The sequence below is a fragment of the Streptomyces sp. NPDC041205 genome, assembly GCF_055591765.1.
The window spans coordinates 228,869-456,066 of sequence record NZ_JBVIZH010000001.1 but is presented as its reverse complement, the minus strand read 5'-3'; the positions used below and the strand labels follow the sequence as shown (position 1 = coordinate 456,066).

199 protein-coding genes, 1 tRNA gene, 1 pseudogene and 1 riboswitch (1 of these 202 cut by a window edge) are annotated in these 227,198 nt (G+C 72.4%); of the genes and pseudogenes, 122 read left to right on the top strand and 79 right to left on the bottom strand.

The window, feature by feature from the left end:
* Together ACZ6BG_RS02060 and ACZ6BG_RS02055 are read left to right on the top strand one after the other, a co-directional pair.
* Positions 1-568, top strand: the 3' portion of a protein-coding gene (locus ACZ6BG_RS02060; protein ID WP_468449159.1) for a C40 family peptidase. 470 nt of this gene lie to the left of the window's left edge; only the last 568 of its 1,038 coding nucleotides appear in the window; its start codon lies beyond the left edge, outside the window; the stop codon is at positions 566-568.
* Positions 569-686: 118 nt separating this feature from the next.
* A complete protein-coding gene (locus tag ACZ6BG_RS02055) occupies positions 687-1,844 on the top strand; it encodes a hypothetical protein (RefSeq protein WP_468997844.1) in 1,158 nt (385 codons plus the stop codon).
* A 91-nt stretch (positions 1,845-1,935) separates the two neighbouring features.
* Here ACZ6BG_RS02055 and ACZ6BG_RS02050 read toward each other — a convergent pair whose 3' ends face one another.
* Positions 1,936-3,510, bottom strand: coding sequence for a glycosyltransferase 87 family protein (locus ACZ6BG_RS02050; RefSeq protein WP_468995566.1), 1,575 nt, complete (start codon positions 3,508-3,510; stop codon positions 1,936-1,938).
* A gap of 129 nt (positions 3,511-3,639) precedes the next feature.
* On the opposite strand from ACZ6BG_RS02050, the gene ACZ6BG_RS02045 reads away from it, so the two are divergent.
* Positions 3,640-4,782 carry a glycosyltransferase family 4 protein gene (locus ACZ6BG_RS02045; protein ID WP_468995562.1) on the top strand — a complete coding sequence of 381 codons (1,143 nt, stop codon included), beginning with the start codon at positions 3,640-3,642 and terminating at the stop codon, positions 4,780-4,782.
* Between the two features lie 258 nt (positions 4,783-5,040).
* Here the strand turns inward: ACZ6BG_RS02045 and ACZ6BG_RS02040 are convergent, their stop codons facing one another.
* On the bottom strand, positions 5,041-6,837 hold the full coding sequence (locus ACZ6BG_RS02040; RefSeq protein WP_468995558.1) for an AMP-dependent synthetase/ligase: 1,797 nt from the start codon (positions 6,835-6,837) through the stop codon (positions 5,041-5,043).
* Between the two features lie 339 nt (positions 6,838-7,176).
* On the opposite strand from ACZ6BG_RS02040, the gene ACZ6BG_RS02035 reads away from it, so the two are divergent.
* From ACZ6BG_RS02035 to ACZ6BG_RS02010, 6 genes are all read left to right on the top strand, one after another.
* A complete protein-coding gene (locus ACZ6BG_RS02035) occupies positions 7,177-7,953 on the top strand; it encodes a metallophosphoesterase family protein (protein ID WP_468995555.1) in 777 nt (258 codons plus the stop codon).
* An 82-nt stretch (positions 7,954-8,035) separates the two neighbouring features.
* Complete coding sequence (locus ACZ6BG_RS02030; protein ID WP_405653956.1) at positions 8,036-8,473, top strand: SRPBCC family protein; 438 nt, start codon at positions 8,036-8,038, stop codon at positions 8,471-8,473.
* An 84-nt stretch (positions 8,474-8,557) separates the two neighbouring features.
* Positions 8,558-9,730, top strand: a complete 1,173-nt coding sequence (locus ACZ6BG_RS02025) for an ArsA family ATPase (protein ID WP_468995548.1) — start codon at positions 8,558-8,560, stop codon at positions 9,728-9,730.
* A gap of 69 nt (positions 9,731-9,799) precedes the next feature.
* Positions 9,800-10,288, top strand: a complete 489-nt coding sequence (locus tag ACZ6BG_RS02020; protein WP_468995544.1) for a DUF5304 domain-containing protein — start codon at positions 9,800-9,802, stop codon at positions 10,286-10,288.
* A 52-nt stretch (positions 10,289-10,340) separates the two neighbouring features.
* A complete protein-coding gene (locus ACZ6BG_RS02015; RefSeq protein WP_087883749.1) occupies positions 10,341-11,294 on the top strand; it encodes an ROK family glucokinase in 954 nt (317 codons plus the stop codon).
* 110 nt (positions 11,295-11,404) lie between these two features.
* Complete coding sequence (locus ACZ6BG_RS02010) at positions 11,405-12,163, top strand: endonuclease/exonuclease/phosphatase family protein (RefSeq protein ID WP_468995540.1); 759 nt, start codon at positions 11,405-11,407, stop codon at positions 12,161-12,163.
* A gap of 150 nt (positions 12,164-12,313) precedes the next feature.
* Here the strand turns inward: ACZ6BG_RS02010 and ACZ6BG_RS02005 are convergent, their stop codons facing one another.
* Both ACZ6BG_RS02005 and ACZ6BG_RS02000 read right to left on the bottom strand, forming a co-directional pair.
* Positions 12,314-12,943, bottom strand: coding sequence for a hypothetical protein (locus tag ACZ6BG_RS02005; RefSeq protein ID WP_468995535.1), 630 nt, complete (start codon positions 12,941-12,943; stop codon positions 12,314-12,316).
* Positions 12,936-13,715 carry an alpha/beta hydrolase gene (locus ACZ6BG_RS02000; protein WP_468995532.1) on the bottom strand — a complete coding sequence of 260 codons (780 nt, stop codon included), beginning with the start codon at positions 13,713-13,715 and terminating at the stop codon, positions 12,936-12,938. Before ACZ6BG_RS02000 ends, ACZ6BG_RS02005 begins: the two co-directional genes overlap by 8 nt.
* 192 nt (positions 13,716-13,907) lie before the next feature.
* On the opposite strand from ACZ6BG_RS02000, the gene ACZ6BG_RS01995 reads away from it, so the two are divergent.
* From ACZ6BG_RS01995 to ACZ6BG_RS01975, 5 genes are all read left to right on the top strand, one after another.
* Complete coding sequence (locus ACZ6BG_RS01995; RefSeq protein WP_468997842.1) at positions 13,908-14,651, top strand: lysophospholipid acyltransferase family protein; 744 nt, start codon at positions 13,908-13,910, stop codon at positions 14,649-14,651.
* Between the two features lie 65 nt (positions 14,652-14,716).
* Positions 14,717-15,979, top strand: coding sequence for a MacS family sensor histidine kinase (gene macS / locus ACZ6BG_RS01990; protein ID WP_468995528.1), 1,263 nt, complete (start codon positions 14,717-14,719; stop codon positions 15,977-15,979).
* A gap of 77 nt (positions 15,980-16,056) precedes the next feature.
* The gene (locus ACZ6BG_RS01985) at positions 16,057-16,716 is read left to right on the top strand and encodes a response regulator (RefSeq protein ID WP_468997839.1); all 660 of its coding nucleotides are present in this window, start codon (positions 16,057-16,059) and stop codon (positions 16,714-16,716) included.
* Between the two features lie 144 nt (positions 16,717-16,860).
* Complete coding sequence (locus ACZ6BG_RS01980; protein ID WP_468995525.1) at positions 16,861-17,889, top strand: 6-phosphofructokinase; 1,029 nt, start codon at positions 16,861-16,863, stop codon at positions 17,887-17,889.
* A 107-nt stretch (positions 17,890-17,996) separates the two neighbouring features.
* On the top strand, positions 17,997-19,001 hold the full coding sequence (locus ACZ6BG_RS01975) for a 2-hydroxyacid dehydrogenase (RefSeq protein WP_468995521.1): 1,005 nt from the start codon (positions 17,997-17,999) through the stop codon (positions 18,999-19,001).
* Here ACZ6BG_RS01975 and ACZ6BG_RS01970 read toward each other — a convergent pair.
* The 3 genes from ACZ6BG_RS01970 to ACZ6BG_RS01960 form a co-directional block, all read right to left on the bottom strand.
* Positions 18,947-20,944, bottom strand: coding sequence for an anthranilate synthase family protein (locus tag ACZ6BG_RS01970; RefSeq protein ID WP_468995518.1), 1,998 nt, complete (start codon positions 20,942-20,944; stop codon positions 18,947-18,949). The two genes, ACZ6BG_RS01975 and ACZ6BG_RS01970, sit on opposite strands and share 55 nt — an antisense overlap.
* Before the next feature lie 114 nt (positions 20,945-21,058).
* Positions 21,059-21,115 (bottom strand): trp operon leader peptide, encoded by a 57-nt coding sequence (locus tag ACZ6BG_RS01965; protein WP_106983522.1) that lies wholly within the window; start codon positions 21,113-21,115, stop codon positions 21,059-21,061.
* 44 nt (positions 21,116-21,159) lie between these two features.
* A complete protein-coding gene (locus ACZ6BG_RS01960; RefSeq protein ID WP_468995512.1) occupies positions 21,160-21,771 on the bottom strand; it encodes a TetR/AcrR family transcriptional regulator in 612 nt (203 codons plus the stop codon).
* Positions 21,772-21,822: 51 nt separating this feature from the next.
* On the opposite strand from ACZ6BG_RS01960, the gene ACZ6BG_RS01955 reads away from it, so the two are divergent.
* The 3 genes from ACZ6BG_RS01955 to ACZ6BG_RS01945 all read left to right on the top strand — a co-directional run bounded on the left by ACZ6BG_RS01955 (position 21,823) and on the right by ACZ6BG_RS01945 (position 24,742).
* Positions 21,823-22,743, top strand: coding sequence for an SRPBCC family protein (locus tag ACZ6BG_RS01955; protein ID WP_468995509.1), 921 nt, complete (start codon positions 21,823-21,825; stop codon positions 22,741-22,743).
* A gap of 174 nt (positions 22,744-22,917) precedes the next feature.
* Entirely contained in the window at positions 22,918-24,273 is a 1,356-nt protein-coding gene (locus ACZ6BG_RS01950; protein WP_468449127.1) for a class II 3-deoxy-7-phosphoheptulonate synthase, read from the top strand.
* A gap of 178 nt (positions 24,274-24,451) precedes the next feature.
* Positions 24,452-24,742: a (2Fe-2S)-binding protein gene (locus tag ACZ6BG_RS01945; RefSeq protein WP_468997836.1), complete on the top strand. Its 291-nt coding sequence runs from the start codon at positions 24,452-24,454 to the stop codon at positions 24,740-24,742.
* A 17-nt stretch (positions 24,743-24,759) separates the two neighbouring features.
* Here ACZ6BG_RS01945 and bfr read toward each other — a convergent pair whose 3' ends face one another.
* Positions 24,760-25,239, bottom strand: coding sequence for a bacterioferritin (gene bfr, locus ACZ6BG_RS01940; RefSeq protein WP_468995504.1), 480 nt, complete (start codon positions 25,237-25,239; stop codon positions 24,760-24,762).
* 153 nt (positions 25,240-25,392) lie between these two features.
* Here bfr and ACZ6BG_RS01935 point away from each other — a divergent pair, with 153 nt between their 5' ends.
* Positions 25,393-26,025 carry a sulfite oxidase-like oxidoreductase gene (locus ACZ6BG_RS01935; RefSeq protein WP_468449123.1) on the top strand — a complete coding sequence of 211 codons (633 nt, stop codon included), beginning with the start codon at positions 25,393-25,395 and terminating at the stop codon, positions 26,023-26,025.
* 27 nt (positions 26,026-26,052) lie between these two features.
* Here ACZ6BG_RS01935 and ACZ6BG_RS01930 read toward each other — a convergent pair whose 3' ends face one another.
* From ACZ6BG_RS01930 to thiO, 6 genes are all read right to left on the bottom strand, one after another.
* Positions 26,053-26,634: a DUF4396 domain-containing protein gene (locus ACZ6BG_RS01930; protein ID WP_468995498.1), complete on the bottom strand. Its 582-nt coding sequence runs from the start codon at positions 26,632-26,634 to the stop codon at positions 26,053-26,055.
* 83 nt (positions 26,635-26,717) lie between these two features.
* Positions 26,718-27,626: a deoxyribonuclease IV gene (locus tag ACZ6BG_RS01925; RefSeq protein WP_468995495.1), complete on the bottom strand. Its 909-nt coding sequence runs from the start codon at positions 27,624-27,626 to the stop codon at positions 26,718-26,720.
* 56 nt (positions 27,627-27,682) lie between these two features.
* Positions 27,683-29,731, bottom strand: coding sequence for a Stk1 family PASTA domain-containing Ser/Thr kinase (pknB, locus tag ACZ6BG_RS01920; RefSeq protein WP_468995492.1), 2,049 nt, complete (start codon positions 29,729-29,731; stop codon positions 27,683-27,685).
* 525 nt (positions 29,732-30,256) lie between these two features.
* The gene (locus ACZ6BG_RS01915) at positions 30,257-31,051 is read right to left on the bottom strand and encodes a thiazole synthase (protein WP_468995488.1); all 795 of its coding nucleotides are present in this window, start codon (positions 31,049-31,051) and stop codon (positions 30,257-30,259) included.
* Between the two features lie 5 nt (positions 31,052-31,056).
* A complete protein-coding gene (thiS, locus tag ACZ6BG_RS01910; RefSeq protein ID WP_468449113.1) occupies positions 31,057-31,278 on the bottom strand; it encodes a sulfur carrier protein ThiS in 222 nt (73 codons plus the stop codon).
* Positions 31,275-32,615, bottom strand: coding sequence for a glycine oxidase ThiO (gene thiO / locus ACZ6BG_RS01905; protein ID WP_468995481.1), 1,341 nt, complete (start codon positions 32,613-32,615; stop codon positions 31,275-31,277). Before thiO ends, thiS begins: the two co-directional genes overlap by 4 nt.
* Positions 32,613-32,726, bottom strand: a riboswitch (TPP riboswitch). It overlaps the preceding gene by 3 nt.
* A gap of 141 nt (positions 32,727-32,867) precedes the next feature.
* Between thiO and ACZ6BG_RS01900 the strand changes: the two genes are divergently transcribed.
* The 5 genes from ACZ6BG_RS01900 (at position 32,868) to ACZ6BG_RS01880 (ending at position 37,320) form a co-directional block, all read left to right on the top strand.
* Entirely contained in the window at positions 32,868-34,031 is a 1,164-nt protein-coding gene (locus tag ACZ6BG_RS01900) for an NAD(P)/FAD-dependent oxidoreductase (protein WP_468997834.1), read from the top strand.
* Positions 34,032-34,174: 143 nt separating this feature from the next.
* Positions 34,175-34,540 (top strand): Rv2175c family DNA-binding protein, encoded by a 366-nt coding sequence (locus tag ACZ6BG_RS01895; protein ID WP_289951915.1) that lies wholly within the window; start codon positions 34,175-34,177, stop codon positions 34,538-34,540.
* Positions 34,541-34,611: 71 nt separating this feature from the next.
* Entirely contained in the window at positions 34,612-35,283 is a 672-nt protein-coding gene (thiE, locus tag ACZ6BG_RS01890) for a thiamine phosphate synthase (protein WP_468995475.1), read from the top strand.
* Positions 35,284-35,442: 159 nt separating this feature from the next.
* Positions 35,443-36,363, top strand: a complete 921-nt coding sequence (gene metF / locus ACZ6BG_RS01885; protein ID WP_468995471.1) for a methylenetetrahydrofolate reductase [NAD(P)H] — start codon at positions 35,443-35,445, stop codon at positions 36,361-36,363.
* Positions 36,364-36,408: 45 nt separating this feature from the next.
* Entirely contained in the window at positions 36,409-37,320 is a 912-nt protein-coding gene (locus ACZ6BG_RS01880) for a hypothetical protein (protein ID WP_468995468.1), read from the top strand.
* A gap of 190 nt (positions 37,321-37,510) precedes the next feature.
* Here ACZ6BG_RS01880 and ACZ6BG_RS01875 read toward each other — a convergent pair whose 3' ends face one another.
* The 5 genes from ACZ6BG_RS01875 to ACZ6BG_RS01855 form a co-directional block, all read right to left on the bottom strand.
* Positions 37,511-39,088, bottom strand: a complete 1,578-nt coding sequence (locus tag ACZ6BG_RS01875) for a phytoene desaturase family protein (RefSeq protein WP_468995463.1) — start codon at positions 39,086-39,088, stop codon at positions 37,511-37,513.
* 221 nt (positions 39,089-39,309) lie between these two features.
* Entirely contained in the window at positions 39,310-39,939 is a 630-nt protein-coding gene (locus tag ACZ6BG_RS01870; RefSeq protein WP_468995459.1) for a DUF4126 domain-containing protein, read from the bottom strand.
* Positions 39,940-40,328: 389 nt separating this feature from the next.
* The gene (locus tag ACZ6BG_RS01865; RefSeq protein ID WP_468995455.1) at positions 40,329-40,946 is read right to left on the bottom strand and encodes a TetR/AcrR family transcriptional regulator; all 618 of its coding nucleotides are present in this window, start codon (positions 40,944-40,946) and stop codon (positions 40,329-40,331) included.
* Between the two features lie 29 nt (positions 40,947-40,975).
* Entirely contained in the window at positions 40,976-43,060 is a 2,085-nt protein-coding gene (locus tag ACZ6BG_RS01860) for a YhgE/Pip family protein (protein ID WP_468995452.1), read from the bottom strand.
* A complete protein-coding gene (locus ACZ6BG_RS01855; RefSeq protein WP_468995449.1) occupies positions 43,032-43,880 on the bottom strand; it encodes an ATP-binding cassette domain-containing protein in 849 nt (282 codons plus the stop codon). Before ACZ6BG_RS01855 ends, ACZ6BG_RS01860 begins: the two co-directional genes overlap by 29 nt.
* A gap of 186 nt (positions 43,881-44,066) precedes the next feature.
* On the opposite strand from ACZ6BG_RS01855, the gene ACZ6BG_RS01850 reads away from it, so the two are divergent.
* The 3 genes from ACZ6BG_RS01850 (at position 44,067) to ACZ6BG_RS01840 (ending at position 46,661) form a co-directional block, all read left to right on the top strand.
* Positions 44,067-44,594 carry an SAV_6107 family HEPN domain-containing protein gene (locus ACZ6BG_RS01850; RefSeq protein WP_385725207.1) on the top strand — a complete coding sequence of 176 codons (528 nt, stop codon included), beginning with the start codon at positions 44,067-44,069 and terminating at the stop codon, positions 44,592-44,594.
* Between the two features lie 483 nt (positions 44,595-45,077).
* Positions 45,078-45,938 (top strand): class I SAM-dependent methyltransferase, encoded by an 861-nt coding sequence (locus ACZ6BG_RS01845; protein ID WP_468995444.1) that lies wholly within the window; start codon positions 45,078-45,080, stop codon positions 45,936-45,938.
* Between the two features lie 300 nt (positions 45,939-46,238).
* Positions 46,239-46,661, top strand: coding sequence for a DUF3040 domain-containing protein (locus ACZ6BG_RS01840; protein ID WP_030363026.1), 423 nt, complete (start codon positions 46,239-46,241; stop codon positions 46,659-46,661).
* A gap of 339 nt (positions 46,662-47,000) precedes the next feature.
* Here ACZ6BG_RS01840 and ACZ6BG_RS01835 read toward each other — a convergent pair whose 3' ends face one another.
* The 4 genes from ACZ6BG_RS01835 to ACZ6BG_RS01820 all read right to left on the bottom strand — a co-directional run bounded on the left by ACZ6BG_RS01835 (position 47,001) and on the right by ACZ6BG_RS01820 (position 52,720).
* Positions 47,001-49,415 (bottom strand): transglutaminase TgpA family protein, encoded by a 2,415-nt coding sequence (locus tag ACZ6BG_RS01835; RefSeq protein WP_468995439.1) that lies wholly within the window; start codon positions 49,413-49,415, stop codon positions 47,001-47,003.
* Positions 49,416-49,521: 106 nt separating this feature from the next.
* Positions 49,522-50,886, bottom strand: coding sequence for a DUF58 domain-containing protein (locus ACZ6BG_RS01830; RefSeq protein WP_468995436.1), 1,365 nt, complete (start codon positions 50,884-50,886; stop codon positions 49,522-49,524).
* Complete coding sequence (locus tag ACZ6BG_RS01825) at positions 50,886-51,902, bottom strand: AAA family ATPase (RefSeq protein WP_030363029.1); 1,017 nt, start codon at positions 51,900-51,902, stop codon at positions 50,886-50,888. The genes ACZ6BG_RS01830 and ACZ6BG_RS01825 overlap by 1 nt, the downstream gene beginning before the upstream one ends.
* Positions 51,903-52,156: 254 nt before the next feature.
* On the bottom strand, positions 52,157-52,720 hold the full coding sequence (locus ACZ6BG_RS01820; RefSeq protein ID WP_468995433.1) for a beta-class carbonic anhydrase: 564 nt from the start codon (positions 52,718-52,720) through the stop codon (positions 52,157-52,159).
* A 462-nt stretch (positions 52,721-53,182) separates the two neighbouring features.
* Here ACZ6BG_RS01820 and rsmH point away from each other — a divergent pair, with 462 nt between their 5' ends.
* From rsmH to ACZ6BG_RS01740, 16 genes are all read left to right on the top strand, one after another.
* Positions 53,183-54,139, top strand: a complete 957-nt coding sequence (gene rsmH, locus ACZ6BG_RS01815) for a 16S rRNA (cytosine(1402)-N(4))-methyltransferase RsmH (RefSeq protein WP_468995430.1) — start codon at positions 53,183-53,185, stop codon at positions 54,137-54,139.
* A gap of 122 nt (positions 54,140-54,261) precedes the next feature.
* Positions 54,262-54,876, top strand: coding sequence for a cell division protein FtsL (gene ftsL, locus ACZ6BG_RS01810; protein ID WP_468995427.1), 615 nt, complete (start codon positions 54,262-54,264; stop codon positions 54,874-54,876).
* Between the two features lie 5 nt (positions 54,877-54,881).
* Complete coding sequence (locus tag ACZ6BG_RS01805; protein ID WP_468995423.1) at positions 54,882-56,897, top strand: peptidoglycan D,D-transpeptidase FtsI family protein; 2,016 nt, start codon at positions 54,882-54,884, stop codon at positions 56,895-56,897.
* Positions 56,898-56,977: 80 nt separating this feature from the next.
* Positions 56,978-58,690 (top strand): UDP-N-acetylmuramoyl-L-alanyl-D-glutamate--2,6-diaminopimelate ligase, encoded by a 1,713-nt coding sequence (locus ACZ6BG_RS01800; RefSeq protein ID WP_468995420.1) that lies wholly within the window; start codon positions 56,978-56,980, stop codon positions 58,688-58,690.
* A gap of 4 nt (positions 58,691-58,694) precedes the next feature.
* Positions 58,695-60,125, top strand: a complete 1,431-nt coding sequence (locus ACZ6BG_RS01795) for a UDP-N-acetylmuramoyl-tripeptide--D-alanyl-D-alanine ligase (protein WP_468995416.1) — start codon at positions 58,695-58,697, stop codon at positions 60,123-60,125.
* Positions 60,122-61,192, top strand: a complete 1,071-nt coding sequence (gene mraY, locus ACZ6BG_RS01790; RefSeq protein WP_016643657.1) for a phospho-N-acetylmuramoyl-pentapeptide-transferase — start codon at positions 60,122-60,124, stop codon at positions 61,190-61,192. The genes ACZ6BG_RS01795 and mraY overlap by 4 nt, the downstream gene beginning before the upstream one ends.
* A complete protein-coding gene (gene murD / locus ACZ6BG_RS01785; protein WP_468995412.1) occupies positions 61,189-62,655 on the top strand; it encodes a UDP-N-acetylmuramoyl-L-alanine--D-glutamate ligase in 1,467 nt (488 codons plus the stop codon). Before mraY ends, murD begins: the two co-directional genes overlap by 4 nt.
* 141 nt (positions 62,656-62,796) lie before the next feature.
* Positions 62,797-64,110 carry a putative lipid II flippase FtsW gene (gene ftsW, locus ACZ6BG_RS01780; protein WP_468449045.1) on the top strand — a complete coding sequence of 438 codons (1,314 nt, stop codon included), beginning with the start codon at positions 62,797-62,799 and terminating at the stop codon, positions 64,108-64,110.
* A gap of 6 nt (positions 64,111-64,116) precedes the next feature.
* Positions 64,117-65,211 carry an undecaprenyldiphospho-muramoylpentapeptide beta-N-acetylglucosaminyltransferase gene (gene murG / locus ACZ6BG_RS01775; protein WP_030361675.1) on the top strand — a complete coding sequence of 365 codons (1,095 nt, stop codon included), beginning with the start codon at positions 64,117-64,119 and terminating at the stop codon, positions 65,209-65,211.
* 16 nt (positions 65,212-65,227) lie between these two features.
* Entirely contained in the window at positions 65,228-66,055 is an 828-nt protein-coding gene (locus tag ACZ6BG_RS01770) for a cell division protein FtsQ/DivIB (protein WP_468995408.1), read from the top strand.
* A gap of 275 nt (positions 66,056-66,330) precedes the next feature.
* Positions 66,331-67,557 carry a cell division protein FtsZ gene (gene ftsZ, locus ACZ6BG_RS01765; protein ID WP_468995405.1) on the top strand — a complete coding sequence of 409 codons (1,227 nt, stop codon included), beginning with the start codon at positions 66,331-66,333 and terminating at the stop codon, positions 67,555-67,557.
* Positions 67,558-67,583: 26 nt separating this feature from the next.
* Complete coding sequence (gene pgeF / locus ACZ6BG_RS01760; protein ID WP_468995402.1) at positions 67,584-68,294, top strand: peptidoglycan editing factor PgeF; 711 nt, start codon at positions 67,584-67,586, stop codon at positions 68,292-68,294.
* Between the two features lie 6 nt (positions 68,295-68,300).
* A complete protein-coding gene (locus tag ACZ6BG_RS01755; protein WP_468995396.1) occupies positions 68,301-69,020 on the top strand; it encodes a YggS family pyridoxal phosphate-dependent enzyme in 720 nt (239 codons plus the stop codon).
* A 128-nt stretch (positions 69,021-69,148) separates the two neighbouring features.
* Entirely contained in the window at positions 69,149-69,796 is a 648-nt protein-coding gene (locus ACZ6BG_RS01750) for a cell division protein SepF (protein WP_030361670.1), read from the top strand.
* Positions 69,797-69,876: 80 nt separating this feature from the next.
* The gene (locus ACZ6BG_RS01745; protein ID WP_030361669.1) at positions 69,877-70,161 is read left to right on the top strand and encodes a YggT family protein; all 285 of its coding nucleotides are present in this window, start codon (positions 69,877-69,879) and stop codon (positions 70,159-70,161) included.
* Between the two features lie 55 nt (positions 70,162-70,216).
* Positions 70,217-71,353: a DivIVA domain-containing protein gene (locus ACZ6BG_RS01740; protein ID WP_468449033.1), complete on the top strand. Its 1,137-nt coding sequence runs from the start codon at positions 70,217-70,219 to the stop codon at positions 71,351-71,353.
* Positions 71,354-71,569: 216 nt separating this feature from the next.
* On the opposite strand, the gene ileS is transcribed toward ACZ6BG_RS01740, so the two are convergent.
* Together ileS and ACZ6BG_RS01730 are read right to left on the bottom strand one after the other, a co-directional pair.
* Positions 71,570-74,713 (bottom strand): isoleucine--tRNA ligase, encoded by a 3,144-nt coding sequence (gene ileS / locus ACZ6BG_RS01735; RefSeq protein WP_468995392.1) that lies wholly within the window; start codon positions 74,711-74,713, stop codon positions 71,570-71,572.
* 391 nt (positions 74,714-75,104) lie between these two features.
* Positions 75,105-75,296 (bottom strand): DUF1059 domain-containing protein, encoded by a 192-nt coding sequence (locus ACZ6BG_RS01730; protein ID WP_468449029.1) that lies wholly within the window; start codon positions 75,294-75,296, stop codon positions 75,105-75,107.
* A gap of 315 nt (positions 75,297-75,611) precedes the next feature.
* Here ACZ6BG_RS01730 and ACZ6BG_RS01725 point away from each other — a divergent pair, with 315 nt between their 5' ends.
* From ACZ6BG_RS01725 to ACZ6BG_RS01705, 5 genes are all read left to right on the top strand, one after another.
* Positions 75,612-76,730, top strand: a complete 1,119-nt coding sequence (locus tag ACZ6BG_RS01725; RefSeq protein ID WP_468995382.1) for a TraR/DksA family transcriptional regulator — start codon at positions 75,612-75,614, stop codon at positions 76,728-76,730.
* Between the two features lie 78 nt (positions 76,731-76,808).
* Positions 76,809-77,489 carry a signal peptidase II gene (gene lspA / locus ACZ6BG_RS01720; protein WP_468995377.1) on the top strand — a complete coding sequence of 227 codons (681 nt, stop codon included), beginning with the start codon at positions 76,809-76,811 and terminating at the stop codon, positions 77,487-77,489.
* 61 nt (positions 77,490-77,550) lie between these two features.
* A complete protein-coding gene (locus ACZ6BG_RS01715; RefSeq protein WP_468995374.1) occupies positions 77,551-78,492 on the top strand; it encodes an RluA family pseudouridine synthase in 942 nt (313 codons plus the stop codon).
* Positions 78,489-78,965, top strand: coding sequence for a GNAT family N-acetyltransferase (locus ACZ6BG_RS01710; RefSeq protein ID WP_468995373.1), 477 nt, complete (start codon positions 78,489-78,491; stop codon positions 78,963-78,965). The genes ACZ6BG_RS01715 and ACZ6BG_RS01710 overlap by 4 nt, the downstream gene beginning before the upstream one ends.
* Before the next feature lie 205 nt (positions 78,966-79,170).
* A complete protein-coding gene (locus ACZ6BG_RS01705; RefSeq protein WP_468995368.1) occupies positions 79,171-80,757 on the top strand; it encodes a Na+/H+ antiporter in 1,587 nt (528 codons plus the stop codon).
* A 75-nt stretch (positions 80,758-80,832) separates the two neighbouring features.
* On the opposite strand, the gene ACZ6BG_RS01700 is transcribed toward ACZ6BG_RS01705, so the two are convergent.
* Positions 80,833-81,924: a mechanosensitive ion channel family protein gene (locus ACZ6BG_RS01700; protein WP_468995365.1), complete on the bottom strand. Its 1,092-nt coding sequence runs from the start codon at positions 81,922-81,924 to the stop codon at positions 80,833-80,835.
* 30 nt (positions 81,925-81,954) lie between these two features.
* On the opposite strand from ACZ6BG_RS01700, the gene ACZ6BG_RS01695 reads away from it, so the two are divergent.
* Positions 81,955-82,524 (top strand): dienelactone hydrolase family protein, encoded by a 570-nt coding sequence (locus ACZ6BG_RS01695; RefSeq protein ID WP_468449018.1) that lies wholly within the window; start codon positions 81,955-81,957, stop codon positions 82,522-82,524.
* A gap of 42 nt (positions 82,525-82,566) precedes the next feature.
* Here ACZ6BG_RS01695 and ACZ6BG_RS01690 read toward each other — a convergent pair whose 3' ends face one another.
* The 5 genes from ACZ6BG_RS01690 to ACZ6BG_RS01670 form a co-directional block, all read right to left on the bottom strand.
* Entirely contained in the window at positions 82,567-84,225 is a 1,659-nt protein-coding gene (locus ACZ6BG_RS01690; protein WP_468995361.1) for a serine/threonine-protein kinase, read from the bottom strand.
* A 54-nt stretch (positions 84,226-84,279) separates the two neighbouring features.
* Positions 84,280-85,974 carry an alkaline phosphatase D family protein gene (locus ACZ6BG_RS01685; RefSeq protein WP_468995357.1) on the bottom strand — a complete coding sequence of 565 codons (1,695 nt, stop codon included), beginning with the start codon at positions 85,972-85,974 and terminating at the stop codon, positions 84,280-84,282.
* A gap of 104 nt (positions 85,975-86,078) precedes the next feature.
* Positions 86,079-86,897 carry a thioredoxin domain-containing protein gene (locus ACZ6BG_RS01680; RefSeq protein ID WP_468449012.1) on the bottom strand — a complete coding sequence of 273 codons (819 nt, stop codon included), beginning with the start codon at positions 86,895-86,897 and terminating at the stop codon, positions 86,079-86,081.
* A 40-nt stretch (positions 86,898-86,937) separates the two neighbouring features.
* Positions 86,938-87,624 carry a hypothetical protein gene (locus tag ACZ6BG_RS01675; protein ID WP_468995353.1) on the bottom strand — a complete coding sequence of 229 codons (687 nt, stop codon included), beginning with the start codon at positions 87,622-87,624 and terminating at the stop codon, positions 86,938-86,940.
* A gap of 72 nt (positions 87,625-87,696) precedes the next feature.
* Entirely contained in the window at positions 87,697-89,025 is a 1,329-nt protein-coding gene (locus tag ACZ6BG_RS01670; RefSeq protein ID WP_468995350.1) for a DUF2252 domain-containing protein, read from the bottom strand.
* 159 nt (positions 89,026-89,184) lie between these two features.
* On the opposite strand from ACZ6BG_RS01670, the gene dnaE reads away from it, so the two are divergent.
* Positions 89,185-92,727 (top strand): DNA polymerase III subunit alpha, encoded by a 3,543-nt coding sequence (dnaE, locus tag ACZ6BG_RS01665; protein ID WP_468995346.1) that lies wholly within the window; start codon positions 89,185-89,187, stop codon positions 92,725-92,727.
* Positions 92,728-92,817: 90 nt separating this feature from the next.
* Here dnaE and ACZ6BG_RS01660 read toward each other — a convergent pair whose 3' ends face one another.
* Positions 92,818-92,988 (bottom strand): hypothetical protein, encoded by a 171-nt coding sequence (locus ACZ6BG_RS01660; RefSeq protein ID WP_468995343.1) that lies wholly within the window; start codon positions 92,986-92,988, stop codon positions 92,818-92,820.
* Between the two features lie 333 nt (positions 92,989-93,321).
* Between ACZ6BG_RS01660 and ACZ6BG_RS01655 the strand changes: the two genes are divergently transcribed.
* The 4 genes from ACZ6BG_RS01655 to ACZ6BG_RS01640 all read left to right on the top strand — a co-directional run bounded on the left by ACZ6BG_RS01655 (position 93,322) and on the right by ACZ6BG_RS01640 (position 97,359).
* On the top strand, positions 93,322-94,536 hold the full coding sequence (locus tag ACZ6BG_RS01655) for an NYN domain-containing protein (protein WP_468995340.1): 1,215 nt from the start codon (positions 93,322-93,324) through the stop codon (positions 94,534-94,536).
* Positions 94,537-94,642: 106 nt separating this feature from the next.
* Positions 94,643-95,680 (top strand): ABC transporter ATP-binding protein, encoded by a 1,038-nt coding sequence (locus ACZ6BG_RS01650; RefSeq protein ID WP_468995337.1) that lies wholly within the window; start codon positions 94,643-94,645, stop codon positions 95,678-95,680.
* 97 nt (positions 95,681-95,777) lie between these two features.
* On the top strand, positions 95,778-96,599 hold the full coding sequence (locus ACZ6BG_RS01645; RefSeq protein ID WP_468995332.1) for an ABC transporter permease: 822 nt from the start codon (positions 95,778-95,780) through the stop codon (positions 96,597-96,599).
* 55 nt (positions 96,600-96,654) lie between these two features.
* Positions 96,655-97,359 (top strand): DUF2567 domain-containing protein, encoded by a 705-nt coding sequence (locus ACZ6BG_RS01640; RefSeq protein ID WP_468995330.1) that lies wholly within the window; start codon positions 96,655-96,657, stop codon positions 97,357-97,359.
* 355 nt (positions 97,360-97,714) lie between these two features.
* On the opposite strand, the gene ybaK is transcribed toward ACZ6BG_RS01640, so the two are convergent.
* From ybaK to ACZ6BG_RS01620, 4 genes are all read right to left on the bottom strand, one after another.
* The gene (ybaK, locus tag ACZ6BG_RS01635; RefSeq protein WP_468995327.1) at positions 97,715-98,215 is read right to left on the bottom strand and encodes a Cys-tRNA(Pro) deacylase; all 501 of its coding nucleotides are present in this window, start codon (positions 98,213-98,215) and stop codon (positions 97,715-97,717) included.
* Between the two features lie 50 nt (positions 98,216-98,265).
* Positions 98,266-99,006 carry an LON peptidase substrate-binding domain-containing protein gene (locus ACZ6BG_RS01630; protein ID WP_468448992.1) on the bottom strand — a complete coding sequence of 247 codons (741 nt, stop codon included), beginning with the start codon at positions 99,004-99,006 and terminating at the stop codon, positions 98,266-98,268.
* A gap of 11 nt (positions 99,007-99,017) precedes the next feature.
* On the bottom strand, positions 99,018-100,034 hold the full coding sequence (locus ACZ6BG_RS01625) for a hypothetical protein (RefSeq protein WP_468995323.1): 1,017 nt from the start codon (positions 100,032-100,034) through the stop codon (positions 99,018-99,020).
* A 240-nt stretch (positions 100,035-100,274) separates the two neighbouring features.
* Positions 100,275-101,789, bottom strand: a complete 1,515-nt coding sequence (locus ACZ6BG_RS01620) for an oxidoreductase (protein ID WP_468997832.1) — start codon at positions 101,787-101,789, stop codon at positions 100,275-100,277.
* Between the two features lie 259 nt (positions 101,790-102,048).
* Between ACZ6BG_RS01620 and hisD the strand changes: the two genes are divergently transcribed.
* The 11 genes from hisD to ACZ6BG_RS01565 all read left to right on the top strand — a co-directional run bounded on the left by hisD (position 102,049) and on the right by ACZ6BG_RS01565 (position 110,076).
* Complete coding sequence (gene hisD / locus ACZ6BG_RS01615) at positions 102,049-103,380, top strand: histidinol dehydrogenase (RefSeq protein WP_468995319.1); 1,332 nt, start codon at positions 102,049-102,051, stop codon at positions 103,378-103,380.
* Complete coding sequence (locus tag ACZ6BG_RS01610; protein WP_468995317.1) at positions 103,377-104,498, top strand: histidinol-phosphate transaminase; 1,122 nt, start codon at positions 103,377-103,379, stop codon at positions 104,496-104,498. Before hisD ends, ACZ6BG_RS01610 begins: the two co-directional genes overlap by 4 nt.
* On the top strand, positions 104,495-105,088 hold the full coding sequence (gene hisB, locus ACZ6BG_RS01605; RefSeq protein ID WP_468995313.1) for an imidazoleglycerol-phosphate dehydratase HisB: 594 nt from the start codon (positions 104,495-104,497) through the stop codon (positions 105,086-105,088). Before ACZ6BG_RS01610 ends, hisB begins: the two co-directional genes overlap by 4 nt.
* A gap of 3 nt (positions 105,089-105,091) precedes the next feature.
* Complete coding sequence (locus tag ACZ6BG_RS01600) at positions 105,092-105,256, top strand: hypothetical protein (protein WP_030361641.1); 165 nt, start codon at positions 105,092-105,094, stop codon at positions 105,254-105,256.
* Positions 105,253-105,903: an imidazole glycerol phosphate synthase subunit HisH gene (gene hisH, locus ACZ6BG_RS01595; RefSeq protein ID WP_468995309.1), complete on the top strand. Its 651-nt coding sequence runs from the start codon at positions 105,253-105,255 to the stop codon at positions 105,901-105,903. Before ACZ6BG_RS01600 ends, hisH begins: the two co-directional genes overlap by 4 nt.
* On the top strand, positions 105,900-106,628 hold the full coding sequence (priA, locus tag ACZ6BG_RS01590; protein WP_468448982.1) for a bifunctional 1-(5-phosphoribosyl)-5-((5-phosphoribosylamino)methylideneamino)imidazole-4-carboxamide isomerase/phosphoribosylanthranilate isomerase PriA: 729 nt from the start codon (positions 105,900-105,902) through the stop codon (positions 106,626-106,628). The genes hisH and priA overlap by 4 nt, the downstream gene beginning before the upstream one ends.
* Positions 106,625-107,035 carry a RidA family protein gene (locus tag ACZ6BG_RS01585; RefSeq protein ID WP_468995304.1) on the top strand — a complete coding sequence of 137 codons (411 nt, stop codon included), beginning with the start codon at positions 106,625-106,627 and terminating at the stop codon, positions 107,033-107,035. The genes priA and ACZ6BG_RS01585 overlap by 4 nt, the downstream gene beginning before the upstream one ends.
* Entirely contained in the window at positions 107,032-107,787 is a 756-nt protein-coding gene (gene hisF, locus ACZ6BG_RS01580; protein ID WP_468995301.1) for an imidazole glycerol phosphate synthase subunit HisF, read from the top strand. Before ACZ6BG_RS01585 ends, hisF begins: the two co-directional genes overlap by 4 nt.
* A 121-nt stretch (positions 107,788-107,908) precedes the next feature.
* Positions 107,909-108,553, top strand: coding sequence for a winged helix-turn-helix domain-containing protein (locus ACZ6BG_RS01575; RefSeq protein ID WP_468995299.1), 645 nt, complete (start codon positions 107,909-107,911; stop codon positions 108,551-108,553).
* Positions 108,554-108,564: 11 nt separating this feature from the next.
* Positions 108,565-109,806 carry an MFS transporter gene (locus ACZ6BG_RS01570; protein ID WP_468995296.1) on the top strand — a complete coding sequence of 414 codons (1,242 nt, stop codon included), beginning with the start codon at positions 108,565-108,567 and terminating at the stop codon, positions 109,804-109,806.
* Positions 109,807-109,884: 78 nt separating this feature from the next.
* Positions 109,885-110,076, top strand: coding sequence for an antitoxin (locus ACZ6BG_RS01565; RefSeq protein WP_468995293.1), 192 nt, complete (start codon positions 109,885-109,887; stop codon positions 110,074-110,076).
* Positions 110,077-110,165: 89 nt separating this feature from the next.
* Here ACZ6BG_RS01565 and ACZ6BG_RS01560 read toward each other — a convergent pair whose 3' ends face one another.
* Entirely contained in the window at positions 110,166-110,801 is a 636-nt protein-coding gene (locus ACZ6BG_RS01560) for a TIGR03085 family metal-binding protein (protein WP_468995289.1), read from the bottom strand.
* 81 nt (positions 110,802-110,882) lie between these two features.
* On the opposite strand from ACZ6BG_RS01560, the gene hisI reads away from it, so the two are divergent.
* The 11 genes from hisI to lgt all read left to right on the top strand — a co-directional run bounded on the left by hisI (position 110,883) and on the right by lgt (position 120,287).
* Positions 110,883-111,266 (top strand): phosphoribosyl-AMP cyclohydrolase, encoded by a 384-nt coding sequence (hisI, locus tag ACZ6BG_RS01555; protein WP_468995286.1) that lies wholly within the window; start codon positions 110,883-110,885, stop codon positions 111,264-111,266.
* Between the two features lie 11 nt (positions 111,267-111,277).
* The gene (locus ACZ6BG_RS01550; protein ID WP_468995282.1) at positions 111,278-112,786 is read left to right on the top strand and encodes an anthranilate synthase component I; all 1,509 of its coding nucleotides are present in this window, start codon (positions 111,278-111,280) and stop codon (positions 112,784-112,786) included.
* 7 nt (positions 112,787-112,793) lie between these two features.
* Positions 112,794-113,471 (top strand): TIGR02234 family membrane protein, encoded by a 678-nt coding sequence (locus ACZ6BG_RS01545; RefSeq protein ID WP_468995279.1) that lies wholly within the window; start codon positions 112,794-112,796, stop codon positions 113,469-113,471.
* A 164-nt stretch (positions 113,472-113,635) separates the two neighbouring features.
* On the top strand, positions 113,636-113,869 hold the full coding sequence (locus tag ACZ6BG_RS01540) for an HGxxPAAW family protein (RefSeq protein ID WP_289952043.1): 234 nt from the start codon (positions 113,636-113,638) through the stop codon (positions 113,867-113,869).
* A 145-nt stretch (positions 113,870-114,014) separates the two neighbouring features.
* A complete protein-coding gene (locus tag ACZ6BG_RS01535) occupies positions 114,015-114,452 on the top strand; it encodes a DUF2752 domain-containing protein (RefSeq protein WP_468995273.1) in 438 nt (145 codons plus the stop codon).
* Positions 114,453-114,678: 226 nt separating this feature from the next.
* Positions 114,679-115,488 carry an indole-3-glycerol phosphate synthase TrpC gene (gene trpC, locus ACZ6BG_RS01530; protein ID WP_405654112.1) on the top strand — a complete coding sequence of 270 codons (810 nt, stop codon included), beginning with the start codon at positions 114,679-114,681 and terminating at the stop codon, positions 115,486-115,488.
* Between the two features lie 93 nt (positions 115,489-115,581).
* Complete coding sequence (gene trpM, locus ACZ6BG_RS01525) at positions 115,582-115,800, top strand: tryptophan biosynthesis modulator TrpM (protein ID WP_468450110.1); 219 nt, start codon at positions 115,582-115,584, stop codon at positions 115,798-115,800.
* 407 nt (positions 115,801-116,207) lie between these two features.
* Positions 116,208-117,494, top strand: coding sequence for a tryptophan synthase subunit beta (gene trpB / locus ACZ6BG_RS01520; protein WP_468995267.1), 1,287 nt, complete (start codon positions 116,208-116,210; stop codon positions 117,492-117,494).
* Positions 117,491-118,306, top strand: a complete 816-nt coding sequence (gene trpA, locus ACZ6BG_RS01515) for a tryptophan synthase subunit alpha (protein ID WP_468995264.1) — start codon at positions 117,491-117,493, stop codon at positions 118,304-118,306. The genes trpB and trpA overlap by 4 nt, the downstream gene beginning before the upstream one ends.
* A 63-nt stretch (positions 118,307-118,369) precedes the next feature.
* On the top strand, positions 118,370-119,152 hold the full coding sequence (locus tag ACZ6BG_RS01510) for a DsbA family protein (protein ID WP_468995260.1): 783 nt from the start codon (positions 118,370-118,372) through the stop codon (positions 119,150-119,152).
* A 160-nt stretch (positions 119,153-119,312) separates the two neighbouring features.
* Positions 119,313-120,287: a prolipoprotein diacylglyceryl transferase gene (gene lgt / locus ACZ6BG_RS01505; protein ID WP_468995258.1), complete on the top strand. Its 975-nt coding sequence runs from the start codon at positions 119,313-119,315 to the stop codon at positions 120,285-120,287.
* A 9-nt stretch (positions 120,288-120,296) separates the two neighbouring features.
* Here the strand turns inward: lgt and ACZ6BG_RS01500 are convergent, their stop codons facing one another.
* From ACZ6BG_RS01500 to ACZ6BG_RS01470, 7 genes are read right to left on the bottom strand one after another with little or no spacing between them, the layout of a single operon-like run.
* Positions 120,297-121,154 carry an HpcH/HpaI aldolase/citrate lyase family protein gene (locus tag ACZ6BG_RS01500; RefSeq protein ID WP_468995256.1) on the bottom strand — a complete coding sequence of 286 codons (858 nt, stop codon included), beginning with the start codon at positions 121,152-121,154 and terminating at the stop codon, positions 120,297-120,299.
* Positions 121,151-122,383 (bottom strand): CaiB/BaiF CoA transferase family protein, encoded by a 1,233-nt coding sequence (locus ACZ6BG_RS01495; RefSeq protein ID WP_468995252.1) that lies wholly within the window; start codon positions 122,381-122,383, stop codon positions 121,151-121,153. Before ACZ6BG_RS01495 ends, ACZ6BG_RS01500 begins: the two co-directional genes overlap by 4 nt.
* The gene (rbsK, locus tag ACZ6BG_RS01490; protein ID WP_468995249.1) at positions 122,380-123,285 is read right to left on the bottom strand and encodes a ribokinase; all 906 of its coding nucleotides are present in this window, start codon (positions 123,283-123,285) and stop codon (positions 122,380-122,382) included. The genes ACZ6BG_RS01495 and rbsK overlap by 4 nt, the downstream gene beginning before the upstream one ends.
* Complete coding sequence (locus ACZ6BG_RS01485) at positions 123,282-124,817, bottom strand: ADP-ribosylglycohydrolase family protein (protein ID WP_468995245.1); 1,536 nt, start codon at positions 124,815-124,817, stop codon at positions 123,282-123,284. Before ACZ6BG_RS01485 ends, rbsK begins: the two co-directional genes overlap by 4 nt.
* Complete coding sequence (locus tag ACZ6BG_RS01480; protein ID WP_468995242.1) at positions 124,814-126,010, bottom strand: ADP-ribosylglycohydrolase family protein; 1,197 nt, start codon at positions 126,008-126,010, stop codon at positions 124,814-124,816. Before ACZ6BG_RS01480 ends, ACZ6BG_RS01485 begins: the two co-directional genes overlap by 4 nt.
* Complete coding sequence (locus tag ACZ6BG_RS01475) at positions 125,907-127,289, bottom strand: ADP-ribosylglycohydrolase family protein (protein WP_468995238.1); 1,383 nt, start codon at positions 127,287-127,289, stop codon at positions 125,907-125,909. Before ACZ6BG_RS01475 ends, ACZ6BG_RS01480 begins: the two co-directional genes overlap by 104 nt.
* Positions 127,289-128,299, bottom strand: coding sequence for an ADP-ribosylglycohydrolase family protein (locus ACZ6BG_RS01470; protein ID WP_468995235.1), 1,011 nt, complete (start codon positions 128,297-128,299; stop codon positions 127,289-127,291). The genes ACZ6BG_RS01475 and ACZ6BG_RS01470 overlap by 1 nt, the downstream gene beginning before the upstream one ends.
* Before the next feature lie 320 nt (positions 128,300-128,619).
* On the opposite strand from ACZ6BG_RS01470, the gene ACZ6BG_RS01465 reads away from it, so the two are divergent.
* From ACZ6BG_RS01465 to ACZ6BG_RS01420, 10 genes are all read left to right on the top strand, one after another.
* Positions 128,620-129,351, top strand: coding sequence for a VIT1/CCC1 transporter family protein (locus tag ACZ6BG_RS01465; protein ID WP_468995233.1), 732 nt, complete (start codon positions 128,620-128,622; stop codon positions 129,349-129,351).
* 392 nt (positions 129,352-129,743) lie between these two features.
* Positions 129,744-134,285: a glutamate synthase large subunit gene (gene gltB, locus ACZ6BG_RS01460; protein ID WP_468997829.1), complete on the top strand. Its 4,542-nt coding sequence runs from the start codon at positions 129,744-129,746 to the stop codon at positions 134,283-134,285.
* Positions 134,278-135,738, top strand: a complete 1,461-nt coding sequence (locus tag ACZ6BG_RS01455; protein WP_468995230.1) for a glutamate synthase subunit beta — start codon at positions 134,278-134,280, stop codon at positions 135,736-135,738. Before gltB ends, ACZ6BG_RS01455 begins: the two co-directional genes overlap by 8 nt.
* Before the next feature lie 275 nt (positions 135,739-136,013).
* Positions 136,014-137,321, top strand: coding sequence for a sugar ABC transporter substrate-binding protein (locus ACZ6BG_RS01450; protein ID WP_468995227.1), 1,308 nt, complete (start codon positions 136,014-136,016; stop codon positions 137,319-137,321).
* 31 nt (positions 137,322-137,352) lie between these two features.
* Complete coding sequence (locus ACZ6BG_RS01445) at positions 137,353-138,345, top strand: carbohydrate ABC transporter permease (RefSeq protein ID WP_468448934.1); 993 nt, start codon at positions 137,353-137,355, stop codon at positions 138,343-138,345.
* Positions 138,342-139,175 carry a carbohydrate ABC transporter permease gene (locus ACZ6BG_RS01440; RefSeq protein WP_468995224.1) on the top strand — a complete coding sequence of 278 codons (834 nt, stop codon included), beginning with the start codon at positions 138,342-138,344 and terminating at the stop codon, positions 139,173-139,175. The genes ACZ6BG_RS01445 and ACZ6BG_RS01440 overlap by 4 nt, the downstream gene beginning before the upstream one ends.
* Positions 139,176-139,337: 162 nt before the next feature.
* Positions 139,338-139,556 (top strand): hypothetical protein, encoded by a 219-nt coding sequence (locus ACZ6BG_RS01435; RefSeq protein ID WP_468995221.1) that lies wholly within the window; start codon positions 139,338-139,340, stop codon positions 139,554-139,556.
* A gap of 18 nt (positions 139,557-139,574) precedes the next feature.
* Entirely contained in the window at positions 139,575-140,675 is a 1,101-nt protein-coding gene (locus ACZ6BG_RS01430; protein WP_468995216.1) for a hypothetical protein, read from the top strand.
* A gap of 440 nt (positions 140,676-141,115) precedes the next feature.
* Positions 141,116-141,868, top strand: a complete 753-nt coding sequence (locus ACZ6BG_RS01425) for an alpha/beta fold hydrolase (protein ID WP_468997826.1) — start codon at positions 141,116-141,118, stop codon at positions 141,866-141,868.
* 34 nt (positions 141,869-141,902) lie between these two features.
* Positions 141,903-142,682 (top strand): VWA domain-containing protein, encoded by a 780-nt coding sequence (locus ACZ6BG_RS01420; RefSeq protein ID WP_468995212.1) that lies wholly within the window; start codon positions 141,903-141,905, stop codon positions 142,680-142,682.
* Here ACZ6BG_RS01420 and ACZ6BG_RS01415 read toward each other — a convergent pair.
* The gene (locus ACZ6BG_RS01415) at positions 142,654-143,583 is read right to left on the bottom strand and encodes a tyrosine-protein phosphatase (RefSeq protein ID WP_468995209.1); all 930 of its coding nucleotides are present in this window, start codon (positions 143,581-143,583) and stop codon (positions 142,654-142,656) included. The two genes, ACZ6BG_RS01420 and ACZ6BG_RS01415, sit on opposite strands and share 29 nt — an antisense overlap.
* Positions 143,584-143,834: 251 nt before the next feature.
* Positions 143,835-144,371, bottom strand: a complete 537-nt coding sequence (locus tag ACZ6BG_RS01410) for a MarR family winged helix-turn-helix transcriptional regulator (RefSeq protein WP_468995207.1) — start codon at positions 144,369-144,371, stop codon at positions 143,835-143,837.
* 142 nt (positions 144,372-144,513) lie between these two features.
* On the opposite strand from ACZ6BG_RS01410, the gene ACZ6BG_RS01405 reads away from it, so the two are divergent.
* The 3 genes from ACZ6BG_RS01405 to ACZ6BG_RS01395 all read left to right on the top strand — a co-directional run bounded on the left by ACZ6BG_RS01405 (position 144,514) and on the right by ACZ6BG_RS01395 (position 148,248).
* The gene (locus ACZ6BG_RS01405; RefSeq protein WP_468995205.1) at positions 144,514-145,998 is read left to right on the top strand and encodes an MFS transporter; all 1,485 of its coding nucleotides are present in this window, start codon (positions 144,514-144,516) and stop codon (positions 145,996-145,998) included.
* Between the two features lie 259 nt (positions 145,999-146,257).
* On the top strand, positions 146,258-146,461 hold the full coding sequence (locus tag ACZ6BG_RS01400) for a cold-shock protein (RefSeq protein ID WP_030362889.1): 204 nt from the start codon (positions 146,258-146,260) through the stop codon (positions 146,459-146,461).
* Between the two features lie 92 nt (positions 146,462-146,553).
* Positions 146,554-148,248, top strand: coding sequence for a DEAD/DEAH box helicase (locus ACZ6BG_RS01395; protein ID WP_468995199.1), 1,695 nt, complete (start codon positions 146,554-146,556; stop codon positions 148,246-148,248).
* Positions 148,249-148,490: 242 nt separating this feature from the next.
* On the opposite strand, the gene ACZ6BG_RS01390 is transcribed toward ACZ6BG_RS01395, so the two are convergent.
* A complete protein-coding gene (locus tag ACZ6BG_RS01390; protein ID WP_468995196.1) occupies positions 148,491-149,402 on the bottom strand; it encodes a hypothetical protein in 912 nt (303 codons plus the stop codon).
* Positions 149,403-149,635: 233 nt separating this feature from the next.
* On the opposite strand from ACZ6BG_RS01390, the gene ACZ6BG_RS01385 reads away from it, so the two are divergent.
* From ACZ6BG_RS01385 to ACZ6BG_RS01370, 4 genes are all read left to right on the top strand, one after another.
* The gene (locus ACZ6BG_RS01385) at positions 149,636-150,433 is read left to right on the top strand and encodes a S1 family peptidase (RefSeq protein WP_468995193.1); all 798 of its coding nucleotides are present in this window, start codon (positions 149,636-149,638) and stop codon (positions 150,431-150,433) included.
* A gap of 165 nt (positions 150,434-150,598) precedes the next feature.
* Entirely contained in the window at positions 150,599-151,270 is a 672-nt protein-coding gene (locus ACZ6BG_RS01380; protein ID WP_468995190.1) for a response regulator, read from the top strand.
* Positions 151,267-152,433 carry a sensor histidine kinase gene (locus ACZ6BG_RS01375; protein ID WP_468995186.1) on the top strand — a complete coding sequence of 389 codons (1,167 nt, stop codon included), beginning with the start codon at positions 151,267-151,269 and terminating at the stop codon, positions 152,431-152,433. The genes ACZ6BG_RS01380 and ACZ6BG_RS01375 overlap by 4 nt, the downstream gene beginning before the upstream one ends.
* A gap of 358 nt (positions 152,434-152,791) precedes the next feature.
* The gene (locus tag ACZ6BG_RS01370; RefSeq protein ID WP_468995183.1) at positions 152,792-155,908 is read left to right on the top strand and encodes an endo-alpha-N-acetylgalactosaminidase family protein; all 3,117 of its coding nucleotides are present in this window, start codon (positions 152,792-152,794) and stop codon (positions 155,906-155,908) included.
* 122 nt (positions 155,909-156,030) lie between these two features.
* Here the strand turns inward: ACZ6BG_RS01370 and ACZ6BG_RS01365 are convergent, their stop codons facing one another.
* From ACZ6BG_RS01365 to ACZ6BG_RS01350, 4 genes are all read right to left on the bottom strand, one after another.
* Positions 156,031-156,885 (bottom strand): NAD(P)H-binding protein, encoded by an 855-nt coding sequence (locus ACZ6BG_RS01365; RefSeq protein WP_468995181.1) that lies wholly within the window; start codon positions 156,883-156,885, stop codon positions 156,031-156,033.
* 181 nt (positions 156,886-157,066) lie between these two features.
* On the bottom strand, positions 157,067-159,571 hold the full coding sequence (gene pepN / locus ACZ6BG_RS01360) for an aminopeptidase N (RefSeq protein WP_468995178.1): 2,505 nt from the start codon (positions 159,569-159,571) through the stop codon (positions 157,067-157,069).
* 79 nt (positions 159,572-159,650) lie between these two features.
* The gene (locus ACZ6BG_RS01355; protein WP_468995175.1) at positions 159,651-160,007 is read right to left on the bottom strand and encodes a chorismate mutase; all 357 of its coding nucleotides are present in this window, start codon (positions 160,005-160,007) and stop codon (positions 159,651-159,653) included.
* An 11-nt stretch (positions 160,008-160,018) separates the two neighbouring features.
* The gene (locus ACZ6BG_RS01350) at positions 160,019-160,939 is read right to left on the bottom strand and encodes a helix-turn-helix domain-containing protein (protein ID WP_468995172.1); all 921 of its coding nucleotides are present in this window, start codon (positions 160,937-160,939) and stop codon (positions 160,019-160,021) included.
* A gap of 114 nt (positions 160,940-161,053) precedes the next feature.
* On the opposite strand from ACZ6BG_RS01350, the gene ACZ6BG_RS01345 reads away from it, so the two are divergent.
* From ACZ6BG_RS01345 to ACZ6BG_RS01335, 3 genes are all read left to right on the top strand, one after another.
* Positions 161,054-162,883, top strand: coding sequence for a glycoside hydrolase family 35 protein (locus ACZ6BG_RS01345; protein ID WP_468995169.1), 1,830 nt, complete (start codon positions 161,054-161,056; stop codon positions 162,881-162,883).
* Between the two features lie 315 nt (positions 162,884-163,198).
* A complete protein-coding gene (locus ACZ6BG_RS01340) occupies positions 163,199-164,590 on the top strand; it encodes a pyridoxal phosphate-dependent decarboxylase family protein (protein ID WP_468995165.1) in 1,392 nt (463 codons plus the stop codon).
* Positions 164,587-166,041, top strand: coding sequence for a lysine N(6)-hydroxylase/L-ornithine N(5)-oxygenase family protein (locus tag ACZ6BG_RS01335; protein ID WP_468995162.1), 1,455 nt, complete (start codon positions 164,587-164,589; stop codon positions 166,039-166,041). Before ACZ6BG_RS01340 ends, ACZ6BG_RS01335 begins: the two co-directional genes overlap by 4 nt.
* Here the strand turns inward: ACZ6BG_RS01335 and ACZ6BG_RS01330 are convergent.
* On the bottom strand, positions 166,031-166,450 hold the full coding sequence (locus ACZ6BG_RS01330) for a hypothetical protein (RefSeq protein WP_468995158.1): 420 nt from the start codon (positions 166,448-166,450) through the stop codon (positions 166,031-166,033). The genes ACZ6BG_RS01335 and ACZ6BG_RS01330 overlap by 11 nt on opposite strands.
* 17 nt (positions 166,451-166,467) lie before the next feature.
* Positions 166,468-168,282, bottom strand: coding sequence for a bifunctional metallophosphatase/5'-nucleotidase (locus ACZ6BG_RS01325; RefSeq protein WP_468995154.1), 1,815 nt, complete (start codon positions 168,280-168,282; stop codon positions 166,468-166,470).
* 146 nt (positions 168,283-168,428) lie between these two features.
* Here ACZ6BG_RS01325 and ACZ6BG_RS01320 point away from each other — a divergent pair, with 146 nt between their 5' ends.
* Both ACZ6BG_RS01320 and pyk read left to right on the top strand, forming a co-directional pair.
* A complete protein-coding gene (locus ACZ6BG_RS01320) occupies positions 168,429-169,142 on the top strand; it encodes an SIMPL domain-containing protein (protein WP_468995150.1) in 714 nt (237 codons plus the stop codon).
* A gap of 223 nt (positions 169,143-169,365) precedes the next feature.
* Complete coding sequence (gene pyk, locus ACZ6BG_RS01315) at positions 169,366-170,802, top strand: pyruvate kinase (RefSeq protein ID WP_468995147.1); 1,437 nt, start codon at positions 169,366-169,368, stop codon at positions 170,800-170,802.
* 10 nt (positions 170,803-170,812) lie between these two features.
* Here the strand turns inward: pyk and ACZ6BG_RS01310 are convergent, their stop codons facing one another.
* Positions 170,813-171,583, bottom strand: a complete 771-nt coding sequence (locus ACZ6BG_RS01310) for a transcriptional regulator (protein WP_468997823.1) — start codon at positions 171,581-171,583, stop codon at positions 170,813-170,815.
* Positions 171,584-171,594: 11 nt separating this feature from the next.
* Positions 171,595-171,669 (bottom strand) — tRNA-Leu (locus tag ACZ6BG_RS01305).
* Positions 171,670-171,768: 99 nt separating this feature from the next.
* On the opposite strand from ACZ6BG_RS01305, the gene ACZ6BG_RS01300 reads away from it, so the two are divergent.
* On the top strand, positions 171,769-172,422 hold the full coding sequence (locus ACZ6BG_RS01300; protein WP_468995144.1) for an ANTAR domain-containing response regulator: 654 nt from the start codon (positions 171,769-171,771) through the stop codon (positions 172,420-172,422).
* Between the two features lie 129 nt (positions 172,423-172,551).
* Here ACZ6BG_RS01300 and ACZ6BG_RS01295 read toward each other — a convergent pair whose 3' ends face one another.
* The 8 genes from ACZ6BG_RS01295 to ACZ6BG_RS01260 form a co-directional block, all read right to left on the bottom strand.
* Entirely contained in the window at positions 172,552-173,268 is a 717-nt protein-coding gene (locus ACZ6BG_RS01295; RefSeq protein ID WP_380851588.1) for an ABC transporter ATP-binding protein, read from the bottom strand.
* Positions 173,265-174,194, bottom strand: coding sequence for an ABC transporter ATP-binding protein (locus ACZ6BG_RS01290; protein WP_468995138.1), 930 nt, complete (start codon positions 174,192-174,194; stop codon positions 173,265-173,267). Before ACZ6BG_RS01290 ends, ACZ6BG_RS01295 begins: the two co-directional genes overlap by 4 nt.
* A gap of 5 nt (positions 174,195-174,199) precedes the next feature.
* The gene (locus ACZ6BG_RS01285) at positions 174,200-176,044 is read right to left on the bottom strand and encodes a branched-chain amino acid ABC transporter permease (RefSeq protein ID WP_468995135.1); all 1,845 of its coding nucleotides are present in this window, start codon (positions 176,042-176,044) and stop codon (positions 174,200-174,202) included.
* A gap of 5 nt (positions 176,045-176,049) precedes the next feature.
* Positions 176,050-176,979, bottom strand: a complete 930-nt coding sequence (locus ACZ6BG_RS01280) for a branched-chain amino acid ABC transporter permease (protein ID WP_468995132.1) — start codon at positions 176,977-176,979, stop codon at positions 176,050-176,052.
* A gap of 91 nt (positions 176,980-177,070) precedes the next feature.
* Positions 177,071-178,300, bottom strand: coding sequence for a branched-chain amino acid ABC transporter substrate-binding protein (locus tag ACZ6BG_RS01275; RefSeq protein WP_468995129.1), 1,230 nt, complete (start codon positions 178,298-178,300; stop codon positions 177,071-177,073).
* 678 nt (positions 178,301-178,978) lie between these two features.
* A complete protein-coding gene (locus ACZ6BG_RS01270) occupies positions 178,979-179,380 on the bottom strand; it encodes a hypothetical protein (protein ID WP_468995126.1) in 402 nt (133 codons plus the stop codon).
* 75 nt (positions 179,381-179,455) lie between these two features.
* Positions 179,456-179,953, bottom strand: coding sequence for a PaaI family thioesterase (locus ACZ6BG_RS01265; protein ID WP_468995123.1), 498 nt, complete (start codon positions 179,951-179,953; stop codon positions 179,456-179,458).
* A gap of 82 nt (positions 179,954-180,035) precedes the next feature.
* Entirely contained in the window at positions 180,036-182,315 is a 2,280-nt protein-coding gene (locus ACZ6BG_RS01260) for an FdhF/YdeP family oxidoreductase (RefSeq protein ID WP_468995120.1), read from the bottom strand.
* A gap of 219 nt (positions 182,316-182,534) precedes the next feature.
* Here ACZ6BG_RS01260 and polA point away from each other — a divergent pair, with 219 nt between their 5' ends.
* The 4 genes from polA (at position 182,535) to pgfA (ending at position 188,686) form a co-directional block, all read left to right on the top strand.
* Positions 182,535-185,204 carry a DNA polymerase I gene (polA, locus tag ACZ6BG_RS01255; RefSeq protein WP_468997820.1) on the top strand — a complete coding sequence of 890 codons (2,670 nt, stop codon included), beginning with the start codon at positions 182,535-182,537 and terminating at the stop codon, positions 185,202-185,204.
* A 422-nt stretch (positions 185,205-185,626) separates the two neighbouring features.
* Positions 185,627-187,366, top strand: a complete 1,740-nt coding sequence (locus ACZ6BG_RS01250; protein ID WP_468995116.1) for a lytic transglycosylase domain-containing protein — start codon at positions 185,627-185,629, stop codon at positions 187,364-187,366.
* A gap of 172 nt (positions 187,367-187,538) precedes the next feature.
* Positions 187,539-187,673: an SPW_0924 family protein gene (locus tag ACZ6BG_RS01245; RefSeq protein WP_190116731.1), complete on the top strand. Its 135-nt coding sequence runs from the start codon at positions 187,539-187,541 to the stop codon at positions 187,671-187,673.
* A gap of 11 nt (positions 187,674-187,684) precedes the next feature.
* The gene (pgfA, locus tag ACZ6BG_RS01240; RefSeq protein WP_468995111.1) at positions 187,685-188,686 is read left to right on the top strand and encodes a cell envelope lipid trafficking protein PgfA; all 1,002 of its coding nucleotides are present in this window, start codon (positions 187,685-187,687) and stop codon (positions 188,684-188,686) included.
* Positions 188,687-188,702: 16 nt separating this feature from the next.
* Here the strand turns inward: pgfA and ACZ6BG_RS01235 are convergent, their stop codons facing one another.
* The gene (locus ACZ6BG_RS01235; protein WP_468995106.1) at positions 188,703-191,378 is read right to left on the bottom strand and encodes an ATP-dependent RNA helicase; all 2,676 of its coding nucleotides are present in this window, start codon (positions 191,376-191,378) and stop codon (positions 188,703-188,705) included.
* Between the two features lie 137 nt (positions 191,379-191,515).
* Positions 191,516-192,358 carry a class I SAM-dependent methyltransferase gene (locus ACZ6BG_RS01230; protein ID WP_468995103.1) on the bottom strand — a complete coding sequence of 281 codons (843 nt, stop codon included), beginning with the start codon at positions 192,356-192,358 and terminating at the stop codon, positions 191,516-191,518.
* Between the two features lie 390 nt (positions 192,359-192,748).
* On the opposite strand from ACZ6BG_RS01230, the gene rpsA reads away from it, so the two are divergent.
* Positions 192,749-194,254: a 30S ribosomal protein S1 gene (rpsA, locus tag ACZ6BG_RS01225; protein WP_030362924.1), complete on the top strand. Its 1,506-nt coding sequence runs from the start codon at positions 192,749-192,751 to the stop codon at positions 194,252-194,254.
* Positions 194,255-194,491: 237 nt separating this feature from the next.
* Here the strand turns inward: rpsA and ACZ6BG_RS01220 are convergent, their stop codons facing one another.
* Positions 194,492-195,466 carry a right-handed parallel beta-helix repeat-containing protein gene (locus ACZ6BG_RS01220; protein WP_468995095.1) on the bottom strand — a complete coding sequence of 325 codons (975 nt, stop codon included), beginning with the start codon at positions 195,464-195,466 and terminating at the stop codon, positions 194,492-194,494.
* Between the two features lie 251 nt (positions 195,467-195,717).
* On the opposite strand from ACZ6BG_RS01220, the gene ACZ6BG_RS01215 reads away from it, so the two are divergent.
* The 4 genes from ACZ6BG_RS01215 to ACZ6BG_RS01200 all read left to right on the top strand — a co-directional run bounded on the left by ACZ6BG_RS01215 (position 195,718) and on the right by ACZ6BG_RS01200 (position 198,281).
* Positions 195,718-196,656 (top strand): PAC2 family protein, encoded by a 939-nt coding sequence (locus ACZ6BG_RS01215; RefSeq protein WP_468995092.1) that lies wholly within the window; start codon positions 195,718-195,720, stop codon positions 196,654-196,656.
* Positions 196,657-196,764: 108 nt separating this feature from the next.
* Positions 196,765-197,367, top strand: coding sequence for a dephospho-CoA kinase (gene coaE, locus ACZ6BG_RS01210; RefSeq protein WP_468995089.1), 603 nt, complete (start codon positions 196,765-196,767; stop codon positions 197,365-197,367).
* Positions 197,368-197,406: 39 nt separating this feature from the next.
* Positions 197,407-197,787, top strand: coding sequence for a DUF3592 domain-containing protein (locus ACZ6BG_RS01205; protein WP_468995084.1), 381 nt, complete (start codon positions 197,407-197,409; stop codon positions 197,785-197,787).
* Between the two features lie 98 nt (positions 197,788-197,885).
* On the top strand, positions 197,886-198,281 hold the full coding sequence (locus tag ACZ6BG_RS01200) for a tetratricopeptide repeat protein (protein ID WP_468448844.1): 396 nt from the start codon (positions 197,886-197,888) through the stop codon (positions 198,279-198,281).
* A 126-nt stretch (positions 198,282-198,407) separates the two neighbouring features.
* Here ACZ6BG_RS01200 and ACZ6BG_RS01195 read toward each other — a convergent pair whose 3' ends face one another.
* A complete protein-coding gene (locus ACZ6BG_RS01195; protein WP_468995078.1) occupies positions 198,408-198,665 on the bottom strand; it encodes a DUF6343 family protein in 258 nt (85 codons plus the stop codon).
* Between the two features lie 77 nt (positions 198,666-198,742).
* Here ACZ6BG_RS01195 and ACZ6BG_RS01190 point away from each other — a divergent pair, with 77 nt between their 5' ends.
* Positions 198,743-199,771 (top strand): acyltransferase domain-containing protein, encoded by a 1,029-nt coding sequence (locus ACZ6BG_RS01190; protein WP_468995074.1) that lies wholly within the window; start codon positions 198,743-198,745, stop codon positions 199,769-199,771.
* A 221-nt stretch (positions 199,772-199,992) separates the two neighbouring features.
* Here ACZ6BG_RS01190 and ACZ6BG_RS01185 read toward each other — a convergent pair whose 3' ends face one another.
* Positions 199,993-200,469 carry an RNA-binding S4 domain-containing protein gene (locus ACZ6BG_RS01185; protein ID WP_468995069.1) on the bottom strand — a complete coding sequence of 159 codons (477 nt, stop codon included), beginning with the start codon at positions 200,467-200,469 and terminating at the stop codon, positions 199,993-199,995.
* 143 nt (positions 200,470-200,612) lie between these two features.
* On the opposite strand from ACZ6BG_RS01185, the gene ACZ6BG_RS01180 reads away from it, so the two are divergent.
* The 4 genes from ACZ6BG_RS01180 to ACZ6BG_RS01165 all read left to right on the top strand — a co-directional run bounded on the left by ACZ6BG_RS01180 (position 200,613) and on the right by ACZ6BG_RS01165 (position 205,734).
* Positions 200,613-201,995, top strand: a complete 1,383-nt coding sequence (locus ACZ6BG_RS01180; RefSeq protein ID WP_468995064.1) for a M20/M25/M40 family metallo-hydrolase — start codon at positions 200,613-200,615, stop codon at positions 201,993-201,995.
* Complete coding sequence (locus tag ACZ6BG_RS01175) at positions 201,992-203,521, top strand: YfcC family protein (RefSeq protein WP_468995059.1); 1,530 nt, start codon at positions 201,992-201,994, stop codon at positions 203,519-203,521. The genes ACZ6BG_RS01180 and ACZ6BG_RS01175 overlap by 4 nt, the downstream gene beginning before the upstream one ends.
* A gap of 19 nt (positions 203,522-203,540) precedes the next feature.
* On the top strand, positions 203,541-204,497 hold the full coding sequence (gene pip, locus ACZ6BG_RS01170) for a prolyl aminopeptidase (protein WP_468995056.1): 957 nt from the start codon (positions 203,541-203,543) through the stop codon (positions 204,495-204,497).
* Positions 204,498-204,660: 163 nt separating this feature from the next.
* Positions 204,661-205,734, top strand: coding sequence for a glycoside hydrolase family 6 protein (locus ACZ6BG_RS01165; RefSeq protein ID WP_468997818.1), 1,074 nt, complete (start codon positions 204,661-204,663; stop codon positions 205,732-205,734).
* On the opposite strand, the gene ACZ6BG_RS01160 is transcribed toward ACZ6BG_RS01165, so the two are convergent.
* From ACZ6BG_RS01160 to ACZ6BG_RS01140, 5 genes are all read right to left on the bottom strand, one after another.
* Positions 205,716-206,204 (bottom strand): GNAT family N-acetyltransferase, encoded by a 489-nt coding sequence (locus ACZ6BG_RS01160; protein ID WP_468995053.1) that lies wholly within the window; start codon positions 206,202-206,204, stop codon positions 205,716-205,718. The genes ACZ6BG_RS01165 and ACZ6BG_RS01160 overlap by 19 nt on opposite strands.
* A complete protein-coding gene (locus ACZ6BG_RS01155) occupies positions 206,201-206,653 on the bottom strand; it encodes a RidA family protein (protein ID WP_468995050.1) in 453 nt (150 codons plus the stop codon). Before ACZ6BG_RS01155 ends, ACZ6BG_RS01160 begins: the two co-directional genes overlap by 4 nt.
* A gap of 82 nt (positions 206,654-206,735) precedes the next feature.
* On the bottom strand, positions 206,736-207,743 hold the full coding sequence (locus ACZ6BG_RS01150; protein ID WP_468995047.1) for a TolB family protein: 1,008 nt from the start codon (positions 207,741-207,743) through the stop codon (positions 206,736-206,738).
* The gene (locus tag ACZ6BG_RS01145) at positions 207,740-209,131 is read right to left on the bottom strand and encodes an MFS transporter (RefSeq protein ID WP_468995044.1); all 1,392 of its coding nucleotides are present in this window, start codon (positions 209,129-209,131) and stop codon (positions 207,740-207,742) included. The genes ACZ6BG_RS01150 and ACZ6BG_RS01145 overlap by 4 nt, the downstream gene beginning before the upstream one ends.
* A 21-nt stretch (positions 209,132-209,152) precedes the next feature.
* Positions 209,153-210,109 (bottom strand): metallophosphoesterase family protein, encoded by a 957-nt coding sequence (locus ACZ6BG_RS01140; RefSeq protein ID WP_468995042.1) that lies wholly within the window; start codon positions 210,107-210,109, stop codon positions 209,153-209,155.
* 284 nt (positions 210,110-210,393) lie between these two features.
* Here ACZ6BG_RS01140 and ACZ6BG_RS01135 point away from each other — a divergent pair, with 284 nt between their 5' ends.
* The 3 genes and pseudogenes from ACZ6BG_RS01135 (at position 210,394) to ACZ6BG_RS01125 (ending at position 216,414) form a co-directional block, all read left to right on the top strand.
* Entirely contained in the window at positions 210,394-213,558 is a 3,165-nt protein-coding gene (locus tag ACZ6BG_RS01135) for a DEAD/DEAH box helicase (protein WP_468995041.1), read from the top strand.
* A pseudogene (locus ACZ6BG_RS01130) lies at positions 213,555-214,187 on the top strand (SWIM zinc finger family protein); the annotation flags it as partial. The gene ACZ6BG_RS01135 and the pseudogene ACZ6BG_RS01130, both read left to right, overlap by 4 nt.
* 1,792 nt (positions 214,188-215,979) lie before the next feature.
* Positions 215,980-216,414: a hypothetical protein gene (locus ACZ6BG_RS01125; protein WP_468995037.1), complete on the top strand. Its 435-nt coding sequence runs from the start codon at positions 215,980-215,982 to the stop codon at positions 216,412-216,414.
* Between the two features lie 135 nt (positions 216,415-216,549).
* On the opposite strand, the gene ACZ6BG_RS01120 is transcribed toward ACZ6BG_RS01125, so the two are convergent.
* Complete coding sequence (locus ACZ6BG_RS01120) at positions 216,550-217,023, bottom strand: DUF3574 domain-containing protein (protein WP_468995034.1); 474 nt, start codon at positions 217,021-217,023, stop codon at positions 216,550-216,552.
* Between the two features lie 270 nt (positions 217,024-217,293).
* Between ACZ6BG_RS01120 and ACZ6BG_RS01115 the strand changes: the two genes are divergently transcribed.
* Entirely contained in the window at positions 217,294-218,358 is a 1,065-nt protein-coding gene (locus ACZ6BG_RS01115) for a phosphatidylinositol-specific phospholipase C domain-containing protein (protein ID WP_468995032.1), read from the top strand.
* A gap of 73 nt (positions 218,359-218,431) precedes the next feature.
* On the opposite strand, the gene ACZ6BG_RS01110 is transcribed toward ACZ6BG_RS01115, so the two are convergent.
* Positions 218,432-219,397, bottom strand: a complete 966-nt coding sequence (locus ACZ6BG_RS01110) for an endonuclease/exonuclease/phosphatase family protein (protein WP_468995030.1) — start codon at positions 219,395-219,397, stop codon at positions 218,432-218,434.
* Between the two features lie 202 nt (positions 219,398-219,599).
* On the opposite strand from ACZ6BG_RS01110, the gene ACZ6BG_RS01105 reads away from it, so the two are divergent.
* The 3 genes from ACZ6BG_RS01105 to ACZ6BG_RS01095 all read left to right on the top strand — a co-directional run bounded on the left by ACZ6BG_RS01105 (position 219,600) and on the right by ACZ6BG_RS01095 (position 221,047).
* A complete protein-coding gene (locus ACZ6BG_RS01105; protein WP_468995028.1) occupies positions 219,600-219,773 on the top strand; it encodes a hypothetical protein in 174 nt (57 codons plus the stop codon).
* Between the two features lie 190 nt (positions 219,774-219,963).
* Positions 219,964-220,683, top strand: a complete 720-nt coding sequence (locus tag ACZ6BG_RS01100) for a DUF899 domain-containing protein (RefSeq protein WP_468995025.1) — start codon at positions 219,964-219,966, stop codon at positions 220,681-220,683.
* A 175-nt stretch (positions 220,684-220,858) separates the two neighbouring features.
* Positions 220,859-221,047 (top strand): hypothetical protein, encoded by a 189-nt coding sequence (locus tag ACZ6BG_RS01095; protein WP_468995020.1) that lies wholly within the window; start codon positions 220,859-220,861, stop codon positions 221,045-221,047.
* 76 nt (positions 221,048-221,123) lie between these two features.
* On the opposite strand, the gene ACZ6BG_RS01090 is transcribed toward ACZ6BG_RS01095, so the two are convergent.
* Together ACZ6BG_RS01090 and ACZ6BG_RS01085 are read right to left on the bottom strand one after the other, a co-directional pair.
* Positions 221,124-221,492 carry a hypothetical protein gene (locus tag ACZ6BG_RS01090; RefSeq protein ID WP_468995017.1) on the bottom strand — a complete coding sequence of 123 codons (369 nt, stop codon included), beginning with the start codon at positions 221,490-221,492 and terminating at the stop codon, positions 221,124-221,126.
* Positions 221,493-221,627: 135 nt separating this feature from the next.
* Positions 221,628-222,086 (bottom strand): ATP-binding protein, encoded by a 459-nt coding sequence (locus ACZ6BG_RS01085; protein WP_468995013.1) that lies wholly within the window; start codon positions 222,084-222,086, stop codon positions 221,628-221,630.
* A 327-nt stretch (positions 222,087-222,413) separates the two neighbouring features.
* Between ACZ6BG_RS01085 and ACZ6BG_RS01080 the strand changes: the two genes are divergently transcribed.
* The 3 genes from ACZ6BG_RS01080 (at position 222,414) to ACZ6BG_RS01070 (ending at position 224,576) form a co-directional block, all read left to right on the top strand.
* Positions 222,414-223,274 carry a helix-turn-helix domain-containing protein gene (locus tag ACZ6BG_RS01080; protein WP_030358762.1) on the top strand — a complete coding sequence of 287 codons (861 nt, stop codon included), beginning with the start codon at positions 222,414-222,416 and terminating at the stop codon, positions 223,272-223,274.
* 96 nt (positions 223,275-223,370) lie between these two features.
* Entirely contained in the window at positions 223,371-223,586 is a 216-nt protein-coding gene (locus ACZ6BG_RS01075) for a DUF397 domain-containing protein (RefSeq protein WP_289956183.1), read from the top strand.
* A 162-nt stretch (positions 223,587-223,748) separates the two neighbouring features.
* Positions 223,749-224,576 carry an SAM-dependent methyltransferase gene (locus ACZ6BG_RS01070; RefSeq protein ID WP_468995008.1) on the top strand — a complete coding sequence of 276 codons (828 nt, stop codon included), beginning with the start codon at positions 223,749-223,751 and terminating at the stop codon, positions 224,574-224,576.
* Positions 224,577-224,747: 171 nt separating this feature from the next.
* Here the strand turns inward: ACZ6BG_RS01070 and ACZ6BG_RS01065 are convergent, their stop codons facing one another.
* Positions 224,748-226,238, bottom strand: coding sequence for a glutamate synthase subunit beta (locus tag ACZ6BG_RS01065; protein WP_468995004.1), 1,491 nt, complete (start codon positions 226,236-226,238; stop codon positions 224,748-224,750).
* A 110-nt stretch (positions 226,239-226,348) separates the two neighbouring features.
* Complete coding sequence (locus tag ACZ6BG_RS01060; RefSeq protein ID WP_468995002.1) at positions 226,349-226,828, bottom strand: anthrone oxygenase family protein; 480 nt, start codon at positions 226,826-226,828, stop codon at positions 226,349-226,351.
* Between the last annotated feature and the right edge of the window lie 370 nt (positions 226,829-227,198).

Genomic DNA, 227,198 nt, shown 5'->3' with positions numbered 1-227,198 from the left:
CGAACTCGCCCAGGAGCGCTCCGAGGCCACCCGCAAGCTGACCGAGCTCGAGGAGAGCCGCAAGACGGTCGCCCACCACAAGCGCACCGTCGAGACCAAGCTCGCCAAGGCCCGGCAACTGCTCAACTCGCTGCCGGAGGCGGAGCGCGAGCGGGACGACAGGTCATCGCGCTCGGGCCGCGCCGACATGCCCGACCTCGCGGGCGCCGGAGCACCGGCTTCGGGCCGCGCCGCGGCCGCCATCGCCGCGGCCCGCTCGGCGGTCGGCAAGCCGTACGTGTGGGGCGCCAACGGCCCCACCGGCTTCGACTGTTCGGGCCTGACCCAGTGGTCGTACGCGCAGGCGGGCGTCGGTCTGCCCCGCACCTCGCAGGCCCAGGCGGGCGCGGGACAGCGGGTGCCGCTCGGCCAGGCCCAGCCCGGCGACCTCGTCGCCTACCGCGACGACGCCAGTCACATCGGCATGTACGTCGGCAACGGCCAGGTGGTGCACGCGCCCTACCCCGGCGCGGCGGTCCGCTACGACCCGGTGGGGATGATGCCGGTGTCGTCCGTGACCCGGGTCTGATCGACGGTCTTCGGCCGCACGGGCAGGGGCGGCGGCCGCGCGCCCCCGTACGATCGGGAACGTGGCTGGTCGAGGGCAGGGGCGTGGGCGGAGCGCGCGGGCGGCGGCGGGCGCGGGCGTGTGCCTCGCGGTGCTCGCCCCCGCCGCGCTCGCGGGCTGCGGCCGCGACGACACGGCGGACGCGGCCCCCGCCGACGTGCGGCGGCTGCTCGACCGGCGCGCCGACGCCGTCCTGGAGCGCGACCCCCGGGCCTACCGGGCGACGGGCGGCCCCACCGCCGCCTACGACCGGCTGCGCGACGTCCCCCTGAAGTCCTGGACGTACCGCCTCAAGGACTTCGAGCGCGACGGCATCCGGGCCACCGCCACCGCCGACCTGAGCTACCGCGTCGCGGGCTACGACCGGGCGCCCCTCACCGCCGAGCGGACCCTGTCCCTCCATCAGCGCGACGGACGCTGGTACGTCACCGCCGAGCGCCCCGCGGACAAGGCCACCGAGCAGCTCTGGGACCAGGGCCGCGTCGACGCCGTGCGCGGCACCCACAGCCTCATCCTCGGCGTCGGCCGCGAACGGGCCGAGCTGCGGCGGTACGCGGAGCTCGCCGACCGCGCGGTGCCCGCCGTGCGGGACGCCTGGCGCGGCGACTGGCCCGGCAAGGTCGTCGTCCTCGTGCCCAAGTCCCTCGACGGCATGGCCGACCTCCTCGGCGCGCCCGCCTCCGGCTACCAGGGGATCGCCGCCGTCACCACCGGCGAGGCGGGCGGCTCCGGGCGGACGCCCGCCGACCGGATCGTCATCAACCCCGACGCGTACGGCGTCCTCGGCGAGCTGGGCAAACAGGTCGTCCTCACCCACGAGACCACCCACGTCGCCACCCGCGCCCGGACCTCCCGCGCCACCCCGCTCTGGCTCTCCGAGGGCTTCGCCGACTGGGTCGGCTACCGCGGCACCGGCCGCACCCCCCACCAGGCCGCCCCCGAACTGCGCCGCGCGGTCGTCGACGGCCGTCTGCCCGCCGCCCTCCCCGACGACGACGCCTTCGGCTTCAGCGGCGACGCGGCCGGGCTCGCGCGGGCCTACGAGGGCTCCTGGCTGGCCTGCCGGATGATCGCGCAGGAATGGGGCGAGGAGAAGCTCCGGGCCTTCTACGAGGCCGTGGGGCGGCATCGGGAGCGGGCGGGGGCGGTGGAGGGGGCCCTGCGGGATGTGCTCGGCACGACGGGGGAGGACTTCACGGGGCGGTGGCGGGCTTATGTGCGGGAGGAGTTGGGCTGAGGCGGTGTCCTGCCGGGGGCTCCCCAAGCCCGCCCCTTCCCGGAACCGGGGCTCCGCCCCGGACCCCGTATCGGCGCTTTGCGCCTCGTCCTCAAACGCCGGACGGGCTGGAACCCACCGGCACGTTTTCCAGCCCCTCCGGCGTTTGAGGAGCGGGGTCCGGGGCGCACCCGCGAGGCACCGTCCCCCGCCACAACCCCCGGCACGCCAGTGCCGTCGCCGCGACCAGCAGGCCATTGCGTACGACAAGAAGCGTCACGCCCAACGCGTCGCTGGCCACCACATGCGCGAACCACACGGGAAACTCCAGGAACGTCACGAACGTGGCCGCGAGGACGAGCCCACCGGGCCACCCCATCCGGCTGCCGCGCGAGGCAAGGCAGACGGCGGCGACTCCGACGAGCCACAGCATGTACTGGGGACTGATCACCCGACTCGTCGTGGTGAAGAGCAGCACCGCCGCGAACGCCGCGTCCGCGGACGTGGAGGCCGACCAGACCCGAGCCCGGACCCGCCACAGCACCAGCCACCCCAGCGCGGCCAGGGACAGCGCCTGCGCCACCCCGCTGACCAGCGGGACGTACGGCCCGAGGAACTCCACCGAGCCGTAGTTGAGCCGCACCTCCCCGGGCCAGCCGAGCTGGCGCGCCCCATGGAAGACGAGCGCGCCGAGCGACTCGACCTCCGTGCCCCGGTCGCGCTGGAACGTCAGGAACGCCAGCGCCCCCGGCATCGTCACCACGAACACCAGCGTGACGGCGCCCGCCGTCAGGAGCGCGGCACCCCATGAGCGCCGGGCCGCCCGCCCCCGCGGCGCGCCGACGAGCAGCAGCACCGGCCACACCTTCACCACCGCCCCGAACCCGGCGAGCACCCCCGCCGCGCGGGCCCGGCGCGCCCCGGCGAGCAGCGCGGCGACGGCGACGGCGGTCACCATGAGGTCGTAGCGTGCGTACGCGGTCGGCCCGAGCAGGGCGACGCCCGCCGTCCACACCCAGGCCCCCCGCAGCGTCCTGCCGGGCCGCCCGCCCGCGTACACGAGCAGCCCCGTCACGACCGCGTCGGCCAGGAACGCGAGCAGGAAGAACGCGGCGGGGTAGCCGAGGAACGGCAGCGCGGCCGGGCCGAGGATCGCGAGCGCGGCGGCGGGCGGGTACTGCCAGGTGACGTCGTCGAGCGGGAAGGTGCCGGTGCGCAGGACCTCGTACCAGCCCTGGTAGATGAACGAGACGTCGCTCGTGACGTCCGGGCCGGGGATGACGACGACGCGGAAGACGCAGAGCAGGAGGAGGGCGCGGGTGGGGGCCCAGACGGCGAGGAGGCGGAGGTCGGGGGTGAGGAGGGTGGTGAGGGGGGAGCGGCGGGGGGAGTGGCGAGGCGGGAGGGGTGGTTCGCCGGGCAGTCCGGGGCCGTCCGGGCAAGAGCTGTCCGGCTCGGGTCCGTCCGGGCCGGGTTCGTGCGGGTCAGATCTGTCTGGGCGAGATCTGTCCGGGCCGGGTTCGTCTGGGCCGGGTTTGTGCGGGTCAGATCTGTCTGGGCGAGATCTGTCCGGGCCGGGTTCGTCTGGGCCGGGTCCGTCCGGGCCAGATCCGTCCGGTACCGCTTTTCCGGGCTCGGCCCGTGCGGTGAGGGCCTCCGCTGTCTCCGTCTGTCCCGTGCCCGTCATGTCTACCTCGCCCGCTTTTGATGCGTTTAAGTAGGTTTTGGTAAGTCATGATGCCGGGCGGGGCGGCACGGGCGGGCGAGGCGGGGCCGTGCGGCGCGGGCGGGCGTCCGGCCGGTACTGTCGGCGGCGATGCACAAGACCCTGATCGTCACGAACGACTTCCCGCCCAGGCCCGGCGGCATCCAGGCGTTCCTGCACAACATGGCGCTGCGCCTGGACCCCGCCCAGATCGTCGTCTACGCCTCCACCTGGAAGCGCGGTCGCGAGGGCGTCGAGGCCACCGCGGCCTTCGACGCCGAACAGCCCTTCCAGGTCGTCCGCGACCCCACGACGATGCTGCTCCCCACGCCCCGCGTCACCCGCCGTGCCGTCTCGCTGCTGCGTGAACACGACTGCACGTCCGTGTGGTTCGGGGCGGCGGCGCCGCTCGGTCTGATGGCGCCCGCGCTGCGGCGGGCCGGGGCGCGGCGGCTCGTGGCGACCACGCACGGCCACGAGGCCGGATGGGCGCAACTGCCCGCCTCCCGCCAACTCCTGCGCCGGATCGGCGAGTCGACCGACACGATCACGTATCTCGGCGAGTACACCCGCTCCCGCATCGCCGCCGCGCTCAGCCCCGCCGCGGCCGGGCGCATGGTCCAACTCCCGCCCGGCGTCGACGAGAAGACCTTCCACCCCGGCTCCGGCGGCGACGCCGTGCGGGCCCGGCTCGGGCTCACCGACCGGCCGGTCGTCGTGTGCGTCTCGCGGCTCGTGCCGCGCAAGGGGCAGGACACGCTGATCCTCGCCATGCCGCGGATCCTGGCTCGGGAGCCGGACGCGGTGCTGCTGATCGTGGGCGGGGGGCCCTACGAGAAGGAGCTGCGACGGCTCGCCGCGGAGACGCGGGTCGCGGACTCCGTCGTCTTCACCGGCGCCGTCCCCTGGGCCGAACTGCCCGCCCACTACGGCGCCGGGGACGTCTTCGCCATGCCCTGCCGTACGCGGCGCGGCGGGCTCGACGTCGAGGGCCTGGGCATCGTCTACCTGGAGGCATCCGCCACCGGGCTGCCCGTCGTCGCCGGGGACTCCGGGGGGGCTCCGGACGCGGTTCTCGACGGGGAGACCGGGTGGGTCGTGCGGGGTGGCTCCGCCGAGGATTGCGCCGACCGGATTGTCGCGTTGCTCGGGGATGCCGGGGTGCGGGGGCGGATGGGGGAGCGGGGGCGGCAGTGGGTCGAGGAGCGCTGGCGCTGGGACCTCCTGGCGGAGAGGCTACGAGAGCTGCTGTAGGCCCTCGCGGGGCGCCCCAGGCCCGCCCCTTCTCCGAAGCCGGGGGCTGCGCCCCCTGGGCCCCGCTGTCGGTGCTTCGCGCCTCGTCCTCAATCGCCGGACGGGCTGGACATGTGCTGCTGTTGTATTTCAGCCCCTCATGGGGGTCCTCCCTGCTCCTTAAGGGCTTGGGGGAGTTTGAGGAGCGGGGGCCTGGGGGCGGAGCCCCCAGGATCGGGAAGGGGCGGGCTTGGGGAGCCCCCGGCAAGGCCCCCGGCCTCAGCCCCGGTAAAGCGCCTCGATCTCGTCCGCGTAGTCCTTCGCGACTACGTTCCGCTTCAGCTTCAGCGACGGCGTGAGGTGCCCCGACTCCTCCGTGAACTGCGCCGGGAGGACGCGGAACTTGCGGACGGACTCGGCCTTGGAGACCGCCGCGTTGCCGTCGTCGACGGCCTGCTGGACGGCGGCGAGCAGGTCGGCGTCCTCCCGCAGGGAGGCGGCGGAGGCCCCGGCGGGCTTGCCGTGCTCGGCGGCCCACCGCCCGAGGAACTCCTCGTCGATGGTGACGAGCGCCCCGACGAACGGCCGCCCGTCCCCGACGACCATGCACTCGGCGACGAGCGCGTGCGCGCGGATGCGGTCCTCGATGACGGCGGGAGCGACGTTCTTGCCGCCCGCCGTCACGATGATCTCCTTCTTGCGGCCGGTGATCCGCAGATACCCGTCCTCGTCGAGGGTGCCGATGTCCCCGGTGTGGAACCACCCGTCGGCGAGGGCCTCCTCGGTGGCGCCCTCGTTGTTCCAGTACTCCTTGAACAGGTGCTCGCCGTGGAGCAGGACCTCGCCGTCGTCGGCGATGCGGACGACGGAGCCGGGCAGCGGCTGCCCGACGGTGCCGATCTTCTGCCGGTCCCAGGGGTTGAAGGCGGTGGCGGCGCAGGACTCGGTGAGGCCGTAGCCCTCCAGGACGGTGAAGCCGATGCCGCGGAAGAAGTGGCCGAGGCGCTCGCCGAGGGGGGCGCCGCCGGAGATGGCGTACTCGCCGCGCCCGCCGAGGACGGCGCGCAGCTTGCTGAAGACCAGCTTGTCGAAGATCTTGTGCTTGACGCGCAGCCCGATCGAGGGCCCGCCCGGGGTGTCGAGGGCGCGGCTGTAGGCGATCGCCGTGTCCGCGGCCTTGTCGAAGATCTTGCCCTTGCCGTCGGCCTGCGCCTTGGCGCGCGCGCCGTTGTAGACCTTCTCGAAGACGCGCGGCACGCCGAGGATCAACGTGGGCCGGAACGCGGCGAGTTCGTCGGTGAGGTGCTTGATGTCGGGCGCGTGGCCGAGCTTGATGGGGGCCATCAGGGCGGCCACCTCCACCAGGCGGCCGAAGACGTGCGCGACGGGCAGGAAGAGGAGCACCGAGCACTCGCCGGTGCGGAAGAGCGGTTTCAGGCGCTCCACCACGTTGCCGCACTCCGCGAAGAAGCTGCGGTGGGTGAGCACACAGCCCTTGGGGCGGCCGGTCGTGCCGGAGGTGTAGACGATGGTCGCGGGGTCGTCGGCGCCCGCGACGGCGCCCCGCTCGTCGACGGTCTCGTCGGAGACCTCGGCGCCCGCCCGGTTCAGCTCCTCGACGCCGCCCCGGTCGATCTGCCACACCCGCGTCAGCGCCGGCAGCCGGTCGCGCACCGACTCGACGGCCTCGGCGTGCCCGTCGGTCTCCACGACGCAGGCCACCGCGCCCGAGTCGCCGAGGATCCACTGGATCTGCTCGGCGGAGCTGGTCTCGTACACCGGCACGGAGATCGCGCCCGCGCTCCAGATGGCGAAGTCGAACAGCGTCCACTCGTAGCGCGTACGGGACATCAGGCCGACCCGGTCGCCGGGCCGCACGCCCGCCGCGATCAGGCCCTTCGCGGCGGCCCGCACCTCGGCGCGGAAGGCCGTGGCCGTGACGTCCTGCCAACTGCCGTTCACCTTGCGGCCGATGACCGCCACATCCGGGTGCTGCGCGGCGTTTCTGCGGACGATGTCGGTCAGATTGCCGTCCGCGGGGACCTCGTACAGGGCCGGAAGGCTGAACTCGCGCAAGACTGCTGCTCCTACATAGGGCGCCGACGCCACGACGTTGTGCGATGCGACGGTGCGGTCCAAGGTCGGGCAGGTGCTCAGTCGGGGGGGGCTCTGGGGGTTCCTCGGGACTTCGTGAGGGGCTGAGCACTACTGGACTGCCCGGACGTTACCCACCGGTATGGCTGGTTCGGTAGGGGGGCCGGGCCAGATGTTCCGTGCGTCACACGACGTTATGGTCTGAACCGCACAGTACGCCACGCTCTTCCTGACTCGGAAGTAACCGCAGGTCCGCCGCCCGTGTGCGCCCGGCCACCCCGCCCTGGTCCGCCCCGGCCCCGCCGTCCTAAGGTGACCGGCATGCGAGGTTTCCGGGTCCATGTGGTCAGTGACGTGCACGGCAACGCCGAGGACCTGGCCCGCGCGGGGGACGGTGCCGACGCCCTGATCTGCCTGGGTGACCTGGTCCTCTTCCTCGACTACGCGAACCACGCGCGCGGCATCTTCCCCGATCTGTTCGGTGCCGAGAACGCCACCCGCCTCGTCGAGCTGCGCACCGCCCGCCGCTTCGAGGAGGCCCGCGCCTTCGGCGCCTCGCTGTGGGCGGGCCTCGACCGCGGCCCGGCCGTGGAGAAGGCGGTCCGCAAGCAGTACGCCGAGCTGTTCGCCGCCTTCCCCACCCCTACGTACGCCACGTACGGCAATGTCGACATGCCACAGCTGTGGCGCGAATACGCCGGTCCCGGCACCACCGTCCTCGACGGCGAGCGCGTGGAGATCGGCGGCCGCGTCTTCGGCTTCGTCGGCGGCGGCCTCAGGACCCCGATGCGCACGCCGTACGAGATCAGCGACGAGGAGTACGCCGCCAAGATCGAGGCCGTCGGCGAGGTCGACGTGCTCTGCACCCACATCCCGCCGGAGGTGCCCGAGCTCGTGTACGACACGGTGGCGCGCCGCTTCGAGCGGGGCAGCCGCGCGCTGCTCGACGCGATCCGGCGCACCCGGCCGAGGTACGCGCTCTTCGGCCATGTGCACCAGCCGTTGGTCAGCCGGATGCGGATCGAGGCGACCGAGTGCGTGAACGTCGGGCACTTCGCGGGGTCCGGGCGGCCCTGGGCGCTGGAGTGGACGGGGTGACCGTCGCAGGTCGCGTGCGCGGTAGCCTTCAGCGGGCAGACACAAACGCCCGCACCGGACCGCATCTGGAGGAGCCACCGCGATGGCGGAATACACCAGCTCGAGCATCACGATCGAGGCGGCACCGGCCGACGTCATGGACGTGATCGCCGACTTCGCCCGCTATCCGGAGTGGACCGGCGAGGTCAAGGAGGCCCAGGTCCTCCAGGCCGACGACTCCGGCCGCGCCGAGCAGGTCCGGCTCGTCATGGACGCCGGAGCGATCAAGGACGACCAGACCCTCGCGTACACCTGGAGCGGCGCGCACGAGGTGTCCTGGACCCTGGTCAAGTCCCAGATGCTGCGCTCCCTGGACGGCTCCTACCTCCTGAAGCCCGCGGGCACCGGCACCGAGGTCACCTACCAGCTGACCGTCGACGTCAAGATCCCCATGCTGGGCATGATCAAGCGCAAGGCGGAGAAGGTCATCATCGACCGCGCCCTGGCAGGTCTGAAGAAGCGCGTGGAAACCAAGGCGTAGTCCACAGCAGGGCCTGGCCCTGCGGCGCCTCCGACGTGGGGGGGCGGGGCACCCCCCGTCCCCGCCGACGTAGAGTCCCACCGCATGCGCACCCTCCTCCTCACCGGCCCCGGCGGAGCCGGCCGCACCACCCTCGCGGCCGCCACAGCCCTCACCGCCGCCCGCGAGGGCACCCGCACCCTGCTCCTGTCCGCCGACCGCGCCGACACCCTGGGCGCGGCACTCGGCACCCCCACCGGGCCCCGCCCGGTCCAGGTCGCGCGGGGCCTCACCGCCCTGCGCCCGGACCCGGACCCCGGCTTCCGCGAGGGCCTGCTCACCCTCCAGGAGCACGCCCGCCCCGCCCTGGACCTGCTCGGCGCCGGCCGCCTCGACGACGAGGAGCTGACCCCGCTGCCGGGCGCGGAGGACCTCGCCCTCCTGGGCGCCCTGCGCGCGGCCCCGGAGTCGTACGACACCGTCGTCGTCGACCTGCCCGCCGCCCCCCGCGCCCTCGCGCTCCTCGCCCTGCCCGCCCAACTGCGCCGCTACCTGCGCCGGTTGCTGCCCCCGGAGCGGCGGGCGGCCCGCGCCCTGCGCCCGGTGCTCGGCCGCCTCGCGGGCGTCCCCGTGCCCGCCGGATCGCTGTACGAGGCGGCCGACCGCTGGGACGCGGCGCTCGCCGCCGCGCAGGCCGTGATCGAGGACCCGGGGACCAGCGTCCGCCTGGTCGCCGAGCCGGGCCCGGCCGGCGCCGACGCCGTGGCCCGCACCGCCACGGGCCTCGCCCTGCACGGCCTGACCCTCGACGCCCTCCTCGCCAACCGCGCCCTGCCCGCGCCCCAGGGCCCCGAGCAGGCCCCCTGGCTCACCGCCCTGCGCGCCCAGCAGCACAAGACGCTCGGTGAGTGGACGCACACGTACCGCACCCACGAGATCCCCCACCTCGGCCCCGACCCCCGCGGCGCCGACGACCTCGCCGCCCTCGGCGCCCCCGGCCCGGGACCTGCCCCGGACCCGGTCGACTGGCCCGTCACCGACGCGCTCGCCACGGACTCCCTGCTGCACTGGACCATCCCGCTGCCCGGCGCCGTGCGCGAGGAACTGGGCCTGGTCCGGCGCGGCGACGACCTCGTCATCACCACGGGACCGTTCCGGCGGATCGTTCCGCTGCCCTCCGCGCTGCGCCGCTGCACCGTCACCGGCGCGGCCCTGCGCGACGGCACCCTGCGGATCCGCTTCGCCCCTGACCCGGACCTGTGGCCCCGGACCCGGTGAACGGCCTGCCGCCATTCGGGTAACGTCGAGAGTACGAATTCGTCGGCCCTGCGCAGGAGTCAGCCCGTCATGAGCGATGCCACCGAGCGCGACGCTTCCGAGCCGGAGCGCCCCGAGCCCGCCCCCGCCGACGCCGACGCGTGGGCCACCGCCTGCGCCGAGGACCTCGCCGCGGAGAAGGCCCGCCGCCGCGCCCGGTACGGGCCGCCGCCCGGCTCCGCCGCCGAGGAGCTGCGCAAGCTCGTCGACGCCGTCTCCGACAAGCTCTCGGGGCTCCAGTCGCCGCTGCTCGGCGCGGTCGCCCAGGGCGCCGTGCAGGAGACGGTGCAGCAGGTCGTCCGGCAGGCGAAGGCCGCCGTGGAGCCCGTCATCGAGCGCAACCCCGACGTCTTCGACCACCTCGCGGCGGCCGGCGCCGAGCTGCTCGCCGCCTACCGCAGCGCGGTCACCGGCCAGGAGGCCCGCTGGACGCGCGACGACGCCGCCCCCACCGCCCCGGACGGTTCGGATCGCCGCGACGAGGGCCCCGGACCTGGGGAACACATCGATCTGGACTGACCCCCCTCGGGTACGGTGGGCCGTAGCGGGGCTCGATCGAACTGAGGGATTCATGGGACTCACCATCGGCGTCGACATCGGCGGCACGAAGATCGCGGCCGGAGTGGTCGACGAGGACGGTCACATCCTGTCGACGTTCAAGGTGCCCACCCCCGGCACCTCCGAGGCCATCGTCGACGCGATCGCCTCCGCCGTCGAGGGCGCCAGGGCCGGGCACGAGATCGTCGGCGTCGGCATCGGCGCCGCCGGATACGTCAACCGGCAGCGCTCCACGGTCTACTTCGCACCGAACATCGACTGGCGCCAGGAACCGCTGAAGGACGAGGTCGAGCGGCGCGTCGGCCTGCCGGTCGTCGTCGAGAACGACGCGAACGCCGCGGCCTGGGGGGAGTACAAGTTCGGCGGCGGCAAGGGTCACCGCAACGCCATCTGCATCACCCTCGGCACCGGCCTCGGCGGCGGCATCATCATCGGCAACAAGCTGCGCCGCGGGCACTTCGGCGTGGCCGCCGAGTTCGGCCACATCCGGATGGTCCCGGACGGCCTGCTGTGCGGCTGCGGCAGCCAGGGCTGCTGGGAGCAGTACGCGTCGGGCCGCGCCCTCGTGCGGTACGCCAAGCAGCGCGCCAACGCCACCCCGGAGAACGCCGAGTACCTGCTCTCCCTGGGCGACGGCACCCCCGACGGCATCGAGGGCAAGCACATCTCCATGGCCGCCCGCCAGGGCGACCTCGTCGCCGTGGACTCCTACCGCGAGCTGGCCCGCTGGGTCGGCGCCGGACTCGCCGACCTGGCCTCGCTGTTCGACCCGTCGGCGTTCATCGTCGGCGGCGGCCTCTCGGACGAGGGCGAGCTCGTGCTCGACCCGATCCGCAAGTCCTTCAAGCGGTGGCTCGTCGGGGCGCAGTGGCGTCCCCAGGCGGAGGTGATCGCCGCGCAGCTGGGCAACAAGGCGGGCATGGTCGGCGCGGCCGACCTGGCCCGGGAGCCCGACCCCATCATGTGAGCCCGGCGCACACGTGAGCCTGGCGCACACGTGAGCCCCGACGCTGCGGGGAAACCCCGGGCGGGCCGGAATTCTCCGGCCCGCCCGGGGTTTCCCGTATCTTGATCGCCATGCCGACGAGCCCGACACCCGCGCTGCCCAACTCCCGCACCGAACAGGACGGTTCGGCCGTCGTCCGGGTGCTCAGCTACAACATCCGCTCGATGCGCGACGACACCGACGCGCTCGCCCGCGTCATCGCCGCGTGCGCGCCGGACCTCGTCCTCATCCAGGAAGCGCCCCGGTTCTTCCGGTGGCGCAAGAAGCTGGCCCGGCTCGCCCGCGCCACCGACCTGGTGATGCTCTCCGGCGGCGGGACCGCCGCCGGGCCCGCGCTGCTGTGCTCCCTGCGGGCCACCGTCGAGCGCACCGAGGACGTGCTGCTCCCGCTCACCCCCGGGCTGCACCGGCGCGGCTTCGCGACGGCGGTGGTGCGCTTCGGCGGCGCCCGGCTCGGCGTGCTGAGCTGCCACTTGAGCCTGCAGAGCCAGGAGCGGTACGAGCAGAGCGGGATGCTCCTCGACCAGCTCGCCGGGATGGGCGTGGAGCACGCCGTCGCGGGCGGCGACCTCAACGACCGCCCCGACGGCCGCTCCTTCCGCAGGCTCGCCACCGGCCTGCGCGACTGCTGGGCCACCGAGCCCTGGGGCGGCGAGTACACCTCGACCCCGACCGACCCGCACCAGCGCATCGACGGCATCTTCGCCACCAAGGGCATCGAGATCCTGGGCTGCGGCGTGCCGTTGGGCCACGAGGGCGTAACGGACACTGACCTCCGCGCGGCGACGGACCACTTGCCGGTCCTGGCAGCGCTACGGGTGCCCGCCTAGCAGCGTCGGCCGGGGTCCGATCTCGGGGCGAGGCTCAGTCGCAGACGCCGACGGGCTGATGTCAGCCCGTCCGGCGTTCGAGGACGAGCGCGGAGCGCGAGCGACGGCGCTCCCGGCCAAGGGCACCCCCCGACCGGGGCAACCGACACGCTAGACCACGGCCCCCCGGCCAGGATCCTCGTCCTCGTCGTCGTCGGACTTCATCCGCATCACCAACGTGGCGAACCCGCCCAGGAACCCGCCGATGCCGAGCGTCGTCAGCCACCACGTCATCTGCCACCCGAGGAGCACCGCGAGCAACAGCAGCAGCGGGCCGCCGATGACGGCGAGCCAGGCGAACTTGGCGGTGACCTCCGCGTCCGGCAGCGGCGGCGGCTCGGGCGGCACGAAGTGACCCTCGTCGTCCGCGTCGAAGTCGTCCTCGGACGCCTCGGCCGCGCTGTAGTCCCGCGGGCCCCCGCCGCCCACACCCGGGGCGAAGGAGACGGAGCTGCCGAGCGGCTTGCCCGCGCCGTCGGCACCCTCGTCGGCGCCGTCACCCTTGCCGCCGCTCCCGGTGCCTTCGGTGTCGCCGCCCGCGGGGCCGTTGGTCTCCGGCTCCAGGAGCGCCAGGTCCTCCACGGACTTGAACGGCTTGGCGCCGGGCGGGTCCGCGGGCTCCTCGCCGTACCCGGCGACGATGGCGCGCCAGGCCGCGTCCTCGTCGAGCGGCACCGCCTGCTCCTGCGGCTCGCGGCTGTCGTCCTCGCGGCTCTCCTCCGCGTCATGCTGCTCAGCCACCGGTGGCCGTCCCTTCCTTGCCTGCGCTGGGGGCGAGCCGGCCGATGAACGTGAAGCTCTCCTCGAAGATCCGGTCCGCGTCGTGGTCCAACGTCGCGACGTGGTAGCTCTGTTCCAGCAGGATCTCCGTGACGTCCGTGGACGAGACCCGGCTGAGCACGCGGGCGGAGTCGGCGGGCGGCACGACATGGTCCCGCGGGCTGTGCAGAAGCAGCAGCGGCTGGGTGACCTGCGGCAGTTCGGCGTCGACGACCTGGAAGAACCGGCGCAGCGAGTGCGCGGCGTGCAGCGGCACCCGGTCGTACCCGATCTCCTCCGAGCCCGGCTTGGCGATGTCGCTCGCGATGCCCTTGGTGGTCGGCACCAGGAAGCGGACCACCGGCAGGGCGTGCGCGGCCAGGCCGTGCACCTTGTTCCCCGGGTTGACCACGACCACGCCGCGCACCGCGTCGCCGTGTCGCGCGGCGAGCCGCAGCGCGAGCGCGCCGCCCATGGACAGGCCGAAGACGAACACCTCCGCGCACCGCTCCGTCAGCGTCCGCAGCTCGCGGTCCACCTCCGCGTACCAGTCCTGCCAGCTCGTGATCTGGAGGTCCTGCCAGCGGGTGCCGTGGCCGGGCAGCAGCGGCAGCGAGACCGTCAGGCCGCGCTCCGCCAGATACTCCGCCCAGGGGCGCAGCGACTGCGGGGATCCGGTGAAGCCGTGACACAGCAGGACGCCGACCTCGCCGCCCTCGTGGCGGTACGGCTCGGCTCCGGGGAGGACCGGCACCTTCGGTCTCCTTCTCGAGAGAGCGGGGGGTACTTCACCGTACGCGACCGGACTGACACCGACCAGGGCCGTCGCGCATACCGGACGCGCCCGGCACCGGCACCGGCCGGGGCGGTCGGCCCCGCTCCGGAAGGAGCGCGGGCCCCACTCGGGTTATGGTCTGATCCACAGACACAGGAGGCACTCGGTTTGATCTACGGCGCAATGAAGCTGTCCATCGGAGGGCCCCTGAAGCTCGCCTTCAGGCCCTGGGTGGAAGGCCTCGAGAACATTCCCGCCGAGGGCCCCGCCATTCTGGCAAGCAACCACCTGTCCTTCTCGGACTCCTTCTTCCTGCCCGCGGTCCTCGACCGCAAGGTCACCTTCATCGCCAAGGCCGAGTACTTCACGACGCCCGGCATCAAGGGCCGGATGACGGCGGCGTTCTTCAAGGGCGTCGGCCAACTGCCGGTGGACCGCTCGGGCGCGCGCGGCGCGGGCGAGGCGGCCATCAAGAGCGGCATCGAGGTCCTGGAGAGCGGCGAGCTGTTCGGCATCTACCCGGAGGGCACCCGCTCGCCCGACGGCCGCCTCTACCGCGGCAAGCCCGGCGGCCTCGCCCGGGTGGCCCTGGCCACCGGCGCGCCCGTGATCCCCGTCGCGATGATCGACACCGAGAAGATCCAGCCGCCCGGCAAGGTGATGCCGAAGCTGATGCGGCCCGGCATCCGCATCGGCAAGCCCCTGGACTTCAGCCGCTACCAGGGCATGGAGCACGACCGCTTCGTCCTGCGGGCCGTGACCGACGAGGTCATGTACGAGATCATGAAGCTCTCCGGTCAGGAGTACGTCGACATCTACGCGACCGCCGCGAAGCGTCAGCTCAGCGAGGCGGCCAAGGCGGCGAAGGAGGCGGCCAAGAAGGAAGCGGCCGCCAAGGAACGGTCCGGCGCGTAGCCGCGTCCGTGTAGAGGGGCGTCCGTGGGAGAGGGGCGCACGACAGCGTCCTGTGGGGTGGGGTAGTGGCCAGGCGCGAAAAGGTCATGCGAATGTCGGTCGAGCAGCCGCTGTGGCGTGCCCTGACCGCGTACCGCGTGCTGACCATGCTGTATGCCATCGGCCTCTTCGTGGCCGGATACTCCACCTTCGCCCGCCCCTGGCTCGCCATCGGCTACTACGCGGTGCTCGCCGTCTGGACCCTCGCCACCATCCCCAAGGTCTCCGGCGCCGCGAGCTGCACCAAGCGCTTCCTCGCCGTCGACCTCGGGGTCGCGCTCACCGGCATTCTCCTGACGCCGGTCGCGGTCGAGCACTGGCGGGTCGTCGACGGCGGACCGACGCTGCCGTCCATATGGACGGCCGGAGCGGTGCTCGCCTTCGCGATCAAGGGCGGCTGGCGCTGGGCCGCCTTCGCCTCGCTGCTCGTCGGCGTCGCCAACGTCGTCCAGCGCGGCGCGTTCAGCCGCGACACCGTCCACAACGTCCTCCTGGTCTGCATCGCCTCCATCGCCATCGGCTACGTCGTGGAGGTCGCCCGCGCCTCGGAGCGCACCCTCGCCCGCGCCCTGGAGATCGAGGCCGCGACCCGCGAGCGCGAGCGCCTCGCCCGCGACATCCACGACAGCGTGCTCCAGGTCCTCGCCATGGTGCAGCGCCGCGGCACCGCCATCGGCGGCGAGGCGGCCGAGCTCGGCCGGATGGCGGGCGAGCAGGAGGTCGCCCTGCGCACCCTGGTGGCCGGGGGCCTGATCCCCGTCTCGTACGCCTCGGAGGACGTCTCCCAGGGCGCCGTCGTCCGGCTCGTCGAGGAACCCGACGCCCCCGAAGGACCACGCGGCGACGGCGATACCACCGGCGCGACCAGCTGCGACCTGCGCCCGCTCCTCGCGCCCTTCGCCGGGTCGAAGGTGACCCTGTCGGAGCCGGGCGCCGCGGTGCCGCTCGCGCCGCACGCCGCCAGGGAGCTGACCGCCGCGGTCGGCGCCGCCCTGGACAATGTCCGCAAGCACGCCGGGCCGGACGCCCGCGCCTGGATCCTCGTCGAGGACGAGCCCGACGCCGTCGTCGTGACGGTGCGCGACGACGGCCCCGGCATCCCGAAGGGGCGGCTCGCCCAGGCCGAGGGGGAGGGGCGGCTCGGGGTCGCGCTGTCCATCCGGGGGCGGCTGCGGGACATCGGGGGCACGGCCGAGCTGATCTCGGTGCCGGGCCAGGGCACGGAAGTGGAACTGAGAGTCCCGCGCGCCGCGCGGGACGTACGGGGGAAGGCGGAAGCGGAACGATGAGCAGCGAGCGCGACGAACAGAGCGCGGCGGGACCGGACGGGTCGACCGGGGCGGGCGCCGCCGCGCCGGTCAAGGTCATGGTCGTCGACGACCACCCGATGTGGCGCGACGCCGTCGCCCGGGACCTGGCCGAGTCCGGCTTCGACGTGGTGGCGACCGCGGGCGACGGCGAACAGGCCGTGCGCCGCGCCCAGGCCGCCGCGCCCGACGTCCTCGTCCTCGACCTGAACCTGCCGCTGAAGCCCGGCGTGCAGGTCTGCAAGGAACTCGTCGGCGCCAACCCCGCCCTGCGCGTCCTGGTCCTGTCGGCCAGCGGCGAGCACGCCGACGTCCTGGAGGCGGTCAAGTCCGGCGCCACCGGCTATCTCCTGAAGTCCGCGTCCACCGCCGAGCTGATCGACGCCGTGGGCCGCACCGCCGTCGGCGACGCCGTGTTCACCCCCGGCCTCGCGGGCCTGGTCCTCGGCGAGTTCCGGCGCCTGGCCTCCGAGCCCGCGCCCGCGGCCCCCGACGAGCCGGGCGCCCCGCGCCTCACCGACCGCGAGACCGAGGTCCTGCGCCTGGTCGCCAAGGGCCTCAGCTACAAGCAGATCGCCGAACGCCTCGTCATCTCGCACCGCACCGTGCAGAACCACGTCCAGAACACCCTCGGCAAGCTCCAGCTGCACAACAGGGTGGAGCTCGTGCGGTACGCGATCGAGCGCGGCCTCGACACCGACGACTCCGCCGGGACATGACCTCCTTCGGGTGAACCGCGGCCCCACCCTCCACCGCAACTCCCGTACCACGCCCCGGAATTCACGGTTCGTCCCATGCCGAAGTGACGCGGATCACCATTAGCGTGGCTCGCGTCAGCGCAATCGCGGCGAAGGGACATTTCCATGCGGGTCGGAGTTCTGACCGGAGGCGGTGACTGCCCCGGACTCAATGCCGTCATCCGGGGCGTCGTCCGCAAGGGCGTGCAGGAGTACGCGTACGACTTCGTGGGCTTCCGCGACGGCTGGCGCGGACCGCTCGAAGGCGACACCGTCCAACTCGACATCCCCGCCGTCCGCGGCATCCTGCCGCGCGGCGGCACCATCCTCGGCTCCTCGCGGACCAACCCCCTCAAGGTCGAGAACGGCATCCGGCGGATCAAGGAGAACCTCGCCAAGTACGAGGTCGACGCCCTGATCGCCATCGGCGGCGAGGACACCCTCGGGGTCGCCGCCCGCCTCACCGACGAGTACGGCATCAACGTCGTCGGCGTACCGAAGACCATCGACAACGACCTGTCCGCCACGGACTACACCTTCGGGTTCGACACGGCCGTCGGCATCGCCACCGAGGCCATCGACCGCCTGCACACCACCGCCGAGTCGCACATGCGCGTCCTCGTCGTCGAGGTCATGGGCCGCCACGCCGGCTGGATCGCGCTGCACTCCGGGCTCGCGGGCGGCGCCAACGTCATCCTCATCCCCGAGCAGCGCTTCGACCTCGACCAGGTGTGCGCCTGGGTGACCTCGCGCTTCAAGGCCTCCTACGCGCCGATCGTCGTCGTCGCGGAGGGCGCCATGCCCAAGGACGGCGAGATGGTCCTCAAGGACGGCACCCTCGACTCCTTCGGGCACGTGCGGCTCTCCGGCGTCGGCGAGTGGCTGTCCAAGGAGATCGAGAAGCGCACCGGCAAGGAGGCCCGCACCACGGTCCTCGGGCACGTCCAGCGGGGCGGCACGCCGAGCGCCTTCGACCGCTGGCTCGCCACCCGCTTCGGTCTGCACGCGATCGACGCCGTGCGCGACGGCGACTTCGGCAAGATGGTCGCCCTGCACGGCACGGACATCGTCCGCGTCCCGATCGCCGACGCCACCGCCAAGCTCAAGACGGTCGACCCCGCGCTCTACAAGGAGGTGGGCGTCTTCTTCGGCTGACCCGCACGACCGGCCCCCGGCCGAACCGCGCCGTCGGGCGGCGGGTGCGGCGGCGGGACCGTATATTCGGCGGCGCGGGGGCAACGCACGCGAGACCGGGAGCAACCGTGGAGATCCTTGCCTTCGGCGTCCAGGCGGACGAGCGCCCCCTCATCGAGAAGGCCTTCGCGCCGCACCACGACACCCGGTGCCTGGACGTCTTCCTGAACGAGGACACCGCCCCCATCGCCGCCGGGTACGAGATCATCTCGACCAGCGTCAACGCCAGCCTGAACAACCGCGTCCTGCAGACCCTCGCCGCCGGTGGCACGCAGATGATCGCCCAGCGCTCCACCGGCTTCAACAACATCGACCTCCAGGTCGCCGAACGCCTGGGCCTGACGGTCGCCCGCGTCTCCTCCTACTCGCCCTACTCCGTCGCCGAGTTCGCCTGGACCCTGGCGACCGCCGTCAACCGCCGCATCGTCCGCGCCAGCAACCGCACCCGCGACTTCGACTTCCGCCTCGACGGCCTGATGGGCCGGGACCTGCACGGCCGCACCGCCGGAGTGCTCGGCACCGGCAAGATCGGAGAGGCCTTCACCCGGATCGCGCACGGCTTCGGGATGAATCTCCTCGGCTGGGACGTCGCCGAGAACCCCGCGTGCGTCGCGCTCGGCATGAAGTACGTGGACAAGGAACAGCTGTTCGTCGAGTCCGACCTGATCAGCCTGCACGTACCGCTGCTCCCCGCCACCCACCACATCATCGACGCCGGCGCCCTGCGCTCGATGAAGGACGACGCGATCCTGGTGAACTCCAGCCGCGGCGGTCTGATCGACACCGACGCGCTGGTGAGCGAGTTGCGCGCGGGCCGCTTCACCGGCGTCGGCCTCGACGTGTACGAGGCCGAGGCCGGGCTCTTCTTCCTCGACAAGTCCCTGGAGGCCGTCGAGGACGACACCCTGGCCCGCCTCGTCACCTTCCCGAACGTCGTCGTGACCTCCCACCAGGCGTACTACACGGTCGACGCCGTGAGCCAGATCATCGACACCACCGTCCAGAACGTCCTCGACCATCAGGCGGGCCGCCGCTCCGAGAACGTCCTCGTGCCCGCCGCGCCCCGCAGCTGACCGAGCAGTTCCCGCACGACCTGCGCCCCGCGCAGCGACAGCACCGACTCCGGATGGAACTGCACCCCCGCGAACCCGGGGCCGCGCAGCGCGTGCACCTCCCCGCTCGCCCGGTCCCGGCTCACCTCGATCCCGTGCGCCGCCAGTTCGAGGGCCGCCTCCTCGTCGCAGCGCGCCACGAAGCTGTTGTAGAAGCCGACGGTCTCCGCCCGCCCGAACAGGTCGACCGTCGTCTGCGCCCCCTGGTACGGCACCTCCTTGCGCACGATCTCCAGGCCCAGCTCGGCCGCGATCAGCTCGTGCCCCAGGCACACCCCGAGCACCGGATGCCGATGGCCACGCACCAGCTCCGCCGCGAGCGCCCGCAGGAACCGCATCTTCGGGTCCCCCGAGGCGGCGGGGTCGCCAGGACCGGGGCCGAGGACGACGGGACCCGCGTGGGTGAGGGCCGCGTCCGCGAGGCCCGGCTCGTCGTAGCGGCGCACCGACACCGTCAGGCCCGACGAGCGCAGCACATGCGCGAGCATCGCCGTGAACGTGTCCTCGCCGTCGACGACGAGCGCGTGCCCGGACAGCTCCGCCGACTTTCCCCGAGCGCTCAACTCCGTTCGAGCAGGGGAGGCCCCCTTCTGCATCCGCAGCCAGAACGGGGCGAGCCCGGCCCGCCTCCCGTCCAGGGCCGCCCGCACCCGGGGGTCGTCGGCGAGCGCGGGCCGCGCGCTCTCGTGCCGCGGCCGCCCGGGCCGCACACCGAGCGCGGCGAGCACCCCGGCCGCCTTCGCGTGCGTCTCCGCCACCTCCCCGGCCGGATCCGAGCCGCGCACCAGCGTCGCGCCGACCGGCACCCGCAGACCCCCGCGCGCGTCGATGTCGGCGGTGCGGATCAGGATCGGCGAGTCCAGGGTCTGCGCGCCGACGGACCCTTCCCGCCCGCCGCCCGCGGCCCGGCCGATCAGCGCGAGCGCCCCCGCGTAGTAACCGCGCCCGCCCGCCTCGTGCCGCCGGATCACCCGGCACGCGTTCTGCACGGGCGAGCCGGTGACGGTCGCCGCGAACATCGTCTCCCGCAGCACCTCCCGCACGTCCAGCGACGAACGGCCCCGCAGCTCGTACTCGGTGTGCGCGAGGTGGGCCATCTCCTTCAGCCGGGGGCCGACGACCACCCCGCCGCGGTCGCCGACGGTGCACATCATCTTCAGCTCCTCGTCGACGACCATCGACAGCTCCTCGGTCTCCTTGCCGTCGGCGAGGAACCGCAGCAGGTCATCGGCCGTGGGGCCCTCGGGCGGATAGCGGTACGTCCCGCTGATCGGGTTCATGACGACCGTCCCGCCGGACATCCGCACATGCACCTCCGGGCTCGCCCCGACCAGCGTCCGCCCGTCCTCGCCTCCGGTGTGCACGACGAACGTCCAGTACGCCCCGCGCTCACCCACGAGCAGCCTGCGGAACAGCGCCAGCGCGTCGGCCCGTCCGAACCCGGGGATCTCGCCACGGTACGTCCGCCGGATCACGAAGTTGGCGCCCTCGCCGCCGCCGATCTCCTCCCGCAGCACCCGGCCGACGGTCCGCGCGTACGCCTCGTCGCTCACGTCGAAGGCACCCTCCGTCACCCGCACCTCATGGTCGGGCAGCGCCGCCAGAGCCTCGGCGAGCGGGATCTCGTACGTCTCCTCGGGCGTGAGGACCGCGAGCGGCGTGCCGTCGTCGGTCACCTCGAAGCCGCGCTCCCTGATCTGCCGGAAGGGGATGAGGGCGAGGCCGTCGGGCAGGTCGGCGAGGCGGTCGCAGGTCGTGACCGGCCCGCGCAGGACCTCCACCGTGTCGTGGTCACGGCCGGGGGTGCGGCGGCGCAGCAGAGCGAAAGGGGTCTGCTCGTCGAGCAGTCGGTCGAGGGCGGTGGGGGACGGGCGGTCGTCGGTCAGCGGGTTCCGCGGATCCATGGGGCTGTTCCTTCTCCGTGAGCGGACGGGGGAGGAACGGCCGGTCCGGAACGCTGCCGGAAAACACCGAAGGCCGCCCCTCGGGCGGCCTTCGCGATGTCTGGGTACGCGCAGTCAGTGGGCCGCCGAAGAAGCGGGCCACCACCAGTTCTGGGTCGAGTGCGCGAACATGCCCCGCACCCTAGCGCATCCCGGACCCGGGACGGCGGCGCGTCTCAGGGCCGGGCCATCAGCACATCCAGCGCCTCGTCCAGATAGGCGCCGAACTCGTCCTCGCCGGGCAGCACCGAAGGCGCCGCGTGGCCGAGCTGGGCGTGGCCCAGGTACACCGAGTACGCCAGCAGCCCGCGGCGGCGCGCCTCGCCTTCCGGGAAGCCGAGGGCGGCGAAGAGGCCGGCGACGTACGCCACCCGGCGCTCGGTGACACGCCGCAGCGCCGCGGCGACCTTGGGGTGCGAGGCGGTCGCGAGCAGCGAGACCTCCAGGGGGTCCGCGGACGCCGAGCTGATGGCCTCGGCGAACAGCAGCCGGACGCGGGTGCGGAGGTCCGGCTCCGCCTCGACCTCGCTGATGATCCCCTCGGTGTTGATCTCCGCCCAGCGCTCCAGGGCGGCCTCGATGAGGGCGTCACGGTTCGCGAAGTGCCAGTAGAAGCTGCCCTTGGTGGTGCCGAGCCGGACCGCGAGGGGCTCCACGGCGACGGCGGCGAGCCCGCCCTCACCGATGGCCGTGAGCGCCGCGTCGGCCCAGTCCTGAGCGGAGAGGCGGGGCTTCGCCGGGGCCTTCCGCGCGTCCGGGGTCGCTGTCTTCCGCTGCCGTTGCGCCATGACCGTACGGTATCGTACGGTTGACCATACGCCAGCGTATGGAGGTGCGTCGTGGGTGTCGTACGCAATGAACACGAGCGAGTGATCGAGGCTCCGGCGGCGGCTGTGGGTGCGCTGATCGACCGGCTCTCCGCCGCGGACGACCCGCTCTTCCCGACCCCGGCCTGGCCCGCGATGACCTTCGACGGGCCGCTCGCGGTCGGCGCCACCGGCGGCCACGGCCCGGTGAGGTACGCGGTGACGGAGTACGAACCGGGCCACCGGGTCCGCTTCGACTTCGCCGACCCCGACAACGGCTTCCACGAGATCTCCGTCGAACCCCTGGGGGAGCGGCGCTGCCGCGTGCGGCACGTCCTGGAGACCACGCCGCGGGGCCTGGACCGCGTCCTGTGGCCGACGGTCGTCCGGCCGGTGCACGACACGATGGTCGAGGAGGTCCTCGACAACGCCGAGCGGGCGGCCGCGGGCCACTGCGCGCACCCCGTGCGCTGGTCACGATGGGTACGGCTGCTGAACGCCCTCGACTGGGACCGGCCCGAGACGGTCGCCGTCCCCGAGGGCGCCCGGCTGCTGCGCGCCGCCCTCGACCGGCCCGCCTACCAGGACGCGTACCGCATGCGGATGCTCCCCGGCCTGCCCCGCGACCCGCGCGCTTGGTCCCGCATGCTGCGCGAGGACTTCCCCGAGCTGGGGTGCGCCGACGGGGAGCTGCTGCTCCAGGTCGACATCGCGGGCCTGACCGCCCGCGCCTCGATCCTCGTCGACGACGCACACGTCACCCTCAGCACCTACGCCCGCCCCGACACCCGCCGCGGCCGCCTCTACTGGGCCGCCGTCCGCCTCGGCCACCCCTTCATGGCCCGGCTGATGCTGCGCCGCACCCATCGCGCGCTGGCCCTGGGGGCGCCGAGCGCGGGGGAGCGGGTGCGACGAGGTGTGACCGTTCGCGGGGCCGCTCGTTCCACCCCGTGAAGAACCTGCTCCCCGCCGTCGCGTGGGTGATCCGACGAGTGGCGGTCACGACTCGAGATCCGCGATGTTCTCCCTGACTCTGCGGGGGCGTCGGGCGGCGGGCGGTGTGTGCCGCCCGTCTCATCAGTTGAGCGGCGGGAAAAGCACTCGACGCGACCCCGTAAGGTTTACGGGGTGACCGTGAACGCTGATTCCCAAGCCGTCGCCGCCGAGGCGACCTGGCGAAACCTGCCTGCGGCGCAGCAGCCTGAGTACCCCGATGCCGAGGCCCTGCGCGACGTCATCGGCGAGCTCAGTTCCTATCCCCCGCTCGTCTTCGCGGGCGAGTGCGACCAGCTGCGCTCCCGCATGGGTGCCGTCGCCAGGGGCGAGGCGTTCCTCCTTCAGGGCGGCGACTGCGCCGAGTCGTTCGACGCCGTGAGCGCCGAGCACATCCGGGCCAAGCTCAAGACCCTCCTCCAGATGGGCGCCGTCCTCACCTACGCCGCCTCCGTGCCGGTCGTGAAGGTCGGGCGGATCGCCGGGCAGTACTCCAAGCCGCGCTCCAAGCCGACCGAGACCCGCGACGGCGTCACCCTGCCGACGTACCGCGGCGACTCCGTCAACGGCTTCGACTTCACCGAGAAGGCCCGCGTCCCGGACCCCGAGCGCCTGAAGCGGATGTACAACGCCTCCGCCTCCACGCTCAACCTGGTGCGCGCCTTCACCACCGGCGGCTACGCCGACCTGCGCCAGGTGCACGCCTGGAACCAGGACTTCGTGAAGTCGTCCCCGTCCGGGCAGCGCTACGAGCAGCTCGCCCGCGAGATCGACAACGCGCTCAACTTCATGCGGGCCTGCGGCACGGACCCCGAGGAGTTCAAGACGGTCGAGTTCTACGCCTCGCACGAGGCGCTGCTTCTCGACTACGAGTCGGCGCTGACCCGCGTGGACTCGCGTACGGGCCAGCTGTACGACGTCTCGGGCCACATGGTCTGGATCGGCGAGCGCACCCGTCAGCTGGACGGCGCGCACATCGAGTTCGCCTCGAAGATCCGCAACCCGATCGGCATCAAGCTCGGCCCGACGACGACGGCCGAGGAGGCGCTGCGGTACATCGACCGCCTCGACCCGGACCGTGAGCCCGGCCGCCTGACGTTCATCGCCCGCATGGGCGCGGACAAGGTCCGCGACAAGCTCCCCGAGCTGGTCGAGAAGGTCACCGCGTCCGGCGCCACCGTGGCCTGGATCACCGACCCGATGCACGGCAACACCTACGAGGCGGCCTCCGGCCACAAGACCCGCCGCTTCGACGACGTGCTCGACGAGGTCAAGGGCTTCTTCGAGGTCCACAAGGCGCTCGGCACGCACCCGGGCGGCATCCACGTGGAGCTCACCGGCGACGACGTCACGGAGTGCGTGGGCGGCGGCGACGAGATCTTCGTCGACGACCTGCACCAGCGCTACGAGACGGCGTGCGACCCGCGGCTCAACCGCAGCCAGTCGCTGGACCTGGCGTTCCTGGTGGCGGAGATGTACCGGGACCAGTGATCACCTGACCTGGGCATTCCCTGGTTACGCAGGTGTGGGGCGCGGATCCGTGTGATCCGCGCCCCACGTGCGTATCCCGGGCTTTTGCGCAGCCGGAGGCGCGGGTAAGGTTAGGTTAGCCTCACCGATCAATCGGGACGGCCGCCACTTGTCAGCCTGTCCTCGGGAGGTGAACCGCGTGTACGTCTGCAACTGCTTCGGGGTCACCGAAGAGCAGGTGAAGAAGCATGCGGAGGCCGGTGCCTGCACCCCCCGCCAGATCGCCTCCGCCTCCAAGGCGGGCACGGACTGCGGTTCGTGCGTACGCCGCATTCAGTCGCTGCTCGGCCGGGGCGCGTGCCCGCGGCGCGAGCTGGTGGACCAGGGCGAGCCGGCCGTGGCGCTGGCCCCTGAGGCGGAGCTGCCCAAGATTCCCGGGATTCCGGCCGTGCCCGCTCCGGAGCGCGAGGAGTTCCCGGAGGCCGCCTAGCGGCTCCCCGAGCCGGGCTAGCTCTCCGGCTGCTCGATGAGCTGCGCGATGTACAGCGGCTCGCCGAGCTTCTCGACCAGCTCGAGCTGGGTGTCGAGATAGTCGATGTGGTGTTCCTCGTCCTTGAGGATCGACTCGAAGATGTTCGCGGATGTGATGTCGCCCTTGGCGCGCATCACCTCGATGCCGCGCTTGAGGCGGTCGATCGCCTCCACCTCGATCTGCCGGTCCGCCTTGAACATCTCGGTGACGGTCTGGCCCACGCGCACATGGAACAGCCGCTGGTAGTTGGGCAGACCGTCGAGGAAGAGGATCCGGTCGGTCAGCACCTCCGCGTGCTTCATCTCGTCGATCGACTCGGACCGGGTGTACTTGGCGAGCTTCGTCCAACCGAAGTTGTCCTGCATCTTGGCGTGCAGGAAGTACTGATTGATCGCGGTCAGCTCGGCGGTCAGCTGCTCGTTGAGAAATTCGATGACCTCGGGGTCGCCCTGCATCGCAGAGGCTCCTTCCAAGCGGGTGACTGGGCAGGTCCGCGCATCTTTGCACCGGTATCCAGGGGCGTCCAGTAAGTGCATGCTTAGTAGGAGTTGCCCGAATCCACGTATACCTGGTCACGTCCACCGCTCGCCGTCTGTCAGGATGGAGCCATGGGTCAGCCGGTGGGTCGCACATCTCGAGACGTGGCGGAACCGGAGCTTCCGCCGGGGCAGCGACTGCAGCGCGGCTGGCCGGTCACGCACTACGGGCCGGTGCCCAAGTTCCGTCCCGAGCGCTGGGAGTTCAGGGTCTTCGGCGCCACCGCCGACGGCGAGAAGCACTGCTGGACCCATGAGGAGTTCTCGGCCCTGCCGTACGCCACGGTGGTCGGGGATCTGCACTGCGTCACGAAGTTCAGCATGCTCGGCGCCGAATGGGGCGGGGTGCTCGCCCGCGACCTGCTCGCGCTCGCGCCGCCCGCGCCCAACGCCACCCATGTCATGGTCTGGGCCGAGTACGGCTTCAGCTCCAACCTGCGCATGGCCGACTTCGCCTCCGAACGCACGATCTTCGCCACCCACAAGGGCGGGGAACTCCTCACCGCCGAGCACGGTTTCCCGCTGCGGCTCGTGGTGCCCCAGCTGTACGCCTGGAAGGGCCCGAAGTGGGTCCGCGGCGTCGAGTACATGACGGCCGACCGCCGCGGCTTCTGGGAGGAGCGCGGGTACCACAACATCGGCGACCCCTGGCGGGAGCAGCGGTACTCCTACCAGGAGGAGCCGGGGGACGGCCCGGAGCTGTAGCCGCTCCGGGCCGGTGTCCGGCCGGGGTCAGTGGTGGTACTGGTGGACCACCGCGTGGCCCTTGCCGCGGCCGATCATCCACTTGTTGACCGGGGTGGTGATCACGAAGGCGGCGGCGAGCGCGATGGCGAGGACGATCCAGAACATCGCGTCTGCGAGATGGGCGTCCATGGCGCCGGGCCAGAGGGCGATCACGCCGTTGTCGATCAGCTCCATCACGGCGATGGAGAGGGTGTCGGCGGCGAGCGCGACCCTGATCGCCGTCCGGAAATCCACGCCCGACTTCAGGATGCCGCGCAGCGTCAGCGCGTAGCCGAAGAAGAACGCGAGGGCGATCGCGAGCACCATCGTCGGCACGTTGCCCCAGCCGAGCGCGGTGCCGATCACCATGCCGAGGACCTCGCCGATGGCGCACCCGGTGAGGCAGTGCAGAGTGGCCTGCGCGGCCGTGGACCAGCTGACCTTGCCCATGCCGTGGTGCCCGCTGTGGCTGTGGCCCGCGTGCCCGCCGTGCCCCTCGTGGCCACCGTGACCCTCATGGCCGCCGTGCCCCTCGTGGCCCTCATGGCCGCTGCGGTCCTGGTGTCCGGCGTGCGTGTCGTGCTGCATGAGAAATCCCCCAACGTCGAATAGCGGCTCCTGCACTGACAGGAACCGTATACCCCTGGGGGGTATTCCTCAAGAGGGAAGGATCATGCGTCCCGCAGCTCCTTCAGGCGGGCGACATCGGCCGCGTGCCCCTCCTTGCCGCCCGGCGTCTCGATGATCAGGGGCACGCCCTCGGTCGCCGGGTGGGTCATCAGCTCGCGGAACGGGTCGGCGCCGATGTGGCCGGAGCCGATGTTCTCGTGGCGGTCCTTGTGGGCGGCGACGACGTCCTTGGAGTCGTTGGCGTGCACCAGCTTCAGCCGGCCCGGGCCGACCGTGTCCACGAGCAGGTCGAGGGTCTGCTTCATGCCGCCGGGCCCGGCCAGGTCGTGCCCCGCCGCGAAGATGTGGCAGGTGTCCAGGCAGACCCCGAGCTTCGGATGGGCGTCCAGGGCCTCGAAGTACGGCCCGAAGTCCCAGGTGCGCGAGCACAGCGAGGCGCCCTGCCCGGCGGTCGACTCCAGGAGCAGGAACGGGTCGTCGTCGTGGGTCAGCTCGTCGAGCAGCGGCAGGACCCGCTCCCGTACCTGGCGCAGCGCCACCTTCCGCTCCCGGCCGCCCGTCGCCGAACCGGTGTGCACGACGACCCCGAGCGCGCCGATCTCGCGGCCGCGGCGCAGGGAGTGCCGCATCGACTCCACGGACTTCTCCACCGTCGCCTCGGTGTGCGAGCCGAAGTTGATCAGGTAGGGGGCGTGTACGTACGCGGGGATGTCCTCGGCCGCGCAGACGGCGCGGAACTCCTCGTCCTGCTTGGGGTTCCCGGGCGGGGTCGCCCAGCCGCGCGGATTGGCCACGAAGACCTGCACGGTCTCGGCGGCGAGGTCGCGCGCGTAGGCGAGGCCCACGGAGGCGAGGCCGCCCGCGACGGGGACGTGGCTGCCGACGGGGTTGCGGCGGGCCCGTGCGGTCAGGGGGGTGCGGGGGGAGTCGGGGGACTTCTCGGTGCTCACCCGGTCAAGGGTGGCACGGGGCGGGGGCGGGGACCGGCGCGGGGCCGGTCCCCGGCTCAGCCGATCTTGATGGTGATCGTCGACCCCTTGGGGGCCTTGTCGCCGCCGTCCACCGACTGGTCCTTCACCTTGTCCGCGAAGATGTCGAGCAGCCCGCGGTCCTCGTCGACGTCGAAGCCGGCCGCTTCCAGCTTGTCCTTGGCCTCGTCGACGCTCATGCCCTCGACGTCCGGGACCTCGACCAGCGGCGGGCCCTTGGAGATGGTCAGCGTGACCGTGTCGCCCTCGGAGAGCTTCTTGCTCGGGTTCGGGGACTGCTCCAGGACATCGCCCTTGTCCTCCTCCTCGGAGGTGACCCGCTCCGGGGCGATCCGCACCTTCAGACCGGCCTCCTCCAGCGCGTCGCGGGCGTCGCTCTCGGACTCGCCGGTGACGTCGGGCGGCTGGACGGCGCGGCCTTTGCTGACGACGATCGCGACGGCCGAGCCGGCCTTGCGGACCTTTCCGGCGCCCGGGTCCGTGCTGATCACGGCGCCCTTCTCGACGTCGTCGCTGAAGGCCTTGGTGACCATGCCGGCCCCGAGGCCCGCGTCGTCGAGCTTGTCCTTCGCCTTGTCCAGGGGCGTGCCCTCGAGGTCCGGCACCTTGACGGTCTCCGGGCCGAGGGAGACGGTCAGCGTCACCTTGCCGTTGTGCCGGATGCGCTCGCCGACATCGGGGTCGGTCGCCATGACCGTGCCGCGCTTGTCGGTGTCGCTGTACGCGCGCTTGACCTTGCGTACGTCGAGACCGGCGCTGTCGAGACGCTTGCGCGCGTCGGCCTCCGTCTTCGCCAGGAGCGGCGGGACCTTCGTGAACTGGCCCGAGTTGATGTACCAGACGCCCGCGCCGAGCCCGAGGGCCAGCAGGACGGCGGCTACCACGGCGGTGATCCCGCGGCGCGTGTTGAGGCGCTGCCGGAACCGCGCCACGGGGGAGACGGGGGCCGCCGACGGGGGCGGTCCGGGTGGCGGGGTGCGCAGCACGCTGGTGTGACTGAGCCCGTCCTGCCGGGGGGCGGGTTCCTGGCGCGGGGAGGTGTGGGGATCCGCCGCGGGGCGCTCGGGCTCTGCCGCGGCGGGCAGGGGCAGCTGTACGGAACGTGCCGCGCGCGGAATGACGCTCGTACGGTCCTCGGAGCCGTCGTGCCCGCTCTGCCCGCCCTGCACGTTCTGGCTCTCGGTGCCGCGGGCCTGCGGGGGTATCGCGTCCAACTGCGCCTCGGTGAGCGCGAACCGGGCCTCGCGCAGTTGCCCGAGCAGGGCCACCGCGTCGTGGGGGCGCAGATCGGGGTTGCGCGCGGTCGCCGACGCGACCAGTTCGTCGAGCTCGAAGGCGAGGCCCGGTACGGCGGCGGAGGGCGGCGGTACGTCCTCGTTGAGGTGCTGGAAGAGGACCTGGGCGGGGGAGTCGCCCTGGTGCGGCTTGGCGCCGGTGAGCATCTCGTACAGGACGACACCGGAGGCGTACACGTCGACCCGGGTGTCGGCTGTGCCCTGCTCGATCTGCTCCGGGGCGAGGTAGGAGACCGTGCCGAGGACCGTGCCGGTCGTGTTCGTGACGGAGTCCACGGCCCGTACGAGACCGAAGTCGGCGACCTTCACCCGGCCGTCGTCCCCTATCAGGACGTTCTCCGGCTTCATGTCGCGGTGCACGAACCCGGCGCGGTGCGCGGCGCCGAGGGCGGCGAGCACGGGCTCCAGGATGTCCAGGGCGGCGCGGGGGCGCAGGGCGCCGCGCTCGCGCAGTACGTCGCGGAGGGTGCACCCGGCGATGTACTCCATCGCCAGATACACGTACGGGCCGTCGGTGCCCTGGTCGAAGACCCCGACCACGTTCGGGTGCGCGAGACGGGCCACCGACTTGGCCTCGCGGATGAAGCGGTCGACGAACGAGGCGTCGGCCGCCAGCGTCGGGTGCATCACCTTCAGGGCGAGCATGCGGTCGAGGCGGGTGTCCACGGCCCGGTAGACCGTGGCCATCCCGCCGACCGCGATTCGTCCGTCGACGCGATAACGGCCGTCGAGCACCTGCCCGACGAGGGGGTCCTTGAGGGTCGTGTCCACGGGGGGAGTCTACGAGGCGGTGCCCGGGGCCCGGCCCTCGCGGGCGGCGGACCAGCGAGACTGCAGCGCACCTGTAACCGACGCCGAACCACCCCGTGCCCGGGGCCGCCCTCCCCCTCCACCCCGGCAACCCCCACACCGCGCTGCGCGCGACTCTCCCACCCGCCCACCCGTGACTGTCGTCCCCGGGGCGAGCCCGTCCCCTGCGGGGTGGCTGGCTCCCGACTGCCCCGTGCCCTCGCCCGCTGCCTCCCTTGGCCTGCCCTTGCCCCCGGGGTGAGCCCATCCCCTGCCGGGCAGCTCTCGCCTGCCCCTTGCCGGGCCGCTCCCGAGCGCCCGTGCCCTCGACGCGCCGCTTCCCCCGGCCCGCCCAGGCCCCCGCGGCCCTTCCGCGGCCGTCGCCGCCCCTCCACCCCCCACCCCGGCCTCGCAACGTGCCTCCCTGGGTGCGCCCGGGGACGACAGTCACGGGTGGGCGGGTGGGAGAGGCCGCCGCGGAGCGGTGGCTGGGGGTGCCGGGTGGGGTCAGAACGCCGGGCGTTCGGGGTCGAGGGTGGCTCGGCCGGCCGTGGGGGACGAGGCCTCGGCGAAGTGGCGTCGGGGGATGCGGCCGCCCAGGTGCGCCAGGCGTCCCGCCAGGACTCCGTGGCGCATCGCCTCGGCCATGAGGACGGGCTCGCGCGCCCGCGTCACGGCCGACGCGAGCATCACCCCGGCGCAGCCCAGCTCCATCGCGAGGGCCGCGTCCGACGCCGTACCGGCCCCGGCGTCCAGGATCACCGGCACGCTCGCCTGCTCCACGATGAGCTGGAAGTTGTGCGGGTTGCGGATGCCGAGCCCGGAGCCGATGGGGGAGCCGAGCGGCATGACGGCGGCGCAGCCCACGTCCTCCAGCTTCCGGGCGAGCACGGGGTCGTCGTTGGTGTACGGAAGGACGGTGAAGCCGTCGTCGACGAGGGCCTCGGCCGCGTCGAGGAGTTCCACCGGGTCGGGCAGCAGCGTGCGCTCGTCCGCGATGACCTCCAGCTTCACCAGGTCGGTGCCGAGCGCCTCCCGCGCGAGCCGCGCGGTCAGGACGGCCTCGCCCGCGGTGAAGCAGCCCGCCGTGTTCGGCAGCACCCGGATGCCGAGCCGGTCAAGGACGGACAGCACGGAGCCCTGGACGCCGGGGTCGAGCCGCCGCATCGCGACGGTCGTCAGCTCCGTCCCGGAGGCGACGAGGGACCGCTCCAGGACGTCGAGGCTGGGCGCACCGCCCGTACCCATGATCAGTCGCGACGACAGGGTGAGGCCGCCGATGACGAAGGGATCGTCCGCCATGTGCGTCAGCCTCCCTGGACGGCGGTGAGGACTTCGACGCGGTCGCCGTCGCTGAGCGCGGTGGCGGCCCACTCCGCGCGCGGGACGACGGTTTCGTTGAGCGCGGCGGCGACACCGGAGTGGGCGGTGGACAGTTGGGCGACGACGGTGTCGAGCGTGGTCCCGGCGGCCACGTCTCGTACTTCTCCGTTGACGGAGACGGCGAATACGGCGAACGGCGTGGTCATGCGGACAGCTCCGTGAGGTCCTCGGGGGATGCGGGGGATGCGGGGGATGCGGGGGAGGGGGTGGGTGTGGTGGGTGCGAAGGGTGGGTGCGGGAGTGCCGTGAAGCGGGCCGGCGTGAACGCCCGCGCCACCTCCGGCAGTTCGCCCGTGACCAGCGCGTGCGCCATGACGTCCCCGGTGACGGGCGTCAGGAGGACGCCGTTGCGGTAGTGGCCGGTGGCCAGGTGGAGGCCGGGCAGCGCGGTGGGGCCGAGGAGGGGCGCGTTGTCGGGGGAGGCGGGCCGCAGCCCGGCGCGGGTCTCCGTGAGCGGCAGCTCCGTGATGCCGGGTACGAGTTCGTGGGCGTCGCGCAGCAGTTCGTAGACGCCGCCCGCCGTGACCGTGGTGTCCCAGCCCAACTCCTCGCTGGTCGCGCCGACGACCAGCTCACCGCTGACGCGCGGCACCAGGTAGACGTGGCTGCCGCGCACGACGGCGCGCACGGTGCGGTGGAGGAACGGCGCGTACCGCCCGGGCACCGTCAGCCGCAGCACCTGCCCCTTCACGGGCCGCACCGGCGGCAGGACGTCACCCGGCACCCCCGCGAGCCGCCCGCTGAGGCTGCCCGCGGCGAGCACCGTCTGCGCGGCGGCCAGCGCGGTGCCGTCGGCGAGGACGACGCCGGTGGCCCGCTCCCGTACGACCGAGAGCTCCCGCGCCCACGCGCGCGTGAACGTCACCCCGGCTTGTTCGCAGGCCACGACGAGGGCGGCCGCGAGCCTGCGCGGGTCGACCTGATGGTCGTCGTCGACGCGCAGCCCGCCGCGTACCCCCGGAGCGAGCATCGGCTCGAGGCGGCGGCACTCGCGGCCGTTCAGCCACTCCGGTGTGAGCCCCGACCGCTGCTGGAGGGCGTGCAGTTCGCGCAGGTGGGCGCGGTCGTCGGAGTCGAGGGCGACGGCGAGCGTGCCGCACGCGCGATAGCCGACGTCGTGCCCGGTCGCCTCCGTCAGCTCGGCCACGAAGTCCGGATAGCGGCGCGCGGAGGCGAGGTTGAGGCCGAGCAGGGTCTGCTCGCCGTGGTGGAGTTCGGTGACGGCGGCCAGCATGCCCGCCGCGACCTGCGCCGCGCCGCCGCCGGGATCGGGGTCGACGACGGTGACGGCGAGCCCGCGCTGCGCGGCCCGCCAGGCGGTGACGAGCCCGATGACGCCACCACCGATGACGAGGACGTCTGTGCTCGTACGCGCAGTGGTGCTCGGTGTCGTACTCGTGCTCGGCGCCGTACTCGTGCGCGCGCTCGGCGTCGTGCGCGCGCTCGACCTCGTCCGTGAATCTGAATTCGTACGGGAACGCATGGGCGTCCAGCCCCTCCCTTCGCCGGCATGACCCGGATCAGGTTCGTACGGTCGGAGGCCGTCCCAGCCTCCCTCTCAGCCCGGTGCGTCCGGGCTCCCGCGAGTGCTCTGCACGGCCAGCGTAGCCCGTCGTCCCGCGGGTGGTTAAGCCCGTCGTGTCCGCGGGCGGGGCGCCGTCCTACAGTTGACCGGGTGAGCGAGGAGCAGAAGCGGGTGGAGTCGGGGCGGCGCGTCGTGATCGTCGGCGCCGGGATGGCCGGGGTGCAGTCCGCCGTGGCGCTGCGCGAGCAGGGGTTCACGGGCACGGTCACGCTGATCGGCGCGGAGCCCCATCAGCCGTACGACAGGCCGCCGCTGTCGAAGGCGGTGCTCCTCGGCAAGGCGGAGGGCTCGGCCTTCGACATCGACTTCGAGGCCCTCGGCGTCGAACTGCGGCTCGGTGTCGACGTCACCGGCGTCCGCCCCGCCGACCATGAACTGGACACCGAGGCGGGCCCGGTCGCGTACGACAGCCTGGTCCTCGCGACCGGTGCCGAACCGATCCGCCTGCCCGGCTCCGAGGGCGTCCCCGGCGTGCACCTCCTGCGCACCCTCGACGACGCCGAGCGGCTGCGGCCCGTCCTCGCCGAACAGCACGACGTCGTGGTCGTCGGCGCGGGCTGGATCGGCGCCGAGTTCGCCACGGCGGCCCGGGAGGCGGGCTGCTCGGTGACCGTGGTGGAGGCCGCCGACCGGCCGCTCGCGGACGCGCTGCCCGCCGAGGTCGCGGCGCCGATGACGGCCTGGTACGCGGACGCGGGCGCCGAACTGCGCACCCACGCGCGCGTGGAGCGCGTCGAGCCCGGCGCGGTGTTCCTCGACGACGGCACGCGGCTGCCCGCGGGCGCCGTCGTCGTCGGCATCGGCGCGCGGCCCGCGACGGCGTGGCTCGCGGGCTCCGGCATCGCGCTCGGCGCCCACCACGAGGTGCTCGCCGACGACCGTCTGCGCACGTCCGCGGCCGACGTGTACGCGGTCGGCGACTGCGCGTCCTTCCCCTCGCGGCGGTACGGCGAGCGGCTGCTCGTGCACCACTGGGACAACGCCGTCCAGGGGCCGCGCACGGTCGCCGCCGGCATCGTCGGCGAGAGCCCGACGGCGTACGACCCCGTCCCGTACTTCTGGTCCGAGCAGTTCGGCCGCTTCGTCCAGTACGCGGGGCATCACGCGCCCGGCGACGAGCTGATCCGGCGCGGCGACCCCGCGACCCCCGCCTGGTCGGTCTGCTGGCTCCGCGACGGCGCCCTGACCGCCCTCCTGGCGGTGGGCCGCCCGCGCGACCTGGCCCAGGGCCGCAAACTGATCGAATCAGCAACCCCCATGAACCCGACGCTGATGGCAGACCCGTCGGTCCCGCTCAAGAAGGCCACGGCCTGATCGCCGCGTCTGCTGTGGGCAGCCCCGGGTTCCAGCCCGCCTCAAGGGCCACGCAGACCGCCAATACCCCCATGGGGCACCGTGGGGCGCAAGGGCCCCCACCCCCGCTACCGGCCCCCGGCCAGAAATGGCACGCTTGATCCGTGACCGAGATTGACGCAAAGACCGATGCTCTCGTCCCCGCCTGGCTGCACCTCCCCGACATCGCAGAGATGCTCGACGTGGAGGTGACGCGCGTGCGCCAGCTGGTCAAGGAGGGCCAGCTGATCGCCGTGCGCCGCGGTGAGAACCGCACGCTGCAGGTGCCCGCCGCCTTCATCGACGGCGACAAGGTGGTCAAGGGCCTCGTAGGCACCCTGACGCTCCTGCGGGACGACGGCTTCACCGACGAAGAGGCACTGGAGTGGCTCTTCACTCCCGACCCGACCCTGCCCGGCACCCCCGCGCAGGCCCTGAGCGAGAATCGCGGGACGGAGGTGAAGCGCCGCGCGCAGGCGCTCGCCGTCTGACCTGAAACAACCGTCCGGTGTACGGGCCGCGGCCGCGGCCCGTACATCACCGACACGGGGGGGACCCCTTCATGGCCACCGACACGGCGCGCGCCTCCGCGCGCGCCCGGCTCGCCGACGCCCTGCTCTATCTGTGCGTCGACGCGCGCAAGCGCCAGGGGGACCTCCCCGAGTTCCTCGACGCCGTCCTCGCGGGCGGCGTCGACATCGTGCAGCTGCGCGACAAGGGCATGGAGGCCGCCGAGGAGCTCGAGCACCTCCAGGTCTTCGCGGACGCCTGCCGCCGGCACGGCAAGCTCCTCGCGGTGAACGACCGCGCGGACGTCGCCCACGCCGTCGGTGCCGACGTGCTGCATCTGGGCCAGGGCGACCTGCCCGTGCCCGCGGCCCGCGCCATCCTCGGCGCCACCAGCGACGACGTCCTGATCGGCCGCTCCACGCACGCCGAGCACGAGGCCGCCGCGGCCGCCGTCCAGGAGGGCGTGGACTACTTCTGCACGGGCCCGTGCTGGCCGACCCCCACGAAGCCGGGCCGCCACGCCCCGGGCCTCGACCTGGTCCGGTACACGGCCGCGCTCGGCACCGACCGCCCCTGGTTCGCGATCGGCGGCATCGACGCGGGCAATCTGGACGAGGTCATCGAGGCGGGCGCGCGCCGGGTGGTGGTCGTCCGCGCCATCACGGAGGCGGACGACCCCGGCGCCGCCGCCGCGGACTTCGCGAAGCGCCTGCGTACGGTCTGACGGCGACCGTGCCCGCACTCCTGTGCGCCCGCCCCCGTATGCGTACGCCTGTTTGAGCAACACCCCCATGGTGTCCGATGCGTGGACAACAAACCGACTAACGGGACAAATGACCAATGTGCGGTTGGGTGACCGGCCCAGCCTGGCTAACCTGCCGGTATGGCCCTAGGCACTGCTTCCACCAGGACTGACCGCGCACGCACCGTGCGTGACATGCTCGCGACCGGCAAGACCACGTACTCGTTCGAGTTCTCGGCGCCGAAGACCCCCAAGGGCGAGCGGATCCTCTGGAACTCGCTGCGCCGGGTCGAGGCCGTCGCGCCCAGCTTCGTCTCCGTGACGTACGGTGCCGGCGGCTCCACGCGCGCGGGCACGGTGCGCGAGACCCAGCAGATCGTCGCCGATTCGACGCTGACGCCCGTCGCCCACCTCACCGCCGTCGACCACTCCGTCGCCGAACTGCGCAACATCATCGGGCAGTACGCGGACGCCGGGATCCGCAACATGCTCGCGCTGCGCGGCGACCCGCCCGGCGACCCGATGGGCGACTGGGTCAAGCACCCCGAGGGGCTGACCTACGCCGCCGAACTGGTACGCCTCATCAAGGAGTCCGGCGACTTCTGCGTGGGCGTCGCCGCCTTCCCTGCGATGCACCCCCGCTCGGACACCTGGGAGGCCGACGTCGCGCACTTCGTCGACAAGTGCCGCGCGGGCGCCGACTACGCGATCACCCAGATGTTCTTCCACCCGGAGGAATACCTGCGCCTGCGCGACCGCGTCGAGGCGGCCGGCTGCGGGACACCGATCATCCCGGAGATCATGCCGGTGACGAATGTGCGCCAACTGGAGCGATTGCCGCAGCTCAGCAACGCGGACTTCCCGCCGGAACTGAAAGAGCGGATCCTCAGGTCCAAAGACGATCCCGCCGCTGTACGCTCCATTGGCATCGAGTTCGCGACGGAGTTCTGCGCGCGGCTGCTGGCCGAGGGAGTGCCGGGGCTGCACTTCATCACCTTGAACAACTCCACGGCGACGCTGGAGATCTACGAAAACCTGGGCCTGCACCACCAGCAGGCCTGACCGGTCGTACCCCTGGGGCCGCGGCCGCAGGGGAGAGGGGCGTACATGGGCTGGACGGTCCTCTACATCGCGTTCGGCGGAGTCGCGCTGTGGCTGCTCGGCGAAGTGCTGCTGCAGTACAAGGCGCGGCTGCGCTGGCGGTTGCTGGCGTTCGTCGGCTTCCTCGGTGTGGTCATCGGCGTCCTGATGCCGTCGGTGGTGGTCATCGCCATCGGCGCGATCGCGTTCGCCACCGGGCAGACGTATGTGACGCTGTCGTTCCGCCGGGGCTTCTCCACGGGCTGGGCGCTCGGCGGCCAGCCGGGCGCGAGCAAGCGCCGCAAGACGGTCTCCCGTGGCGCCCCCGCGGAGCCGACGCTCCAGGTCTCCGACCTGGAGTACGACGCGGCCGCCGCCGAGACGGGACCGCCCGCCTCCGACGTCCTTGAGCAGCAGGCCTCCGGACCCGGGGTGTACGAGCCCGAGCCCATGCCCGACGACACCGGGCAGTACGGCGTCTACAGCGAGGCGGCCTACGCCGAGGCCACCGCCGGTGACGGCTACGGCTTCGACGCCTACCCGCCGTACGACCCGCAGGGCGCCCCGGCACAGGGCGAGCAGCAGGACCCGCTGCACTTCGCCTACGGAGACACCGGCGAGCAGCACTACGCCGCCTACTCCGACCCGTACATCGGCCCGCAGACCTACGGCGCGGAGCCGGGCTACGACACCTACGCGGACCCGCAGCCGTACGCCCCTTACGGGGGCGACACCTACGGGGGCTACCAGGACACCCCGCCCGGCGGCGTCTGGGTCCCGCACCAGCGCACGAGCGAGCCCGCGCCGCCCTACGGCGCGGAACTCCCGCCCGAGCAGCCCGGCTACCCGCCCTTCCAGGGCGAGGGGCTGCCGCCGGAGACCGGGGGCCAGTTCGGCTATGAGCCCGGGGTCAATGGGGAGCAGCAGTACCGGTACTGAGGTCGGTGGTACTGGTACCGGTACGGAGGTCGGTCGGCGGTGCTGGTGCGGGGACCGGTGCCGGTCCGGTCGGCGGTGCTGGTCCGGTCACGGGTACCGGTCCGGTCGCCTGTACTGGTCCGGTCACGGGTACCGGCCCGGGGTGACAGCGCCCAGCCGGGTCCTGCCGCCCCCTCCCGCCGGTCCGCGCTCACTGTGAGCCGCGGAACTCGGGTCCCTCCACGATGAGTCCGGCGGCCAGCGTGCCCGACATGCCCGCGTGCGGCAGGCCGCCGCCGGGGTGCGACCAGCCGCCGACCGCGTAGAGCCCCGCCACGGCCGTGCTGTTGGCCGGGTGCAGCCGTCGTCCGGCCGCGGCGGCGAGGACGGGGGCCGGGACCGCGCCGCCGTCGGCGCCCGTCGCCTCGGCCACCTGCGCGGGCGTGCGGACCTCGTGCCACAGGCGGCGGTCGTCCAGGCCGGGGACCACCGTGGCCGCGCGGGCGATCAGCCGCCGCACGTCCGCGTCGGTGACCTCGGCGCCCGCCGGGACCACGGCGGTCAGCGTCACGGCTTCGTGCTCCGCGTCCGGCGTGGACGTCGGGTCGTCCGGGCGCAGGACCGTGAGGGTCGGGGTGGAGGGGAGGGCCGGGGAGCCGCTGCCGTCGTGGGCGGGGCGGGAGCCGCCGGTGCTCCCGGGAGCGTCCGGGGGCCCGGAGACGGGAGCGTCGGGGGTCCCGAAGAGACGGTCCAGTTCGTCCGCGCGGTCCGTGGTGTGCAGCACCGTCCGGTGCGCCGTGCCCTCGGGGCGGGCGCCGCGCAGGGCGAGCAGGACGGTGAGGCGGCTGGGGAGCCCGGACTGCGGGGGCACGTCCTGGGGGGCGCGGGCGGCCGTGCCGGACAGCATCGCGTCCAGCGCGCCGGGCGCCACCCCGGCCACCACGAAGTCCGCGTCCACGGCGGTCCCGTCCGCCAGCTCGACGCCCGTCGCGCGCCCGTCCTTCTCCACGATCCGCACGACGGCCGACCCGAACGCGAACTCGACCTTGCGCGCGCGGCACCGCTCGTACACGGCGGTCGCGAGGGCCCGCATGCCGCCGCGCGCGGACCAGGTGCCGAAGGTCTGCTCCAGATAGGGCAAGACGGCCGCGCTCGCCGGGGCCGTGCGCGGATCCAGGCCGCGTACCAGCGCGAAGTGCTCCAGGAGCGCGGTCAGCCGGGGCTCGCCGCCCAGCTCGAACTCGGCGACCTGGGCGAGCGTGGCCGCGCGCCGCTCGCGGCGCAGCAGGCGCTTCCGGGCGACCGAGGGGTAGGGCTCGCGCTCCGCGAGCACCTGCCAGTTCGGCCACAGGGGCTCTTCCAGGAGCGGGCGGCGGGTGCGGTCCCAGGCCTCCCGCGCGCGGTTCATGAACGCCGCCCAGCGCGCGCCCGAGCCCGCGCCTAGCGCGCTGTCCAGGGCCTCGCCGACGCCCGCGCGGGAGGCGTTCGGCAGCTCCGCGGCCGTGCCGTCGGCGAAGACGTGGCGGACTGCGGGCTCGACCTGGGACAGCTCGACGCAGTCCTCCAGGGGCTGCTTGCCCGTCTTCACGAACAGGTCGCGGTAGACCGCGGGCAGGTGCAGCAGGGCCGGGCCCGTGTCGAAGCCGAAGCCGTCGCGCTCCACGCGGCCGAGCGCGCCGCCGTACGTCCCCGCGCGCTCGTGCACCACCACCTGGTGGCCCGCCACGGCCAGCCGGGCGGCGGCCGTCATGGCGCCCATCCCGGCGCCGATCACCACAATCCGTGCCATGCCAGGGACTTTATCGGCACCCACTGACAGCGCCGTCGGGTGCCCGGGGCGGCCCGGGTGCCCAGGTCGGCGCGGTGGGCCAGGTCGGCCCGGTGGGCCAGGTCGGCCCGGTGGGCCAGTGCGGTCGGCGGGCGCGAGCTCGCTCCGGTGGCGCCAGGATCAGCCCGGCGTGTGCCAGGATCAGCCCGGCGTGTGCCAGAGCAGCCAGGCGAGCGCCCGGATCAGCCCGGCGGGTGCCGAGATCCATCTGGTGGCCGCCCCGCCGCCACCCTCCGCTCCTCCCGCCGCTGCGCCCTGCGCCGCAGGAACCGCCGGATCCGGTGCGCGAGGAACAGCAGCAGCACGATCCCCGCGACGAGCAGTACGGCCGCGATGATCGCCGCGGCCTCGGGGTGGAACATCGCGAAGCTGACGATCCCGCCGACCCCGAGGTCCTCGGCGGTGCTCAGGACGAGGTTGCTGAACGGCTCGGGGGAGGTGTTGACCGCCATCCGCGTCCCGGCCTTGACGGCGTGGCTCGCGAGGGCCGTCGACCCGCCGACCGCGCCCGCCGCCACGTCCGACAGCGACCCGCTCTGCCCGGCGAGCAGCGCGCCCACCACCGCCCCGGACACCGGCCGGATGACGGTGTGCGCGGCGTCCCACACCGAGTCCACGTAAGGGATCTTGTCGGCGACGGCCTCGCAGGCGAAGAGCACGCCCGCGGTGATGAGCACTCCGGGGCTCTGCAGCGACTCCGGGACCTCGTCGGACAGGCCCGTGGCCCCGAAGACACCGAGGAGCAGGATCACCGCGTAGGCGTTGATCCCGCTGGCCCAGCCACTGGTGAACACCAGGGGGAGTACGGACACGGCGTGATCGTAACCAGCGGGGCGCGATCCGGCCTGGGCACGGACACCCACGTCTGAGTATCCGTACCTAGGCACGGAGATGAGTACGCGCGCGGATGGGACCCGACCTGCGGGGACGGGAGAGTGAGGGCACGGAGAAGGGCGCGGCACCGGAACCGCCGACACGGGGCGGCGGAATCGGGCGGCGCCCTTGGCCGCTCCTCCCGCCTCGCCCGTGGTGGGAGCGAGGCGCGGGGGCGAACGGGGGACGACCACGGGGGTCGCGCGGGGGAATGCGACAAGCGCCGGTCCGGTGGGGCCTGGGACATCCAGGCTCCACCGGACCGGCGTCGCGCGACGACTGCGAACGGGTGAACGAGGCCCCAAGAAGGCCCGCCGCCCGCCGCTACTCACCTGCCGCCGCTCACCCGCCCCTGCAGCAGCCGTGACAGCGCCGCGTGCACGTCGTCGAGTGAGCGCTCCGGCTGGAACGACTGCCAGTCGAGCGCCGCCACCAGGACCATCCCGACCAGGGCGGCCGCCGTCAGCGGGATGTCGATCTCCTCGCTCAGCTCACCGCTCTCCACGCCCGCGCGCAGCACGTCCTCGACCACCGCCACGGCCTGCTGGCGCACCACCATGAGCGTGGACTGCCAGGCGCGGTTCGTGCGCCACAGCTCGGCGACGTACAGCTGGGTGAAGGCCGGATAGCGGTCGATGAAGACGAGGCCCGCGCGGATCATCGCGTCCAGGGCGTCGACCTTGCGGCCGCCCTCCTGGGCGGCCTCGTCGGCGGCCTGCTTCAGGGATGCGGTGAGCAGGCCCACGCCGTGCCGCAGCAGCTCTTCGAAGAGGACCGATTTGCTGGCGAAGTTGTAGTAGACCGTGCCTTTCGCGACGCCCGCCCGCTCGGCGATCTCGTCAACTGTCGTGGCGGAGAAACCCTGTTCCGCGATGAGGGTGACGGCGGCTTCGTAGAGCTTCTGCCGCGTGGCCTCGCGCCGCGAGCTGCTCGCACTGCTTTCCATGAGCTTGATTTTCACAGGTTCCGCGGCGTTCACAGGCTCAGCTCCGGATGCAGCCGGTCCAGGGTCCACACCTGCTTGCGGCGCGCGGAGACGGCGGTGAGCGCCAGCGCGCCCGCGGTGAAGGCCGCGAGCACCGCGCACGCCGTCCACACCGGTCCGAGGCCGCCGCCCGTGATGAGCCGCCGCAGGGCGTCGACGACGTGCGTCATCGGCAGGTACGGGTGGATCGCGCCGAAGAACGTCGGGCTCGTCTGCACCGGGTACGTGCCGCCCGCGGAGGTCAACTGGAGCATCAGGAGGGCGAGGACGAGGATGCGTCCGGCCGCTCCGAAGCGCGCGTTCAGCCACTGCACGATCGCCGCGAAGCAGCCCGTCACCAGGATCAGGAAGCCGATCGTCCCGGCCGCCCGCTCCATCTGAAGGCCGAGGCGCCAGTGCAGGACCGACATCAGCGCCGCCACTTGCAGCGTGCCGAGGGCGGCGACGGGGAGCCAGCCCGCGAGCGCGATGCGCCAGGCGGGGGCGCCCGCGGCGAGCGCGCGCCGGTTGAGCGGCTGGATCAGCATGTACGCCACCATCGCGCCGACCCACAGGGACAGCGGGATGAAATACGGGGCGAAGCCCGTGCCGTAGTTGGGCGCCTTGTGCAGCGACTGCGAGGCGAGCTGCACCGGGTCGGCCATGACGTCCGTGCGCCGGTCGCGGTCCTGCTTGTCGTAGTCGGGGATCTTCTTGACGCCGTCGTGCAGGCCGCCCGCGAGCTCCTGGGAGCCGTCGGCCAGCTTGAACATGCCGCCGTCGAGGTCGGTCGCGCCCGTCTTCAGCTTGTCGACGCCCGTGTCCAGGTCCGCGGCGCCGGTCTTGGCCGTGCCGAGGCCCGTGTGCAGCTTCTTGGCGCCCTTGGCGACGTCTCCGGCGCCCGTGTTGAGCGCGTTGACGTCCCTGACGGTCTTCTCCAGGTTCTCGTCCAGGTGCGGGGCGCGGTCGGCGAGGCCCTGGGCCTTCTTCTGGAGGGTGGCGAGGTTCGTGTCGAGGGTCTTCAGGTCGCCGTTCTGGTCCTTGACGAGCGTGTCGACGTCCCCGGCGACGGTCGAGACGTCGGCCGCGACCTCCTTGGCCTTCTTCAGCTTCGGGCACAGGGCGGGGGCGTCGGCGGCCTGCTGACACTGCTCTTCGTAGAGGCCGTTCAGAGCGGCCGACGCCTCCTTGGCCTTGGTCGCCGTCTTCGGGGCCTTCTCGACGAGGGTCTTCAGGTTGTGCCGCACCGCGCGGGAGGAGTCGGCGACGAGCTGGGCGCTGTCGCCGAGCACCTTGCCGTTGTCCTTCAGGTACGGCCGCACCTTGGCGGCGTCCCCGTTGACGCGGTCGGCCAGCTTCTGCGTGCCGTCCGCGACCCGGCGCGAGCCGTCCTCCAGGTCGCCCGCGCCGGTGTGCAGCTTCCGCACGCCCGAGGCGAGGTCCCCGCTGCCGTCCTTGGCGTTCTTCAGGCCGTCGACGAGGTCCTTGGAGCCCTTCTTCGCCTTGCCGATGCCGCCTTCGAGCTTGTCGGCGCCCTTGGCGGCCTTCTGCGTCTTGCCGTGGATGTCGGAGAACGAGATGAAGATCTTGTCCAGCATGTTCCGCGACGCCTTCGTGGAGGCGGCCGTGCGCACCTCGGAGAAGACCGTCCGTGAGATCTGTCCGACGATGTAGTTGTTGGCGTCGTTCGTACGGACCTTCAGAGCACCCGTCTCCGGCGCGTCACCGGAACTGGACCCCACCCGCTTGCTGAAGTCCGACGGCATCGTCAGCGACAGGTAGTACGTGCCGTCCTCGACGCCGTCGCGGGCCTCGGCGGCGCTCACCTCGTGCCAGTCGAAGGTCTTGCTGTCGAGCAGCCGCTCGGCGATGCCGTCGCCCGCCGTGAGCTTCTTGCCGTCGACGGTGGCGCCCTCGTCGTCGTTCACGAGGGCCACGGGGATCTTGTCCAGGCGGCCGTACGGGTCCCAGAAGGACCACAGGTACAGCGCGCCGTACAGCAGGGGCAGCAGCAGGAGCGCCACGAGGGCCGCGCGGGGCAGCCGGCCCCTGCCGAAGCGCTTGAGCTCAAGCGCGGCGAGCTTCGGCGACCGCATCGGCCGTCTCCTTGTCGTCGTCGGTGTCGCTGTCGGGGCCGTCGTTGTGGCCGGCCCCATCGGTCGTGTCGCGTACGTCGCCCGTATCGGCTGTACCGGCCGTGTCGCGGACGTCGGCCTCCGCGCGCGGGGCTGTCGATACGACGACCGCGTCCTCGGGGGCCTCGCTGCACACGGCCACGACGGTCGTGCCGTTCGCGGCGATGGACCTCAACAGGTCCCAGGCGGCCTCCCGTTCGGCGTCCGAGAGCTTGAGGTCGGTGTCGTCGACGCCGAGCAGCCGGGGCCGCGCGATCAGGGCGAGCGCCACGGAGAGCCGCAGCACTTCGAGCCGCTCCAGGTCGCGTACGGCGGTCCGGGAGCCCTTGGGCAGCGCCTCGACGTCGAGTCCGGCGGCCCGCAGCGCGGTGTCGATCCGCAGCCGGGACTCGGCCGCCCGCTCCGTGCGCGGCCGCAGAAGACCGCGCAGCGAGCCCTCGAACTGCCGCTCCAGGAAGGCCCGTTCCCGCAGGTGCTCGGCCACGGTCAGGGCGGGGTCGAGGTCGGTGACGCCCGGAACGGGGCCGAGCCCGCTGATCCGGCGCACGGCGGCCAACTGCTTGGGCAGCCGGTGGCGGCCGACGGTCGCCGTGCCCTCGGTGGAGCGCATCCGGCCCGTGAGGGCGAGCAGCAGACAGGTCCGGCCGGAGCCGGACGGCCCCTCGACCGCGATGAGCGACCCGGGCCCGGCCGTGATCCCCACGCCGCGGAACGCCCAGCCCCGCGGCCCCTTGAGCCCGAAGTCCGCCGCGCTGACGGCGGCGCCGTGCGGAGCGTCCACGGTCCCTCCTCGTCCGATTCCCCGGGGCCCGGCGGGCCCGAGTTTTTGAACTGACTGGTCAGTGCAAAAACTATCCCGAACCTTCGATCGAGGCAAAAGTGCTGGTCAGGGCGGATTGTCAGTGGCGTACTCCACGATGGGCACATACGGCCACTGCGCCGTCACTCAGACGACAGGAGGTTCGTCATGGCCAGTTCTCACGCCGCAGCCGCACGCCGGCGCCGCGCCCTCGGCCCTGCCCCCTCACTGACCGGTCCCGCGAGCGACGTCCACCCGGTGCTCCGCCGGGCTTCGGCCCCGCCCGCCGCCCTGGAACTGCTCGCCCAGGCCCGCGCCGGACTCGACGAGGCGGCCCACCTGGACACGTCGAACGAGCGCTACGCCACCGCCCACCTGGCCGCCCTGCGCACCGCGGCCGCGGTCCTCGCCGCCCGCGGCCGCCCCGAGCTCAACCCACGCCGCAGGCAGCGCATCCGGAGCGCCTGGGAAGTGCTCCCCGAGATAGCACCCGAACTGACCGAGTGGAGCGCCCTGTTCGCCTCCGGCGCCGCCCGCAGGGCCCGCGCCGAGGCGGGCATCGAGGGTGCCGCGACCGTCCGCGACGCCGACGACCTGCTGCGGGACGTGGCGATGTTCCTGCGCCTGGTCGAGCGCATGCTCGTCCTCCAACCCGTGCTGCCCCAGCCGAGGAAGGAGCCGCCGGACAGCGGCTGAGCGGAGGGGAGCGCGGGGGCCGAAGCGGAGGGGAGCCCGGGGTCGAGGCCGAGGGGCGGGGTGACGCCGAAGCGGAGGGGAAGCCGAGGCCGGGACCGGGGGAGTCCTGGGCCGAGGCCGAGGGCAGTCCGGGGCCGGGGTCGAGGGGAGTCCGGGGCCGAGGCCGAGGAGTATGGCGCGGCCGGGACCGAGGGGGCAGGCGCGGCCCGGACCGAGGGCCGGGGCGAGCCCGAAGCGGAGGGGCGGGACTGGGCCGAAGTCGAGGCGGAGGCCGCGGCTGAAGCCCGGGGCAAGGGCGCGGCTGAAGGCGGGGGAAGGGGGCGCGGCTGAAGGCGCCCCGACCCTCGCTGACCCGCGTGGAGGCACACGGACCGACCCGTGGGACGGATGACGGGGCACGGCCGCGAAGGCAATAGGGTGGAGGCGCCCGCACCCGAACAGCCCGCCGCACCCAGGCGGAGCCGCGCCGAGGAGTCAACTGCCGTGTCGGACCCGATGCGCCCGCCCGTCTCCCCCCGCCCCACGCAGACGGCGTCGCCGCGCTCCGACCCCCCTCGTCCGGGCGCCTCGCTGCGCACCGCCGTGGTCTGGGACGTCCTCAAGGACGCCCTCGACCGCCGGATCAAGGCCACGGGCCAGGAGCAGGACGCCGCGGCCGCCCTCGACGTGCTCGACACCGGCGGCGGCAGCGGCAACTTCGCCGTGCCCGTCGCCCGCCTCGGCCACCGCGTCACGGTCGTCGACCCCAGCCCGAACGCCCTGTTCGCCCTGGAGCGCCGCGCCGCCGAGGCCGGAGTCGCCGACCGCGTGCGCGGCGTGCAGGGCGATGTGCACGGCCTCTTCGACGTGGTCGAGCGCGGCGGGTACGACGCGGTGCTCTGCCACGGCGTCCTGGAGTACGTGGACGACCCGGCCGAGGGCGTGCGCAACGCCGTCAGCGCCCTGCGCCCCGGCGGTGTGCTCAGCCTGCTCGCCGCGGGCGTCGGCGGCGCCGTGCTCGCCCGCGCGCTCGCCGGACACTTCAGCGAGGCCCGCCGGGCCCTCGACGACCCGGCGGGACGCTGGGGCGAGGGCGACCCGGTGCCGCGCCGCTTCACCGCCGACCAGCTGACCGAACTGGTCGAGGGCGCGGGCCTGCACGTCGGCGCCGTGCACGGCGTGCGCGTCTTCGCCGACCTGGTCCCCGGCGTCCTCGTGGACACCGAGCCCGGCGCCCTGGAGGCGCTGCTCAAGCTCGAGGCCGCCGCCGCCGAGCTGTCCGCCTTCCACTCCGTGGCCACCCAGCTGCATGTGCTGGGCGAGACGGCGGGGGCGACAGCGGACACCGAGGCCGACGGGGCCTGAGCGCCGACCGGTGCCTGAGACCCCTGTGACGGCTGGGATCGGCTCGCTGATCAGCGACGCAGCCGCACATGGAGTACGCCACAGGCCCCCCGAACGGGCTACCGGCGCCGTATGATCGAGGGACACCGTCCGGCATGACGGACCGGCCGCTGGGGAATGCAGGCTTCAGCGACCCGGAGCGACCTGACGGTCCGGTTTGGCGAAGTTGGCGCAGAGGGGCGGGTTTCACGGGGGCGATTCCCTGCCTATCCTGAAGGGACCCCCCGGTCGCCCCGGCGACTGCACGATGAGGAGGACTCCGTGCCGCTCTCGGAGCACGAGCAGCGCATGCTCGAGCAGATGGAGCGAGCGCTGTACGCCGAAGATCCCAAGTTCGCGACAGCGCTTGAGGGAAGCGGGCTGCGTACGTACACCCGGAAGCGGGTCTACCAAGCGGTCGCGGGCTTCCTGGTGGGCATTGCCCTTCTCATGGCCGGAATGGTCGCCCAGCTGATCTGGGTGAGCGTAGTGGGCTTCCTCGTCATGCTGGGGTGTGCGGTGCTCGCCGTCACTGGTTGGCGCAAGGCGCCCAAGCCTGGAGAGCAGGCACCCGGAGCAGCGGCGGCCGCGGGCCCCGGTGCGCCACCCGGCCGCCGACAGCAGTCCCGGCAGCGCCGCTCCATGATGGACCGCATCGAACAGCGCTGGCAGCGCCGCAGGGACGAGCAGCAGGGCGGCCAGTAGCCCGTCCGGCCGCGCCCCGCGGGCGTATCCGCGCGGACGCACAGCGCCCCGTCGGCAGACGCCCTCGCGCCGACCTCCTCGACATACGTGTGGGGGGTGACCGAAACGTATCGGTCACCCCCCACACGTATGTCCGCGCCCGCCCGGCTGCCCGCGCCCCCCAGCACGCCGCCGCCAGCCGCCAGGCACGCCGCCGCCAGCTCCAGCACCGGAGCCGCCAGCCCCTGGCGCCGAGCCATCAGCACCCAATGGAGCGGCGCCCGGCCACGGACCGGGCGCCGCTCCATCTGCTCACACACGCCGGGGGATCGGATACTTCCGGCCCCCGGCAGGGGAGGCCTAGCCCCCCTGTCGCGCAGGCCTCCGCAGCGCCTCCCAGCGCCTGACCGCCCACTGCGACCAGCGGCTGCTCAGCGCCGCCCAGCGGTCCGACGCCGCCCACACCACCCGGGCGGCCGAACGCGGGGCGACCGTCGCCCGCAGCCGCGTCGTACGGCTCGCGGAGGCGCGCAGTCCGTCCCGCAGGCGTCGCACATCGTCGCCGAGACCCGGCGCGGGCTGCGGCCGGGGCGCGTACAGGACCTGCTCCACCGCGGCCGCCACCCGGTGCACCGACTCCGCGGGGCCCGTGCCGAGCCCGCCGACCCGGACGATCCGGGCGGCCGCCTTCCGCGGTGTCTGGGACTCGTCCGGAGCGATGCCGTGGTCCCAGGCGGTGTCGGTGACCTCCTGCCAGGCCGCCAGGGTCCGCGCGGCCGCGTCCGCCTCCGTGCGCCCGCCGCTCCCGAGCCGCACGGCGCGCACCCGGGCCCGCCACAGCATGGGCAGCGCCGGCACCACCAGGACGATCAGCGCGAGGAGTGTCCCGCCGACGATCCAGCCGAGCGGCGGCCCTTCGTCGTCGGAACCGCCCGCGAGCTGCGGCATCGCGCTCGTGCAGCCGCCCTGCTGCTGCAGGTCACGCGGGCAGTCCTGGGACTGCGAGGGCGTCGGCGACGGTGCCGTGGACGAGGACGGCTCGGGCACGGCCGACGCGTCGGAGTCCTCGGACGGGGTGTCCGGGCGGGTGTACTCGGGCACCGAGCCGCGGTTGGGCGTCGGCTCGAACCGGGTCCAGCCCACACCCTCGAAGTACAGCTCGGGCCACGCGTGGGCGTCCCGCAGGCCGACCGACATGGTGCCGTTGGACTGCGCGGAACCCGGGGTGAAGCCCACCGCGACGCGCGCCGGGATGCCGAGCGTGCGGGCCATCGACGCCATGGCGAAGGAGAAGTGGACGCAGAAGCCCTCCTTCTGGTCCAGGAAGCGGGCGATGGCGGACGGGCCGCTGCCCGCGCGGACCTGCGTGTTGTACGTGAAGCCGCCCTCCGAGGCGAACCAGTCCTGCAGCTTCACCGCCCGTTCGTAGTCGTTCGCCGACCCCTCGGTGACCTCCCGCGCGGTGGACGCCACCACCGACGGCAGCGAGCCGGGCACCTTGGTGAACTCCCGGGCCAGGTCCGGCCGCGGCGCGGGCGCCGACGCCAGCTGCTCGGCCGTCGGCTCCACCACCAGGCTGTTGACGCTGTACTGCGCGCCCCGGGTGGTCTGGCCGCGGTCCCCGACGAGGGCGCGGCCCACCGGCTCGTACCGCCAGCGTCCTTCGATGCGGACCTGGCTTGCCGGATAGGGCATCGGCAGCCAGTTCTGCGCGTAGCGGTCGTCGGCCGAGATGTTCGTCTGGATCTCGGTCCTGCGGACCTCGGGGGACAGGCCCGGCGGGTCCGGGAGCCGCGACGGCACATCCGAGATGTCCCGGACCGTGGTCCGCCAGGTCGTGCCGTCGAACTTGTCGAGCGAGACGATCCGCAGATACAGGTCCTGGGTGTTCTTGGCGTTCGTGCGGTACGAGATGACCTCGCGGTCCTCCGGCTGGTTCAGGCTGTCCTGGAGCGCGACCAGCGGGTTCACCGCGGAGATCGTGCCGCCCCCGCTCCCGTCGCCGCCGCCGGGCCCGTCCGAGCCGTCGAGCAGGCCCCCGTCGAGGGCGGGCAGCGCCAGCGGCACGACCAGGGCGATGCCGAGGGCGACGGCGCCGATGCGGCGGCCGGTGCGGACCGGGGCGATGGCGCCGCCGTCGGAGTCGAGCCCGGCCGAGACCCGCCCGGGGGCCTGGCCCGAGCCGCCGAAGACCCGCCCCCACTGCGAGAGCCGGTCCCGGCCCTCGGCGAGGAGCAGCAGCAGATATCCGGCCGCGGCGAGCAGGAACCACAGCCACCCGGCGCCGTCCCCGGAGAGCCCGGCCGCGACCGAGTACAGGGCGAGCAGCGGCAGCCCGGCCGGCGCGGCCGTGCGGAACGTCACCGCGAGGGCGTCCACCACCAGGCCCACCACGAGCACACCGCCGACCACCATCAGGCGGATGCCGTCGGTGAGCGGCGCCGGAATCGCGTACCGCCCCACGTCGTCGCCGCCCGCCTCGAGCAGCGTGCTGAAGTGCTGGAAGACCTCAGGACCCGGGATCACCCCGGCGATCGCCTGCTCCCGCGCGAACACCAGCGTCAGGAGCAGCAGCGTCACCAGGGCCTGCGCGGCCACCGTGACCGGCCGGGCCAGCGGGACCCGCCGGGCGAGCGCGCCGACCCCGCTCTGCAGCGCCAGCAGGATCGCCGCCTGGACGAGCCAGCCCGATGTGTCGACGAGCGGCAGCAGCGCGCCCGACGCCATCAGCGTGGCGGCGGTGGCACACAGCGCAAGCCGCGTACGCCCACTCATGAAGCACCCCCCGGGCTCACCGAGAACCCCTCGAAGTCGTACCGGCGGTCCCGGGGCCGCGTGCCCCCGGAGCCACCCTCGGGGTCACCCGCTCCCGGGCGCCCCCTCATGACCAGCCCCCGGCCGTCGTCCCCGCCGTCGGCGCGGGACCCGCGGTGGTGCGCAGGCGGTCCGCCTGCCGCCACAGGTCGACCAGGGCCACCCCCGGAGGCACCGCGACCGCCGTCCAGCCCGCCTCGTCGAGCAGCCGCACCGAGTGCTGCGCCGCCGCCGACGGCGCCGGTCCAGGGCCCTGGGACCAGGCCGCGCTGTCCAGGACGAAGGCGACCGCGGCGCCGCTGCGCTGGCGCATCTTGGCGATCACCGCGGCCTGCTCGTCGTCCAGGTCGCCGAGGAAGGCCACGAGCAGCCCCTCGTTCCCGCCGCGCAGCACGTCGTACGCGCGCGAGAGGCCCGCGCCGTCCGAGTGGTCGATGACGGCGAGCGTGTCCATCATGAGCCCGGCCGCGTCCGCCGACTCCTGGCTCGCGCCCGCGAAGCCGTCCGCGCCCTCGCCCGGGAGCGAGTTGCCGGTGTCCGTCAGGAGTCGTACCGAGAAGCCGCGTTCGAGCATGTGCACCAGCGCGGACGCGGTGCCCGCCACCGCCCACTCGAAGGCCGAGTCCGGGCCCGCGCCCTGGTAGGCGACGCCCCGGGTGTCCAGGAGCACCGTGCAGCGCGAGCGCTGCGGCTGCTCCTCGCGGCGCACCATCAGCTCGCCGTAGCGCGCGGTGGAGCGCCAGTGGACGCGGCGCAGGTCGTCGCCGTAGCGGTACCCGCGCGGGATGACGTCGTCCTCCCCGGCGAGCGCAAGCGAGCGGTGCCGTCCGTCGCCGTACCCCTTGGCCTCGCCGGTGAGCCGCACCGGCGGCAGCGCCTCCACGCGCGGGACGACCGTCAGGGTGTCGTACGTCGAGAAGGAGCGGGTCAGCTCGCACATGCCGAACGGGTCGGTCAGGCGCAGTTGGAGCGGTCCGAGCGGATAGCGGCCGCGCAGGTCCGAGCGCACCCGGTAGGACACCTCGCGGCGGCCGCCCGCCTCGACCCGGTCGAGCACGAAGCGAGGGCGCGGCCCGAGGACGTACGGCACCCGGTCCTGGAGCATCAGCAGGCCCGTGGGCAGCCGCGAGACGTTGTCCATCCGCAGGTGCACGCGCGCCTCCGAACCGGCGGGCACGCGCGCGGGGGAGAGGCGGCGGCTGCCCGCGACGCGGTAGCGGGTGCGGTAGAGCACGGCCGCGCACACCAGCGGGAGCACCGCGAGGAGCAGGCCGACCCGCAGCAGGTCGCTCTGGCCGAGGACGTAGGCGCACACGGCGGCGGCGATGCCCGCCGCGAAGAAGGAGCGGCCGCGGGTGGTCAGGCCGGCGAGCGCCGTGCGCAGGCCGCCCCGGTCGTCCTCGGCGCGCGCGGCAGGCCCCCCGGCGGCCATCACAGCCTCCGCGAGCCGGGCGGCTGGCCGAAGAAGCCCTGGCCGGGCTGCTGGGTCGCCGGGACGGGGGTGCGCTGGAGGATCTCGAGGACCACCGACTCGGCCGTGCGCCGGTTCAGCTGGGCCTGGGCCGTGGGCAGCAGGCGGTGGGCGAGGACCGCGACGGCGAGGGCCTGCACGTCGTCCGGCAGGGCGAACTCGCGGCCGCTGAGGGCGGCGGAGGCCTTGGCCGCGCGCAGCAGGTGCAGCGTCGCGCGCGGGGACGCGCCGAGGCGCAGGTCCGGGTGGCTGCGGGTGGCGGCGACCAGGTCGACGGCGTATCTGCGCACGGAGTCGGCGACGTGGACCGTGCGGACCGCGTCGATGAGCTTCACGATGTCGTGGGCGTGCGCCACCGGCTGGAGGTCGTCGAGCGGTGAGACGCCGCCGTGCACGTCCAGCATCTGCAGCTCGGCCTCCGGGGCCGGATAGCCGATCGAGACGCGGGCCATGAAACGGTCGCGCTGCGCCTCGGGCAGCGGGTAGGTGCCCTCCATCTCGACCGGGTTCTGCGTGGCCACCACCATGAAGGGGCTGGGCAGTTCGTACGTCTGCCCGTCGATGGTGACCTGGCGCTCCTCCATGGACTCCAGGAGCGCGGACTGCGTCTTCGGAGACGCGCGGTTGATCTCGTCGCCGATCACGATCTGCGCGAAGATCGCTCCCGGCTTGAACTCGAAGTCACGGCGCTGCTGGTCCCAGATGGACACGCCCGTGATGTCCGAAGGCAGCAGGTCCGGCGTGAACTGGATACGCCGCACCGAACAGTCGATGGACCGCGCGAGTGCCTTGGCGAGCATGGTCTTGCCCACGCCCGGCACATCCTCGATGAGCAGGTGCCCCTCCGCCAGGAGCACGGTCAGCGAAAGCCGTACGACCTCCGGCTTGCCCTCGATCACGCCCTCGACCGACCTGCGGACACGCTCCGCGGTCGTGGTCAGATCTGTGAGGCTCGCTCGATCGTCATAGGTCGTCACCCGGCCCTCCTCGGCCCTTCCCCACGCTCGGCAAGGAGCACGGGTTTCTTCATTTTCCCGGGCCGACGCTCGCGTGCGGACCGGCCCACCCCGAAACACGGACGCCACGCGTGAAAGGTTCAGCGCGACGCCACACACGCATTCTTGTTGGGCTTACCGGTTCGTGTCACTCGACTGTGGACAACTGGCGGCGATATGTCGGGGCTTGTCGCCTTTTGGGTACCGGAGATTGTCCGGTACCCAACAGACGACGGTCACGCAGGGTCGATCTCGCGGAGGAGCCCCGTCTTCACGTCGAACACGAATCCACGGACGTCGTCGGCGTGCAGGAGGAAGGGCGAGGTCCGCACGCGCTGCATGGACTGGCGCACGTCCTGGTCGACGTCGCGGAACGACTCCACCGCCCACGTCGGCCGCTGCCCGACCTCGTTCTCCAGGTCCTGCCGGAACTCCTCGGTGAGGGACTCCAGGCCGCAGCCGGTGTGGTGGATCAGGACCACGCTGCGGGTGCCGAGCGCCCGCTGGCTGATGGTCAGGGAACGGATCACGTCATCGGTGACCACACCGCCCGCGTTGCGGATCGTGTGGCAGTCGCCCAACTCCAGGCCGAGGGCGTCGTGCAGGTCGAGGCGGGCGTCCATGCAGGCGACCACGGCGACGCGCAGCACGGGGCGGGCGTCCATGCCCGGGTCGGTGAAATCGGCGGCGTATCGCTCGTTGGCCTCGACGAGGCGGTCGGTGACGGTGCCGTCTTCGTGTGTGTCGCTCGTGGGTATGGCGTCTTCGGAATTCGTGGGGAGTGATGCGGAAGTCGTCATGACTATGACGGTAGTGGTCACGTGCGGTGCGGGCCTGCGGTGAGAGCGGACAAAGAACGCCATAGGGCGTTGTTGTGAGGTAACCCACAGGGGCCCGGAGAGTGCGTCCGAACCGGTGACGCGGGACGCGTCCGAACCGGTGACGGCGCCGGACGACGGCTTCCCGGCCGGCCGGGCCGCGCCGCGCAGGCCGGTTGATTGACCGCGAGACAGGGTGGACTAAAGTGACGCGAAGCGGGAGTGGAGTCCGCTTCCGCTGGACCGGCCCGGAGCTTTTCCCCCGGACCGTTCCGGAGATTTCTTGAGTTCCCACGTGCGCGGCGCGTACGTACGGCTCGGCCTCCTCCCGCTCCCGGTCGGCCGACGCCCCTTCCCCGGCGCCGGCGGGCCGGATTCCCCTTCATGAGCGGGCGGGGACCCGGCTGTGCGGGCGCCGTCCGCGCCGGACCCTGAGAGGGTGCATTGAGTTCTGCCCGACATGTCCCGGTGATGCTCCAGCGGTGCCTGGACCTGTTGGCCCCGGCGCTCGCGGAGCCGGGAGCGGTGGTCGTCGACTGCACCCTCGGCCTCGGCGGCCACAGCGAGGCACTGCTCGCCGCCTTCCCCTCGGCCCGCCTCATCGCCCTGGACCGCGACAAGGAAGCGCTGCGCCTGTCCGGCGAGCGGCTCGCCCCCTACGGCGACCGGGCCACCCTGGTGCACGCGGTCTACGACGAGCTGCCCGACGTACTGCGGCGGCTCGGCGTCCCGCGCGTGCAGGGCGTCCTGTTCGACCTCGGGGTCTCCTCCATGCAGCTCGACGAGGCCGACCGAGGCTTCGCCTACGCCCAGGACGCCCCCCTCGACATGCGCATGGACCAGACGACCGGCATCAGCGCCGCCGAGGTCCTCAACACCTACCCCGCCGGTGAACTCGTGCGGATCCTGCGGGCGTACGGCGAGGAGAAGCAGGCCAAGCGGATCGTCTCCGCCGTCGTGCGCGAGCGCGACAAGGAGCCGTTCAGCAACAGCGCCCGGCTCGTCGAGCTGATCCGCGACTCCCTGCCGCAGGCCGCCAAGCGCACCGGCGGCAACCCGGCCAAGCGCACCTTCCAGGCCCTGCGCATCGAGGTCAACGGCGAGCTGAGCGTCCTGGAGCGGGCCATCCCCGACGCCGTGAAGGCGCTCGCCGTCGGCGGCCGCATCGCCGTCCTCTCGTACCACTCGCTGGAGGACCGCCTGGTCAAGCAGGTGTTCGCGGCGGGCGCCGCGACCACGGCGCCGCCCGGCCTGCCGATCGTGCCCGAGCAGTACCAGCCACGGCTCAAGCTGCTCACCCGCGGCGCCGAGCTGCCCACCGAGGAAGAGATCGCCGAGAACCGCCGGGCCGCTCCGGCACGGCTGCGGGGTGCGCTGCGCATCCGCGAGGAAGCCCTGTGAGCGGCCGCGGCGGGGAAGCCCCGTGAACGGCCGCACCGAAGGCCCTGGGCGCGGCCGCACCGCGGGCCCGCCGAGCGGCCCCACCGAAGAGGCCCCGTGAGCCGCGTCCGCGAGGAGGCCGTATGAGCAAGAAGCCCGAGCTGCGGGGGAGGGCCGCGCGGCTCGCCCGGCTGCTGCCCGCGGGCCCGAGCCAGGCCGCGCGCACGCCCTTCGTGCTCCTGGTCGTGCTGCTCCTCGGCGGCGGCCTCATCACGCTCCTGATCCTCAACTCCTCGCTCAACGAGGGCTCGTTCCAGCTGACCAAGCTGAAGAAGGAGACGCAGGAGCTCACCGACGAGGAGCAGGAGCTCCAGAAGGACGTCGACGAGTACGCCGCCCCGGACGCCCTCCAGCGCCGCGCCCGCGAGCTCGGCATGGTCCCCGGCGGCGACCCGGCCTTCCTCAGCCCCGACGGCACCGTCCGGGGCAAGCCCGGCGTCGCCCCCGGCGCCTCCGCCCTGCGCGAGTCCGCGGCCCGCCGCCCCGTCCCGGTCCCCGGCCCCTCGCACCTCCCGGCCGTCCCGTCCCCGTCCGCCCCCGCGCCGGGGCCCGCCGCGGCCACCTCCCCGCCCGCCCCCGGCCCGCAGCCCTCGGCCCCCGCCGCCGCACCCCCGGCACCCCCGGCACCCCTGTCCTCCGCACCGCCCCCATCCCCGGCCGCTCCCGCGAGGCCCGCCCCCACGACCCCCGGCAGGTGACGTAAGTGACGGACCGCCAACCGCCACCCCCACGCCGCCGGGTCCCCGGCCCGGCGCGGCCCGCCCGCCCCGGCGGCCGCAGCGGGCCCGGGCCAGGAGCGCGCCCGCCCGCCCGTCGCCCCCGCCCGTCCGGATCGAGGCCGCCCAAGGCGCCCCAGGCCAAGACCATCCGCCTGGGCAGCCCGCGGCCGCGCCTGCGCATGGTCAGCCTCGGCCTGACCCTGGTGATGCTGGCGTTCGTGGTGCGGCTTTTCCAGGTGCAGGCCGTGGACGCCGACACCTACGCCGCGAAGGCGGAGAAGAACCGGTACTCCACCCACAAGCTCGCCGCCGAGCGCGGGGCCATCACCGACCGCGGCGGCGTCGAACTCGCCACCAGCGTGGACGCGTACGACATCACCGCCGACCCCACCCTCTTCACGCCGAAGGAGACGAAGACCGGCGACGCGCCCGAGCAGGCCGCCGGGCTGCTCGCGCCGATCCTCGACGCGGACGCCGGTGAACTCGCCAAGAAACTCCGGACCCCCAAGACCCGCTTCACGCTCCTGGCGCGCCGTGAGGCCCCGCAGGTCTGGAAGCAGATCAAGGACCTGCGCTCCGCGCTCGCCGACAAGGCGAGCGCCGACCCCAAGGCGGTCAACGTCCTCGCGGGCGTCTTCGCCGTGCCCACCAGCAAGCGCGTGTACCCCAACGACGGCCTGGCCGCCGGGATACTGGGCTGGGTCAACGCCGACGGCAAGGGCGGCGGCGGCGTCGAGCAGCAGCTCGACAAGGAACTCGCGGGCAAGCAGGGCGAGATCCGCTACGCCCAGTCCGGCGGCCGCCAGGTGCCCACCGCGGGCAGCACCGAGAAGCCCGCCGTGCCCGGCTCGGACGTCGAGCTGACCATAGACCGCGACATCCAGTGGGCCGCCCAGGACGCCATCACCGAGCAGGTGCGCAAGTCCAAGGCCGACCGCGGCTACGTACTGGTGCAGGACACCCGCACCGGCGAGGTCCTCGCCATGGCCAACGCGCCCGGCTTCGACCCCAACAACCTGGCCCAGGCCCGCGGCGCCAGCCTCGGCAACGCCGCGCTCCAGGACGCCTACGAACCCGGCTCCACCGCCAAGGTCATGTCGATGGCCGCCGTCCTTGAGGAGAACGCCGCCACCCCCGGCACCCGCGTGACCGTGCCCAACCGCCTGCACCGCGGCGACCGGCTCTTCCAGGACGACATCGACCACCCGACCTGGTACCTCACGCTCAACGGCGTGCTCGCCAAGTCCAGCAACATCGGCACCATCCTCGCCACCGGCGAACTCGGCAAGACGCAGCGGGAGGTCAACCGGACCCTCTACGCGTACCTGCGGAAGTTCGGCATCGGCAAGGAGACCGGGCTCGGCTTCCCCGGCGAGACCTCCGGCATCCTCGCGCCGCCCGACAAGTGGTCGACCTCGCAGCAGTTCACGATCCCCTTTGGCCAGGGCGTCTCCATCAACGCCATGCAGGCCGCGTCCGTGTACTCGACCATCGCCAACGGCGGCGTCCGCGTCGAGCCGACGCTGGTGCGCGGCACCAAGGGGCCCGACGGCCGCTTCACGCCCGCGCCCGCGCCGAAGAAGACCCGCGTGGTCAGCGAGAAGACCGCGCGGACCGTCGCGCGGATGCTGGAGTCCGTCGTCGACGACGAGGAAGGCACCGGAACCAAGGCCCGCATCCCCGGCTACCGCGTCGCCGGCAAGACCGGCACGGCCAACCGGGTCGACCCGCAGACCGGCCGCTACCGCGGCTACACCTCGTCCTTCGCGGGCTTCGCGCCCGCCGACAAGCCGCGCGTCACCGTCTACTGCGTCATCCAGAACGCCACGAAGGGCAGCTACTTCGGCGGCCAGATCTGCGGCCCCATCTACAAGAAGGTCATGCAGTTCGCCCTCAAGACGCTCCAGGCCCCGCCCACCGGCAAGGCCCCCGCGCCGCTCCCGGTGACCTACGACCCCGGCAGGCCGGAGACCCCCGGCCGACCCGCGAACGGCGGCTAGGACGTGTCCGGTGGGCCGACGCGACGCCGCGCCGACCCATCGACCACGCCCTGGAGCGCACAGCCGGACAGGAACAGCCCGTGACGACCATCACCCCGGACCCGGGGAACCGGCCCGCGACACACCGTGCCGCCACCCCCGGGCCGCCGTTGCACCCGCCCGGCCGCACCGCGCGTGGCCCCCTGCCTTTTGGCCCCAACGGGGGTGTGCCCGGTACGCTCACCGCCGTGCCACACGCTGATCAGTCCCAAACCACCCAGAAGGACGCTCCCGTGACCTACCCGGGACCGCCGAGGCCGACCCAGGTCTCCGCCACCCCCCTCGCGGAGCTCGCCGATCAGCTGGGGGCCGCGGCCCCGGGCACGGACGCCGCCATCACCGGGATCACCCACGACTCGCGCGCGGTGCGCCCCGGCGACATCTACGCGGCCCTGCCCGGCGCCCGCATGCACGGCGCCGACTTCGTCGCCCAGGCCGCCGACCTCGGCGCCGCCGCGATCCTCACCGACCCGACCGGCGCCGACCGCGCCGCCACCACGGGGCTCCCGGTGCTCGTCGTCGCCGACCCGCGCGGCGCCATGGGCGAGCTGGCCGCGACGGTGTACGGCCATCCGGGCCGCGACCTGCTGCAGATCGGCATCACCGGCACGTCCGGCAAGACCACCACGGCGTACCTCATCGAGGGCGGTCTGAAGGCAGTCCGCGCCACCGGGCTCATCGGCACCGTCGAGACGCGCATCGGCGAGGAGCGCATCAAGTCCGAGCGGACCACGCCCGAAGCCACCGACCTGCAGGCGCTGTTCGCGGTGATGCGCGAGCGCGGCGTCGAGGCGGTCGCGATGGAGGTGTCCAGCCACGCGCTCGTGCTCGGCCGGGTCGACGGCTGCGTCTTCGACGTCGCCGTCTTCAACAACCTCAGCCCGGAGCACATGGAGTTCCACTCCGACATGGAGGACTACTTCCGGGCCAAGGCGCAGCTGTTCACCAAGCGGCGCGCCCGGCTCGGCGTGGTCAACCTCGACGACGAGTACGGACGCCGCCTCCTCACCGAGTCCGAGGTCCCCGTCACCAGCTTCTCCGCCGAGGGCCACCCGGACGCCGACTGGCGTGCCGAGGACGTCGAAGTCGGGCCGCTGGACTCCACGTTCACCGCCGTCGGCCCCAAGGGCGAGCGGATCGCCGCCCGCTCGCCGCTCGCCGGGCCCTTCAACGTCGCCAACACCCTCGCCGCGATCGTGTCGCTCGCCGTCGCCGGGATCGACCCGCAGCAGGCCGCCGACGGCGTCGCGGCCGTGCCGGGCGTCCCCGGCCGCCTGGAGCGCGTCGACGCCGGCCAGCCCTACCTCGCCGTCGTGGACTACGCCCACAAGACGGACGCCGTCGAATCGGTCCTGCGCGCGCTGCGCAAGGTCACCGAGGGCAAGCTGCACATCGTGCTCGGCTGCGGCGGCGACCGCGACCAGACCAAGCGCAGGCCGATGGGCGCGGCCGCGGCCCGGCTCGCCGACTCCGCCGTACTGACGTCCGACAACCCCCGCGGCGAGGACCCCCTCGCCATCCTCGCGACGATGCTCGCGGGCGCCGCCGAGGTGCCCGCCCACGAGCGCGGTGACGTCGCCGTCTTCGAGGACCGCGCCGCCGCCATCCGCGCGGCCGTCGCCCGCGCCGAGCCCGGGGACACCGTCCTGGTCGCGGGCAAGGGACATGAACAGGGCCAGGACATCGCCGGGGTGGTCCGTCCCTTCGACGACCGCCTGGTGCTTCGCGAAGCTATCGAGCAAACCCAGGGATGAAGTTGTGATCGCCCTCTCCCTCGCCGAGATCGCCACCGTCGTCGGCGGGCAGACGTACGACATACCGGATCCGCAGGTCCAGGTGACCGCGCCGGTCGTCAGGGACTCCCGTGAGGTGGAGCCCGGCGGCCTGTTCGCCGCCTTCGTGGGCGAGCGCGTCGACGGGCACGACTACGCCGCCCAGGTCGTCGGGGCGGGCGCGGTCGCCGTGCTCGGCTCACGGCCGTGCGGGGTGCCCGCGATCGTCGTCGACGATGTGCCGCGGGCGCTCGGCGCCCTCGCCCGGCACGTCGTCGCCCGGCTCGGCGCGACCCTCGTCGCCCTCACCGGCTCCGCGGGCAAGACCAGCACCAAGGACCTGGTCGCCCAGGTCATCGGCCGCAAGGCGCCCACCGTGTGGACGCCGGGCTCGCTCAACAACGAGATCGGCCTGCCGCTGACCGCGCTGAGCGCCACCGACGAGACGAAGTTCCTCGTCCTGGAGATGGGCGCCCGCGGCATCGGCCACATCCGGTACCTGACCGAGCTGACGCCGCCGAAGATCGGCCTCGTCCTGAACGTCGGCACCGCCCACATCGGCGAGTTCGGCGGCCGCGAGCAGATCGCGCAAGCAAAGGGCGAGCTGGTCGAGGCGCTCCCGGCCGACGGCGCCGCGATCCTCAACGCCGACGACCCCCTCGTACGCGCGATGGCCTCCCGTACGAAGGCCCGGGTGCTGCTCTTCGGAGAGGCCGCCGACGCCGACGTACGCGCCGAGAATGTCCGGCTCACCGAGAACGGACAGCCCGCCTTCACGCTCACCACACCCACCGGGTGCAGCGACGTGCGGCTGCGCCTGTACGGTGAGCACCACGTGTCGAACGCGCTCGCCGCGGCCGCCGTCGCCCATGAGCTGGGCATGTCCGTGGACGAGATCGCCCTCGCGCTCTCCGAGGCGGGCACGCTGTCCCGCTGGCGGATGGAGGTCACCGAGCGCCAGGACGGCGTGACGGTCGTCAACGACGCCTACAACGCGAACCCCGAGTCCATGCGAGCCGCTCTGCGCGCGCTCGCGGCCATGGGCAGAGCCGCACAGGCCGAGGGTGGACGCACGTGGGCGGTGCTCGGTCACATGGCCGAGCTCGGTGACGACGGGCTCGCCGAGCACGACGCGGTCGGGCGCCTTGCCGTCCGGCTGAACGTGAACAAGCTCGTGGCAGTCGGGGGCAGGGAAGCGTCCTGGCTCCAACTGGGCGCATACAACGAGGGTTCGTGGGGTGAGGAGTCGGTGCACGTGTCCGACGCACAGGCGGCGATCGACCTGCTGCGCAGCGAGCTGCGCCCAGGAGACGTCGTGCTGGTGAAGGCGTCCAGATCGGTCGGTCTCGAGCGGGTCGCGCTGGCGCTGCTCGATGACGCCGCCGCCTCTCCGGAGGGGCAGGTCGCCGGCCGATGAGGCAGATCCTCTTCGCGGGTGTGATCGGGCTCTTCCTGACCCTGGTCGGTACGCCCCTGCTGATCAAGCTCCTGGCCCGCAAGGGCTATGGCCAGTTCATCCGGGACGACGGCCCGCGCGAGCACCACAGCAAGCGCGGTACGCCGACGATGGGCGGCATCGCCTTCATCCTGGCCACGCTCATCGCGTACTTCCTCACGAAGTTCATCACCGGCGGGGAGTTCACGCTCTCCGGTCTGCTGGTGCTCTTCCTGATGGCGGGCATGGGCCTGGTCGGCTTCCTCGACGACTACATCAAGATCGTCAAGCAGCGCTCGCTCGGTCTGCGGGCCAAGGCCAAGATGGCGGGCCAGCTGATCGTCGGCATCGGCTTCGCCGTGCTCGCGCTGAACTGGCCCGACAACCGAAACCAGACCCCGGCCTCCACCAAGCTGTCGTTCGTCACGGACTTCGGCTGGTCGATCGGCCCGGTCCTGTTCGTGGTCTGGGCGCTGTTCATGATCCTCGCGATGTCGAACGGCGTGAACCTCACCGACGGCCTCGACGGTCTCGCCACCGGCGCCTCCGTGATGGTCTTCGGCGCCTACACCTTCATCGGCGTCTGGCAGTACCAGGAGTCCTGCGCCAACGCGAACACCCTCACCAACCCGGAGGCGTGTTTCGAGGTCAGAGACCCACTCGACCTCGCGGTCGTGGCCTCCGCGCTGATGGGCGCCTGCTTCGGCTTCCTGTGGTGGAACACCTCGCCCGCGAAGATCTTCATGGGTGACACCGGCTCGCTGGCCCTCGGCGGCGCGCTCGCCGGACTCGCGATCTGCTCCCGCACGGAGCTGCTGCTCGCGCTCCTCGGCGGCCTCTTCGTCCTGATCACCATGTCCGTGGTCATCCAGGTCGGCTCCTTCCGCCTCACCGGCAAACGCGTCTTCCGCATGGCGCCACTCCAGCACCACTTCGAACTGAAGGGGTGGTCGGAAGTCCTTGTCGTGGTCCGCTTCTGGATCATCCAGGGCATGTGCGTGATCGTCGGACTCGGACTCTTCTACGCAGGGTGGGCGGCCACCAAGTGACCAGCTGGCAGGGCAGGAACGTCACCGTCGCCGGGCTCGGCGTGAGCGGCCTCAGCGCCGCCCGCGCGCTCGCGGGCCTCGGCGCGGCGGTGACCGTCGTGGACGGCGGCGACGGCGAGACCCACCGGGCGCGGGCCGCCGAGCTCGCGGCCGCCGGGATCGCCGTACGCCTCGGGGACGCCGAGACGCTCCCCGAGGGCACCGACCTCGTCGTCACCTCGCCCGGCTGGAAGCCCTCCTCGCCGCTGTTCCAGGCCGCCGCGGAGGCGGGCGTCGACGTCGTCGGCGACGTCGAGATCGCCTGGCGCCTGCGCGGCCCGGACGCCGCGCCCTGGCTCGCGATCACCGGCACCAACGGCAAGACCACCACCACGCAGATGCTCGCGTCGATCCTGGCCGCCGCCGGGCTGCGCACGGCGGCCGTCGGCAACATCGGCACGCCCATCGTGGACGTGGTCCTGGAAGACAGGGCGGCGCGCGAAGCGCGTTCGATCGAGGGCGGTGGTGGGCGACGGGAGGGAGACGACGCCTACGACGTGCTCGCCGTCGAGCTGTCCTCCTACCAGCTGCACTGGGCGCCCTCCCTGCGCGCCCACTCGGCGGCCGTCCTGAACCTGGCCCCCGACCACCTCGACTGGCACGGCTCCATGGAGGCGTACGCCGCCGACAAGGGCCGCGTCTACGAGGGCAACCAGGTGGCGTGCGTCTACAACGTCGCCGACAAGGCCACCGAGGACCTGGTCCGCGAGGCCGACGTCGAAGAGGGCTGCCGCGCCATCGGTTTCACGCTGACCGCGCCCGCCCCCTCGCAACTGGGCGTCGTGGACGGCATCCTGGTCGACCGTGCCTTCGTGCCGGACCGCCAGAAGCAGGCCCAGGAGCTCGCCGAGATCTCCGACGTGCGGCCGCCCGCCCCGCACAACATCGCCAACGCCCTCGCCGCCGCGGGCCTCGCGCGCGCGTTCGGCGTGGAGGCGGCGGCGGTGCGCGAGGGGCTGCGCGCCTTCCGGCCCGACGCACACCGCATCGAGCACGTGGCCGACGTCGAGGGCGTCGCCTACATCGACGACTCCAAGGCCACCAACACCCACGCCGCGCAGGCGTCGTTGGCGGCGTACGAGCCGATCGTGTGGATCGCCGGCGGGCTCGCCAAGGGCGCCACCTTCGACGAGCTGGTCGCGGGCGCCGCGGGGCGGCTGCGGGGGGTCGTCCTGATCGGCGCCGACCGCGCGCTGATCCGCGAAGCGCTCGCGCGACACGCGCCCGAAGTACCCGTCGTGGACCTCGACCGGACGGACACTGGGGCGATGTCCGAGGCCGTACGGCAGGCCGCGCGGCTCGCGCGGCCGGGGGACACCGTCCTGATGGCGCCGGCCTGTGCGTCGATGGACATGTTCACCAACTACAACAAGCGTGGTGACGCGTTCGCGGCAGCGGTCCGCGAACTCGGCGCGAGCGCCTGACGGCGGGCCCAGCGTGGTCCGGGGGCGCCCGGCACCCGAAGGAGGGCACGTGGCAGCCGTGGGAACGCCGTCGTGGCGGGGGTTTCGTGGACGGCCGCGCGCCGGCGGGGGATGCGTGCGCGCGGGCGCGGGGTGCCGCTGATGGCCGGGCGCGCCTCCGTGCGCACCCCGCGCACCCCGAAGCGACCGGCGCGGCCGCGGGCCACCCCGGTGGTCCGTGAGAGCTCGCCGCGGCGGCTCTACGACCGGGCCCGCAAGGCCTGGGACCGGCCGCTGACCGCGTACTACCTGATCCTCGGCAGCAGCCTGCTGCTCACGGCGCTCGGCCTCGTGATGGTCTACTCGGCGTCGATGATCCAGGCGTTGCAGCTGAACCTGCCCGCCTCCTACTTCTTCCGCAAGCAGTTCGTCGCCGCGGTCCTCGGGTCCGCCTTGCTGCTCATCGCCATGCGGATGCCGGTCAAGCTGCACCGGGCGCTGTCCTACCCGATGCTGGCCGCCTCCGTCTTCCTGATGGTCCTCGTCCAGATTCCCGGGATAGGGCGCAGCGTCAACGGCAATCAGAACTGGATCTATTTGGGGGGCCCTTTCCAGCTCCAGCCCAGCGAGTTCGGCAAGCTCGCGCTGGTGCTGTGGGGAGCGGACCTGCTGGCGCGCAAACAGGACAAGCGGCTTCTCACCCAGTGGAAGCACATGCTGGTGCCGCTGGTTCCGGTCACCTTCATGCTGCTCGGCCTGATCATGCTGGGCGGCGACATGGGCACGGCCATCATCCTCACCGCGATCCTGTTCGGCCTGTTGTGGCTGGCGGGCGCCCCGACGCGGCTGTTCGCGGGCGTCCTGAGCATCGCGGCCGTCCTCGGTGTGATCCTCATCAAGACCAGCCCGAACCGGATGGCCAGGCTCGCCTGCATCGGCGCGACCGACCCCGGACCCGGCGACCAGTGCTGGCAGGCCGTGCACGGCATCTACGCCCTGGCCTCTGGCGGATTCTTCGGTTCCGGCCTCGGCGCGAGTGTGGAAAAATGGGGTCAACTGCCCGAACCGCACACCGACTTCATCTTCGCCATCACCGGGGAGGAACTCGGCCTGGCGGGGACGCTGTCGGTGCTCGCCCTGTTCGCGGCTCTAGGCTATGCGGGTATCCGCGTGGCCGGACGCACGGAGGACCCCTTCGTGAGGTACGCAGCGGGAGGCGTGACCACCTGGATCACGGCCCAGGCCGTGATCAACGTCGGTGCGGTGCTCGGTCTGCTGCCGATCGCCGGTGTTCCGCTCCCGCTGTTCTCCTACGGAGGTTCAGCCCTGCTGCCGACCATGTTCGCCATCGGGCTTCTCATCGCCTTCGCGCGTGAGGACCCGGCGGCGAAGGCGGCCCTGGCCATGCGGCAGCCTCGGGTGAGATGGAACACGATGCGACGGCGCGTCAAGGCGCGTTCGTCCGGAGAGCGGTGAATTTCGGTGCATGTCGTACTCGCCGGTGGGGGGACCGCCGGCCACATCGAGCCTGCGCTCGCCCTCGCGGACGCCCTGCGCAGGCAGGACCCGACCGTGGGGATCACGGCCCTGGGCACGGAGCGCGGCCTCGAGACCCGACTCGTACCCGAGCGGGGCTATGAACTCGCCCTCATCCCCGCCGTGCCGCTGCCGCGCAAGCCCACCCCCGAGCTGATCACCGTGCCCGGGCGGCTGCGCGGCACCATCAAGGCGGCCGAGCAGATCCTGGAGCGCACCAAGGCCGACTGCGTGGTCGGCTTCGGCGGCTATGTGGCGCTGCCCGGCTATCTGGCGGCCAAGCGCGCGGGTGTGCCGATCGTGGTGCACGAGGCCAACGCGCGCCCCGGGCTCGCCAACAAGATCGGCTCGCGGTACGCCTCCGGGGTCGCGGTCTCCACGCCCGACAGCAAGCTGCGTGGCTCGCGCTACATCGGCATCCCGCTGCGCCGCACCATCGCGCTGCTCGACCGGGCCCGGGTCCGCCCGGAGGCCCGCGCGGCCTTCAACCTCGACCCGAACCTGCCCACGCTGCTCGTCTCCGGCGGCTCCCAGGGCGCCCGGCGCCTGAACGAGGTCGTCCAGCAGGTCGCCCCGGTGCTCCAGCGCGCGGGCATCCAGATCCTGCACGCGGTCGGCCCGAAGAACGAAATGCCGTACGTGGAGAACATGCCCGGGATGCCCCCCTACATCCCGGTACCGTACGTGGACCGGATGGACCTCGCGTACGCCGCGGCCGACATGATGCTCTGCCGCGCGGGCGCGATGACCGTCGCCGAGTTGTCCGCCGTCGGGCTGCCGGCCGCCTACGTCCCGCTGCCCATCGGCAACGGCGAACAGCGGCTCAACGCCCAGCCGGTGGTCAAGGCGGGCGGCGGCCTGCTGGTCGACGACGCGGAGCTCACCCCCGAGTGGGTCCAGGGCAATGTCCTGCCCGTGCTCGCCGACCCGCACCGGCTGTACGAGATGTCCCGTGCCGCCTCGGAGTTCGGCCGCAGGGACGCCGACGACCTCCTCGTCAACATGGTGTACGAGGCGATTGCGTCACGCCGCAACGCGTGAGAGAAGGCAGGGGACTGTGGCCGGACGGGCCGGACCGACGACCGCCGAACGGCGGAGGGCTGGGTCTGGGCCGTCCCGCCCGTCCCGCCCGCGCCCCCGCCGACCGCGGCTGCCGCGGGCCCTGCGGGCACCGCGGGTGCGGCTCCTGATCGTCCTCGCGCTCGCCCTCGCCGTGCTCGCCGGGGGCGGCGCCTGGGTGTTCTACGGCTCGCCGTGGCTGCGGGTGGAGCGGGTGACGACGTCCGGGACGATGGTCCTCAAGCCGCACCAGGTGCGCGAGGTCGCGGGCGTACCGGTCGGGGAACCACTGATTTCGGTCGATTCCGGAGCCATCGAAGAGCGGCTTCGGAGAAAATTGCCCCGAATTGACTCGGTTGATGTCGTCCGCTCCTGGCCCCATGGAATCGCACTGAAAGTGACGGAGCGCACGCCGGTTCTGCTCATCGAAAAGGACGGAAAGTTCGTCGAAGTGGACGCGAAGGGTGTTCGTTTCGCCACCGTCGAGAAGGCGCCGAAGGGCACCCCCCTCCTCGAAATGGCCACGGACCCCTCCGGCGGCGCCGCCGCGAGCCTGCGCCGCTTCGACGCCGCACGGCTGCGCCGCGAGGCCGTCCGCGTGGTCGCCGCCCTGCCCGGCGCGGTCGCGGCGGACACCCGGACCGTCAAGGTCCGTTCGTACGACTCCATCTCGCTGCGGCTGCGTGACGACCGCACGGTCATGTGGGGGAGCGGCGAGAAGGGGCGCGCAAAGGCCGAGGCGCTGGCCGGGCTCATGAAAGCAGTTCCGAAGGCACGGCACTTCGATGTGAGCGTCCCCACCGCCCCTGCGTCATCGGCGAGTTGACGTACATCAGCGCAGGCCAGCACCCTGGATGGGCAGGCTTAAGCCTGATCACATAGGGTGAAAAGAAAAACGGGAGGTTCGGCGTGTTCGTTGAACGTGCGCCACTTGTCGACTTAGTGTCCTGTTCGGAAGAGTCCAGGGAACAGACACACTGGTAACCCTAAACTTCAGCGTTAGGGTTCGGGTCGGCGTTCGGACCGTCCCATTCGGCATCAGTCGTCGTATCGCGGCAGTGCGAGACGGCGACACGTAACTCGAGGCGAGAGGCCTTCGACGTGGCAGCACCGCAGAACTACCTCGCAGTCATCAAAGTCATCGGTGTCGGCGGCGGTGGTGTCAATGCCATCAACCGGATGATCGAGGTCGGTCTCAAGGGCGTCGAGTTCATCGCCATCAACACCGACGCGCAAGCCCTGTTGATGAGCGACGCCGACGTCAAGCTCGACGTCGGCCGGGAACTCACCCGCGGACTCGGCGCCGGAGCCAACCCGGCCGTCGGCCGCAAGGCCGCCGAGGATCACCGCGAGGAGATCGAGGAGGTCCTCAAGGGGGCCGACATGGTCTTCGTGACGGCCGGTGAGGGCGGCGGCACCGGCACGGGCGGCGCGCCCGTGGTCGCCAACATCGCGCGCTCGCTCGGCGCCCTGACGATCGGTGTGGTCACCCGGCCGTTCACCTTCGAGGGCCGCCGCCGCGCGAACCAGGCGGAGGACGGCATCGCCGAGCTCCGCGAAGAGGTCGACACCCTCATCGTCATCCCCAACGACCGGCTCCTGTCCATCTCGGACCGCCAGGTCAGCGTGCTCGACGCCTTCAAGTCGGCCGACCAGGTGCTCCTCTCCGGTGTGCAGGGCATCACCGACCTCATCACCACGCCCGGCCTGATCAACCTCGACTTCGCCGACGTCAAGTCGGTCATGTCCGAGGCGGGTTCGGCGCTCATGGGCATCGGCTCGGCCCGCGGCGACGACCGCGCGGTGGCCGCGGCCGAGATGGCGATCTCCTCGCCGCTCCTGGAGGCGTCCATCGACGGCGCCCGGGGCGTCCTGCTCTCCATCTCCGGCGGCTCCGACCTCGGCCTCTTCGAGATCAACGAAGCGGCCCAACTGGTCAGCGAGGCCGCGCACCCCGAGGCCAACATCATCTTCGGCGCGGTCATCGACGACGCGCTCGGCGACGAGGTCCGGGTCACCGTCATCGCGGCCGGCTTCGACGGCGGCCAGCCTCCGTCCAAGCGGGACAACGTCCTCGGCTCGGCGTCCGCCAAGCGCGAGGAGCCGACGCCCCCGACCCGGGGGACCGAAACGTCCCGTCCGGCCCCGGCGTTCGGCGGCCTCGGCAGCGTCACCCCGCGCGACGACGCGCCCGCGCCCGAGCAGCCCGAGCCGGTCCAGGCGAGCGAGCCCCCGGCCGCGTCGGCGACTGCTCCGCAGGTCCCCCCGACCCGTCTGCACCAGGACAGCCAGGCCGAAGAGCTGGACGTGCCGGACTTCCTGAAGTGATAGACAAGCGCTCCGAAACGAGCACCGTGAGCGGCGCCCACTTCGCCTTCACCGACCGGTGGGGCGGGGTGAGCGCCGTTCCGTACGAGGAGCTCAACCTCGGCGGAGCGGTCGGCGACGACCCCGAAGCCGTACGCCACAACCGCGAGGCCGTCGCCGCGCACCTCGGCATCGACCCCGCGCAGGTGGTCTGGATGAACCAGGTGCACGGACGGGACGTCGCCGTGGTCGACGGCCCCTGGGCGGACCGCGAGGGGATCCCGGCGGTCGACGCGGTCGTCACCGCCCGGCGCGGCGTCGCCCTCGCCGTCCTCACCGCCGACTGCACCCCGGTGCTGCTCGCCGACCCGGTCGCGGGAGTCGCCGCGGCCGCGCACGCGGGCAGGCCCGGAATGATCGCCGGGGTGGTGCCCGCGGCCGTCGAGGCCATGGTCGCCCTCGGCGCCCGCCCGGACCGGATCGTGGCCCGCACCGGGCCCGCCGTCTGCGGCCGTTGTTACGAAGTACCCGCGGACATGCGCGCCGACGTCGCCGCCGTGGAACCCGCGGCGTACGCCGAGACGAGCTGGGGCACACCCGCGGTCGACGTGACCGCCGGAGTGCACGCGCAGCTCGACCGGCTCGGCGTGCGCGACCGGGAGCAGTCGCCGGTGTGCACACGGGAGTCGGGCGATCACTTCTCGTACCGCCGCGACCGCACGACCGGTCGGCTGGCTGGCTATGTGTGGTTGGACTGATGGGGCATGACGGACCGTAAGGCGGAACTCGCCGGAAATCTGGCGAAAGTGGAAGAGCGCATCGAGGCGGCCTGCGCGGCGGCGGGCCGCAAGCGCGAGGAACTGACCCTGATCGTGGTCACCAAGACCTACCCCGCGAGCGATGTGCGGTTTCTCTCGGAACTCGGCGTGCGCCATGTCGCCGAGAACCGTGACCAGGACGCGGCGCCGAAGGCCGCGGCCTGCGCGGACCTCCCGCTCAGCTGGCACTTCGTGGGCCAGTTGCAGACCAACAAGGTGCGTTCCGTGGTCGGTTACGCGGACGTGGTGCAGTCGGTGGACCGGCCCAGGCTGGTCACGGCGCTGTCCACGGCAGCCGTGCGCGCCGGGCGCGAGGTCGGCTGCCTGCTCCAGGTCGCCCTCGACGCGGAGGCCGACGGGCGGGGGGACCGCGGTGGCGTGGGTCCCGGCGGGATCGAGGAGTTGGCCGCATCCGTGGCCGACGCCCCCGGACTGCGACTCGACGGTCTGATGACCGTCGCGCCGCTCACCGGGGAATACGCGGGACGGCAACAGGCGGCGTTCGAGCGGCTGATGGATTTGTCGACTGCCCTGCGCGTGGCCCATCCGGCTGCGAACATGGTGTCGGCAGGGATGAGTGCGGACCTCGAACAGGCCGTGGCGGCCGGGGCGACACATGTGCGCGTCGGTACGGCGGTACTCGGAGTCCGACGCGGGCTCGGGTAACGTCGCCAGGAAGTCGGACCACAGCAGAAAATATGGTCATTCCCGCAGTTCGGCGGGAGACCTCGTGGATCGCGGGCAGTTGATGACGACGGACCTCTCGATCCACCACAGAGCGGAGGACTCAGAGCATGGCCGGCGCGATGCGCAAGATGGCGGTCTACCTCGGCCTCGTGGAGGACGACGGTTACGACGGTCGGGGCTTCGACCCCGACGACGATTTCGAGCCCGAGCCGGAGCCCGAGCGCGACCGCCGACGGCACGAGCCGTCGCACCAGTCCCACCAGTCCCACCTCGCGGACCGGGACTTGGACCGGGACGAATCGGTACGAGTGGTGCAGCCGCCCGCGCCCCGCGAACCGGCGCCGCGCGCCGCTTCGCTTCCCGCTGAATCGGGACGTCCGGCGCGAATCGCCCCCGTGGCATCCATCACACCTGAACGCCAGAGCCTGGAGAAGAACGCACCGGTGATCATGCCCAAGGTCGTGTCCGAGCGTGAGCCCTACCGCATCACCACACTTCACCCCCGGACCTACAACGAAGCCCGTACCATCGGGGAACACTTCCGCGAAGGCACCCCGGTGATCATGAACTTGACGGAGATGGACGACACGGATGCGAAGCGACTTGTCGACTTTGCCGCCGGTCTGGTCTTCGGCCTGCATGGCAGTATCGAGCGAGTGACGCAGAAGGTGTTCCTGTTGTCGCCTGCTAACGTCGATGTCACGGCGGAGGACAAGGCCCGCATCGCAGAGGGCGGGTTCTTCAACCAGAGCTGAGACGCAAGTGCAGTAGACGGCAGTTATCGGATCGACACAGCACGGACTCGACTGAGGACAGGGGAGAGGGAAACACGAACATGGGCGTGGTCTTGCAAGTGATCTACATCGCTCTGATGTGTTTCCTCATCGTGCTGATCTTCCGGCTGGTCATGGACTACGTCTTCCAGTTCGCCCGCTCATGGCAACCCGGCAAGGCGATGGTGGTCGTTCTGGAGGCCACCTACACTGTCACCGATCCACCGCTCAAGCTTCTGCGGCGGTTCATTCCGCCGCTGCGTCTCGGGGGCGTGGCGCTCGACCTGTCCTTCTTCGTGCTGATGATCATCGTCTACATCCTGATCTCCGTCGTGAGCCGGCTGTGAGCGCGATGTCAACTACGTTCTTGCCGAATGCCGACGACTACGTTGAGGTGAAGAGATGCCGCTGACCCCCGAGGACGTGCGGAACAAGCAGTTCACGACCGTCCGCCTCCGAGAAGGCTATGACGAGGACGAGGTCGATGCCTTCCTCGATGAGGTCGAAGCCGAACTGACCCGCTTGCTCCGTGAGAACGAGGATCTGCGAGCCAAGCTGGCCGCCGCCACGCGCGCGGCCGCGCAGAACCAGCAGCAGGGCGGCATGCGCAAGGGCCCCGGCGGTCCCGGTGGCCCCGACGGGCCGCAGGACCAACGAGGTCCCGGCGCCCCCGTGCCCGCCGCAATATCTGGCCCGCAGCCGGTGCCGCCGCAGCAGCAGCACCCGATGGGCGGCCCGCCCCAGCTTCCGGGCGGCGCTCCGCAGCTTCCCCCCGGCCCCGGCGGCCACGGTCCGCAGGGCGGTCCGCAGGGTCCCGGCCCGATGGGTCAGGGTCCCGGTCCGATGGGCCAGGGCCAGATGCAGGGTCAGATGGGTGGCCCCATGGGCGGCCCGATGGGCGGTCACGGCCCCCAGCTTCCGCAGCCCGGCCAGGGCCCCGGCGGCGACAGCGCCGCCCGTGTGCTCTCGCTCGCGCAGCAGACCGCCGACCAGGCGATCGCGGAGGCCCGTTCCGAGGCCAACAAGATCGTGGGCGAGGCCCGTTCGCGCGCCGAGGGCCTGGAGCGGGACGCCCGCGCCAAGGCCGACGCCCTGGAGCGGGACGCGCAGGAGAAGCACCGCGTCGCGATGGGCTCCCTGGAGTCCGCCCGCGCCACGCTTGAGCGCAAGGTCGAGGACCTGCGCGGCTTCGAGCGCGAGTACCGCACGCGGCTGAAGTCCTACCTGGAGTCGCAGCTGCGTCAGCTGGAGACCCAGGCCGACGACTCGCTGGCCCCGCCGCGGACCCCGGCGACCGCCTCCCTGCCGCCGTCCCCGGCGCCCTCCATGGCCTCGGCCGGCGCGGGTGCCCCTTCCTACGGCGGCAACCAGTCCATGGGCGGCAACCCGGCCCCGGGCGCCCCGTCCTACGGCGGGCAGCAGCAGATGTCGCCCGCGATGACGCAGCCGATGGCGCCGGTGCGGCCGCAGGGCCAGCAGCCGATGCAGCAGGCTCCGTCCCCGATGCGCGGTTTCCTCATCGACGAGGACGACAACTGACGGGCTTCACCACGCCGTAGGCGTCGGCAGTTGTACAGGGCGAGGCCCCCGGAGATCCGGGGGCCTCGCCCTTTTGCGTGCGCTGCCCCCGGCGGGTCGCCATAGGCGTCGGTCCAGGGGCAGCAGAAACGTTCCGACGTTTGTGCGCGGGCACGCAACGCCGAAGGCCCGGTCCCACCAAGATCTTTGGTGGGACCGGGCCTTCGGCGTGTGCGGTTACGCCTTGCGGAGGCGGAACGACAGGGACACCGCGTCGTCCTTGAACGTCTCGCCGTACGCGTCGTCCGCCTCGCCCTCGGCGAAGTCCGTGGCCAGGACCTCGTCCGCGATGAGGGCGGCGTGGTCGGTCAGGGCCGTGACGACGGCCGGGTCGGCGGACGTCCAGCGCAGGGCGATCCGGTCCGCGACGTCCAGGCCGCTGTTCTTGCGGGCCTCCTGGATCAGGCGGATCGCGTCCCGGGCCAGGCCCGCACGGCGCAGCTCGTCCGTGAGCTCCAGGTCGAGGGCGACCGTGGCACCGGAGTCGGACGCCACCGACCAGCCCTCGCGCGGGGTCTCGGTGATGATGACCTCGTCCGGGGCGAGCGTCACGGTCTCGCCGTCGACCTCCACGGAGGCCGTGCCCTCGCGCAGGGCGACGGACAGCGCGGCCGCGTCGGCCTCGGCGACGGCCTTGGCCACCGCCTGCACGCCCTTGCCGAACCGCTTGCCGAGGGCACGGAAGTTGGCCTTGGCGGTCGTGTCGACGAGGGAGCCGCCGACCTCCGACAGGGAGGCGAGGGACGAGACGTTCAGCTCTTCGGTGATCTGGGCGCGCAGCTCGGCGTCGAGGGCCTCGAAACCGGCGGCCGCGACCAGTGCGCGGGACAGCGGCTGACGGGTCTTGACGCCCGACTCGGCGCGCGAGGCACGGCCCAGCTCGACGAGGCGGCGCACGAGCACCATCTGCTTCGACAGCTCCGGGTCGATCACCGACAGGTCGGCCTCCGGCCAGGTCGCCAGGTGTACCGACTCCGGGGCATCGGGCGTGACCGGCACGACCAGGTCCTGCCAGACGCGCTCCGCGATGAACGGCGTCAGCGGGGCGAGCAGCCGCGTGATCGTCTCGACGACCTCGTGCAGGGTGCGCAGCGCGGCCGCGTCGCCCTGCCAGAAGCGGCGCCGCGAACGCCGTACGTACCAGTTGGAGAGGTTGTCGACGAAGGTGGACAGGAGCTTTCCGGCGCGCTGGGTGTCGTAGGCGTCCAGGGCCTGCGTCACCTGGTCGGTGAGCGCGTGCAGCTCGCTGAGCAGCCAGCGGTCGAGCAGCGGGCGGTCGGCGGGCGCCGGGTCGGTGTCCGAGGGGGCCCACTTCGACGTACGGGCGTAGAGCGCCTGGAAGGCGACCGTGTTCCAGTACGTCAGGAGGGTCTTGCGGACGACCTCCTGGATGGTGCCGTGGCCCACGCGACGGGCCGCCCACGGGGAGCCGCCGGCCGCCATGAACCAGCGGACCGCGTCGGCTCCGTGCCGGTCCATGAGCGGGATCGGGTCCAGGGTGTTGCCCAGGTGCTTGGACATCTTGCGGCCGTCCTCGGCGAGGATGTGGCCGAGGCAGACGACGTTCTCGTAACTCGACTTGTCGAAGACCAGGGTGCCGACGGCCATCAGCGTGTAGAACCAGCCGCGGGTCTGGTCGATGGCCTCCGAGATGAACTGCGCGGGGTAGCGGCTCTCGAAGAGTTCCTTGTTCTTGTGCGGGTAGCCCCACTGCGCGAACGGCATCGAACCCGAGTCGTACCAGGCGTCGATGACCTCGGGCACGCGGACCGCTTCGAGGGAGCAGCCCTCGTGGGTGCAGGTGAACGTGACGTCGTCGATGAACGGGCGGTGCGGGTCGAGGTCCGACTGGTCGGTGCCCGTGAGCTCGCTCAGCTCGGCACGGGAGCCGACGCAGGTGAGGTGGTTCTCCTCGCAGCGCCAGATGGGCAGCGGGGTGCCCCAGTAGCGGTTGCGGGACAGCGCCCAGTCGACGTTGTTGGTCAGCCAGTCGCCGAAGCGGCCGTGCTTGACCGAGTCCGGGAACCAGTTGGTCCGCTCGTTCTCCTCGAGGAGACGGTCCTTGATCTCCGTGGTGCGGATGTACCAGGACGGCTGCGCGTAGTAGAGGAGCGCGGTGTGGCAGCGCCAGCAGTGCGGGTAGCTGTGCTCGTACGCGATGTGCCGGAACAGCAGGCCGCGGTCGTCCAGGTCCTTGGTGAGGGTCTCGTCGGCCTTCTTGAAGAAGACACCGCCCACGAGCGGGACGTCCTCCTCGAAGGTGCCGTCCGGGCGGACGGGATTCACGACCGGCAGGCCGTACGACCGGCAGACCTTGAGGTCGTCCTCACCGAAGGCGGGGGACTGGTGGACGAGGCCGGTGCCGTCCTCCGTGGTCACGTAGTCGGCGTTGACCACGTAGTGCGCCGGGGCCGGGAACTCCACCAGTTCGAAGGGGCGCTGGTACGTCCAGCGCTCCATCTCGGCGCCGGTGAAGCTCTGGCCCGTGGTCTCCCAGCCCTCGCCGAGTGCCTTCTCAAGCAGGGGCTCGGCGACGACCAGCTTCTCCTTGCCGTCGGTCGCCACTACGTAGGTGACGTCCGGGTGCGCGGCGACCGCCGTGTTGGACACCAGCGTCCACGGGGTGGTCGTCCACACCAGGAAGGCGGCCTCGCCGGCGAGGGGGCCGCCGGTCAGCGGGAAGCGGACGTAGACCGACGGGTCGACGACCGTCTCGTAGCCCTGCGCCAGCTCGTGGTCGGACAGGCCCGTGCCGCAGCGGGGGCACCAGGGGGCGACGCGGTGGTCCTGGACGAGGAGGCCCTTGTTGAAGATCTCCTTGAGGGACCACCAGACGGATTCGATGTACTCCGGGTTCATCGTCCGGTAGGCGCCGTCGAGGTCCGTCCAGTACCCCATGCGGGTCGTCAGGTCGGCGAAGGCGTCCGTGTGGCGGGTCACCGACTCGCGGCACTTGGCGTTGAACTCGGCGATGCCGTACGCCTCGATGTCCTTCTTGCCGTTGAAGCCGAGTTCCTTCTCGACCGCGAGCTCCACGGGCAGGCCGTGGCAGTCCCAGCCCGCCTTGCGGGCGACGTGGTAGCCGCGCATGGTGCGGAAGCGCGGGAAGACGTCCTTGAAGACGCGGGCCTCGATGTGGTGCGCGCCGGGCATGCCGTTGGCCGTGGGTGGGCCCTCGTAGAACACCCACTCGGGGCGGCCCTCGGACTGCTCCAGGCTCTTGGCGAAGATCTTCTGCTGCTCCCAGAAGTCGAGCACGGCGTGCTCGAGGGCGGGCAGGTCGACCTGGGCGGGCACCTGTCGGTACTGCGGCGGCGTCATTCGCTTTTCCTCCGGCGGACGTTCTTCCCTTCCGTCGGAGGGACGAGAGGCGCGTCACTGCGCTCCCGCGGTACCACCCTCCTTGGCCCTCCGGCGCTGGCGCCACAGGGCCCCCTCATTGGGGTCGCGATGCCGGGTCTACTCGCCGGGCCCGTCCCTCAAGGGGGCCGGCCTGCGGCTTTCCTCCGGCGGCTCCGGGGTGATCTTCACGTCGCGCTCGCCCCCGGGCTCACACCGTCCCCGGGTCGCTCCTGGCTGCGTACGCCGCTACTCGTCCCCATCCACGCTTCTCGCTCCGGCCAGTGTACGGCGCCGGGGCGGGCGCGGCCGACAGGATTTCCGGGGGCGCGTGGGGAAGGCGGAGAGCGGCCCCCGCGGACGCTGCGGTGGATCACGCGTGCTGGGGGATGTCGTCCTTGAGGGAGTCGCGGATCATCTTGCGCAGCTCGGGGCCGTCCGTGTGGCCGTGGACGGACACGGCGTGCTCGCTGGCGGCGCGGACCACCTCTTCCTCTTCGCCGGAGATGGCGAGGGTGCAGTGGGTCTCGCTCGGGAATTCGCGGCAGTCGGTGATTTTGCGCATGGCGCACCTTCTTCGGTCGTCACCAAGTCTATGCCCGTACGGGAACCCGGGGAGGGGGCCCGCGGGGTGCCCGGCCGCTGTCGGGTGAGAGCACGGGACTGCCCCGAATGGCGATATGCGGAGCGTCCGGATCCTGACCTCGGGCGTCCGGCGGATTACCCGCCGGAGAGCTGGGCACAACGCAGGCAGGCTCACCGTGCGACCCCCGGGGGCGGGCGAATCGGGCGGCGTGCCCCGTTGCCGCGGGCCTGGAGTCGATTTATCGTCCCAGCACGATTCGCGTGCAAGATCACAATATGTGAAGGGGCCGCGGCCATGGTGGCGAAGAAGACCGCCGTACAGCAGTCGGCGTCCAGCAGATCCACAGCCGCGGGGGCCGGGGCGGCGGGGGAAGCGGGCGGCAAGGCGGCCCGTGCCGTCAAGACCGTGCGTGCGGGCGAGACCGCGGGTGCGGGCTCGGCGGCGCCGAAGAAGACCACGACCAAGGCGGCAGCGAAGGCTCCCGCCAAGGGGGCGGCGAAGAAGGCGTCCGCCGAGTCCCCGGCGAAGAAGACGTCCGCCGCGGCCTCGGCCAAGAAGGCGTCCGCCGCTGCCCCGGCGAAGCAAGCCGCCGAGAAGAAGCCTGCCGCCAAGAAGGCCGGTGACAAGGAGGCGGCGGGGACCTCCAGGAACGCGGCTGCCAAGAAGACCGTTGCCAAGAAGACGACTCCGAAGAAGACGACTGCGAAGAAGACGGCTTCGAAGAAGGCGTCGGCCACGAAGGCCGCATCCGAGCAGGCCGCCGCCGAGAACTCCGCCGCCCAGACGGAGGCGGACGGCGGGTCGGGTGCGTCCAAGAAGGCGACGGGCGCCACGAAGGGTCCGGGAGCCAGGAAACGTACGGCCAAGAAGTCGGCCGCGTCCGCGGCCGAGGGTGCGGCTCAGGCCGCGGAGACGACGGGAGCCACGACGGTGGTTGCGAAGAAGACTCCGGGCACGGCGACGGCGGCGGCGAAGTCGGGCGCGGTGCCCAAGGCGCGGGCCGCGGCGGTGACGCCCGGTGAGCTGGCGGTGCGGCCGGGCGAGGACCCGTGGACCCCGGCGGAGGTCGCCGAGGCGCGGACCGAGCTGATGGCCGAGACCATGCGGCTGCGGACCGAGATCGAGGCGTCCGAGACCTCGCTCGCCGGACTGATGCGGGACTCCGGGGACGGCGCGGGCGACGACCAGGCCGACACCGGCACGAAGAACATCACGCGGGAGCACGAGATGGCACTCGCCGCGAACGCCCGGGAGATGCTGGAGCAGACCGAGCGCGCCCTGGAACGCCTGGACGCGGGCACGTACGGCCTCTGCGAGAACTGCGGCAACCCCATCGGCAAGGCCCGCATGCAGGCGTTCCCGCGGGCCACCCTGTGCGTGGAGTGCAAGCAGAAGCAAGAACGGCGCTACTGAGCGTGGCCTGGGCGCCTTGGCCCGTACCCCGGTGTCGTACCCTCGTCCCCAGTCAGGCACCTAGGTTGAGGGACTCACGTGGCAGAGGCGGAGCGCATCATCGGTACGCCGGACATCCCTGAGGCGGAGGGGGCCGGACCGGAGCAGTCCGATTCCGGCTCCAAGGACGGCTCCAAGGACGGGCAGCGCTCCGAGAGCGAGCCGAAGCGCGAGTCGGAGACCACGGCGGACGCGGAGCCCGATGCGGACGCCGAGGCCGAGCCGAAGCCCAAGGGGCGGCGCAAGATCGCCGTGCTGTTCGGGGTGGCCATGTTCGCGTACGCCCTGGACCTCGTCAGCAAGATGATCGTGGTCGCGAAGCTGGAGCACCACGAGCCGATCGACGTGGTCGGTGACCTGCTGCGTTTCAACGCGATCCGGAACGCGGGCGCCGCCTTCGGCATGGGCGAGGCGTACACCATCATCTTCACCGTGATCGCCGCGGCCGTGATCGTGGTGATCGCCCGCCTCGCGCGCAAGCTGTACAGCCTGCCCTGGGCCATCGCCCTCGGCCTGCTGCTCGGCGGCGCGCTCGGCAACCTCACCGACCGGATCTTCCGCTCGCCCGGCGTGTTCAAGGGCGCGGTGGTCGACTTCATCGCCCCGAAGGGCTTCGCGGTCTTCAACCTCGCCGACTCCGCGATCGTCTGCGGCGGCATCCTGATCGTGCTGCTCTCCTTCCGCGGGCTCGACCCGGACGGCACCGTCCACAAGGACTGAGCGGTCCCCCGCGTACGGCGTTCGGTACGGCGGTGTCGTGGCCCTCCTGCATACTCGTGGGGTGAGCACGATTCCCGAGATCCGTACCCTGCCCGTACCCGACGGCCTGGAGGGCGAGCGCGTCGACGCCGCCATCTCGCGCATGTTCGGCTTCTCCCGCACCAAGGCCGCCGAGCTCGCCGCGGCGGGGAAGGTCGCGGTCGACGGCTCGGTGGTCGGCAAGTCCGAGCGGGTGCACGGCGGCGCCTGGCTGGAAGTGGAGATGCCACAGGCACCCGCTCCGGTGCAGATCGTCGCCGAGCCCGTCGAGGGCATGGAGATCGTGCACGACGACGAGGACATCGTCGTGATCGTCAAGCCCGTCGGCGTCGCCGCGCACCCGAGCCCCGGCTGGACCGGCACGACCGTGATCGGCGGCCTCGCCGCCGCCGGATACCGCATCTCGACGTCCGGCGCCGCCGAGCGCCAGGGCATCGTGCACCGCCTGGACGTCGGCACGTCCGGCCTGATGGCCGTCGCCAAGTCGGAGCGGGCGTACACCTCGCTGAAGCGCCAGTTCAAGGAGCGCACGGTCGACAAGCGGTACCACGCCCTTGTGCAGGGCCACCCCGACCCGATGAGCGGCACCATCGACGCCCCCATCGGCCGCCACCCCAACCACGACTACAAGTGGGCGGTCACGGCCGAGGGCAAGCCCTCCGTCACGCACTACGACCTCATGGAGGCCTTCCGCGCGGCCTCCCTGCTCGACATCAAGCTGGAGACCGGCCGGACCCACCAGATCCGGGTGCACATGTCGGCGCACCGGCATCCCTGCGTGGGCGACCTGACGTACGGCGCCGACCCCACGCTCGCCAAGCGCCTCGGGCTCACCCGCCAGTGGCTGCACGCCGTGCGGCTCGGTTTCGAGCACCCCGGCGACGGGCAGTGGGTCGAGTTCGCGAGCGACTACCCCGACGACCTGCAGCTGGCGCTCGACCGGGTGCGGGCGGAGAGCGAGTGAGCGGGCCGGTGGCCTGCCGGGTCGCGGTGCGGCAGGAGGACCTGGACGCGTGCTTCGGCGTGCGCAAGGAGGTCTTCGTCGCCGAGCAGGGGGTGCCGGAGGACCTTGAGTACGACGAGTACGACGGCGGGGCCGTGCACGTGCTCGCGGTGCGGGCCGAGGACGGGACCGCGCTGGGCACGGGGCGGTTGCTGACCGGGGACGCGGCCGTCGTGAAGAACGGTGACCCCGACGTCGGTGTGGGCGCTCTGGGGCGCCTTGCCGTGCTGCGGTCCGCGCGGGGGCTCGGGGTGGGGGCCGCGCTGGTCGCCGCCATCGAGGAGGCCGCCCGGGAACGGGGGCTGCACGCCGTCGACCTGCACGCGCAGACCCATGCGCTGGGTTTCTACGAGCGGTTGGGGTACGAGGCCTACGGGGCGGAGTTCTTGGACGCGGGGATTGCGCATCGGGCCATGCGCAAGGCGCTGCGCTAGCTGGTAGGGGTGCCGTCGCCGGGTGTGGTGGACCTGGAACGCAGGGGTGCCCGGCACCGGGGGCGGTGCCCGCCTGTCCTGCCCTGCGGGACGACTGCCCACAGCCGGGTCGACGGCTGGATGTCGTTTTCGGCCGGTTTGGCGGGGTCGCGTGGCAAGGTTGAGGGGCTGATCGTTTTGGGCTCCTATGGCCGGAGGGCATCCCGTGGATCAACTGGCTTTGCTGCTCCTGCTGTTGCTGGGGGCCCTGGTCACCGTGCCGCTGGGGGACCGGATCGGGCTGCCCGCGCCGGTGCTCATGACGCTGTTCGGAGGCGTGCTCGCGTTCCTCTCGTTCGTGCCGAACGTCGAGATCGCGCCTGAGCTGATCCTCCCGCTGGTCCTGCCGCCGCTGCTCTACGCGTCCGTGCAGCGCACGTCCTGGCGGCAGTTCGCGGCCAACATCCGGCCCATCCTGCTGCTCGCCGTGGCGCTCGTCTTCGTGACCACGGCGGCCGTCGCGGCCGTGGCCAACGCCGTCGTACCGGGGCTGCCGCTCGCCGCGGCCGTCGCGCTCGGCGCGCTCGTCGCCCCGCCGGACCCGGTGGCCGCGACCGCCGTCGCCGGTTCGCTCGGTCTGCCGCGCCGCCTGGTGTCGATCCTGGAGGGCGAGGGGCTCTTCAACGACGTCACCGCGATCGTGCTGTACCACGTGGCCATCGCCGCCGCCGTCAGCGGCACCTTCTCCTGGCCCTCGGCCGTCGGCCAGCTCGTGCTCTCCGCCGTCGTCGCCGTCGCCGTCGGCCTCGGGCTCGGCTGGCTCTCCAACAAGCTCATGGGCCTGCTGGGCGACGCGACCCTGCAGACCGGCCTGACGCTGCTCGTGCCGTTCGTCGCCTACGTACTCGCCGAGGAACTCCTCGGCTCCGGCGTCCTCGCCGTCCTGACCACGGCCCTCTACCTCGCCGAGAACGCCACCGACGCCGACGACGTGCTCGGCCGGATCACCGGGCAGTCCTTCTGGGAGATCGTCGACACCCTCGTCACCGGCGTCGCGTTCGGGCTCATCGGCCTTGAGCTCCACAACGTCTTCGGCACCGCCGACGGGCGCGAGTGGGAGATGGTCGGCTGGGGTGCCGCCATCGTGGCGGTCGTCGTCGGCGTACGGCTGATGTGGCTGCTGCCCGCCACCTGGCTGGCCAAGCGGCTGCACAAGCGCCGTGACTACGACGAGGAGATCCCGACCAGCTGGCGCGAGACCGTCGTCATGTGGTGGTCCGGCATGCGCGGCGTCGCGTCGGTCGCGCTGGCCCTCGCCATTCCGCTCAAGACGGACGACGGGGCTCCGTTCCCCGCCCGGGACGAGATCATCTTCATCGCCTTCTGCGTGATCATCGCGACCCTGATCGCCCAGGGCCTGACCCTGCCGTGGCTGGTCAGGAAGCTCGGCGTACGCGCCGACACCGATGCCGAACGGGCCTTGGAGCGCGAGCTCGCCGTGCGCGCCGCGAAGGCCGCCAAGGCGCGTCTGAAGGAGATCGAGGAGGTCGAGGAGCTGCCCGAGGAGGTCGCCGAGCGGCTGCTGCGCGGCGCCTTCGACATCGGCGCCCGGATCAGCCCCGACATCCTGGACGACGAGCGGCGCGAGCGGTACGCCACCCGCGTCGACCGGTTCAAGGCCGTCCAGCGCATCCAGCGCGAGATGATGTCGGCCGCCCGCCACGAGGTCCTCGCCGCGCGCAGCGAACCCGGCTACGACCCGGAGATCGTGGACCGGGTGCTGCACCACCTGGACGTACGCAGCCTGCGCTGACGCGCGGGCCGGGGCGCCGCGAAAGCCCTGGGGCCAGCCTCCCAGTCATCCCCAGTCCCGCCCCCCGCCGCTGCCTCAGCCCCGCCCCGTCCGCGGCACGTGCGGAGTCACCGGATGCGGATGGTCGCCGTCCGACGGCTCCACCGCCCAGGCCGTGTTGACCCGGGGCAGCGCGTACGGATGGTGCTCGGTCAGCCAGGCCACGAGCTGCTCGCGGACCGTGACGCGCACCGTCCAGATGTCGTCGGCGTCCTTGGCCGTGACCAGGGCCCGCACCTGCACGGTGTTCGGCGTCGTGTCCGTGACCGCGAGACCCCAGTCGCGGCCGTCCCAGGCGGCGCACTCGCGCAGGATCTCGTGCAGCTTCTCGCGCATCGCCGCCATCGGGGCCGTGTGATCGAGCTGGAAGAAGACGGTGCCGGTCATCTGGGCGCCGCCGCGGGACCAGTTCTCGAACGGCTTCGAGGTGAAGTACGACACCGGCATCGTGATCCGGCGCTCGTCCCAGGTGCGCACCGTCAGGAACGTCAGCGTGATCTCGTCGACGACACCCCACTCGCCGTCCACCACCACCGTGTCCCCGATCCGCACCATGTCGCCGAAGGCGATCTGCAGCCCCGCGAAGAGGTTGGCGAGCGTGGACTGCGCGGCCACGCCCGCGACGATGCCGAGGATTCCCGCCGACGCGAGCAGCGAGGCCCCGGCCGCCTGCATGGCGGGGAACGTGAGCAGCATCGCGGCGACGGCCACCACGCCGACGATGGCCGCGACCACGCGCTGGATCAGCGTGACCTGCGTGCGCACGCGCCGGACCCGGGCCGGGTCGCGGTGCGCGGAGGCGTAGCGCGCGTACGACGACTCCACCACGGCCGCCGAGATCCGCACCGCGAGCCAGGCCACCGAGGCGATGAGGACCAGCGTGAGTGCTCTGCCGATGCCCACCGAGTACCCCTCGGCGATCTTCGCCTGGGCGTACGAACCGCGCAGCATCGCCGCGCACAGCACCAGTTGCAACGGCAGTCGGCAGCGGCGCAGCAGCTCCCACAGCGGCTGTTCGGGCTGTCGGTCGGCGGCTCGGCGCAACGCCCAGTCGGCCACCCAGCCGACCGCGAGCGTGAGCACGACCGAGCCGCCGACCACGATCAACGGACGCAGCACGTTCTCCATGCCTCCGAGGGTAGGTGGCACGATGGCCCCATGAACATCATGCTTTTCCATTCGACGTACGGGCTGCGGCCCGCGGTGCGCGCGGCGGCCGACCGGCTGCGCGCGGCCGGGCACGAGGTGTGGACCCCGGACCTCTTCGACGGCCGCACCTTCGAGAGCGTCGAGGAAGGGCTGGCCTTCAAGGACGAGCTCGGCAACGACGAACTGCTCAAGCGCGCGGTCCTGGCCGCCGCGCCCTACTCCGACCGGGGCCTCGTCTACGCGGGCTTCTCGCTCGGCGCCGCCACCGCGCAGACCCTCGCCCTCGGCGACGCCAAGGCGCGTGGCCTGCTGCTCCTGCACGGCACGTCGGACATCGCGGAGAACGCGTCCGTGGACGAGCTCCCCGTGCAGTTGCACGTCGCCGAGCCCGACGCGTTCGAGACGGACGACTGGCTCAGCGCCTGGTACCTCCAGATGGGCCGCGCGGGCGCCGACGTGGAGGTCTACCGATACGCGGGCGCCGGGCACCTGTACACCGACCCGGACCTGGACGACTACGACGCCGAGGCGGCGGAGGCGACGTGGCGCACGGCGCTGGGGTTCCTGGAGAGCCTGTAGTCCCGGCCCGGAAACCGGTCCGCCCCGGGCACCGGACCCGGCTCAGGTCCGCACGCAGCGGCCCACCGGCCTGCTCGCCGGTGGCTTGCACTGCAGGCCGAGGTCCGCGGCCTCGTCGCTGAGATAGCGCCCCACGCAGGTGGTGTCCGAGGTGCGGCCGCGCTCCGCGCAGAACCGCAGCGCCGCCTGGCCGTTCGGGAACGGGCCCGGCGCGTAGAACACCCAGTACCCCGGGCGCAGCGAGGCATAGTCGTCGCTGCGCAGGTACTGGGCCTGTGGGACGGTCCTGCGGACGGCGGCGAGCTTGCGGTCGCGGGTCGCGGCGGACGACGAGCCCGGCTCGGAGTGCAGTTGGGCGATCCAGCGCCCAGAGTCGGGCGGCGCGGACGACGTGGTGGGTGTGGTCGGCGTGGTGGGTGTGGTCGGCGCCGAGGAAGCGGGGGACGCCGGACCCTGGCTCGGCCCGGTGCTCGCCGCGTCGGTGGGCCGCCCGTCCGGTCCCGTCGTACGCGCACCCTCGGAGGCCGCCCCACCGGTCCGGCCGCCGCCCTTGCCCGCCGTCGTCCCGCCGCCCCCACCGTTCGCTCCGCCGTCGCGCAGCGCGAACGCCAGGGCCACGCCCGCCACCAGTACGAGGACCACCATCGCGGCGGCGAGCAGGGGCGTGCGGCGCCGGGCGGTGCCCTGGTGGTCGGCCCGGGGAGTGAGGCCAGGAGGCGGGTCGAGCGCGGGCTGCGGGCGGGTGTGGTCCGGCGTGCCGGGCGGTGGGGGCGGCGCGGTGGGCGGCAAGGGCGGGCGCGGCGCGGTCTGCGTGGGAGGTACGGACGGGCGGGGCGCCCTCTGGGTGGGCTGCCACGTGATCCCGTCGGCGACCGCCGTGAGCATCGCGTCCAGGCGCTCCACGTCGGGCCGCAGCGCCGGGTCCCGTACCAGCAGCGCCTCCAGGACCGGGGCGAGTGGGCCGGAGCGCACCGGCGGCGGCACCGGCTCGTCGAGCACCGCGGCCAGTGTGGCCAGGGTGGACGCACGGCGCAGCGGACTCACGCCCTCCACGGCCACGTACAGGACCAGACCCAGTGACCACAGGTCGGCGGCCGGGCCCTCGCCGGTGCCGCGGACGCGCTCCGGCGCGATGTACTCGGGCGAGCCGATCAGCTCGCCGGTGGCGGTGAGTCGCGTGGAGCCCTGGAGGGCGGCGATGCCGAAGTCGGTGAGGACGACGGGCGGCACCTCGTCGGGGCGGGCGGGGGACGGCTCGCGGAGCAGGATGTTGGCGGGCTTGATGTCGCGGTGCAGGATGCCCGCCGCGTGGGCGGCCCGCAGCGCGGAGAGGACTTCCCGGCCCATGCGGGCCGCCTCCCGCGGCGGCAGGGTGCGCTCCTCCAGGAAGTCCTGGAGGGTGCGGCCCGAGAGCAGCTCCATCACCAGCCACGGGTGCGGCTCGACATCGACGATGTGGTGGATCGTCACGACGTGCGGGTGGTTGAGCCGGGCAAGGGCACGGGCCTCCCGCAGCACCCGTTCCCGCAGCAGCCGCGAGGTGTCGTCGGCCGGCTCGGGGCCCGGCGGCCGGACCTCCTTCAGCGCCACCTCGCGGTGCAGCACGGTGTCGCGGGCCCGCCACACCGTGCCCATGCCTCCGCTGCCGAGCCGCCGCAGCAGCTCGAAGCGCCCGTCGAGTACGTCCCCCTGGCCGCTCATGGCCGACAGCGTAGGGGGTCGACGGGCGGCTGTCGGCCCGCTTCACCGGGCTTGTCAGCGCACCGGCGAATGCACCCGCTCCACCTTCTGGGTGCCGGTGAGCGTGCGGTACGAACGCGCCCACGACGACGTCGCCTTGGGGTCCGAGCGGTCCGAGACGATGTAGTAGTCCATCTGCGAGCGCTCCGCCGTGACGTCCAGGACGCCGTACCCGTGGGAGTCCATGTCCAGCCACTTCACATGGCGGTTGGCGGCCTTGACCGCGGCGACGCCGACCAGCGACAGGGTCTGCGGCGGGACGTTCAGGAAGTCGTCGACGTTGTCGGACGTCACGGACGTGACGACGAACTCCGTGGCCGCGGACGGCGACGCCGGATACGTGGCGGCGGTCACCGGCACGTCGTTGGCCCACGCCATGTGGATGTCGCCGGTCAGGAAGACGGTGTTCCGGATGCCCTTGTCCCGCAGGTGCCCGATGAGTTCCTTGCGGTCGTGGGTGTAGCCGTCCCACTGGTCGGTGTTGACGGCGAGACCGCCCTCGGGCAGGCCGAGCAGCTTCGCGAGGGGCTTCAGGAGGTACGCGGGCAGCGAGCCGAACGCGACCGGCGAGATCATCACCGACGTGCCGACCAGCTTCCACGCGGCGTCCGACGCGGCCAGGCCCGCCTTCAGCCAGTCGAGTTGGGCGCGGCCCGCGATCGTGCGGTCCGGCGAGTCGACGTCACCGCTGCCCACCCCCGCCTGCTTCGAGCGGAACGAGCGCAGGTCGAGCAGGTGCAGGTCGGCGAGCTTGCCGAAGCGCAGACGGCGGTAGACGGTGCCCTCGGTGGCCGGGCGCACCGGCATCCACTCGAAGTACGCCTGCTTGGCGGCGGCCACGCGCGCGGCCCAGGGGCCCTCGGTCTCCGGGCTGTGGTTCTCCGCGCCGCCCGACCAGGCGTCGTTGGCCACCTCGTGGTCGTCCCAGATCGCGATGACCGGGTGCGTGGCGTGCATGGCCTGCGCGTCGGCGTCGGTCTTGTGGGCGCCGTGTCGGGTCCGGTAGTCGGCGAGGGTGAGGATCTCGTGCTTCGGCTGGTGCTCGCGCACGACGTCGCCGGAGGAGGCGAAGCCGCCGGACGCGTACTCGTACAGGTAGTCGCCGAGGTGCAGGACCGCGTCCAGCTCGGTGCGGGCGGCGAGATGGCGGTACGCGGAGAAGTACCCGGCCTCCCAGTTGGAGCACGACACGACGCCGAAGCGGACGCCGGGCGCGGCGGCCTCGTGGGCGGGGGTGGTGCGGGTGCGGCCCACGGGGGAGCGCACCGGCGAATCGTTGCCTACGGAGAAGCGGTAGTAATAGGTGGTCGCCTGGCGCAGGCCCCTTACATCGGCCTTGACCGTGTGGTCGCTCGCGGCCTTCGCGGTGGTCGAGCCGCGGCCCACGACCTTGCTGAAGCCCTTGTCCTCGGCCACCTCCCAACGCACCTCGACGTCCGGGCCCTTGCCGGACCCGGGGACCGCCTCGGGCGTCGGCGTGATCCGCGTCCACAGCAGGACGCCGTCGGGCAGCGGGTCACCGGAGGCGACACCGTGCAGGAAGGCGGGTCCCGCGGCGGCGCGGGCCGGCAGGGCGGCCGCGAGCGGGGCGGCGAGGGCGGCGGTGGCGGCCGCGGCCTTGACGACGGTGCGGCGGCGCGGCGTGAGGGCGGCGGACGGTTTGCCGGGACCCTCAGCGGGCGCGAGGTAGTTGTCTCTTCGACTGGTCACGAGGGGCAACCCTACGGACCGGTAACAGCGAAGAGCGGGCGACCACCGAAAGTTCGCCCGCTCTTCCGCAACACGCCTACTGCGCTTGCGTGATAACTCCTGGATCAGGCCTTCAGCTCGGCGTCGACGGCCTTGTTGAAGTCCTCGACCGACATCGGCGCGTTCTTGCCGTCGGCGCCCTTGAGCTGCTTGCCGTTCATGACGAACGCGGGGGTGCCCTCGACCCCGTCCTTGTCGTCCTGGAACGCCTGACCCATGGCCAGGGCCCAGCGGTCGTACGTACCGTCCTTGACCGCCTTCTTGAAGGCCGCGCTCTTCTTCAGCGCGGGCACCTCGTTGGCGACCTTCAGCAGGTAGGAGTCGTCCTTGAACTTGTCGTCCTGCTCGCTCGGGTGGTTGTCCGCCGAGTACAGCGCCTTCTTGTAGGCGAGGAACGCGTCCGGGGAGACGTTCAGGGCGGCGCCGAGCGCGCTCATCGCGTTGCGGGAGCCCTCGCCCGGGATGTTCCGGTCGAGGAAGGTGGCGCCGACGAACTGGACCTTGTACTTGCCGTCCTTGAGGTCCTTCTCGACCGTCGGGCCGACGGTCTGCTCGAAGCTCGCGCAGATCGGGCAGCGCGGGTCCTCGTAGACCTTCAGGGTCTTCTTGGCACTGGCCTTGCCGACGACGACGGTCGTGCCGTCCTTGCCCGAGGTGTTCGCGGGCTTGACGAGCTTCGCGTCCTTGGCGTCGTCCCAGTAGTCGGGCTTGTTGCTCTGCATGACGGCGTACGAGACGCCGCCCGCGAGGGCGAGGACGCCGACGATGGACGTGCCGACGATGATCGACCGCTTGCGCTTCTCGCGCTTGCGCTCGGCTTCCTGCTGGGCGCGGATCCGCTCGCGGGCGGCCTGCTTCGCGGCCTGGCTGTTGCGCTTGCTCATGGTGGTTCTCCGTGGGTGTGGCGTGGCTGGTCGGCTGTGCTCAGGCGAAGAGGGCCGAGCACGGCGGTCCACGCCGTCCCACGCAGTGCACGAGCAGCCGGGTGCGGACGACCGGCGTCCGGCGGGCGGGGCGCGGCAGCCGGCGCACCGGCTCGATCCGCCGGGTCACCGCGGCGACCGCGAGCAGCAGCGGCCGGAACGTCGCCGCGGCCGCGGCCCGAAGGAGTCCCGCCACGGCCCGCTCCATGCGCCCGAGCCAGGCCGCCGCGAGCAGCCCGACGCCGATGTGCGCGCCGAGCAGCAGCCAGGCCGTGGCCGGGCCGCCGTCGGCGAGCAGGGCGGCGGCGCCGTGGCTCTCGCCGCCCGCCATCCGCGCCAGCGGGGTGCCGACGCTGCCGCCGCCGCACAGCACGTCCACGCCGAAGGACCGCAGCGGGCCCGTGACGGGGCCGCCCGACTGGCCGTAGCAGACGTGCTGGCCGGAGGTGAAGACGGTGTCGGCGGCCAGCTCCAGCGGGATCAGCAGGGCGGCGATGCGGCCGAACCCGCGCTCGCGTCCGGCCAGGGCATACGCGATGACGTACACGCAGGCCGTGACGGCGAGGCAGGTCGTGAGCGGCAGCGGGGCCCGGGACAGCAGAATGTGCGACGCGGCGGACAGCATCACGACGAGTGCCGTGAACAGTGCCGCACGCACCACTCTGATCTGGGTCCCGGATATGTCCATCGCGCAAGCGAGTGTGCCATGAGCCGTCATAAGAGACCCCTAAAGGGTCCCTGCGAATCCCATGGCGGCCCGCTACAGCCCCGGGATCCGGCCGTTGCGGAACAGGTCCACGAAGATCTGGTGGTCCGCGCGGGCCCGCGCGCCGTAGCTGTGCGCGAAGTCCACCAGGAGGTCGCCGAAGCCGTCCTCGTCGGCCGCGATGGCGGCGTCGATGGCCCGCTCCGTGGAGAACGGCACCAGCTCCGAGTGGCCGCTCTCGTCGTCCGCGGCCGCGTGCATCGTCGCCGTGGCCCGGCCCAGGTCGGCCACCACGGAGGAGATCTCGTCCAGGTCGTCGATGTCCGACCAGTCCAGGTCGACCGCGTACGGCGAGACCTCGGCGACGAGCTGGCCCGCGCCGTCCAGCTCGGTCCAGCCGAGCCAGGGGTCGGCGTGCGCCTGGAGGGCCCGCTGCGAGATGACCGTGCGGTGGCCCTCGTGCTGGAAGTAGCCGCGGACCGCGGCGTCCGTGATGTGCCGGGAGACGGCCGGGGTCTGGGCCTGCTTCAGGTAGATGACGACGTCGTTCTCCAGGGCGTCGCTGTTGCCCTCAAGGAGGATGTTGTACGACGGCAGTCCGGCCGAGCCGATGCCGATGCCGCGGCGGCCCACGACGTCCTTCACCCGATACGAGTCGGGGCGGGTCAGGGAGGACTCGGGCAGCGTCTCCAGATAGCCGTCGAAGGCGGCGAGGACCTTGTACCGCGTGGCCGCGTCGAGCTCGATGGAGCCGCCGCCCGGCGCGAAGCGGCGCTCGAAGTCACGGATCTCCGTCATCGAGTCCAGGAGCTCGAAGCGGGTCAGGGAGCGGGCGGCGCGCAGGGCGTCCAGGAGGGGGCCCTGGGCCGTGTCGAGGGTGAAGGGCGGCACCTCGTCGCTCTTGGCGCCCGTCGCCAGGTCGTGGACGCGCTCGCGGTACGCCGCGGCGTACGTCCGCACCAGGGACGTGATCTGCTCGTCGCTCAGCGCCTTCGTGTACCCGATCAGGGCCAGGGAGGCCGCGAGGCGCTTCAGGTCCCAGGTGAAGGGGCCCACGTACGCCTCGTCGAAGTCGTTGACGTTGAAGATCAGGCGGCCCTGGGAGTCCATGTACGTGCCGAAGTTCTCGGCGTGCAGGTCGCCGTGGATCCAGACCCGGCCGGTGCGGTCGTCCACGTACGGACCGGCGTGCTGGTCGCGGCCCAGGTCGTGGTAGAAGAGGCACGCCGTGCCGCGGTAGAACGCGAAGGCCGAGGCCGCCATCTTCCGGAACTTCACCCGGAACGCGGCGGGGTCGGCGGCGAGCAGCTCGCCGAACGCGGTGTCGAAGACGGCGAGGATCTCCTCGCCGCGCTGGTCGGCGGTGGGCTGCGGGACCGACATCGCGGGGTGCCTCCTGGTGCATCACATGGGGGACGGTCGTCCGCCCTCTTCTCAACGCCCGACCGTACTCCCGAGTGCCCGCCCGCTGTCAGTGAGCCGGACTAGACTTCCACGCTGTCCACCCACGCCACCCGCAGAGTTCCCCCGGAGGCCAACGTCGTGTCGAAGCCGCCCTTCACGCACCTGCACGTTCACACCCAGTACTCGCTGCTGGACGGTGCCGCGCGGCTGAAGGACATGTTCAACGCGTGCAATGAGATGGGCATGACGCATATCGCGATGTCCGACCACGGGAATCTGCACGGGGCGTACGACTTCTTCCATTCGGCGAAGAAGGCGGGAGTGACGCCGATCATCGGGATCGAGGCGTATGTGGCGCCGGAGTCGCGGCGCAACAAGCGGAAGATCCAGTGGGGGCAGCCGCACCAGAAGCGCGACGACGTGTCGGGTTCGGGTGGTTACACGCACAAGACGATCTGGGCGGCGAACCAGACGGGCCTGCACAATCTGTTCCGGCTGTCCTCGGACGCGTACGCCGAGGGCTGGCTGCAGAAGTGGCCGCGAATGGACAAGGAGACGATCTCCCAGTGGTCGGAGGGGCTGATCGCCTCGACCGGGTGTCCCTCGGGTGAGCTGCAGACGCGGTTGCGTCTGGGACAGTTCGACGAGGCGGTGAAGGCGGCTTCGGAGTACCAGGACATCTTCGGCAAGGACCGGTATTTCCTGGAGCTGATGGACCACGGCATCGATATCGAGCGCCGGGTCCGTGAGGATCTGCTCCGGGTCGGCAAGAAGCTCGGTATTCCGCCGCTGGTGACGAATGACTCGCATTACACGTATGCGCACGAGGCGGCGGCGCATGACGCGCTGCTGTGTATTCAGACGGGCAAGAACCTTTCGGATCCGGATCGTTTCCGTTTCGACGGGACGGGTTATTACCTGAAGTCGACGGACGAGATGTACGCCGTCGATTCCTCCGACGCCTGGCAGGAGGGGTGTGCGAACACGCTCCTGGTGGCGGAGCAGATCGACACGACCGGCATGTTCGAGAAGCGCGACCTCATGCCGAAGTTCGACATCCCGGAGGAGGGCTACACCAACACCACCTGGTTCAAGGAGGAAGTGCGGCGAGGCATGAACCGCCGCTATCCGGGAGGTGTCCCCGAAGACCGCCAGCGCCAGGCGGACTACGAGATGGACATCATCATCCAGATGGGCTTCCCCGGGTACTTCCTCGTGGTCGCCGACTTCATCATGTGGGCCAAGAACAACGGCATCGCGGTGGGCCCCGGCCGTGGCTCCGCGGCCGGTTCGATCGTGGCGTACGCCATGGGCATCACCGACCTCGACCCGATCGAGCACGGACTGATCTTCGAGCGGTTCCTCAACCCCGAGCGCGTCTCCATGCCCGATGTCGACATCGACTTCGACGAGCGTCGGCGCGTCGAAGTGATCAGGTACGTGACCGAGAAGTACGGCGCCGACAAGGTCGCCATGATCGGCACGTACGGCAAGATCAAGGCGAAGAACGCCATCAAGGACTCCGCGCGCGTCCTCGGCTACCCCTACGCCATGGGAGACCGGCTCACCAAGGCCATGCCCGCCGACGTCCTCGGCAAGGGCATCGACCTCGACGGCATCACCAACCCCAGCCACCCGCGCTACAGCGAGGCGGGCGAGATCCGGTCGATGTACGAGAACGAGCCGGACGTGAAGAAGGTCATCGACACCGCCAAGGGCGTCGAGGGCCTGGTCCGGCAGATGGGCGTGCACGCGGCGGGCGTGATCATGTCCAGCGAGCCCATCATCGAGCACGCCCCGATCTGGGTCCGGCACACGGACAACGTGACGATCACGCAGTGGGACTACCCGCAGTGCGAGTCGCTCGGCCTGATCAAGATGGACTTCCTGGGCCTGCGCAACCTCACGATCATGGACGACGCCGTCAAGATGGTGGAGGCCAACAAGGGCATCAAGCTGGAGATGCTCTCCCTGCCGCTGGACGACCCCAAGACGTACGAACTGCTCTGCCGCGGTGACACGCTCGGCGTCTTCCAGTTCGACGGCGGCCCGATGCGCTCGCTGCTGCGCCAGATGCAGCCCGACAACTTCGAGGACATTTCCGCCGTCTCGGCCCTGTACCGGCCGGGCCCGATGGGAATGAACTCGCACACGAACTACGCCGAGCGCAAGAACGGCCGCCAGGAGATCACCCCGATCCACCCGGAGCTCGAAGAGCCCCTGAAGGAGACCCTGGGCCTCACCTACGGCCTGATCGTGTACCAGGAGCAGGTGCAGAAGGCCGCCCAGATCATCGCCGGTTACTCCCTCGGCGAGGCCGACATCCTGCGCCGCGTGATGGGCAAGAAGAAGCCCGAGGAACTGGAGAAGAACTTCGCGATCTTCCAGGCCGGCGCCCGCAAGAACAACTACTCCGACGAGGCGATCCAGGCCCTGTGGGACGTCCTGGTGCCCTTCGCCGGATACGCGTTCAACAAGGCGCACTCGTCCGCGTACGGCCTGGTCACCTACTGGACCGCGTATCTGAAGGCGAATTACCCGGCCGAGTACATGGCGGCGCTGCTGACGTCGGTGAAGGACGACAAGGACAAGTCGGCGGTGTATCTGAACGAGTGCCGTCGTATGGGCATCAAGGTGCTGCCGCCGAACGTGAACGAGTCGGTGCACAACTTCGCGGCGCAGGGTGACGACGTGATCCTGTTCGGCCTGGAGGCGGTGCGCAACGTCGGGACGAACGTGGTCGAGTCGATCATCCGGTCGCGGAAGGCGAAGGGGAAGTTCGCCTCGTTCCCGGACTACCTGGACAAGGTGGAGGCGGCCGCGTGCAACAAGCGCACGACGGAGTCGCTGATCAAGGCGGGCGCGTTCGACACGATGGGGCACACCCGCAAGGGCCTGACCGCGCAGTACGAGCCGATGATCGACAACGTGGTGGCGGTCAAGCGCAAGGAGGCCGAGGGGCAGTTCGACCTCTTCGGCGGGATGGGCGAGGACGACTCCGACGAGCCCGGGTTCGGCCTGGACGTGGAGTTCTCCACCGACGAGTGGGACAAGACGTATCTGCTCGCCCAGGAGCGGGAGATGCTGGGCCTGTACGTCTCCGACCATCCGCTGTTCGGCCTGGAGCACGTGCTCTCCGACAAGGCGGACGCGGGCATCGGGCAGCTGACCGGTGGCGACTTCTCCGACGGTGCGGTCGTCACCATCGGCGGGATCATCTCCGGGCTGCAGCGCAAGATGACCAAACAGGGCAACGCGTGGGCGATCGCCACGGTCGAGGACCTGGCGGGCTCCATCGAGTGCATGTTCTTCCCGGCGACGTACCAGCTGGTGTCCACGCAACTCGTCGAGGACGCCGTGGTGTTCGTCAAGGGCCGCCTCGACAAGCGTGAGGACGTCCCCCGCCTCGTCGCCATGGAGATGCAGGTCCCCGACCTGTCGAACGCCGGGACCAACGCGCCCGTGCTGATCACCATCCCGACCGTGAAGGTGAGCCCGCCGATGGTCACGCGCCTCGGTGAGATCCTCAGCCACCACCGGGGCAACAGCGAGGTGCGGATCAAGCTCCAGGGCGCGCAGAAGACCACCGTGCTCCGGCTCGACCGGCACCGCGTGAAGCCCGACCCGGCGCTCTTCGGCGACCTCAAGGTGCTGCTCGGCCCGTCCTGCCTGGCGGGCTGACCTCACCGCGAGCGGCGCGCACGGCGGCAACCGCATGGCCAAGGGGCGCACCCGGTCCGGGTGCGCCCCTCATGTGTGCCTGTGCGGGCGTCAGTTGTGGCCGAAGCGGCGCTCACGGTGCTTACGGGCGACATCGCCGGGGTTCGCCTCGGCCGCGGACTTGGCCTGTGCCTCCATGGCGGACTGCTGGGCCTGCTGCTGACCGCGCTCGGCCTGGGCGGCGGCCTTCTGGTTGCGATCGCGGTGCTTGTTCTTGGCCATGGTGATCTTCCTCCTGAGGGGGATCGAGGGGCCAGGACGCGACCAGACTCACATAGGTCCGCAAAAGGCGCATTTTGGATAATTACCGTGCGTCATAGGGGGACTCGCGGGGGCACTCGAAAGGGGCCATGCAACGCGTTCGGGCGGATACGCCACGCCGAAGATCGAGTTCGGGCCGTTAACCTCCGCGAGGTCGGGCAGACTCGAAGGAAACCCGAAGTGACCTCCAGGATCCGCGGGAGCTCCCGATCCGCGAAATCGCCGGATCCCCGGCCGGGATCTGTGGGATCTTCGGGCACCTTCAGGAATCTTCCAGGAAAGAGGGTGGATGGCGTGGACCGCTGCATCGTCCTGGTGGACGCCGGGTATCTGCTGGGAGCCGCCGCGAGCCTCCTCGCGGGAGAGCCGTCCCGGTCCAGGATCACCGTCGACCACACCGCCCTCATCCAGGGTCTGCGCGAGCGCGCCGAGTCCGACACGGAGCGCCCGCTGCTGCGGATCTACTGGTTCGACGGCGCCCCCGACCGCGTACCCCAACCGGAGCACCGCAGGCTCCGTGTGATGCCCCGCGTCACCGTCCGCCTGGGCGCCCTCACCCGCAGCGACGGCCGCTGGGCGCAGAAGGGCGTGGACGCCGCCATGCACGCCGAGCTGACCGAGCTGGCCCGCAACCGCGCCTGCTCCGACGTCGTGCTCGTCACCGGCGACGGCGATCTGCTGCCCGGCATGATGGCCGCCAAGGAACACGGCGTCGCCGTCCACCTCTGGGCCGTGCAGGCCGCCGACGGCGACTACAACCAGTCCGAGGACCTGGTCGCCGAGGCCGACGAGCGGCGCGTCCTCGACCGCGTCTGGATCACCAAGGCCGTCCGCGCCAAGGAACTGACCGGCGTCTGCGCCCCGCCGCCCGCCCCCCGCCCCGAGATCGCCGCGATCCTCTCCGCCCCGCTGCCCGAGTCCGCGCTCACCACGAGCCCCGAGCGGGCCACCGCCGCCCCGCACCCCGCCGCGCCACCCCGCGTCCAGGAGAACGGGGACCGGAATCCGGCCACGAAGGGCGTGCCCACCCCCAAGGACCTCGCTGCCCTGCGCGCCCCCGGCGTCAAGGACCCCAAGGAGCCGGCGAACGCGACCCTGCGCTGGTCGTCCGACAGGGGCTGGGTGGACCGCCCCGGCACCCCCGCCGAGCCCCCGGAGGCCGCGGCGCTGCCCACCCTCGCCCAGCTCACCACGGCCGAGCAGCGCTGGGCCGACCGGGAGGAGGACATCACCACCGTCGGCGGCGACCCCTACGAGGTCGGCCAGGTCTTCGCCCGGCGCTGGATGGGGCGCCTGCCCGAGCAGCACAACCTCCAGAAGCTCGGCGCGATGTACCCGCGCATCCCGCACCGCATCGACGGCGAGCTGCTGCGCTACGCCGCCAGGTTCGGGCTGCTCGCCCACAAGGACGACCAGATCGACGAGCACGACCGGTACGCGATCCGGGCGGGCTTCTGGCGCGAGATCGACGTACGGACCGCCGCCGAGCACGCTCCGGCGGGGGAGTGAGGGCCGTTCCGCCGGGCGGCGCGGGTCCCCTCTTCGGTGGGGACAGGGGGCGCGAGAGCCGCCCCGCGCGCCATACCGGACACAGGACCCCGTACCCTCGTCCTTCGTGAGTACGCGCGCGGCACAGGCAGTCCGACAGGGGCTCCGGCAGGGGCACGGCAGCGATGCCGTCTGCGTCGTGCGTGACCTGGTCAAGGTCTATCCCGCCGCCCGCGGCAGGCGCGGCAGGCCCGCCACGCCCGAGGTCCGGGCCAGCGACGGCCTCGGCATCGAGGTCGGCCGCGGCGAGATCTTCGGCCTCCTCGGGCCCAACGGCGCCGGCAAGTCCACCCTCGTACGCCAGCTGACCGGTCTGATGCGGCCCGACAGCGGCAGCGTCCACGTCCTCGGCCACGACATCGTGCGCCACCCGGAGCGGGCCGCCCGGCTCCTCGCCTATCTGGGCCAGGAGTCCACCGCCCTGGACGAGCTGACCGTCTCCCTCGCCGTCGAGACCACCGCGCGCCTGCGCGGCCTCGACACCGCAAGCGCGCGGGCCGAGCGCGACGACGTCCTGGACGAGCTGGGGCTCACCGCCCTCGCGTCGCGGCCCCTGAAGAAGCTCTCCGGCGGCCAGCGCAGGCTCGCCTGCTTCGCCACCGCCCTGGTGGGGGAGCGGCGGCTGCTCGTGCTCGACGAGCCGACGACCGGCATGGACCCGGTGGCGCGGCGCGCCGTGTGGGGCGCCGTCGACCGGCGCCGGGCCGAGCGCGGCACCACCGTCCTGCTCGTCACCCACAACGTCATCGAGGCCGAGACCGTGCTCGACCGCGTCGCCGTGCTCGACCACGGCCGGGTCATCGCCTGCGACACGCCCGCCGGGCTCAAGGAGCAGGTCGCCGGGGAGGTCAGGGTGGAACTCGTCTGGCGCGAGCGGGCGCCCATCGACGTGCCCGAGGTCGCCGCGCTGCGGTCCTCGGCGGTCGAGTCCGGGCGCAAGTGGACGCTGCGGCTCGCGCCCGAGGAGGCGCGGGCGGCCGTCGCGGCGGTCACCGGCGGCGGCGCCTTCGCCGCGCTGGACGACTTCACGCTGGCCACGCCCAGCCTGGAGGATGTGTATCTCGCCCTGGGCGGGCGGGGCGGGGACGGGTTGGTGAAGGCGTGAGCCCGGTGCGTCCGAGGGCGCGGCTCGGCGCCCGGCACCGTGCGGGGGCGTCCGTGCGGCGCGCAGTAGTCAGGCCAGTCGGTAGGAAGGTTGTCCGTTGAGTGCCGTTCCCCTGGAAGCCGTCGTGCGTGCCGAGGACCGCGCCGCGGAGGTGACGGACCCCGTCGCGCCGCTCGGGGCCCGGGCGCGGCTCCTGCCGGCCCTGGGCGCCGTCTACCGGGCACAGCTGTCGCGGGCCCGCGTCGCGCGGATCCCGCTGCTCTTCGTCGCCACCTTCCAGTCCGTCGGCATCATGATCCTGATGCGGGGCGTCGTGGACGGCGGCGGTGAGGCCCACGCCGTCGTCGCCGGGTCCTCCGTCCTCGTGGTCGCGTTCGTCGCGCTGAACCTGCTCGCCCAGTACTTCGGCCAGCTCCGCGGCGACGGCGGCCTCGACCACTACGCCACGCTGCCCGTGCCGCCCGCCGCCGTCGTCCTCGGCGCCGCCGCCGCGTACGCCTCCTTCACCGTGCCCGGCACCGTCGTCACGGCCGTCGTCGGCTGCGGCCTCTTCGGCCTGCCGCTGACGCACCTGTGGGTGCTCGCCGCCGTGATCCCGCTCTCCGGCGCCGCCCTCGCCGGGCTCGGCGCCGCCCTCGGGCTGCTCGCGCCGCGGCCCGAACTCGCCACCCTGCTCGGGCAGATGGGCATGTCCGCCGCGCTCCTGCTCGGGGTGCTCCCGGCCGAGCGGATGCCCGAGTTCCTGCAGTACGCCCGGGACCTGCTGCCCTCCACATACGGCGTGGAGGCCCTCGCCCGGACCTTCGGCGCCGACCCCGACTGGGGCGCCGTCGCGCTCGATCTCGCCGTCTGCGCGGGCGTCGGCGTCGCTTCCCTGGCCGTCGCCACCTGGGCCTACCGGCGGGCCGCCGTCCGCTGACGCCGATCCGCCGTCCGGTGGCGCGGTTCTCAGGCGGAGCTGGCACCATGTGTGCGTGACCGCACCGCTGACACCCTCCCAACCGCCGCACGACCGCCCCGAAGACAGCGACGCCGACTCCTCGGGCCCCGACAACCCCTGGCGGGAACCCGCGCGGCCCTCGGGGTACGCGGCCGAGGCGGCGCACGAGGAGGGCGGATCCCCCGTGCCGACCGACCTGAAGGCCGACGTACGGGACGCCGTGGTGATCATGGTCGCGGTCGCGGCCAGCGGAGTGCTGCTCGGGCTGCTGTGGCTGTGGCTCGCGCCCACCGTGCCGCTCATCGCCGACAAGACGGCCGTCTACCTCAAGGACACCGAGGGCGAGCAGGCCATCGGCGTCGACGGAACGTTCACCCTCCTCGGCCTCGCCTTCGGCCTCGTCAGCGCGGTCGTCGTCTTCCTCCTGCGGCGGCGCGGCGGCATTCCGCTCGTCGTCGGGCTCGCCGCGGGTGGGCTGCTCGGGGCCGTGCTCGCCTGGAAGGTGGGGGTCTGGGTCGGGCCCGAGACGGATGTGGCGGCGCACGCGGAGTCCGTGGGGGTGGGGGTTGTCTTCGACGCGCCCATGGAGTTGAAGGCCAAGGGGGTGCTGCTTGCGTGGCCCGTTGCCGCGATGGTCTTTCAGCTGGTGCTCACGGGGTTGTTCGGGCCCCGGGATCCGGAGCCGTTCTCGTCGTACGAGGGTTCGTATCGGGACGGGTACGGGGCGCCTGAGCGGTAGGGGGCCCTGCCGGGGGCTCCCCAACCCCGCCCCTTCCCGAAACTGGGGGCTCCGCCCCCAGACCCCCGCTCCTCAAACGCCGGAGGGGCTGAAAATCACCCGCACGTTCCCAGCCCGCCCCGGCAACGTCTAAGCCTGTCCGGCGATTGAGGACGAGGCGCAGAGCGCCGATACGGGGTCCGGGGCGGAGCCCCGGGTTCGGGAAGGGGCGGGGTTGGGGAAGGTCACCGCCGGCCACCCCTACGCCGGGCGGCGGCCATGGTTGGACTTGCCCTTCCTCGTCCGCCACTTCCGCTTGCGTGTTTTCTTCGACATGGGTGTGGTCCTAGTCGAGGACCGGGCCCCCGTCGAGGGGTCACGCACGCCCGATCGGGGCGAGCACCGCACCGGTGAGGGCGGCGAGATCGGCGGGTGGGAGTTCGACCTCGAGGCCGCGGCGGCCGGCCGAGACGCAGATCGTGGGGTGGCCGGAGGCCGAGTCGTCCAGGACGGTGCGCAGGCGTTTGCGCTGGCCGAGGGGCGAGATGCCACCGCGTACGTAGCCGGTGGTGCGCTCGGCCGCCGCCGGATCCGCCATCGTGGCCCGCTTGCCGCCGACCGCCGTGGCGAGGGCCTTCAGGTCGAGGGTGCCCGCGACCGGGACGACCGCCACGGTCAGCTCGCCGTCGACGTCGGCGACCAGGGTCTTGAAGACGCGGTCGGGGGAGACGCCCATGGCCTCGGCGGCCTCCTGGCCGTACGAGGGGTGGGCGGGGTCGTGGTCGTAGGAGTGCACGGTGAAGGCGGTGCCCGCCGCGGTGAGGGCGACCGTGGCCGGGGTGCCACCGGCCTGCGTCTTCTTCTGCTTCTTCGCCACGCTGCTCGCCAACTTCCGCGGGTTCGTCCGTGAGGGGGTCCGGCCGCGCCTCAGTTGAGGCTGGTCGTGCCGCGCGTCAGTTCCGTCGCGGGCAACGACGGCAGGTTACGGATGATGGCGGTCTCGGCGCGCAGCAATTTCAGCTCGGCGCGCAGCCGGGCGGCCGTGTCGGGGGCTTCGAGGAGTTCCTGCTTGGTGGGGGTGTCGAGGACGGCGGCCGCCGCGACCAGGTAGGACACGACCGACGGCTCGTCGGGGAGTTCCGCGGTGGTCGACAGGGACCGCTCGCGGGCGCCCGCGAGCCGCTTCTGGTACGAGCGGAAGGCCCGCAGCACGCCCTCGGCGAGCGCGCCCGCCTCCTCGCCGGGCTCCTCCTGAAGCGGTTCGAGCTCGCCGACGAGGTAGGGCCCGGAGGCGTCCACCGAGCGCAGCCGCACCCGGGTGGTGCCGGTGGCGAGGACCTCGAAGCCGCCGTCCTCGCGCTCCCGGATGGTCGCCGCGTCCGCGACGCAGCCCACCTCGTGGAAGGCCTTCAGCGGGTCGTCGCCGAAGCCCGCGCCGGGGCCCTGCTCGGGCTGCGCGGTCTGGTCGGGCAGGCCCGGCGCGCTGGGCGCCACTTCCCGGCCGTCACGGATCGCCACGACCGCGAACTGTCGCTGCTCGTCGTCGGGAACCTTCAGGAGTTCGCGCATCATGGCGCGATAGCGCTCCTCGAAGACGTTCAGGGGCAGCACGAGCCCCGGGAACAGCACCGAGTTGAGCGGGAAGAGCGGAAGCCGGACGGTCGTCACGATCCGAAAGCCTAACGGCCGTCGGCGCCCCGGCCGTCCGCGTCGCCGTGCCGGGGGCGCAGCGGCGTACGCGCCGCGACCTCTATCCGCACCCCGTCCCTCAGCTCCAGGAACTGCCCGAGCGGGTCGTCGGACAGCCGGTCCCAGGGGAACGACGTCGCGTACCGGCCGATCAGGCGGAGCTGGTCGAGGGCGTCGTCCCAGCGCTCCAGGCGGATCAGGACGTACATGAGGAGGTTGCGGACCTCGGCCGGCCAGGGGTCGGCGGCGGCGTACTCGCCCGACAGGGCGATGGCCAGGTCGGCCGCCTTGTCCAGGCGCTCGCGCGGCAGGTTTCCGGCGGCGCTGGTGAGGTACGCGAACGCGGCGCGCACCGGCAGTGCCTGTATCAGCGAGCCGGGCAGCGCGTCGGCCGCCGCCCGCTCCGCGAAGTGGAAGCACTCGGCGTGCGAGCCGTACCAGGCCGCCGACAGGTACATCAGGGCCGAGGCGTGGCAGCCGTAGTGGTACGAGGAGCGGCGCACCGCCTGCGCCCACAGCTCCTCGAACTCGGTGTGCGAGGCGTGCGTGCCGCGGGCGTGGTCGAGCGCGATGCGCCACGGCACCGGGTCGCGCGGGTCGGCGTCGGCGGCGGCCGTGAGCAGCGGGCTGACCTCGCGCAGGAGTTCCGCGCGCGCGGGCGACTCCCAGCCGCGGACGACGGCCAGCTCGGCCTTGAGCAGCAGCGCGTCCGGGTCGTGCGGGGCGGCGGACAGCCAGTCGTCGAACCACTCGGGGCGGGAGCGGGCGAAGGCGGCGAGGCGGGTCGCGTACCGGTCGCGGTTCTCCCACTCGGCGGCCTCGCGGGTGGTGGCGAGCAGCTTGGCGGCCGGGCCGTACTCGCCCCGTCCTGCCGCGACCAGGGCGGGCCCCAGACGGTCGTCCGGCACGTCGAGCAGCACTTCGTCGTCGGGGGTGAGGCCGTCGGCCAGGCGGGGGGTGTGCCGGATCATGCGGGCGGTCCGGACGAAGGCGCGCAGCAGCGGCATCTGGCTGTCCCCCTTCGCGCCCCGACCGGCGCCGCTCCGTGGGGCGGGCGCCGGTCACCGTGGCCGGTGTCGTGGTCGGTGCTGCAACCCGCTCGTGGTCCGCGAGCGGGTCTCTTGCTGGTCGCGTGTGTTGACGGGCGAGGTGGGCCGATGGTTGCCCCTCGCCGGATAACGGTTCAGCCGCGAAGCGCGGGCGCCCGCACGGCGCACCCCCCGGCCGGGCTCCGGCGCGCCCGGCCCTCAACTCCGCCGCAGCAACCGCGTCGCCCCCGCCGCCACCGTCGTCGCCAGGATCCAGCCGAGGAGGATCAGGACCGCTGCGAGCCACTGCCAGCCGCCGCGGAGCTGCCAGTAGCTGTCCTGGCCCAGGTTGATGACGGGCAGGAGGAGGTCGAGGGCGAAGAGGGAGGGGTTCCAGTTGGGGTGTTCGCCGGGTTTGAGCGGAGGGTGGTCGGCGCGGGAGAAGGCGATGGCGCTCGCCGCCCACAGGACCGCCATCCACAGCGCGGCCCGGCCGGGGCGGTAGCCGTAGGCCACTGTCCAGTCCTGTGCGTACCCCCAGAGCTTGGCGGCGGGGGGCAGGGTCTCGCGCCGGCGGCGCTGCTTGGCGAGCAGGACCTCGCGGGCGTCGGCGTCCTCGCCGCCGTTGCGCAGGACGGTGGCGAGCTTCTCGTACGGCTCGGGGTTGTACTCGGGGGTGGCCGCCGCCACCCACGCGAGGCGCCGCGACAGCGGGAAGCTGCCCTGCGGGATGAGGTTCTCGTAACTGAAGCCGCCCATCTGGAGGTTGCCGGGGCCGGGCCAGCTGGAGGCGCGGTCCATCAGGTTGACCACCCGCGCGCCGGACAGCACGATCTTGCCGCGCCGGGGCGCCTCGGACAGGAAGCGCAGCTCGGGCGTCTGGACGCGGCGCAGCGACACCTCCTGGTCGTTCTGCAGGGTGAAGCGGGCCTGGCCGAAATCCACCGCGTCGCCGAAGCGCCCGTCGTCCAGGCGGATGCCGCCCTCGCACTCGAAGCGCTGCACGCGGGTGCCGCGCGCGGGCGTCGTGCCGCTGGTCTGCGGGGGATTGCCGACGCCCGCCGGGGTCAGGTACAGCGTGCGCTCGACGGTCAGCTGGGGCGCGTTCAGGGCGCGGCGGCTGTAGGGATTGGCGAGGCGGCTGCCGCGCAGGCTCAGGCTGACGCCGACCTTCGCGCCGCGCAGGCTCAGCTCGCCGTGCGACTCCAGCATCTCGGCCTGGAGGTCCTGGCCGACCGTCATGCCGTCGCCCATGATCGAGCGGCCGCGCCGGTCGCGGTAGACCACGGCCTGGTTGAGCAGCAGGTCCGTGCCGATGTGGGCGTCGGTGAGCCGCATGCCGTTGTGCAGGCGGCAGCGCGGCAGATGCAGGTCGCCCTCGGTGTGCAGGCGGGCGGCCTCCAGGCGCGGGATGGAGCAGTCGACCAGACGCAGCGTGGTGAAGCGCGCCTCGGGCAGCAGGACCTCCTTCTCGAAGCGGCAGCCCTTCAGCTCCGTGTACGGCACGACCGTGCCGCCCGCCAGGTCCAGCACGTCCGTGATCTGCACCCCGGCCAGCTTCAGGGACGAGACCCGGCCCGCTAGCGCGGGCGGGCCGTCGAGCAGCAGCCAGCACACGATGCGGGCCCGGACACTGCGCTCGGGGCCCCAGGGATACCCGCCGTGCGGGTCGTCCTCGGCCGCGTCCCCCGACCGCAGGTCGTACACGCTGCCGTTGCGGAACGCCTGCCACATGCCGATCTCCGCTGCGGTCAGCCCGTCCGGCGGGTCCCCGATGCCGGTGTCGTCGACCACTGCTGGTGTCCTCCCGTGTGTTCGCCGGTGTACTCGTGTCTCGTACACCTGTTCATGCCCGCTCCGTGACCGCCTGAACGCTAGTGGTGAACACGGACTTCCGTTAATTCGCCGGGTGGAACGTCCGGGTCCGGGGGGCTTGTATCAGCCACTGATACGGGCGACCGGCCGCGAAGGGCGGTCTGAGAGAATTGGCCACGTGATCTCTCGAATCGATCTGCGCGGCGACGCCCTCCCCGAGGGCAACGCCCTGCGCGCCCTGCTGCCCCGTGCCGACTTCGATGTCGCGGCCGCCCTGGAGAAGGTGCGGCCGATCTGCGAGGACGTGCATCATCGCGGCGACGCGGCGCTGATCGAGTACGCGGAGAAGTTCGACGGCGTGAAGCTGGAGCACGTCCGGGTGCCCGCCGCGGCGCTCGCCGAGGCCCTCGCCGGTCTCGCCCCGGACGTCCGCGCGGCCCTGGAGGAGTCCGTCCGCCGCGCCCGCACCGTCCACCGCGCCCAGCGCCGCGCCCCGCACACCACACAGGTCGTGCCCGGCGGCTCGGTCACCGAGAAGTGGGTGCCGGTCGAGCGCGTCGGTCTGTACGCGCCGGGCGGCCGCTCCGTCTACCCGTCCTCCGTGATCATGAACGCCGTGCCCGCGCAGGAGGCCGGTGTCGCCTCCATGGCGCTCGCGTCCCCGCCGCAGGCCGACGGCGGTGCCTTCAGCGGGCTGCCGCACCCGACGATCCTCGCGGCCTGCGCGCTGCTCGGCATCGACGAGGTGTACGCGGTCGGTGGCGCCCAGGCCGTCGCGATGTTCGCGTACGGCACGGACACCTGCGCCCCCGCCAACATGGTCACGGGCCCCGGCAACATCTGGGTCGCCGCCGCCAAGCGGTACTTCACCGGCCGCATCGGCATCGACACCGAGGCCGGGCCGACCGAGATCGCGATCCTCGCCGACGACACCGCCGACCCGGTGCACGTCGCCTCCGACCTGATCAGCCAGGCCGAGCACGACCCGCTGGCCGCCGCCGTCCTGGTCACCGACTCCACCGACCTCGCCGACGCCGTGGCCAAGGAACTGGAGCCGCAGGTCGCCGCGACCAAGCACGTCGAGGACCGGATCGCCCCGGCCCTCGCGGGCAGGCAGTCCGCGATCGTCCTGGTCGACGGCCTGGACGAGGGCCTGCGGGTGGTCGACGCGTACGGCGCCGAGCACCTGGAGATCCAGACCCGCGACGCCGCCGCCGTCGCCGACCGCGTGAAGAACGCAGGCGCGATCTTCGTCGGCCCCTGGGCGCCGGTCTCGCTCGGCGACTACTGCGCGGGCTCCAACCACGTGCTGCCCACGGGCGGTTGCGCGTGCCACTCCTCGGGCTTGTCCGTCCAGTCCTTCCTGCGCGGCATCCACATCGTGGACTACACCCGCGAGGCCCTGGCCGACGTGGCGCACCACGTGGTGACGCTCGCGGAGGCCGAGGACCTGCCCGCGCACGGCGCCGCCGTCAAGGCGAGGTTCGGATGGAAGGTGCCGGGCCAGTGAGCGACGTGACCATCGACGACCTCCCCGTCCGCGACGAGCTGCGCGGCAAGTCCCCGTACGGCGCGCCCCAGTTGGACGTCCCCGTCCGCCTGAACACCAACGAGAACCCCTACCCGCTGCCCGAGCCGCTGGTCGAGCGCATCGCCGAGCGCGTGCGCGAGGCCGCCCGGGACCTGAACCGCTACCCGGACCGGGACGCGGTGGAGCTGCGCACCGAGCTCGCGCGCTACCTCACCCGCACCGGCGGCCACGAGGTGACGCGCGCCAACGTCTGGGCGGCGAACGGCTCGAACGAGGTCATCCAGCAGCTCCTGCAGACCTTCGGCGGCCCGGGCCGTACGGCCATCGGCTTCGAGCCCTCGTACTCGATGCACGGCCTGATCGCCCGCGGCACCGGCACCGGCTGGATCTCGGGCCCGCGCCGCGAGGACTTCACGATCGACCCGGAGGCGGCGGCGCGCGCCATCGCCGAGAACGCGCCGGACGTCGTCTTCATCACCACCCCCAACAACCCCACGGGCAACGCCGTCTCCGCCGAGACGGTCGTGGCGCTGTACGACGCCGCGCAGGCCGCCAAGCCGTCGATCGTCGTGGTCGACGAGGCGTACGTGGAGTTCAGCCACGGCGCGTCGCTCCTTCCGCTGCTCGAGGGCCGCCCGCACCTGGTCGTCTCGCGCACGATGTCGAAGGCGTTCGGCGCGGCCGGGCTGCGCCTCGGCTATCTCGCCGCCGATCCCGCGGTCGTCGACGCGGTCCAGCTGGTGCGCCTGCCCTACCACCTGTCGGCCGTCACCCAGGCCACCGCCCTGGCCGCCCTGGAGCACACGGACACCCTCCTCGGGTACGTGGAGCAGCTGAAGGCCGAGCGCGACCGCCTGGTCACCGAGCTGCGGGCGATCGGCTTCGACGTGACCGAGTCCGACGCCAACTTCGTGCAGTTCGGGCGGTTCGAGGGCGAGGGCGCCACCCACGCCGCCTGGCGGCGGATCCTCGACCGGGGCGTGCTCGTCCGGGACAACGGAGTGCCGGGGTGGCTGCGGGTGTCCGCGGGAACCCCCGCCGAAAACGACGCGTTCCTCGATGCGGTACGCGAACTGAAGAAGGAGCAGAGCGCATGAGCCGCGTTGGCAGAGTCGAGCGGACCACCAAGGAGACCTCGGTCCTCGTCGAGATCGACCTCGACGGCACCGGCAAGGTCGACGTGGCGACCGGTGTCGGCTTCTACGACCACATGCTCGACCAGCTGGGCCGCCACGGCCTGTTCGACCTCACGGTCAAGACCGACGGCGACCTGCACATCGACTCGCACCACACCATCGAGGACACCGCCCTCGCCCTCGGTGCCGCCTTCAGGCAGGCGCTCGGCGACAAGGTCGGCATCTACCGCTTCGGCAACTGCACGGTCCCCCTCGACGAGTCCCTCGCCCAGGTGACCGTCGACCTCTCCGGCCGCCCCTACCTGGTGCACACCGAGCCGGAGAACATGGCGCCGATGATCGGCGAGTACGACACGACGATGACCCGGCACATCTTCGAGTCCTTCGTCGCCCAGGCGCAGGTCGCCCTGCACATCCACGTGCCCTACGGACGCAATGCGCACCACATCGTGGAGTGCCAGTTCAAGGCCCTCGCCCGGGCGCTGCGGTACGCCAGCGAGCGGGACCCGCGCGCGGCCGGCATCCTCCCCTCCACGAAGGGCGCGCTGTAAGCCATGAGCGGTACCTCCACCCTGCTGTTCTTCGTCGGGCTCTTCCTGCTCGGCGGCGTCTACTCCTTCGTCAAGCAGAAGCAGTCCAAGAGCCTGATCACGCTGCTCTCCATCGGCGCGGGCATGTGCCTGATCGCGGGCGTGGTCCGCCTGGAGGTGTGGAATTGACCTCCGCGGCTCCACGTAAGCAGGTCGTCGTCTTCGACTACGGCTTCGGCAACGTCCGCTCCGCCGAGCGGGCCCTGGCCCGCGCGGGCGCCGACGTCGAGATCACCGGCGACTACGACAAGGCCATGAACGCCGACGGCCTCCTGGTGCCGGGCGTCGGCGCCTTCGAGGCCTGCATGAAGGGCCTGACGGCGGCGCGCGGCGACTGGATCGTGGGCCGCCGCCTCTCCGGCGGGCGGCCCGTCATGGGCATCTGCGTGGGCATGCAGATCCTCTTCGCGCGCGGCATCGAGCACGGCGTCGAGACCGAGGGCCTGGACGAGTGGCCCGGCACGGTCGAGCCGCTGAAGGCCGACATAGTCCCGCACATGGGCTGGAACACCGTCGACGCGCCCGCGGGCTCCGAGCTGTTCAAGGGCCTCGACGCCGACGAGCGCTACTACTTCGTGCACTCCTACGCGGTCCACGACTGGTCCCTGGAGACGGTGAACCCCGCCCTGCGCGCCCCGCTGGTCACCTGGGCCACGCACGGCGAGCCGTTCGTCGCGGCCGTGGAGAACGGCGCCCTGTGGGCCACCCAGTTCCACCCCGAGAAGTCCGGCGACGCCGGCGCCCAGCTCCTCACCAACTGGATCGGAACCCTGTGAGCACCCTCGAACTCCTCCCCGCCGTCGACGTCCGCGACGGCCAGGCCGTGCGCCTCGTCCACGGCGAGTCCGGCTCGGAGACCTCCTACGGCTCCCCGCTGGAGGCCGCCCTGGCCTGGCAGCGGTCGGGCGCCGAGTGGCTGCACCTGGTCGACCTGGACGCCGCGTTCGGCACCGGCGACAACCGCGCCCTGATCGCCGAGGTCGCCGCCGCCATGGACATCAAGGTCGAGCTGTCCGGCGGCATCCGCGACGACGACACCCTGGCCGCCGCCCTCGCCACCGGCTGCACCCGCGTCAACCTCGGCACCGCCGCCCTGGAGACCCCCGAGTGGGTCGCCAAGGTCATCGCCGAGCACGGCGACAAGATCGCGGTCGGCCTGGACGTGCGCGGCACGACGCTGCGCGGCCGCGGCTGGACCCGCGACGGCGGCGACCTGTACGAGACCCTGGAGCGCCTGAACGCCGAGGGCTGCGCGCGCTACGTGGTCACCGACATCGCCAAGGACGGCACGCTCCAGGGCCCGAACCTGGAGCTCCTGAAGAACGTGTGCGCGGCCACCGACCGCCCCGTCGTCGCCTCCGGCGGCGTCTCGTCCCTGGACGATCTGCGGGCCATCGCGGAGCTCGTGCCGCAGGGCGTCGAGGGCGCGATCGTCGGCAAGGCGCTGTACGCGAAGGCGTTCACGCTGGAGGAGGCTCTCGCGGCGGTGGCGTCGTCATGACCGGGGACATCCGCCGGGTGGGCTCGGGCGGGCCGTGGGAGGAGTCCATCGGCTACTCCCGCGCCGTCGCGCTGCCCAACGGCCTGGTCCTGGTGTCGGGCTGCACGTCCGTGGTGGACGGCACGATAGACGCGGGCACGCCGTACCAGCAGGCGCTCAACGCCTTCCAGGTCGCCTTCGACGCCCTGAAGAAGGTCGGCCTCGGCCCCGAGCACGTGGTGCGCACCCGGATGTACCTGACGCACGCCCGGGACGTGGAGGACGTCGGCCGCGCCCACAAGGAGCTGTTCGACGCCGTCCGCCCGGCCGCGTCCATGCTCATCGTCTCCGGCTTCATCGACCCGAGCCTGGTCGTCGAGGTCGAGGTGGAGGCGTACGCGCCCGCCGGGGAGGGTGATTCCGCATGACGCTCGCCGTACGGGTCATCCCCTGCCTGGACGTGGACAACGGCCGCGTCGTCAAGGGCGTCAACTTCCAGAACCTGCGCGACGCGGGCGACCCCGTCGAGATGGCCAAGGTGTACGACGCCGAGGGCGCCGACGAGCTGACGTTCCTGGACATCACGGCGTCCTCCGGCGACCGCGAGACGACGTACGACGTGGTCCGCCGCACCGCCGAGCAGGTCTTCATCCCGCTCACCGTCGGCGGCGGCGTGCGGGCGGCCGAGGACGTCGACAAGCTCCTGCGGGCCGGTGCGGACAAGGTCGGCGTGAACACCGCCGCCATCGCCCGCCCCGACCTGATCCGCGAGATCGCGGAGCGCTTCGGGCGCCAGGTGCTCGTCCTGTCGGTGGACGCGCGGCGCACGGAAGCGGGCACGTTCGAGGTCACCACCCACGGCGGGCGCAGGTCCGCCGGGATCGACGCCGTCGAGTGGGCGCACCAGGCGGCCGAGCTCGGCGCGGGCGAGATCCTGCTGAACTCGATGGACGCCGACGGCACGAAGGACGGCTACGACATCGAGATGATCGAGGCGGTCCGCAAATACGTCAGCGTCCCCGTCATCGCCTCGGGCGGCGCGGGCCGCCTGGAGCACTTCCCGCCCGCCGTCGCGGCGGGCGCGGACGCGGTGCTCGCCGCCTCCGTCTTCCACTTCGGCGACCTGCGCATCGGCGAGGTCAAGGAGACGCTGCGGTCGGCGGGACACCCCGTCCGATAGTTCCGCGTCACCAGGCCCCGGTCCACCTCAGGGTGGCCGGGGCCTTCTCGCGTACAGATACGAAGGAGAAGTTGCGCAAAACTTATTGCGCAACTTCTCTTTCCTGTTTAGCGTGACGGGCATGAGCGACAAGCCCGGACAGGAAGACAAGCCCGGACAGAGCGAGCGGAGCGCGGGCGGGCAGCCCGAGGACCGCCGCATCACCGACCTCGGCACGCTGAAGGCCTTCGGCCACCCGCTGCGCCTGAAGCTGTACCGCTCCCTGTACGTACGCCGCAGGGCGACGGCCTCCCAGCTCGCCGAAGAGGTCGACGGAGCCGTCTCCCTGGTCAGCTACCACCTGCGCAAACTCGCCGAGCACGGCCTCATCGAGGAGGCGCCGGGCGCCCACCGGGGCGACGGCCGCGAGCGCTGGTGGCAGCCCGCGCAGCAGGGCCTGAGCCTGCACCGGCGCGACTTCGAGGACGCCCCCGAGAAGCTCGCCGCGCACAGCGCCGTGACCCGCGTGATCGTCGACCAGCGCACCGACGCCTACCTGCGCTACCTCGACGAGCAGCCCGCCTGGAGCCCCGAGTGGCAGGCCGCCGCGGACGGCTCCGACTACCTGCTCCGGCTCACCGCCGCCGAACTCTCCGACCTCTCCGACGAGTTGCGCGCCGTCATCAAGAAGTACGTCGGCTCCGGCAACGCCGCGCACGAGGCGGGCGACGACGAAGGGCGCGAGAACGTCGCGCTGCACCTCTACAGCTTCCCGTTCCGGACCTGAGGGGCCCACCCGTGACCGTCACCCGGATCCGCACCGCCCCGGCCACCGGGAAACCCGCCCACCGCGACGGCAACGTCCTGCGCTGGCTCGCCGCGTACACCGCCTCGATGATCGGCGACAGCGTCTACTTCGCCGCCCTGTCCTGGGCCGCCGCCCGCAGCGGCAGCGCGACCCAGACCGGCCTCGTGCTCGCCGCCGGCGCCGTGCCGCGTGCCGCCCTGATGCTCGGCGGGGGAGTCGTCGCCGACCGGTTCGGGCCACGCCGCGTGGTGCTCGGCAGCGACGCCGCGCGCTGCGCGGTGACCCTCGCCCTGGCCGCGGTCCTGCTGATGTCGACCCCCGCGGTCGGGCTGCTCGTGGCGGCGGCGCTGCTCTTCGGCGTGGTCGACGCGCTGTTCCTGCCGAGCGTGGGGGCCCTGCCGCCGCGGCTCACCGCGCCGGGGGAGCTGGCCCGGGTGCAGGGGATGAAGGTGCTCGCCCAGCGGGTGGCGACGGTGACGGCGGCCCCGGCGGGCGGCGCGGCCGTCGCGCTCGGCGGGCCCGCGGCGGGGTTCGCCGTGGCGGGGCTGCTGTTCGCGCTCTCGCTGCCGCTCCTGCTCGCCGTGCGGGTGCGTGAACTGCCCGCCGACGACCGGGGCGACGCCGCGGAGTCCGCCGGGCGTCAGCTCCTGAGCGGCCTGCGGTACGTGCGCGGGCACAAGGTGCTCGCACCCCTGATGGTCGTCATCGCGGTGACCGAGATGGGCTTCTCCGGGCCGGGCAACGTCGGCATCGTGCTCCTCGCCGACGAGCGCGGCTGGGGCGCCACCGGCATGGGGTGGATCGTCTCCGGCTTCGGCCTCGGAGCGGGGCTCGCCGCGCTCGGCGTGGCCGTGCGGGGGCGGGCGCGGCGGGCCGGGGCCGTCCTGTCGTGGACGGCGCTGCCGGGGGCGGCGGCGCTCGCGGCCCTGGCGTTCGTGCCCTCGGTCCCGGCGGCGGCGCTCGCGGCACTCCTGGTCGGACTGCTGCTCGGGCTCGGCGGGGCCCTCGGCGGCGCGCTGCTGCAGACGGTCACCGAGCCCGCGTACCTGGGGCGGGTCACGTCGGTGGCGAGCCTGCTCACCCTCGGGGTGCCGCCGCTGTGCTACCCGCTCACCGGAGTCGCGATCGGGCTGTGGGGCGTCGGTCCCGTGTTCGTCGCGGGGGCGGTGGTGACCGGAGCGGGCGGCGTCGTGGGGCTCCGGTGGCTGCGCGGCGCCGAGCTCGCGCGGTGACTGCGGGGTCCTGCGGATGCGCGCTGCGTATGCGGAGCCCATGCTGGAGGTGACCGACGAACAGCAAGGAGGTCGGCGATGTCTGTGATGGACAAGCTGAAGCAGATGCTCAAGGGTCACGAGGACAAGGCCGGACAGGGCATCGACAAGGCCGGTGACTTTGTCGACGAGAAGACCCAGGGCAAGTACAGCAGCCAGGTCGACACGGCCCAGGACAAGCTCAAGGGGCAGCTCGGCGCCGACCGGCCGGAGGAGCCGCCCCAGCGGTGACGCGGGACGGGCACGGACCACGGCCGCGGCAGGAGCTCACAGGGCCTGCCGCGGCCGTCCCTGTTCCCGGTAGGACACGGACCTGACGGTCAGAGACCCAGCTGCTTCGTCTCGTGCAGCCGCGCGATCGCGTCCTTGTCGCCCTCCAGCTCCACCTCCGCCGCCTCCTGGCGCCCGAAGGCGAACATCAGGAGTTCGCCGGGCTCACCCGTCACCGTGACCACGGGGGCGCCGCGGTGGGCCACCGCGGTCTGCCCGTCGGGGCGGCGCAGGACGAGGCCCACCGGAGCCTTGCGGCCGACGACCCGGGCCATCCGCTCAAGCCGGGACCACAGGGCCTCGGCGAAGACGGGGTCCAACTCGCGCGGCGTCCAGTCGGGCTGCGCACGCCGCACGTCCTCGGCGTGGACGTAGAACTCCACGGCGTTCGAGGCCTCGTCGACCTGCTTCAGGTTGAACGGCGAGAACCGTGGCGGGCCCGTACGGATCAGCTGGATCAGCTCCTCGTACGGCTTCGCGGCGAACTCCGCCTGCACCCGCTCCAGGCGCCCGGCGAGCTGCTTGATCAGGATTCCGCCCGCGGCGTCCGCGCGCCGCTCGCGCACCACCACGTGGGCCGCGAGATCCCGGGTGGTCCAGCCGTCGCAGAGGGTCGGCGCGTCCGGGCCGGCCGCCTCCAACAGATCGGCGAGGAGGAGTCGTTCACGCTTGGCATGGGTCGACATGAGGCCAGCCTACGACCGGGTGCCCGGTCCGGACAGTGGACGTCCGCCGGGTGCGCGCCGCGCGGGCGGCACAATGGCCCCATGACCGCATCGCCGCAGCCCAGCAGCCTCGACCCGGAGATCGCCGCGCGCCTGAAGCGCAGCGCCGACGGCCTGGTCCCCGCCATCGCCCAGCAGTACGACACCGGTGAGGTGCTGATGCTCGGCTGGATGGACGACGAGGCGCTGCACCGCACCCTGACGACGGGCCGCTGCACGTACTGGTCCCGCAGCAGGCAGGAGTACTGGGTCAAGGGCGACACCTCCGGCCACTTCCAGTACGTCAAGTCCGTCGCCCTCGACTGCGACGCGGACACCGTCCTCGTCCAGGTCGACCAGGTCGGCGCCGCCTGCCACACCGGCACCCGCACCTGCTTCGACACCGACGTGCTCGCCGTGGCCGACGCCCCGGCGCCGGGTCAGTAGGGTCTGGACCCATGGATCTGGAGACCTTCCGCAAGCTCGCGACCGACCGCCGGGTGATCCCCGTCAGCCGCAGACTCCTCGCGGACGGGGACACGCCGGTCGGGCTCTACCGCAAGCTCGCCGCCGAGCGCCCCGGGACGTTCCTCCTGGAGTCCGCCGAGAACGGCCGTTCGTGGTCCCGGTACTCCTTCGTCGGTGTACGCAGCGCCGCCACCCTGACCGTCCGCGACGGTGAGGCGCACTGGCTCGGCGACCCGCCCGTCGGCGTCCCCACCTCCGGCGACCCGCTGGCCGCGCTGCGCGCCACCGTCGAGGCCCTGCACACCCCGCGCGACCTGGCCGGGGCGGAGGGCCTGCCGCCGTTCACCGGCGGCATGGTCGGCTACCTCGGCTACGACATCGTGCGCCGCCTGGAGAAGATCGGCCCGGGGGAGCGGGACGACCTGGGGCTCCCCGAGCTGACGATGCTCCTGACCAGCGACCTCGCCGTCCTCGACCACTGGGACGGCTCCGTCCTGCTCATCGCCAACGCCATCAACCACAACGACCTGGACACCGGCGTCGACGAGGCCCACGCCGACGCCGTCGCCCGCCTCGACGCCATGGAGGCCGACCTCTCCCGGCCGCTCTCCCAGCCCCCGGCCGCTCTGCCGCCCTCCGAACTGCCCCCGTACACCGCGCTGTGGGGCGGCGAGAAGTACCAGGAAGCCGTCGAGGACATCAAGGAGCGCATCCGCGCGGGCGAGGCCTTCCAGGTCGTGCCGTCGCAGCGCTTCGAAACCCCGTGCGGGGCGAGCGCGTTGGACGTCTACCGCGTGCTGCGGGCCACCAACCCGTCGCCGTACATGTACCTGTTCCGCTTCGACGGCTTCGACGTCGTCGGGTCCTCGCCGGAGGCGCTGGTCAAGGTCGAGGACGGGCGCGCCATGGTGCACCCCATCGCCGGGACCCGGCCGCGCGGCGCGACCCCGCAGGAGGACCAGGCGCTCGCCGAGGAACTCCTCGCCGACCCCAAGGAGCGCGCCGAGCACCTGATGCTCGTCGACCTGGGCCGCAACGACCTGGGCCGGGTCTGCGAGCCCGGCTCCGTCGAGGTCGTGGACTTCATGTCCATCGAGAAGTACTCCCACGTCATGCACATCGTCTCGACGGTCACCGGCCGCGTCGCCGAGGGCCGCACCGCCTACGACGTGCTCACCGCCTGCTTCCCCGCGGGCACCCTCTCCGGTGCGCCCAAGCCCCGCGCCATGCAGATCATCGACGAGCTGGAGCCGTCCCGGCGCGGCCTGTACGGCGGCTGCGTCGGCTATCTGGACTTCGCGGGCGACTCCGACACCGCCATCGCCATCCGCACCGCGCTGCTGCGCGACGGCACCGCGTACGTGCAGGCCGGAGCGGGGGTCGTGGCCGACTCCGACCCCGTCGCCGAGGACACCGAGTGCCGCAACAAGGCCGCCGCCGTGCTGCGCGCCATCCACACCGCGAACCGGCTGCACGGCGCCGCGAGCCGTGAGGGATAGTGGACGGGTGACTTCTGCAGTGCCAACACCCCGTACCGACGGCGTGTCGTCCCGTTCCGACGGGGCGCCGCAGGTGGCCGCCGACCCCGCCCCCCGCGGCGGTCGGCGCAGCCTCGCCGCCGCCCTGCTGCTCGGCGCCGCCGGGGCCGCCCTCGCGCTGCTCGCGTCCCGGCAGTCCTGGGCGCACGGGACCGCGGCCGTGGCCGGCGGCGACTTCCCGCTGACGGCCAAGGGCAGCGACGTCACGGGCGTGCCCGCGGCCCTCGCGATAGTGGGCCTGGCCGCGCTCGTCGCCGTCTTCGCCGTGCGCCGCACCGGCCGCCTGCTGGTGTCCCTGCTGCTCGCGCTCAGCGGCGTCGGCATCGTCGTGGCCGCGCTGCTCGGCGCGAGCGACAGCGACGCGCTCGACGAGAAGGCCGCCGAGACCTCCGGTGACGCCGCCTCCCAGATCGCCGGGCTCAGCCACACCGGCTGGCCCTACGCGGCCGTCGCCGCGGGCGCCCTGATCCTCGCCGCCGGACTGCTCGCCCTCTTCCGTGGCCGCAACTGGCCCGCGATGTCCGGGCGTTACGAACGCGACGGCTCGCCCCGCCCCCGCGCCCCCCGCCGCGCCCCCGACCCGGACCGGCCCGAGGAGCTGTGGAAGGCCATCGACCGCGGCGAGGACCCGACACGCGAGGCCTGAGCCCGTCCCACCCGTCGGACGCGCCCTGATGCCCGGACCCCGCGCTCAAGGCATACGCGCGGGTACGGGACAATGGCACCGAGCGTCCGACTCACGGTGGCGCGGGACCGGCGATCCGCCCGGACCGGCGCCCACCCCACACGCATAGCTACGAGGAGCAAGTCATGGCGGGCAGCAGCCACGGACACGGTCACACCCCGGCCGCCTGGACCGGCGTCATCATCGCCTTCATCGGTTTCTGTGTCGCGGGCGCCTTCATGGTGATGGACAACCCGCTCGGCTTCTGGGCCGGCATGGCCCTCACCCTCGTCGGCGGCATCGTGGGCGGCGCCATGCGCCTCGCGGGCCTCGGCCAGAAGCCGCAGCGGGCGCCGCGGGTGGCGAGCTCCGAGAGCTGACCGCGACAGCGGGCACACGCACGCCGAAGGGGGCCGGAACGCGTTCCGGCCCCCTTCGGCGTGCCCGGCACCCGGCCGGACCACTTCACCCCTCCGTCGGCGTACCACCCGGGCGCGCGGGCCCCGCGCGGGAGACAATGCCCGGGTGACCCCAGAACCGCGGACCACCGCGCCCCCGGGCCCGGCCGGGGCCCTCCGGCGCCTGACCGTGCCGCTCGGCCTGCTCGGCTCGGTCACCGCGGCCTTCGCGTACGTCGCCACGGTCGACCCGAACGAACCCGGCCACTACCCGCCGTGCCCGCTCCTGCACCACACGGGCCTCTTCTGCCCCGGCTGCGGCGGCCTGCGCAGCGCCCACGCCTTCGCGCACGGCGACCTGCCGACGGCCCTCGGCGCCAACGCGCTGGCCGTCGTGGGCTTCGGCCTGTTCGCGGTGGTGTGGGGCGTGTGGGCGCTGCGGACGGCGCGCGGCAGGCCGCTGCGGCTCGAACTGGGCCGTGCGCAGCTGTGGGGCGTCGGCATCGTCGTCGCCCTGTTCACCCTCGTACGGAACCTGCCGTTCGGAGGCGCGCTGCATCCCTAGGGCCGGTCCGGTGGGGCAGGCCTTAGCACTCCGCCGCACGCCTGACAAATGTCCAGGTCGTGGGACCCGCGTCAACCGGATGCGGGTCCTTCGCCCTCCTGCGGATACCATCGCAGTGACCATGGGAAAGCCCGTCGAGGGCGGACCGAGTGGCGCTGTACTGCTTGAACACCGTACTGAAACTGCTTGAACGTAGATTCAACCGTCCTGGAAGGGGGCCGCTCGCGTGAGTGTGCTCGACGAGATCATCGACGGAGTCCGCGCCGACCTCGCACAGCGGCAGGCGCGCGTCAGCCTCGACGAGCTCAAGGAGCGCGCGGCGAAGGCCCCCGCGGCCAAGGACGGGGTCGCCGCGCTGCGCGGTGACGGCGTCAAGGTCATCTGCGAGGTCAAGCGCTCCAGCCCGTCCAAGGGCGCGCTCGCCGCGATCGCCGATCCCGCGGGGCTCGCCGCCGACTACGAGGCCGGTGGCGCCGCAGCCATCTCCGTGCTCACCGAGGAGCGCCGCTTCGGCGGCTCGCTCGCCGACCTGGAGGCCGTGCGCGCCAAGGTCGACATCCCGGTGCTCCGCAAGGACTTCATCGTCACGTCGTACCAGCTCTGGGAGGCCAGGGCGTACGGCGCCGACCTCGCCCTGCTGATCGTCGCCGCCCTCGACCAGCCGGCCCTGGAGTCGCTGATCGAGCGCGCCGAGTCCATCGGCCTCACCCCGATCGTGGAGGTCCACGACGAGGACGAGGCCGAGCGGGCCGTCGACGCGGGGGCGCGGGTCATCGGCGTCAACGCGCGCGACCTGAAGACCCTCAAGGTCGACCGCGACACCTTCGAGCGGGTCGCGCCCGAGCTGCCCGACTCCGTCGTGAAGATCGCCGAGTCCGGGGTGCGCGGGCCGCACGACCTCATCGCCTACGCCAACGCGGGCGCCGACGCCGTGCTCGTCGGCGAGTCCCTCGTCACCGGCCGGGACCCGCGGGGCGCGGTGTCCGACCTCGTCGCCGCCGGGGCCCACCCGGCCCTCCGGCACGGCAGGAGCTGACCCGCACCCGTGCCCGCCGACCTCTTCGCCGCCGCCGACCGCCCGGGCCCGCGCCCGGACGGCGGCCGCGCGTGCGTGCGGTCGGCGGCGCCGGTGGGTCTTTCGGTCCCGCCGGGGCCCGCGGGCCTCTCGGGCGCCCGTGACCCGTACGCCCGCCTTGCCCGCGGCTGTCGGCCGCGGGGGTGCAGGGCGCCCGCGCGGCGCGTGCACGGGCGGCGGGTGCGGTACGTCATCGGGGACGAGCCCGGCCAGGTGAACGGCATGCGATGGCGCTCGCGCGACGACGCGCGCCTTTGCCTGCGGCACGGCTAGCGGCACGTTCGGCACCGCCGGGACGCGCCGTCGGGGCTGTTCGCCGCGGCGGCGGATTCCTCTTCCCCGAGCCCGCCCCTTCCCGAGACCGGGGGCTCTGCCCCCTGGACCCCCGGGGTGGGCGGGACAGCACCCGCACTCGCGGCTGAGGGCACGGGTTTTCCCGTCGCCCGGGGCCGACATGCACGGGCGGGCGGGTGGGAAACCCGCCGCGCAGCGGCGGGACAGCTTCCGCACCCGCACGTGCGACCGAGCGGCACGGGGTTTTTCGGAACCCCGGGGCCCAGGTTCACAGGCGGGCGGGTGGGAAACCCGCCGCGCAGCGGCGGGACGGCTGCCGCCCCCGCCGGCCAGAGGCGCTCGCATACGGTGACCGACAGTCCACCCACATTCACGCGAGGTTCGACATGCCCAGCGAGTACTTCATCCCCGACCCGGAGGGTCGGATCCCGAGCGCCGAAGGGTACTTCGGCGCGTTCGGCGGCAAGTTCATCCCGGAGGCGCTGGTCGCCGCCGTCGACGAGGTGGCCGTCGAGTTCGACAAGGCGAAGGCGGACCCGGAGTTCGCCCGCGAACTGGACGACCTGCTCGTGAACTACACGGGCCGCCCGAGCGCCCTCACCGAGGTGCCGAGGTTCGCCGAACACGCCGGTGGCGCCCGCGTGTTCCTCAAGCGGGAGGACCTGAACCACACCGGGTCCCACAAGATCAACAACGTGCTCGGGCAGGCCCTGCTCACCAAGCGCATGGGCAAGACCCGCGTCATCGCCGAGACCGGCGCGGGCCAGCACGGCGTCGCGACGGCCACCGCCTGCGCGCTGTTCGGCCTCGAGTGCACCATCTACATGGGCGAGATCGACACCCGGCGCCAGGCGCTCAACGTGGCCCGGATGCGCATGCTCGGCGCCGAGGTCATCGCGGTGAAGTCCGGCAGCCGTACGCTCAAGGACGCGATCAACGAGGCGTTCCGCGACTGGGTGGCCAACGTCGACCACACCCACTACCTGTTCGGCACCGTGGCGGGCCCGCACCCCTTCCCCGCCATGGTCCGCGACTTCCACCGCGTCATCGGCGTCGAGGCCCGCCGCCAGATCCTGGAGCGCGCTGGCCGCCTGCCCGACGCGGCCGTCGCCTGCGTCGGCGGCGGCTCCAACGCGATCGGCCTGTTCCACGCGTTCATCCCGGACGCCGACGTACGCCTCATCGGCTGCGAGCCCGCGGGGCACGGCGTGGAGACCGGCGAGCACGCAGCCACCCTGACGGCGGGCGAGCCGGGGATCCTGCACGGCTCGCGCAGCTACGTCCTCCAGGACGAGGAGGGCCAGATCACCGAGCCGTACTCGATCTCGGCCGGACTCGACTACCCGGGCATCGGCCCCGAGCACGCCTTCCTCAAGGACAGCGGCCGCGGCGAGTACCGCGCGGTCACCGACGCCGCCGCGATGGAGGCCCTGCGCCTGCTCTCGCGCACCGAGGGCATCATCCCGGCGATCGAGAGCGCGCACGCCCTCGCGGGCGCCCTGGAGGTCGGCAAGGAACTGGGCAAGGACGGGCTGATCATCGTCAACCTGTCGGGCCGCGGCGACAAGGACATGGACACCGCCGCCCGCTACTTCGACCTGTACGACACGGACGCCGCCGTCGCGGCGGACGCCGCCGGCGGACACGCCGAGATCGAGGGGGACGCCAAGTGAGCGGGAACATCCAGCTGTTGAACGACACCCTCGCCGCCGCCAAGGCCGAGGGCAGGTCGGCCCTCATCGCCTACCTCCCCGCGGGCTTCCCCACCGTGGACGGCGGCATCGAGGCCATCAAGGCGGCCTTCGACGGCGGCGCGGACGTCGTCGAGGTCGGCCTGCCGCACAGCGACCCCGTCCTGGACGGGCCGGTCATCCAGACCGCCGACGACATCGCCCTGCGCGGCGGCGTGAAGATCGCCGACGTGTTCCGCACGGTCCGCGAGGCGCACGCCGCCACGGGCAAGCCGGTGCTCGTCATGACGTACTGGAACCCCATCGACCGCTACGGCGTGGAGCGCTTCACCGCCGAGCTCGCGCAGGCGGGCGGCGCGGGCTGCATCCTGCCCGACCTGCCGGTGCAGGAGTCGGCGCTGTGGCGCGAGCACGCGGCCAAGCACGGCCTCGCCACCGTCTTCGTCGTCGCGCCGAGCAGCAAGGACGCCCGGCTCGCGACGATCACGGCGGCCGGTTCGGGCTTCGTGTACGCGGCCTCACTGATGGGCGTCACCGGCACCCGCGTGTCCGTGGGCGCCCAGGCGCAGGACCTGGTGGAGCGCACCCGCGCCACCACCGACCTTCCGGTCTGCGTCGGCCTCGGCGTCTCGAACGCCGCGCAGGCCGCCGAGGTCGCGGGCTTCGCCGACGGTGTCATCGTCGGCTCGGCGTTCGTCCAGCGGATGCTGGACGCCGACGACGAGGCGGCCGGGGTCGCCGCGGTCCGCGAGCTCGCGGGTGAACTGGCGAAGGGCGTACGCGAACACGCGTAATCCTTAAGGGTGGACCTGGGACCGGGGAGGCCGCACGGGCCTCCCCGGTTCGTTTGCCCGGATGTGAGCGAGAAGAACCGAGAAGGTAAGCAATCGGCCCGTGAACGCCTCGCGGTGGAGCGGGAGCGGCAGAAGGCACGCGACAAGCGGCGCCGCGCGCTCCTGGTCGGCGCGGCCGTCGTCGGCGTGCTCGGCCTGGCCGCGGTCGTCGGCGTGCTCGCGGCCAACGCGGGCGACGACAAGAAGGACAAGGACACCGCGGGTCCGGTCGTCGTGCCGAAGGGAGCGAGCGGCGAGGGCAGGCTGTCCATCCCGCTCGGCAAGGACAGCGCGAAGTCCACGCTCACGGTCTGGGAGGACTTCCGCTGCCCGGCCTGCAAGAACTTCGAGGACATGTACCGCTCGACGATCAACGACCTCGCCGCCCGGGGCATGCTGAAGGTGAACTACCACCTCGCGACCCTCATCGACGGCAACATGGGCGGCAGCGGCTCCCTGCACGCCGCCAACGCCGCCGCCTGCGCCCAGGACGCGGACAAGTTCGCTCCGTACCACGACGAGCTGTTCAAGAACCAGCCGCCGGAGCCCGACGACGCCTTCGCCGACAACGCCAAGCTGATCGACCTCGCGGGCAAGGTCGAAGGCCTCGTCACCGCCCCGTTCAAGAAGTGTGTGAACGACGGCACCCACAACAGCTGGGTCGGCAAGTCCCACGAGGCCTTCCAGAAGGCCAAGCTCCGCGGCACGCCCACGGTCCTGCTCGACGGCAAGGACATCTTCAGCGACCAGCAGAATCCGCTGACCCCCCAGAAGCTCAAGGCCATGGTGGAGAAGGCGAACCAGTAGCCGCGGATCACCAGTGGCCGCGGATCAGCCGACGGCGGTCACGGCCCGGGGACGGAGGCGTCGGCTCCGCCCCGGGCCCGCCTGCGTCAGGGCCCGTTATGGACCCGTTGCGGGGCTGGCTGCCGTCGCCGCCGCCCGGCACGGTAGCGTCGACCCTGCCATGGAATTTGCCTACATCCCCAGCCCCTCGCGCGGAGTGGTCGATCTCGGCCCGATTCCGCTGCGCGGCTACGCGTTCTGCATCATCATCGGCGTCTTCGTTGCCGTGTGGCTCGGCAACAAGCGGTGGATCGCCCGCGGTGGCCGACCCGGCACCGTGGCCGACATCTCCGTCTGGGCAGTGCCCTTCGGACTCGTCGGCGGCCGCCTCTACCACGTGATCACGGACTACCAGCTGTACTTCAGCGACGGCCGTGACTGGGTGGACGCCTTCAAGATCTGGGAGGGCGGGCTCGGCATCTGGGGCGCCATCGCCTTCGGCGCCGTCGGCGCCTGGATCGGCTGTCGCCGCCGGGGCATCCCGCTGCCCGCGTGGGCCGACGCCCTGGCGCCCGGCATCGCCGTCGCCCAGGCCATCGGTCGCTGGGGTAACTGGTTCAACCAGGAGCTGTACGGCAAGAAGACCGACGTGCCGTGGGCACTGAAGATCACCTCCGCGGAGGACGGCCGGGTCCCCGGCACGTACCACCCGACGTTCCTGTACGAGTCGCTGTGGTGCATCGGCGTCGCCGTCCTCGTCATCTGGGCCGACCGCCGCTTCAAGCTCGGCCACGGCCGTGCCTTCGCGCTGTACGTCGCCTCGTACTGCGTCGGCCGCTTCTGGATCGAGTACATGCGCGTCGACGACGCGCACGAGGTCCTCGGCCTGCGCCTGAACAACTGGACGGCGCTGCTCGTCTTCGTCCTGGCCGTCGTCTACTTCGTGGTGTCGGCGCGGACGCGGCCCGGCCGTGAGGAGATCGTCGAACCCGGCGCCGCCGAGGAGAAGCAGCTCGCGGGCCCCGACGACACCGGTGCCGACGTCGGCGACAAGGAGCCCGCCGACGCCACGACCGGCGGCGACGCCAAGGCCCCGTCCCTGACCAAGGCCCCGTCCGAGCCGAAGTCCACGGACGCGCCGGCCGACAAGGGCTGACGGGCTTCGCTACGGCCCGCTCCCGGCCAGGGCCAGCGTCCTGCGGGCCTGCTCCACCACCGCCCGGTCCACGAAGCGGCCGTCGGGGAGGGCCAGCGCGCCCTCCTCGGACGCCGCCGCCTTGAGGACCGACTCGGCCTGCTCGACCTCCCGCGCGGTGGGCAGATAGGCGCGCTCGATCACCGGGAGCTGGCGCGGGTGGATCGCCGCGCGGCCCAGGAAGCCCAGGGTGCGCCCGTGCGCGCAGGACGCCGCGAGGCCGTCCGTGTCGCGGATGTCGGGGTGGACGGACTGCGGCGGCGCCGGGAGCGACGCCGCCCGCGCGGCCACGATCACCCGTGAGCGCGCCCAGTCGAGCCCCGCGTCCTCGCGTACGCCCAGGTCGGCGCGGAGGTCGGCCTCCCCGATGGACACCCCGCGCAGGGCCGGGTGCGCGGTGGCGATGGCGTGGGCCCGCTCGATGCCGAGGGCGGACTCCAGGAGGGCGTGCAGGGCGGGCGCCCCGCCGTCGTGCGGCGCCGCCCGCTCCGCCGCGCGGATCACGTCGGCCGGTGAGGTGACCTTGGGCAGCCGCAGCCCGGCGAGGCCGGGAAGCGGGGCGATGGCGCGCAGGTCCGCGTCGGACAGCGGGGTGCCGAGCGCGTTCACGCGGACCTGCACGGCAGGGCGTGCGGCTCCGGGCGACGGCGGGGACGGCGGCTCGGCGAGGAGTTCCGCGGTGGCCGCGCGGGCGTACTCCTTGCGGGCCGGGGCCACCGCGTCCTCCAGGTCGACCACCACCACGTCCGCGCCCGCCACGAGCGCCTTCGCCACCACGTCGGGCCGGTCCCCGGGAACGTACAGCCAGGTCAGCGGGATCGGTCTCACAGCGCGCCCGCCTCGCGCAGCGCGGTGATCTCGGGGTCGGTGAGGCCGAGGTCGGTGAGGATCGCCTCCGTGTCGGCGCCGTGCGGGCGGCCCGCCCAGCGGATGGCGCCGGGGGTGTCACTGAGCCGGAACAGCACGTTCTGCATGCGCAGGTCGCCCAGCTCCGGGTCCGGGACGGTGGTGATGGTGCCGAGGGCCGCGTACTGGGGGTCGGTCATGACGTCGCGTACGTCCTGGATGGGGGCCACCGCCGCCTCCGCCTTCTCGAACGCCTCGATCACCTCGGCGCGGGTGCGGTCGGCGATCCACGCGCCGACCGCCTCGTCGAGCACGTCCGCGTGGGCGGCGCGCTCCGTGCCGGAGCCGAACCACGGCTCGGCGGCCAGGTCGGGGCGGCCCACGAGACACAGCACGCGCTCGGCGATCGACTGGGCGGAGGTGGAGACGGCGACCCACTTGCCGTCCGCCGTGCGGTAGGTGTTGCGGGGCGCGTTGTTCGCGGAGCGGTTGCCGGTGCGGGGCTGTACGTGGCCGAGTTGGTCGTACCAGAGGGGCCCCGGGCCGAGGACCGTGAGGATCGGCTCGATGATCGCCATGTCGACGACCTGGCCGCGGCCCGTGCGCTCGCGCGCCGCCAGGGCGGTCATGACCGCGTACGCCGTCGTCAGGCCCGCGATGGAGTCCGCGAGGCCGAACGGCGGCAGCGTCGGCGGCCCGTCCGGCTCCCCGGTGGCCGCGGCGAACCCGCTCATCGCCTCCGCGAGGGTGCCGAACCCGGGGCGGCGCGCGTACGGCCCGAACTGGCCGAAGCCGGTGACGCGGGCCAGGACGAGGCGCGGGTTCGCGGCGCTCAGCTCCGCCCAGCCGAGGTCCCACTTCTCCAGGGTGCCGGGGCGGAAGTTCTCCACGATCACGTCCGCGTCGGCGGCGAGGCGAAGGAGCGTGGCGCGGCCGCCCGGAGTGGAGAGGTCGAGGGTCATCGTGCGCTTGTTGCGGCCGAGCAGCTTCCACCACAGGCCGACGCCGTCCTTCGCCGGGCCGTGCCCCCGTGACGGGTCGGGGCGGGTGGGGTGCTCGACCTTGACGACGTCCGCGCCGAAGTCGCCGAGGAGGGTGGCGGCGAGGGGACCGGCGAAGAGGGTGGCCAGGTCGAGGACGCGCAGGCCTGTCAGGGGTGGCGGTGGGGTCGGGGGCGCTGACGGGGGCGTGTCGTCGCTCGCGGAGGTCATGCGGTCGCTCCCGCTTCGGCGTCGATCTCCGCGCGGTACGGCATGGAGGTCGCCGCTCCCGTGCGCCGCACCGAGAGCGCGGACGCCGCCGACGCCCAACTCAAGGCATCAGGAAGGGAGTTGCCCTCGCAGAGTGCCACCGCGAGCGCGCCCGCGAAGGTGTCGCCCGCGCCCGTCGTGTCCACCGCCGCGACCCGCCGCGCGGGCACCACGACGGGCTCGGCGCCCCGGGCCGCGTACAGGCTGCCCGCCGCGCCCAGCGTCACGACGACCTCCGGGACCTGGGAGAGGAGCGCTTGGGCCGCGGCGGCCGGGTCGGTGATGCCGGTGAGGGCGGCGGCCTCGTGCTCGTTGGGGAGCAACAGGTCGGTGGCGGCGAGGAGTTCGGGCGGCAGGGGCTGCGCGGGCGCCGGGGTGAGGATGGTGCGCACGCCGTGCTCGCGGGCGGTCCGGGCGGCGGCGAGGACACCCTCCAGCGGGACCTCCAACTGGAGCAGGAGCGCGGCGGCGGAGGCGATCTCGGCCTTGTCGCCCGCGGACAGCGAGGTGAGCGTGGCGTTCGCGCCGGGGATGACGACGATCGCGTTGCCGCCGTCGTCGTCGACGACGATGTGGGCCGTGCCGCTTTGGCCCTCGACCGTGCGCAGCAGGTCGGTGTCCACGCCCGAGTGGTCCAGGGCGGACCGCAGTCGGGTGCCGAAGCCGTCGTTGCCGACCGCGCCGATCATCGCGACGGTGGCGCCCGCGCGGGCCGCGGCGACGGCCTGGTTGGCGCCCTTGCCGCCGGGGAGGGTGCGGAACTCGCGGCCGGTGACGGTCTCCCCGCGCTGCGGGGCCTTGGCCACGTACGCGACGAGGTCCATGTTGGTGCTGCCGAGTACGGCGATGTGGGGCCGGGTCATGGGCGGGGTGCCTCCTGGGGGGTGGGGTCGGGGGTCAGGTGCGCGGTGAGCCGCGCGAGGGTGTCGAAGCCGGTGCCGTGGAAGCCGCCGACCGAGGTCGCGAGCCGGTTCCCGAGCGGGGTCGTCCAGCGGTCCGGGAGCGCGTCCGGGCGACCGGACAGCAGGCCCGCGACCGAGCCCGCCGTCGCCCCGTTGGAGTCCGTGTCCCAGCCGCCCGACACCACGCGCGTGATCGAGGCCGTGAAGTCGCCGTCGGCGTGCGTGAGGGCGGCCGCGAGCAGCGCCGCGTTCGGGACGACGTGCACCCAGTGGTACCTGCCGTACTCCGCGTGCAGCCGGTCCACCACGGCGTCGAAGTCCCGGTGCTCCCCGGCCAGCCGGATGCCGCGGCGCACCGCGGCGGCCAGGCGCGAGTCCGGCGGGACCACGTCGAGGCCCGCCGCCAGGCTGGTGTGCACGTCGGCCGTCCCCGACGCCGCCGTCGCGATCGTCGCCGCCGCGAACATCGCCCCGTACACGCCGTTGCCCGTGTGCGTCAGACACGCGTCCCGGTACGCCTGCTCCGCCGCCGACGCCGGGTCGCCCGGGTTCGTCCAGCCGTGCACGTCCGCGCGGATCAGGGCGCCGATCCATTCGCGGAACGGGTTGTGGTGGCGGGCCGTGCGGGGTGGCGGCACGCCGTTCAGGAGGTTGCGGTACGCCACGCGTTCCGCCGTGAACGTTCGCGCGGCCGGGAGTTCCTCCAGCCAGAGCGTGGCCACGTCGTGCGTCGTGAACGTCTTGCCGTGGCGCTGGAGGAGGAGCAGGTTCAGGAGGGGGTAGTTGAGGTCGTCGTCCTCCGGCATGCCGTCGATGTTCTCGGCGAGGGAGGTGGGGGCCGAGCGCCTGTTCCAGGGGTACGTGGTGAGCAGTTCGGGTGGGACGTCTCTTGCTGTGAACCAGGTGGTCAGGGGCCAGTTGCCGGTGGCTTTCGCGAGGGCGCGGATGCCTTCCAGGGGGAGCTTTTCGACCGGCTTGCCGAGGAGGCAGCCTGTGGCTCGGCCCAGCCAGGCCGCGTGGAGGCGGGTCAGGTGGGCGGGCCCTGCGGGGCTTTCCCCAAGCCCGCCCCTTCCCGAACCCGGGGGCTGCGCCCCCGGACCCCCGCTGTCGGCGCTCCGCGCCTCGTCCTCAAGCGCCGGACGGGCTGAAAGGGGGTGGATGTCCCGTGCGGGTGGGACAGGCCCCCGCCGGATCGGCGCTTCGCGCCTCGCCCTCAAGCGCCGGACGGGCTGGAGAGTGGCCGCTTCGGTCTCGTCTTCCCCTTCCCCTTCCTGTTCCCGTTCCGTCGTGAGTTCGGTCAAGAGGGTCTCCGCCAGGGCGCGCAGCTCCGGCGAGGCCTGGTTCGGGGACGCGCCCGACCGTGGTGGCGTGGCGCGGCCGCCCGCCGCCAGCCAGCGGGCGGTCGCCTCCGTGACGTCCCTGCCCTCCTCCCGCGCCTGGCGGAACTCGTGCGGGAGCAGGTCCTCGGGCTGCAGCCAGGTCAGGCGCATCATCCGGCGGTGTCCGTCAGGGTCGTGAACGCCGACTCGTGGGCGCGCCGGCGGGCGCGGTCCTTGGCGAAGATCTCCCGGGTGACTTCGGTGAGGGTGGTGGCGGGGGCGTGCAGGTCCAGGCGGCTTGCCTCGGCGACCGTCGTCGACCAGTCCTCGGGGACCGCGGACGCGCCGCGCAGGGCGCCCGCGAGGGCGCCGCTCATCGTGGCGGTCGAGTCGCAGTCGCGGCCGTAGTTCACCGAGCCGAGGACGGCCCGGCGGTAGTCGCCGTCGGCGATCAGGAGCATGGCGAGGGCGACGGGCAGCTCCTCGATGGCGTGCAGGCGGGAGGGGCGGCGGGCGCCCAGGGACGGGGCGCGGTAGTCCGGGCCGACCGTGTCGAAGGGGGCGATCGCCGTCCGGAGCGGGGCGAGCGCGGGCTCGAACTCGTCGTACCCGGACGCCACTTCGGCCACCGCCTCGATCGCCGCGCGCGTGCCGTCCTTCGCCAGGGCGAGGCAGGTGTCGACGACGGACGCGGGCGTCGCGCCGGGGACGCAGGCCGCCGCCACGGCCGCCGCGAACACTCCGGCCGCCTCCCTGCCGTACGACGACTGGTGCGCGCCCGCGACGTCCAGGGCCTCGGCGTACGCGCCCGCCGGGTTCGCCGCGTTGACCAGGCCGACCGGCGCCATGTACATCGCGGCGCCGCAGTTGACGATGTTGCCCGCGCCCGCCTCGCGTGGATCCACGTGGCCGTAGTGGAGGCGGGCCACGAGCCACTTCTCGGCGAGGAAGAGGCGGTGCAGGGGGAGGGCGTCGGCTTCGAGTTCGGGGATCCAGCGCGGGGTGGTGATCAGGTCGGGGACCAGGTGGTCGGCGATCGCGTACGCGTCGAGGTGGTCGCGGACCGTGGTGTACACGCGGACCAGCGCGTGGGTCATCAAGGTGTCGTCGGTGATGTGGCCGTCGCCCTTGTGGTACGGGGCGATGGGGCGGGCCGTGCGCCAGTCGTCCCCGTTCCAGGGGCCGACGACCCCCCGGACGCGGCCGCCGTGGCGCTCCGCGATCTGGTCGGGGGAGTAGCCCTCGACGGGGCCGCCGAGCGCGTCACCGACCGCCGCGCCGACCAGGGCGCCCGTCACGCGGTCGGCGAGGGTCAGCGTCGGGCGGCTCGCCAGGGAGCTGCCCGGTGTCGGATCCAGTGGTGGCATGTCCCGAGTCCTCCTGTGGGGTGGGTGGTTCGGTGTGTGCCCGCGCCAACTGCCCGGCCAGCTCCACCAGATCGGTGCCCGCGAGGCGGGGCAGGGCGCAGCCGGAGAGGGTGCGGCAGGTCTCCCGCCACGTGTACGGGATGGCGGTCGCCGTGGCCAGGGTGCCGGTCAGCGCACCGGCGAGCGCGGGCGCGGAGTCCGCCACGCGGGACAGGCAGGCGGCCGCGGGAACCGCCTCGCGGATCAGGCCCCCGGAGGCGACGGCCAGGGCAAGGGCCACCGGGACGGTCTCGGCGGCGGCGATGCCGTAGCTGTAGACGTGGTCGACGATCTGGTGCTCCAGGAGCGGGACCAGGGCGAAGGTGGCGTCGCCGGGGCGCTGGTCCTGTGCGCGGGCGCGGGCCAGGTCCAGGGCGTGGCGGGCGTTGCGGCCGATCTCCGTGTGCGCGGGCAGTTGGGCGAGGGCGGCGGCCGCGGCCTCCTCGGCGGGCGCGCCCACGAGTGCGGTCGCGATCGCCGCGGCCATCGCGCGGGCGCCGTGCACGCCGTCGCCGTCCTGGGTGTAGCGGGCGTCGAACTCGGCCAGGTCGGCGGCCCGTTCGGGCTCGCCCGGGTGCACCAGGGCGAGGACGCAGGCGCGTACGCAGGCGGCGTCGTCGAAGAAGTGCGGGTTGTCGTGGCCGGTGGCGGGTGGGCGCAGGCCCGCGGCCAGGTTGCCGAGGCCCGCGCGTACGGAGATGCGGGCGCGCAGGGGGAGGACGGCGGACTCCACCTCCGGGGCGCGGGCCGCCGCCGCGGCCACCTCGCTGGCCAGGGTGTTCCAGGCCAGGGCGAGGGTGGCTCGGGTGCGGCGGTCCCTGGTGAGGGTCTGGTCCAGGGTGCCGTCCGTCGCCTTCAGTACCGCTTCGGCGGTGAAGGCCGCCCATTCGGCGTCGTCGGAGGGGCCGAGGCGAAGGGGTTCGGGGGGCTGGTTCAGGGCGATGGGGACGGGGAGGGTGGTGGTCGCGTTGTGTTCGGCGAAGGTGTCGAGTTCCCGGGTGAGGCGGCGGGTCCAGGTGGGCATCCGCGCCGCGCGGTGGCGGGCGGCGGGCCAGCCCGCGGCGTCGCCCGCGGCCAGGCCGAGGAGGAGGCCTTCGGCGCGGGCCCGTGTGGTGGTGCCCGGCACCGGGGGTTGTGCCCGCCCCTCCCCAAGCTCTCGGCTCCGCTCCAGCGGGGGAGGCGCCACTCGCCCCGCGGGACGACCGCCCACAGCGGTGAGGGGAGTCGTACGGGACCTCATCACCGTTCACCGTCCAGGTCGGGCGTGAGCAACTCTGCGATGTCCAGGACGTGATGGCCGCGCATCGAGGGCAGGCAGGTGCCGAGGGCCGGGCCGATGGGGGTGGACCACTCCGGGGGGATCGCTGTCGCGCCGCAGGTCGCGCCCGCGAGGGCGCCCGCGACCGCCGCCGTGGTGTCGGCGTCGCGGCCCATGTTCACGGCCGTGAGGACCGCCGTCGTGAAGTCGCCCCCGGCGGCCGCGTACGCGCCGAAGGCGAGGCCGACCGCCTCGGGGGCGAGGTCCGTCCACGGGTAGCCGCCGATGACGACCGCCGAGCGGACCGCGCGTTCGCCGCGGTGGGCGACGGCCACGGCGCGGCGCAGCGAGCGGGCGGTCCAGCTGTCCGCCGGGATGACCGACAGGGCCGCCGCGACCACCGACTCCACCGGCGCCCCCGCCATCGCCGCCGCCACGCCCGCCGCCACCGCCCGGCCGCCGTGGATGCCCTCGCCCTCGTGGCTGACCGTGCCGTCGACGGCGACGAGGCGGGCCGCTTCGGCGGGGGCGCCCGCGGCGAAGACGCCGAAGGGTGCGGCGCGCATCGCCAGGCCGTCGCTCCAGGCGTGCCGGTGCTGGGCGGAGATGGGCGCGGCGAGGCCCCGGCGCAGGTTCTCCAGGGTGCCGCGTTCGCTGAACCCCGCGCCGCGGAACGGGCCTTCGTCCAGGTCGGCGATCCACTGGTGCCAGGCCGCCTCGACGTGCGCGACGGTGAGCGCGGAGCCGTGCCGGGCGAGAAGGAGGCCGGAGAAGATGGCGTACTCGGTGTCGTCGGTGCCCGCCGGATGCTCGACGACGTACCCCGTGATGCGGCCCCAGCGGCGGCGGATCTCGGAGGGCTTCATGTTCTCCGCGGGCGCGCCGAGCGCGTCGCCGACGGCGAGGCCGAGCATCGCCCCGCGGGCCCGCTCGCGGAGTCCGCCGGCGTCACCGGGCGCCGGGACCGAGGGAACACATGCGACGGATGCCAATGCCGTGCCTCCCTGTCACGCCGACTGCCGGGTTGCAGTGCGTTGGACCATCCCTGCCACGCGACGGCACTCATGTGAGCATCCGTGCGCTCAGCGTCACTCCTTCGGCATCGCGGCGAGGGTCCGCGCAGGGAGGCGCCGAGGCGCGTTTTCGCAGGTAAGTACGGCCTTCCTTGCTGGCGGGAGCCGTTTTTCGCGCGTACTTTCGAGGATGTCCGAGGGGGAGGGACCGGGGCCGGAGCGCTCTGTACCGGGGTGACGTGTGCCCCCGTCCGAGCGCGTGTGCCCCCGTCCGAGTGGGAGAGGAACATCTGACTGTCATGGCGATCATCGAGACCGAGGCCCCGCTGCACGAGGCGCACCGGGACAACCACACCCACCGTGACGTCAACGGCGGCTGGCTGCGCCCCGCCGTCTTCGGCGCCATGGACGGCCTCGTGTCCAACCTCGCCCTGATGACCGGTGTGGCGGGCGGGGCGGTGTCGCGCGAGACCATCGTCATCACCGGCCTCGCGGGGCTCGCGGCCGGCGCGTTCTCGATGGCCGCGGGCGAGTACACCTCCGTCGCCTCGCAGCGCGAGCTGGTCCAGGCCGAACTGGACGTGGAGCGCCGCGAGTTGCGCAAGCACCCCAAGGACGAGGAGCGGGAGCTGGCCGCGCTGTACGTGTCGCGCGGCGTCGAGCCGGAGCTGGCCGGTGAGGTCGCCCGGCAGCTGTCCAAGGACCCCGAGCAGGCCCTGGAGATCCACGCCCGCGAGGAGCTGGGCATCGACCCCGGCGACCTGCCCTCGCCGCTGGTCGCCGCCGTGTCCTCGTTCGGCTCCTTCGCGCTGGGCGCCATGCTGCCCGTACTGCCGTATCTGCTCGGTGCCAGTGCCCTGTGGCCCGCACTGCTGCTCGCGCTGATCGGGCTCTTCGCGTGCGGTGCGGTCGTGGCCAGGGTGACGGCGCGGTCCTGGTGGTTCAGCGGGCTGCGGCAGCTCGCTCTCGGCGGGGCCGCGGCGGGTGTGACGTACGCCCTGGGCAGCCTGTTCGGGACGGCCGTAGGATAGGCGGCCGTGCAGGTGTATGCAGGATTCTGCATAAGTAGTCGTTACCGTGCGGTTTCGATTCCTTGACCGCTGGGCATGAGCCGTAAGCGCTGCGGGCAATGAGGCCCCTGGCGCTCCGGGTCCGCGGTCACCGATCTGTCCGCTTCCGGCCCCTTCTCTGCCGCTCTCGACCCCCCAGAGCGCGTCCACATGTTGGAACGAAGTATCCGCTTTTCGAGAAGCGGGCCATCATGTAACCTGCACGAAATTTAGCCAGGGCCAACGTCGTCCCTATCGCCGCTCGCGCCCCCGGAGCCCCAGTAGCCCGGGAGGTCGCCCCCATCACGACGACGGGAGTGCCGATGCGTTCCGACGCCTGGTCGCCCATGGATGGTCGCCCCGCCCCGCAAGGGATGTACGACCCCCGTAATGAGCACGACGCCTGCGGTGTCGGGTTCGTGGCCACCCTCACCGGTGAGGCGAGCCATGAGCTCGTCGAGCAGGCGCTGACCGTACTGCGCAATCTCGAACACCGCGGCGCCACCGGTTCCGAGCCCGACTCCGGCGACGGCGCCGGCATCCTGCTCCAGGTCCCGGACGCGTTCCTGCGCGAAGCGGCCGGTTTCAGCCTCCCCGAGGCGGGCGCGTACGCCGTCGGCATCGCCTTCCTGCCGCAGGAATCCGCCGACGAATCCGTCTCACGGATCGAGACGATCGCCGCCGAAGAGGGCCTGACCGTGCTCGGCTGGCGCGAGGTCCCCGTCGCCCCGACGCTGCTCGGCGCCACCGCCCGCTCGACGATGCCGGTCTTCCGCCAGCTGTTCGTCGCTGGGGGCACCTCCCGGACGGAGCCTGGGGGAGGCGAAAGCAGCGGGCTCGTCCTCGACCGCAAGGCGTTCGTGCTGCGCAAGCGCGCCGAACGCGAGGCGGCCACCTACTTCCCCTCGCTGTCGGCCCGCACGATCGTGTACAAGGGCATGCTGACCACCGGCCAGCTGGAGCCGTTCTTCCCCGACCTCTCCGACCGCCGCTTCGCCACGGCCGTCGCCCTGGTCCACTCGCGCTTCTCCACGAACACCTTCCCGAGCTGGCCGCTCGCGCACCCGTACCGCTTCGTCGCCCACAACGGCGAGATCAACACCGTGCAGGGCAACCGCAACTGGATGCGGGCCCGGGAGTCGCAGCTGGTCGGCGAGGTGTTCGGGAGCCAGGAGAAGCTGGAGCGGACCTTCCCGGTGTGTACGCCGGACGCCTCCGACTCCGCGTCCTTCGACGAGGTCCTCGAACTCCTGCACCTCGGCGGCCGCTCGCTGCCGCACTCGGTCCTGATGATGATCCCGGAGGCCTGGGAGAACCACGCCTCCATGGACCCGGACCGCCGCGCCTTCTACCAGTTCCACGCCACGATGATGGAGCCCTGGGACGGCCCGGCCTGCGTCACCTTCACCGACGGCACCCAGGTCGGCGCGGTCCTGGACCGCAACGGCCTGCGCCCGGGCCGCTACTGGGTCACCGACGACGGCCTGGTCGTCCTCGGCTCCGAGGTCGGTGTCCTCGACATCGACCCGGCGAAGGTCGTCCGCAAGGGCCGCCTGCAGCCCGGCCGGATGTTCCTCGTCGACACCGCCGAGCACCGCATCGTCGAGGACGACGAGATCAAGGCCGCCCTCGCCGCCGAGAAGCCCTACGCGGAGTGGCTGGAGGCCGGCGAGATCGAGCTGTCCGACCTGCCCGAGCGCGAGCACATCGTGCACACGCACGCCTCCGTCACGCGCCGCCAGCAGACCTTCGGCTACACCGAGGAGGAGCTGCGCATCCTGCTCGCCCCGATGGCCAAGGCCGGGGCCGAGCCGATCGGCTCGATGGGCACGGACACCCCGATCGCCGCGCTCTCCGAGCGCCCGCGGCTGATCTTCGACTACTTCACCCAGCTGTTCGCGCAGGTCACCAACCCGCCGCTGGACGCCATCCGCGAGGAGCTCGTGACGAGCCTGCGCTCCTCGCTCGGCCCGCAGGGCAACCTCCTCGACCCCACCGCGGCCTCCTGCCGCAGCGTCACCCTGCCCTTCCCGGTGATCGACAACGACGAGCTGGCCAAGCTCATCCACATCAACGCCGACGGCGACATGCCCGGCATGAAGGCCGCGACGCTCTCCGGCCTGTACCGGGTCAGCGGTGGTGGTGACGCCCTGACCGCCCGTATCGAGGAGATCTGCGCCGAGGCCGACGCCGCCATCGAGGCGGGCGCCCGCCTGATCGTGCTCTCCGACCGGCACTCCGACGCCGAGCACGCCCCGATCCCCTCGCTCCTCCTCACCGCGGCCGTCCACCACCACCTCATCCGCACCAAGCAGCGCACCCAGGTGGGCCTGCTGGTCGAGGCGGGCGACGTGCGCGAGGTGCACCACGTCGCGCTGCTCATCGGCTTCGGCGCCGCGGCAGTCAACCCGTACCTGGCGATGGAGTCCGTCGAGGACCTGGTCCGCGCGGGCACGTTCCTGCCCGGCATCGAGGCCGAGCAGGCCATCCGCAACCTCATCTACGCCCTCGGCAAGGGCGTCCTGAAGGTGATGTCCAAGATGGGCATCTCCACGGTCGCCTCCTACCGCGGCGCGCAGGTCTTCGAGGCCGTCGGCCTGGAGCAGGCCTTCGTCGAGAAGTACTTCAACGGCACCGCCTCCAAGATCGGCGGCGTCGGCATCGACGTCATCGCCAAGGAGGTCGCCGCCCGCCACGCCAAGGCCTACCCGGCCTCCGGCGTGCCGTCCGCGCACCGCGCCCTGGACATAGGGGGCGAGTACCAGTGGCGCCGCGAGGGCGAGCCGCACCTGTTCGACCCCGAGACGGTCTTCCGCCTCCAGCACTCCACGCGCAGCCGCCGCTACGACATCTTCAAGCAGTACACGGACCGCGTGAACGAGCAGTCCGAGCGCCTGATGACGCTCCGCGGCCTGTTCGGCTTCAAGAGCGAGGGCCGCTCGCCGATCCCCGTGGACGAGGTCGAGCCGGTCTCCGAGATCGTCAAGCGCTTCTCCACGGGCGCCATGTCGTACGGATCGATCTCCCGCGAGGCGCACGAGACCCTCGCCATCGCCATGAACCAGCTGGGCGGCAAGTCCAACACCGGTGAGGGCGGCGAGGACGCCGACCGCCTGTACGACCCGGCGCGCCGCTCGTCCATCAAGCAGGTCGCCTCCGGCCGCTTCGGCGTGACCAGCGAGTACCTGGTCAACGCCGACGACATCCAGATCAAGATGGCCCAGGGCGCCAAGCCCGGCGAGGGCGGCCAGCTCCCCGGCCACAAGGTCTACCCGTGGGTGGCCAAGACCCGGCACTCGACGCCGGGCGTGGGGCTCATCTCCCCGCCGCCGCACCACGACATCTACTCCATCGAGGACCTCGCCCAGCTCATCCACGACCTGAAGAACGCCAACCCGCAGGCCCGCATCCACGTGAAGCTGGTCTCCGAGGTCGGCGTCGGCACCGTCGCCGCGGGTGTCTCCAAGGCGCACGCGGACGTGGTCCTCATCTCCGGCCACGACGGCGGCACGGGCGCGTCCCCGCTCACCTCGCTCAAGCACGCGGGCGGCCCCTGGGAGCTCGGCCTCGCCGAGACCCAGCAGACCCTGCTCCTCAACGGCCTGCGCGACCGCATCGTCGTGCAGACCGACGGCCAGCTGAAGACCGGCCGTGACGTGCTCATCGCCGCGCTCCTCGGCGCCGAGGAGTTCGGCTTCGCGACCGCCCCGCTGGTCGTGTCCGGCTGCGTCATGATGCGCGTCTGCCACCTGGACACCTGCCCGGTCGGCATCGCCACGCAGAACCCGACGCTGCGCGAGCGCTTCAGCGGCAAGGCCGAGTACGTCGTCAACTTCTTCGAGTTCATCGCGCAGGAGGTCCGCGAACTCCTCGCCGAGCTCGGCTTCCGCTCCATCGAGGAGGCCGTCGGCCACGCCGAACTCCTCGACACCGAGCGGGCCGTGAACCACTGGAAGGCACAGGGCCTGGACCTGGAGCCGCTGTTCCACGTCCCGGACCTGCCCGGCGGCGCCGTGCGCCACCGCGTCGTCGCCCAGGACCACGGCCTGGCGAAGGCCCTCGACAACGAGCTGATCAAGCTCGCGGCGGACGCGCTCGCGGCCGACTCCCAGGCGGACGCCCAGCCGGTCCGCGCCCAGGTCGCGATCCGCAACATCAACCGCACGGTCGGCACCATGCTCGGCCACGAGGTGACGAAGAAGTTCGGCGGCGCGGGCCTGCCCGACGACACCATCGACATCACCTTCACCGGCTCCGCGGGCCAGTCCTTCGGCGCCTTCGTGCCGCGCGGCATCACCCTGCGCCTGGAGGGCGACGCCAACGACTACGTCGGCAAGGGCCTCTCCGGCGGCCGGATCGTGGTCCGCCCCGACCGCGGCGCCGACCACCTCGCCGAGTACTCCACCATCGCGGGCAACACGATCGGCTACGGCGCGACCGGCGGCGAGCTGTTCCTGCGCGGCCGCACCGGCGAGCGGTTCTGCGTGCGCAACTCCGGCGCGCTCGTGGTGTCCGAGGGCGTGGGCGACCACGGCTGCGAGTACATGACCGGCGGCCACGCGGTCGTCCTCGGCGAGACCGGGCGCAACTTCGCGGCCGGCATGTCGGGCGGCATCGCGTACGTCATCGACCTGGACCGCGACAACGTCAACGCCGGGAACCTGGCGGCCGTCGAGCCCCTCGACGACACCGACAAGCAGTGGCTGCACGACGTCGTGCGCCGCCACCAGGAGGAGACGGGCTCCACCGTCGCCGAGAAGCTGCTCGCGGACTGGGACACGTCCGTGACCCGCTTCAGCAGGATCATCCCCACCACGTACAAGGCAGTGCTCGCCGCCAAGGACGCCGCCGAGCGAGCCGGACTCTCCGAGTCCGAGATCACCGAGAAGATGATGGAGGCGGCGACCAATGGCTGATCCCAAGGGCTTTTTGAACCACGGCCGCGAGGTCGCCGAGACCCGCCCGGTCAGCGAGCGGGTGCGGGACTGGAACGAGGTCTACGTCCCCGGCTCGCTCCTGCCGATCATCTCCAAGCAGGCCTCGCGCTGCATGGACTGCGGCATCCCGTTCTGCCACAACGGCTGTCCGCTCGGGAACCTCATCCCCGAGTGGAACGACTACGCCTACCGCGAGGACTGGTCCGCGGCCCAGGAGCGGCTGCACGCCACGAACAACTTCCCGGAGTTCACCGGGCGGCTGTGCCCCGCACCCTGCGAGGCGGCCTGTGTCCTCGGCATCAACCAGCCCGCCGTCACCATCAAGAACGTCGAAGTCTCCATCATCGACAAGGCGTGGGAGACCGGTGACGTGGCGCCGCAGGCGCCCGAGCGCCTGTCCGGCAAGACGGTCGCCGTGATCGGCTCGGGCCCGGCCGGTCTCGCCGCCGCCCAGCAGCTCACCCGCGCCGGGCACACCGTCGCCGTGTACGAGCGCGCCGACCGCATCGGCGGCCTGCTCCGCTACGGCATCCCCGAGTTCAAGATGGAGAAGCGGCACATCAACCGCCGCATCGAGCAGATGCGCGCGGAGGGCACCAAGTTCCGCACCGGCGTGGAGATCGGCCGCGACATCGACGCGGCGAAGCTGCGCAAGCGCTACGACGCCGTGGTCATCGCCGCCGGCGCCACCACCGCCCGTGACCTGCCCGTCCCGGGCCGCGAACTCAAGGGCGTCTACCAGGCGATGGAGTACCTGCCGCTCGCCAACAAGGTGCAGGAGGGCGACTACGTCACCACGCCCGTCTCCGCCGAGGGCAAGCACGTCGTCGTCATCGGCGGCGGCGACACCGGCGCGGACTGCGTCGGCACCGCCCACCGGCAGGGCGCGGCCTCCGTCACCCAGCTGGAGATCATGCCCCGGCCGGGCGACGAGCGGTCCGCCGGGCAGCCCTGGCCGACCTTCCCCATGCTCTACAAGGTCACCTCGGCCCACGAGGAGGGCGGCGAGCGCGTCTACTCCGTCTCGACCACCCACTTCGAGGGCGACGAGGAGGGGAACGTGCAGTTCCTGCACCTGGTCGAGGTCGAGTTCGTGGACGGCAAGCTCACCCAGAAGCCGGGCACGGAGCGGCGCATCCCCGCCCAGCTCGTCACGCTGGCCATGGGCTTCACCGGCACGGACCGGGAGAACGGCATGGTGGAGCAGTTCGGGCTCGACCTGGACGCGCGCGGGAACGTCGCCAGGGACGGCGAGTTCCAGACCAACGTCCCCGGTGTGTTCGTCGCCGGTGACGCCGGGCGCGGCCAGTCGCTCATCGTGTGGGCGATCGCCGAGGGGCGCTCGGCCGCCCGCGGCGTCGACCGGTTCCTCACCGGTGCGAGTGATCTTCCCTCGCCCATTCGCCCGACCGACCGGGCGCTGACGGTGTAATCCGTACGGCCCCCTCATACGTCCCGTACAACGGCGTACGGAACTGGCGCGACGCCTGCCCTGTCCCCGACCGGACACTGGGTGGGCGTCGCGTTTTTCGTGCGCCCGGCGCCCGGCACGTACACCGTCATTGCGTGATGCGCAACGACGATTGCAAGCCGTAGCGCACCGCGCAACGGTGATTACGGTTCGGCCGCTTCGCCGAAAGGGTCTAGACCGCCCACACTCTGTGTGACCAGAATCGCTCTCACCAAAGGAACCTGAAGGGGGCCGGCATGAAGCGACGTGTCATCGCGGCAGGTTGTATCGCCCTGACGCTCGGTCTGACCGCGACCGCGTGCGGTGGCGATGACGGCGGCGACAGCGGCGACGGCGGCAAGGTCGAGGGCAAGGGAAAGACGCTCACCGTGTGGATCATGGAGGGCACCAACCCCGATCCCCGGCCCTTCTTCAAGGAGGTCGGCGCGGCCTTCGAAAAGAAGACCGGCGCCAAGATCAAGGTCGAGTACCAGCAGTGGGCGACCGCCCAGAAGAAGTTCACGACCGCGATCGAGGGCGGCGAGGACCAGGTCCCCGACGTCGCCGAGGTCGGCACCACCTGGGTGCCGCAGTTCGCCGAGACCGATGCGCTCGTCGACGTCACCGACGACGTGAAGAAGTCCGGCCTGGCCGACGACCTGGTCGAGGGCCTCAAAGACGCGGGCACGCTGGACGGCAAGCAGTACGGCATGCCGTGGTACGCGGGCGTGCGGTCCATCGTCTACCGCAAGGACATCTTCGAGAAGCACAACCTGAAGCCGCCGACGACCTGGAAGGAACTCCAGGCCACGGCGAAGACGCTGAAGGAGAAGGAGCCGGACCTGATCCCGTTCCCGGTGGCGGGCGGCGCGGAGATGTTCGCGACCCCCTTCATCTGGGGCGCGGGCGGTGACCTCGCCACCCAGGACGGCGACGAGTGGAAGTCCGCCATCAACTCGCCCCAGGCGATCAAGGGCCTTGAGTTCTACACGGGCCTCGCCACCAAGGACAAGGTCTCCCCGGCCAAGGTGAACACCTGGACCGAGAAGGAGGTCGGCGACGCCTGGAACAAGAGCCAGATCGCCATGGCGATCGGCGGCAACTGGACGCCGAAGGCCATCACGGACGCGAACCCCAAGCTCAAGGGCAAGCTCGGCGCGGTCCCGATCCCGGGCCCGACCGGCGGCATGAGCAAGTCCTTCCTCGGCGGCTCCTACCTGTCCGCGTTCAACACGGACAAGAAGGAACTCGCCTGGGAGCTGGTCAAGTTGATGACCACCGGTGAGTTCGCCGCGAAGTGGGCCAAGCAGACCAACTACTTCCCCGGCCAGAACTCCGAGCTGAAGAAGATCGAGGCCCAGAAGGACCCGCTGGTCGAGCCGTTCGCGAAGCAGATGATCGAGGCCGGCGCCACGGTGCCCAAGACCAAGGCGTACGGCGAGATCCAGGCGTCGAAGGTCGTGACCGGCATGGTGCAGTCGATCATCACGGGCAAGTCGTCCGTGAAGGAGGCCGCGGACAAGGCGGCCAAGGACATGGACAAGATCTTCGCCGACGACAAGTAGGCACACAGGGACGAGTAACAAAGTGAAAGACATGCTCGTCAGCGACGGCTCGAAGGACGGTTCGTCCAGCTCTTCGAGCCTTCGCTCCCACCCGTCCGACGACGGTGAGCGCGCGCGCCGCCGCAAGAAGCTCACCACCCTCACCCGCCCCTGGCTGCTCCTCGCGCCCGCACTGATCGTGCTCATCGGCCTGCTCCTGTGGCCGCTGATCCAGGTCGGCAAGCTGTCGCTGCAGGACTACGTCGTCAAGTTCGGCGGCGGCAAGGGCACCTACACCGGCTTCGACAACTACACGGACCTGCTGACCGGCGATCTGCTGTGGAAGACGGTCCTGCCCAACACGGTGTTCTTCGCGTTCGCCTGTGTCGGTCTGACCGTCGCCCTCGGCACGGCCGTGGCGCTGCTCCTCAACCGCCTCGGCCCGACCTGGAAGCTGATCTGCTCGGTGTCGATCCTGGCCGCCTGGGCGATGCCCGCGGTGACCGGGACGTACGTCTGGATCTGGCTGTTCTCGCCCGAGGACGGCATGGTCAGTCAACTCGCCGACTCCATGGGCCTGATCGACGCCGAGACCACCAACTGGTTCACCGAACGGCTGCCGTTCTACGCCATCGCCACCATCAACGTCGTGCACCACGGCTTCCCGTTCGTGGCCATCACCGTCCTCGCGGGGCTCCTGACGATTCCGAAGGAGCTGTACGAGGCCGGGGAGATCGACGGCGCCAACGCCTGGCAGCGATTCTGGAAGATCACCGTGCCGACCATCAAGCCCGTCTTCCTGGTGGTGACCATCCTCTCCACCATCTGGGACTTCAAGGTCTTCACGCAGATCTTCCTGATGCCGGGAGGCGGCGGCGAGAACCCGGACGTGTACAACCTCGGCGTGTACTCCTACATCGAGGCGTTCGCCAAGAACGACTACGGTGCGGGCGCCGCGGCCGCCGTCCTCCTGACGCTGCTGCTGCTCGCCATCACCGTCGTCTACATCCGGACGCTGTTCCGGCAGGGGGATGAGGACCTGTGAGCACCCGCCGTACCTCGCTCGCCGCGCGCGTCGGCCTGCCGCTGTCCGTGGCGGCCCTGCTGGTCTTCACGCTCTTCCCGGTCTACTGGATGGTCTCCACCGCCCTCGACCCGAAGGCGCTCACACGCGGCTCGGACCTGCTGCCGAGCGGCATCAGCTTCGAGCACTTCGACTTCGTCTTCGACCGGGGCAACTTCGGGCAGTACCTGCTGAACTCGGCGATCGTCGGGATCTCCACGATCCTGGCGGCGGCGCTGCTCTCGCTGTTCGCGGCGATCGCGGTGGCCCGCTTCAAGTTCAAGTTCCGCACCTCCGTGCTGATCATGATCCTGATCGTGCAGATGGTGCCGCTGGAGGCCCTCGTCATCCCGCTGTTCATCCAGATGCGGGACTACGAGATGCTCAACTCGCTGCTCGGCCTGTCGATCGTCTACATCGCCCTGTCGCTGCCGTTCGCCATCTGGACCCTGCGCGGGTTCGTGGCGGCGGTGCCCAAGGAGGTCGAGGAGGCCGCGTACATCGACGGTGCCTCCTGGTTCCGGATGTTCTGGTCGGTGCTGCTTCCGCTGGTCGCGCCGGGGCTCGTCGCCACCTCGATCTTCGCCTTCATCACGGCGTGGAACGAGTTCGTGTTCGCGTACACCTTCATGAAGGGCAGCGACAAGTACACGGCGGCCGTGGGCATCTTCCAGTTCTTCGGCGAGAACACCACGTCCTGGGGTCCCGTGATGGCCAGTTCCACGCTGGTCACGGTGCCCGTCATGCTCTTCTTCGTCGTCGTCCACCGCAGGCTCGGCTCGGGTCTGGCGGCGGGGGCGGTCAAGGGCTGACCCACGCGAGGGGGTGCGGGGAGGGGCGCCGGGGCAACGGCGGCCCTCCCCGCACCCCCTTCCGTTTGCGCTGTCGCACCGCCCTGCCCGCGCTATTGACTATTATTCAATTTCGCTCCACTCTCGGGACCTTGAAGACCGGCGCACCCTCCGGGAGGTCCCGTGAGCACCGAAGCACTGGAGAAACTGACGGCGGAGCTGGGGGTCGGGCCCCCGGAGTCCTTCGCCGGGCTGCCGCCCGAGCAACTCGCGTCGCTCGCCGACGCGCTGCGCCAGGAGCGCGAGAGCAGGGCGTCCGGCCTGAACCAGGCGGCCGAGGAGGCCCTGAAGCTGGTGCCCGCGCTGGCCCGCGGGCCCGTACGCCGGATTCTGTTCCGGTAGGCCGGGGGGCGAGGACATATGGACAAGCTGCGCGGCAGGGCCGAGACCCTGAAGACCGCCCGCCTCCTCGACGTCGAGCCCGACGCGCTCGCGTTCCTCGCGGAACTGCCCGCCGAGGACGTGCACCGCTTCCGTGCCGACTGCGTCGCGACGCTCTACGACCGGGCGCCCGACATGCTCGACCGCATCGCCTCCGCGACCAAGCTCGTGCCCGCCGGGGTCGCCGCCGCCATCTCCCAGAAGGCGCTCGGGCCCCGGCTCGCCGCCGCCGTCGCCGGGCGCCTCGAACCCGGCCGCGCCGCCGACATCATCGAGAAGCTGCCCGTCTCCTTCACCGCCGAGTCCTGCGCGCACCTCGACCCGCGGCGCATCAGCGGCATCGTCGACCGCCTCGACGAGAACCTGCTCGTCCGCATCGCCGTCGCCCTCGCCGAGCGCGAGGACCACATCACGATGGGGCGGTTCGTCGGCCATCTGCGCGACAGCGCGCTCAGCCGGATTCTGCCGCAGGTCGCCGACGCGGTGGTGCTGCGCACCGGCTTCCTCATCGATGTGCCCGAACGGCTCGGGCACATCGTCGAGTTGATGGGCGCGGAGCGGCTCGCCGCCGTCATCGGGACGGCCGCCGCCGACGGGCTGTGGCCCGAGGCGCTCGCCGTGGCCGGGATGGTGACCGGCGAGCAGCGCGGGCGGATCGCCTCCCTCGCCGCCGCCCAGCCGCCCGAACGGCTCGACCCGCTCGTTGTGACCGTGGCCGGTCAGGGGCTCTGGGAGTCGCTGCTTCCGCTGGTCGCGCTGCTCGGCGAGGAGGAGTTGCGTACGGTCGCGGGGCTGCCGTCGCTGCGGGACGCCGATGTCCTCGGCGGGGTCGTCCCCGCCGTCGTGGCCACCGGGCTGTGGGGGGAGTTCCTGCCCCTCGTGGAGGTGCTGCCCGAGGACTCCCGGCGGGTGGTCGCCTCGCGGGCCGCCGCGCTCTCCGACGCGGAACTCGACGCGCTCGTGCGGGAGGTGGGGAAGCGGGACCTCTGGGAGTTGGTGCTGCCCCTCGTGGAGCTGATGGACGACGAGGCGAAGGTCAGGATCTTCGCGCTCCCGGCCTTCGAGGACCGGCCCTCCTAGCCGGGGGTTCGTCCGTACGGTGCCGGGGTGGGCGCCGGTCGCGCTGCGCGCTCGTCCTCAAGCGCCGGACGGGCTGATTTCCCCCACCGGCCCGCCCTTCTCCCTCCCTGGGGGCAGGGAGGGGAGGGGTGGGGTGGGCGCGGTGAAGGGGTGGATTGTGTCTGCGTGTTGGCCCGTGCGGGCGTCGGTCGCGCTGCGCGCTCGTCCTCAGGTGCCGGACGGGCTCTTCCCCGCCCACCCGCCCCTTTGCCCTTCGGGGCTTCCGGGGTGGGTGGGCAAGGGCGGTGGTGGGTGAGGGAGCATGGGGTGACGGTGGTCGTGGGGTGTGTGTGGAGGTTGGCGTGGCTCTGAGCTGTGAGGGGACCTCTAGGCGGGGGCGTGGGGCGGGGGTTGCCCTGCGCTATCACGAGGCGGGGGAGCCGGACGCGCCCGTGCTGGTGATGTTGCACGGGGGCGGGCCGGGGGCCAGTGCGTGGTCGGCGTTCGGGGGCGTGGTGGGGGCCCTCGCCGGGCGGTTTCGGACGCTGCTCGTCGATCTGCCGGGGTTCGGGCGGTCGGACAAGCCCGAGTTGGACAAGGACGTGTTCTCGTTCGGCGCGGACGCGGTGGCCGGGCTGCTTGACGAGCTGGGGGTGGAGAAGGCGCATTTCGCGGGCGCGTCGCTCGGGGGCGGCGTGTGCGTGCGCCTGGCGCTCGACCACCCGGACAAGGTCGATCGACTGCTGCTCACGGCCCCCGCGGGGCTCTCGCTCAACCTCTTCACCGCCGAACCCACCGAAGGCGTCAGGCGCCTCATCGAGTTCAGCGTCGCCCCCGAGCCGACCCGCGAGCACGTGCGCGCCTTCCTCACCTCCCTCGTCCACGACCCGTCCCTCGTGACGGACACCCTCGTCGAGGAGCGGTACGCGCAGGCCCTCGACCCCGGCTCCCGCCTCGGCGCCCAGCGGCTCGGGGCGGCCTTCGCCAAGTGGCCCGAGGGGTCCATGCTGTGGCGCGAGGCGCACCGGATCACCCGGCCGACGCTCCTCACCTGGGGCAGGGAGGACCGGGTCAACCCCGTCGACGGCGCGTTCGTCGCGCTCAAGGCGATGCCGGACGCCTGCCTGCACGTGTTCCCGCGCTGCGGACATCTGGCGTACGTGGAGCGGGAGGCGGAGTTCCTGCGCCTGGCCCTCGACTTCCTCGAAGGCTGACCGGGGCGCGCCGCCCGGCCCGTACGCTGGTGCCATGGGCGCGGCGATCGGTCTCGACAAGGTGCGGGCCGTGGCGCCCGGCCTCGTCAGTCTCTACAAGACGGCGGGGGAGCGGCTGCGGGCCCACGGCCTGGAGGGCGAGCGCGCCGCCGTGTATCTGGTCGTCGACCATTCCGGCTCGATGCGGCCGTACTTCGACGACGGCAGCGTGCAGGCCCTCGCCGACCGCGTGCTCGGCCTCTCCGCGCACCTGGACGACGACGGCGTCGTACCGGCCGTCTTCTTCTCCACGGACGTGGACGCGGTCGTCGACGTCGAACTGACCGGCCACCAGGGCCGCATCGGGGAGATCGTCGCCGGACTCGGGCACATGGGACGCACGAACTACCACGCCGCCATGGACGCCGTCATCGACCACTACCTGGAATGCGGCGCCACCGCGCCCGCCCTGGTGGTCTTCCAGACCGACGGCGGCCCGCTGAACAGGGCCGCCGCCGAGCGCTACCTGTGCAAGGCGGCGAAGCTGCCGCTGTTCTGGCAGTTCATCGGCTTCGGCAACCCCGCGAGCAGGCAGTTCGACTACCTGCGCAGGCTCGACGAACTGCCCGTGCCCGGGCGCCGCGTCGTCGACAACGCCGGGTTCTTCCACCTCGGCGAGGACCCGGCCGCCGTCTCGGACGACTTCCTGTACGACCACCTCGTCGCCGAGTTCCCCCAGTGGCTGGCCGCGGCGCGCGAGCACGGCATCGTCGCGCCCCGCACCGCGGCTCGCCAGGGCCCGCGGCTCAGTCGACCATCGCCCGGCGCAACGTGACCAGCGTCCCCGCGTCCAGGCCGAGGCCCCTCGTCAGATAGCCGCCGAAGCTCCCGTACTGCCGTGTCACCTCGGTGAGCGCCGCGTCCAGATAGCCGGTGCGGACCTCCTGGAGCGGGATGAGCAGGTCCGGGTTCTGCATCATGCCGGTCTGCCGAAGCGTCTCGCGCAGCCTCGCGTCGTACGCGGCGCGGAAGGTGTTGGACGCCAAGTAGTCGTCCACGGCGGTGCGTTCGGGCACTCCTACGGCGCGCAGCAGGACGTACGTCGTCCAGCCCGTGCGGTCCTTGCCCGACGTGCAGTGGTAGAGCAGGGGCGCGGCCGCGCCGCCGCCTGCGATGTCGCGCAGTGTCGCGCCGAACTGCGCGCGGTCCGTCGCGTCCGTGACGAACGTGCGGTAGACGTCCCGCATGAACGCCTCGGCCCTCCCGCCGCCGAGCATCTCCTCCTGCTTGACCGGGTCCCGGGAGCCGATCACGGTCATGAGCTGCCGGAACAGGCCGTTGTCGGTGACGGGCCGCGCGGTCGCGACCAGTCCGGCGGGCAGCCGGTCCGGGCCGTCGTACCGGACCTCCTCCGCCACCCGGAAGTCCACCACCTTCCGCAGCCGGAGCCCGGCCAGCGTCGCGACGTCCCCGTCCGTGAGCTTGCTGAGCGCGTCCGCGCGGAAGACCCGGCCGTGCCGCACCCGCTCGCCGTCATAGGTGCGGTAGCCGCCCACGTCACGGACGTTCACCGCCCCCTGGAGCGGGACCTGCCGGGGCGTTTCGGAGGTGAGGGGGTGCGTGTACGAGGGCCGGGGCGCCGTCGGCGCGGCGTGCGCCGTCACCGCCGGTGCGGTGCCGAGGACGAGCGTGAGGACCGCGACCGTGGCCGCCGTACGGGTGCGAGTGCTGCGCATCGGGCCGCCTTTCCGTACCTGTCGCCGTCCGGCCAAACAATTGTTTGGCCGGGATCGGGTGGGACGGTAACGGCGGCCCGTCGAAGGGGGAAGGCGCGTACGAAGGTTGTTTGACGGGGCGTCAATACGGGGGAGGCGGTGCGGGGTGGGTGGGGAAGGGGGTGCCTGCCGCGCTGGGTGCCCGACCGTGATGGGCCCCGGCTGCGACGGGTGCGCCGCCGTGCGGGGCGCCCCCGCCCCCGTACCGTGTCCTACTCCGCGAGCCGTGCCGCCGCCCGGCGCTGGCGGTCCGCCGCGCCGTCCAGGAAGCGGATGACCGTCTCCAGCTCCGCGGTCGTGAACTCCTCGCAGAACTCCTCCACTTCGCGCGCCCAGTCCGCGAACACCTCCGTCAGTCCCGCCATCTGCTCGGCGCGGAACTCCACGAGGACCCGCCGCTTGTCCGTGGGGTGCTTCACCCGGCGCGCGAAGCCCTTGGCCTCCAGGCGGTCGACGAGGCCCGTCACGGACGCGGGCGCGAGGCCGGTCTCGGCCGCGAGGTCCTTGGCGGTGAGGGGGCCCTTGCGGACGAGCAGGTCGAGGGTCTTGCTCTCGGTGGCGTTCAGGCCCTGCCGGGCGGCGACGGCCGAGTGGAACATCACGGTGACCGCGCTGTTGGCCCGGCCCGCGGCGGACAGGCGTGCCACGACGTCCGCGCGCCCGGGATCCCGCGGCTCCTCCTGTCCGGACTCCCGCCCGGACTCCCGCTCCGGCTCCGACGGCTCCTGGGGCGTGCGGCTCTTCGGCATGCGACGAGCCTAGCAAAAAGTTCGTTCGGTCGAACGAAAGACTTGTGATCACGGATCGCCCCGTGCAAGTCTTTCGTTAGGTCGAACGAAATAAATCGGAGGCCCGCCCACCCCGCACCACCCGAGGAGCCCTGGAGCCGACATGACCGCAACCCTGACCACCCCGCCGTCGGACGCCGCCGTCGGTGCCCCACACCCCCGGCGCTGGGCGGCCGCCGTCGTGATGATGGTCGCCGCCCTCATGGACCTGCTCGACGTGACGATCGTGAACGTCGCGATCCCCTCGATCGGGCGCGACCTCGGCGCGTCCGAGAGCGCGCTCCAGTGGATCGTCTCCGCCTATCTGCTCGGCTTCGCCGCCACGCTGATCGTCGCCGGACACCTCGGCGACCGGTGCGGCCGCAAGGCCCTGTTCCTGGCCGGCACCGCGGGCTTCGGCCTGGCGAGCCTCGCCTGCGGGATCGCGCAGTCGCCGGGGCAGCTGGTCGCGGCCCGCGCCGTGCAGGGCGTCATGGCCGCGCTCCTCATGCCGCAGGTGCTCGGCTCCTTCCGCACGCTGTTCCAGGGCAAGGAGCGCGGGGCGGCCTTCGGGATGTACGGAGCCGTCGCCGGGTTCGCGTCCGCGATCGGGCTGCTGCTCGGCGGCCTGCTCACCGACGCCGATCTGTTCGGCTGGGGCTGGCGCTCGGTGTTCCTGGTGAACATCCCCGTGGCCGTCGCCACCTTCGTCGCCGGGATCGTCCTCGTACCGTCCACGCGTGAGCGCTCCGCCGGGCGGCCCGACGTGCTCGGCAGCCTGGTCCTCGCCGGGGCCCTGGTCGCCATCGTGCTGCCGCTGGTCCAGGGCCGCGCCAACAGCTGGCCGGTGTGGGGCTGGGTGTGCCTGGGCGCCGGGGTGGCCGCGCTCGCCGGGCTCGGCGTGGCCGAGGGGCGGCGCCGCTCGCACGAGATCGTGCCGCTGCTGCCCGCGCGCGCCTTCAAGCTGCCCGCGTTCTCCGTGGGCGTCCTGGTGCAGCTCCTGTTCTCCGTCGGCATGCAGGGCTTCTTCCTGGTCTTCGCGATCTGGCTGCAGGGCGGCGAGGGCTACACGCCGATGCAGGCCGGCGTCGTCACCATCGCCTTCTCCGTCGGCGGCTTCCTGGCCGCGCCCGCCGCGGACGCGCTGGCCCTGCGCTTCGGGCGGCTCGTGCTCGCCGCCGGGGCGCTGTCGATGGCGGGCGGCTTCGCCTGGGTGTGGTCGGCGGTGGCGGACGCGGGCGACGCGCACGCCGGGGCCTGGCCGCTGGTGCCGGGGCTCCTGGTGGCGGGCGCGGGGCTCGGCTTCCTGGTCGTACCGCTGGTGAACGTCGTCCTGTCGGCGGTACCGGGCGACATCGCGGGCGGGGCGTCCGGCATCTTCTCCACGGCCCAGCAGTTCGGCGGGGCGCTCGGCGCCGCGGTCGTCGGGACGGTCTTCTTCGACCACGTCCCGTCCGGCCCGCGGCCCGGCGAGCACGGCCCGGTGGGTACGGCGACGGGGCTCACCGACGCGCTCGGTGCCGCGATGCCGTGGGTGGTGGCCGCCTTCGCGCTCTGCGCGCTGCTGTGTCCGGCGCTGCCGCGACGGGCGGTGGAGCGGCCCGAGTGAGGCCCGCGCATCGGCGTCGACCCGGTCCCTGGAAGGCTCCTGCCTGCGGGGGCCGGGCGCATGTTAAGGTTAACCGTTGCAGTTTTGGTACCCATGAACTTTATGTGCGCCTGACGGAATGCTTCCGAGGGCGCATTATTTTGTTTTTCCGGCTCTTTTGCGGGCCGGACCCCGGTCTCTCCGGATGGGGGTCCTTGCAGCGCTGGGAGGACCACAATTCCGTGGCTCTCCTTAATCTGCCCCTGTTGAGGAGATTGACATGGCAACTGGAACCGTGAAGTGGTTCAACTCGGAAAAGGGCTTCGGCTTCATCGAGCAGGACGGCGGCGGCCCCGACGTCTTCGCCCACTACTCCAACATCGCCAGCTCCGGCTTCCGTGAGCTCCTGGAGGGCCAGAAGGTCTCCTTCGAGGTGACCCAGGGCCAGAAGGGCCTGCAGGCCGAGAACATCGTTCCCGCCTGATCGTCGCTTCTCGCGAACCTCGCAGCCGGGGCCCGCACCACCACGGTGCGGGTCCCGGCTTGTGTGCTGTCACCGGCCAGGAAGGCTTGCCCATGAATCGCCCCGACCGTCCCGCGCGCCCCGCCCGTCGGCGCTCATCGAATGACCGCACGGCAGGCTCAGCCCCCCGCGGCTCGGCAGGCCAGAGCACCCGTGGCGGTGCCGGCTCGGCCTCCCGCGGACAGGCATCGGGCGACGCCGGCCGGAAGGGCACCGGCAACGCGGGCGGCACCAGCGGCTCGCGGAACGGCGGCGGCGCCGGTGGCACCCGGAACGCGGGCGGCGCCAAGCGCCCGGTGAACGGCGGCGGCCGAGGCGGCCGCAAGGCCCCCCGCCCCGCCCCGGCGCGCACCGCGCCCGCCGACTTCGCGCTGCCCGAGACCCGCACCCCCGCGCTGCCCGCCGTCGAGGGCTTCGAGGACCTCGACATGCCCGAGGCGCTTCTGAAGACCCTCGCCGCGCAGGGCGTCACCACGCCCTTCCCGATCCAGGCCGCGACCCTGCCGAACTCCCTGGCCGGACGTGACGTCCTCGGCCGCGGCCGCACCGGCTCCGGCAAGACCCTGGCCTTCGGCCTGGCGCTCCTCGGCCGCACCGCGGGCCGTCGCGCCGAGCCCGGCAAGCCGCTCGCCCTGGTCCTCGTCCCCACCCGCGAGCTGGCGCAGCAGGTCACCGACGCCCTCGCGCCGTACGCCACGTCCGTGAACCTGCGCGTCGCCGCCGTCGTCGGCGGTCTGTCGATCAACAAGCAGGCCGCGACGCTGCGCCGCGGCGTCGAGGTGCTCGTCGCCACCCCGGGCCGTCTGAAGGACCTCATCGAGCGCGGCGACTGCGCCCTCGGCCAGGTCCGCGTCACCGTCCTCGACGAGGCCGACCAGATGGCCGACATGGGCTTCCTGCCCCAGGTCACCGCGCTGCTCGGGCAGGTGGAGCCGGGCGGCCAGACGATGCTGTTCTCGGCGACCCTGGACCGCAACGTCGACCGCCTCGTCCGCGGCTACCTGAGCGACCCCGTCGTGCACTCCGTCGACCCCTCCGCGGGCGCGGTGACCACGATGGAGCACCACGTCCTGTACGTCGCCGACGAGACGGACAAGAAGGCGGTCGCCCTGCGCATCGCCGCCCGCGACGGCAACGTCATCCTGTTCCTGCACACCAAGCGCGCCGTGGACCGCTTCACCAAGCGGCTCCTCGCCAGCGGAGTGCGGGCCTCCGGGCTGCACGGCGGACGCTCGCAGCCGCAGCGCAACCGCACCCTGGAGCAGTTCAAGAGCGGTGAGGTCACCGCGCTCGTCGCCACCAACGTGGCCGCGCGCGGCATCCACGTCGACGACCTCGACCTGGTCGTGAACGTCGACCCGCCCGTCGACCACAAGGACTACCTGCACCGCGGCGGCCGCACCGCGCGCGCGGGCGAGTCCGGGCGCGTCGTCACGCTCGTCCTGCCCGAGGAGAAGCGCGAGGTGGCCCGCCTCATGTCCGACGCGGGCATCAAGCCGGAGGCCGTCGCCGTCCGCTCGTCCTCCGAGGAACTGGTCACGATCACCGGGGCGCGGGAGCCCTCCGGCGTGCCGGTCGTCATCGCGCCGCCCGTGCAGGTCGTGGCGCAGCGCAAGGCCCCCGCGCAGCGCAGGTCCGCGGGCGCGGGCGCGGGCGCCGGGGCCGGGGGAGCGGGTGGCGCGGGCGGCGGTGCCCGACGTCGCGGCGGCCGCGGCCGCCGGGGCGGCCGGAGCCGCGACGCCGCGTAGTCCGCGGGCGGCTCAGGGACACCTGAGGCAGAGGTGACGGGGTGGGCGTACGCCCACCCCGTTCTCGTGTCGTCGTTGAGTCGCGCGGATCACCGGCGGGCGGCATGTGTCGTCGTTGAGTCGCGCGGATCACCGGCGGGCGGCATGTGTCGTCGTTGAGTCGCGCGGATCACCGCTGAACGCCATGTGTCGCCGTCGACTCGCGCGGATCACCGTCAACTCGCCCATGTCGCGCGCGCGTTTCACGTATCGCAGTCCAGCACCGTCCGGCACAGCCCGCATCGCGCCCGCATCCGGCCCCGTGCGGGCACCCGGATGCGCTGGCGGCAGGTCGGGCACGGGAACGACACCCGCAGCGGGCCGGTGCCGTCCGGGCGCGAGAAGGCGTACGGGCCACCGGACCGCCCGGCGCCCGGCCCCGTCGCCGTGCCGTGGTCCTGGGCGTAGCGCCGGTCCTTGGCGTACCGCCGCCGGCCCGCCCAGCCCGCCGCCGTCAGCGGGGGCTGCTGCTCGTCCTGCCGGGCCCGGGCGAGCCCCTTCGTATACGCCGTGTACGCCTGCGGGCTGGTGAACCAGGTCTCGGGCGCCTCGCCGAACGCGAGGGAGCGCTTGGCGAGGACGTAGCCGAACTCCTCCGGCGTCAGATAGCCGAGCTTCTGCGACGAGGCGCTGTCCTCGCGGTAGGCGTCGAGGAGCAGCCAGCCCGCGCCCAGGTACGTGGTCGCCGTGTCGGTCAGGATCTCGTTGTCGCGCGTGCCCGGGAACGTCAGGTCGAGGCGGTGCAGGTACACGTGCATCACCTCGTGCGCGAGGGCCGCGCCGATGTCCCTGCGGTGCGTGCGGAAACGGTCGTTCAGCTCGATGAAGTACTCGGGCCCCGCGGCGAGTTCGACGGACGCCGCGTGCCGCATCTCCCGGAACGACACGATCATGCGGGCGTCCGGGAGGCGCAGATGCCGCACCATCTCGCGGGCCACCCGCTGCGCGCCCAGGTACAGGTCGTCCTGGTCGCAGAACGCCACGTCGGCCGGGGCGACGCTGGTGTCGAAGGTGTGCACGGTGTCGTACGAGAGTCGTCGGTACAGCGCGGTGATGGCCGCGTGCACCGTCTCCAGATGCGGATAGCCGTGCTCCACCGGACCGCCGTTCGCCACGCCCCCACCCCCTGAGCACCGTCCGATTCGTCCCCACTGTACGGGGGTTGTTCGCACCGGTAACCAGCCCGGAACCCAACGCCTGGCCGAAAACCGCCCCTTGTCGCCCGTGTGTGGCCCTCCTCATAATCCAACAACGCTTGGCGGGCTCATGCCACGCAGCGCCTCTGGCGCGTGCGGCATGGGCCCGCCGCGTGCGCAACCCCCCACAACTCCCACGAAGGGGCAAGAAGTTGAAGACGAAGTTCCGTGGAGTCAAGAGAGCCGCCGTCCTCGGGTCGGTCGCCCTCGGTGTCGCCAGCCTGCAGCCCGTCGTCGCGCAGGCGGCCCCTCACCCCGGCCCGAACCCCGGCGAGCGTGTCGTCGGCGGTGTGCGTGCCGCGCAGGGTGAGTTCCCGTTCATGGTCCGGCTCTCGATGGGCTGTGGCGGCTCCCTGCTCAAGAAGGACGTCGTCCTGACCGCCGCGCACTGTGTCGACGGCTCGGGCAACAACACCTCCATCACCGCCACCGGCGGCGTCGTCGACCTGCAGAGCTCCAGTGCGGTCAAGGTCAAGTCCACCAAGGTCCTGCAGGCCCCCGGCTACAACGGCAAGGGCAAGGACTGGGCGCTGATCAAGCTCGCCAAGCCGATCAACCAGCCCACGCTGAAGATAGCCACCACCACCAAGTACAACAACGGCAACTTCACCGTCGCGGGCTGGGGCGCCAACCGCGAGGGCGGCGCGCAGCAGCGCTACCTGCTCAAGGCCACCGTGCCCTTCGTGAGCGACGCCGACTGCCAGGCCGCCTACAGCGGCGACATCATCCCGGGCGAGGAGATCTGCGCGGGCAAGCTCAACGTGGGTGGCGTCGACACCTGCCAGGGCGACTCCGGCGGCCCCATGTTCCGCAAGGACGAGGCCGGTCAGTACATCCAGGTCGGCATCGTGAGCTGGGGCAACGGCTGCGCCCGCCCGAAGTTCCCCGGTGTCTACACCGAGGTCTCGACCTTCGCGGCCGACATAACCAAGCACGCCAACCAGCTCTGACCAGCTCTGACGCCCCGGGCGCCCAGGGTGCCCAAGGTGCCCGTGAGGTGAACGGCTGAGCCGTCGCGGGGCCGGGTCACGGCTGACCCGGCCCCGCTTCGTATGCTCATATATGGGACACTCGGGGGCGTACGAGACAGGAGCGGCAAGGGCGGACGGCGGCACATGGCGATCACGGTGGTCATCGCGGACGACCAGGACATGGTCCGCACCGGCTTCCGCATGATCCTGGAGAGCCAGCCCGACATCGAGGTGCTCGCCGACGTCACCGACGGCGAGGCCGCGCTCGCCGCCGTCACCCGCCACGACCCCGACGTGCTGCTCCTCGACATCCGCATGCCGCGCCTGGACGGCCTGGAGGTCACCCGCCGCCTGGCCGCCCGCGCCGGAGTGCGCCCCCGCGTCGTCATCGTCACCACCTTCGACCTGGACGAGTACGTGCACGCGGCGCTGCACGGGTGCGCCAGCGGCTTCCTGCTGAAGAACGCGAGCCCCGCCATGCTGGTGGAGGCCGTGCGCGCGGCGGCCGTCGGCGACGCGCTCGTCTCACCCGCGATCACCGTACGACTGCTGCGGGAGCTGGCCGCAGGGACCCCCGCCGTCACGGAAGGACCCGGCCCCCGCGCCCCCTCCGAACCCCTCACCCAGCGCGAGCAGGACGTCGTGCGCGCCCTCGCCCGCGGCCGCACCAACAACGAGATCGCCGCCGAACTCTTCGTCTCCCTGTCCACGGTCAAGTCCCACCTCGCGAACGTCCAGGCCAAGCTCGACGCCAGGAACCGCGTCGAGATCGCCGCCTGGGCCTGGGAGTCCGGCCTCGCCACCCGCACGCCGTGACCACCGCGATCCTCGACCGGTACGCGCGCCTGCTCGACCGGCACCCCGCGCGCCGCACCGCCGCCCGCCTGCTGCTCGCCGCCGTCCTCGTCCTGCTCGTCACCGTCGAGGGCCTGACCCTCGCCCGCCAGCCCACCGGGCCGCGCGCCGCCGTCTGGACGGCGGGCATCCTCTGCTGTCTGTGCGCCGTCCCCTGGGCCCGCCCGGCCCTCGCCACCCGCGCCTGGCTCGCCGCCTGCGTGTCCTGGGCCGCCACCCTGTACGTGTTCGTCAGCGCCCGGCCGCAGATCGTCTGGGGCATGGGCGAGGCCATCGCGCTGCTCGTGCTCCTCACCGGCGTCCTGCTGCGGCTGCCCGCACGGCGTGCCGCCGTGCTCGGGCCGCTGCTCGCGCTCGCCTGCGTGGCCGCGCCGGTGCGCGACGCCTCACCGGGCCGGTTCACGCTCCTGTTCTCCGCGCTGGCCGCCGTGGTGAGCGCCTTCTCCCTGCTTCTACGCGCCCAGCAGGCACAGCGCGTCCGGGACATCGAGGCCGTGCGCGCCGCCGAACGCCTCGAACTCGCCCGGGAACTGCACGATCTGGTGGCCCACCACGTCACCGGAATCGTCGTACAGGCCCGCGCCGCGTCCTTCACCGAGGTCGGCGCCTCCGCCGCGACCAGCGCTTTCGTGCGGATCGCGGACGCGGGTGACGAGGCGCTCGGCGCGATGCGGCGCCTGGTGCGGGTCCTGCGCGAGGGCGAGGCCCGCACCGTGCCCGTGGCCGGGCTCGCCGAGCTGCGCGAGCTGTCCGAGACGTTCACCCGCACCGGCCCTCCGGTCACCGTGCATGTGGAACAGGCCCTTCAGGAGCGGCTTCCGGCCGATCTCGCCGCCACCGCCCACCACATCGTCCGCGAGGCCCTGACGAACGTCCGCAAACACGCCACCGGCGTCTCGGCGGTGCGCGTCGGCGTCCGCGTCGTCGAGGGCGGCCTGGAGGTGCGGGTCGCCGACGACGGCGGACAGCCGCCTGAACGCTCCGGCGAGCGGGGAGGGTTCGGCCTCACCGGCCTGGAGGAACGGGCCACGGCACTCGGCGGCACCTTGACGGCGGGACCGTCGCCCGAGGGGGGCTGGGAGGTACGGGCCGTACTGCCGTACGGGCAGGGGACGGCGGGGTAGCCCCCACCCGGCAACGCCCCAGCCCGTCCCACCCGCAGGAACACCCACCCGAGTACCCAGCCCGTCCGGCGTTTGAGGACGAGGCGCGAAGCGCCGATCCGGCGGAGGCGTGTCCCACCCGCCCGGGACACCCACCCGAGTACCCAGCCCGTCCGGCGTTTGAGGACGAGGCGCGCAGCGCCGACAAGCGGGGGTCCAGGGGGCGGCAGCCCCCGGTTTCGGAGAAGGGGCGGGCCTGGGGCGCCCCGCGAGGGCCCGGACGTTAGTCCAACACCTCTCCCACCTTTGTCCATGGGCGCCCTCACCCCACCCGACGCATCGTGACCGTCACAAATTCGGTTCCACGGAGGGTGCGTTCATGCTGCCGTCAGAGACATCCGGTTCAGGTTCCGGACCGAGCCGCAGAGCCGTGGTCGCCTCGGGAGCGATCGCGGGGATAGGGGCCGCCGTCGGAGTCGGCACCGGCTCCGCGCACGCGGCCCCCTCCGCCTCGTCCGCCGCCCGCGCGGCGGCGGACGAGGCGATCCTGCGCTCGGCCGCCCTGGAGGTGCGCGTCGCCACCGGCTTCCCGCGCGTCGTGTCGTACACCGACCGGAAGAGCCGCGCGGTCCTGCACGGCCAGCCCGACCCCGTCAGCACACTCCTCATCGACGACAAGGAGCACACGCCGAAGGTCACCGCGGACGTGCGCGGCGACCGGGCCGCGTACACCCTCACCCTCGACGGCGGCACCCGCGTCGACGTGGAGATCGCGGTCAAGGGCCGCCAGGTGCACTGGCGCGTCACGAAGATCGCCGACACCGCCGCCCTGCGCGTCGGCACCCTGCGAATCCCCGGCCTCGCCCTGCTGTCCGTGCGCAGCGACCAGCCCGGCGCCGCGCTGCTCGCCGCCAAGGTGCAGCTCGACAAGGCCAAGAGCGGCGACACCCTGGTGAAGCTCACGCCGGACACCCCGGCGGACGCGGCCAGCGGCTGCGCGTACGCGGTGCTCGCCCACGACAGGCTCGGCGGCGCCGTCGAGACCAACACCGTCTACGACAAGCCCACCTCGGAGACCAACTGGGAGAACGGCCGGCTGTGGCGCCAGACCGTGCGCAAGGACTCCCACGTCGAGGCCCGCCTCACCCCCGGCCAGTGGACGCACCGCGCCGCCACCTCCCCGGCCGGCGCCACCGAACCCCTGCCGTACGCGACCGTCGTCATCACCGGCGACCGCAACGGCGACGGCAAGGTCGACTGGCAGGACGCCGCCATCGCCTTCCGCGACATCATGGTGAACCCGCTCGGCGCGGACGAGCAGCACCTCCGCGTCGTCCCTCACATCCCCTTCAACTTCGCCTCGCAGGCCACCAACCCGTTCCTCACGACGCTCGACGACGTGAAGCGGATCCACCTGGCCACCGACGGGCTGCGCCAGTACACGCTCCTCAAGGGCTACCAGTCCGAGGGCCACGACTCCGCGCACCCCGACTACGCGGGCAACTACAACCAGCGCGCGGGCGGCCTCGCCGACCTCAACACCCTGGTCCGCGAGGGCTCCGAGTGGAACAGCGACTTCGGCGTCCACGTCAACGCCACCGAGTCCTACCCCGTGGCCAACGCCTTCTCCGACACGCTCGTCGACAAGAAGAACGAGCAGTGGGACTGGCTCGACCAGAGCTACCGCATCGACCAGCGCCGCGACCTGGTCTCCGGCGACATCGTGCGCCGCTTCGCCGACCTGCGCCGCGACGCGCACCCGGCCCTCAACACCCTCTACATCGACGTGTTCCGCGAGTCCGGCTGGACCTCCGACCGCCTCCAGCGCACCTTCCGCGAGCAGGGCTGGATGGTCACCAGCGAATGGGGCCACGGCTTCGAACGCTCGGCCCTGTGGTCGCACTGGGCGACCGAGACCGACTACGGCCCCGACACCTCCCGAGGCATCAACTCCCAGCTCATCCGCTTCATCCGCCACCACCAGAAGGACGTCTTCGCCGACAAGTGGCCCTCGCTGCTCGGCATCGCCCGCATGGGCAACTTCACCGGCTGGACCGGCAAGACCGACTGGACGACGTTCTACGAACTGATCTGGACGCACGCGCTGCCCGCCAAGTACCTCCAGGCGCAGCCCATCAAGACCTGGGGCGAGCACGAGATCACGTTCTTCGGCGCCGGAGCCACCTCCGTGTCCGACGCCGACGGCGGCACGCGCCGCATCACCACCGGCGGCCACCTCGTCTACGACGGCGGAAGCTATCTGCTGCCCTGGGAGCCGCGCCGGGCCACCGACCCCGCGAAGCTCTACCACTTCAACCCCGGCGGCGGAAAGACCAGTTGGACGCTGCCCCGCGGCTGGGCGGGCGCCCGCAAGGTCGCCCTGTACCGCCTCACCGACCAGGGCCGCGTCTTCGTCGCCGACGTCCCCGTGCGCGCCGGGAAGATCACCCTCGACGCGGACGCCAAGCAGCCCTACGTCGTCCACCGCACCCGCGTCCGCCGGGCCCCCGACCCCGACTGGGGCCAGGGCACCGCGCTGCGCGACCCCGGCTTCCACGCGGGCGACCTGGACGCCTGGCAGGTCAGCGGCCCCGCGTCGGTGGAGCGCAGCAAGCTCGGCGACTACGAACTCGTCCTCGCCGCGGGTGCCGCGGCCTCCGTCAGCCAGCGCCTGCGCCGCCTCAAGCCCGGCACCTATGTGGCGTCCGTGCAGGTCGAGGTGGGGGAGAAGGCCGGACAGCGGCGCCGCGCCGCCCTGGAGGTCCGCACCGCCGACGGCGTCACCGCCGCCAACTGGACGCACACCTCCACCGCGGGCAACTTCGTCGCCGCCGACCGCAAGCACGGCACCCGCTTCCAGCGCCTGTTCACCCGCTTCACCGTCCCCGAGGGCGGCGGCCCGGTGCGGCTCGCGCTGCGCGCCGTCGCCGGGGACGCCCGGGTGCGCTTCGACAACGTGCGCGTCGTCGCCGTCGGCGCGAGGGCCCCGCTCGGCCGGGGCGTCCTCGCCCACGAGGACTTCGAGGACGTACCGCAGGGCTGGGGGCCGTTCGTCAAGGGCGACGCCGGGGGAGCCACCGACCCCCGCACCCACATCGCGCAGCGCCACGCCCCGTACACCCAGCGCGGCTGGAACGGCAAGGCCGTCGACGACGTCGTGGACGGCACCCAGTCCCTGAAGTCCCGCGGCGAGAACGACGGCCTCGTCTACCGGACGGTGCCGCACACGGTCCGCTTCGAGGGCGGCAAGCGCTACCGGGTGTCGTTCCGGTACGAGAACGAGAAGGCCGGGCAGTACGCGTGGGTGACCGCGGTGGACGAGCCCGACGCGCGCGAACTGTCCCGCGAGGCCCTGCCCGTGGCCACCGCCCCCACCACCCTGTCCTACGAGTTCACCGCCCCCGCGGACGGCGAGGCGTGGGTCGGGCTGCGGAAGGTCGGCGACGACGGGAAGGCGGAGTTCGTGCTCGACGCGTTCGAGGTGCGGGAGGTCTAGGGAGGGTTCGGCGGGTTCGGGGTCCGGCGGGTCCGGGCGGGTCCGGGGGCGTGGCTCCCGGACCCGTCAGGTCGCCCTGGGACGTGTCGGCGCGCCAGCCGCTCCCGTACCCGCCGATTCGCCTACGCCGACGCGCGGAAGTCGTCCGCGTGGTCCTCGGCCCAGCGCGCGAAGGTCCGCGCCGGACGGCCCGTGACGTCCCGCACCGCCGTCGTCAGGTCCGGTTCCGTGCCGACGCTGTCACCGAGGGCCCGAAGGAGGGCCGGGAGCATCTCCGGCGCGACGTGCGGGAACATCTCCGCGGGCACCTCGGCGGGCGCTATCTCCTCGAACCGCAGCTCCCGGCCGACCGCCCGGCCCACGGCATGGATCTGCTCCCGCGTGGTGACGCCCTCCGGGCCGGTCAGGGAGTGGACGGCGCCGGCGTGCCCGGCGGGATCGCGCAGCGCCACGGCGGCGACGGCGGCGATGTCGGCCTCGTGGATCGGCGAGGACACGGCGTCGCCGAACGGCCCGCGGACCGTGTCGCCCGCGCGGACCTGCGGCGCCCACTGCAACGCGTTGGTGCTGAACGCGCCCGGCCGCAGCGCCGTCCAGCCGAGCCCGCTCTCCCGGACGTGCCGCTCCAGCGCGGAGTGCACGACGTGGATGGGGTGCTCGGCGGCGGCGTCGTGGTCGACGATGATCGACGAGAGCACCACGACATGCTTGACGCCGCCGTCCCGCGCCGCCGCGAGCAGCGCCGGGGTGTCCTCGCCGCCCGCCACCAGATGCAGGAACAGCGCCGTCGCGCCCTCGAACTGCGCGGCCATGGCGGCGGGTTCGCCCGGCCCCGCGAACCGCGCCACCTCGGCCCCGGCCGGCACCCGCGCGCGGGCCGGATCCCGGGTCAGGGCGCGGACCGGCACCTGGTCGGCGGCGAGCTGGGCGACGAGAGCGCGGCCTACGTTTCCGGTGGCACCGGTCACGACGATCACAGAGGGCTCCTTGAGGTCGGGACGACACCGGGCCGGGGGCGCATGCCCCCGGCCCGGCTCTGATCACCACCGACCCTAGGCGGCGGACCGGGCCCGCCGGATCATCACCAGGAAGTAGATGACCCACGCCCTCCTGGTCCGGCGGACCTAGGTCGCAGGACCCAAGCCCGCCGCGCCCGCCTCACGCCCCCTCGGCGCCCCGGCGCACCCGCAACGCCCGCTCCAGGTCGTCCAGTTGGTCCACGAGCCGACGGCGCAGCGCGGGCAGCACATCGGTGCGCTCCAGGCACTGCCTGCCCAGGCGCAGGGTGTCCTCGTCGACGGCGAACACCGGGAACGCGTACTGTCCCGCGGCCTCGGCGATGGCAGGTCCGCGGCGGGCGGCGAGCGCCACCGCGTCCTCGAAGAACCGTGGCACATAGGTGTGGACGACCGAGTCCTGCTCGGGCTGCCAGAACCCCTGCGCGGTCGCGGTGAACAAGTAGTTGGACAGCTCGTCGGAGCCGAACATCGCGTCCCACGCGGCCCGCTTGGCGTCCGCGTCCGGCAGCGCCGCCCGGCAGCGCGCGGCCCCTTCCCTGCCGGTCGCGCTCGGGTCCCTGCGCAGCTCGGCGGCGATGGCGTCCTCGTCGGTCGCACCGAGCACCGCGAGCCGCCCGAGGACCCGCCAGCGCAGCTCGGGGTCGAGCTCGGGCCCACCGGGCACGGCCCCCTGCGACAGCCACGTCGTCAGCGGCTCGGGCTGCGTCGCCGCGTCGATGAGCCCCCGCACCGCCACCAGGCGAAGCCCCGGGTGCGAACCGTCCTCCGTGCGACGGATCACGTCCTGGCACAGCGCGTCCAGGACGGCGAGGGCGGCGCCGCGGCCGTCCGGCGGGGTGTAGCGCCCGGCGACGACGGCCGACGCGAACGGCAGCACACCGGAGACGAGGGCCAGGTCGCTCTCCGCGGGCAGATGCGCCCGCGCCGCCGCCAGGAACACGCCGGGCGCCAGCTCGCCGTCGCGCACCATGTCGCGCAGCGCGTTCCACAGCACCGCCCGCGTCAGCGCGTCCGGCACCCCCGAGAGGGACGTGAGGACGGTCTCCCGGGACACCGGGTCAAGGCGGATCTTCGCGTACGTCAAGTCGTGGTCGTTGGGCACGATCAGCGCGGGCCTGCCCCCGTCGCGCGCCGCCGCGGGCTCCTGCCCCGGCACGTCCGTCTCGTACCGCTCGCGCAGCACCAGCGCCTTGCCGTCCGACAGATCGCGGTCGAACACACCGACCGCCACCCGGTGCGGACGGCTGCCGTCCCGCTCCAGGGTCAGCGTCCACTCCCGGCCGCCGTGCGTGACCGTCGGTGTGAACGCGTCCACGCCGGTCGTCCGCAGCCACGACCGGGCCCAGCCGTGCACGTCGCGGTCCGTGGCCGAGGCGAGGTTGTCGATGAAGTCGGCGAGCGTGGCGTTGCCGAACCTGTGGCGCGCGAAGTGCGCGTTGATGCCCGCGAGGAAGTCCTTCTCGCCCAGCCACGCGACGAGCTGACGCAGCGCGCTCGCGCCCTTGGCGTAGGAGATCCCGTCGAAGTTGAGCATCGCCGACGCCGTGTCGGGCACCGCGTCCGGGTCCGGCGCGACGGGGTGCGTGGACGGGCGCTGGTCGGCGTCGTAGCCCCACGGCTTGCGGGCGACGGCGAAGTCGACCCAGGTGGTGGTGAAACGCGTCGCCTCGCTCAGCGTCTGATAGCCCATGTACTCCGCGAACGACTCGTTCAGCCAGATGTCGTCCCACCACCGCAGGGTCACCAGGTCGCCGAACCACATGTGCGCCATCTCGTGCGCGACGACCATGCCGCGGATCTGCCGCTCGGTGTCGGTGACCGCCGAGCGGTACACGAAGTCGTCACGGAAGGTGACAAGCCCCGGGTTCTCCATGGCGCCCGCGTTGAACTCGGGCACGAACGCCTGGTCGTAGGAGTCGAAGGGGTAGGGCTCGGTGAACTTCTCCTCGTACCGGTCGAAGCACGCCCGCGTGATGTCGAACAGCTCGTCGGCGTCGGCGTCCAGGTGCGGCGCCAGCGAGCGACGGCAGTGCAGGCCGAAGGGCAGCCCCCGGTGCTCGGTGCGCACCGAGTGCCAGGGCCCCGCGGCGACCGCCACGAGATACGTCGAAAGGGGAGGCGTGGGCGCCGCCCGCCACTCGCCCGCCCCCACCTGCTCGGTGACACCGTTGGCCAGGACCGTCCAGCCCTTGGGGGCCCGCACGGTGAGCGCGAACACCGCCTTCAGATCGGGCTGGTCGAAGGCCGCGAACACCCGCTGCACGTCTTCCATGAACAACTGCGTGTAGACGTACGTCTCACCGTCGCTCGGGTCGGTGAAGCGGTGCATGCCCTCGCCGGTGCGGGAGTAGCGCATCGACGCGTCGACGCGCAGCTCGTGCTCGCCGGCGGCGAGGCCCCGCAGCGGCAGCCGGTTGTCGGCCAGGTCCGCGGGGTCGAGCGGGGCGCCGTCGAGCGTGACGGAACGCAGCTGGGCGGGCTTCAGCTCGACGAAGGTGTCCCCGTCCGCGGCGGCCGTGAACGTGATCACCGTGCGGGAGTCGAAGGTCTCCTCGCCGGTGGTGAGATCGAGGGCGATCTCGTACCGCCGGACGTCGAGGAACTGGGCTCGGGTCTGCGCTTCGTCGCGCGTCAGTGCGGGCATCTGGCCATGGTGCCCGATCGGGCCCGGCGGCTGGGAGTGGGTGTCCCCGCGACGGGGGCGCCGACGCGGGGAGGGAACCTCAGCGGGAGCCGTCCGCGATGCTCTCGTGGTGGCGGATGACCTCCGCGATGATGAAGTTCAGGAACTTCTCCGCGAACGCCGGATCCAGCTTCGCGTTCTCCGCCAGCTCCCGCAGCCGCGCGATCTGCCGGGCCTCCCGCGCCGGGTCGGCGGGCGGCAGTTGGTGGTTGGCCTTGAGATGGCCGACCTGCTGGGTGCACTTGAAGCGCTCGGCGAGCATGTGGACGACGGCCGCGTCGATGTTGTCGATGCTGTCGCGCAGCCGGGACAGCTCCGCGCGCACCGCGGGGTCCACGGCGTCCCCCGCACCGGCCCCGGCCGCGCCGCTGTCGTCACTGGTGTGGCGTGTGGTCATGGCAGCCGAGCCTACGTGCCCGCACCCGCGCCACCCGAAGCGGCCGTGCCGTCGAGCGACGTGAGCGTCGGCGGCCGCTCCGGGTCCGGCACCTGCTGCGACCAGCCCCCCGGCACGGCCCGCCCCTGCTGCTCCCGGAACCGCACCGGCGCCATGCCGACACGCCGCGTGAACAGCCGCGAGAAGTACGCCGGATCGTCGTAGCCCACCCGCCGGGCCACCGCGGCCACCGGCAGCTCCGTCGCCGCGAGCAGCTCCTTGGCGCGGCCGAGCCGGATGCCGAGCAGATAGTCCTTGGGGCTGCACCCCGCCCCCCGGCGAACCGCCGTCCGCAGCTCCGCGGGCGTCATGCCGTGCCGGGCCGCGTGCTCGGTCACCGACAGCGCCTTGAACGCGTCCCTGGCCAGGGACTGAAGCACCGGGTCGCCGTCCGGCGCGATGTCGGCGCGGGCCCGGCGCAGCGCCACGAGCAGCTCATGGACGGCGGCGCTCGTCTCGACCTCGAGCAGCGGATTGCCCCGGCGCGCGGCGCGGGCGATGCGCCCGACGACGGCACGCGCCCCGTCCGGGTCGGCGAGCGGCACCACCGGCCGGTCCGGCTCGATGTAGCCCAGCTCGGTGTACGTCGTCGTGGCGGGCCCCGTGAAGTCCACGAAGCACTCGTCCCAGCCCGTCTCCGGATCGGCGCCGTAGTGGTGCGGCACCCCCGGCGACAGCCAGATCAACGCGGGCGCCGTGACCGTCCGGCGGCGCCCGTCCGGCGCCCGGAACCAGCCGCCGCCCGAACTGATCACCAGGGCCACGTGGTGGTCCAGGGTGCGGGGCCCCACGGCGGGCAGCGTGCCGTGCTGCAGGCCCACGCCCAGACACACCAGGCCGAGGCGGTGATGGACCGGGCTCGGCGTGAAATACCGCATCCACGTGTGGTACATCCGCTGCCGCCCCTCTCGTCGGATCGCTGCGTCCAACCCGGCTCGATCTTTGTCCATGGACCGTGCCGCCCGCCAGAGGCAATCGTGGCCGCAGTAGTGATCGGGAGGGACACGATGGACGCCAGCCACCACGTGGCAGACGACGGCACCGGCACGCGCGGCGACAGCTTCCGGGTGGGCGCGGACGACTTCGAACTGGACGGACGGCCGGTGCGGCTGCTCTCGGGAGCGCTGCACTACTTCCGGGTGCACGAGGCCCAGTGGGGGCACCGGCTCGCGATGCTGCGGGCGATGGGCCTCAACTGCGTCGAGACGTACGTCCCCTGGAACCTGCACGAACCACGCCCCGGCGAACTCCACGACATCACGGCCCTCGGCCGCTTCCTCGACGCCGCCCACGCCGCGGGCCTGTGGGCGATCGTCCGCCCCGGCCCCTACATCTGCGCCGAGTGGGACAACGGCGGCCTGCCGCACTGGCTGACCGCCGAGGTCGGCGGCCGCCTCCGCACCCGCGACGCGGCCTACCTCGCGCACGTCGAGCGCTGGTTCGCCCGCCTGCTGCCCCAGGTCGTGTCCCGTCAACACGACCGCGGCGGCCCCGTCATCATGGTGCAGGTCGAGAACGAGTACGGCAGCTACGGCTCCGACCAGGTCTACCTGCGCCGCCTCGCCGACCTCCTGCTCGCCCACGGCGTCACCGCGGAGCTGTGCACCTCCGACGGCCCCGAGGACCACATGCTCACCGGCGGCAGCGTCCCCGGCGTCCTCGCCACCGTCAACTTCGGCTCCGCCGCCCGCGACGGCTTCGCCACCCTGCGCCGCCACCGCCCCAAGGGCCCCCTGATGTGCATGGAGTTCTGGTGCGGCTGGTTCGACCACTGGGGCGCCGAACCCGTCCTGCGCGCCCCGCGCGACGCGGCCGCCGCCCTCCGCGACATCCTCGACCGCGGCGCCTCCGTCAACCTCTACATGGCCCACGGCGGCACCAACTTCGCGGGCTGGGCGGGCGCCAACCGGGCGGACGACACCGCGTCCGACGGCACCCCCCTCGGCGGCGGGCTCCACGACGGCGCCCTCCAACCCGACGTCACCTCCTACGACTACGACGCCCCCATCGACGAACGCGGCCGCCCCACCGAGAAGTTCTGGCTCTTCCGCGAGATCCTCGCGGCCTACGCCCAGGGGCCCCTGCCCGAGGTGCCCCCGCCCCCGGCCACCCTCGCCGCGCCCGCCACGGCCCGCCTCACCGACTGGGTGCCCCTCGACACCGTCGCCGACCACCTCGGCACCCCCGAGACCGAGCACGCCGTCCCGCCCACCTTCGAGCAGCTCGGCGTCGACCGGGGCCTGGTCCGCTACACCCTCGACCTGCCCGGGCCCCGTCAGCCCTACCCCCTCAGCGTCCGTGGCCTGCGCGACCGCGCCGTCACGTACGTCGACGGGACCCGCGCCGGAGTCCTCACCGAGGAGACCCCCACCCTCCCCGAACCCGTCCCCGGCCCCGCCCGCGTGACCCTCTGGACCGAATCCCTCGGCCGCGTCAACTACGGGCCCCGCCTCGGCGAGCCCAAGGGCATCACCGGAGGTGTCCTGCACGAACGGCAGTACGTGCACGGAGTGCGGGCCGTGGGCCTGCCCCTCGGCGCCTTCGACTCCGCCGACGCCGTACGGGCCCTCCCGGCCGACCCTTCACCCCCCGGGCCGGTCGGGCTCTACCGCGGCACCCTCGACGTGCGCGGCACCGGCGACGCCGCCCTCGAACTCCCCGGCTGGGGACGCGGCTTCGCCTGGATCAACGGCTTCTGCCTAGGCCGCTACTGGGGCGTCGGTCCGCAGCACAGCCTGCACGTGCCCGGGCCGGTGCTGCGGGAAGGGGCCAACGAGGTGTGGGTGCTCGAGGTGGAGGGGGAGGTGGGGGAGGGGGCGGCGGTGCGGCTGGGATAGGCCCTGCGGGGCTGTTCCAGCCCGTCCGGCGATTGAGGACGAGGCGCGAAGCGCCGATCCGGCGGCGGACCGTCCCACCCGCCCGGGACACCCACCCCCCTTGGCGGGGGCCCGGGGCGCAGCCCCCGGTTTCGGGAAGGGGCGGGGTTGGGGAGCCCCCCGGCAAGGCTCCCGCGCCCTAACACTCACCCCCACCCCACCGCAAACTCCCCCACCCCCAATACCCCTTTCGGGTTTCGATCGTTGGGCTTCCCGGGCATGCCGTCCACCGTCCGTACAGGCTGGTGACCCCACCCGCACACCCGGAGGACAGCCATGAGCAGCCCCCCGCCCCTCGCCGGAGGCCCCCAGGGCCCCGACGCCCTGAGGCCGCTGCTCGCCACGGTCCTCGACGCACTGGCGGCGGGCGCCGAGGCCCGCGGCGGCCCCCTGCCCCCCGGCGGCCCGGACGCCGTGACGGCGAGGGTCAGGGAGGCGGCGGGCGACCTCCTGCCGGAGCGGGGCACGGGCGCGCAGGAGGCGCTGCGCACGCTCGTGGCCGCGGTGGGCGAGGGCGCGGCGGACCCCGCGGACCCCCTGTGCGCGGCACACCTGCACTGCCCACCCCTGGCCCTGGCGGTGGCGGCGGACCTCGCCGCGTCCGCCCTGAACCCGTCCATGGACTCCTGGGACCAGGCCCCCGCCGCGTCCGCCCTGGAAGCACTCCTCACCGAGGCACTCGCCACCGAGGTCCACGGCGACGGCGGCGACGCCCTCATCACCACCGGCGGCACCGAGTCCAACCAGCTCGCCCTGCTCCTGGCCCGCGAACGAGCGGCGGCCCACGGCCACCCCCTGCACCTCCTCGTCGGCGCCAACGCCCACCACTCGCTGCGCCGCGCCGCCTGGCTCCTCGGCCTGCCCGAGCCCGTCACCGTGCCCGCGCCCGTCGGCGTACTCGACCCCGCCGCCCTCGACGAGGCCCTCACCGAACTCCCGGGCCGGCGCGGCCACTTCCTGGTCGCCGCCACCGCGGGCACCACCGACGCCGGTCTCATCGATCCGCTCACGGACATCGCCGACCTGTGCGCGGCCCACGGCGCCCGCCTGCACGTCGACGCCGCCTACGGCGCGGGCCTGCTCTTCAGCGACACCCACAGGACCAAGCTGCACGGCCTCGACCGCGCCGACAGCGTCGCCCTCGACCTGCACAAACTGGGCTGGCAACCGGCGGCCGCCGGACTCCTCACCGTCCGCGACCGCGCCGACACCGCCGTCCTCAGCCACCGCGCCGACTACTTGAACGCCGACGACGACACCGAAGCCGGACTGCCCGACCTCCTCGGCCGCTCCCTGCGCACGACCCGCCGCCCCGACGCCCTGAAGATGGCCGTCACCCTCAAGGCCCTGGGCCGCGCCGGGCTCGGTGACCTGGTCGACCAAGTCTGCGACCATGCGAGAGAGTTCGCCGATCTCGTCGCCGACCACCCCGGCTTCGAGCTGTACGACAAACCGGCCATCAGCACCGTCCTGTTCCGGCCCGCCGACGCCGACGACGACCACATCGCCCACGTACGGAGGAAACTCCTGAACGACGGCACCGCCGTCCTCGGCCGTGCCCAGCTCGACGGCCGCCGCTGGCTCAAAGTGACCCTGCTCAACCCACACACCCGCCCCGAAGACCTCGCGGCCCTGCTCACGCTCGTGGAAGGAACCACTCCCCGATGACGGCGACGCCCGAACTGCCCGACCGGCCGCCCCAGGCGCCCACCGCCCCCACCGCACCCCGCGACCTGGTCGGCATCGGCATCGGCCCGTTCAACCTGTCCCTCGCCGCCCTCGCCCAGCCCCTGGACGGCCTCGACGCCGCCTTCTACGAACAGCGGCCCTCCTTCCACTGGCACCCCGGCCTCCTCATCGACGGCGCCACCCTCCAAGTCCCCTTCCTCGCCGACCTGGTGACCCTCGCCGACCCCGCGAACCCCTGGTCGTTCCTCAGCTATCTGCGCGCCCGCGAACGCCTCTTCCCCTTCTACTTCGCCGAGCGCTTCCACATCCAGCGCGCCGAGTACGACGCCTACTGCCGCTGGGCCAGCGAGAACCTGCCCGCACTCCACTTCGGCCACCAGATCGACGCCGTCCGCTGGAACCCCGAACGGAACCTCTTCGAGGTCGACTTCACCCAGCTCGACTCCGACGGCGAAGCCGAAGCCCTCGGCCGCACCCACGCCCGCAACATCGCCATCGGCGTCGGCACCGCCCCCTACGTACCCGAACCCCTCAGGCCCCTCGCCGACGCCCCCACCGTCCCCGTCGTCCACGCCGCCGACTACCTGCTGCACCGCGACCGCTTCCTCGCCGCCGACCACATCACCGTCATCGGCTCGGGACAGTCCGGCGCCGAAGTCTTCCTCGACCTGCTCCGGCACCGCCCGCCCGGCGCCGAACGACTCCACTGGCTGGCCCGCACCCCCGCCTTCGCCCCCATGGAGTACTCCAAGCTCGGCCTGGAACACTTCACCCCCGACTACACCCGCTACTTCCACTCCCTGCCCGAACCCGTCCGCGACCGCCTCGTCCCCGGCCAGTGGCAGCTCCACAAGGGCATCGACACCGACACCATCGCCGCCATCCACGACGAGCTGTACCAGCGCACCCTCCACGGCGGCTGGCCCGACGCCGTCCTCACCCCCGGCGTCGCCGTCCGCACCGCCGGACGCGTCGGCGCCACCCGCGTCGAACTCCACCTGGAACACCTGGAGCAGGGCACCCGATCGCGCATCACCACCGACGCCGTCATCCTCGCCACCGGCTACAAGGAACGCCCCCTCGACCAGCTCCTCGCCGGCCTCGACCCCTATATGCGACGCGACTCCTCCGAGCGCCCCCGCATCGACGAGCAGTACCGCCTCGTCCTCGACCCCTCCGTCACCGGCACCGGCAGCAACATCTACGTCCAGAACGCCGAACGCCACACCCACGGCGTCGGCGCCCCCGACCTCGGCCTCGCCGCCTGGCGCAGCGCCACCATCCTCAACACCCTCACCGGCAAGAACCCCTACCCGCTGCCGGACCGCACCGCCTTCACCAGCTTCGGCCTCGCCGACCCCCGCCCCCACACCCCGGACCGGGGCGCCGCCGCCACCACCCACCCCAACCTCGTACGCCTCAAGAACTGACGCCCCGCCGCCGCACCCCGGGCGCACCCAGCTCCCTGAGCGCGCCCACCGGCGCCACCACCCGCCGCGACCGGGGGCACGACCACACGGCCACACCCCCGGTCACCGCCGCGTCCAGCGGATGCGACGCCGGATGGTCCGGGCACTCCGGCCACGTCGCGGGCAGCAACTGCGCGGCCAGCGCCTCCACCGCCCAGTCCTTCACCTGCTCCGCGAGACTCGCCACCTGCTCGGCGGGAGCGGCGCCCTCCGGCACCGCGATCCCCACCCCCGAGCCATCGGCCTCGTAGAGCACGACCAGCGGCTCCTCGTCGAAGTCCAACTCCTCACGGACAATCGGCTGCACCGCACACGTCGCCTTGAGATCGCGCTCGACGACGGCCAGCGCCACGGCCAGTTCCTCGTTCATACGACCGAGGCTAGACCTCAGAACACCGGCGTGCCCTCGCGGGTCAGCCGCCAGCCCACCGCCGCGAACTCCGCCGGGTCCACGGTGCCCTTCGCCTTCACCCACGAAATGATCGTGTTGCGGATCTCGTCGGAATTCGCCCACACCTGCTTGGCGGCCGCCACATGCGGGAAATTGCCGCCACCGCTCGCCCGGTAGTTGTTCACCGCGAGCACGAACTCCGCCTTCGGGTCGAGGTCCTTGCCCTCGAATCGCAACTTCGTGATACGGGACCCGGACGGCCGCGCGATGTCGATGTCGTACGTCACTCCGTACAGCGCGTCGTAGTTGTAGTCCGGAATGCCGTCCGCATTCGTCAGCTTCGCCGGATCCACCGGCGCGCCCGCCGCCGTCCGCACGTAATAGCGCGCCGAGAACTCCAGATAGTCCTTCAGCTGCGCACCCGTGATCACTCGCGCTTCGAGGGTGTTCTCGAACGGATACAGACCCGCCGCGTCCCGGATCGTCACCTCGCCCGCCGGGATCTTCGCCGTGCGCGAGAAGCAGGAGGCCTGCGACAGGACCGGCAGCTTCGCGTACGCGCCGCCCGCGAGCGCCGCCTTCACCGTCTCCGCCTGCACATGGCTGATCAGATCGATGATCGCGACATCCTTGTACGGGCCCTCGGCCGTGCTCATCGCCTCCTTCGAGGTGCCGATGACCTGATTCACATACGCCACGACCTTCTTGTGCTCGTCCCCGAGCAGCCGAGTGATCTTCCGGTCCTCCGCCGCCGCGTTGGAGTTCAGGACCTTCGCCCCCGCCTTCACCACCCGCCAACGGCCCTTCGACCACTCCAGATCGAAGTCGAACAGCGTCAGCCGCTGGCCCCACTTCAACGGCTCGGACAGCACCACCTTCTTGCCCGTCTTCTTGTTCTCCACCAGATACTCGGGAATCTCCGTGTGCGCGTGCCCCACCAGAATCGCGTCGATCCCCGGCACCTGCTCCGCCACCAGCGCCGCCGCGTTCTCGATGTACGGCAGCTGATCCCCGTACGACGACGTGCCGCTCGACCCCGAATGCGCCGACACGATCACCACGTCCGCGCCCATCGAACGCAGCCGCGGCACCCACTTCGCCGCCTGCTCCTCAAGCCCCGGGAACGTCATCTTCCCCTGGACGTTCGCCTTGTCCCAGATCGCGATCCCCGGATTCGTCAGACCGAGCACCGCCACCCGCACATCACGACCGTGCGGCGTGCGCAGCCGGTGCATGCTGTACGGCGCGAACGCGGGCCGCTGCGTCTTCGCGTCCAGCGCGTTCGCCCCGAGCAGCGGGAAGTCGCACTGCTCCTCGAACTTCCGCAGCACCGGAATGCCGTAGTTGAACTCGTGGTTGCCGAGCGCCGCCGCGTCATAGCCGATCGCGTTCATCGCCTGCGCCATCGGATGCACCGGACCGCGCTTGGCCGTGATCGGGTCGACCTTCGCGTAGTAGTACGACAACTGCGTGCCCTGGATCGTGTCGCCCGCGTCGATCAGGAGGGTGTTGCGGCGGCCCTTCTCCTTGCGGACCGCCGACACCAGCGTGGAGATCTTCGCCAGGCCCACGTCGTTGTGGTCCTTGTCGTCGAACTCCTTGTCCGTGAAGTAGTCCCAGTTGAAGACATTGCCGTGCAGATCGGTCGTGCCCATCACCGTGAACGAATAACGCCGAGGCCGCTTGCCCGGACGGGCCGCACCCGGCGCCACGGCCGCGTCGGCCACCGGCGCCGTCACCGCACCCGCCAGCGCCACCCCCGCACCCGTCGCAGCGGACCGCCCCAGGAACTTCCTGCGGTTCAGTGGCATCTCGGCTTCCTCCAACACGTCGTACAACATCGATGAACAGTGGTAACGCGCGTAGATTCTGACCCGCCCGACCGGCTCGCGACAGACCCGCCAGGTTTCGATCCGATGACTGTCCGGTGCCCGCCACCGGTGCGAGAGTGGAGGCCATGACCACCGACGAGCCCCAGCAGAGCGTCCCCTACGGCACCCCCGAGGCTCCCCGCCTCGCCGTCCGCGGCGAAGCCCGCCTCGAAGTCGACCCCGAGATCGCCCGCATCGGCATCACCGTCAGCGCCCGCGGCACCGACCGCCGCGACGCCCTCGCCGACCTCACCCGCCGCAACGCCACCGTCATCGACCTCGTCAAGACCTACGGCGAAGCCGTCGAACGCGTCGAGACCGGCTCCTTCTCCATCACCCCCGAACTCACCAAACGCGGCAAGGGCGAACGCGTCCGCACCTACCACGGCCGCGTCCACGTCACCGCCGAACTCAGCGACTTCACCGCCCTCGGCGAACTCACCACCCGCGTCGCCGACTTGGACCTCACCCACGTCGACGGCCCCTGGTGGTCCCTGCGCCCCGACTCGCCCTCCCACCGCCGCGCCCGCCAGGAAGCCGTCAAGGAAGCCGTCCAGCGCGCCCGCGAATACGCCGAGGCCCTCGGCACCGCCCTCGCCGCCCTCGTCGAGATCGCCGACATCGGCGCCGACAACGCCCCCTACCCGCCGTTCGGCGGCGGCCCCGCCGCCCCCGGCATGGCCCGCGCCGCCTACGGCGCAGCCCCCGAAGCCGCCGCCCCCCTCGACCTCGAACCCCAGCGCCAGTCCGTCTACGCCCAGGTCAACGCGCGCTTCACGATGAACCCGCCGCGACTCTGAGCAACACGGGCCCACCGCGACGCCACAGCGCGGACGCTCGGCGACGCTGAGCAACCGCAACCATCGCAACTGTGACCGCTCGACGCCCCGTTGACCTCTGAACGCGCTCATCAGAGCGAGCGCGCGCACACTTCAACACTTGTCAAGACCCTTTCATGCAAAGGTCGTTGAGTAGTCATGCCCGGCCAAACCTCTACCCGCCAGTAAGGCCTAGGCTCGAAGCATGCGCCGAGCGAAAATCGTTTGCACCCTGGGACCCGCCACCGACACCTACGACCAGATCAAGGCCCTGGTCGAGGCCGGAATGGACGTGGCACGCTTCAACCTCAGCCACGGCACCTACGCCGACCACGAGGAGCGCTACCAGCGCGTGCGCAAGGCCGCCGACGAGCTCGGCCGCAGCGTCGGCGTCCTCGCCGACCTTCAAGGCCCGAAGATTCGCCTCGGCCGCTTCCACGAAGGACCTGTACTCCTCGAACGCGGCGACGAGTTCACCATCACCGTCGAACCCGACACCCAGGGTGACCGCCAGCTCTGCGGCACCACCTACGCCGGCCTCGCCGACGACGTCACCCCCGGCGAGCGCATCCTCGTCGACGACGGCAAGGTCACCCTCGAAGTGACCGCCGTCGAAGGCCCCCGCGTCACCACCACCGTCATCGAAGGCGGCATGGTCTCCGACCACAAGGGCCTGAACCTCCCCGGCGTCGCCGTCTCCGTCCCCGCACTCTCCGACAAGGACGAGGCCGACCTCCGCTGGGCCCTCAACACCGGCTTCGACGTCATCGCCCTCTCCTTCGTCCGCAGCGGACGCGACATCGAGGACGTCCACCGCATCATGGACGAGGAGGACCGCCGCCTCCCCGTCATCGCCAAGGTCGAAAAACCCCAGGCCGTCGACAACATCGAGGACATCGTCGCCGCCTTCGACGGCATCATGGTCGCCCGCGGCGACCTCGGCGTCGAAATGCCCCTGGAACAGGTCCCGATCGTCCAGAAGCGCGCCATCAAACTCGCCAAGCGCAACGCCAAGCCGGTCATCGTCGCCACCCAGATGCTCGACTCGATGATCGACAACTCCCGGCCCACCCGCGCCGAGGCCTCCGACGTCGCCAACGCCGTCATCGACGGCACCGACGCCGTGATGCTCTCCGGCGAGACCAGCGTCGGCAAATACCCCATCGAGACCGTCCGCACCATGGCCCGCATCGTCGAAGCCGCCGAAGAAGACATCCTCGCCAAGGGCCTGCCGCCCCTCACCGAGCGCAGCAAGCCCCGCACCCAGGGCGGCGCCGTCGCCCGCGCCGCCGCCGAGATGGGCGACTTCCTCGGCGCCAAGTTCCTCGTCGCCTTCACCCAGTCCGGCGACACCGTCCGCCGCCTCTCCCGCTACCGCTCCCCGATCCCCCTCCTCGCCTTCACCCCCGTCGCCGCCACCCGCTCCCAGCTCAACCTCACCTGGGGCGTCGAGACCTTCCTCGGCCCGCACGTCGAGTCCACCGACGCGATGGTCCAGCAGGTCGACGAGCACCTCCTGAAGATCGGCCGCTGCCAGAAGGGCGACATGGTCGTCATCACGGCGGGCTCACCCCCCGGCGTCGCGGGCTCCACGAACCTGGTCCGCATCCACCGCATCGGCGAGGACGACGGCGCACAGTAGGCGCCCGCTCTCAGTACTTGGGGCCGACGTGGGCGTCCATGAGGGTTACGGAGGCTTTGCGGGCGACGGAGATGTTGTACGCGTTGCCTTGGCGGGTGCAGTGCGTCCAGGTGACACCTAGTTTGTCGAGGGTGTCGGTGTAGAGCTGACGGATGTCGTCGGACTTGTTGGTGAAGAAGTACCGGGGGTACTCATAGCGCTTGCGCTCGCCGCCGATGAGCCGGGTGGTCCAGTTCGTCAGGCGGCAACCGTCGGAGTGGATGAGCCCCCGGATGAAGTCCCAGGGGTGAGCGTCGACGATCTCCTGCTGCCAGGCTTCGAGGGTGATGGTGCGGTCGTGCTTCTTGCCGGGGCTGTGCTGGGGGAACAGGCAGGGCCAGTGTTTGCTGGAGCAGGTGACGTACTGGCAGCCCGGCCGCTGGACCCGGCAGACCTTGTTGGCAGGGCGCACGATCCGGATCGCCTCGGCGCATGCGTCGATCAGTCCGGGCCACGCGTCCGCGCACGCGATGCGCAGGAAGTAGACGCCTCGGCGGTGCTTGCTGATGCAGCCGTCGCCGAGATAGAGGCCCAGTAAGTACGCGTACGCGGCCTCGTTCTCGGGTTTGGCGGGGATGTCGCGGCACCGGGGGCACTCGGTGCCGCGACCCCCGAGCGGCTCTACGCGTGCCCATGTCGTACATGTGGCCGATACTGCGGCGAGGATTCGCCCACTGTGGCGAGAACGAGAATTACCTACTCGATCAAGTGAACCTGATCGAATCGCACGTGACCTTGGAATTGAAGGAAAAGTGCCCCGGGTCGGACTCGAACCGACACTGTATGGGTTTTGAATCCATTGCCTGCTGCCAATTGGGCTACCGGGGCCCACAGAATCGAAGGTAACCCCTCACCCTGCGCGCATCCACCATACCGCAGCTAGGTACGCTCTTGGGAAGCAGTATCTGCCCGCAACGAGGAGCCCCCGTGACCACCCCCGAGTCGCCCGAGCCCGCTGACGTGTCCGACGAGCAGTCGCACGTGCCGCCGCTGACGACCCGCGTCGTCATCGCCGAGGACGAGGCCCTGATCCGGCTCGACCTCAAGGAGATGCTGGAGGAGGAGGGCTACACCGTCGTCGGTGAGGCCGGTGACGGTGAGACGGCCATCGAGCTGGCCCGTGAGCACAAGCCGGACCTCGTCATCCTGGACGTGAAGATGCCCGTCCTGGACGGGATCTCCGCGGCGGAGAAGATCGCCGAGGAGTCCATCGCCCCGGTCCTGATGCTCACGGCGTTCTCCCAGCGGGACCTGGTCGAGCGGGCCCGCGATGCCGGTGCCATGGCGTATCTGGTGAAGCCGTTCAGCAAGAGCGACGTGGTGCCCGCGATCGAGATGGCGGTGTCCCGGTTCACGGAGCTGAAGGCCCTGGAGCAGGAGGTCGCGGACCTCACCCAGCGCCTGGAGACCCGCAAGCTGGTGGACCGCGCGAAGTCGATTCTCCAGACGGAGTACGGCCTGACGGAGCCCGCCGCGTTCCGCTGGATCCAGAAGACATCGATGGACCGCCGCCTGTCGATGCAGCAGGTCGCGGAGGCGGTCATCGAGGACGCCGAGGAGAAGAAGGCAGCCAAGGGCTGAGCCCCGTAAGGGGCGCGGGGAACTGCGCGCCCGGCCCCCACGGGCCGGCACCCGAAGAACCGACGAAGAGGGCGGTCACCCCGACACGGGGTGACCGCCCTCTTCGCTGCTCAGGGCCCAGGGGCCAGGTCAGTCCTCGCCTAGGTACGCCTTGCGGACGGACTCGTCGTGCAGCAGGTCCTGCCCCGTCCCGGACAGCACGATGTTGCCGACCTCCATCACGTGACCGTGGTCCGCGAGGGACAGCGCGGCCTGGGCGTTCTGCTCGACGAGCAGGATGGTGGTGCCCTGGGCCTTGAGTTCGCTGATGGTCTGCATGATCTTCTGCATCATGATCGGCGAGAGCCCCATGGAGGGCTCGTCGAGCATGAGGAGCTTGGGCCGGGACATCAGGGCGCGCCCCATGGCGAGCATCTGCTGTTCGCCGCCGGAGAGGGTGCCCGCGGCCTGCTTGCGACGTTCGCCGAGGATGGGGAAGAGGTCGTAGGCGCGTTGGATGTCCTTCTCGATGCCTGCCTTGTCGTCGCGGAGGTAGGCGCCGAGTTGGAGGTTCTCGGTGATGGTGAGCCGGGGGAAGATGTGCCGGCCTTCGGGGGAGTGGGCGAGGCCGAGCGCGACGATTTTGTGGGCGGGGATGCCGTTGAGCGGCTGCCCGTCGAACATGATCTTTCCGGCGAGTGGTTTGAGGAGGCCGGAGAGGGTGCGCAGGGTGGTGGTCTTGCCGGCGCCGTTGGTGCCGATGAGGGTGACGACCTGCCCGGCTTCGACGCTGAAGGAGATGCCCTTGACGGCTTCGATCTTGCCGTAGGCGACCCTGAGGTCCTCGACCTCGAGCAGTGTGGTCACAGGCTCTTTCCTTCCGAACCGGTGGTGCTGGTACCGGAGTTGTCGGTACCGGTGGTGCCGGGCGCGCTGTCGTCGGGGGCGGCCGCGGCGGCTTCGGCCTCTGCCTCCGCCGCCTCGACTTCGGCGATTTCCGCGGCGCCGGGGGCGCCTTCGAAGGGGGTGCCGAGGTAGGCGGCGACGACGCGCTCGTCGGCCTGGACGACTTCGGAGGTGCCTTCGACGAGTTTCTCGCCCTGGACGAGGACGGCGACGCGGTCGCAGAGGTTGAAGATGAACCGCATGTCGTGCTCGATGACGAGGACGGCGATGCCCTGGTCGCGGATGGCGAAGACGAGTTCCTCGGCGGCCCGGGTCTCTTGCGGGTTCATGCCCGCGGTGGGTTCGTCGAGGAGGAGCAGTCCGGGTTCGCTGGCGAGTGCCCGGGCGATCTCCAGCTTCCGCTGCTCGCCGTAGGGCAGGTTGCGGGAGAGGTGGTCGGCTTTGTGGGCGAGGCCGATGAATTCGAGGAGTTCCATGGCCCGTGCGTGGGAGGCGGCTTCGGCCCGTTTGAAGCCGGGGCCGCGCAGGAGCGCCGACCAGAGGCCTTCCTTGGTCCTGGTGTGGCGTCCGACGAGGACGTTCTCCAGGACGGTCATGTTGGCGAAGAGCCGGATGTTCTGGAAGGTGCGGGCGATGCCGGCGTCGGTGACGAGGTGGGGTTTGGCGGGCAGCACGGTGCCTTTGTAGGAGACCTTGCCCTCGGTGGGGACGTACAGGCCGGTGAGGCAGTTGAAGAAGGTGGTCTTGCCGGCGCCGTTGGGTCCGATGAGGCCGACGATTTCGCCGCTGTTGACGGTGAGGTCGACGGAGCGCACGGCGGTGAGGCCGCCGAAGCGCATGGTGACGCCGCTGGCTTCGAGGACGGTGGTGGTGGTTGTGGTGGTCATGGTGGTCACGCCCCCGCCTTGCTGGCGCCGACGGTTCCTTCGGGCAGTTTCTGCTGGTCGGGTACGTCGAGTTGGTCGGTCTCGTGGTATTCGAGCTGCGCGCGCTTGTTGGCGACGAGGCCTTCGGGCCTGAAGCGCATGAGCAGGATGAGCGCGAGGCCGAACAGCAGCAGTTGGTAGTCCTCGAGGAACTGGAGTTTGGCCGGGATGAGGTAGAGCAGGGCCGCGCCGATGAGGGGGCCGCTGATGGTGCCCATGCCGCCGAGGATGACGGCGGCGAGCAGGAAGGCGGAGTTCGGCGGCACGGTGTTGGCGAAGAGGTACTGCTCGGGGGTGATGCTGTACGAGACGTGGGCCTGCACGGTGCCGGCGAACCCGGCGAGGGTGGCGCCGAGGGCGAAGGCGATGAGCTTGACGCGGAAGCCGTTGATGCCCATGGCGGTGGCGGCGGTCTCGTCCTCGCGGATGGCGACCCAGGCGCGGCCGATGCGGGATTCCCCGGAGCGGCGGAAGACGAGGACGACGACGGCGGTGAAGAACAGCATCAGCAGGTAGTAGTTGGCGGGCCTGCTGAGGGTGAAGCCGAGGACTTCGTGTTCGACGCCGAGGTTCCAGCCGAAGATTTCCAGGTCGGGGATGTTGGGGATGCCCTGGGCGCCGTTGGTGAGGTCGGGGCCCGCGCTGCCGTTGAGGTTGTTCATGGTGATGCGGAAGATCTCGCCGAAGCCGAGGGTGACGATGGCGAGGTAGTCGCCGCGCAGCCGCAGGGTGGGGGCGCCGATGATGACGCCGAAGATGAGGGAGGCGGCGGCACCGGCGAGGACGGCGGCCCAGAAGGGGAAGTGGACGTCGAAGGTGGACGCGGGCGATCCGGAGACGAGGGCGGCGGTGTAGGCGCCGACGCCGAGGAAGGCGACGTATCCGAGGTCGAGGAGTCCGGCGAGGCCGACGACGACGTTCAGGCCGAGGGCGACGGTCGCGAAGATGAGGATGTTGACGCCGATGAGGGCGTAGCTCGCGTCGCTCTGGGTGAAGGGGAACATGGCCGCGGCGACGATGGCGGCGGTGAAGGTGACGTTGCGGTGCTTGGTGGTGAGCGCGTTGAGGCGGGGGATGAGTCCGGCGCGGTTGAGTGCGGTGGCGCCGAAGACGGTGGTGATGAGGAAGCCGATGAAGAGTTCGGAGTAGGCCTCGATGCCGTATGCGAAGACGTAGAGGCCGATGCCGAACGAGGCGGCGATGATGAGGATCTCGACCCAGTCGGGCAGGGTCTTGGCGCGTTTGGGCGCGGGTGCCTTGAGGCTGGCGCGCAGGCGTTCCCAGGGGTTCTGGTGGGGTTCGTCGGCGGGCAGGTCGGAGGGGAGTCCGAGGGCGCCGACGGTGGCGACGAGCGCGCCGATGCCGGAGACCCAGGCGCCGGGTTCGAGGTTGACGATGCCGCCGAGGTGTTCGGCGATGGCGCCCATGGTGTAGCCGGTGGAGCCGAGGACGCCGAGGCTGAGCAGGACGACGGGGCTGTTGGTGCCGCCGGGGGTGAGCCAGCCGAGGCCGCGGATGCCCTGGCCGGAGAGTGTGAAGAGCAGGGTGAGGGCGGCGCCGACGAGGGTGATGGTCTGGAGGCCGCCGGGGTAGCCGGTGACGGTGAGGTCGCCGGGGAAGGCGGTGGTCCAGGTCCAGGCGAGGAAGGTGCCGACGAGGGCCGCGGCGGATCCCGCGTAGACGGCGATGCGGGCGATGTGCGGCGGGAGGGGGAGGGTGGAGGTGGGGAGGCCCGCGGGGGTCTTGGCGGTGTTGCCGGTGTTCCCCGTGCCTCCCGGGTTCCCGGAGTTCTTGGTGGTGTTCGTGGTCATGGGTATCACGCCCGATCCGCGACGCGTTCGCCGAGTAGGCCTTGGGGCCTCAGGAGCAGGACGAGGATGAGGAGGGCGAAGGCCCACACGTCCTTCCAGGCGCCGCCGCCGAACTGTTCCATGCCCGGTACGTCGGCCATGTAGCCGGTGGCGAGGGCTTCGGCGACGCCGAGGACGATGCCGCCGAGCATGGCTCCGTAGATGTTGCCGATGCCGCCGAGGACGGCCGCGGTGAAGGCCTTGAGGCCCATGATGAAGCCCATTTTGAAGCCGACTTGGCCGTTGTGCAGGCCGTAGCCGACGGCTGCGACGGCGGCGAACGCGGCACCGATGGCGAAGGCCATGACGATGATGCGGTCGGTGTTGATGCCCATGAGCTTGGCGGTGTCGGGGTCCTGGGCGGTGGCCTGCATGCCGCGGCCGGTGCGGGTCTTGTTGACGTAGTAGGCGAGGGCGATCATGCACAGCGGGGCGGCGAGGATGAGGAAGAAGTCGCCGCGCTGGATGTCGGCGCCGAAGATGTGCACGGGGTCGCCGCTGAACTGCGGGAACGTGCGGTCCTTCTTGGCCTCGGGGTACCACTTCCAGACGGCCTGCTGGAGCAGGATGGACAGGCCGATGGCGGTGATGAGGGGTGCGAGGCGTGGGGCGCCGCGCAGGGGGCGATAGGCGAAGCGTTCCGCCGCGGTGCCGACGGCGACGGAGACGATGATGCCGCCGATGATCATGAGTGGGATCGCGGCGAGCAGCGAGAATCCCTCGGGGAGCCACAGGGAGACGGTGAGGGCGCCGAAGCCCCCGACCATGAAGATCTCACCGTGGGCGAAGTTGATGAGCTGGACGATTCCGTAGACCATCGTGTAGCCGATCGCGATGAGACCGTACATCGCGCCGAGGATGAGTCCATTGGCCAGCTGTTGCGGCAGTTCGTTCACCGCAGGGCCTCCGTTGGTTCGGATATGGCACCGCGCGGGAGCGCTGGTAGCGCTTCCCGCGCGGTCTTGAGTCAATGGGTGTGCGTGGGATTTACCGGGGCTTGTAGGCCTCGCTGAACTTCGACTCCCACTTGTTGTTCTTGATCTCGTACGCGGTCATCATCGTGTTCGTGGTGTCGCCGTACTGGTCGAAGGAGACGCTGCCGGTGACGCCGTCGAACTTGACCTTGCTCATGCTGGCGAGGACCTTCTCGCGGGCGTCGTCGGGAAGCTTTCCGTCGTTGTCGTCGACGGCGAGCTTCACGGCTTCGATGATCGCCCAGGTGGCGTCGTAGGTGCCGCCACCGTAGGTCTCCATGTTTTCCTTGTAGTTCTTGTTGTATTCCGCGATGAACTTCTTCGCGGAGGGAAGTTCCTCGACGGGGGCGCCGACGGAGGTGCCGAGGTCGCCTTCGGCCTTCTTGTTGAGCTTCGGGAACTCGTCGCTCTTCATGCCGTCGCCGCCCATGAGCGGGACGTCGGCGCCGGACTCCTTGAGCTGCTGGCTGAGGGGGGCCGCGGCGGGGTACTCACCGCCGTAGTAGACGGCTTCGGCGCCCTTGCCCTTGACCTTGGAGGCGACGGACTTGAAGTCGCGGTCCTCGGGGTTGACGTGGTCCTGGCCGACGATCTTGCCGCCGAGGGAGGTGAAGGTGTCCTTGAAGGACGCGGCGAGGCCGGCGCCGTAGGTCTTCTGGTCGTCGATCAGATAGACCTTCTTGATCTTCGCCTTCTGGTACAGGTACTGGGCGGCGAACTGGCCCTGGACCTGGTCGGTGGTGGCGGTGCGGAAGAAGGTCTTGAACTGACGCTTCTTGTCGCCCTTCTTCCAGCCGTCGCCCTGGGTCAGCTCGGTGCCGGTGTTGGCGGGCGAGATCTGGGTGAGGCTGGCGTCGTTGAAGGGCTTCTGCATCGACTGGGAGACGCTGGAGTTCAGCGGGCCGACGACGCCGATGACGTCGTCGTTGCTGATGAACTTCTGGGCGTTCTGGCCGCCGACGGAGGGCTGGGCCTGGTCGTCGAGGGGCTCCAGCTTGAACTTGACGCCGTCGACCGTGTTCTCCTTGTTGGCGGTCTTGACGGCGAGTTCGGCGGAGTTGCGCATGCCGATGCCGAGCGCGGAGAGGTCGCCGGTGAGCGGGGCGTCGAAGCCGATGGTGACGGTGGTCTTGCCGCCGTTGTCGTCGGATTCCTTGTCCTTGTCGCGCGACCCGCAGGCGGTGAGGGTGAGTGCCCCCGTGGTCAACACCGTGGTGAGGATGAGCGCGGAACGGTTTCGCACGATGGGTCCTTTCCCTGGCGCGGTCCCCTCTGCGGAGGAGCCGTGAAGATCGCCGGGCCGTACTGGTGGTGGTACCGGGCCGTGCAATTCAGTTCGCGCCCGGCGGCGCGGTGACTGGCCGTGACTCTAAGGGGGCAATTGATCCTGGTGGAGTGGTCGAGCCAAGGCTGTGACGCTCTTGTTATGCCACGGAGTATTCCGCGCTGGAACGCAGGGGTCGGTTGTGGCGGAATATGCACGCTTCGGCAGATGTCGACCTCGTAAACCAGCAGGACCGTTAAGTGGTTTCACTCATGACAGCCGTGTTCGGGGGGTATGCGGAGCCGAACGCCCGGAAATGATCTTTTGCGTTGCGTGGCGTGCTTCCTGCGGGTCGCGAGGGGATTGCGCGCGCATTACGCAGCGTTACTCCGACAAAAAGGGAGCCCGGCATTCCGTGCCACTTTTCCGCTTTCGCGAATGTGCGCGGTCAGGAGTGTTTTTGCGTAGCACTCCTGTTTTTGAGGTGAAGACCACGGTGCCCGCACGGGTGTGGCCGGGTGACGGCCCGCTGGCGCGCTCCGGATACGGTTGGTGACGACTCGTGTCCGCTATCCGGGCAGTGTCGGGGCGGGGCCCGTTCCCGTCGGGCCGCGCGGGCGCCGGGAGTTGGGCGGAGCGGGCGCGTCCGCCCGGGCGCTACCAGGGATTTCCGCCGGGTCCTCCGTCGCGGTAGCGGTCCGCGCACTTCTCGCGCGCCTGGCGCTGCATCAGTTTCCGGCCCGCGGCGGCCCCGTGGCGCTCGCGCTCGGCCCGCGCGGCCTTCAGGACGTCCAGGAGGATCGTGTACTGCCCGTTCGACAGGCCCATGTTCTGGTAGTCGCCGTAGGGCTCCTTGCCCAAGTCGTAGACGTCGCGCCCCCACTTGACGATGAGGATCGCGCACAGCTCCGCGGGGGAGGTGGCGTGCGGGGCGGGGGAGTCCGGCGTACGGGGGCCGTGGGCGCGGTCGGTGCCCGAATCCGAGCAGCCGGCGGCGGCGGGCAGGACACAGAGAGCGGCGGTGAGGGCGAGCGTGCGGCGGAGCCTGCTTGGCCTCATGCGGCGACGCTAGGCCGGGGGTGCCCGCTCCGGCAATGCCCGGGCGCCCCCCCGGCTGACGGGAGAACCCGGGCCTCAGGCCGGGGAGCCGCCGTCCGCCGCGTCGATGCCGGGCATCGCGTCGACCGGCCGCAGCAGGCACGTCAGGCGCGCCGTGCACACCCGCTTGCCGTCCTCGTCGGTGATGACGATCTCGTACGTCGCCGTGGAGCGCCCCCGGTGCACCGGCGTGGCCACGCCCGTGACCAGGCCCGAGCGCGCGCCGCGGTGGTGCGTGCAGTTCAGGTCGACGCCCACGGCGACCTTCTTGCTGCCGCCGTGCAGCATCGAGCCGACCGATCCGAGCGTCTCGGCGAGGACCGCGGACGCGCCGCCGTGCAGCAGGCCGTACGGCTGGGTGTTGCCCTCGACGGGCATGGTGCCGACCACGCGGTCGGCGGCGGCTTCCAGGATCTGCACGCCCATGCGCCTGCCGAGGTTCCCGGCGGAGAACAGGGCGGGCAGGTCGACGCCGAGCGCCGCGTACTCGTCGATGACCTCTTGCGGGAACTTCGTCGTGTGCTGCTCACCCATCGGGCCGTGCTCCGTTCGTCGACGACACCTGACAACAACCGCGGCGGCCACCGCGGCGGCGCGCCCGTCGCTGAGCAAACGCTCAGTCGGTCGCCGATTGTTCCAGGCGCACGACCACGGACTTGCTGGCGGGGGTGTTGCTGGTGTCGGCCGTGGCGTCCAGCGGCACCAGCACATTGGTCTCCGGGTAGTACGCCGCCGCGCAGCCCCGCGCCGTCGGGTAGTGCACGACGCGGAAGCCCGGCGCGCGCCGCTCGACGCCGTCCTGCCACTCGCTGACGAGGTCGGTGTACGAGCCGTCGGCGAGGCCCAGCTCGCGGGCGTCGTCGGGGTTGACCAGGACGACGCGGCGGCCGTTCTTGATGCCTCGGTAGCGGTCGTCCAGGCCGTAGATCGTGGTGTTGTACTGATCGTGGGAGCGCAGCGTCTGGAGCAGCAGGCGGCCCTCGGGGAGGGCGGGGTACTCGACGGGCGCGGCCGTGAAGTTGGCCTTGCCGGTGGCCGTGGGGAAGCGGCGCTCGTCGCGCGGGGCGTGCGGAAGGGCGAAGCCCTCGGGGCGTGCCACGCGCGCGTTGAAGTCCTCGAAGCCGGGGATCACGCGCGCGATGCGGTCACGCACCGTGGCGTAGTCCTTCTCGAACTCCTCCCAGGGCGTCGCCGACTCCGGGCCGAGGACGCGCCGCGCGAGGCGGCACACGATCGCGGGCTCGGACAGCAACTGCGGGCTCGCCGGGGCGAGGCGCCCGCGCGAGGCGTGCACCATGCCCATGGAGTCCTCCACGGTCACGAACTGCTCGCCGCCGCCCTGGAGATCGCGCTCGGTGCGCCCGAGGGTGGGCAGGATCAGGGCGCGCGCGCCGGTCACGACGTGCGAGCGGTTCAGCTTCGTGGACACGTGCACCGTCAGGCGGGCGCGCCGCATCGCCGCCTCCGTGACCTCCGTGTCGGGCGACGCGGAGACGAAGTTGCCGCCCATCGCGAAGAACACCTTCGCCTCGCCGTCGCGCAGCGCCCGGATGGCACGGACGACGTCCAGGCCGTGCTGGCGCGGCGGCGCGAAGCCGAACTCCTTCTCCAAGGCGTCCAGGAACGCGGGCGCGGGCCGCTCGAAGATGCCCATCGTGCGGTCGCCCTGCACGTTGGAGTGGCCGCGCACCGGACACACGCCCGCGCCGGGCCGCCCGATGTTGCCGCGAAGCAGCAGGAAGTTGACGACCTCGCGGATCGTGGGCACCGCGTGCTTGTGCTGGGTCAGACCCATCGCCCAGCACACCACCGTGCGCTGGGAGTCGAGCACCATGCGCAGGGCTTCCTCGATGCGGGCGCGGTCCAGGCCGGTCGCCGTCAGCGTCTCGTCCCAGTCGGCGGCGCGCGCGGCGGCCACGAACTCCTCGTACCCATGGGTGTGTTCGCGTACGAACTCCTCGTCCACCGCTCCCTCTGTCTCCAGGACGAGCTTGTTGAGGAGGCGGAAGAGGGCCTGGTCGCCGCCGAGGCGGATCTGCAGGAACAGGTCGGTGAGCGCGGTGCCCTTGAGCATGCCCTGCGGGGTCTGCGGGTTCTTGAACCGCTCCAGGCCCGCCTCGGGCAGCGGGTTCACCGTGATGATCTTCGCGCCGTTGTTCTTCGCCTTCTCCAGGGCGGAGAGCATGCGCGGGTGGTTCGTGCCCGGGTTCTGCCCGGCGACGATGATCAGATCGGCCTTGTAGAGGTCTTCGAGGAGGACGCTGCCCTTGCCGACGCCGAGGGTCTCGGTGAGGGCCGAGCCCGACGACTCGTGGCACATGTTCGAGCAGTCGGGGAGGTTGTTCGTGCCCAGCTCGCGGGCGAACAGCTGGTACAGGAACGCCGCTTCGTTGCTCGTGCGCCCCGACGTGTAGAAGAGGGCCTCGTCGGGGGAGCCGAGGGCGGCCAGCTCCTCGGCGACGATCTCGAAGGCCCGCTCCCACGACACCGGCTCGTACCGGTCGGAGCCCTCCGCCAGATACATGGGGTGGGTGAGGCGGCCCTGCTGCCCCAGCCAGTACCCACTGCGCGTGGCGAGGTCGGAGACCGGGTGCGCGGCGAAGAAGTCCGGCGTGACGCGGCGCAGCGTCGCCTCCTCCGCGACCGCCTTCGCGCCGTTCTCGCAGAACTCCGCCTTGTGCCGGTGCTCCGGCTCGGGCCAGGCGCAGCCGGGGCAGTCGAAGCCGTCCTTCTGATTGACGCGCAGCAGCGTCAGCGCCGTGCGCCGCACGCCCATCTGCTGCTGCGCGATACGCAGGGTGTGACCGATGGCGGGCAGTCCTGCCGCCGCGTGCTGGGCGTCCGTGACCTGCGGCGCGTCCTGGACCGGATCACCCTTGGGCGGCTTGCTTGCCATGGCCTGCTCCTCTTCGAGCGCATACGTGACGTACGTCTCCGATCCTCCCACGCACGACTGACACCACCCCCGGGCGGGCTATGAGTGGCCGGACTGTCAGTGGGGCGTGGCAGGATCGGGGGCGTGGCAGAAACAGCAGCGAAGAAGAAGTCCGCGCCCGCCGCCAAGACGGCGAAGAAGGCGACCCCGACCGGCGGCGAGCGTCCGCGCCTGCTCCTGATGGACGGGCACTCCCTGGCGTATCGGGCGTTCTTCGCGCTGCCCGCGGAGAACTTCACGACGGCGACGGGCCAGCCCACGAACGCGATCTACGGCTTCGCTTCGATGCTGGCGAACACGCTGCGCGACGAGGCGCCCACGCACTTCGCGGTGGCCTTCGACGTCTCGCGCAAGACCTGGCGCTCCGAGGAGTTCACGGAGTACAAGGCGAACCGCTCCAAGACCCCGGACGAGTTCAAGGGGCAGGTCGAGCTGATCGGCGAGCTGCTCGACACGATGAACGCCGTGCGGTTCGCCGTCGACGGCTTCGAGGCGGACGACGTCATCGCCACGCTCGCCACGCAGGCCGAGGCGGCCGGTTTCGAGGTCCTGATCGTCACGGGCGACCGCGACTCCTTCCAGCTGATCACCGACCACGTCACGGTGCTGTACCCGACGAAGGGCGTCTCGGAGCTGACGCGCTTCACGCCGGAGAAGGTCGAGGAGAAGTACGGCCTGACGCCCGCGCAGTACCCCGACTTCGCGGCCCTGCGCGGCGACCCGTCGGACAACCTCCCCGGCATCCCCGGTGTCGGCGAGAAGACGGCCGCGAAGTGGATCAACCAGTTCGGTTCGTTCGCGGAGCTGGTCGAGCGCGCCGACGAGGTCAAGGGCAAGGCCGGACAGAACTTCCGCGACCACCTGGACGCCGTGAAGCTCAACCGCCGCCTGACGGAGATGGTGCGCGACGTCGAGCTGCCCAAGGGCGTCGACGACCTGGAGCGCGCTCCGTACGACCGCAAGGGCCTCGCGATGGTCCTGGACACCCTGGAGATCCGCAACCCCTCGCTGCGGGAGCGGCTCCTGGCCGTCGACCCGGGTGCCGAGGAGGTCGAGGAGGCGCCGGCCGCCGAGGGCATCGACCTGGACGGCGCGATGCTCGGCGCCGGGGAGCTGGCGCCCTGGCTCACCGAACACGGCAAGGCGGTCCTCGGCCTGGCCACGGTCGACTCCTGGCAGCTCGGCACCGGCTCGGTCACCGAGGTCGCGCTCGCCGCGGCCGGGGGCGCGGCGGCCTGGTTCGACCCGGCGCAGCTCGACGAGGCCGACGAGAACGCCTTCGCGACCTGGCTCGCCGACGCCGACAAGCCCAAGGTCCTGAACAACGCCAAGGGCGTGATGCGGGTCTTCGCCGAGCACGGCTGGAGCGTCGACGGCATCACCATGGACACCGCCCTCGCCGCGTACCTGGTCAAGCCCGGGCGCCGCTCCTTCGACCTGGACGCGCTGTCCCTGGAGTATCTGGGCCGCGAGCTGGTGCCCGCGGCGGCCGACGGGCAGCTGGCGTTCGGCACCGAGGACCTTGAGGACACCGAGGGCGCCGAGGCCGACGCCCTGATGGTGCGGGCCCGCACCATCCTCGACCTGGGCACGGCCTTCGGCGAGCGCCTCAAGGAGGTCAACGCCGCCGGTCTCCTCACGGACGTCGAACTACCCACGTCCACGCTCCTGGCCCGCCTGGAGCGGCACGGCATCGCGGCCGACCGGGCGCATCTGGAGTCCATGGAGCAGCAGTTCGCGGGCGCCGTGCAGCAGGCCGTGAAGGAAGCGCACGCGGCCGCGGGCCACGAGTTCAACCTGGGCTCGCCCAAGCAGCTCCAGGAAGTCCTCTTCGGCGAGCTGGGCCTGCCCAAGACGAAGAAGACCAAGACGGGGTACACCACGGACGCCGACGCCCTCGCCTGGCTCGCCGCCCAGACGGACAACGAACTCCCCGTGATCATGCTCCGCCACCGCGAGCAGGCCAAGCTGCGCGTCACCGTCGAGGGTCTGGTCAAGTCCATCGCCGCGGACGGCCGCATCCACACGACGTACAACCAGACGGTGGCCGCCACCGGCCGCCTGTCGTCGACGGACCCGAACCTGCAGAACATCCCCGTCCGCACCGACGAGGGCCGGGCGATCCGCCGCGGCTTCGTCGTCGGCGAGGGCTTCGAGTCCCTGATGACCGCCGACTACAGCCAGATCGAACTGCGCGTCATGGCCCACCTGTCGGAGGACGCGGGCCTCATCGAGGCGTTCACCTCCGGCGAGGACCTGCACACCACCGTCGCCTCGCAGGTGTTCGGCGTGGAGCGCTCCGGCGTCGACGCGGAGATGCGCCGCAAGATCAAGGCCATGTCGTACGGCCTGGCGTACGGCCTCTCGGCCTTCGGCCTGTCCGGGCAGCTCGGCATCGAGGCGGGCGAGGCGCGCGCCCTGATGGACACCTACTTCGAGCGCTTCGGCGGGGTCCGCGACTACCTGCGCCGCGTCGTCGACGACGCCCGCGCCACGGGGTACACGGAGACGATGCTCGGCCGCCGCCGCTATCTCCCCGACCTCAACAGCGACAACCGGCAGCGGCGCGAGATGGCCGAGCGGATGGCGCTGAACGCGCCGATCCAGGGCACGGCGGCCGACATCGTCAAGATCGCCATGCTGAACGTGGACCGTGCGCTGAGCGACGCGGGGCTCAGCTCGCGGATGCTGCTCCAGGTCCACGACGAAATCGTCCTGGAGATCGCTCCGGGGGAGCGGGCGGCCGTGGAGGAGCTGGTCCGGCGGGAGATGGCCGGGGCGGTTTCGCTGCGAGCGCCGTTGGATGTGTCGGTCGGCGTCGGGCCCGACTGGGAGTCGGCGGCGCACTAGCCTCCGGCTGGGTTGGGGGTGCCTTCGGGCGTGGGGCTTTTGGTTCCGTTGCCCGGGCCGCCGCCGATCGCGCTGTGCGCTCGTCCTCAAGCGCCGGACGGGCTCGATCAGGGGGCGGCGTCGGTCGCGCGCTGCGCGCTCTTCCCCGATCACGGGGGCGGGTTGATCCTGGGGGCCGCATATGATGCGCGGGCAAGGTGAACACAGCCCGTCCGGCGTTTGAGGACGAGCCGACAGGCGATCGACGGCACGCCACGCCGTGGGGCATCCGTGACGCAGCCCGAGGCCCCCGGCCAGAAAGGCGCACGAACGGGTGTCTGGGCTCAGGAAGTTGTCGTAGTGTCGCCTGAGTCGTTCCGTCAAGGGCGCGCGGGTGTGCCGGGACGTACGGGTCGGTTCGTCAAGGGGAGGGGTTCACGGACATGGCGGCGGTATTCGGCAGTCGGGTGCGCAGGACCGCGGTGACCACCGCGGTCGCCGCCGCCGCGGTGGCGGCGCTGGCGGCCTCGCAGGCCCCGGGCGTGACCAACGACCAGACGCGGGACGACCGGGCGGGCGCGGCGGACACCACGCCGTCGCCGGACGGCGACTCGGCCACCGGTGACTCGCCGTACTACACGGACCTCCCGCCCCTGAAGAGCCCCGTCCCGCCGAGCTCCAAGCCCGGTGACGGCGTGGCCGTGGGCGACAAGGAGGCGGGCCTGCCGGCCACGGTCCTCGACGCGTACAAGAAGGCCGAAGCGGCCGTGCGCACGTCCCGGCCCGGCTGCAACCTGCCCTGGCAACTGCTCGCCGCCATCGGCAAGGTCGAGTCGGGACAGGCCCGCGGCGGCCGCGTCGACGCCGACGGCACGACCCTCACGCCCATCCTCGGCCCGGTCCTCGACGGCAACGGCTTCGCGAAGATCACCGACACCGACCGCGGCGCCTTCGACGGCGACACCACGCACGACCGCGCCGTCGGCCCCATGCAGTTCATCCCCTCGACGTGGGCGAGCTGGCAGCAGGACGGCAACGCCGACGGCAAGAAGGACCCGAACAACATCTACGACGCCGCGCTCGGCGCCGCCCACTATCTGTGCGCGGGCGGCCGCGACCTCGCCGACAAGGACGACCTGCACGCGGCGATCCTCAGCTACAACCGCTCCACGGAGTACCTGAACACGGTCCTGTCGTGGCTGGAGTACTACCGCAAGGGCACCCACGAGGTCCCCGACGGCTCCGGCGTCCTGCCCGACGACCGCAGCGACGAGAACCGGCCCTCGCCCGGCACGTCGAACCCGCCGCTCAGGCCCAAGCCCCCGGCCAGCACCCCGCCGAAGCCGCTGCCCAAGCCCCACGTGCCCGGCAAGACGCCCGGCGGGACGAAGCCGTCCAAGCCCGGCAACGGCTCCGAGACCCCGAAGCCGCCGGACAAGCCCGACAAGCCCGACAAGCCCAAGCCTCCGAAGCCCCCCAAGCCTTCGCCGTCCGAGCAGGTCACCCGCCTGGAGAACGCGGGCGCGGCGAAGCTCACGGCGACCGCGGGTGACGCCTTCGCCGGGCGGGTCGCGGCCAAGGCGGAGAACCGCACCGGCCTCGGCGTGCCCAAGGTCAAGGTCCGGTTCACCATCTCCGGCGACACGGACACCCGGTTCGAGGGCGGTGCGCGCAGCGTCACCGTCACCACGACCGGCACCGGCACGGCCACGGCACCCGTCATCGAGGCGGGCGAGCAGACCGGTGAGTTCACCGTCCGCGCCCGGGTCGTGGACCGCTCCCTGACCGCCGTCGAGGTGCCCGCGACCGTCACCGCGCGCCAGGCCGACAAGCTGGAGCGCACCAGCGACAAGGCGCTGACCTGCGCGCCCGGCCAGGCCTTCGCCGACCAGGTCGAGGTCGAGGCCACGTACAAGGGCGAAAGCGCCGCAGGCGTCACCGCCACCGCCACGATGATCAAGTCGGCGCAGGACGGCACCGCCAACGACAAGGGCCCCTACTTCAAGGACGCGAACGACAAGCCCGTGCGCGCCCTCAAGGGCCTCAAGACCGACGAGGACGGCAAGCTGCTCCTGCCGAAGATGTACGCCGACGACACCGCCGGGACGTACCTCCTGCGCATCGTCACCAACGGCGGCGCCACGCTCACCGTCGAACTGAAGGTGGCCGCACCCGCCGCGTGACACGGCACCCGCCCGCGCTCCCCGCGGACAGCACCGACCGCCTCCGGCCCGCAACGGGCCGGAGGCGGTCGCCGTGTGTGCGACGTGTTCTCATCTGGCCTGTCCGTTGCTACGGTGCCCCCCGCCCTGACGCACAGTCAGTTCCCGGTTCCAGCCGCCTCGGGAGGCCCGCATGCGTGCCCTCATCGCCGCCGCCACCGGCCTCGCCGTCGCCTTCGCCCTGGTCCTGACGATCACGGCCATCGGCGCACCGTCCGGCGAGACCTCGCCCAAGCCCCTGCTCACCACCGTCCCCAAGCACCCGTAGGGAGGGCCGAGATGCGCCGCAAGGCCAGCCTGGTCCTGCTCGCCGTCGCCGTGTTCTGCGCGGCCATGTCCCCGCTCATGCGCTGGTACGCCTTCCCGCGCCTCGCCAAGATCCCGCCGAGCCAGTACCAGGACGCGGTCCTCGAGGCGAGGAACGCGACGCTCATCGACTACAGCACGATGCAGGCCAAGAAGGTCCCCAAGGTCACCATCGTGCAGACCCTCAAGGGCAACGTGGAGGCGTCGGAGAAGATCGAGAGGAACGACGGGGACTCTTCCCGCGACGTCGTGGTCTGGGACGCCCTGTCCTACGTACAGGACTCGAAGGGCAAGATGGTCTCCAAGATCCCCGAGCGGTACATCTTCGACGCGCACAGCCAGGAACCCGTCCACGCCACCGGCGAGATGGTCGACGGCGACCCCGTCAAGCGCCAGGGCATCGAGTTCAAGTGGCCCTTCCTGACCGAGAAGCGGGACTACGAGTACTTCGACGCGCAGGCCCGCATCACCCGGCCCATCCACTACAAGGGCACCCAGGACTTCCGCGGCGTGAAGGTCTACTACTTCGAGCAGACCATCCCCTGGACCAAGGTCCCCTTCCCCAAGACGATGCCGGTCAAGGACATCACCCCGGAGTCCCTCGCCAAGACCGGCACCACCCGCTGGTACACCACGGTCCGCAAGTTCTGGGTCGAACCGACCACCGGGGCGCCCGTCTACGGCGAGGAGATCCAGCGGAACGAACTGCGCGGCGGCACCCTCCTCGGCGACCGCGACAAGCTCACCGTCTTCGCCGGGCACGTGAAGATGCGCGAGGACTACATCAAGAGCACGGTCGACCTGGTCAAGTCCCAGCGCGTCCTGGTGCTCCTGCTGGCCTCGTACCTTCCCTGGGGCTTTCTGATCCTCGGCGCGCTGCTGCTCGCGCTCTCCCTCTGGCTGGAGGCCCGCAGCCGCAGGCCGGGGGACCCGGCACCGGCGCCGGACGCGGAGCCGCAACCGGCCAACGCGTGAGGCCTGGCCCCGGGGCTCACCCCCGCTGGGCGCGCTCCTGCCGGGCCTTGGTGTGCCGGGTCGGCGCCGCCCCGGCCGGGTCCTCCGGCCACGGGTGCTTGGGGTAGCGCCCGCGCAGTTCGGCGCGGACCGCGCGGTAGCCGTCGCGCCAGAAGGAGGCGAGGTCGGCGGTGACGGCGGCCGGGCGTCCCGCGGGCGTGAGGAGATGGACGAGGAGCGGTACGCCCGCCACCCGCGGGGTGTCGTCGAGCCCGAACATCTCCTGCAACTTGACGGCGAGAACGGGCTGTTCGGGGTCGGTGTAGTCGACCCGCACCCGTGACCCGCTCGGCACCTCCACCCGCTCCGGCGCGAGCCCGTCCAGGCGGACCGCCTCGCCCGTGGCCCACGGCAGCAGCCGCGTGAGGGCCTGCCCGGCGTCGATCCGGCCCAGGTCGGCGCGGCGCCGGGCCCGGCCCAGCTCGGGTTCGAGCCAGTCGTCGGCACCCTCGACGAGCGCCGCGTCCGACACGTCCGGCCAGGGCTCCCCGAGGTGCCGCCGCAGAAACCGCAGCCGGTTGCGCAGCGCCACGGCGTCCCGGCTCCACCGCAGCAGGCCGAGCCCCTCGCGCCGCAGCCCCTCCAGCAGCGCCTCCCGTACGAGGCCGGGGTCCGGTTCCCGGAGCGGCCGCACCACGAGCTCCACCGCACCGAGCCGCTCCACGCGCCGCGCCACAAGATCCCCGTCGACCCACGCGACCTCGTCACGCTCGGCGTGCGTCGACGCGGCGGCCGCCCGCGCGACGCCCTCATCGACGACGGCTCCGAGCCGCACCCGAGCATGCCCCGCCCCCGCGGCCCGATCGGCCACAGCCACGGCGATCCAACCTGCCCCCGCGAGCCCCGACCCGCTCCCCACCTCGGCCCGGGTCCCCCCGACCATCAGGAACGTCCCGTCGTCGGCACGCCGGGCAACGCGCTCGGGGAAGGCGAGGGCGGCGACGAGACCGACGACGAGGTCGTCGGGGACCTCGCTCCGGGGAGCGTCGGCGCTGGGTTCCCCCGGTTCCGGGTCATGGGCGGGCGGGTGGGAGATGTCCCGCGCCGAAGGCGCGGGCGCCGACGCGGAGGTGACACCGGCGCCGCCCCCGGTCCCGGACGTGGCACGGGCCGACCCCGCACCGACGGCCGAGGCGAGGCGCCCCACCTCGCCCCGCCAGCGCGCGGCATAGGCGTCGGCGCCCCGCCGGGCGGCCCGCAGCCCCGCCGCCAGGTCGTCCCCGTACTCCCGGGGAGGCTCCTCGCTGAGCAGGGCGACGGCTTCCGCGGCCCGCCGGGCGCCGACCCGGGGCGCCGCGTCCAGGAGGGCCCGGGCGAGCCGCGGATGCACCCCGGTCCGGGACAGCCGTACGCCCCGCTCGGTGACGCGCCCCGTCGCCTCGTCCACCGCGCCGATCGCCACGAGCACGTCCCGCGCGGCGGCCATCGCCCCGGCGGGCGGCGCGTCGAGCAGCGCGAGCCCGGCCGCGCCGGGGTCTCCCCAGACCGCGGCCTGGAGCGCGAACGCCGTCAGGTCGGCCACCTTGATCTCGGGGGAGGGGAAGCGTGGCAGCCGCCCGTCCTCGGCCTCCGCCCAGCACCGGTACACCGCCCCGGGCGCCTCCCGCCCGGCCCGCCCCGCCCGCTGCCGCCCGGCCGCCCGCGAGGCCCGCACGGTGGTGAGGGAGCTGAGCCCGCGCGCATGGTCGACCCGGGGCTCCCTGGCGAGCCCGGAGTCGACCACGATCCGCACCCCCGGCACCGTCAGGGACGACTCGGCCACGGACGTGGCGAGGACGACGCGGCGCCGCTCACCGCCCGCGAGGACCGCGTCCTGCACGGCGGCCGGAGCGCGCCCGTGCACCTGAAGCACCTCGACGCCGCCCAGATCCCCCAGCTGCCCGGCCACCCGGCCGATCTCGCCGACCCCGGGCAGGAAGCACAGCACGTCCCCGTCCCGCTCCCGCAGCGCCCGCCGCACCACCGACGCCGTGTGCGTGAGCAGCGCCGGATCCACGCGCATGCCGTGCGGCGGCCGTACGGGCCGCGCGGGCGGCGCCCACACCACGTCCACGGGGTGCGCGGTCCCCGCCGCCTCCACCACGGGGGCACCGCCGAGGACCCGCGCCCACCCCTCGGCGTCCGTCGTCGCCGACGCGGCCACGAGCCGCAGCTCGGGCCGCAGCGTCTCGCGCACGTCGACCAGGAAGGCCGCGACCGTGTCCGCGTCCAGATGCCGCTCGTGGCACTCGTCGATCACCACTGCGTCAACCGCGCGGCCCCCGCCGCCGCCCGCGAGTTCCTGGTCCCGCTGGAGGCGCTGCAGCAGCACCCCGGTGGTGACGACCTCCACGCGCGTGTGCGGCCCCACCACGCGCTCGCCGCGCACCGTGTAGCCGACGCTGCGGCCGACCTTCTCGCCGAGCAGCCACGCCATCCGCCGTGCGGCGGCCCGGGCGGCGATGCGCCGCGGCTCGGCGACCACGACACGGCGTACCGCACCACCCTCGGCACTGAGCCCGGGCACCAGACCCGCGAGCGCCAGCGGCACGAGCGTCGTCTTGCCCGTGCCGGGCGGCGCGCACAGCACGGCGCACCCCGGCCCCTCCAGGGCCTCCCGCAGGGCGGGCAGCGCGTCGCGCACGGGCAGTCTCAGGGCGTCGTCACGGATCACGCCCCCAGTCTCGTACGCCACCGCGCGGAGCCGGAACCGAGGCCGGAACCGAGACGGGGACCGAGACCCGGGGACGGCCTCAGCCCCGCGTGCACACGAAGCGCGGCCTCAGCCCCGCCCGCACAAGAAGGACGGCCTCAGCCCCGCTCGCACACGAAGATCGCCGTCCCGGGAATGAGGTTCCCGCGCAGCGGGGACCAGCCGCCCCACTCCTGGGTGTTCCATTCCGGCCACTCCGGCTCCACCAGGTCCACCAGGCGGAATCCGCCCGCGACCACGTCCCGCACCCGGTCCCCGACCGTCCGGTGGTGCTCCACGTACACCGCGCGGCCCTGCTCGTCCTGCTCGACGTACGGAGTGCGGTCGAAGTAGGAGGCCGCCACCGAGAGACCCTCGGGCCCCGGCTCGTCCGGGAACGCCCAGCGGATCGGGTGCGTGACGGAGAAGACGAACCGGCCGCCGGGACGCAGCACCCGGTGCACGTCCCGCAGCACCCGCACCGGGTCGGCGACGAACGGCAGCGCCCCGTACGCGGAGCAGGCGAGGTCGAAGGAGCCGTCCGCGAACGGCAGCGCGCCCGCGTCGGCCTCCACCAGCGGCACCCGGGCCCCGAAGCCCTCCTGGATGCGCAGCGCGTGCTGGAGCTGGCGGTGGGAGAGGTCGAGGGCCACCGGCCGGGCGCCCTGCGCGGCGAGCCAGCGCGAACACTGGGCCGCGCCCGCGCCGATCTCCAGGACGTCCTTGCCCTTCAGCTCCTCGGGCGGGCCGAGCAGCTCCGCCTCCACCTCGTCGAGCCCTTCCGGGCCCCACACGAAACGGTCGTCCCCGAGGAACGTGCCGTGCTCGATCTGGTAGTCGTCCGCGTTCCGGTCCCACCAGCCGCGATTGGCGCGGCTGCTCTCCGTGACATCTGCGTCGCGCCGGGTGGCCTCAGGTTCCGGTGCCTCGGGTGCGTCGGGCTCTTGGATGATCCGCTCCATCGTCGTTACTGTGCCGTCTGACGTCGCCGTTACGGTGGCGTCCGGCGTCGGCGGGTGCGTCGCGGCAGGGCGCGATGCGGCCGGTGTGGCCTCATGCAACACGTTTTGTGCCGGGTATGCGGCGATCCGCCCCGGGTGTGCGCCTTCGCGCATTGACCCTGTACGACAGCCCCCGTATGCTACAAGTTGCGCTGCGGGCCTGCGTTCCTCAGACATAGCAGGTTGCGCTCGCGTCTGTTGTATGTCCCCTCGGTTGTCGAGGCGCTTTCCGTTTCCTTCGGGAATCCAGGGAGTCGCGCCTCCTAGGCTGTCCGGCTTCTGCAGAGCGAAACGGGCTCCGGCGTAAGCAGTACCTACGACTTCAATGTCCGTACCGGAGCCCTTTCCCACATGACGAGCAGCACCGAGACCACCGCCACCACTCCGCAGGTAGCGGTCAACGACATCGGTAACGAGGAAGCCTTCCTCGCCGCGATCGACGAGACGATCAAGTACTTCAACGACGGCGACATCGTCGACGGCGTCATCGTGAAGGTCGACCGGGACGAGGTCCTGCTCGACATCGGTTACAAGACCGAAGGCGTCATCCCGAGCCGCGAGCTCTCCATCAAGCACGACGTCGACCCGAACGAGGTCGTCGCCGTCGGTGACGAGATCGAGGCCCTTGTTCTCCAGAAGGAGGACAAGGAAGGCCGCCTGATCCTCTCGAAGAAGCGCGCCCAGTACGAGCGTGCCTGGGGCACCATCGAGAAGATCAAGGAAGAGGACGGGATCGTCACCGGTACCGTCATCGAGGTCGTCAAGGGTGGTCTCATCCTCGACATCGGCCTCCGCGGCTTCCTCCCGGCCTCCCTGGTCGAGATGCGCCGTGTCCGCGACCTTCAGCCCTACGTGGGCAAGGAGCTCGAGGCCAAGATCATCGAGCTGGACAAGAACCGCAACAACGTGGTCCTGTCCCGCCGTGCCTGGCTCGAGCAGACCCAGAGCGAGGTCCGCCAGACCTTCCTCACGACCCTGCAGAAGGGCCAGGTCCGCTCCGGCGTCGTTTCCTCGATCGTCAACTTCGGTGCGTTCGTGGACCTCGGCGGCGTCGACGGTCTCGTCCACGTCTCCGAGCTTTCCTGGAAGCACATCGACCACCCCTCCGAGGTTGTCGAGGTCGGCCAGGAAGTCACCGTCGAGGTTCTCGACGTGGACATGGACCGCGAGCGTGTCTCCCTGTCGCTCAAGGCGACGCAGGAAGACCCGTGGCAGCAGTTCGCCCGCACGCACCAGATCGGGCAGGTCGTTCCCGGTAAGGTCACCAAGCTCGTTCCGTTCGGTGCGTTCGTGCGCGTCGACGAGGGCATCGAGGGCCTGGTCCACATCTCCGAGCTGGCCGAGCGCCACGTGGAGATCCCGGAGCAGGTCGTCCAGGTCAACGACGAGATCTTCGTCAAGGTCATCGACATCGACCTCGAGCGTCGCCGGATCTCGCTGTCGCTGAAGCAGGCCAACGAGTCCTTCGGCGCCGACCCGTCGGCCGTCGAGTTCGACCCGACCCTGTACGGCATGGCCGCGTCCTACGACGACCAGGGCAACTACATCTACCCCGAGGGCTTCGACCCCGAGACCAACGACTGGCTCGAGGGCTACGAGACCCAGCGCGAGGCCTGGGAGACCCAGTACGCCGAGGCGCAGCAGCGCTTCGAGCAGCACCAGGCTCAGGTCATCAAGTCCCGCGAGGCCGACGCCCAGGCGGCGGCCGAGGGTGGCAACGAGGCTCCGGCCGGTGCGGCTCCCGCCGCCTCCGGTGGTGGCTCGTACTCCTCCGAGGGCCCGGACAACTCCGGTGCGCTTGCCTCGGACGAGGCGCTTGCCGCTCTGCGCGAGAAGCTGGCCGGCGGTCAGAGCTGACCGCGCGCCGCTCTCCTAGGCGGTAGCTGAACACTGTGGGCCCGCACCGTTTGGTGCGGGCCCACAGTGTTTTTGTGCGCTTCGCGCCCGGGGGTGCATTGTTCCTGCGGGTGCGTGGGGGCTGGGCGCGCAGTTCCCCGCGCCCCTTACGGGCCCGGGTGTCCCGCGCCCCTTACGGGGTCCGGGTGTCCCGCGCCCCTTACGGGGTCCGGGTGTCCTGTGCGGCTTGTGGGGGCCTTACGGAGTGACCGGGACGTTCGTCAGGCCCTTGCCGCCCTTGACCGTGTTGCTCGCGTGGACCGTTGTCCTGCAGCTTGCGCTGTTGTTCGTCACGTTGATCGCCAGTTGCTTGTCGCCGGACGCGCCCGTCAGGTCGGACTTGTTGCCGCGGAAGACCGTGCCGCAGCCCCAGCCCGACTGCTGGGTGTGGGTCTCGAAGCCGTTGTTCGTGGTGTTCTTGCCGGTGTTGCCCTCGATGACGTAGTCGTTGCCCTTCACGTCGATCCATGAGTCGTCGTAGTTGTTGCCGGTCAGGCCCCTGCCGTCGAAGGTGTTGCCGGAGACCTTGCCGTTCCTCGTGCCTTCCTTGAGGTCGATCGCCTCGCCGCCCACGTCCGGGCCTATGACGTTGTTCAGGATCTGTACGTTGTCGCTCTTGTCGGAGAGGCTGCCCGCGCTGCCGACGTACACGCCCTCGCCCATGCCGCGGTCGTCATTGCCCGTGTCGTAGATCTTCGAATTCTTGATCACGCCGTCGGTGCTCGACTTGCGGAAGTGGACGCCCTCCATGTCCAGGCCGTGGACCGTCACGCCGTCCACCGTGACCCCCTTCGCGGAGTCGATCATGATGCCCTTCTGGCCGCCGGTGACGGTGATGCCCTTGACGGTCCAGTACGAGGCGCCGTTCAGGTGCAGCCCGTAGCCGCCGCCCGCGGTGAGGACGGCCTTCGACGAGCCGGTGAGCGTGATCCGGGAGCCGGAGCTCGCGGCGGTCGAGGTCTTGAAGTTCCCCGAGTACGTGCCGTCGGCGAGGTGGATCGTGTCGCCCGGGCCCGCGGAGCCGAGCGCCGACTTCAGCTGGGCGGCCGTGGAGACCTCGATGGTGGCGGCCGGGCGGGGGGCCGAGGGCGCCGGAGTCGCGTACGCGACCGCAGTGAGGCCACCCGCGGCGGTGGTGGCGACGAGGGCGGCGATGAGGAAGCGGGTGCGCATCGTGGGGTTGCCTTCCCGTGGGGTGCTGCTCTGACGAGCGAAGGTGAGTTCTCGTACATGAACCGTGGACGCGAATCTGAACGCTTCGCTGCTTTGCGACGTTAAGGGTGGGGCATGTTCGCGTCAAGGATGCGAACCGTGCCGACGCCCCGGTAGCGAGCGGATCAGCCGTCGCTGTGAATGCGCGGTCAGGGGAATGCCCGCCCCGCGAGGCGCGTTCTGCTCAATGAACACGAGGAGGAGCGGTCACAGTGCTAGATCCGCAGGGTTTGTACGCGTGGGAGCCGAAGGGCCTCGCTGTTGTCGACATGGCGCTCGCCCAGGAGTCGGCCGGCCTGGTCATGCTCTACCACTTCGACGGATACATCGACGCGGGCGAGACCGGCGACCAGGTCGTCGAGCGGCTCGTGGACAGCCTTCCCGGGCAGGTCGTCGCGCGTTTCGACCACGACCGGCTCGTGGACTACCGTGCCCGGCGCCCGCTGCTCACGTTCCGGCGCGACCGCTGGAGCGACTACGAGGTGCCGACGCTCGACGTCCGTCTCCTCCAGGACGCCACCGGCGCGCCCTTCCTGCTGCTGTCCGGCCCCGAGCCGGACATAGAGTGGGAGCGCTTCGCCGCGGCCGTCAGGGAGATCGTCGAACGGCTCGGCGTGCGGCTCTCGGTGAACTTCCACGGCATCCCCATGGGCGTACCGCACACGCGCCCCGTGGGCCTCACCCCGCACGGCAACCGCGCGGACCTGGTGCCGGGGCACGCCAGCCCCTTCGACGAGGCGCAGGTGCCGGGCAGCGCGGAGGCGCTGGTCGAGTACCGCCTCGCGGAAGCGGGCCACGACGTGCTCGGCGTCGCCGCGCACGTCCCGCACTACATCGCCCGCTCGACCTACCCCGACGCCGCCCTGACCGTCCTGGAGGCCATCACCGCCGCCACCGGCCTGGTCCTTCCCGGCGTCGCGCACGCGCTGCGCACCGAGGCGCACCGCACCCAGACCGAGATCGACCGGCAGGTCCAGGAGGGCGACGAGGAACTGGTCGCGCTCGTGCAGGGACTTGAGCACCAGTACGACGCGGCGGCGGGCGCCGACGCGCGCGGCAACATGCTCGCCGAGCCCGTGGACATCCCGTCCGCGGACGAGATCGGCCGCGAGTTCGAGCGCTTCCTCGCGGAGCGCGAGGGCGACGGCTGACGGTCGGCGGCGGCAGGCCGACGGCCGGGGGGCCGGTGGGGAGCGGGGGACGGGGGAGTGCCGGGGTTCCGGCAGACACGGGGAAGGCGGGCGCATAAGCTGCCGGTCATGCTGAAAGTGGGGCTGACCGGCGGGATCGGTGCCGGCAAGAGTGAAGTGTCACGGCTGCTCGTCGAGCGGGGCGCCGTCCTCGTCGATGCCGACCGCATCGCCCGCGAGGTGGTGGCGCCCGGCACCGAGGGCCTGGCCGCGGTCGTCCGGACCTTCGGCCCTGAGATCCTCGCCGCCGACGGCTCCCTCGACCGCCCGAAGCTCGGCGCGATCGTCTTCGCCGACCCGGAGAAGCTGGCCGCGCTCAACGCGATCGTGCACCCCCTGGTGGGCGCCCGCTCCGCCGAGTTGGAACGCGCCGCCGCCGACGACGCGGTGGTCGTGCACGACGTGCCGTTGCTCGCCGAGAACGGCCTCGGGCCGCTGTACGACGTCGTGGTCGTCGTCGACGCCCGCCCCGAGACCCAACTCGACCGCCTGGTGCGGCTGCGCGGCATGACCGAGGACGACGCCCGCGCGCGGATGGCCGCCCAGGCGGCCCGTGAGAAGCGCCTGGAGATCGCCGACCTCGTCATCGACAACGACGGGCCCCTGGAGCGGCTCGTGCCGCGCGTCGACGAGGTGTGGCGGGACCTGCGGCAGCGGGCCGGGGCGGCGTAGCGCGCGCGGGCCTGGAGAGCGGCGAGAAGGGCGGGCTTTGTGGTCGTACTGGCGGCGTTCACCACCTTGGGCGGGCTCGTCGCGCTGCTCGCGGGCGCGTACGGCCTGCAGCGCACCCGGCGCCTCACCGAGGCCGGAGAGATCGCGGAGGCCCTGGTCAAGGCGGTGCTGCAAGGAGCCGACCGGCCGACCCTGCAGTTCGAGACCGCCGACGGGCGGGTCCTTGAAGTCGTCTCACCGGTGCCCGCGAACCGGCGGCGGCCCCTGCGCGCCGGGGAGCGCGTGCGCATCGCCTACGACGCGGACGACCCGCGCGAGGTCGTGCTCCTCGGCCGGGAACGGCGCGGCCTGGACTGGGCGTTCGTGGCGGCGGGCGCGATCCTGGTGATCGTGGGGCTCGCGCTGGGGATGGCGGGCTGACCCCCGGGACGCGCCCGCGCGTACGTGCCCCGTCCGGCCTCGGAATATGCCGGATCGGGTGGTGTGTTGACGCAGAGGAGTGAGGGAAGGAGTCCGGCGTGCCCGAAAGCAGCCCGGAGAGCCATGTCATCGATTTCCGCGCGGCCGAGCAACTGCTCGCCGCCCGGGACCCGCGGGGTGCGGTGAAGCTGCTCGACTCCGTCATCGCCGCCCATCCGGAGAACACCGCCGCGCGGCTCCTGCGCGCCCGCGCCTTCTTCGCCTCCGCGCAACTGCGCGCCGCCGAGCTGGAGTTCAGCATCGTCCTCGAGCGCGAGCCGGACAACGCGTTCGCGCACTTCGCCCTCGCCCGCACCTACGAGCGCGCCGCCCGGCCCGACCAGGCCCGCCGCCACTTCCGGCTCGCCGCCGCGCTCGACCCGCAGCCGGAGTATCTGGCGGCCGCGCGGTTCGACGAGGACGCGGGCGGGGCCGGGGGAGCGGGCGGCGGCTAGGGCCTGTCCGGTGGGGCGTCGGGGGCTGCCCTGGGTGCGAGGTCGCCTGGTCGTGGGGGCTGCCCGGGGTGCCAGGCCCGCCGAGTCGTGGGGCTGCCGGGCGGTCGGGTCGCGCGCGTAGAGGGGTCAGGTTCCAGGTGGGTCGTACGGCGGTACGTCCCGGCCCGGCTGGAAGTGCGGGCCCTGGCGGATGTGCCGTACGACCAGCGTCATGTCGACGACCACCACCAGCCACAGCACCCCGCACGCCACCGCCCACGCGGTGCGCCCGGCGAGCGCGAACGCGACCGTCCCCGCGGCCGCCCACACCAGCCCCCATACGCTGAACCAGAAGCGCATACGCAGCGGACTGCGCGCGGTCAGCGGTTCACTGCCTGTGCGCATGGAAACGTCATCTCCTCCTTCCAGGGTCCACCCGGTACGGGGTGAACGGAAGGGCCGACCGAGGGGCAGGTGGAGCCGTGCTGGACGCACTGCGGGCCGCGGCCGAGCGCGACGAGGCGCTCGCCGCATGGCTGGAGGGCCTTGAGGACGGGGGCGCGCCGGTCGCCGACGCCGTCCTGCCGGACGCCGACGAGCTGCCCGACATCCTCTTCGACCTCGCCGTGCCCCACGAGGACATCAACGCACTGCTCGGCCTGCGGGCCCGGATCCTCGGCGACCCGGGCGCACGACGGCTCCTCGACCTGTGCGTCGGCGCGCTGCTGCGGGACCTCGGCGAGCCCGGGTCCGACGTGCGGCTGCCCGTCCTGCCCGCGGGCCTCGGTGAGCTGGGCAGCTGCTTCTACGTCTTCGTCTTCGTCGCCGCGCTGCCCCACGTGCGTGACTACCATCGGCGCCACGGCATCCCCGACGACGTGTCCCGGCGCACCCTCGCCGATCTGGGGCGGCACATGGCCGTCCACCGCAGGCGTCACGGCACGCGGGGCGTGCCCGTGCCCGGCTGGCACGCGCTGCACTTCCGCGGTGAGCTCTACCAGTTGGGGCGGCTGCAGTTCCAGCGGGCGGTGCTCGGGGAGCGGATGGCGGCCGACGTCGCCGCGGCGGGGCGCGGGGCCGACGCCGGGGATCTGTGTCTGAGCGTGCACATCCCCGACTTCCTCGGGCCGATGTCCGACGCCGCGTGTCAGCGGTCCGTGGAGCTGGCCAGGGAGTTCTTTCCCCGGCACTTTCCCGGGGAGCGGTACGACGTGGTCGTCTGTCACTCGTGGCTGCTCGATCCGCAGTTGAAGCGGTATCTGCCGGGGGCGGCCAACATCGTGCGGTTCCAGGAGCGGTTTCGGCTCGCTGAGACGTATGCGGGGCAGGAGCCGGATGACGGGTTGCCGGTGGGGTTCGTCTTCGGGGACCGGGGGCTTGATGTGGCGGGGTTGCCTCGGCGGACCCGGGTGGAGCGGGCCGTGGGGGATCACTTGCGGGGTGGGGGGCATTGGTATGAGGGGCATGGGTGGTTTCCGCTGGGGCGTCCCCAATCCCGCCCCTTCCCGTAACCGGGGCGCTGCGCCCCCGGGCCCCCGCTCTTGGTGGACGTCCACGTCCCGTGCGGGTGGGACGGCCCTCCGCCGAATCGGCGCTTCGCGCCTCGTCCTCAAGCGCCGGACGGGCTGAAATCCCTGGCTCGTCCTCGGGTGTCGGGTGGGCTGAGATCCCTGGCTCGTCCTCGGGGGTCGGGTGGGCTGAAACCCTGGCTCGCCCTCAAGCTTCGAGCGGGCTAGCCCCGGCCGTCCTCATCTGGCGTGCGGTGCGTGTCCGGTCGGTTCGGCGTGGGCGAAAGTGTCGGGCCCGTGCGGGAGTTGAGGGCGCGTAGGCGGTCCATGTCGCGGCGGTCGCGTTTGGTGGGGCGGCCCGTGCCGCGGTCGCGGATGCCCGCGGGGGCCACGGCCTCGCGCGGGGGCGGGGGCGGGCTGTTGTCCACGTAGCACTCGACGGCCACGGGCGCGCCGACCCGCTTGCGGATGAGGCGCTTGACGATCACGACGCGCTCGCGGCCGCCCGCCTGGCGCAGCCGGACCTCGTCGCCCTCCTTCACGCCGTACGCGGGCTTCACGCGTTCGCCGTTGACGCGGACGTGGCCGCCCTTGCAGGCCGCGCCGCCCGCCGAGCGGGTCTTGACCAGTCGTACGGACCAGATCCAGCTGTCGACGCGCACGGTGCCGCCGCCCGTGCCCGGTGAAGTCTCCGAAGCCATGCGTCGACCTTAGTGCGGCATCGGTGCGGGGAGCCCGGCTGCCCGGCGAGCCGTCCGGAATCCGCGAGTCGCCGCACTCGATAATTCGGGCCATTCATGGCAAATCACTCATACGTCCGCCCTCAGATCGCAGAGGTGCTCCCATGACGCCCGAAGAGCTCGCCACCACGGTCGACGGACTGATGGACGGCCTGCGCACCGACCTCGTCCGGCTCGCCGAGATCCCCTCCATCGCCTTCCCCGGGTTCCCGGCCGGCCCCGTCCAGGAAGCGCACGACCTGGTCGCGGAGCTGCTGCGCGACGCCGGTGTGCCGCACGTCGAGCGCCTCGACCTGCCGGACACCGCGCCGGTGGTCTACGGCGAGATCCCGCCACCGGATCCCGGCGCCCCGACCGTGCTGCTCTACGGCCACTACGACGTCCAGCCGCCCGGCGACGAGAAGCTGTGGCGGTCGCCGCCCTTCGAGCCGACGCCGATCGACGGGGACGGCGACGGGCTGCGGGCGCGCGGCATCGCCGACGACAAGTCCAACGTCATCGCCCACATCGGGATGCTGCGGGCCTACGGCGGGCGGCCGCCCGTCGGCGTCAAGATCGTCATCGAGGGGCAGGAGGAGTACGGCAGCGCCTTCGACGGCTATCCGCCCACCGACCCCGACCGCTTCGCCTGCGACGCCATGGTCATCGCCGACCTCGGCAACCTCCGCCCCGGCACCCCCACCCTCACCACCGGGCTGCGCGGCGCCGCCGAGGTCGTCGTCGAGGCGCGCACCCTGGACGAGCCCCGGCACAGCGGCGAGTTCGGCGGCGCCGCCCCCGACGCGCTCCTCGTGCTGCTCAAGGCGCTCGCCACGCTGCACGACGTGCACGGGGACGTCGCCGTGGAGGGGCTGCGGCGGGAGGAGTGGGCCGGCACCTCGTACACCGAGGAGGAGTTCCGGGCGCTCGCCGGGGTGCGCGAGGGGATGCCGCTCATCGGCAGCGGCGGGCTCGGCGAGCGGCTGTGGAGCGGGCCCGCGATCACCGTGATCGGCCTGGACGCGCCGAGCGTCGAGCACGCGGCGTCGGCGGTCGTGCCGTACGCCCGCGCCAAACTGAACCTGCGGTTCCATCCCCGGCAGGACCCGGTGGAGGCACGGGCGCGGCTCGTCGAGCACCTGCGCTCGCTGCGCCCCTTCGGCGTCCCGCTGACCGTCACCCCCGGCGACACCGGCCCCGGCTACGAGGCCGAGACCGGCGGGCCCGCCTACCGCGCCGCGCTCACCGCCCTCAAGGAGGCCTGGGGCAAGGAGGCCGCGTACGTGGCGACCGGCGGGTCCATCCCGCTCGTCAACGGGCTCGCGCAGGCGGCACCCGGCGCCGAGGTCCTGCTGTTCGGCGCGCAGGACAGCATGTGCAACCTGCACGCGCCCAACGAGCGCGTGCTGCTCTCGGAGCTGCGCGACACGGTGGTCGCGATGGGCGCGTTCGTACGGGAGTACGCCGCCTCGTACGCCGCTCGCGGCGGGGACGGGAGCGACGCGTGAGCACCACCACGACCGAGCCGGGCACCGAGGAGCCCGCGCCCAAGAGCAGGTTCACCTTCCCCAGCGCCCTGACCGTGCTGGCGATCGTCACCGTCGCCGTGTGGCTGCTCGCGTTCCTCGTGCCGCCGGGCGCCTACGACCGCAACGACAAGGGCGCGCCCGTCCAGGGCAGTTACCACCGCGTCCCCGACGACCAGTCCTTCGTCGACCGCCTCAACGACCTCTTCCTCGCCCCCGTCAACGGCCTCTACGGCGTGCAGGACACCGAGTCAGGGCAGGTCGGCCCCGACCTGGTCGGCGAGCTGTACGGCAGCGCGGGCGTCTTCCTCTTCGTCCTCGCCATCGGCGCGTTCATCACCGTCGTGTTCGCCACCGGCGCCCTCGACCGGGGCATCGGACGGCTCGCCCACCGGCTGCGCGAACGCGGCGCGATGCTCATCGCGGGCGTCATGGTGGTCTTCTCCGTCCTCGGCACCGTGGAGGGCTTCGCCGAGGAGACGCTGGGCTTCTACGGCCTGATCGTGCCGCTGATGCTCGCCCTCGGCTACGACCGCATGACCGCCGTCGGCGCGATCATCCTGGGCGCGGGCGTCGGCGTCCTCTGCTCGACCGTCAACCCCTTCGCCACCGGCGTCGCCTCGTCGGCGGCGGACATCTCGCTCGGCGACGGCATCGTCCTGCGGTTCGCGATGTGGCTGGTGCTCACGGGCGTCACGGTCGCGTACGTCATCCGCTACGCCCGCCGCGTACAGAAGGACCCCGAGCGGTCCCTGAGCGGGTTCCTGCCGGGTGACCGGGACGGCGCCGCCGCCGAGCGGTCGGGGGAGGTGCCCGAGCTGACCGGGCTGCACAAGGCCATCCTGGTCGTGGTCGCCCTGGTCTTCGCGTTCATGATCTTCTCGGTGGTGCCGTGGTCCAGCGCGCTGACGGGCGACGCGGACGCCGAGCCGTACGGCTTCGAACTCGGCTGGTCCTTCCCGCAGTTGGCCGCCCTGTTCCTGTGTGCGGCGGTCCTCGTGGGCCTGGTCGCGCGGATGGGCGAGCAGAAGCTCAGCTCGACGGTCATCCAGGGGGCGGCGGACTTCATCTCGCCCGCGCTGGTCATCGTGCTGGCGCGCGGGGTCACCGTCATCATGAACAACTCGCGCATCACGGATACCGTGCTGCACTCGATCGAGGGGGTCGTGAAGGGCACCTCGTCGGGGCTCTTCGCCATCATCGTGTTCCTCGTCAACCTGCCGCTGGCCTTCCTCATCCCCTCCACCTCGGGGCACGCCACCCTCGCCATGCCGATCCTCGCGCCTCTCGCCGACTTCGCCGGGGTCCCCCGGTCCGTCGTCGTCACCGCGTGGGCCGCGGCCAGCGGCTGGATGAACCTGTGGGTGCCGACGACCGCCGTCACCATCGGCGGGGTCGCGCTCGCCAAGGTCGGCTACGACAAGTACCTGCGGTTCGTATGGCCGCTGCTCGCCATCCTGTCCGTGCTCATCTGCGCCTTCGTGGCCGTGGGCGCGGCGCTCACCTGAGGGCGGTTACCGTGCCGGGATGAGTCTTTACCCGGAGATCGAGCCGTACGACCACGGCATGCTCGACGTCGGCGACGGCAACCGCGTGTACTGGGAGGTCTGCGGCAACCCGCTCGGCAAGCCCGCCGTGCTGCTGCACGGCGGGCCCGGGTCCGGCTGCACCCCCGGATTCCGGCGCTACTTCGACCCCGACGCCTACCGGATCGTGCTGCTCGACCAGCGCGGCAGCGGCCGCTCCACACCGCACGCCAGTGACCCCGCCACCGACATGTCCGTCAACACCACCAAGCATCTGCTCGCCGACCTCGAACTGCTGCGGCGGCACCTGCGCGTCGAGCGGTGGCTGGTCTGGGGCGTCTCCTGGGGGTCGGTGCTGGGCCTCCGCTACGCCCAGACCTACCCGGACCGGGTGTCCGAGCTGGTCCTCACCGGGCTCGCCACCGGGAGCCAGGCCGAGGTCGACCTGCTCACCCGGGGGCTCGGGCGGGTGTTCCCCGAGGCGTGGGCCGCCTTCCGTGACGGGGTGCCCGAGGAGGCGCGGGACGGGGATCTCGCCGAGGCCTATCTGCGGTTGCTGTCCTCCGGGGACGCCGACGTGCGGGCGCGGGCAGCGCGGGCCTGGACCGACTGGGAGACCGCCTTCGCCATGGCCGCGCCCCGGTCCGTCGCCCGGTACGAGGACCCGGTGTTCCGGGCCGGGTTCGCCCGGACCGTCACCCACTACTTCGCCAACGGGCACTGGTTGGGGGAGGACGGGGTGGTGCTGCGGGACGCGGGGGCGCTGCGGGGGATCCCGGGGGTGGTGGTGCAGGGGAGCCTCGACTTCGGGAACCTGCTGGGGGTGCCGTGGCGCCTGCAGCGGGGCTGGGGGGACGGGGAGTTGGTCGTCGTGGGGGATGTGGGGCATGACGCGGGGGCGGCGGGGATCGCTGCGGCGCTGGTGCGGGCCACCGATGGGTTTCGGGCCGGGGGATAGGGGCCCGCGGGGCGGTTGGAGGGGGGAGCCCCGGTGTGCGCCGCCGCCGTCGGGGTGATCTTCCCGGGGCGTGGGGAAGTTCGGGCGTCCGGGTGGGCACGTTCTGCGCAACGCGCCGGGGATCGCCGGTGCCTGGTGAGTGGAGCGGCCTGTGGTGCGCGGGATTCTGTCGCGGGGGCTTGTCTGTGTCGCCGCTCTTGTGGGGCTCGCCGTCCCCGGTGGTGCGGGGGCGGAAGCCGACGCCGGAGGGGTGCCCGGGGCCGTGGAGTTCTGGGTGAATCCGGACACCTCGGCCGCTCGGCAGGTGATCGAGTGGCGGAAGCAGGGACGGCTCGCCGACGCCTGGTTCATGGGGCGCATCGCCGGGCGGGCCCAGGCCGAGTGGCTCTACGAGGACACGGTGGCGGGGGCGGGCGCCGCGGGCGGGACCCGGGACGCGGTGCGGGGACACGTCGAGAAGGCCGCCGCTGCCGGGCGTACCGCCGTGCTCGTCGCCTACTTCGTACCGCACCGCGACTGCGGGGACTACTCGGCGGGGGGCGCGCGCGACGCCGCGCACTACCGCGCGTGGATCGACGCCTTCGCCGACGGCATCGGCACGCACGCCGCGTACGTCATCGTCGAACCGGACGCCGTCGCCCAGGAAGTCGCCGGATGCGAGGGCGCCGACGCCACCGAGCGGTACGCGCTGCTCGCCCACGCCGTCGCCCGGCTCAAGCAGCAGCCCGGCGCCAAGGTCTATCTCGACGCGGGCAACGCGAGCTGGATCCCCCAGGAGAGCCGTCTCGTCGCACCGCTGCGCCAGGCCGGCGTCGACCAGGCCGACGGCTTCGCGCTCAACGTCTCCAACTACCGCACCACCGAGGAGAGCGCCGCGTACGGCCACCGCCTCGCCCGCGCCCTCGGTGGCGGCAAGCACTTCGTCATCGACACCAGCCGCAACGGCAACGGGCCCTACACGGGCGACGACAAGGCCTGGTGCAACCCGCCCGGACGCGCCCTCGGCATCCCGCCCACCACCCGCACCGGCGACCCCGCCATCGACGCCTTCCTGTGGATCAAGCGGCCGGGCGAGTCGGACGGCACGTGCCGGGGCGGGCCCGCCGCCGGGACGTGGTGGCCGGAGTACGCCCTCGGGCTCGCCGTCCGGGCGCGCGGCGCGCACCTGGTGAGTCTGGCGCCTCCGGGTGTTCCCGGTGTGCGTGAGGTTCCCGCTGTTCAGGGGCGCCAGACGTAGCGGACGTCCGGCTCGCGTTCCTCGTTGTCCGCGCCGTCCGTCCAGCGGTCCGCCGTGAAGCCGTGGCGTTCGTAGAAGCGGTGCGCGGGCTCGTTGACCTGGAAGGTGTGGAGGGAAAGGCCGGTGGGGGCCTGTTCCTTGGCCAGGGCGACGAAGCGGTCGCCGATGCCCCGGCCGCGCCACTCGGGCGCCAGGTACAGCTGGCTCAGGTCCCTCGGTGCCAAGGCCCGGTCGGGTTCGGGGCCCTCCAGGACCATCATGCCCACGACCTCTCCCGCCGCCTCCGCCACCCACGTGTCGCCCCGCCCCACCACCACGTACCGGAAGAAGTCCCGGACCTCGTCGTCGGAGTGGGCGCGGCGCACGGTCGGCAGGGCGGCGTCGTACGAGCGCAGGTACACGTCGGCCACCGCGCGGGCGTCCGCCTCGGTGGCGGGGCGCAGCGTGACGGTGGCGGCCGAGGGGCTCACGCGTCCGCCCCGGCGGGCACGACGGCCGTGGCGGTGATCTCCACCAACTGGCCGGGGTAGCCGAGGACGGTCACGCCGAGCAGCGTCGAGGTGTGCGGGCGTTCGGTGAGGAGCTCGGAAGCGCGGACCACGTCCCACACCCGCGACAGCACTCCGGGCTCGTCCCCGACGACGTACACCGTGCTCGCCACCACCTGCGACAGCTCGCTGCCGATGGCGCGCAGGGCCTCGTCGAGATTGGCGATGACCTGCTGTGCCTGGAGGACCGGGTCGTCCTTGCCGACGAGGTTTCCGTCGGCGTCCAGAGGGACGGAACCGGCCATGAACGCGAGACGCGTACCGGCTTCCACGACGGCCGCGTGGGCGTATCCGGGGGGCGGGAAGAGGCTGGGGACGATGGCGCGAAGGACGGGGGTGTCGGGGGCGGTGGGGGTGGAGTCGGTGGTCATGGGGGCATCGTGCGGTGTCGGGCGGGGCGGGCGCATCCGGATTTCGGGGGCGCCCACCCGGAGGTCGTCGCCCGTGGCGGGCTCAGCGCACCTGCGCCGGTGAACTGGCGCCCGGCACCTGAAGCTCGGGGGTGCCCGTGCCGTCCGCCCGCGCCGTCCAGATGTCCTGCTTGCGGCCCTCGCGGCCCGGCAGGGCGTACGCCAGCGTGTCGTTGTCCAGCCAGGCCGCCTGGTCGTCGACGCTGCGGCTTTCGGAGAGGGGGTGCTCGCGCATGGTGCGCAGGTCGAGGACGTACAGGCGCCAGGGGTTCTTCGTGCCGCCGCGCACCCGCTTCTTGAAGGCGAGGCGGGTGTTGTCGGGGGAGAGGGACGGGCACTCGGCGTTCTCGCGCAGGGCGCGGGCCGCCCACTTCCGCATGTCGCCCCGCACCAGGTACGTCTTGCCCTTCGTCGAGACGGTGGCGTAGAAGCGGTTGTCGTCGCGGGCGAAGGTGACGCCCCAGTAGTTGACGTCGGGGGAGTGGTAGCGGCGGCCGTCGAGGGTGAGGGGGATCTCCTCCATGTTCTTGACCAGGTAGCCGGTGCGGGTGTCCAGGATCGAGGTGCGGGTGGAGAAGGACGAGTCGCCGCCCGCGTACGAGTCGCCGGTGGTGAACATCGTCCACGACAGCATCCGGCCGGACGCCGAGACCCGCGCCCGGTTCGGGATGCCGGTGAGCGCCACGCGCCGCTTCTCGCGCAGCCGCTCGTCGAGGACCACGGCGTACGACTTCGGCGGGATGCCGGGGCGGCGCAGCAGGCACAGGGCGGTGCCCCCGGCGGCGTAGAAGCGTTCGCAGGAAGGGCCGCCCGGGGTGCGGGGGCCGGTGCCGGACGCGGGGAGGCGGGCGACACGGCCCGCTCCCTCCTGCGTCGAGCGGAAGTAGAGATGGCCGGGGTCGAGGGCGAACTCCGAGCTGGAGGCGATCGGTTCGGCCCGGTGGACGGCGCGGACGGTGTACGTGACGGCCACGGCGGCAAGGAGGGCGGCGGCCGCCACGACGGAGACGACGCGCAGACGGGTGGACGCCTCGGGCGGGGTGAGGGTCATGGGGTGCCTTCCGGGGGTGCGTGGGGTTTCTCCGGCGGCGCGTGGGGCTCCGCAGAGGTCGGTGCGGGGTCCGGAGGGCTCGGCGCGGGGTCCGGCGGGGCCTCCGTCGACCGCAGCAGCGCCGCCCCGCCCGCGAGCGCCACCGTCAGCGCGAGCGCCGCGCACGTCAGGGCCGCGCCGATGCCCCACAGGGTCCAGGCCGCGCCGAAACCCGCCGCCGCGAGCAGCCGGCTGAGCGCCTGGCCCGTCTGGAGCACCGCCATGCCGCTCGCCCGCCGCCCCTGCGGCAGGCACGGCGTGGCCAGGGCCATCAGGACGCCGTCGGTCGCCGCGTAGAACACGCCGAGCGCGAGCAGCACCCCGACGAGCAGCGTCCGGCCGCCGGTGGGCAGGAGCAGCAGGACGTACGCGACGAGGAGCGCGCCGTGGCCCGCGAGGAACGGGCCGCGACGGCCGACGCGGTCGGCGAGCCGCCCCACCGGCACGGCGAGCAGCAGATACACCGCCGCCGTACCGAGCGGAAGCAGCGGGAACCAGCTCTCCGCGAAGTCCAGGCGCCGCTGGAGCAGCAGATAGAGGAAGGCGTCGCCGACGGTCGCCGCGCCGAGCAGCGCGGCGGCGGCGCAGACGCGGCGGAAGGCGGGGACGCGCAGCAGCGTGAGCGCCTTGCGCGGGCGGGCCGCCGGTGCCGTCGCGGGCGCCGTGGGCAGTGCGTCCCGGCCCGGCACGAAAGCGACCAGGAGCAGCACCCCGAACAGCCCGAAGCAGAAGCTGACGACGAACACCGCGTCGTACGCGTCCGCCGTCACCCACAGCAGCGCGAACGCCGCGAGCGGGCCGAGCAGCGCACCCGTCGTGTCCATCGCCCGGTGCACGCCGAACGCCCGGCCGAGCCCGTCCGGCGGGCTGCTCAACGAGATCAGCGCGTCCCGCGGCGCCGTCCGCACGCCCTTGCCGAGGCGGTCCGCCGCGATCGCCGCCCCGATCCCGGCCGTGGCACCGCCCGCCAGCAGCAGCCCGAGCCGGGACAGCGCGGACAGCAGATACCCGGAGCCCGCGACGAGCTTGTGCCGCCCGCCGCGGTCGGCCGCGTACCCGCCGAGGAGCCGTACGAACGCCGTGGCGCCGTTGTAGAGACCGTCGAGGAAACCGAACGCCAGCGGCGACAGGCCGAGGCCGAGGACGAAGTACAGCGGGAGCACCGCCGCGACCATCTCCGAGGAGATGTCGGTGACGAGGCTGACGGCGCCGAGCGCGAGGACGGGGCCGGTGACGCGCCCGCGCCCCTTGCCCTTGCGCCCGCCGCTGTCGCCCTTGCCGGTGTGCTCGGCCTTGCCGTTCTTCTTGTCCTTGGCCGTGGCGACCGCGTCCGTGGTGGCCAGATACATCTGCGCGACACCCGGGCCGGATCAGCGGCAGCTGTACGACGGGCTGGTGTCCTTCGTCGACCCGTCCGTGCCGATCAGCTTCCAGGAGAAGCCCGTGTCGGTGAAGTCGAGTTTCACGACGCCATAGGTGTTGGTGATCCGCTTCTGGCTGTTGGGCTGGACCTCCTCGATCTTGTACGGGTTCGCTCCGCCCGTACCGGCGAGGATCTCGACGATGCCGTTCGAGTCGGCGGAACCGTTCGACTTCTGCGGCGCGAACCGCTCGTAGTGGTGGTCGTGGCCGCCGAGGACCAGCTCCGCCTTCGCGTCGTCGAGCAGCTTCCAGACCGGCTTGCCGACCGGGTTGTTGCCGTGCTCGCCGGAGGAGAACAGCGGGTGGTGGAAGTACGCGGCCACGCACTTCTTGGAGTTCGCGGCCAGGTCCTTCTTCAGCCACTCGATCTGCGCGCTGCTGTCGAAGCTGTTGGAGTCGAGCGCGATGAAGTGCCAGTTGTCCTGGTCGAAGCTGTAGTAGCTCTTGCCGTTCGGGTAGGCGACCGAGCCGAAGTAGGACTTGTAGCCCTTGAGCGGGCCCGCCGGGTCGTACGTCTCGTGGTTGCCCGGCACGGGCTTGGTCTTGTCCTTGAAGGCGCCCCAGGTGGTCGCGTAGTACTTCTGGAAGTCCTTCAGGCGCGCGTCGTCGTACTGGTTGTCGCCCATGGTCATCACGAACCGCGGGTTGAGCTGCTTGACGAGCGCGGCCGTCTTCGGGTGCGCGCAGTCGCTGTCGCTCTTGGTGCACTGCTCGGCGATGTCGCCGACGGCCACGGCCGAGAAGGCCGCCCGCGGCGCCGCGGCGTCGGCCTCGTCGGCCGGCGACCACAGGAGTACTCCGCCGACCACGGCGAGCGCGGTGGCCGTGGCGGCTGGGATGGCCCAACGGGCCTTCTTCGTGCGGGAGTTGGGGGTTACCTCGATGACACGGGGGGTGCTCGGCATGTCCGTCTCCTGATCGCGTGGGGGGTGTCGCGTGGGGTGCGGGAGATTCCGTTTCAGGAATGGTGGCGAGGCGACATGAGCGCGTCAATATCGTGGACCATAATTGTTAGGAAACTTTCCTACCGAGGGTGCGGGGGCTCGCCGAGGGCGCGCGGGCGGGCTCGGGGGCGGGCTCGGGGGCGGGGCGGGGTGCGGGGCCGCTTTAGGGTGGCGGTGGGAGCCGAGGGGCGCGTGTGCGGGCAGGGTGTGTGAGCGATGAGTGAGGGGCGTGCGAGGTGGTGGCGATGACGGCGGAGGGTGCCGGGGCTGCCTCTGACGGCACCCGCCGCGTCGTCGCCGGACCCGCTGTCGACGGTGCCGCGCTCGCCGAGCTCGTACGTGGTTGTGCTGTCGTCTTCCTGCCCGCGGAGGTGCCCCGGGAGGGCGTGCTCGCGTGGTGGCGGCCGGACGGCGGGGAACTGCCCGATGTGATCGGTGCGGCGGGTTCGGGGGCGTGGGGGCGGGGTGAGGTGACCGTCGTGCGCCGCCATGGTGCGGGGGTGCGGAGGCGGGTTGTGCCTGCGCTGTTCGCGCCGGTGGGGGTGGGGGTCGAGGTGTTGTTCGGGGGTGGCCGTGCCCTCGGGGTCGGGGGTGGGGCGGCCTCTGGGTCCGTGCCGGGTGGGGCGGCCTCTGGGTCCGTGCCGGGTGGGGCGGCCTCTGGGTCCGTGCCGGGTGGGGCGGACCGCGCCCGCGCCTCTGTTGGCGGGGCCTCCCGCGCCCGCCCCTTCGCCGCCGCGCACCCCGCCGCCTGCTGGGCGGCCGCCGCCCGGCACGCCCTCCACCTGGCCGCCCGAGGCAAGCTCCTGCCCGGCCTGACCGACGCCGACGTCGACGCGTGGCGGGCCGGACCCCTCGGCGCCGAGGACATCGCGCACCTGCGGGCCATCGCCGCCGCCATGCCCCCGGAAGCGCACGCCGTGCCCCTGCCCGGCGCCCGCGCGCCGCTTCTGCTGCCCGAGCCGTACGTGCTGGTCAGGGCGTTCGTCGACGCGGTCATCGACGTCCTGCCGCGCACCCCGGCCGCCGCGTACGCCGTCGGCGCGCCCTTCGCCGCCCGCGCCCCCCAGTCGCTGCCGGGGGCACGCGAGTGGGCGGCGGAGGTGGCGGCAGGGCAGGACGCGGGGGTGCGGGTGTCGCTGCGGGTGGATCTGCGGGCGCGGGACTTGTTCGACGGGGAGGAGGAGGGGGCCGGGGTGGGCGAAGGAGTCGGCGCGGCCGAGGGCGCCGGGGCCGGTGGGGGCGCCGGAGCCGCCGGAGCCGCTGCCGCCGTGCTTCAGGTGCACAGCCTCGCCGACCCCACCCTCGTCGTCGACGCCGCGCGGCTCTGGGAGGGCGCCGAGCACTTCGGGCCGCGCGCCAAGGCCCAGACGCTGCTCGCCGTGCGCCGGGCCGCCCGCGTCTGGCCGCCGCTCGGCCGCCTCGTCGACCGGCCGCGCCCCGACGTGCTCCCGCTCACCGAGGCCGAGCTGTACGACCTCCTGGGCGCCACCGCGACCCGGCTCGGCGCGGCCGGGGTCGATGTGCACTGGCCGCGGGAGCTGTCGCGCGAGCTGACCGCGACCGCCGTGGTGCGGCCCGCGCCGGGCACGGCCGCCGACAACTTCGACTTCTTCAAGACCGAGCAACTCCTTGAATTCCGCTGGCAGTTGGCGCTCGGCCCGGACGGGGGCGGGGCCGAGGGATCCGCGGGCCCCGACGGCGCGGAGGGCGGCTCCCCGCTCACCGAGGCCGAGATGGACGCCCTGGCCGAGGCGCACCGACCCATCGTGCGGCTGCGCGACCAGTGGGTCCTCGTCGACCCCGAGCTGGTCCGCAAGGCCCGCAAGCGCGACCTGGGCCTGCTCGCCCCCGTCGACGCCCTCACGGTCGCGCTCACCGGCGGCGCCGACGTGGACGGCGAACGCGTCCCCGCCGTACCCACCGGCGCCCTCGCCCACCTGCGCGAACGCCTCACCGGTGAACCACGCCCCGTCCCGCAGCCGCCCGCCCTCGCGGCCACCCTGCGCGACTACCAGCTCCGCGGCCTCGCCTGGCTCGACCGGATGACCGCGCTCGGCCTCGGCGGCTGCCTCGCCGACGACATGGGCCTCGGCAAGACCGTCACCCTCATCGCCCTGCACCTGCACCGGGCGCGCCCCGAACCGACCCTCGTCGTCTGCCCCACCTCCCTCCTCGGCAACTGGCAGCGCGAGATCGAACGCTTCGCCCCGCACGTCCCCGTACGCCGCTTCCACGGCACCGGCCGCAGCCTCGACGCCGTACCCGACGGCGCCATCGTCCTCACCACGTACGGCACGATGCGCACCAGCGCCGCCGAACTCGCCGCCCGCGACTGGGACCTGGTCGTCGCCGACGAGGCGCAGCACGTGAAGAACCCGCACGCGGCCACGGCCCGGGCGCTGCGCACGATCCCCGCGGCGGCGCGGGTCGCCCTCACCGGCACGCCCGTCGAGAACAACCTCTCCGAGCTGTGGGCCCTCCTCGACTGGACCACCCCCGGGCTGCTCGGCCCGCTCAAGGCGTTCCGCGCCCGGCACGCCCGCCTCGCCGAGACCGGCGGCTCCGCCGAGAGCGACGAGGCGGTGGCGCGCCTGGCCCGCCTCGTACGCCCCTTCCTCCTCCGCCGCAAGAAGTCCGACCCGGGCATCGCCCCCGAACTGCCCCCGAAGACGGAGACCGACCACCCGGCGCCCCTCACCCGCGAACAGACCGCGCTCTACCAGGCGGTGGTGCGCGAGACGCTCGCCCGCATCGAGGCCGCCGACGGCATCGCCCGCCGCGGCCTGGTCATGAAGCTGCTCATGGCCCTCAAGCAGATCTGCAACCACCCCGCGCAGTACCTGAAGGACGGCGCCGCCCGCACCGGCGCGGGCCGCTCCCGCTCCGGCAAGCTCGAACTCCTCGACGAACTCCTCGACACGATCCTCTCCGAGGGTGCCTCGGTGCTCGTCTTCACCCAGTACGTGGAGATGGCGCGCCTGCTGGAGTCCCACCTGACCGCGCGCGGCGTACCCACCCAACTCCTGCACGGCGGTACGCCGGTGGCCGCGCGCGAGACGATGGTGGACCGCTTCCAGGCGGGCGAGGTCCCCGTCTTCCTCCTCTCCCTCAAGGCGGCCGGCACCGGTCTGAACCTGACCCGCGCGAGCCACGTCGTGCACTACGACCGCTGGTGGAACCCTGCCGTCGAGGACCAGGCCACCGACCGCGCGTACCGCATCGGCCAGACCCAGCCCGTCCAGGTCCACCGCCTCATCACCGAGGGCACGGTCGAGGACCGTATCGCCGAACTCCTCGCCGCCAAGCAGGCACTGGCGGACGCGGTCCTCGGCGACGGCGGCGAGGCGGCCCTCACGGAGCTGTCCGACGCGGAGCTGTCCGACCTGGTGACGTTGCGGAGGGCGCGATGAGCTTCGCTATGGGCGACGGCGCCTCTTCTCGGACGTCCCTTCCCCAGGGCGACGGCGCCCCCTCCCGGACGTCCCTTCCCCAGGGCGACAGCGCCCCCTCCCGGACGTCCCCCGGCCTGGGCGACAGTGCCTCCTCCCGGATCTTCCCCGGCGTGGGCGGCGTCGCCCGCTCCCGCGTCTTCCCCGCCCTCCCGCCCCGCACCGATCCCGACGCCCCCTTCGCCTCGACCTGGTGGGGCAACGCGTGGATCGCCGCCCTGGAGGGCTCGGCCCTCGACCCGGCCCGCCTGGCCCGAGGCCGCGCGTACGCCCGCGAGGGCCACGTCGACACGATCACCGTCGCGCCGGGCCGCATCACCGCGTACGTCCACGGCAGCCGCCCCCGCCCCTACCGCGCCGAACTCCGCATGCGCACCCTCACCCCCGCCGACTGGGACCGCCTCCTCGACGCGGCCGTCGCCGACCCCGCCCACCTCACGGCCCTCCTCACCCGCGACATGCCCCAGGCCCTCGCGACCACCGCCGACCACACCGGTGTCCCCCTCCTCCCCGGCCACGGCGACCTCGTCCCCGCCTGTACCTGCCCCGACCGCGGCCACCCCTGCAAACACGCCGCGGCCCTCACCTACCAGACAGCCCGCGTCCTGGACGCCGACCCCTTCGTCCTCCTCCTCGTACGGGGCGCCGAGGAGACGCGCGTACTGGACGAACTCGCCCGCCGCAACGCGCACCTCGCGGCCCGGGAGACCGCGCCGCGCCCTCCGGCGGCCGCGCGCGGGGAGGCGACGGTGCTCCCGCACGGGGAGGCGCCGACGTCCGGGGCCACGCCGACGGCGCCTTCGCCGGACGACGCCGACCGGGCGGGGGCCGACGACGGTGACACCGGCCGGGAGGCGGAGGCGGAGGCGGAGGCGGATGCGGAGGCCGAGGTCGGCGAGGCGGTGCGTCGGGCGCCGGGGGCGGGCGACGGCTTTGGTCCGGCGGCGGGGGTGGACAGCGCCTCCGGCCCGGCGGCCGATGCCGACGGCGCTTTCCGTGCGCCGACGTCCGCACCGGGTGACGCTGCCCGCCCGGCGGCCAAGCCGGACGACCCGCCCGAGGTACAGAAAGCCGCCCGCCCGTCGGACGCGGCACGAAAGGCCATCCGCTCGGCTGCCAAGGCGGGGGAGGCGGCCCGCAAGGGCCACCCGGAGGCGGGCGACGCCGCCCGCCCGACGGCTGCGGCGGGAGACGTTACCCGTCCTGCTGGTCGGGTGGGGCGCGCCCTTCCTGCTGGTCCGGCGGGGGACTCTGCCCGTCCGTCGGACGCGCCCCGCACCACCCCCCGCCCCTCCGAAGCGGCCCGCAACGCCATTCGCCGACCCCCCGCTCCCACCCCGGGCGGTCTCCCGGCCCACCCGCAGCAGGACACCCCACGCCCCCGCCAACACCCGGAGAACACAAGCCCCTCCACGACGAGGGGCCCGCTGCCCTCCACGTCGACGAACCCCTCGCCCTCCACGTCGACGAACCCCTCGCCCTCCACGTCGACGAACCCCTCGCCCTCCACGTCGACGAACCCCCTCCCCACCGAGTCGCCAGCCGACCCGTCCTCCCCACCACAGGGCACCCTCGCCCTTCACTCCGAAGGGCCCGCGACGCCACCCCTCGCACCCTTGTCCCTCCCGGGCACCCCCGCCCTCCACTCCGAAGGGCCCGCGACGCCACCCCTCGCACCCCTGTCCCTCCCGGGCACCCCCGCCCGGGAAGTCCTCGCCACCGGCTACCGCCCCCCGCTCCCACCCCCGTTCCCCGTCCCTCCGCACCCTGGCGAACCGCCCCTCCTGCCCGCCGTGCCGGGCGCGCCCGACCCCACGGCCCTTGAGTTCCTGGCGACGGACGCGGCGGCGCGGGCCCACGCGTACCTGAGGTGGGAAGAGTCCCCGTTCGCGGCCGACGCCTGGCTAGACGCGGTGCGGCTCGCCGCCTCCCACCCCGGCCTGACGGGCCGCCGGACCTTCAGCCGCCAATTCGCCGCGCTGGCCGCCTCGGTGGGCCGCGCCCCCGCCGACCTGTCCCGCGCGGCGGCGGCCTGGCGGCAGGGCGGCGAGGAGGGCCTCGCGGTCCTGGAGTCCCCCTGGGACCCACCGGCGGGCCCCTTCGACCGGGCCAGGGGCGCCCTCGCGGCCGCGGACCTGCCCCGCATGACGATCAAGCGCAACCACCTCACGGACCCCACCGGCACGCACCAGATCCGCTACGGCCACGACGGCCGCTGGTACCCCTACCGCGCCGAGCCCCACACCGGCCGGGCCGACTGGTGGCCGGACGGCCCCGCCGACGAGGACCCGGTCGGCGCCCTCACGAGTCTGCTCGGCGCCTGACGCGCGCGGCCGCTACCGTGGACCCTCCAGCGGCAGCAGCGGCGACGAAGGAGACCCCGTGGACGCAGAGTTGACCGCCCTCGCGGCGGCCGGAGCTACGGCGCTCGTGCAGTCGATGGTGGGGGACGGGTGGGCGCACGCGCGGGAGCGGGTCGTCGGGTTCTTCACGCGGCGGCGTGCGGAGGGCGGGGACGATGCCGCTGTCGCCGTCGGTGGTGAACTCGACGAGGCGCGCGAGGAGTTGGTCGCCGCGCGGGACGCGGAGGACGCGGACACTGCCGCCGACGTGCAGGCCGAGTGGAGGAATCGGGTGCGGCGGGCTCTGCGTGACGACCCCGAGGCCGTCGCCGAACTGCGGGTGCTGCTGGATGAGTTGGCGCCCGACGAGGGTGCGGAAGGGCGGGGCGGCACCGTGCGCAACACCATCAGCGGCGGCGTGCAGCACGGGAACGTCATCCAGGCACACACCGTGGGCGACGTCACGCTCGGTTAGGCCGACGCGTGCCCAGCAGGGAGCGGAGGTCCTCGCCCAGGTCCGGGCCGCCGCTGTCCATGTCCGCACGGTGCCGGGGTCGATGACGTACAACCAGTTCCCGGCACCCTGCGATCGTCCGGGCCGCCGCGTGCGTCAGAAGTCCACCCGCGCCCGATCGTCCAACCGCCCCACCGAGTCCTGCTTGAACTTCTTCTCGTAGTCGGAGCGGATCTCCTCGATGAGGACGTCCCGCCTCTTCGCCTCGGCGGTGGGGTACAGCAGGATCAGCTCGTACGAGCGCTCCCGCTCGATCTTGCCGTTGCTGTCCTTCCACTGGCCCCGGCCCTGCTGGATGGTGAGGCCGTCGGAGAAGCCGGGCGTGACCTCGGTGTCGATGAACTTCATGAACTGCTTGTCCGTCACGGCCGGGCCTCCGTCGGGGCGTTCGGTACCGAAGAACAGGCGGGTCTCGACGAAGGGCTCGCCGCGTGAGGCCGTGGCCTGCGTGTGGGGTGCCGTGTCCTCGGAGTCCAGGGCCGCGTACGCCGTCGGCGCGCCGATCGCGAGGACCGCCGCCGCTGCGGCCAGGGCGAGGCGCGGGCCGGTGAGCGTGAGGGTGAGGGCCAATGGAGCCGCCTTTCGTGCGGGCGCGCGGCCGCGCGGGCCGGGCGACGGGTGCGGGGGTACGGAGCGCCGACGGCCGGGTGCGGAGCGGCGTCGACGGGCGTACACAGTAGAGGACCCGGGCCTCCTGGACGTGTTGGCGCACGGGCCTGTCCGTAAGTCGCCGTCTTCCGTCCCGTCACTCTCATCCCTTACCTTTCCCAGGACTTGACGGGTGTGGCGGAGGGGACGACGGTGCGCGGAGCGATGGAGCATGCGGAAGGTGCGGAGCGTGTGGGGGCCCGGTCACCGCGCGGGCGCGGCAGAGCCCTCCTCATCGCCTGTGCCGTCGCCGGTGCCCTCACCGCCGCCCCGCCCGCCCTCGCCGACGGCGGCCCGGCGTCAGGGCCCGCCGCCTCCCCGTACGCCGCCACCACCGGCGTCGGTGTCCACAACGCGTACGAGAAGTCCAAGTACCCCTACTTCGCGGACGCCCTGGACTCCGGCGCGGCCATGCTCGAACTCGACGTGTGGACCAACGTCTTCGGCGGCGGCTGGCGCGTCTCGCACAGCAACCCCGTCGGCAACGACAACAACTGCGAGAACGCGCAGAAGCCCGAGGAACTGCGCACCAAGGCCCGCAACCAGCGGCTCGACGGCTGCCTCGCCGACATGAAGGCCTGGCACGACGCCCACCCGGGCCACCGGCCCGTCCTCGTGAAGGTCGAGCTGAAGGACGGCTTCCAGGCGAAGAACGGCCGCGGCCCCGCCGAACTCGACGCCCTGCTGCGCGGCAAGCTCGGCGACGCCCTCTACCGCCCGGGCCGGCTCGCCGAAGGCAGCGCGAACCTCGACGAGGCCGTGCGGAGCAAGGGCTGGCCCGACCGGGCCGACCTCGCGGGCAAGTTCATCGTCGAGCTGATCCCCGGCACCGTCGAGCAGGGCAACCCCGCCGACAAGCTGTGGACCGACCGCGAGTACGCCACGCATCTGCGGGACCTCGCCGCCGCCGGTCGCCTCGCGGACGCCGGCGCCTTCCCCGCCGTGCTCGGCGCCGCGTCCGGCGACCCGCGCACGCGCTACCCGGACACCTCGATCCGGCCGTGGTTCGTGCTGTTCGACGGGGACGCTTCGGTGTACGCGGGCGGGTCCGTCGACACCAAGTGGTACGCCGACCGGCGCTATCTCGTCGTCATGTCCGACGCCCACAACGTCCCGCCCGCCATCAGCGCCACCAACCCGACCGAGGCCCAGGCCCGCGACCGGGTCGCCCTCCTCGCGGGACGGCACGCCAGCATCGTGTCGTCCGACTGGTATCCGCTGCCGGGGGTGCTGTCCACGGTGCTGCCGCGCGGCTAGGGCCACGGCGAGACGGAGACAGCGACGCGGACGGCGGCGGCGTCGATACGGACGAGAGGGGCGTGGTCGCGCGCTAGGGCTGGAAACGTATCCACACCGGCGCGTGATCCGACCCCGGCGCGTCCCTGCGCGCCTGCGGATCCGCCCCCACCGACGGCAGTTCGGGCCCCGCCGCCTCGTCCGGCAGCCCCGTGCCCGCCTCGCCGTCGGCCGTCACCCTGCCGGTCAGGCGGTGGCTCATCAGGATGTGGTCGATGAGTTCGCGGCGGCCGAAGTTGACGCGGGAGAAGCGGCGTTCGGCCGGTATCAGCGGCGCCACGTTCCACAGCCGGGTCGCGTCGCCCTTGTCCGGCCTGCCATGGCCGGGGGTGCCGAGCTCGGATCCCGGCGGGCCGAGCAGGATCTGGGTGGTGGCCGCCGCCACCTCGTCGTTGAGGTCGCCGAGCACCACCACGTCGCGGTCGAGACCGGCCCCGCCGAGCAGCCGGTCGGCGAGCGCGCGCAGGGTCGTGGCCTCGGCGGTGCGGCGGTACAGCGCGTACGCCCCGACGCGGGCCCGTTCGCCCTCGTCACGCGGCTGGAACCGGCCGCCGGGGTACGTCAGGAGCTTCGACTTCAGATGACAGACCGCCGCGTCCACGGTCAGGGCCCGGGTGACGATCCGCACGGCGAACAGGCCCCGCCCCGTCGTGGCGACCGGTGTGCCCGCGTCGTCGCCCTGCACGGGCCGCAGCTTCGCCGGGAACGCCGCCACGTCGGCGAGCACTTCCAGGTCGAGTCGGCTCAGGAACCCCACCCGGATGCCCCGGCTGTCCGCGTGCTCCGACACCGCGGTGCGCCAGTCGCCGTCGAGCATCCCGGCCAGGTCGGTGAGCGCCGCCGGATCGCCGACCTCCTGCACGCCGAGCAGGCTCGGGCGCAGTGCGCGGACCGTCTCCGCGAGCGCGTTCAGCTTCGCCTCGTACGCCGCCTTGTCGCTCGGCCCGAACGGGCCGCCGGGCCGGTACAGGTTCTCCAGGTTCCAGGTGCCGAGGAGCATGCCGGGCTCCTTCCCGGCGTCGTGGCGGGAGCGCTCCCCGGCCGGGGCGGGCGCTCGCGCGGGCGCCGTCGTGAGGTCTTCCCGCGGGCCCGGGGGCGCCGCGGGCGGCCGCTGCCACCGCGGCGGGCGGCTGACGCCAGAGTGCCCCCGAAACGCCTGCCGCGACAGGCCCACGGCAACCCGCTCCCCGTACCGTGAACGGATGACCGAGCCTGCCGCATCCGGCCCCGCCTACCTCATCATCATGGGCTGCACGGCCCTCCTCCACGACATCGAACGCTTCCCGGACCTCGCGCTCGGCGTGCCCGAGAGCGAACTGCGGTGGCGGCCCTCGATGCGGGCGCGGGGGCTGCTCGCGCTGCCGGTGGTGTTCTGAACCGGGCTGGCGCTCTGGACCGGGCCGGTGCTCCGAAGCGGGCCCTTCGGCGGGGCCCGGCGCCACACCTGACGGACCGGCTGAGAAAAAATCCGGGAAATCCCGTACGGGACCGATGAGTTCTTGTGAGACATCCAGTCAGCCCTCCTGAGAACCCGCGAACCGCGGACCGGATCCGGAGGAATGCGCCATGGGACTGCCGCACATCGTCACGCGCGCGGAGTGGCTGGCCGCCCGCGAGAAGCTGCTCGCCAAGGAGAAGGCCGCCACCCGCGCCCGCGACGAGCTGAACGCCGATCGGCGCGGGCTCCCCATGGTCGAGGTGGACAAGGACTATCTGTTCGACGGCGCGGACGGGAAGGCGACCCTGCTCGACCTGTTCGACGGCCGCGCCCAGCTGATCGTCTACCACTTCATGTTCGCCCCCGAGTGGGACGCGGGCTGCCGCAGCTGCTCGGCGTTCCTCGACCAGATCGGGCACCTCGCGCACCTGCGGGCCCGGGGCACGACCTTCGTCGCGGTCTCGCGCGCCCCCTTCACCCGCATCCTGCCCTTCAAGGCCCGCATGGGCTGGGTCGTGCCCTGGTTCTCCGCGTGCGGCGGCGAGTTCAACCGCGACTTCGCCGCGTCCTTCGCGGGCACCGACGGCCGCGTCCAGGACCGCCCCGGCCTCAGCTGCTTCCTGCGCGACGGCGACCGCGTCTTCCACACGTACTCCACGTTCGACCGGGGCCTGGACGGCATCGGCTCCACCACCAGCCTGCTCGACCTCACCGCGCTCGGCCGCCAGGAGGAGTGGGAGCGGCCGCGGGGCCGGGCGTCGGCGCTCGGGGCCCCGGCGGGGAGCGACGGGGTGCGGTACCACGACGAATACGACGAGTACGGGGCGTACGACGGGTACGGGTACTGACACCGTGCTGTCGTACGGCCCCAACTCTGTCTCGGTTGGGTCACGTTGTGAGTCGATCGGGGTGCGGCGCGCGTTCTCCTCAGTGCAGGGTCTGTGTCTCTGAGAACGTGGTTTCGAGAACATGGTTTTGAGAACGTCGTACCGAACACTGAGTCGTACACGGGGGAACGTGAACATGATGAACGGACGAGTGGTGCTCGAGAGCTTCCCGGCGGGCGGGCCGCGCGGGTCGTGGCCCGCGGAGGAGTTCGCGCGGGACCGGCGCCGAGAGGGACAGTGCGCGGAGGTCGTGATGGACCTGTCGAGCGACGCGTTCCTGGTGGTCGTGCGCGGTCAGGAGGCGAGCGAGCGCTCCGCGGCATGACGTCGTGTCGCGGCCTGACACCGTGCCGCTGTGGGCCGGGGGCGAACCGCCCTCGGCCCCTCTTCGTGTCCGGGCCTCAGGCCCGGACGGCCCCCGCCCACCCCGGCACGGCCCCGGCCAGGCGGCACAGGCCCAGATACAGGGGGATCGGCGGGGTATAGGGGACAGAGCTCTCGGGCCGGTGCACGAGCACCGGCTCCCGGGTCGCGTCCGGCACCACGGCACCCGGCGAGTAGAACGTCGACGGCGGCCACTGCAGGGCCACGTCCGAGTCCGCCGGCACGATCCACCACCAGCGCGGCCCGTCCTCGTACACACATCCCACCCGGGGCAGTCGCTCCAGGAGGCGCGGACCGAACTCCGCCGGCATGGCGACCGCGTCGCAGCCGAGGGGTTGCCGCATTCCGGCGGGGACGGCGAGTCGTGCCACTGGCTGCACACTCACGACTCGCCGTCCGACCGCCCGCTCCCGCTCTCGCGAGAGCCGTACCAAGGTGCCAAGGTCGAGCAGTCGCGCTGTCCTCGTGCTCACATGTCCCCCGACCGCATCACTGTCGCACTCGCATCCCCGTCAGTCGGCTCACAGGCCGTCGGTCAAGGCCTCGACGCCCTCGGCGTCGAAGGCCTCCGTATCGAAACCGTGGACACCGGTCTCCTGCGTGCCGAAGCACGCCGCCGGATCGGGTGATCTGGGCAGCTCCGCCCACACCGAAAGGCCGGATCCGGAGTCCTGGACACCCCATGCGCTGCTCACGGCGCTCACGAGAAGCAGTCCCCTCCCATGCTCCTCGTCAGGTCCCCGCAGCCCTGTCGGCCGTGGCACGCCCGCGTTCTGACCCTCGTCGCGTATGGCTATCCGCACGGTGTCGGCTCCCGTGCAGATCTCGCAGACGACGGTGCGGCTCGCGGTGTGCACGATCGCATTGGTGACCAGCTCCGATACGACGAGCGCCGCCAGGTCGCAGGCGTCGTCGCCGACCGCGAGGGAACAGAGCCGATCGCGCGTCAGCCGCCTCGCCCGCGCCACCGAACTCGGCATCGCGGCCAGGGTGAAGGTGACGCAAGGCTCGCCAGCCTCCGCCCGACCCTCGGCACAAATGCCAAGTCGGGCATGGGTGGCTTCAGTTCCTAACGATGCGGGCGGAGTCACGCTCTCCACTATCGCCCCGCCGCGAACACCTTGGCAAGGGTCACTCTGAAAAGTGCACAGTGACATGTCCCTTTGAGACGTCCCATGGCACACTTCTCGCAACGCCTCACCGAGCGGCGTGACGTGCGCGACACGTGGTGAAGTGCGGTGACGCACGGTAACGCGAGTCGCGCAACGGCGATGCAGAGAGCGACGCGAAGTGGGTGGAGGTAGGACGTGAGCGAACCGCGGTCGGCGCCGACCGTCGGACAGGTCGTTCTCGGTCGTCGCCTGCAGGACCTGCGCGAACGAGCCGGTCTGAAACGCGACGAAGCCGCGCGAGTACTCCGCGTGGCCCCCGCCACGGTCCGCCGCATGGAGACGGCCGAGGTCGCGCTGAAGATCCCGTACCTCCAGCTGCTGCTGAAGGCGTACGGCGTCACGGACGAAGAGGCCGACGCCTTCGTGCTGCTCGCCGAGGAGGCGAACAAGCCCGGCTGGTGGCAGCGCTTCCACGACATCCTGCCCGGCTGGTTCAGCATGTACGTCAGCCTGGAGGGCGCCGCCAGCCTCATCAGGTCCTACGAACCGCACTTCGTGCCCGGACTGCTCCAGACGGAGAGCTACGCGCGTGGCGTGCTGCGTTCCGGGGCCATCGGCCAGACCCGGCCCGAGGACATCGAGCGGTACGTGGCCCTGCGCATGGAGCGCCAGGCGCTGCTCACCCGCGAGGACGCGCCGCGCCTGTGGGCCGTGATGGACGAGACCGCGCTGCGCAGGCCCGTCGGCGGCCCCGACGTGATGCGGGCGCAGATCGACCGGCTGCTCGAAGCCGTGGAGATGCCGCATGTGACGCTCCAGGTCGCGCCGTTCTCCTCCGGGCCGCACCCGGGCACCTTCGGGCCGTTCGTGCTCTTCCGCTTCGCGATGGCGGAGCTGCCGGACATGGTCTACAGCGAGTACCTGACCGGTGCCGTCTATCTGGACGCGCGCACCGAGGTGGCGACGCATCTCGAGGTCATGGACCGCATGGCGGCCCAGGCCGCTACCGCACAACGCACGAAGGAGATCCTCCGGGATGTCCGCAAGGAGCTGTGAATGGACCGAGACCGACACCGTGCGGGCACAGGACCTGCGTCCCGGCCCGACACCCGCGCCGACTCCCGGCCCCCCGGGTCCCGGATCTACAACGGCATGCCCGCGCGCGAACTCGGCGTCGAGGGCTGGCACAAGCCGTGGAGCGGCGGCAACGGCGGCAACTGTCTCGAAGCCATGAAGCTGGACGACGGCCGCGTCGCCGTCCGCCAGTCCTCCGACCCGGACGGCCCCGCGCTCATCTACACGGACGGTGAGATCCGGGCGTTCATACAGGGAGCGAAGGCGGGGGAGGCGGACTTTCTGCTGTCGTGACCGGGTACGTCACCGGCGGGTGAGTGGATACGCCACCGGCGGGTGACGGATACGCCGCCGGCCGATGGGGCGGGTGCCGCATCCGCCGGTGAACTCGTACGTCGTGCGCGTACCTCGACCACGGTGCGCGGGGACCTCGGTGAAGGGGCAAGGGAGCCACAGATGACCGGGACGGGGCAGGCCCAGGGGGACGAGGGCGGCTCGTCGTACATCGACACGAGCAAGCCGCATCCCGCGCGGATGTACGACTGGTGGCTCGGCGGCAAGGACAACTACCCCGTCGACGAGGAGATGAGCCGGCAACTCGTCGCCATGGACCCGCGCATCCCCGCCGTCGCGCGCGCCAACCGGGCCTTCATGCAGCGCGCCACGCGCTGGCTCGCCGGGGCCGGGATCCGGCAGTTCCTCGACATCGGCACCGGCATCCCGACCGAGCCCAACCTGCACCAGATCGCCCAGGGCATCGCGCCCGACACCCGCGTCGTCTACTGCGACAACGACCCCATCGTCCTCGCCCACGCCGAGGCGCTCCTGCGGTCCACGGCCCAGGGCGCCACGGAGTACATCCAGGGCGACGCCCGCGAACCCGCCGCCATCCTCGCCGAGGCCCGCAAGACCCTCGACTTCACGCGTCCCGTCGCCCTGTCCCTGGTCGCGCTGCTGCACTTCGTCCCGGACGAGGACGGCGCGTACGAGGTCGTGGACGAGCTGGTGTCCGCGCTGTCGTCGGGGAGCTTTCTGATGCTGTCCCACGGCACCGGCGAGTTCACCCCCGACCGGGCCAGGACGGCCGGTGACCTCTACAAGTCCCGCGCCCTCACCCTCGCCCTGCGCGACCGCGCCGAGGTCGTCCGCTTCTTCGACGGCCTCGACCTGGTGGAACCCGGCGTGACGGTGGCCGACGCGTGGCATCCGGAGCTGGGCGAGCGGGCGGAGCCCGTCGGGGATGGGCCGCTGCCCATTTACGGCGGGGTGGCTCGTAAGGGGTGAGGGGGCGGGGCTGCCCGCGGGCTGGAGTGTGGGGTTGCGGGCCTGTGGGCCTGGGGCGCGGCGGGTCTGCGGGGTCGGCCGAGGGCCGGTTCTGTGCGGGGCCCGGTCGTGGCCGGGGCGGCGCTTCTGTGCGTATTCCCTGGTGGCCGGGGCGGTCGAGTCCGGGGTCGGTCATGGTCTGAGCGGGCCGTCGTGCGCCGTCACCGGTGACGGCAGTGACGTCGTGCCCATGAGGTGGCGGTCCACGGCCGCCGCGGCCGCGCGGCCCTCTGCGATCGCCCACACCACCAGGGACTGGCCGCGCCCGGCGTCCCCGGCGACGTACACCCCGGGCACGTTCGTCGCGTAGCCGCCGTCCCGGGCGACCGTCCCGTCCGGTGCCACCGTCACGCCCAGTTCCGACACCGCGCCCCCGACGGTCACCTCCGGCCCCCGGAACCCCAGCGCGAGCAGCACCAGGTCGGCCCTGAGGACCCGCTCGGCGCCGGGCACCGGGCGTCGCCGCGCGTCCACAGCGCCCAGGTGGACGGCCCGCACCCGCCCCGCCGCGTCCCCGGAGAACCGCAGCGTCGAGGCTGCGAAAAGCCGCGCGTCGGCGTCCGGATTCTGGCCGAAACCCAACGCGCCGGCCTCCTCGTGGGCGGGGGAGATCCGGTACAGCGTGGGGTACGTGGGCCACGGGTCGGCCGTCTCGTCCCGCTCTGCCGAGGGGAGCGCGCGGATGTCCACCTGGGTCACGGACGCGGCGCCCTCCCGTACCGCCGTGCCCAGGCAGTCCGCCCCGGTGTCGCCACCGCCCACGATCACCACGTGCTTGCCGGCGGCGGACAGCGGCGAGACGTCGAGGTCGCCCTCGCCCACGCGGTTGGCTCCCGGCAGATACTCCATGGCCTGCGTGATCCCCGCCAACTCCCGCCCCGGAACCGGAAGTTCCCGCCACGCCGTGGCCCCGACGGCGAGCACGACCGCGTCATGGCGGCTCCGCAGCGCCGCCGCGCCGATGTCCCGGCCGACCTCCGTCGACGTACGCAACCTCGTGCCCTCGGCCCGCAGTTGCGCGAGTCGCCGCTCCAGGTGGTGCTTCGCCATCTTGAACGCGGGGATCCCGTAGCGCAGCAGCCCGCCCGCCCGGTCGTCCCGCTCGTACACCACGACCGTGTGCCCCGCCCGCGTCAGCTGCTGCGCCGCCGCGAGACCCGCGGGACCCGAGCCGACGATCCCCACCGACTTGCCCGTCAGCCGCTCGGGCGGCATCGGCGGGGCGAGGCCGTCCGCCCAGACGCGGTCGGCGATGGCCGCCTCGACGTTCTTGATGGTCACCGCGGGCTGGTTGATGGCGAGGACGCAGCCCGCCTCGCACGGCGCCGGGCACAGCCGCCCGGTGAACTCGGGGAAGTTGTTCGTCGCGTGCAGCCGGTCGGCGGCGGCGCGCCAGTCGGCCCGCGAGACCAGGTCGTTCCACTCGGGGATCAGGTTCCCCAGCGGACAGGCCTCGTGGCAGAACGGGATCCCGCAGTCCATGCACCGGTCGGCCTGCTCCTCGATCAGGGGCAGCAGCGCCCCGGGGACGTACGCCTCGTCCCAGTCCTTCACCCGCTCGCCCACCGGCCGCCGCGGCCACTCCTGGCGCGGGTGCCGCAGGAACCCCTTGGGGTCGGCCATGGCCGTCTCCCTACGCGTAGGGCGCGTCTTTCAGCCACCACGGTATGCCGGGGAGACGGGGTCGGCATGTGGTCCGGGGGCGGGGCGGCGGGCAGGCCGGTCGGGAACGCTCAGGTCAGGGCGAGGATGAAGGAGACCGCCGCGGCGGTGGCGGCCCCGGTGCGGATGTGGTTCCACATCGTCCATTCGGCCACGTACGTACGCCAGTACGCCGCGCCGGACTCGGATGACGCGTCGACCTTCGCCAGCTCGTTGTTGCGCGGCACGTTCGCCACGACCGTCACTCCGAAGCAGCCGAAGAGATACAGCGCGCAGCCGAGCAGCAGCTCCAGCGCGCCCTCGTCCGGCCAGACCACGAAGGTGACCACGGCGAGCACCACGCTGACGCCGGTCGCCCCCATGAACACGGCCATGAACGGCGGTCTGACCGCCGTGACGTTGATCGCGTTCATCGCCGCGATGCCCTGGGGCGACGGCAGCGCGGCGAGGCCCCGCATCACGAAGGTGGAGAAGCCGATGAACACCCCGGCGACGAGGGCGCAGGCCACCGCACCGAGAACGGTGAGCACGAAGTACGGTCCGTCGATCATGGCAACTCCCTGGGTGGGTCCGGCCGTCGGCGGCCGGTGTGAGGCGCCTGATCCTGCACGGCGCGGTATGTCTGTGACCAGTCAATGACCACGAAGCACCGGACGCCATACGCGGACCCCGCACACCCATACGTCGGCGTCTCACTGGCCGGGGGCCTTGTCCGGGGTGCCTGAGCGGGGCGCGCTTCGCTGGTCGGCGGGGTGCCGTGGTGGGGCGGTGCGGTGGGGTGGTCGGGCTTTCCGGGACGGTGGTGTTGCCGTGGTGGGGCGGTGGGTGGTCGGGCTTTCCGGGACGGTGGTGTTGCCGTGGTGGGGCGGTGGGTGGTCGGGCTTTCCGGGACGGTGGTGTTGCCGTGGTGGGGCGGTGCGT

What these genes read in the sequence shown, in the direction of transcription:
- ACZ6BG_RS02050 (WP_468995566.1), bottom strand. Translation starts at nt 3,510, where the DNA reads ATGACGGGCACGGGACAGACGGAGACAGCGGAGGCCCTCACCGCACGG.
- ACZ6BG_RS02045 (WP_468995562.1), top strand. Translation starts at nt 3,640, where the DNA reads ATGCACAAGACCCTGATCGTCACGAACGACTTCCCGCCCAGGCCCGGC.
- ACZ6BG_RS02035 (WP_468995555.1), top strand. Translation starts at nt 7,177, where the DNA reads ATGCGAGGTTTCCGGGTCCATGTGGTCAGTGACGTGCACGGCAACGCC.
- ACZ6BG_RS02030 (WP_405653956.1), top strand. Translation starts at nt 8,036, where the DNA reads ATGGCGGAATACACCAGCTCGAGCATCACGATCGAGGCGGCACCGGCC.
- ACZ6BG_RS02025 (WP_468995548.1), top strand. Translation starts at nt 8,558, where the DNA reads ATGCGCACCCTCCTCCTCACCGGCCCCGGCGGAGCCGGCCGCACCACC.
- ACZ6BG_RS02020 (WP_468995544.1), top strand. Translation starts at nt 9,800, where the DNA reads ATGAGCGATGCCACCGAGCGCGACGCTTCCGAGCCGGAGCGCCCCGAG.
- ACZ6BG_RS02015 (WP_087883749.1), top strand. Translation starts at nt 10,341, where the DNA reads ATGGGACTCACCATCGGCGTCGACATCGGCGGCACGAAGATCGCGGCC.
- ACZ6BG_RS02010 (WP_468995540.1), top strand. Translation starts at nt 11,405, where the DNA reads ATGCCGACGAGCCCGACACCCGCGCTGCCCAACTCCCGCACCGAACAG.
- ACZ6BG_RS01985 (WP_468997839.1), top strand. Translation starts at nt 16,057, where the DNA reads ATGGTCGTCGACGACCACCCGATGTGGCGCGACGCCGTCGCCCGGGAC.
- ACZ6BG_RS01980 (WP_468995525.1), top strand. Translation starts at nt 16,861, where the DNA reads ATGCGGGTCGGAGTTCTGACCGGAGGCGGTGACTGCCCCGGACTCAAT.
- ACZ6BG_RS01970 (WP_468995518.1), bottom strand. Translation starts at nt 20,944, where the DNA reads ATGGATCCGCGGAACCCGCTGACCGACGACCGCCCGTCCCCCACCGCC.
- ACZ6BG_RS01960 (WP_468995512.1), bottom strand. Translation starts at nt 21,771, where the DNA reads ATGGCGCAACGGCAGCGGAAGACAGCGACCCCGGACGCGCGGAAGGCC.
- bfr (WP_468995504.1), bottom strand. Translation starts at nt 25,239, where the DNA reads ATGCAGGGCGACCCCGAGGTCATCGAATTTCTCAACGAGCAGCTGACC.
- ACZ6BG_RS01935 (WP_468449123.1), top strand. Translation starts at nt 25,393, where the DNA reads ATGGGTCAGCCGGTGGGTCGCACATCTCGAGACGTGGCGGAACCGGAG.
- ACZ6BG_RS01930 (WP_468995498.1), bottom strand. Translation starts at nt 26,634, where the DNA reads ATGCAGCACGACACGCACGCCGGACACCAGGACCGCAGCGGCCATGAG.
- ACZ6BG_RS01915 (WP_468995488.1), bottom strand. Translation starts at nt 31,051, where the DNA reads ATGGCGGACGATCCCTTCGTCATCGGCGGCCTCACCCTGTCGTCGCGA.
- thiS (WP_468449113.1), bottom strand. Translation starts at nt 31,278, where the DNA reads ATGACCACGCCGTTCGCCGTATTCGCCGTCTCCGTCAACGGAGAAGTA.
- thiO (WP_468995481.1), bottom strand. Translation starts at nt 32,615, where the DNA reads ATGCGTTCCCGTACGAATTCAGATTCACGGACGAGGTCGAGCGCGCGC.
- ACZ6BG_RS01900 (WP_468997834.1), top strand. Translation starts at nt 32,868, where the DNA reads ATGGCCGGGGTGCAGTCCGCCGTGGCGCTGCGCGAGCAGGGGTTCACG.
- thiE (WP_468995475.1), top strand. Translation starts at nt 34,612, where the DNA reads ATGGCCACCGACACGGCGCGCGCCTCCGCGCGCGCCCGGCTCGCCGAC.
- metF (WP_468995471.1), top strand. Translation starts at nt 35,443, where the DNA reads ATGGCCCTAGGCACTGCTTCCACCAGGACTGACCGCGCACGCACCGTG.
- ACZ6BG_RS01880 (WP_468995468.1), top strand. Translation starts at nt 36,409, where the DNA reads ATGGGCTGGACGGTCCTCTACATCGCGTTCGGCGGAGTCGCGCTGTGG.
- ACZ6BG_RS01875 (WP_468995463.1), bottom strand. Translation starts at nt 39,088, where the DNA reads ATGGCACGGATTGTGGTGATCGGCGCCGGGATGGGCGCCATGACGGCC.
- ACZ6BG_RS01865 (WP_468995455.1), bottom strand. Translation starts at nt 40,946, where the DNA reads ATGGAAAGCAGTGCGAGCAGCTCGCGGCGCGAGGCCACGCGGCAGAAG.
- ACZ6BG_RS01860 (WP_468995452.1), bottom strand. Translation starts at nt 43,060, where the DNA reads ATGCGGTCGCCGAAGCTCGCCGCGCTTGAGCTCAAGCGCTTCGGCAGG.
- ACZ6BG_RS01850 (WP_385725207.1), top strand. Translation starts at nt 44,067, where the DNA reads ATGGCCAGTTCTCACGCCGCAGCCGCACGCCGGCGCCGCGCCCTCGGC.
- ACZ6BG_RS01835 (WP_468995439.1), bottom strand. Translation starts at nt 49,415, where the DNA reads ATGAGTGGGCGTACGCGGCTTGCGCTGTGTGCCACCGCCGCCACGCTG.
- ACZ6BG_RS01830 (WP_468995436.1), bottom strand. Translation starts at nt 50,886, where the DNA reads ATGGCCGCCGGGGGGCCTGCCGCGCGCGCCGAGGACGACCGGGGCGGC.
- ACZ6BG_RS01820 (WP_468995433.1), bottom strand. Translation starts at nt 52,720, where the DNA reads ATGACGACTTCCGCATCACTCCCCACGAATTCCGAAGACGCCATACCC.
- ftsL (WP_468995427.1), top strand. Translation starts at nt 54,262, where the DNA reads ATGAGCAAGAAGCCCGAGCTGCGGGGGAGGGCCGCGCGGCTCGCCCGG.
- mraY (WP_016643657.1), top strand. Translation starts at nt 60,122, where the DNA reads ATGAGGCAGATCCTCTTCGCGGGTGTGATCGGGCTCTTCCTGACCCTG.
- ftsW (WP_468449045.1), top strand. Translation starts at nt 62,797, where the DNA reads ATGGCCGGGCGCGCCTCCGTGCGCACCCCGCGCACCCCGAAGCGACCG.
- ACZ6BG_RS01755 (WP_468995396.1), top strand. Translation starts at nt 68,301, where the DNA reads ATGACGGACCGTAAGGCGGAACTCGCCGGAAATCTGGCGAAAGTGGAA.
- ACZ6BG_RS01750 (WP_030361670.1), top strand. Translation starts at nt 69,149, where the DNA reads ATGGCCGGCGCGATGCGCAAGATGGCGGTCTACCTCGGCCTCGTGGAG.
- ACZ6BG_RS01745 (WP_030361669.1), top strand. Translation starts at nt 69,877, where the DNA reads ATGGGCGTGGTCTTGCAAGTGATCTACATCGCTCTGATGTGTTTCCTC.
- ACZ6BG_RS01740 (WP_468449033.1), top strand. Translation starts at nt 70,217, where the DNA reads ATGCCGCTGACCCCCGAGGACGTGCGGAACAAGCAGTTCACGACCGTC.
- ileS (WP_468995392.1), bottom strand. Translation starts at nt 74,713, where the DNA reads ATGACGCCGCCGCAGTACCGACAGGTGCCCGCCCAGGTCGACCTGCCC.
- ACZ6BG_RS01730 (WP_468449029.1), bottom strand. Translation starts at nt 75,296, where the DNA reads ATGCGCAAAATCACCGACTGCCGCGAATTCCCGAGCGAGACCCACTGC.
- ACZ6BG_RS01725 (WP_468995382.1), top strand. Translation starts at nt 75,612, where the DNA reads ATGGTGGCGAAGAAGACCGCCGTACAGCAGTCGGCGTCCAGCAGATCC.
- ACZ6BG_RS01700 (WP_468995365.1), bottom strand. Translation starts at nt 81,924, where the DNA reads ATGGAGAACGTGCTGCGTCCGTTGATCGTGGTCGGCGGCTCGGTCGTG.
- ACZ6BG_RS01695 (WP_468449018.1), top strand. Translation starts at nt 81,955, where the DNA reads ATGAACATCATGCTTTTCCATTCGACGTACGGGCTGCGGCCCGCGGTG.
- ACZ6BG_RS01690 (WP_468995361.1), bottom strand. Translation starts at nt 84,225, where the DNA reads ATGAGCGGCCAGGGGGACGTACTCGACGGGCGCTTCGAGCTGCTGCGG.
- ACZ6BG_RS01680 (WP_468449012.1), bottom strand. Translation starts at nt 86,897, where the DNA reads ATGAGCAAGCGCAACAGCCAGGCCGCGAAGCAGGCCGCCCGCGAGCGG.
- ACZ6BG_RS01675 (WP_468995353.1), bottom strand. Translation starts at nt 87,624, where the DNA reads ATGGACATATCCGGGACCCAGATCAGAGTGGTGCGTGCGGCACTGTTC.
- ACZ6BG_RS01670 (WP_468995350.1), bottom strand. Translation starts at nt 89,025, where the DNA reads ATGTCGGTCCCGCAGCCCACCGCCGACCAGCGCGGCGAGGAGATCCTC.
- ACZ6BG_RS01660 (WP_468995343.1), bottom strand. Translation starts at nt 92,988, where the DNA reads ATGGCCAAGAACAAGCACCGCGATCGCAACCAGAAGGCCGCCGCCCAG.
- ACZ6BG_RS01625 (WP_468995323.1), bottom strand. Translation starts at nt 100,034, where the DNA reads ATGCCGCTGCTGCGCGCCTTCGTCCGGACCGCCCGCATGATCCGGCAC.
- ACZ6BG_RS01620 (WP_468997832.1), bottom strand. Translation starts at nt 101,789, where the DNA reads ATGTGGCAGGCGTTCCGCAACGGCAGCGTGTACGACCTGCGGTCGGGG.
- hisB (WP_468995313.1), top strand. Translation starts at nt 104,495, where the DNA reads ATGAGCCGCGTTGGCAGAGTCGAGCGGACCACCAAGGAGACCTCGGTC.
- ACZ6BG_RS01600 (WP_030361641.1), top strand. Translation starts at nt 105,092, where the DNA reads ATGAGCGGTACCTCCACCCTGCTGTTCTTCGTCGGGCTCTTCCTGCTC.
- ACZ6BG_RS01585 (WP_468995304.1), top strand. Translation starts at nt 106,625, where the DNA reads ATGACCGGGGACATCCGCCGGGTGGGCTCGGGCGGGCCGTGGGAGGAG.
- hisF (WP_468995301.1), top strand. Translation starts at nt 107,032, where the DNA reads ATGACGCTCGCCGTACGGGTCATCCCCTGCCTGGACGTGGACAACGGC.
- ACZ6BG_RS01575 (WP_468995299.1), top strand. Translation starts at nt 107,909, where the DNA reads ATGAGCGACAAGCCCGGACAGGAAGACAAGCCCGGACAGAGCGAGCGG.
- ACZ6BG_RS01565 (WP_468995293.1), top strand. Translation starts at nt 109,885, where the DNA reads ATGTCTGTGATGGACAAGCTGAAGCAGATGCTCAAGGGTCACGAGGAC.
- ACZ6BG_RS01560 (WP_468995289.1), bottom strand. Translation starts at nt 110,801, where the DNA reads ATGTCGACCCATGCCAAGCGTGAACGACTCCTCCTCGCCGATCTGTTG.
- hisI (WP_468995286.1), top strand. Translation starts at nt 110,883, where the DNA reads ATGACCGCATCGCCGCAGCCCAGCAGCCTCGACCCGGAGATCGCCGCG.
- ACZ6BG_RS01550 (WP_468995282.1), top strand. Translation starts at nt 111,278, where the DNA reads ATGGATCTGGAGACCTTCCGCAAGCTCGCGACCGACCGCCGGGTGATC.
- ACZ6BG_RS01540 (WP_289952043.1), top strand. Translation starts at nt 113,636, where the DNA reads ATGGCGGGCAGCAGCCACGGACACGGTCACACCCCGGCCGCCTGGACC.
- trpB (WP_468995267.1), top strand. Translation starts at nt 116,208, where the DNA reads ATGCCCAGCGAGTACTTCATCCCCGACCCGGAGGGTCGGATCCCGAGC.
- lgt (WP_468995258.1), top strand. Translation starts at nt 119,313, where the DNA reads ATGGAATTTGCCTACATCCCCAGCCCCTCGCGCGGAGTGGTCGATCTC.
- ACZ6BG_RS01495 (WP_468995252.1), bottom strand. Translation starts at nt 122,383, where the DNA reads ATGACCTCCGCGAGCGACGACACGCCCCCGTCAGCGCCCCCGACCCCA.
- rbsK (WP_468995249.1), bottom strand. Translation starts at nt 123,285, where the DNA reads ATGACCCGGCCCCACATCGCCGTACTCGGCAGCACCAACATGGACCTC.
- ACZ6BG_RS01485 (WP_468995245.1), bottom strand. Translation starts at nt 124,817, where the DNA reads ATGATGCGCCTGACCTGGCTGCAGCCCGAGGACCTGCTCCCGCACGAG.
- ACZ6BG_RS01480 (WP_468995242.1), bottom strand. Translation starts at nt 126,010, where the DNA reads ATGCCACCACTGGATCCGACACCGGGCAGCTCCCTGGCGAGCCGCCCG.
- ACZ6BG_RS01475 (WP_468995238.1), bottom strand. Translation starts at nt 127,289, where the DNA reads ATGAGGTCCCGTACGACTCCCCTCACCGCTGTGGGCGGTCGTCCCGCG.
- ACZ6BG_RS01465 (WP_468995233.1), top strand. Translation starts at nt 128,620, where the DNA reads ATGGCGATCATCGAGACCGAGGCCCCGCTGCACGAGGCGCACCGGGAC.
- gltB (WP_468997829.1), top strand. Translation starts at nt 129,744, where the DNA reads ATGTACGACCCCCGTAATGAGCACGACGCCTGCGGTGTCGGGTTCGTG.
- ACZ6BG_RS01455 (WP_468995230.1), top strand. Translation starts at nt 134,278, where the DNA reads ATGGCTGATCCCAAGGGCTTTTTGAACCACGGCCGCGAGGTCGCCGAG.
- ACZ6BG_RS01450 (WP_468995227.1), top strand. Translation starts at nt 136,014, where the DNA reads ATGAAGCGACGTGTCATCGCGGCAGGTTGTATCGCCCTGACGCTCGGT.
- ACZ6BG_RS01445 (WP_468448934.1), top strand. Translation starts at nt 137,353, where the DNA reads ATGCTCGTCAGCGACGGCTCGAAGGACGGTTCGTCCAGCTCTTCGAGC.
- ACZ6BG_RS01430 (WP_468995216.1), top strand. Translation starts at nt 139,575, where the DNA reads ATGGACAAGCTGCGCGGCAGGGCCGAGACCCTGAAGACCGCCCGCCTC.
- ACZ6BG_RS01425 (WP_468997826.1), top strand. Translation starts at nt 141,116, where the DNA reads ATGTTGCACGGGGGCGGGCCGGGGGCCAGTGCGTGGTCGGCGTTCGGG.
- ACZ6BG_RS01420 (WP_468995212.1), top strand. Translation starts at nt 141,903, where the DNA reads ATGGGCGCGGCGATCGGTCTCGACAAGGTGCGGGCCGTGGCGCCCGGC.
- ACZ6BG_RS01415 (WP_468995209.1), bottom strand. Translation starts at nt 143,583, where the DNA reads ATGCGCAGCACTCGCACCCGTACGGCGGCCACGGTCGCGGTCCTCACG.
- ACZ6BG_RS01410 (WP_468995207.1), bottom strand. Translation starts at nt 144,371, where the DNA reads ATGCCGAAGAGCCGCACGCCCCAGGAGCCGTCGGAGCCGGAGCGGGAG.
- ACZ6BG_RS01405 (WP_468995205.1), top strand. Translation starts at nt 144,514, where the DNA reads ATGACCGCAACCCTGACCACCCCGCCGTCGGACGCCGCCGTCGGTGCC.
- ACZ6BG_RS01400 (WP_030362889.1), top strand. Translation starts at nt 146,258, where the DNA reads ATGGCAACTGGAACCGTGAAGTGGTTCAACTCGGAAAAGGGCTTCGGC.
- ACZ6BG_RS01395 (WP_468995199.1), top strand. Translation starts at nt 146,554, where the DNA reads ATGAATCGCCCCGACCGTCCCGCGCGCCCCGCCCGTCGGCGCTCATCG.
- ACZ6BG_RS01380 (WP_468995190.1), top strand. Translation starts at nt 150,599, where the DNA reads ATGGCGATCACGGTGGTCATCGCGGACGACCAGGACATGGTCCGCACC.
- ACZ6BG_RS01370 (WP_468995183.1), top strand. Translation starts at nt 152,792, where the DNA reads ATGCTGCCGTCAGAGACATCCGGTTCAGGTTCCGGACCGAGCCGCAGA.
- pepN (WP_468995178.1), bottom strand. Translation starts at nt 159,571, where the DNA reads ATGCCCGCACTGACGCGCGACGAAGCGCAGACCCGAGCCCAGTTCCTC.
- ACZ6BG_RS01355 (WP_468995175.1), bottom strand. Translation starts at nt 160,007, where the DNA reads ATGACCACACGCCACACCAGTGACGACAGCGGCGCGGCCGGGGCCGGT.
- ACZ6BG_RS01350 (WP_468995172.1), bottom strand. Translation starts at nt 160,939, where the DNA reads ATGTACCACACGTGGATGCGGTATTTCACGCCGAGCCCGGTCCATCAC.
- ACZ6BG_RS01345 (WP_468995169.1), top strand. Translation starts at nt 161,054, where the DNA reads ATGGACGCCAGCCACCACGTGGCAGACGACGGCACCGGCACGCGCGGC.
- ACZ6BG_RS01340 (WP_468995165.1), top strand. Translation starts at nt 163,199, where the DNA reads ATGAGCAGCCCCCCGCCCCTCGCCGGAGGCCCCCAGGGCCCCGACGCC.
- ACZ6BG_RS01335 (WP_468995162.1), top strand. Translation starts at nt 164,587, where the DNA reads ATGACGGCGACGCCCGAACTGCCCGACCGGCCGCCCCAGGCGCCCACC.
- ACZ6BG_RS01330 (WP_468995158.1), bottom strand. Translation starts at nt 166,450, where the DNA reads ATGAACGAGGAACTGGCCGTGGCGCTGGCCGTCGTCGAGCGCGATCTC.
- ACZ6BG_RS01325 (WP_468995154.1), bottom strand. Translation starts at nt 168,282, where the DNA reads ATGCCACTGAACCGCAGGAAGTTCCTGGGGCGGTCCGCTGCGACGGGT.
- ACZ6BG_RS01320 (WP_468995150.1), top strand. Translation starts at nt 168,429, where the DNA reads ATGACCACCGACGAGCCCCAGCAGAGCGTCCCCTACGGCACCCCCGAG.
- pyk (WP_468995147.1), top strand. Translation starts at nt 169,366, where the DNA reads ATGCGCCGAGCGAAAATCGTTTGCACCCTGGGACCCGCCACCGACACC.
- ACZ6BG_RS01290 (WP_468995138.1), bottom strand. Translation starts at nt 174,194, where the DNA reads ATGACCACCACAACCACCACCACCGTCCTCGAAGCCAGCGGCGTCACC.
- ACZ6BG_RS01285 (WP_468995135.1), bottom strand. Translation starts at nt 176,044, where the DNA reads ATGACCACGAACACCACCAAGAACTCCGGGAACCCGGGAGGCACGGGG.
- ACZ6BG_RS01270 (WP_468995126.1), bottom strand. Translation starts at nt 179,380, where the DNA reads ATGAGGCCAAGCAGGCTCCGCCGCACGCTCGCCCTCACCGCCGCTCTC.
- ACZ6BG_RS01265 (WP_468995123.1), bottom strand. Translation starts at nt 179,953, where the DNA reads ATGGGTGAGCAGCACACGACGAAGTTCCCGCAAGAGGTCATCGACGAG.
- ACZ6BG_RS01260 (WP_468995120.1), bottom strand. Translation starts at nt 182,315, where the DNA reads ATGGCAAGCAAGCCGCCCAAGGGTGATCCGGTCCAGGACGCGCCGCAG.
- polA (WP_468997820.1), top strand. Translation starts at nt 182,535, where the DNA reads ATGGACGGGCACTCCCTGGCGTATCGGGCGTTCTTCGCGCTGCCCGCG.
- ACZ6BG_RS01250 (WP_468995116.1), top strand. Translation starts at nt 185,627, where the DNA reads ATGGCGGCGGTATTCGGCAGTCGGGTGCGCAGGACCGCGGTGACCACC.
- ACZ6BG_RS01245 (WP_190116731.1), top strand. Translation starts at nt 187,539, where the DNA reads ATGCGTGCCCTCATCGCCGCCGCCACCGGCCTCGCCGTCGCCTTCGCC.
- pgfA (WP_468995111.1), top strand. Translation starts at nt 187,685, where the DNA reads ATGCGCCGCAAGGCCAGCCTGGTCCTGCTCGCCGTCGCCGTGTTCTGC.
- ACZ6BG_RS01230 (WP_468995103.1), bottom strand. Translation starts at nt 192,358, where the DNA reads ATGGAGCGGATCATCCAAGAGCCCGACGCACCCGAGGCACCGGAACCT.
- rpsA (WP_030362924.1), top strand. Translation starts at nt 192,749, where the DNA reads ATGACGAGCAGCACCGAGACCACCGCCACCACTCCGCAGGTAGCGGTC.
- ACZ6BG_RS01220 (WP_468995095.1), bottom strand. Translation starts at nt 195,466, where the DNA reads ATGCGCACCCGCTTCCTCATCGCCGCCCTCGTCGCCACCACCGCCGCG.
- coaE (WP_468995089.1), top strand. Translation starts at nt 196,765, where the DNA reads ATGCTGAAAGTGGGGCTGACCGGCGGGATCGGTGCCGGCAAGAGTGAA.
- ACZ6BG_RS01195 (WP_468995078.1), bottom strand. Translation starts at nt 198,665, where the DNA reads ATGCGCACAGGCAGTGAACCGCTGACCGCGCGCAGTCCGCTGCGTATG.
- ACZ6BG_RS01185 (WP_468995069.1), bottom strand. Translation starts at nt 200,469, where the DNA reads ATGGCTTCGGAGACTTCACCGGGCACGGGCGGCGGCACCGTGCGCGTC.
- ACZ6BG_RS01180 (WP_468995064.1), top strand. Translation starts at nt 200,613, where the DNA reads ATGACGCCCGAAGAGCTCGCCACCACGGTCGACGGACTGATGGACGGC.
- pip (WP_468995056.1), top strand. Translation starts at nt 203,541, where the DNA reads ATGAGTCTTTACCCGGAGATCGAGCCGTACGACCACGGCATGCTCGAC.
- ACZ6BG_RS01155 (WP_468995050.1), bottom strand. Translation starts at nt 206,653, where the DNA reads ATGACCACCGACTCCACCCCCACCGCCCCCGACACCCCCGTCCTTCGC.
- ACZ6BG_RS01150 (WP_468995047.1), bottom strand. Translation starts at nt 207,743, where the DNA reads ATGACCCTCACCCCGCCCGAGGCGTCCACCCGTCTGCGCGTCGTCTCC.
- ACZ6BG_RS01145 (WP_468995044.1), bottom strand. Translation starts at nt 209,131, where the DNA reads ATGTATCTGGCCACCACGGACGCGGTCGCCACGGCCAAGGACAAGAAG.
- ACZ6BG_RS01140 (WP_468995042.1), bottom strand. Translation starts at nt 210,109, where the DNA reads ATGCCGAGCACCCCCCGTGTCATCGAGGTAACCCCCAACTCCCGCACG.
- ACZ6BG_RS01135 (WP_468995041.1), top strand. Translation starts at nt 210,394, where the DNA reads ATGACGGCGGAGGGTGCCGGGGCTGCCTCTGACGGCACCCGCCGCGTC.
- ACZ6BG_RS01110 (WP_468995030.1), bottom strand. Translation starts at nt 219,397, where the DNA reads ATGCTCCTCGGCACCTGGAACCTGGAGAACCTGTACCGGCCCGGCGGC.
- ACZ6BG_RS01105 (WP_468995028.1), top strand. Translation starts at nt 219,600, where the DNA reads ATGACCGAGCCTGCCGCATCCGGCCCCGCCTACCTCATCATCATGGGC.
- ACZ6BG_RS01100 (WP_468995025.1), top strand. Translation starts at nt 219,964, where the DNA reads ATGGGACTGCCGCACATCGTCACGCGCGCGGAGTGGCTGGCCGCCCGC.
- ACZ6BG_RS01095 (WP_468995020.1), top strand. Translation starts at nt 220,859, where the DNA reads ATGATGAACGGACGAGTGGTGCTCGAGAGCTTCCCGGCGGGCGGGCCG.
- ACZ6BG_RS01085 (WP_468995013.1), bottom strand. Translation starts at nt 222,086, where the DNA reads ATGCCGAGTTCGGTGGCGCGGGCGAGGCGGCTGACGCGCGATCGGCTC.
- ACZ6BG_RS01075 (WP_289956183.1), top strand. Translation starts at nt 223,371, where the DNA reads ATGCCCGCGCGCGAACTCGGCGTCGAGGGCTGGCACAAGCCGTGGAGC.
- ACZ6BG_RS01070 (WP_468995008.1), top strand. Translation starts at nt 223,749, where the DNA reads ATGACCGGGACGGGGCAGGCCCAGGGGGACGAGGGCGGCTCGTCGTAC.
- ACZ6BG_RS01065 (WP_468995004.1), bottom strand. Translation starts at nt 226,238, where the DNA reads ATGGCCGACCCCAAGGGGTTCCTGCGGCACCCGCGCCAGGAGTGGCCG.
- ACZ6BG_RS01060 (WP_468995002.1), bottom strand. Translation starts at nt 226,828, where the DNA reads ATGATCGACGGACCGTACTTCGTGCTCACCGTTCTCGGTGCGGTGGCC.